General features: G+C 59.6%; 202 protein-coding genes, 1 tRNA gene, 1 pseudogene and 1 riboswitch (2 of these 205 running past the window's edge). Of the genes and pseudogenes, 94 read left to right on the top strand and 110 right to left on the bottom strand.

Annotation, left to right across the window (positions count from 1 at the left end; translation table 11 throughout):
- The 4 genes from ftsY to rpoH all read left to right on the top strand — a co-directional run.
- On the top strand, positions 1-1,169 hold the 3' portion of the coding sequence (ftsY, locus tag QMK58_RS28060; protein ID WP_320395693.1) for a signal recognition particle-docking protein FtsY. 373 nt of this gene lie to the left of the window's left edge; only the last 1,169 of its 1,542 coding nucleotides appear in the window; the start codon falls outside the window, past its left edge; the stop codon is at positions 1,167-1,169.
- On the top strand, positions 1,166-1,837 hold the full coding sequence (gene ftsE, locus QMK58_RS28055) for a cell division ATP-binding protein FtsE (protein ID WP_007975383.1): 672 nt from the start codon (positions 1,166-1,168) through the stop codon (positions 1,835-1,837). Before ftsY ends, ftsE begins: the two co-directional genes overlap by 4 nt.
- Positions 1,834-2,856 (top strand): permease-like cell division protein FtsX, encoded by a 1,023-nt coding sequence (gene ftsX / locus QMK58_RS28050; RefSeq protein WP_053163344.1) that lies wholly within the window; start codon positions 1,834-1,836, stop codon positions 2,854-2,856. Before ftsE ends, ftsX begins: the two co-directional genes overlap by 4 nt.
- 121 nt (positions 2,857-2,977) lie before the next feature.
- Positions 2,978-3,832: an RNA polymerase sigma factor RpoH gene (gene rpoH, locus QMK58_RS28045; protein WP_053163341.1), complete on the top strand. Its 855-nt coding sequence runs from the start codon at positions 2,978-2,980 to the stop codon at positions 3,830-3,832.
- 155 nt (positions 3,833-3,987) lie between these two features.
- Here rpoH and mtgA read toward each other — a convergent pair whose 3' ends face one another.
- Positions 3,988-4,713 (bottom strand): monofunctional biosynthetic peptidoglycan transglycosylase, encoded by a 726-nt coding sequence (gene mtgA, locus QMK58_RS28040; protein ID WP_053163337.1) that lies wholly within the window; start codon positions 4,711-4,713, stop codon positions 3,988-3,990.
- Between the two features lie 74 nt (positions 4,714-4,787).
- Between mtgA and QMK58_RS28035 the strand changes: the two genes are divergently transcribed.
- The 4 genes from QMK58_RS28035 (at position 4,788) to trmB (ending at position 7,137) form a co-directional block, all read left to right on the top strand.
- On the top strand, positions 4,788-5,159 hold the full coding sequence (locus tag QMK58_RS28035) for a DUF423 domain-containing protein (RefSeq protein ID WP_053163335.1): 372 nt from the start codon (positions 4,788-4,790) through the stop codon (positions 5,157-5,159).
- Positions 5,160-5,346: 187 nt separating this feature from the next.
- Positions 5,347-5,547: a sulfur carrier protein ThiS gene (thiS, locus tag QMK58_RS28030; protein WP_053163830.1), complete on the top strand. Its 201-nt coding sequence runs from the start codon at positions 5,347-5,349 to the stop codon at positions 5,545-5,547.
- Positions 5,548-5,607: 60 nt separating this feature from the next.
- Positions 5,608-6,402: a thiazole synthase gene (locus tag QMK58_RS28025; protein ID WP_053163332.1), complete on the top strand. Its 795-nt coding sequence runs from the start codon at positions 5,608-5,610 to the stop codon at positions 6,400-6,402.
- Between the two features lie 9 nt (positions 6,403-6,411).
- On the top strand, positions 6,412-7,137 hold the full coding sequence (gene trmB / locus QMK58_RS28020; protein WP_320395692.1) for a tRNA (guanosine(46)-N7)-methyltransferase TrmB: 726 nt from the start codon (positions 6,412-6,414) through the stop codon (positions 7,135-7,137).
- 119 nt (positions 7,138-7,256) lie between these two features.
- On the opposite strand, the gene QMK58_RS28015 is transcribed toward trmB, so the two are convergent.
- The 9 genes from QMK58_RS28015 to QMK58_RS27975 all read right to left on the bottom strand — a co-directional run bounded on the left by QMK58_RS28015 (position 7,257) and on the right by QMK58_RS27975 (position 13,938).
- Positions 7,257-7,580, bottom strand: coding sequence for a DUF3392 domain-containing protein (locus QMK58_RS28015; protein ID WP_053163326.1), 324 nt, complete (start codon positions 7,578-7,580; stop codon positions 7,257-7,259).
- Positions 7,581-7,589: 9 nt separating this feature from the next.
- The gene (gene hemW, locus QMK58_RS28010; protein WP_320395691.1) at positions 7,590-8,795 is read right to left on the bottom strand and encodes a radical SAM family heme chaperone HemW; all 1,206 of its coding nucleotides are present in this window, start codon (positions 8,793-8,795) and stop codon (positions 7,590-7,592) included.
- Entirely contained in the window at positions 8,792-9,388 is a 597-nt protein-coding gene (rdgB, locus tag QMK58_RS28005) for an RdgB/HAM1 family non-canonical purine NTP pyrophosphatase (RefSeq protein WP_053163320.1), read from the bottom strand. The genes hemW and rdgB overlap by 4 nt, the downstream gene beginning before the upstream one ends.
- Positions 9,385-9,819 (bottom strand): DUF4426 domain-containing protein, encoded by a 435-nt coding sequence (locus QMK58_RS28000; protein WP_053163317.1) that lies wholly within the window; start codon positions 9,817-9,819, stop codon positions 9,385-9,387. The genes rdgB and QMK58_RS28000 overlap by 4 nt, the downstream gene beginning before the upstream one ends.
- Before the next feature lie 26 nt (positions 9,820-9,845).
- Positions 9,846-10,466, bottom strand: a complete 621-nt coding sequence (gene metW / locus QMK58_RS27995) for a methionine biosynthesis protein MetW (protein WP_053163314.1) — start codon at positions 10,464-10,466, stop codon at positions 9,846-9,848.
- 7 nt (positions 10,467-10,473) lie between these two features.
- On the bottom strand, positions 10,474-11,613 hold the full coding sequence (metX, locus tag QMK58_RS27990; protein WP_053163311.1) for a homoserine O-succinyltransferase MetX: 1,140 nt from the start codon (positions 11,611-11,613) through the stop codon (positions 10,474-10,476).
- Positions 11,614-11,795: 182 nt separating this feature from the next.
- Positions 11,796-12,386, bottom strand: a complete 591-nt coding sequence (locus QMK58_RS27985) for a YggT family protein (RefSeq protein WP_053163308.1) — start codon at positions 12,384-12,386, stop codon at positions 11,796-11,798.
- 10 nt (positions 12,387-12,396) lie between these two features.
- Positions 12,397-13,215, bottom strand: coding sequence for a pyrroline-5-carboxylate reductase (gene proC / locus QMK58_RS27980; RefSeq protein WP_320395690.1), 819 nt, complete (start codon positions 13,213-13,215; stop codon positions 12,397-12,399).
- Between the two features lie 36 nt (positions 13,216-13,251).
- Positions 13,252-13,938: a YggS family pyridoxal phosphate-dependent enzyme gene (locus QMK58_RS27975; RefSeq protein WP_053163301.1), complete on the bottom strand. Its 687-nt coding sequence runs from the start codon at positions 13,936-13,938 to the stop codon at positions 13,252-13,254.
- Positions 13,939-13,994: 56 nt separating this feature from the next.
- On the opposite strand from QMK58_RS27975, the gene QMK58_RS27970 reads away from it, so the two are divergent.
- A complete protein-coding gene (locus QMK58_RS27970) occupies positions 13,995-15,029 on the top strand; it encodes a type IV pilus twitching motility protein PilT (protein WP_053163299.1) in 1,035 nt (344 codons plus the stop codon).
- A gap of 103 nt (positions 15,030-15,132) precedes the next feature.
- Here QMK58_RS27970 and QMK58_RS27965 read toward each other — a convergent pair whose 3' ends face one another.
- Positions 15,133-15,750, bottom strand: coding sequence for a C40 family peptidase (locus tag QMK58_RS27965; RefSeq protein ID WP_053163296.1), 618 nt, complete (start codon positions 15,748-15,750; stop codon positions 15,133-15,135).
- A gap of 249 nt (positions 15,751-15,999) precedes the next feature.
- On the opposite strand from QMK58_RS27965, the gene QMK58_RS27960 reads away from it, so the two are divergent.
- Positions 16,000-16,419: a TM2 domain-containing protein gene (locus QMK58_RS27960; protein ID WP_320395689.1), complete on the top strand. Its 420-nt coding sequence runs from the start codon at positions 16,000-16,002 to the stop codon at positions 16,417-16,419.
- A 93-nt stretch (positions 16,420-16,512) separates the two neighbouring features.
- Here the strand turns inward: QMK58_RS27960 and QMK58_RS27955 are convergent, their stop codons facing one another.
- The 7 genes from QMK58_RS27955 to gshB all read right to left on the bottom strand — a co-directional run bounded on the left by QMK58_RS27955 (position 16,513) and on the right by gshB (position 22,521).
- Entirely contained in the window at positions 16,513-17,784 is a 1,272-nt protein-coding gene (locus QMK58_RS27955) for a dihydroorotase (protein ID WP_053163290.1), read from the bottom strand.
- The gene (locus QMK58_RS27950; protein ID WP_053163287.1) at positions 17,781-18,785 is read right to left on the bottom strand and encodes an aspartate carbamoyltransferase catalytic subunit; all 1,005 of its coding nucleotides are present in this window, start codon (positions 18,783-18,785) and stop codon (positions 17,781-17,783) included. Before QMK58_RS27950 ends, QMK58_RS27955 begins: the two co-directional genes overlap by 4 nt.
- A gap of 27 nt (positions 18,786-18,812) precedes the next feature.
- The gene (gene pyrR / locus QMK58_RS27945; RefSeq protein WP_053163284.1) at positions 18,813-19,316 is read right to left on the bottom strand and encodes a bifunctional pyr operon transcriptional regulator/uracil phosphoribosyltransferase PyrR; all 504 of its coding nucleotides are present in this window, start codon (positions 19,314-19,316) and stop codon (positions 18,813-18,815) included.
- Between the two features lie 82 nt (positions 19,317-19,398).
- Entirely contained in the window at positions 19,399-19,836 is a 438-nt protein-coding gene (gene ruvX / locus QMK58_RS27940; RefSeq protein WP_053163281.1) for a Holliday junction resolvase RuvX, read from the bottom strand.
- Complete coding sequence (locus tag QMK58_RS27935) at positions 19,836-20,408, bottom strand: YqgE/AlgH family protein (protein WP_320395688.1); 573 nt, start codon at positions 20,406-20,408, stop codon at positions 19,836-19,838. The genes ruvX and QMK58_RS27935 overlap by 1 nt, the downstream gene beginning before the upstream one ends.
- Before the next feature lie 182 nt (positions 20,409-20,590).
- On the bottom strand, positions 20,591-21,490 hold the full coding sequence (locus QMK58_RS27930) for an energy transducer TonB (RefSeq protein ID WP_053163275.1): 900 nt from the start codon (positions 21,488-21,490) through the stop codon (positions 20,591-20,593).
- A gap of 77 nt (positions 21,491-21,567) precedes the next feature.
- On the bottom strand, positions 21,568-22,521 hold the full coding sequence (gene gshB / locus QMK58_RS27925) for a glutathione synthase (RefSeq protein WP_320395687.1): 954 nt from the start codon (positions 22,519-22,521) through the stop codon (positions 21,568-21,570).
- 359 nt (positions 22,522-22,880) lie between these two features.
- Between gshB and pilG the strand changes: the two genes are divergently transcribed.
- The 15 genes from pilG (at position 22,881) to madM (ending at position 40,382) form a co-directional block, all read left to right on the top strand.
- Complete coding sequence (gene pilG / locus QMK58_RS27920; RefSeq protein WP_053163269.1) at positions 22,881-23,282, top strand: twitching motility response regulator PilG; 402 nt, start codon at positions 22,881-22,883, stop codon at positions 23,280-23,282.
- 60 nt (positions 23,283-23,342) lie between these two features.
- Positions 23,343-23,708 carry a twitching motility response regulator PilH gene (pilH, locus tag QMK58_RS27915; RefSeq protein ID WP_027926574.1) on the top strand — a complete coding sequence of 122 codons (366 nt, stop codon included), beginning with the start codon at positions 23,343-23,345 and terminating at the stop codon, positions 23,706-23,708.
- Between the two features lie 10 nt (positions 23,709-23,718).
- Positions 23,719-24,258: a chemotaxis protein CheW gene (locus QMK58_RS27910; RefSeq protein WP_053163266.1), complete on the top strand. Its 540-nt coding sequence runs from the start codon at positions 23,719-23,721 to the stop codon at positions 24,256-24,258.
- Between the two features lie 60 nt (positions 24,259-24,318).
- Positions 24,319-26,379, top strand: coding sequence for a methyl-accepting chemotaxis protein (locus QMK58_RS27905; protein WP_053163263.1), 2,061 nt, complete (start codon positions 24,319-24,321; stop codon positions 26,377-26,379).
- 37 nt (positions 26,380-26,416) lie between these two features.
- The gene (locus tag QMK58_RS27900; RefSeq protein WP_320395686.1) at positions 26,417-32,422 is read left to right on the top strand and encodes an Hpt domain-containing protein; all 6,006 of its coding nucleotides are present in this window, start codon (positions 26,417-26,419) and stop codon (positions 32,420-32,422) included.
- On the top strand, positions 32,415-32,876 hold the full coding sequence (locus QMK58_RS27895) for a chemotaxis protein CheW (protein WP_053163257.1): 462 nt from the start codon (positions 32,415-32,417) through the stop codon (positions 32,874-32,876). The genes QMK58_RS27900 and QMK58_RS27895 overlap by 8 nt, the downstream gene beginning before the upstream one ends.
- Before the next feature lie 250 nt (positions 32,877-33,126).
- Positions 33,127-34,797: a malonate decarboxylase subunit alpha gene (gene mdcA / locus QMK58_RS27890; RefSeq protein WP_053163254.1), complete on the top strand. Its 1,671-nt coding sequence runs from the start codon at positions 33,127-33,129 to the stop codon at positions 34,795-34,797.
- Positions 34,797-35,669, top strand: a complete 873-nt coding sequence (locus QMK58_RS27885; RefSeq protein WP_320395685.1) for a triphosphoribosyl-dephospho-CoA synthase — start codon at positions 34,797-34,799, stop codon at positions 35,667-35,669. The genes mdcA and QMK58_RS27885 overlap by 1 nt, the downstream gene beginning before the upstream one ends.
- A complete protein-coding gene (locus QMK58_RS27880) occupies positions 35,669-35,968 on the top strand; it encodes a malonate decarboxylase subunit delta (protein WP_007975424.1) in 300 nt (99 codons plus the stop codon). Before QMK58_RS27885 ends, QMK58_RS27880 begins: the two co-directional genes overlap by 1 nt.
- Positions 35,961-36,812 (top strand): biotin-independent malonate decarboxylase subunit beta, encoded by an 852-nt coding sequence (locus QMK58_RS27875; protein ID WP_320395684.1) that lies wholly within the window; start codon positions 35,961-35,963, stop codon positions 36,810-36,812. Before QMK58_RS27880 ends, QMK58_RS27875 begins: the two co-directional genes overlap by 8 nt.
- Positions 36,809-37,612 carry a biotin-independent malonate decarboxylase subunit gamma gene (gene mdcE / locus QMK58_RS27870; RefSeq protein ID WP_320395683.1) on the top strand — a complete coding sequence of 268 codons (804 nt, stop codon included), beginning with the start codon at positions 36,809-36,811 and terminating at the stop codon, positions 37,610-37,612. The genes QMK58_RS27875 and mdcE overlap by 4 nt, the downstream gene beginning before the upstream one ends.
- Positions 37,606-38,226, top strand: coding sequence for a malonate decarboxylase holo-ACP synthase (locus QMK58_RS27865; RefSeq protein WP_053163242.1), 621 nt, complete (start codon positions 37,606-37,608; stop codon positions 38,224-38,226). Before mdcE ends, QMK58_RS27865 begins: the two co-directional genes overlap by 7 nt.
- Positions 38,223-39,134, top strand: a complete 912-nt coding sequence (gene mdcH, locus QMK58_RS27860; RefSeq protein WP_320395682.1) for a malonate decarboxylase subunit epsilon — start codon at positions 38,223-38,225, stop codon at positions 39,132-39,134. Before QMK58_RS27865 ends, mdcH begins: the two co-directional genes overlap by 4 nt.
- Before the next feature lie 65 nt (positions 39,135-39,199).
- Positions 39,200-39,616, top strand: coding sequence for a malonate transporter subunit MadL (gene madL / locus QMK58_RS27855; RefSeq protein ID WP_053163237.1), 417 nt, complete (start codon positions 39,200-39,202; stop codon positions 39,614-39,616).
- Position 39,617: 1 nt separating this feature from the next.
- Positions 39,618-40,382 carry a malonate transporter subunit MadM gene (gene madM / locus QMK58_RS27850; protein WP_053163234.1) on the top strand — a complete coding sequence of 255 codons (765 nt, stop codon included), beginning with the start codon at positions 39,618-39,620 and terminating at the stop codon, positions 40,380-40,382.
- A gap of 109 nt (positions 40,383-40,491) precedes the next feature.
- Here madM and QMK58_RS27845 read toward each other — a convergent pair whose 3' ends face one another.
- Complete coding sequence (locus tag QMK58_RS27845) at positions 40,492-41,406, bottom strand: LysR substrate-binding domain-containing protein (RefSeq protein WP_053163230.1); 915 nt, start codon at positions 41,404-41,406, stop codon at positions 40,492-40,494.
- A 234-nt stretch (positions 41,407-41,640) separates the two neighbouring features.
- Here QMK58_RS27845 and trhA point away from each other — a divergent pair, with 234 nt between their 5' ends.
- Positions 41,641-42,258 carry a PAQR family membrane homeostasis protein TrhA gene (gene trhA, locus QMK58_RS27840; protein WP_053163227.1) on the top strand — a complete coding sequence of 206 codons (618 nt, stop codon included), beginning with the start codon at positions 41,641-41,643 and terminating at the stop codon, positions 42,256-42,258.
- A gap of 83 nt (positions 42,259-42,341) precedes the next feature.
- On the opposite strand, the gene QMK58_RS27835 is transcribed toward trhA, so the two are convergent.
- Both QMK58_RS27835 and QMK58_RS27830 read right to left on the bottom strand, forming a co-directional pair.
- On the bottom strand, positions 42,342-43,061 hold the full coding sequence (locus tag QMK58_RS27835) for a 16S rRNA (uracil(1498)-N(3))-methyltransferase (RefSeq protein ID WP_053163224.1): 720 nt from the start codon (positions 43,059-43,061) through the stop codon (positions 42,342-42,344).
- 179 nt (positions 43,062-43,240) lie between these two features.
- Positions 43,241-44,647: an adenosylmethionine--8-amino-7-oxononanoate transaminase gene (locus QMK58_RS27830; RefSeq protein ID WP_053163221.1), complete on the bottom strand. Its 1,407-nt coding sequence runs from the start codon at positions 44,645-44,647 to the stop codon at positions 43,241-43,243.
- A gap of 225 nt (positions 44,648-44,872) precedes the next feature.
- On the opposite strand from QMK58_RS27830, the gene QMK58_RS27825 reads away from it, so the two are divergent.
- The 3 genes from QMK58_RS27825 to QMK58_RS27815 all read left to right on the top strand — a co-directional run bounded on the left by QMK58_RS27825 (position 44,873) and on the right by QMK58_RS27815 (position 48,118).
- Positions 44,873-46,624, top strand: a complete 1,752-nt coding sequence (locus QMK58_RS27825) for a flavin monoamine oxidase family protein (protein WP_053163218.1) — start codon at positions 44,873-44,875, stop codon at positions 46,622-46,624.
- A gap of 322 nt (positions 46,625-46,946) precedes the next feature.
- Positions 46,947-47,498: a cytochrome b gene (locus QMK58_RS27820; protein ID WP_053163216.1), complete on the top strand. Its 552-nt coding sequence runs from the start codon at positions 46,947-46,949 to the stop codon at positions 47,496-47,498.
- 32 nt (positions 47,499-47,530) lie between these two features.
- On the top strand, positions 47,531-48,118 hold the full coding sequence (locus tag QMK58_RS27815) for a YceI family protein (protein ID WP_053163213.1): 588 nt from the start codon (positions 47,531-47,533) through the stop codon (positions 48,116-48,118).
- 159 nt (positions 48,119-48,277) lie between these two features.
- Here the strand turns inward: QMK58_RS27815 and QMK58_RS27810 are convergent, their stop codons facing one another.
- The 4 genes from QMK58_RS27810 to ahcY all read right to left on the bottom strand — a co-directional run bounded on the left by QMK58_RS27810 (position 48,278) and on the right by ahcY (position 53,814).
- Entirely contained in the window at positions 48,278-50,149 is a 1,872-nt protein-coding gene (locus tag QMK58_RS27810; RefSeq protein ID WP_053163209.1) for a DEAD/DEAH box helicase, read from the bottom strand.
- Positions 50,150-50,374: 225 nt separating this feature from the next.
- Positions 50,375-51,190 (bottom strand): substrate-binding periplasmic protein, encoded by an 816-nt coding sequence (locus QMK58_RS27805; protein ID WP_053163207.1) that lies wholly within the window; start codon positions 51,188-51,190, stop codon positions 50,375-50,377.
- 194 nt (positions 51,191-51,384) lie between these two features.
- Positions 51,385-52,230, bottom strand: a complete 846-nt coding sequence (gene metF, locus QMK58_RS27800) for a methylenetetrahydrofolate reductase [NAD(P)H] (protein ID WP_320395681.1) — start codon at positions 52,228-52,230, stop codon at positions 51,385-51,387.
- 174 nt (positions 52,231-52,404) lie between these two features.
- Positions 52,405-53,814 (bottom strand): adenosylhomocysteinase, encoded by a 1,410-nt coding sequence (gene ahcY / locus QMK58_RS27795; protein ID WP_053163201.1) that lies wholly within the window; start codon positions 53,812-53,814, stop codon positions 52,405-52,407.
- Positions 53,815-53,837: 23 nt separating this feature from the next.
- Positions 53,838-53,938, bottom strand: a riboswitch (S-adenosyl-L-homocysteine riboswitch).
- A gap of 198 nt (positions 53,939-54,136) precedes the next feature.
- Between ahcY and QMK58_RS27790 the strand changes: the two genes are divergently transcribed.
- A complete protein-coding gene (locus QMK58_RS27790; RefSeq protein WP_053163198.1) occupies positions 54,137-54,541 on the top strand; it encodes an acyl-CoA thioesterase in 405 nt (134 codons plus the stop codon).
- 172 nt (positions 54,542-54,713) lie between these two features.
- Positions 54,714-55,601, top strand: coding sequence for a formate/nitrite transporter family protein (locus QMK58_RS27785; protein ID WP_053163195.1), 888 nt, complete (start codon positions 54,714-54,716; stop codon positions 55,599-55,601).
- 12 nt (positions 55,602-55,613) lie between these two features.
- Here QMK58_RS27785 and QMK58_RS27780 read toward each other — a convergent pair whose 3' ends face one another.
- Entirely contained in the window at positions 55,614-56,783 is a 1,170-nt protein-coding gene (locus tag QMK58_RS27780) for an MFS transporter (protein ID WP_320395680.1), read from the bottom strand.
- Positions 56,784-57,059: 276 nt separating this feature from the next.
- Here QMK58_RS27780 and QMK58_RS27775 point away from each other — a divergent pair, with 276 nt between their 5' ends.
- Positions 57,060-57,893: an EamA family transporter gene (locus QMK58_RS27775; RefSeq protein WP_053163187.1), complete on the top strand. Its 834-nt coding sequence runs from the start codon at positions 57,060-57,062 to the stop codon at positions 57,891-57,893.
- Positions 57,894-57,942: 49 nt separating this feature from the next.
- Complete coding sequence (locus QMK58_RS27770; protein WP_053163183.1) at positions 57,943-58,326, top strand: MAPEG family protein; 384 nt, start codon at positions 57,943-57,945, stop codon at positions 58,324-58,326.
- A 91-nt stretch (positions 58,327-58,417) separates the two neighbouring features.
- On the opposite strand, the gene QMK58_RS27765 is transcribed toward QMK58_RS27770, so the two are convergent.
- Complete coding sequence (locus tag QMK58_RS27765; protein WP_320395679.1) at positions 58,418-59,593, bottom strand: murein transglycosylase A; 1,176 nt, start codon at positions 59,591-59,593, stop codon at positions 58,418-58,420.
- A gap of 128 nt (positions 59,594-59,721) precedes the next feature.
- Between QMK58_RS27765 and QMK58_RS27760 the strand changes: the two genes are divergently transcribed.
- Positions 59,722-60,171, top strand: coding sequence for a c-type cytochrome (locus QMK58_RS27760; RefSeq protein WP_053163177.1), 450 nt, complete (start codon positions 59,722-59,724; stop codon positions 60,169-60,171).
- 69 nt (positions 60,172-60,240) lie between these two features.
- Here the strand turns inward: QMK58_RS27760 and QMK58_RS27755 are convergent, their stop codons facing one another.
- The 4 genes from QMK58_RS27755 to QMK58_RS27740 form a co-directional block, all read right to left on the bottom strand.
- Complete coding sequence (locus tag QMK58_RS27755; protein ID WP_053163174.1) at positions 60,241-60,636, bottom strand: DUF1090 domain-containing protein; 396 nt, start codon at positions 60,634-60,636, stop codon at positions 60,241-60,243.
- 83 nt (positions 60,637-60,719) lie between these two features.
- Positions 60,720-62,399, bottom strand: a complete 1,680-nt coding sequence (gene ligB, locus QMK58_RS27750; protein ID WP_320395678.1) for an NAD-dependent DNA ligase LigB — start codon at positions 62,397-62,399, stop codon at positions 60,720-60,722.
- A gap of 180 nt (positions 62,400-62,579) precedes the next feature.
- Entirely contained in the window at positions 62,580-63,770 is a 1,191-nt protein-coding gene (metK, locus tag QMK58_RS27745; protein WP_008050251.1) for a methionine adenosyltransferase, read from the bottom strand.
- Positions 63,771-63,788: 18 nt separating this feature from the next.
- A complete protein-coding gene (locus tag QMK58_RS27740; RefSeq protein WP_053163168.1) occupies positions 63,789-64,784 on the bottom strand; it encodes an ArsR/SmtB family transcription factor in 996 nt (331 codons plus the stop codon).
- Positions 64,785-65,045: 261 nt separating this feature from the next.
- On the opposite strand from QMK58_RS27740, the gene tkt reads away from it, so the two are divergent.
- The 6 genes from tkt (at position 65,046) to fba (ending at position 71,393) form a co-directional block, all read left to right on the top strand.
- Positions 65,046-67,043: a transketolase gene (gene tkt, locus QMK58_RS27735; protein ID WP_053163165.1), complete on the top strand. Its 1,998-nt coding sequence runs from the start codon at positions 65,046-65,048 to the stop codon at positions 67,041-67,043.
- A 140-nt stretch (positions 67,044-67,183) separates the two neighbouring features.
- Entirely contained in the window at positions 67,184-68,242 is a 1,059-nt protein-coding gene (gene epd, locus QMK58_RS27730; RefSeq protein ID WP_320395677.1) for an erythrose-4-phosphate dehydrogenase, read from the top strand.
- Between the two features lie 26 nt (positions 68,243-68,268).
- Positions 68,269-69,432, top strand: a complete 1,164-nt coding sequence (locus QMK58_RS27725) for a phosphoglycerate kinase (protein ID WP_320395676.1) — start codon at positions 68,269-68,271, stop codon at positions 69,430-69,432.
- 35 nt (positions 69,433-69,467) lie between these two features.
- Positions 69,468-69,689, top strand: coding sequence for a hypothetical protein (locus QMK58_RS27720; RefSeq protein WP_053163159.1), 222 nt, complete (start codon positions 69,468-69,470; stop codon positions 69,687-69,689).
- A gap of 56 nt (positions 69,690-69,745) precedes the next feature.
- Positions 69,746-70,078: an MliC family protein gene (locus tag QMK58_RS27715; protein ID WP_053163157.1), complete on the top strand. Its 333-nt coding sequence runs from the start codon at positions 69,746-69,748 to the stop codon at positions 70,076-70,078.
- A 250-nt stretch (positions 70,079-70,328) separates the two neighbouring features.
- On the top strand, positions 70,329-71,393 hold the full coding sequence (fba, locus tag QMK58_RS27710; protein WP_053163154.1) for a class II fructose-bisphosphate aldolase: 1,065 nt from the start codon (positions 70,329-70,331) through the stop codon (positions 71,391-71,393).
- A 116-nt stretch (positions 71,394-71,509) separates the two neighbouring features.
- Here the strand turns inward: fba and QMK58_RS27705 are convergent, their stop codons facing one another.
- The gene (locus QMK58_RS27705; protein WP_053163152.1) at positions 71,510-72,178 is read right to left on the bottom strand and encodes a polysaccharide lyase family 7 protein; all 669 of its coding nucleotides are present in this window, start codon (positions 72,176-72,178) and stop codon (positions 71,510-71,512) included.
- 324 nt (positions 72,179-72,502) lie between these two features.
- Here QMK58_RS27705 and QMK58_RS27700 point away from each other — a divergent pair, with 324 nt between their 5' ends.
- From QMK58_RS27700 to QMK58_RS27690, 3 genes are read left to right on the top strand one after another with little or no spacing between them, the layout of a single operon-like run.
- On the top strand, positions 72,503-74,626 hold the full coding sequence (locus QMK58_RS27700) for a putative bifunctional diguanylate cyclase/phosphodiesterase (protein WP_053163151.1): 2,124 nt from the start codon (positions 72,503-72,505) through the stop codon (positions 74,624-74,626).
- Positions 74,627-74,670: 44 nt separating this feature from the next.
- Positions 74,671-75,159 (top strand): M48 family metallopeptidase, encoded by a 489-nt coding sequence (locus tag QMK58_RS27695; RefSeq protein WP_053163149.1) that lies wholly within the window; start codon positions 74,671-74,673, stop codon positions 75,157-75,159.
- 43 nt (positions 75,160-75,202) lie between these two features.
- Positions 75,203-75,502 (top strand): winged helix-turn-helix domain-containing protein, encoded by a 300-nt coding sequence (locus QMK58_RS27690; protein WP_320395675.1) that lies wholly within the window; start codon positions 75,203-75,205, stop codon positions 75,500-75,502.
- Positions 75,503-75,625: 123 nt separating this feature from the next.
- Here QMK58_RS27690 and QMK58_RS27685 read toward each other — a convergent pair whose 3' ends face one another.
- A complete protein-coding gene (locus tag QMK58_RS27685; protein ID WP_053163148.1) occupies positions 75,626-76,078 on the bottom strand; it encodes a GNAT family N-acetyltransferase in 453 nt (150 codons plus the stop codon).
- Between the two features lie 255 nt (positions 76,079-76,333).
- Between QMK58_RS27685 and QMK58_RS27680 the strand changes: the two genes are divergently transcribed.
- Entirely contained in the window at positions 76,334-77,068 is a 735-nt protein-coding gene (locus QMK58_RS27680) for a substrate-binding periplasmic protein (RefSeq protein WP_320395674.1), read from the top strand.
- Positions 77,069-77,211: 143 nt separating this feature from the next.
- Here the strand turns inward: QMK58_RS27680 and yccS are convergent, their stop codons facing one another.
- The 9 genes from yccS to betI form a co-directional block, all read right to left on the bottom strand.
- Positions 77,212-79,395, bottom strand: a complete 2,184-nt coding sequence (yccS, locus tag QMK58_RS27675) for a YccS family putative transporter (protein ID WP_053163143.1) — start codon at positions 79,393-79,395, stop codon at positions 77,212-77,214.
- A 217-nt stretch (positions 79,396-79,612) separates the two neighbouring features.
- Entirely contained in the window at positions 79,613-80,791 is a 1,179-nt protein-coding gene (locus tag QMK58_RS27670; protein WP_053163141.1) for an NAD(P)/FAD-dependent oxidoreductase, read from the bottom strand.
- Positions 80,792-80,921: 130 nt separating this feature from the next.
- The gene (gene dbpA, locus QMK58_RS27665) at positions 80,922-82,259 is read right to left on the bottom strand and encodes an ATP-dependent RNA helicase DbpA (protein ID WP_256220785.1); all 1,338 of its coding nucleotides are present in this window, start codon (positions 82,257-82,259) and stop codon (positions 80,922-80,924) included.
- A 105-nt stretch (positions 82,260-82,364) separates the two neighbouring features.
- Positions 82,365-83,792 (bottom strand): multidrug transporter subunit MdtD, encoded by a 1,428-nt coding sequence (gene mdtD, locus QMK58_RS27660; RefSeq protein ID WP_053163137.1) that lies wholly within the window; start codon positions 83,790-83,792, stop codon positions 82,365-82,367.
- A gap of 142 nt (positions 83,793-83,934) precedes the next feature.
- Positions 83,935-85,272: a TldD/PmbA family protein gene (locus tag QMK58_RS27655; RefSeq protein ID WP_053163135.1), complete on the bottom strand. Its 1,338-nt coding sequence runs from the start codon at positions 85,270-85,272 to the stop codon at positions 83,935-83,937.
- Complete coding sequence (locus tag QMK58_RS27650; protein ID WP_053163133.1) at positions 85,272-86,714, bottom strand: TldD/PmbA family protein; 1,443 nt, start codon at positions 86,712-86,714, stop codon at positions 85,272-85,274. Before QMK58_RS27650 ends, QMK58_RS27655 begins: the two co-directional genes overlap by 1 nt.
- Positions 86,715-86,996: 282 nt before the next feature.
- Positions 86,997-88,697 carry a choline dehydrogenase gene (gene betA, locus QMK58_RS27645; protein ID WP_053163131.1) on the bottom strand — a complete coding sequence of 567 codons (1,701 nt, stop codon included), beginning with the start codon at positions 88,695-88,697 and terminating at the stop codon, positions 86,997-86,999.
- A gap of 169 nt (positions 88,698-88,866) precedes the next feature.
- Positions 88,867-90,339: a betaine-aldehyde dehydrogenase gene (gene betB / locus QMK58_RS27640; RefSeq protein ID WP_053163129.1), complete on the bottom strand. Its 1,473-nt coding sequence runs from the start codon at positions 90,337-90,339 to the stop codon at positions 88,867-88,869.
- A 61-nt stretch (positions 90,340-90,400) separates the two neighbouring features.
- A complete protein-coding gene (gene betI / locus QMK58_RS27635) occupies positions 90,401-90,994 on the bottom strand; it encodes a transcriptional regulator BetI (RefSeq protein WP_053163127.1) in 594 nt (197 codons plus the stop codon).
- Positions 90,995-91,375: 381 nt separating this feature from the next.
- On the opposite strand from betI, the gene QMK58_RS27630 reads away from it, so the two are divergent.
- Entirely contained in the window at positions 91,376-93,316 is a 1,941-nt protein-coding gene (locus QMK58_RS27630) for a BCCT family transporter (RefSeq protein ID WP_320396568.1), read from the top strand.
- A 172-nt stretch (positions 93,317-93,488) separates the two neighbouring features.
- Here the strand turns inward: QMK58_RS27630 and choV are convergent, their stop codons facing one another.
- The 3 genes from choV to QMK58_RS27615 all read right to left on the bottom strand — a co-directional run bounded on the left by choV (position 93,489) and on the right by QMK58_RS27615 (position 96,533).
- Positions 93,489-94,667 (bottom strand): choline ABC transporter ATP-binding protein, encoded by a 1,179-nt coding sequence (gene choV / locus QMK58_RS27625; RefSeq protein WP_053163123.1) that lies wholly within the window; start codon positions 94,665-94,667, stop codon positions 93,489-93,491.
- Positions 94,664-95,509 (bottom strand): choline ABC transporter permease subunit, encoded by an 846-nt coding sequence (choW, locus tag QMK58_RS27620; protein ID WP_053163121.1) that lies wholly within the window; start codon positions 95,507-95,509, stop codon positions 94,664-94,666. The genes choV and choW overlap by 4 nt, the downstream gene beginning before the upstream one ends.
- A 76-nt stretch (positions 95,510-95,585) precedes the next feature.
- A complete protein-coding gene (locus QMK58_RS27615) occupies positions 95,586-96,533 on the bottom strand; it encodes a choline ABC transporter substrate-binding protein (RefSeq protein ID WP_053163119.1) in 948 nt (315 codons plus the stop codon).
- A gap of 435 nt (positions 96,534-96,968) precedes the next feature.
- On the opposite strand from QMK58_RS27615, the gene QMK58_RS27610 reads away from it, so the two are divergent.
- Together QMK58_RS27610 and QMK58_RS27605 are read left to right on the top strand one after the other, a co-directional pair.
- Positions 96,969-98,345: an L-serine ammonia-lyase gene (locus tag QMK58_RS27610; protein ID WP_320395673.1), complete on the top strand. Its 1,377-nt coding sequence runs from the start codon at positions 96,969-96,971 to the stop codon at positions 98,343-98,345.
- 527 nt (positions 98,346-98,872) lie between these two features.
- Positions 98,873-99,976: a GlxA family transcriptional regulator gene (locus QMK58_RS27605; RefSeq protein ID WP_053163115.1), complete on the top strand. Its 1,104-nt coding sequence runs from the start codon at positions 98,873-98,875 to the stop codon at positions 99,974-99,976.
- 76 nt (positions 99,977-100,052) lie between these two features.
- On the opposite strand, the gene QMK58_RS27600 is transcribed toward QMK58_RS27605, so the two are convergent.
- From QMK58_RS27600 to choX, 6 genes are all read right to left on the bottom strand, one after another.
- Positions 100,053-100,319 carry a hypothetical protein gene (locus QMK58_RS27600; protein WP_320395672.1) on the bottom strand — a complete coding sequence of 89 codons (267 nt, stop codon included), beginning with the start codon at positions 100,317-100,319 and terminating at the stop codon, positions 100,053-100,055.
- Positions 100,320-100,679: 360 nt separating this feature from the next.
- Complete coding sequence (locus QMK58_RS27595) at positions 100,680-101,843, bottom strand: gamma-butyrobetaine dioxygenase (protein WP_320395671.1); 1,164 nt, start codon at positions 101,841-101,843, stop codon at positions 100,680-100,682.
- A 13-nt stretch (positions 101,844-101,856) separates the two neighbouring features.
- Positions 101,857-102,333 (bottom strand): thioesterase family protein, encoded by a 477-nt coding sequence (locus QMK58_RS27590; RefSeq protein WP_053163110.1) that lies wholly within the window; start codon positions 102,331-102,333, stop codon positions 101,857-101,859.
- A 129-nt stretch (positions 102,334-102,462) separates the two neighbouring features.
- A complete protein-coding gene (locus QMK58_RS27585) occupies positions 102,463-103,428 on the bottom strand; it encodes an L-carnitine dehydrogenase (protein WP_320395670.1) in 966 nt (321 codons plus the stop codon).
- A 135-nt stretch (positions 103,429-103,563) separates the two neighbouring features.
- A complete protein-coding gene (locus tag QMK58_RS27580) occupies positions 103,564-104,451 on the bottom strand; it encodes a 3-keto-5-aminohexanoate cleavage protein (RefSeq protein WP_053163105.1) in 888 nt (295 codons plus the stop codon).
- Positions 104,452-104,525: 74 nt separating this feature from the next.
- A complete protein-coding gene (gene choX, locus QMK58_RS27575; RefSeq protein ID WP_053163103.1) occupies positions 104,526-105,470 on the bottom strand; it encodes a choline ABC transporter substrate-binding protein in 945 nt (314 codons plus the stop codon).
- A 224-nt stretch (positions 105,471-105,694) separates the two neighbouring features.
- Here choX and QMK58_RS27570 point away from each other — a divergent pair, with 224 nt between their 5' ends.
- Positions 105,695-106,639 carry a GlxA family transcriptional regulator gene (locus tag QMK58_RS27570; RefSeq protein ID WP_053163101.1) on the top strand — a complete coding sequence of 315 codons (945 nt, stop codon included), beginning with the start codon at positions 105,695-105,697 and terminating at the stop codon, positions 106,637-106,639.
- A 108-nt stretch (positions 106,640-106,747) separates the two neighbouring features.
- Here QMK58_RS27570 and QMK58_RS27565 read toward each other — a convergent pair whose 3' ends face one another.
- The 4 genes from QMK58_RS27565 to QMK58_RS27550 form a co-directional block, all read right to left on the bottom strand.
- Positions 106,748-107,164: a DUF3010 family protein gene (locus QMK58_RS27565; protein WP_053163099.1), complete on the bottom strand. Its 417-nt coding sequence runs from the start codon at positions 107,162-107,164 to the stop codon at positions 106,748-106,750.
- 33 nt (positions 107,165-107,197) lie between these two features.
- Positions 107,198-107,521: a helix-turn-helix domain-containing protein gene (locus QMK58_RS27560; RefSeq protein WP_053163097.1), complete on the bottom strand. Its 324-nt coding sequence runs from the start codon at positions 107,519-107,521 to the stop codon at positions 107,198-107,200.
- Positions 107,505-107,759, bottom strand: coding sequence for a type II toxin-antitoxin system RelE/ParE family toxin (locus tag QMK58_RS27555; RefSeq protein WP_320396567.1), 255 nt, complete (start codon positions 107,757-107,759; stop codon positions 107,505-107,507). The genes QMK58_RS27560 and QMK58_RS27555 overlap by 17 nt, the downstream gene beginning before the upstream one ends.
- Before the next feature lie 211 nt (positions 107,760-107,970).
- Positions 107,971-108,372 carry a lysozyme inhibitor LprI family protein gene (locus QMK58_RS27550; protein WP_053163093.1) on the bottom strand — a complete coding sequence of 134 codons (402 nt, stop codon included), beginning with the start codon at positions 108,370-108,372 and terminating at the stop codon, positions 107,971-107,973.
- Positions 108,373-108,596: 224 nt separating this feature from the next.
- Here QMK58_RS27550 and QMK58_RS27545 point away from each other — a divergent pair, with 224 nt between their 5' ends.
- The 7 genes from QMK58_RS27545 (at position 108,597) to QMK58_RS27515 (ending at position 117,733) form a co-directional block, all read left to right on the top strand.
- Positions 108,597-109,574 carry a dipeptidase gene (locus tag QMK58_RS27545; RefSeq protein ID WP_320395669.1) on the top strand — a complete coding sequence of 326 codons (978 nt, stop codon included), beginning with the start codon at positions 108,597-108,599 and terminating at the stop codon, positions 109,572-109,574.
- A gap of 78 nt (positions 109,575-109,652) precedes the next feature.
- Positions 109,653-110,183, top strand: a complete 531-nt coding sequence (locus QMK58_RS27540) for a DUF5943 domain-containing protein (RefSeq protein WP_008033249.1) — start codon at positions 109,653-109,655, stop codon at positions 110,181-110,183.
- A gap of 15 nt (positions 110,184-110,198) precedes the next feature.
- Positions 110,199-112,259: a dimethylglycine demethylation protein DgcA gene (gene dgcA / locus QMK58_RS27535; protein WP_320395668.1), complete on the top strand. Its 2,061-nt coding sequence runs from the start codon at positions 110,199-110,201 to the stop codon at positions 112,257-112,259.
- A gap of 138 nt (positions 112,260-112,397) precedes the next feature.
- Positions 112,398-114,347 (top strand): dimethylglycine demethylation protein DgcB, encoded by a 1,950-nt coding sequence (dgcB, locus tag QMK58_RS27530; RefSeq protein WP_053163086.1) that lies wholly within the window; start codon positions 112,398-112,400, stop codon positions 114,345-114,347.
- Positions 114,347-115,567 carry an electron transfer flavoprotein subunit alpha/FixB family protein gene (locus QMK58_RS27525; protein ID WP_053163084.1) on the top strand — a complete coding sequence of 407 codons (1,221 nt, stop codon included), beginning with the start codon at positions 114,347-114,349 and terminating at the stop codon, positions 115,565-115,567. The genes dgcB and QMK58_RS27525 overlap by 1 nt, the downstream gene beginning before the upstream one ends.
- A 15-nt stretch (positions 115,568-115,582) precedes the next feature.
- Positions 115,583-116,353 carry an electron transfer flavoprotein subunit beta gene (locus QMK58_RS27520; RefSeq protein WP_053163082.1) on the top strand — a complete coding sequence of 257 codons (771 nt, stop codon included), beginning with the start codon at positions 115,583-115,585 and terminating at the stop codon, positions 116,351-116,353.
- A 180-nt stretch (positions 116,354-116,533) separates the two neighbouring features.
- Positions 116,534-117,733, top strand: coding sequence for a retropepsin-like aspartic protease (locus QMK58_RS27515; protein WP_320395667.1), 1,200 nt, complete (start codon positions 116,534-116,536; stop codon positions 117,731-117,733).
- Between the two features lie 765 nt (positions 117,734-118,498).
- Here the strand turns inward: QMK58_RS27515 and gbcA are convergent.
- Positions 118,499-119,794, bottom strand: coding sequence for a glycine-betaine demethylase subunit GbcA (gene gbcA, locus QMK58_RS27510; RefSeq protein ID WP_053163079.1), 1,296 nt, complete (start codon positions 119,792-119,794; stop codon positions 118,499-118,501).
- A gap of 283 nt (positions 119,795-120,077) precedes the next feature.
- Here gbcA and gbcB point away from each other — a divergent pair, with 283 nt between their 5' ends.
- Complete coding sequence (gene gbcB, locus QMK58_RS27505) at positions 120,078-121,178, top strand: glycine-betaine demethylase subunit GbcB (protein ID WP_053163077.1); 1,101 nt, start codon at positions 120,078-120,080, stop codon at positions 121,176-121,178.
- 129 nt (positions 121,179-121,307) lie between these two features.
- Here the strand turns inward: gbcB and QMK58_RS27500 are convergent, their stop codons facing one another.
- Positions 121,308-122,132: an SDR family oxidoreductase gene (locus tag QMK58_RS27500; RefSeq protein ID WP_053163075.1), complete on the bottom strand. Its 825-nt coding sequence runs from the start codon at positions 122,130-122,132 to the stop codon at positions 121,308-121,310.
- Between the two features lie 178 nt (positions 122,133-122,310).
- Positions 122,311-123,351: a low specificity L-threonine aldolase gene (locus QMK58_RS27495; protein WP_053163074.1), complete on the bottom strand. Its 1,041-nt coding sequence runs from the start codon at positions 123,349-123,351 to the stop codon at positions 122,311-122,313.
- A gap of 131 nt (positions 123,352-123,482) precedes the next feature.
- Between QMK58_RS27495 and QMK58_RS27490 the strand changes: the two genes are divergently transcribed.
- The 9 genes from QMK58_RS27490 to QMK58_RS27450 all read left to right on the top strand — a co-directional run bounded on the left by QMK58_RS27490 (position 123,483) and on the right by QMK58_RS27450 (position 134,304).
- Positions 123,483-124,211 (top strand): TraX family protein, encoded by a 729-nt coding sequence (locus QMK58_RS27490; protein ID WP_256220759.1) that lies wholly within the window; start codon positions 123,483-123,485, stop codon positions 124,209-124,211.
- A gap of 283 nt (positions 124,212-124,494) precedes the next feature.
- On the top strand, positions 124,495-125,748 hold the full coding sequence (gene glyA / locus QMK58_RS27485; RefSeq protein ID WP_053163070.1) for a serine hydroxymethyltransferase: 1,254 nt from the start codon (positions 124,495-124,497) through the stop codon (positions 125,746-125,748).
- A 23-nt stretch (positions 125,749-125,771) separates the two neighbouring features.
- Entirely contained in the window at positions 125,772-127,022 is a 1,251-nt protein-coding gene (locus QMK58_RS27480) for a sarcosine oxidase subunit beta (RefSeq protein ID WP_007980419.1), read from the top strand.
- Positions 127,023-127,036: 14 nt separating this feature from the next.
- Positions 127,037-127,366: a sarcosine oxidase subunit delta gene (locus QMK58_RS27475; RefSeq protein WP_053163068.1), complete on the top strand. Its 330-nt coding sequence runs from the start codon at positions 127,037-127,039 to the stop codon at positions 127,364-127,366.
- Complete coding sequence (locus QMK58_RS27470) at positions 127,363-130,380, top strand: sarcosine oxidase subunit alpha (protein ID WP_053163066.1); 3,018 nt, start codon at positions 127,363-127,365, stop codon at positions 130,378-130,380. Before QMK58_RS27475 ends, QMK58_RS27470 begins: the two co-directional genes overlap by 4 nt.
- Positions 130,381-130,522: 142 nt before the next feature.
- On the top strand, positions 130,523-131,155 hold the full coding sequence (locus tag QMK58_RS27465; protein WP_053163064.1) for a sarcosine oxidase subunit gamma: 633 nt from the start codon (positions 130,523-130,525) through the stop codon (positions 131,153-131,155).
- A gap of 133 nt (positions 131,156-131,288) precedes the next feature.
- Positions 131,289-132,146, top strand: coding sequence for a formyltetrahydrofolate deformylase (gene purU, locus QMK58_RS27460; RefSeq protein WP_053163062.1), 858 nt, complete (start codon positions 131,289-131,291; stop codon positions 132,144-132,146).
- Positions 132,147-132,368: 222 nt separating this feature from the next.
- Positions 132,369-133,568, top strand: coding sequence for a formaldehyde dehydrogenase, glutathione-independent (fdhA, locus tag QMK58_RS27455; protein ID WP_053163059.1), 1,200 nt, complete (start codon positions 132,369-132,371; stop codon positions 133,566-133,568).
- A 169-nt stretch (positions 133,569-133,737) separates the two neighbouring features.
- Positions 133,738-134,304, top strand: coding sequence for a DUF2780 domain-containing protein (locus QMK58_RS27450; protein ID WP_320395666.1), 567 nt, complete (start codon positions 133,738-133,740; stop codon positions 134,302-134,304).
- A 1-nt stretch (position 134,305) separates the two neighbouring features.
- Here the strand turns inward: QMK58_RS27450 and QMK58_RS27445 are convergent, their stop codons facing one another.
- Complete coding sequence (locus tag QMK58_RS27445; RefSeq protein WP_320395665.1) at positions 134,306-135,193, bottom strand: acyltransferase; 888 nt, start codon at positions 135,191-135,193, stop codon at positions 134,306-134,308.
- 165 nt (positions 135,194-135,358) lie between these two features.
- Here QMK58_RS27445 and QMK58_RS27440 point away from each other — a divergent pair, with 165 nt between their 5' ends.
- Positions 135,359-135,865, top strand: coding sequence for an ATP-dependent zinc protease (locus tag QMK58_RS27440; protein ID WP_320395664.1), 507 nt, complete (start codon positions 135,359-135,361; stop codon positions 135,863-135,865).
- Positions 135,866-135,898: 33 nt separating this feature from the next.
- Here QMK58_RS27440 and QMK58_RS27435 read toward each other — a convergent pair whose 3' ends face one another.
- From QMK58_RS27435 to QMK58_RS27395, 9 genes are all read right to left on the bottom strand, one after another.
- On the bottom strand, positions 135,899-136,528 hold the full coding sequence (locus QMK58_RS27435; protein ID WP_053163055.1) for a glutathione S-transferase family protein: 630 nt from the start codon (positions 136,526-136,528) through the stop codon (positions 135,899-135,901).
- A 173-nt stretch (positions 136,529-136,701) separates the two neighbouring features.
- A complete protein-coding gene (locus QMK58_RS27430; protein ID WP_053163053.1) occupies positions 136,702-138,000 on the bottom strand; it encodes an MFS transporter in 1,299 nt (432 codons plus the stop codon).
- Positions 138,001-138,255: 255 nt separating this feature from the next.
- Positions 138,256-138,435 (bottom strand): hypothetical protein, encoded by a 180-nt coding sequence (locus QMK58_RS27425; RefSeq protein ID WP_053163051.1) that lies wholly within the window; start codon positions 138,433-138,435, stop codon positions 138,256-138,258.
- Positions 138,432-139,562 (bottom strand): PepSY-associated TM helix domain-containing protein, encoded by a 1,131-nt coding sequence (locus QMK58_RS27420; protein ID WP_320395663.1) that lies wholly within the window; start codon positions 139,560-139,562, stop codon positions 138,432-138,434. The genes QMK58_RS27425 and QMK58_RS27420 overlap by 4 nt, the downstream gene beginning before the upstream one ends.
- 72 nt (positions 139,563-139,634) lie before the next feature.
- Complete coding sequence (locus QMK58_RS27415) at positions 139,635-142,070, bottom strand: TonB-dependent siderophore receptor (protein WP_053163049.1); 2,436 nt, start codon at positions 142,068-142,070, stop codon at positions 139,635-139,637.
- Positions 142,071-142,296: 226 nt separating this feature from the next.
- A complete protein-coding gene (locus QMK58_RS27410) occupies positions 142,297-143,271 on the bottom strand; it encodes a FecR family protein (RefSeq protein WP_320395662.1) in 975 nt (324 codons plus the stop codon).
- Entirely contained in the window at positions 143,268-143,786 is a 519-nt protein-coding gene (locus QMK58_RS27405) for an RNA polymerase sigma factor (RefSeq protein WP_320395661.1), read from the bottom strand. The genes QMK58_RS27410 and QMK58_RS27405 overlap by 4 nt, the downstream gene beginning before the upstream one ends.
- A 194-nt stretch (positions 143,787-143,980) precedes the next feature.
- Positions 143,981-144,688: a PolC-type DNA polymerase III gene (locus QMK58_RS27400; protein ID WP_053163043.1), complete on the bottom strand. Its 708-nt coding sequence runs from the start codon at positions 144,686-144,688 to the stop codon at positions 143,981-143,983.
- The gene (locus QMK58_RS27395; RefSeq protein WP_053163041.1) at positions 144,685-146,619 is read right to left on the bottom strand and encodes a putative nucleotidyltransferase substrate binding domain-containing protein; all 1,935 of its coding nucleotides are present in this window, start codon (positions 146,617-146,619) and stop codon (positions 144,685-144,687) included. Before QMK58_RS27395 ends, QMK58_RS27400 begins: the two co-directional genes overlap by 4 nt.
- A 260-nt stretch (positions 146,620-146,879) precedes the next feature.
- Here QMK58_RS27395 and QMK58_RS27390 point away from each other — a divergent pair, with 260 nt between their 5' ends.
- Positions 146,880-147,341, top strand: coding sequence for a response regulator (locus QMK58_RS27390; RefSeq protein ID WP_053163039.1), 462 nt, complete (start codon positions 146,880-146,882; stop codon positions 147,339-147,341).
- Between the two features lie 228 nt (positions 147,342-147,569).
- On the opposite strand, the gene QMK58_RS27385 is transcribed toward QMK58_RS27390, so the two are convergent.
- Complete coding sequence (locus tag QMK58_RS27385) at positions 147,570-149,747, bottom strand: malate synthase G (protein WP_320395660.1); 2,178 nt, start codon at positions 149,745-149,747, stop codon at positions 147,570-147,572.
- 546 nt (positions 149,748-150,293) lie between these two features.
- On the opposite strand from QMK58_RS27385, the gene QMK58_RS27380 reads away from it, so the two are divergent.
- Positions 150,294-150,812 carry a glycine cleavage system protein R gene (locus QMK58_RS27380; protein ID WP_053163035.1) on the top strand — a complete coding sequence of 173 codons (519 nt, stop codon included), beginning with the start codon at positions 150,294-150,296 and terminating at the stop codon, positions 150,810-150,812.
- Positions 150,813-151,026: 214 nt separating this feature from the next.
- Here the strand turns inward: QMK58_RS27380 and rarD are convergent, their stop codons facing one another.
- The 5 genes from rarD to QMK58_RS27355 form a co-directional block, all read right to left on the bottom strand.
- On the bottom strand, positions 151,027-151,914 hold the full coding sequence (gene rarD, locus QMK58_RS27375) for an EamA family transporter RarD (protein WP_053163033.1): 888 nt from the start codon (positions 151,912-151,914) through the stop codon (positions 151,027-151,029).
- A 152-nt stretch (positions 151,915-152,066) separates the two neighbouring features.
- Complete coding sequence (locus QMK58_RS27370; RefSeq protein WP_053163031.1) at positions 152,067-153,041, bottom strand: serine/threonine protein kinase; 975 nt, start codon at positions 153,039-153,041, stop codon at positions 152,067-152,069.
- Positions 153,042-153,219: 178 nt separating this feature from the next.
- Positions 153,220-155,121, bottom strand: coding sequence for a PhoX family phosphatase (locus tag QMK58_RS27365; protein WP_320395659.1), 1,902 nt, complete (start codon positions 155,119-155,121; stop codon positions 153,220-153,222).
- Between the two features lie 65 nt (positions 155,122-155,186).
- Positions 155,187-155,951: a TOBE domain-containing protein gene (locus QMK58_RS27360; RefSeq protein ID WP_320395658.1), complete on the bottom strand. Its 765-nt coding sequence runs from the start codon at positions 155,949-155,951 to the stop codon at positions 155,187-155,189.
- 63 nt (positions 155,952-156,014) lie between these two features.
- Complete coding sequence (locus QMK58_RS27355) at positions 156,015-156,755, bottom strand: ComF family protein (protein ID WP_320395657.1); 741 nt, start codon at positions 156,753-156,755, stop codon at positions 156,015-156,017.
- Between the two features lie 93 nt (positions 156,756-156,848).
- On the opposite strand from QMK58_RS27355, the gene bioB reads away from it, so the two are divergent.
- The 10 genes from bioB (at position 156,849) to QMK58_RS27305 (ending at position 169,266) form a co-directional block, all read left to right on the top strand.
- A complete protein-coding gene (gene bioB / locus QMK58_RS27350; protein ID WP_053163018.1) occupies positions 156,849-157,904 on the top strand; it encodes a biotin synthase BioB in 1,056 nt (351 codons plus the stop codon).
- 167 nt (positions 157,905-158,071) lie between these two features.
- Complete coding sequence (gene bioF, locus QMK58_RS27345; RefSeq protein WP_320395656.1) at positions 158,072-159,250, top strand: 8-amino-7-oxononanoate synthase; 1,179 nt, start codon at positions 158,072-158,074, stop codon at positions 159,248-159,250.
- On the top strand, positions 159,243-159,974 hold the full coding sequence (locus QMK58_RS27340) for an alpha/beta fold hydrolase (RefSeq protein WP_320395655.1): 732 nt from the start codon (positions 159,243-159,245) through the stop codon (positions 159,972-159,974). Before bioF ends, QMK58_RS27340 begins: the two co-directional genes overlap by 8 nt.
- Complete coding sequence (gene bioC / locus QMK58_RS27335) at positions 159,967-160,779, top strand: malonyl-ACP O-methyltransferase BioC (RefSeq protein WP_320395654.1); 813 nt, start codon at positions 159,967-159,969, stop codon at positions 160,777-160,779. Before QMK58_RS27340 ends, bioC begins: the two co-directional genes overlap by 8 nt.
- A complete protein-coding gene (bioD, locus tag QMK58_RS27330; protein ID WP_053163010.1) occupies positions 160,776-161,456 on the top strand; it encodes a dethiobiotin synthase in 681 nt (226 codons plus the stop codon). The genes bioC and bioD overlap by 4 nt, the downstream gene beginning before the upstream one ends.
- Before the next feature lie 106 nt (positions 161,457-161,562).
- Positions 161,563-161,859: a hypothetical protein gene (locus QMK58_RS27325; RefSeq protein WP_053163008.1), complete on the top strand. Its 297-nt coding sequence runs from the start codon at positions 161,563-161,565 to the stop codon at positions 161,857-161,859.
- A 276-nt stretch (positions 161,860-162,135) separates the two neighbouring features.
- Entirely contained in the window at positions 162,136-163,941 is a 1,806-nt protein-coding gene (locus QMK58_RS27320; RefSeq protein WP_053163006.1) for a phenylacyl-CoA dehydrogenase, read from the top strand.
- A 197-nt stretch (positions 163,942-164,138) separates the two neighbouring features.
- Positions 164,139-165,431 (top strand): sensor domain-containing diguanylate cyclase, encoded by a 1,293-nt coding sequence (locus tag QMK58_RS27315; protein WP_053163004.1) that lies wholly within the window; start codon positions 164,139-164,141, stop codon positions 165,429-165,431.
- Positions 165,432-165,516: 85 nt separating this feature from the next.
- Positions 165,517-167,313: an acyl-CoA dehydrogenase C-terminal domain-containing protein gene (locus tag QMK58_RS27310; protein ID WP_320395653.1), complete on the top strand. Its 1,797-nt coding sequence runs from the start codon at positions 165,517-165,519 to the stop codon at positions 167,311-167,313.
- A gap of 174 nt (positions 167,314-167,487) precedes the next feature.
- Positions 167,488-169,266 (top strand): acyl-CoA dehydrogenase C-terminal domain-containing protein, encoded by a 1,779-nt coding sequence (locus QMK58_RS27305; protein ID WP_053163000.1) that lies wholly within the window; start codon positions 167,488-167,490, stop codon positions 169,264-169,266.
- A gap of 227 nt (positions 169,267-169,493) precedes the next feature.
- On the opposite strand, the gene QMK58_RS27300 is transcribed toward QMK58_RS27305, so the two are convergent.
- On the bottom strand, positions 169,494-170,423 hold the full coding sequence (locus QMK58_RS27300; RefSeq protein ID WP_053162998.1) for a LysR family transcriptional regulator: 930 nt from the start codon (positions 170,421-170,423) through the stop codon (positions 169,494-169,496).
- A gap of 169 nt (positions 170,424-170,592) precedes the next feature.
- On the opposite strand from QMK58_RS27300, the gene QMK58_RS27295 reads away from it, so the two are divergent.
- Both QMK58_RS27295 and QMK58_RS27290 read left to right on the top strand, forming a co-directional pair.
- On the top strand, positions 170,593-171,831 hold the full coding sequence (locus tag QMK58_RS27295) for an aspartate aminotransferase family protein (protein ID WP_053162996.1): 1,239 nt from the start codon (positions 170,593-170,595) through the stop codon (positions 171,829-171,831).
- Between the two features lie 203 nt (positions 171,832-172,034).
- The gene (locus QMK58_RS27290) at positions 172,035-172,193 is read left to right on the top strand and encodes a YqaE/Pmp3 family membrane protein (RefSeq protein ID WP_003228885.1); all 159 of its coding nucleotides are present in this window, start codon (positions 172,035-172,037) and stop codon (positions 172,191-172,193) included.
- A gap of 129 nt (positions 172,194-172,322) precedes the next feature.
- Here QMK58_RS27290 and QMK58_RS27285 read toward each other — a convergent pair whose 3' ends face one another.
- From QMK58_RS27285 to QMK58_RS27240, 10 genes are all read right to left on the bottom strand, one after another.
- Complete coding sequence (locus QMK58_RS27285; protein ID WP_053162995.1) at positions 172,323-174,149, bottom strand: S9 family peptidase; 1,827 nt, start codon at positions 174,147-174,149, stop codon at positions 172,323-172,325.
- The gene (pqqE, locus tag QMK58_RS27280) at positions 174,115-175,251 is read right to left on the bottom strand and encodes a pyrroloquinoline quinone biosynthesis protein PqqE (protein WP_413817434.1); all 1,137 of its coding nucleotides are present in this window, start codon (positions 175,249-175,251) and stop codon (positions 174,115-174,117) included. The genes QMK58_RS27285 and pqqE overlap by 35 nt, the downstream gene beginning before the upstream one ends.
- Before the next feature lie 7 nt (positions 175,252-175,258).
- Positions 175,259-175,534: a pyrroloquinoline quinone biosynthesis peptide chaperone PqqD gene (gene pqqD, locus QMK58_RS27275; RefSeq protein ID WP_007959876.1), complete on the bottom strand. Its 276-nt coding sequence runs from the start codon at positions 175,532-175,534 to the stop codon at positions 175,259-175,261.
- A complete protein-coding gene (pqqC, locus tag QMK58_RS27270; RefSeq protein WP_053162993.1) occupies positions 175,531-176,283 on the bottom strand; it encodes a pyrroloquinoline-quinone synthase PqqC in 753 nt (250 codons plus the stop codon). Before pqqC ends, pqqD begins: the two co-directional genes overlap by 4 nt.
- A gap of 83 nt (positions 176,284-176,366) precedes the next feature.
- Entirely contained in the window at positions 176,367-177,278 is a 912-nt protein-coding gene (pqqB, locus tag QMK58_RS27265) for a pyrroloquinoline quinone biosynthesis protein PqqB (RefSeq protein ID WP_053162991.1), read from the bottom strand.
- Positions 177,279-177,359: 81 nt separating this feature from the next.
- A complete protein-coding gene (gene pqqA, locus QMK58_RS27260) occupies positions 177,360-177,434 on the bottom strand; it encodes a pyrroloquinoline quinone precursor peptide PqqA (protein WP_003444522.1) in 75 nt (24 codons plus the stop codon).
- A 158-nt stretch (positions 177,435-177,592) separates the two neighbouring features.
- On the bottom strand, positions 177,593-180,022 hold the full coding sequence (pqqF, locus tag QMK58_RS27255) for a pyrroloquinoline quinone biosynthesis protein PqqF (RefSeq protein ID WP_320395651.1): 2,430 nt from the start codon (positions 180,020-180,022) through the stop codon (positions 177,593-177,595).
- A 48-nt stretch (positions 180,023-180,070) separates the two neighbouring features.
- Positions 180,071-180,865, bottom strand: coding sequence for a carbon-nitrogen hydrolase family protein (locus tag QMK58_RS27250; RefSeq protein WP_320395650.1), 795 nt, complete (start codon positions 180,863-180,865; stop codon positions 180,071-180,073).
- 12 nt (positions 180,866-180,877) lie between these two features.
- Entirely contained in the window at positions 180,878-182,560 is a 1,683-nt protein-coding gene (locus QMK58_RS27245) for a flavin monoamine oxidase family protein (RefSeq protein WP_320395649.1), read from the bottom strand.
- Positions 182,561-182,846: 286 nt separating this feature from the next.
- On the bottom strand, positions 182,847-183,308 hold the full coding sequence (locus QMK58_RS27240; protein WP_053162983.1) for an Lrp/AsnC family transcriptional regulator: 462 nt from the start codon (positions 183,306-183,308) through the stop codon (positions 182,847-182,849).
- A 184-nt stretch (positions 183,309-183,492) separates the two neighbouring features.
- On the opposite strand from QMK58_RS27240, the gene QMK58_RS27235 reads away from it, so the two are divergent.
- The gene (locus QMK58_RS27235; RefSeq protein ID WP_320395648.1) at positions 183,493-185,847 is read left to right on the top strand and encodes a glucose/quinate/shikimate family membrane-bound PQQ-dependent dehydrogenase; all 2,355 of its coding nucleotides are present in this window, start codon (positions 183,493-183,495) and stop codon (positions 185,845-185,847) included.
- 204 nt (positions 185,848-186,051) lie between these two features.
- Positions 186,052-186,732, top strand: a complete 681-nt coding sequence (locus QMK58_RS27230; RefSeq protein WP_053162979.1) for a peptidase M41 — start codon at positions 186,052-186,054, stop codon at positions 186,730-186,732.
- Between the two features lie 82 nt (positions 186,733-186,814).
- On the opposite strand, the gene QMK58_RS27225 is transcribed toward QMK58_RS27230, so the two are convergent.
- The 6 genes from QMK58_RS27225 to QMK58_RS27200 all read right to left on the bottom strand — a co-directional run bounded on the left by QMK58_RS27225 (position 186,815) and on the right by QMK58_RS27200 (position 192,815).
- Positions 186,815-187,093 carry a DUF3077 domain-containing protein gene (locus QMK58_RS27225; protein WP_320396566.1) on the bottom strand — a complete coding sequence of 93 codons (279 nt, stop codon included), beginning with the start codon at positions 187,091-187,093 and terminating at the stop codon, positions 186,815-186,817.
- A 466-nt stretch (positions 187,094-187,559) separates the two neighbouring features.
- The gene (locus QMK58_RS27220) at positions 187,560-188,213 is read right to left on the bottom strand and encodes a DsbC family protein (RefSeq protein ID WP_320395647.1); all 654 of its coding nucleotides are present in this window, start codon (positions 188,211-188,213) and stop codon (positions 187,560-187,562) included.
- Positions 188,214-188,398: 185 nt separating this feature from the next.
- On the bottom strand, positions 188,399-188,842 hold the full coding sequence (locus tag QMK58_RS27215) for a TM2 domain-containing protein (protein WP_053162974.1): 444 nt from the start codon (positions 188,840-188,842) through the stop codon (positions 188,399-188,401).
- A gap of 81 nt (positions 188,843-188,923) precedes the next feature.
- A complete protein-coding gene (locus QMK58_RS27210) occupies positions 188,924-189,592 on the bottom strand; it encodes a hypothetical protein (protein ID WP_156322394.1) in 669 nt (222 codons plus the stop codon).
- Between the two features lie 164 nt (positions 189,593-189,756).
- Complete coding sequence (locus QMK58_RS27205) at positions 189,757-191,481, bottom strand: hypothetical protein (RefSeq protein WP_320395646.1); 1,725 nt, start codon at positions 191,479-191,481, stop codon at positions 189,757-189,759.
- Between the two features lie 17 nt (positions 191,482-191,498).
- On the bottom strand, positions 191,499-192,815 hold the full coding sequence (locus QMK58_RS27200; protein ID WP_053162968.1) for an OmpA family protein: 1,317 nt from the start codon (positions 192,813-192,815) through the stop codon (positions 191,499-191,501).
- A gap of 1,410 nt (positions 192,816-194,225) precedes the next feature.
- On the opposite strand from QMK58_RS27200, the gene QMK58_RS27195 reads away from it, so the two are divergent.
- From QMK58_RS27195 to QMK58_RS27185, 3 genes are read left to right on the top strand one after another with little or no spacing between them, the layout of a single operon-like run.
- Positions 194,226-194,711, top strand: coding sequence for an Hcp family type VI secretion system effector (locus QMK58_RS27195; protein ID WP_053162964.1), 486 nt, complete (start codon positions 194,226-194,228; stop codon positions 194,709-194,711).
- Entirely contained in the window at positions 194,708-196,171 is a 1,464-nt protein-coding gene (locus QMK58_RS27190) for a hypothetical protein (RefSeq protein ID WP_320395645.1), read from the top strand. The genes QMK58_RS27195 and QMK58_RS27190 overlap by 4 nt, the downstream gene beginning before the upstream one ends.
- Complete coding sequence (locus QMK58_RS27185; RefSeq protein ID WP_053162960.1) at positions 196,168-196,554, top strand: hypothetical protein; 387 nt, start codon at positions 196,168-196,170, stop codon at positions 196,552-196,554. The genes QMK58_RS27190 and QMK58_RS27185 overlap by 4 nt, the downstream gene beginning before the upstream one ends.
- Positions 196,555-196,599: 45 nt before the next feature.
- Here QMK58_RS27185 and QMK58_RS27180 read toward each other — a convergent pair.
- From QMK58_RS27180 to rpsU, 6 genes and pseudogenes are all read right to left on the bottom strand, one after another.
- Positions 196,600-197,452, bottom strand: a pseudogene (locus QMK58_RS27180) (hypothetical protein); the annotation flags it as partial.
- 74 nt (positions 197,453-197,526) lie between these two features.
- Positions 197,527-197,603, bottom strand: a tRNA-Ile gene (locus tag QMK58_RS27175).
- A gap of 15 nt (positions 197,604-197,618) precedes the next feature.
- Positions 197,619-201,365 (bottom strand): bifunctional diguanylate cyclase/phosphodiesterase, encoded by a 3,747-nt coding sequence (locus QMK58_RS27170; protein ID WP_320395644.1) that lies wholly within the window; start codon positions 201,363-201,365, stop codon positions 197,619-197,621.
- 121 nt (positions 201,366-201,486) lie between these two features.
- Positions 201,487-203,334 (bottom strand): RNA polymerase sigma factor RpoD, encoded by a 1,848-nt coding sequence (gene rpoD / locus QMK58_RS27165; RefSeq protein WP_053162953.1) that lies wholly within the window; start codon positions 203,332-203,334, stop codon positions 201,487-201,489.
- A gap of 67 nt (positions 203,335-203,401) precedes the next feature.
- Complete coding sequence (gene dnaG / locus QMK58_RS27160; protein ID WP_053162952.1) at positions 203,402-205,369, bottom strand: DNA primase; 1,968 nt, start codon at positions 205,367-205,369, stop codon at positions 203,402-203,404.
- A 482-nt stretch (positions 205,370-205,851) separates the two neighbouring features.
- The gene (rpsU, locus tag QMK58_RS27155; RefSeq protein ID WP_002551877.1) at positions 205,852-206,067 is read right to left on the bottom strand and encodes a 30S ribosomal protein S21; all 216 of its coding nucleotides are present in this window, start codon (positions 206,065-206,067) and stop codon (positions 205,852-205,854) included.
- Positions 206,068-206,266: 199 nt separating this feature from the next.
- Here rpsU and tsaD point away from each other — a divergent pair, with 199 nt between their 5' ends.
- Positions 206,267-207,292: a tRNA (adenosine(37)-N6)-threonylcarbamoyltransferase complex transferase subunit TsaD gene (tsaD, locus tag QMK58_RS27150; RefSeq protein ID WP_053162951.1), complete on the top strand. Its 1,026-nt coding sequence runs from the start codon at positions 206,267-206,269 to the stop codon at positions 207,290-207,292.
- 25 nt (positions 207,293-207,317) lie between these two features.
- On the opposite strand, the gene plsY is transcribed toward tsaD, so the two are convergent.
- The gene (plsY, locus tag QMK58_RS27145) at positions 207,318-207,887 is read right to left on the bottom strand and encodes a glycerol-3-phosphate 1-O-acyltransferase PlsY (RefSeq protein ID WP_320395643.1); all 570 of its coding nucleotides are present in this window, start codon (positions 207,885-207,887) and stop codon (positions 207,318-207,320) included.
- 74 nt (positions 207,888-207,961) lie between these two features.
- Between plsY and folB the strand changes: the two genes are divergently transcribed.
- Both folB and folK read left to right on the top strand, forming a co-directional pair.
- Positions 207,962-208,318: a dihydroneopterin aldolase gene (folB, locus tag QMK58_RS27140; RefSeq protein ID WP_053162948.1), complete on the top strand. Its 357-nt coding sequence runs from the start codon at positions 207,962-207,964 to the stop codon at positions 208,316-208,318.
- Positions 208,309-208,827, top strand: a complete 519-nt coding sequence (folK, locus tag QMK58_RS27135; protein WP_320395642.1) for a 2-amino-4-hydroxy-6-hydroxymethyldihydropteridine diphosphokinase — start codon at positions 208,309-208,311, stop codon at positions 208,825-208,827. The genes folB and folK overlap by 10 nt, the downstream gene beginning before the upstream one ends.
- Before the next feature lie 83 nt (positions 208,828-208,910).
- Here folK and QMK58_RS27130 read toward each other — a convergent pair whose 3' ends face one another.
- The 11 genes from QMK58_RS27130 to QMK58_RS27080 all read right to left on the bottom strand — a co-directional run bounded on the left by QMK58_RS27130 (position 208,911) and on the right by QMK58_RS27080 (position 223,081).
- On the bottom strand, positions 208,911-210,134 hold the full coding sequence (locus QMK58_RS27130) for a multifunctional CCA addition/repair protein (RefSeq protein WP_320395641.1): 1,224 nt from the start codon (positions 210,132-210,134) through the stop codon (positions 208,911-208,913).
- Between the two features lie 63 nt (positions 210,135-210,197).
- A complete protein-coding gene (locus QMK58_RS27125; protein WP_053162942.1) occupies positions 210,198-211,760 on the bottom strand; it encodes a SpoVR family protein in 1,563 nt (520 codons plus the stop codon).
- Positions 211,757-213,028, bottom strand: a complete 1,272-nt coding sequence (locus QMK58_RS27120) for a YeaH/YhbH family protein (protein ID WP_053162940.1) — start codon at positions 213,026-213,028, stop codon at positions 211,757-211,759. Before QMK58_RS27120 ends, QMK58_RS27125 begins: the two co-directional genes overlap by 4 nt.
- A gap of 202 nt (positions 213,029-213,230) precedes the next feature.
- Positions 213,231-215,153 carry a PrkA family serine protein kinase gene (locus QMK58_RS27115; protein WP_053162938.1) on the bottom strand — a complete coding sequence of 641 codons (1,923 nt, stop codon included), beginning with the start codon at positions 215,151-215,153 and terminating at the stop codon, positions 213,231-213,233.
- 297 nt (positions 215,154-215,450) lie between these two features.
- Positions 215,451-215,780: a thiosulfate sulfurtransferase GlpE gene (gene glpE, locus QMK58_RS27110; RefSeq protein ID WP_053162936.1), complete on the bottom strand. Its 330-nt coding sequence runs from the start codon at positions 215,778-215,780 to the stop codon at positions 215,451-215,453.
- Positions 215,781-215,813: 33 nt separating this feature from the next.
- Positions 215,814-216,698 (bottom strand): symmetrical bis(5'-nucleosyl)-tetraphosphatase, encoded by an 885-nt coding sequence (locus QMK58_RS27105; protein WP_320395640.1) that lies wholly within the window; start codon positions 216,696-216,698, stop codon positions 215,814-215,816.
- Positions 216,698-217,078 (bottom strand): Co2+/Mg2+ efflux protein ApaG, encoded by a 381-nt coding sequence (apaG, locus tag QMK58_RS27100; protein ID WP_053162931.1) that lies wholly within the window; start codon positions 217,076-217,078, stop codon positions 216,698-216,700. Before apaG ends, QMK58_RS27105 begins: the two co-directional genes overlap by 1 nt.
- Before the next feature lie 115 nt (positions 217,079-217,193).
- Positions 217,194-218,003, bottom strand: coding sequence for a 16S rRNA (adenine(1518)-N(6)/adenine(1519)-N(6))-dimethyltransferase RsmA (gene rsmA / locus QMK58_RS27095; protein WP_053162929.1), 810 nt, complete (start codon positions 218,001-218,003; stop codon positions 217,194-217,196).
- Complete coding sequence (gene pdxA / locus QMK58_RS27090) at positions 218,000-218,989, bottom strand: 4-hydroxythreonine-4-phosphate dehydrogenase PdxA (RefSeq protein WP_053162927.1); 990 nt, start codon at positions 218,987-218,989, stop codon at positions 218,000-218,002. The genes rsmA and pdxA overlap by 4 nt, the downstream gene beginning before the upstream one ends.
- A complete protein-coding gene (gene surA, locus QMK58_RS27085; protein WP_156322393.1) occupies positions 218,986-220,302 on the bottom strand; it encodes a peptidylprolyl isomerase SurA in 1,317 nt (438 codons plus the stop codon). Before surA ends, pdxA begins: the two co-directional genes overlap by 4 nt.
- The gene (locus QMK58_RS27080) at positions 220,283-223,081 is read right to left on the bottom strand and encodes an LPS-assembly protein LptD (protein WP_053162925.1); all 2,799 of its coding nucleotides are present in this window, start codon (positions 223,079-223,081) and stop codon (positions 220,283-220,285) included. Before QMK58_RS27080 ends, surA begins: the two co-directional genes overlap by 20 nt.
- A gap of 130 nt (positions 223,082-223,211) precedes the next feature.
- On the opposite strand from QMK58_RS27080, the gene QMK58_RS27075 reads away from it, so the two are divergent.
- Genes QMK58_RS27075 through QMK58_RS27065 form a run of 3 tightly spaced genes read left to right on the top strand, consistent with a single transcriptional unit; the run spans position 223,212 to position 225,668 of the window.
- Positions 223,212-224,231, top strand: a complete 1,020-nt coding sequence (locus tag QMK58_RS27075; protein ID WP_320395639.1) for an aminoglycoside phosphotransferase family protein — start codon at positions 223,212-223,214, stop codon at positions 224,229-224,231.
- Positions 224,228-224,899 carry an N-acetylmuramate alpha-1-phosphate uridylyltransferase MurU gene (murU, locus tag QMK58_RS27070; protein WP_053162921.1) on the top strand — a complete coding sequence of 224 codons (672 nt, stop codon included), beginning with the start codon at positions 224,228-224,230 and terminating at the stop codon, positions 224,897-224,899. The genes QMK58_RS27075 and murU overlap by 4 nt, the downstream gene beginning before the upstream one ends.
- A gap of 1 nt (position 224,900) precedes the next feature.
- Positions 224,901-225,668 carry a TerB family tellurite resistance protein gene (locus tag QMK58_RS27065; protein ID WP_053162919.1) on the top strand — a complete coding sequence of 256 codons (768 nt, stop codon included), beginning with the start codon at positions 224,901-224,903 and terminating at the stop codon, positions 225,666-225,668.
- 124 nt (positions 225,669-225,792) lie between these two features.
- On the opposite strand, the gene QMK58_RS27060 is transcribed toward QMK58_RS27065, so the two are convergent.
- Positions 225,793-226,782, bottom strand: a complete 990-nt coding sequence (locus QMK58_RS27060; protein WP_053162917.1) for an alpha/beta hydrolase family protein — start codon at positions 226,780-226,782, stop codon at positions 225,793-225,795.
- 73 nt (positions 226,783-226,855) lie between these two features.
- Here QMK58_RS27060 and QMK58_RS27055 point away from each other — a divergent pair, with 73 nt between their 5' ends.
- From QMK58_RS27055 to QMK58_RS27045, 3 genes are all read left to right on the top strand, one after another.
- Positions 226,856-229,252 (top strand): PAS domain S-box protein, encoded by a 2,397-nt coding sequence (locus QMK58_RS27055; protein WP_053162915.1) that lies wholly within the window; start codon positions 226,856-226,858, stop codon positions 229,250-229,252.
- A gap of 115 nt (positions 229,253-229,367) precedes the next feature.
- Positions 229,368-229,997, top strand: coding sequence for a response regulator transcription factor (locus QMK58_RS27050; protein WP_053162913.1), 630 nt, complete (start codon positions 229,368-229,370; stop codon positions 229,995-229,997).
- 318 nt (positions 229,998-230,315) lie between these two features.
- Positions 230,316-230,686 carry the 5' end (the start) of an ABC transporter ATP-binding protein gene (locus QMK58_RS27045; RefSeq protein ID WP_053162911.1) on the top strand. The gene runs 754 nt beyond the window's last position, so 371 of the gene's 1,125 nt are visible here — the first part of the coding sequence; the start codon lies at positions 230,316-230,318; its stop codon lies beyond the right edge, outside the window.

Raw genomic sequence — 230,686 nt, 5'->3', positions numbered from 1 at the left:
CGCCGGTTCAAGAGCCGGTGGTTGAAGCTGTGGTTGAAGCTGTGGTTGTGGCTGAGCCAGTACCTGTTGTCAGCGAACCCGTGGCTGCGGTATTCGTTGCCCCGGTTGCCCCGGTTGCCCCGGTTGCCCCGGTTGCCCCGGTTGTCCAAGAGTCCGCACCTGTTCCCGCTCCAATGCTGGAACCGATCGCCGCTCCCGTCGAAACCCCGGTCGAGCCCGCGCGCACGGAAGAGTCCAAAGCCGGTTTCTTTGCCCGCCTCAAGCAGGGCCTGTCCAAGACCAGCGCCAGCATCGGCGAAGGCATGGCCAGCCTGTTCCTCGGTAGAAAGGCCATCGACGACGAGTTGCTCGAAGACCTCGAGACCCGTTTGCTGACCGCCGACGTGGGTGTCGAAGCCACCTCGGTGATCATTCAGCGCCTGACCCAAAAGGTCGCGCGCAAGGAGCTGGCGGATGCCGACGCCTTGTACAAATCTCTGCAAGCTGAACTGGCCGCGATGCTCAAGCCTGTCGAGCAGCCGCTGAAAATCGCCTCGCAGAACAAGCCCTTCGTGATTCTGGTGGTTGGCGTCAACGGTGCTGGCAAGACCACCACCATCGGCAAGCTGGCGAAGAAGCTCCAGCTGGAAGGCAAGAAAGTCATGCTTGCTGCCGGCGATACCTTCCGCGCCGCGGCCGTCGAGCAATTGCAGGTCTGGGGCGAGCGCAACAAGATTCCGGTGATCGCCCAGCACACGGGTGCCGACTCGGCCTCGGTGATCTTCGACGCCGTTCAAGCGGCCAAGGCCCGTGGTATAGACGTGCTGATCGCCGACACCGCCGGTCGTCTGCACACCAAAGACAACCTGATGGAAGAGCTGAAAAAAGTTCGCCGGGTAATCGGCAAGCTCGACGCCGACGCGCCACACGAAGTGTTGTTGGTACTCGACGCCGGTACTGGCCAGAACGCTATCAACCAGGCCAAACAATTCAACCAGACCGTCGAACTGACCGGCCTGGCGCTGACCAAGCTCGATGGCACCGCCAAGGGCGGGGTGATTTTTGCCCTGGCCAAGCAATTCGGGCTGCCGATCCGCTACATTGGCGTCGGTGAGGGCATTGACGATTTGCGTACCTTTGAAGCCGAACCCTTTGTCCAGGCATTGTTTGCCGAGCGGGAGCGTTCATGATTCGTTTCGAACAGGTCGGTAAACGCTACCCGAACGGTCACGTCGGCTTGCATGAGCTGAGCTTTCGAGTCCGTCGGGGCGAATTTTTGTTTGTTACTGGCCATTCCGGTGCCGGTAAAAGCACTTTGTTGCGACTGTTGTTGGCCATGGAGCGTCCGACCAGCGGTAAGTTGCTGCTGGCCGGGCAAGACCTGAGCACCATCAGCAACGCGCAGATCCCTTTCTTGCGTCGGCAGATCGGGGTGGTATTCCAGAATCACCAGTTGTTGTTCGATCGTACGGTGTTCAACAACGTCGCGCTGCCCTTGCAGATCCTCGGCCTGTCCAAGGCCGAAATCGCCAAGCGAGTGGATTCGGCGCTGGAGCGCGTGGCCCTGTCGGACAAGACCGACCTGTACCCAGGCGACCTGTCCACCGGTCAACAGCAGCGCGTCGGCATCGCCCGAGCCATTGTCCACCGCCCGGCCTTGCTGCTGGCAGACGAACCGACCGGTAACCTCGATCCGCGTCTGGCCGCTGAAATCATGGGTGTGTTCGAAGACATCAACCGCCTGGGCACCAGCGTGCTGATTGCCAGTCACGACCTGGCCCTGATCGCCCGCATGCGCCACCGCATGCTGACCTTGCAGCGCGGTCGACTGATCGGCGACGGGGAGGCCGCGGTATGAGTGCAACACGTAGCCCAAAAGTTTCCGAGCGTGTGGCCCCGAAGGCCGCCGATCCGCAGCCACAGAAGAAAAAGCGCGACGATGACGACGGGCCGGACTTTGCCACGTTATTCCGCGCCTGGATCGAAAGCCATCGCGCCAGCCTTCTGGACAGCCTGCGTCGTCTGGGCAAGCAGCCCATCGGCAGTTTTTTCACCTGCATGGTGATGGCGGTTGCCCTGAGTCTGCCTATGGGGCTGTCACTTTTGCTAAGCAACGTGGAGCGACTTGGCGGCTCATGGCAGCGTGCGGCGCAGATTTCCCTGTACCTTCAACTCGAAGCCAGTCCGTCGGAAGGCGAGTCCCTGCGCGAGCAAATCAAGGGCATGCCTGGCGTGGCCGATGCGGAGTTCGTCAGCCGGGATCAGGCGCTTGAAGAGTTCCAGCAGCAGTCCGGTTTGGGCGATGCGCTCAAGGAGCTACCGGAGAACCCGCTGCCAGGCGTGGTTCTGGTGACGCCGAAGGAAGTCGACAAACCGGCGCTTGAAGCATTAAGACAAAAACTTTCCGAACTGCCCAAGGTGCAGCAGGCGCAACTTGATCTAGTCTGGGTCGAGCGTCTGGCAGCCATCCTCAAGCTGGGTGATCGATTTGTCTTTGGTCTGACCGTGCTGTTGGTTTCCGCATTACTTTTGGTGATAGGCAATACCATTCGTCTTCATATTGAAAACCGCCGCACAGAGATAGAAGTGATTAAACTGGTCGGCGGCACTGACAGCTATGTACGCAGGCCCTTTCTCTACATGGGTGCGCTTTACGGCTTGGGTGCGGGGGTTCTGTCCTGGGGCTTGCTGGCGTTTGGCCTGGATTGGCTGAACGACGCGGTGGTCGGGCTGGCCGGTTTGTACGGCAGTGATTTTGCGCTGGCCGGTGTACCGGCTGCCGACGGTCTGTCTCTCTTGCTTGGCGCGGTGCTGTTGGGGTATATCGGTGCATGGATTGCAGTCGCACGCCACCTGAGGGAGCTTGCGCCTAAGTAGTATCATTTTGCTCGTATTGACCTTTCAGCAAATTTAGGGTTTTGGGAACTTCTTTTTCGGTTTCCGGTCAATTTTCGCAGTGCTGAACTGCACGAGTTATGTAAGTCGGAGGTTTTTTCGTATGACCAATTCTTTGCAGCCTGCATATGCTCTGGTCCCGGGTGCGAACCTGGAGGCCTATGTGCACACCGTCAACAGCATTCCATTGCTGACGCCGGAGCGGGAGCGTGAACTGGCCGAGAGTCTCTATTATGAGCAGGATCTTGAGGCGGCTCGGCAGATGGTGCTCGCCCACCTGCGTTTTGTCGTACATATCGCCCGTAGCTATTCCGGCTACGGTCTGGCTCAGGCTGATCTGATCCAGGAAGGTAACGTCGGCCTGATGAAGGCTGTGAAACGCTTTAACCCGGAAATGGGTGTGCGTCTGGTTTCGTTCGCCGTGCACTGGATCAAGGCTGAAATCCACGAATTCATCCTGCGCAACTGGCGCATCGTGAAAGTCGCGACCACCAAGGCCCAGCGCAAGTTGTTCTTCAACCTGCGCAGTCAGAAGAAGCGTCTGGCGTGGCTGAACAACGAGGAAGTCCATCGTGTGGCGGAAAGTCTCGGTGTAGAGCCTCGGGAAGTGCGCGAGATGGAAAGTCGCCTGACCGGTCATGACATGGCCTTCGACCCGGCTGCCGAAGCCGACGACGACAGCGCTTTCCAGTCGCCGGCCAACTATCTGGAAGACCACCGGTATGACCCGGCCCGTCAACTGGAAGACGCTGACTGGAGCGACAACTCCAACCACAACCTGCACGAAGCGCTGGAAGTGCTGGACGACCGTAGCCGTGACATCCTCTACCAGCGTTGGCTGGCAGAAGAGAAAGCCACGCTGCATGACCTGGCGCAGAAGTACAACGTGTCGGCCGAGCGTATTCGTCAGCTTGAGAAGAGCGCGATGAACAAGCTCAAGGTGTCGATCGCTGCATAAGCGCTGTCCAGGCAATAAAAAACGCCCCGATCATTGATCGGGGCGTTTTTGTTTGTGTGCGGTTCTGCTCTTGTAGGAGCTGGCTTGCCGGCGAAGGCGGTATGTCTGATGCACCGAGTCGTCTGGTTCGCTGGCAAGCCAGCTGCTACAAGGGTCTATTGGTCCTTCCACGGCGCCCGGCGCGAATCATTGAGGCCTACCAGATAGCTATCGCCACCCAACTGACTCATCTGCCGCCGAATCCAGCCTGCACGCCGCGCCACGTACGCGGTCGGATGGCTGGCACTCCACACGCGAGGATTAGGCAGCACGGCCGCCAGCATGCTCGATTGCTGACGGCTGAGGCTCTTGGCGCTCACGCCAAAATGATGCCTGGCTGCCGCTTCGGCACCAAACACACCGTCATCCCACTCGACGCTGTTCAGGTAAACCTCAAGGATTCGCTCCTTGGGCCAGAAAATCTCGATCAGCCCGGTAAACCAGGCTTCCAGGCCTTTGCGCAACCAGCTGCGACCGGACCACAGGAACAGGTTCTTCGAGACTTGCTGGCTGAGGGTGCTGGCGCCGCGGATGGTGCCGCCCAGTTCGTTGTGGGCCAGGGCTTTCTGGATCGCACCGAAGTCGAAGCCCCAGTGCTCGGGGAATTTCTGGTCTTCACCCGCGATTACCGCGACTTTGAGGTCGTCGGAGATCTCGTCCCAGGGTTTCCAGTCGCGTTGCAGATCGATAGGTTCGCCGTCGAACCAGGATTCGATCTTGCGCTCGACCATCAGCATCGTCCCTGGTGGCGGCACCACACGGAAAATCAGCACCAGCAATACGCTACCGCCCATGAACCAGAGCACGGCTTTGATGAAGCGACGGAAATAGATACGCAGCATAGAGATGGCTTGGCCGAACCCGTTGAGCGGGCCATTATACAGACCCTGCTGATCGAGACTGACTGGAGTTCTTCATGCTGCGTGGCTTTTTGATGCTGGCTGCTTTTTTCGGCTTCACCGGTGTCGGTCTTGGGGCGTTTGCCGCTCATGGCTTGAAAAACCGCCTGAGCGCCGAGTACCTGGCGATTTTTCATACCGGTGTCACCTATCAGTTGGTGCACACCCTGGCGTTGTTGGGCGTCGCCTTGCTGGCCACGCAGGTCCCCGGGCGTCTTGTGACCTGGGCGGGCGCATCCTTTGCTATTGGCATCTTGTTGTTCTCCGGCAGCCTGTATCTGTTGACGCTGACCGGTGTCAGCAAACTTGGGATCATCACGCCATTCGGCGGTCTGGCGTTTCTGGTGGGCTGGTTTTGCCTTGGGTTGGCCGCCTGGCGCCTGACCTGAACTTTATCGCTTGACCTGGCCCTGTAGGAGCTGCCGCAGGCTGCGATCCTTTGATTCTAAAAATCAAAGTCAAAAGATCGCAGCCTGCGGCAGCTCCTACAGGATTGCATTTCAAGACGAATGGCTTGGGTCAGTCTGACTGATCGGGCTAGAATGCCTGCCCCTAAAAATGATGGCGGCATTCGGCATGCGCATTCAGTTGAACGGCGAATCCTTTGAACTGCCCGACGGTGAAACCGTTGCGGCCCTGCTGGCCCGTCTGGACCTGACCGGTCGCCGGGTGGCGGTCGAACTCAATCTGGATATCGTCCCGCGCAGTCAGCATGCAGACACCGCGTTGAACGACGGCGACAACGTCGAAGTCGTCCACGCCATTGGTGGCGGCTAGCCGTCCGGCCCGCAGGCCGACAGAATTCTGCAAGTACCTCACCCCTACAGAGGATTTCCCATGAGCATCGTTCGTAGCGACAAGCCTTTCGTCCTGGCCGGTCGTACTTACCAGTCGCGTTTGCTGGTCGGTACCGGCAAGTACCGTGACATGGAAGAAACCCGCCTGGCCATCGAAGCCTCGGGTGCCGAGATCGTGACCTTCGCCGTGCGCCGCACCAACCTTGGCCAGATCGAGGGCGAGCCGAACCTGCTCGAAGTACTGTCGCCTGATCGCTACACTTTCCTGCCGAACACTGCCGGATGCTACGACGCCGTCGAAGCTGTGCGCACTTGCCGCCTGGCCCGTGAGCTGCTTGATGGCCACAACCTGGTGAAGCTGGAAGTGCTGGCCGACCAGAAAACCCTGTTCCCCAACGTGATTGAAACCCTCAAGGCCGCCGAAACGCTGGTCAAGGAAGGTTTCGACGTGATGGTTTACACCAGTGATGATCCGATCATCGCTCGTCAATTGGCGGAAATCGGCTGCATCGCGGTGATGCCGCTGGCCGGTCTGATCGGTTCGGGCCTGGGCATCTGCAATCCGTACAACCTGCAAATCATCCTCGAAGAAGCCAGGATTCCAGTGCTGGTGGATGCGGGTGTCGGTACTGCATCCGACGCGACCATCGCAATGGAACTGGGCTGCGACGCTGTGCTGATGAACTCGGCCATCGCTCATGCCCAACAGCCAGTGATGATGGCCCAAGCCATGCAGCACGCCATCCTTGCTGGTCGTATGGCTTACCTCGCCGGCCGCATGCCGAAAAAACTCTATGCCAGCGCCTCTTCGCCGCTGGATGGTCTGATCAAGTAAGAGCTATTGATGACTGAATCGAACGACACGCCAATCCAGACGGAAGAAGGCGACGAGCGCCAACACCGCCGCATCAAGAGTTTCGTGATGCGCGCCGGGCGCATGACCGAAGGCCAACAGAAAGGCCTGGAGCAGGGCACGCCGCTGTTCGTGCTGCCGTTGGCCGACGCACCGGTGGACTATGACCAGGTGTTCGGTCGCTCGGCGCCGCGCTCGCTGGAAATCGGTTTCGGCATGGGCCACTCGCTGCTGGAAATGGCCGCCGCGTCGCCGGAGCAGGATTTCATCGGCGTGGAAGTTCACCGTCCGGGTGTCGGCGCGCTGCTCAATGGCGTGCTGACGCAAGGCCTGACCAACCTGCGGGTCTACGATTGCGATGCAATCGAAGTGCTCAATCGCTGCGTGGCCGATAACAGCCTTGATCGCCTGATGCTGTTTTTCCCGGACCCGTGGCACAAGAGCCGTCACCACAAGCGCCGTATCGTTCAGGCATCCTTCGCTGAGCTGGTGCGTAGCAAGTTGAAAGTAGGCGGCGTTTTGCACATGGCCACCGATTGGGAGCCATATGCCGAGTACATGCTGGAAGTGATGAACGTCGCGCCGGGTTACCGTAACCTCGCCGAAGACGGCAAGTGCGTGCCACGCCCGGCCGAGCGCCCGATCACCAAGTTCGAACGCCGTGGCGAACGTCTTGGGCATGGCGTGTGGGATTTGAAGTTCGAAAAACTGTCCTGAGCCGTAACGCTTCAAACCTGTAGGAGCCGGCTTGCTGGCGATGGTGTCAGCCCACATCGATGTGGCTGACCCGCCATCGCCAGCATGCCGGCTCCTACAGGTTTTTGGGCAACCCGAAATCAGCGACGGTCGGCTACGACGCCAATCAACACCAACACCACCAGCAACACCGGCGCCAGGCTGTAGTTGTTGAACTGGCTCAAGCCGCGCACGACCCAGGGCGTGGCGTAGATCAGCGCCGCACCGCTGCCGATCACGCACAGCAGGGCCATCATCGGTACGCGCAAGGCGCCAGCGATGCTGCCCAGGCGTTGCTCGACCCAGCCTTTGAAATCGGCACCGAACAGCACCAGCAGGCAGCCCACCAGGGCCAGGGCGATTTCCGAGAGGTTACTGCGGCTCCAGCGAGAAACAGTGGCGAGCAGGTCGAGTACCAAATCCATTCGATTTCCTTATGTCAGAAATTTCTGCAGCAAGTCGTTGAGGAAGAGTTGTCCGCGCTCGGTTGCCGCCAAACGTGACGGTTCGACCTGCAACAGGCCACTTTGTTCGGCTTCGCGACGCGCTTCGGCGAGGCTTTCCAGCGTCAGCCCGGTGCGCTCTGGATAAAGACGCGATTCGACGCCTTCAGTCAGACGCAGCGCGTTCATCAGAAATTCGAACGGCATTTCATCATTGGTCAGCGCTTTCTCACCTGCCTTGAAGCTTTTTGCCGGGTTCAGGTAATCCTTTGGCAAGCGCGTTTTCCAGGTGCGGACGATGCGCCCGTCCGGATGGCTGAGCTTGCCGTGAGCACCGGCACCGATACCGATGAAGTCGCCAAAACTCCAGTAATTGAGGTTATGCCGCGCCGGGCGTCCGGGTTGTGCGTAGGCCGAAACCTCGTATTGCGCGTAACCGTGTTCGGCCAGCAGCGCTTGCCCCGCTTCCTGAATGTCCCACAGCGTGTCGTCTTCCGGCAGCGTCGGGGGTTGGTTCCAGAACACGGTGTTCGGTTCCAGGGTCAGCTGATACCACGACAGATGCGTCGGTTTCAGGGCGATGGCGGTGCGCAGGTCGTTCAGAGCGTCGTCCAGGGATTGATCGGGCAAGCCATGCATCAGGTCCAGATTGAAATTATCGAACCCGGCCTGCCGTGCCATGCCGGCCGCGCGTATCGCTTCGTCACCGTTGTGAATCCGCCCCAGCGCCTGAAGTTTTTCCTGTTGGAAGCTCTGGATGCCGATCGACAGGCGATTGATCCCCAGTTTCCGGTACGCCACAAACTTGTCTTGTTCGAAAGTCCCCGGATTGGCTTCCAGCGTGATTTCGATATCGCTGGCAAACGGGATGCGCTGTTCGACGCCTTTGAGCAGGCGCCCCAATGCCTCGGCACTGAACAGGCTGGGCGTGCCGCCACCAAAGAAGACCGAACTCAACTCTCGGCCATAAACCGCGTGCAGATCCTGATCGAGATCCGCCAGCAGTGCATCGACGTACTCTTCTTCCGGCATTACAGGGCTGGCGGTGTGAGAGTTGAAGTCGCAATATGGGCATTTGCGTACGCACCACGGGATGTGGATGTACAGTGCGAGAGGTGGCAGCACGGGCAGGGCGGCCCGCGGCGATTGCGCATCGCCGCCGAAGATCAGCGGCGAAGCGGATGATTCAGGGGTCATTTCAAGCCCAGGCGCTGGCGCAGCAAATCCATTGCACGGGCGCGGTGGCTGATCTGGTTCTTGTCGCCTGGGCTCAACTCGGCGCTGGAGCAGTCGCGTTCCGGCACCCAGAACAGCGGGTCGTAGCCAAAACCGTGCTCGCCACTGGCGGCGGTCAGGATGCGCCCGTGCCACAGACCTTCGCAGAGGATCGGTAACGGATCATCAGCATGACGCACCAGCGCCAGAACGCAGACGAACTGCGCGCCGCGTTCGGCTTCAGGCACGTTTTTCAACACGTCGAGCAGTTTGGCGTTGTTCGCCGCATCGCCCTTGCCATCGGCATAACGCGCCGAATAGATACCCGGCGCACCGCCGAGGAAATCCACCGCCAGCCCGGAATCGTCGGCCAGTGCCGGCAGGCCGGAAATGCGTGCGGCATTACGCGCTTTGAGGATGGCGTTCTCGACGAACGACAGGCCGGTTTCTTCAGGCTCCACGCTGCTGAACTCGCCGATCGAGCGCAGTTGCACCGACTCGCCGAGCATGGCCTGGAGTTCTTTGAGTTTGCCGGCGTTATGGCTGGCCAATACGAGTTGCGTGAAGTTGATCATTGGCCGGGGAAGAGCTCTTGGTTGAAATTGATGGTGTTGATTTTGTCGCCGGTCTGCACCTTGATGTCGAAGGTACGGACTTCCTGCTGATCCACCGGGTATTGCGCGATGTAGTAGATCGCGCCTTGTTCGGTGATCTGTCTGAACTGCAGAGGAACACTCTGGCTGGTCAGGTCCTTGACCGAGCCGCTCACCTGGGCCATCAGCGGCTTGCCTTCCTTGATGACCGAAATATTGATCACGCCCTGGTTCTTGCTGCGGGTGAGTTCCGCTGCTTTGGCAATGTCCGGTGTCAGGAAGGTGGAGTTGAAGGTGTTGTAGTGCACCGTCACGTCGCCGAATGTTTCCTGGCGATCACCCTTGATCGCGTCCGCGGCGATGGCGCCGACGCTCAGGCAGGCAGTGAGTAGAAACAGCGCTAGACGACCCATGATCGTTCTCCTCGAAATGTGGTGGTTCAGACCGCGACCTTGTGGTCTGCAAGCCCCGGGCTGCTGACGCGGTAAATACCGATCTCACCTAACAGATTAGGCCAAAGCTTACTGGCCCACCCGTGTCGATGCTGTTGATCCACGGCAAGCCGATCAATGACCTTCGCTTCACGTTCGCGGCACAAGGCTTCAAAGTCGGCGAAGGTGCAGAAGTGGATGTTCGGCGTGTTGTACCAGGTGTACGGCAGAAACTCGGAAACCGGCATCCGTCCCTTGCTCGCCAGGTACCAGCGGCAGCGCCAGTGGCCGAAATTGGGGAAGGTGATGATGCACTGGCGGCCGACGCGCAGCATCTCGTCGAGGATCTTGTCCGGGTAGTGCACCGCTTGCAGCGCCTGGGTCATGACCACGACGTCAAAACTATTGCTGGCAAAGTTGCCCAGGCCTTTGTCGAGGTCCTGTTCGATGACGTTGATGCCCTTGGCCACGCACTCGGCGATGTTGTCCGCATCGTTTTCCAGGCCGTAGCCGGTCACTTGCTTGTTGTCGCGCAGCCAGGTCAGCAGCTCGCCGTCGCCGCAACCGAGGTCGAGCACGCGGCTGCCGGCGGGGATCCATTCCTGGATGATTTCCAGATCAGCTCTCATGGCTATCTCACAACGTAATGCGGTTCATGTAATTGCCGAATGCCTGCAAGTAACGCGGGATCGGAATCAGGAAGGCGTCGTGGCCTTGCGGCGCGTCGATTTCCAGATAACAGACGTCCTTGCGCGCAGCCATCAGCGCGTCCACCAGTTCCCGCGAGCGGGCAGGGGAGAAGCGCCAGTCGGTGGTAAACGACATCACGCAGAACTTGGCTGTGGCGTTTTCGAATGTTTTGGCCAGGTTATCGTCGAAGTTGGCCGCCGGATCGAAGTAGTCCAGGGCTTTGGTCATCAACAGATAAGTGTTGGCATCAAAACGCCCGGAGAACTCTTCGCCCTGATAGCGCAGGTAGCTTTCGACCTGGAACTCGACGCTGTGGAAGTCGTAGTTGAGCTTTTCGCTTTTGAGGCCGCGACCGAATTTCTCACCCATGGAATCGTCGGACAGGTACGTGATGTGTCCGACCATCCGTGCGAGCATCAGTCCGCGTTTGGGGATGACGTTGTGTTCCTGGAACGAACCGCCGTGGAATTCAGGGTCTGTGAGGATCGCCTGGCGGGCCACTTCGTTGAAGGCGATGTTCTGTGCCGACAGTTTGGGTGCCGAGGCGATGGCCAGGCAATGGCGGATGCGGTCAGGGTAGGTGATGCTCCACTGCATCGCCTGCATGCCACCGAGGCTGCCGCCGATTACGGCCGCAAACCGGGCGATGCCCAGTCGATCCGCCAGACGCGCCTGGCTGTGCACCCAATCCTCGACGGTCAAGACGGGGAAGTCAGCGCCGAACGGCTTGCCGGTGTCAGGATTGATGCTGCTCGGGCCGGTCGAACCGTTGCAGCCACCCAGGTTGTTCAGGCTGACCACGAAGAACTTGCTGGTATCGATCGGTTTGCCCGGGCCGATGCAGCTGTCCCACCAACCGGGTTTTCGGTCGTCGACACTGTGATAACCGGCGGCGTGGTGGTGGCCTGACAAGGCGTGACAGATCAGTACGGCGTTGCTCGCCGCGGCGTTCAGCGTGCCGTAGGTTTCGTAGATCAGGTCATAGGCTGGAAGCGAGCGACCGCAGGCCAACGCCAAGGGTTCGCTGAAGTGCGCCGTTTGCGGCGTCACCAGACCAACAGAATCGGGGGGGAAGGCAGCTGGCATCGACCCTGCTCTCATTGAAATGAGGCGTAAGTCTAAAGACCGCTGGGGTTAGCGGCAAGCAACGATCGGGCCTGAATGTTCCCTGTAGGACCGAGGTGTGGCCATCGCGAGCGAGCTCGCTCCTACAGGGGGAATGCATTCCAATGTAGGAGCGAGCTTGCTAGCGATGAACGATGACACGATCAGATCAGAAGGCGCAGGATTTCCGGCATCATCGTCATGGCGGCGAGGTTGTTGATCACCAGCATGTCGATCAGCTTGAGTGCCAGGAACGCGAAGATCGGCGACAGATCCAGGCCGCCCAGGTTGGGCAGAATCTTGCGGAACGGCGCCAGGGCCGGTTCGCAGATGTCGTTGACCAGCTCAGCGCCCGGATTATGGCTGCCTGGCGCGACCCAGGAGAGGATCACGCTGATGATCAGGGCGAAGAAGAATATCTTCAGGAACAGCGCGGTCACGCCGATGAGCGACCAGATCAGCAGTTGCAACGGGTTGCCGGTGGTGCCGTAGGTCAGCAGCAGGGTCAGGGCCATCAGCGCCAGTTGCACCAGAATCGCCAGCACCAGGGAGGACATGTCCAGGCCGAACATGCTCGGGATAATCCGGCGCAGTGGCTTGAGCAGCGGCTGGGTCGCCTTCACGGCGAACTGGCAGAGCGGGTTATAGAAGTTTGCGCGCACCAGTTGCAGCACGAAACGCAACAACACGATCAGCAGGTACAGGCTGCCGAGGGTTTGCAGCACGTAAACCGCTGCGGTGTTCAATCCAATCATGAAAAGCTCCTTAGTTGCCCAGTTGTTCGGCCATCTCGGCCGAGCGGTGCGCGGCGGCGCCGAGTGCTTTTTCGACCAGGGCTTCGAAACCGTTGGCCTGGAACGACTTGATGGCGGCTTCGGTTGTGCCCGCAGGTGAAGTCACGCGGCGGCGCAGTTCGGCGGCGTCGACGTCGCTTGCGACTGCCATGTGTGCGGCACCCAGTGCGGTTTGCAAGGTGAGCTGCGCCGCGATGTCTGCTGGCAGGCCAAGTTTTACCCCGGCAGCGGTCATGGCTTCGATCAGCAGGAAAAAGTACGCCGGACCCGAACCCGAAACGGCGGTGACGGCGTCCAGTTGCTGCTCCTCATCCAGCCACAGGGCGATGCCGACTGCGGACAGCAGTTCTTGAGCCTGCTGCCGCTGCTCGGCAGTCACTTCGGCGGTAGCGAACAAACCACTCACACCCTGGCGCAAGAGGGCTGGGGTATTTGGCATGCAGCGCACGATGGGCTGGGCACCGAGCCAGTTGTTCATGCTGGCACAGGTAATACCGGCGGCAATCGATACCACCAGCTGACCTGGTTTGAGGCTTTGGCGAATGGTTTCGCAGACGGTTTTCATCGCCTGGGGTTTTACCGCCAGCACGACCACGTCGGCGCCTTCGATGGCCTGGGCGTTGTCGGCAAAGGTTTCGATGCCATGCTCGGCGCTCACGCGGGCGCGAGTCTCCTCGCCCGGATCGCTGGCGCGGATCTGCGCGGCATCCAGACCCTTGGCCCGCAGGCCGCCGATCAGGCTGGCGGCCATGTTGCCGGCACCGATAAAGGCAATACGCGTCTTGCTCATGTCAGGTCCTTATAAAAGAAGAGAAGCGGCCATGGGTTATGACCGATCGTAATCACGGGCGCCAAACAGGGCGGTACCAATCCGCACCCAGGTAGCGCCTTGGGCGATGGCCGACTCCAGGTCGTGGCTCATGCCCATGGAAAGTGTGTCTAGAGGCAGGTTCAGGCTGTCTTTCAGGCTTTGTACGGCAGCAAAAGCAGCATCCTGCGCGGCGCGATCTTCAGTCGGCTCGGGAATCGCCATCAGTCCACGCAACTTCAGGTGCGGCAAGGCGTTGATGGCGTTGGCCAAGGCTGGAAGGTCGGCCGCAGTGCAGCCGGATTTGCTGGCCTCACCGCTGACGTTGACCTGAATGCAGATATTCAGGGGCGGCAAATCGGCAGGGCGTTGTTCGGACAGGCGTTGTGCGATTTTCAGACGATCCACGGAGTGCACCCAGTCGAAATGCTCGGCGATAGCGCGAGTCTTGTTCGATTGAATGGGGCCGATGAAGTGCCAGATCAAGGGCAGGTCGGCCAGTTCAAGCTGCTTGCCCAGTGCCTCTTGCAGGTAGTTTTCGCCAAAATCACGCAGGCCGGCGGCATACGCTTCGCGCAGGGCTTCGGCGGGTTTGGTCTTGCTCACGGCCAGCAACTGGACGCTGTTTTCGGCACGTTTGGCAGCAAGTGATGCGGCATGTATGCGCGAACTAACCTGGAGAATGTTGTCTGCTATGGTGGACATCAATAAGCGCCAGCGGTCTGAAGGTTCGCGGCATTCTACTGGAATTGAGGGGCGCAATGGATATCACTGAGCTGCTGGCGTTCAGCGCCAGACAGGGCGCGTCCGACCTGCACTTGTCTGCCGGTCTGCCGCCGATGATTCGGGTGGACGGCGATGTGCGGCGCATCAATCTGCCCGCCATGGACCACAAGCAGGTGCTGGCGCTGATCCATGCCATCATGAGCGATACCCAGAAGGAGGACTTCGAGGCGCATCTGGAAACCGACTTTTCGTTCGAAATCCCCGGTGTGGCTCGTTTTCGGGTCAATGCGTTCAACCAAAACCGGGGCGCAGGTGCGGTGTTCCGCACCATTCCCTCGAAAGTGCAAAGCATGGAAGAGCTGGGCATGGGCGAAGTGTTTCGAAAAATGACTGATGCGCCGCGGGGCCTGGTGTTGGTGACCGGCCCGACCGGGTCTGGCAAGTCCACCACGCTGGCGGCGATGATCGATTACCTCAACACCCACCGCCATCACCACATCCTTACCATCGAAGACCCTGTCGAATTCGTGCACGAGCCGCGTAAATGCCTGATCAATCAGCGCGAGGTGCACCGTGACACCCGCAGTTTCGCCACGGCTCTGCGCTCGGCGTTGCGCGAAGACCCGGACGTGATTCTGGTGGGGGAGATGCGTGACCTGGAAACCATTCGCCTGGCGTTGACGGCCGCCGAAACCGGCCACCTTGTGTTCGGCACGCTGCACACCACATCGGCGGCGAAAACGATCGACCGGGTGGTGGACGTGTTTCCAGGTGACGAGAAGGCGATGGTGCGTTCGATGCTCTCTGAATCGCTAGTGGCGGTGGTATCGCAGGCGCTGGTCAAGAAGGTTGGCGGCGGGCGCATTGCCGCGCACGAGATCATGCTGGGGACGTCGGCGATCCGGAATTTGATCCGCGAGAACAAGGTGGCGCAGATGTATTCATCTATTCAGGCGGGCGGGTCGCTGGGGATGCAGACGCTGGATATGAGCTTGAAGGATTTGGTGGGCAGGGGGTTGATCAGTCGCGAGCATGCGCGGGAGAAGGCGCGGTCACCGGATGGTTTTTGATAATGCTGACAGCAAAAGATCGCAGCTCCGGCAGCTCCTACAGGGAAATACGAACCCTGCGTAGGAGCTGCCGAAGGCTGCGATCTTTTGCTCTTGCCGCCAATCAGCGCTGAACAACCCGCAACGCGTTCTGTTCTTTTGGCAGTACACGTTTGGCAACGACGTAGTGTTTTTCCCAGTACGGTTTCTTCAAGGTGTCGATGGAAACCGACTTGCCGCGGCGCGGTGCGTGGATGAAGCGGTCGTTGCCCAGGTAGATGGCTACGTGGTTGACTCGACGGCTCTTGATGTTGAAGAAAATCAGGTCGCCGGGTTTCAGGTCTTCGCGATCGACTTTCTCCCCATGACCGCTGGCCATGGCATTGGAAGTGCGTGGCAGGTCAAAGGTGGCGTCGTTGAACGCGTATTTTACCAGGCCGCTGCAATCGAAGCCTTTGCTCGGGCTGCTACCGCCCCAGCGGTACGGTGTACCCAGGACGTTTACGGCGCGGCTCAGCACGTTGCTGCTTTCCTTGGATGCCATAGGTGGCACCAGGCTGCTTTTGCTGGTCAACTCTGGAGCGTTTTTGACCGATTTATTGCTTTTGCTGGATGGAGCAGAAGCGTGGGATTTTGGGGTGTAACCATTAACGTTTGGAAGACGTTGCTCACGATTGGTGGCGTGGGCGGCCAGTGGCATCAAAAGGCAAATGGTTAGCCATGTCTTTAAAAATGAACGCATTAGGCAGGGCTCGAATAGGTGAACGCGCAACTTTATAACAGCTTTTTTTGTGCTTCCGAGGCCGTTGGTCGATTCAGCTTTTGTTCGGTGGAACTAAAAAAGCGTCTTTTAGAAGCAATTGTCGGACAGAAGTCAGGCTCTATAAGGCTTTGGCGGGAAGGACCATAGCACTTGCCGTACGTCGGGTGCCTGTAAAAAAGTCACAAAGAATTCAACAATATTTATCTATCGTGTGAAACGAGGTTATCCATGAACCCCTATCAACAAGCTGTCCAACAGCAAGACACCCACAGCAAAGTCATCGGTTATTTGCTGTGGGTTTTCGGCTTTACCGGCGCTCACCGCTTCTATTACGGCAAGCCGGTGACCGGGACGATCTGGTTCTTCACCTTTGGGTTGCTGGGGATTGGCTGGCTCATCGACCTCTTCCTGATCCCGGCGATGGATCGTGAGGCTGATCTGCGTTTTACCGCAGGGCCGATCGAGTACAACGTGGCGTGGATTCTGCTGACGTTCCTCGGCGTATTCGGCGTGCACCGGATGTATCAGGGGAAATGGATCAGCGGGCTGCTGTACCTGGTGACGGGCGGGTTGTTCTTTCTGGGGGTGCTGTATGACTTCTGGACGCTGAATGATCAGGTTTCGGTGCGTAACGCCCAGAGCCGATAAGCGAAGATCAAAAAGATCGCAGCCTGCGGCAGCTCCTACACGGGAATATGCGTTTCCCCGTAGGAGCTGCCGCAGGCTGCGATCTTTTTGTTTTTACGCCTGGTGGCTGATCCGTCCGTCCACCAGGGTATAGCGCACCACGCCCGGCAGGCTGTGGCCAATGAACGGGCAGTTCTCGCCCTTCGACAGCCAGGTTTCACCCGCGACGGTCGAAGCTGCAGGGTCGAACAGCACGATGTCCGCCGCACCTCCCACTGCCAGTTTGCCCGCCGGCAGCCGCAAGGCCTCGGCAGGACCGGCGCTGAGGCGTGCCAGTAGCGTCGGCAAATCCAGCAAGCCGTCTTCCACCAGCGTCATCGCCAGGGGCAGGAGCAATTCAACACTGCTGATGCCCGGTTCGGTCGCGCCGAACGGTGCCAGTTTGGCGTCGCGTTCGTGGGGTTGGTGATGACTGGAAATGGCCGAGATCACCCCCGACTTTACGGCAGCACGCAGGCCGTCGCGGTCGGCGCGGGTGCGCAGCGGTGGCTGCACGTGATACAGGCTGCTGAAGTCGATCAAGGCTTCGTCGGTCAGAATCAGCTGATACAGCGCTACGTCTGCTGTGACTTTCAGCCCGCGAGCCTGAGCCTGGGCAATCAATTCCACGCCACGGGCACTGGTGAGCTGGCTGAAGTGCGCACGCACGCCACTTTGCTCAACCAGCAGCAGGTCCCGGGCCAGGGCCACGGTTTCGGCGCTTTCCGGAATGCCCGGCAGGCCAAGGAAGCTCGCGGTCGGGCCTTCGTGGGCGAGTCCGCCCTCGGCGAGGTCGTGATCCTGGGAATTGAAAATTACCGTCAGATCGAAGGTGGCCGCGTATTCCAGGGCCCGGCACAGGGTGCGGGTGTTGCGGAAGCTTTCCAGGCCGTTGCCGAAGGCTACGCAGCCGGCATCGCGCAGGGCGACCAGTTCAGCCAGTTGTTCGCCGTCCAGGCCTTTGCTCAGGGCACCGATCGGGAAAACTTTGGTGTTGCCGGCTTCGCGTGCCCGATCAAGGATCAGTTCGGCCACGGCCGAGGTGTCCAGCACCGGTTTGGTTTTTGGCGGGCAGCACAGGCTGGTGACGCCACCGGCCGCGGCGGCGCGGGTTTCGCTGACAATCGAGCCTTTACGGCTGTAGCCTGGCTCGCGCAGGGCGACGTTAAGGTCGACCAGGCCAGGCGCGGCCACCAGACTTTGGGCGTCAAGGGTGTCGACGGCGACAAAACCGGCCGGTGCGGCGCCAAGGGCGACGATCTTGCAGGCTTCGATATGGATGTCGGTAACTTGATCCAGGCCGCTGCTTGGATCGATGACGCGTGCGCCGAGAATGCTGAGCTTCACTGGGCGTTCTCCTGCTCGAATTGACGTTGCGCAGTCTGCCCGCTCATGGCCATGGACAGCACGGCCATACGAATCGCGATGCCGTAGGTCACCTGGTTGAGGATCACCGAGTGCGGGCCATCGGCCACCGCCGACTCAATCTCCACCCCACGGTTTATCGGCCCCGGGTGCATGACGATGCAATCGGGCTTGGCCCCGGCCAGGCGCGCGGTGGTCAGGCCAAACAGGCGGTAGAACTCGCCTTCACTCGGCAGCAGGCCACCGGTCATGCGCTCGCGTTGCAGACGCAGCATGATCACCACGTCGACGTCTTTCAGGCCTTCGGCCATGTCGGTGTAAACCTTCACGCCGTATTGCTCGATGCCGATCGGCAACAGGGTTTTCGGCGCGATTACGCGGATATCCGGGCAGCCGAGGGTTTTGAGCGCCAGCATGTTCGAGCGAGCCACCCGCGAGTGCAGGATGTCGCCGACGATGGCCACCGAAAGGTTTTCGAAGCCGCCCTTGTGTCGGCGGATGGTGAGCATGTCGAGCATGCCCTGGGTCGGGTGTGCGTGTCGGCCGTCGCCGCCGTTGATGATCGCCACTTGCGGGCACACATGCTCGGCGATGAAGTGCGCGGCACCGGAGTCGCCGTGGCGCACGACGAACATATCGGCGGCCATGGCTTCGAGGTTGCGCAGGGTATCGAGCAAGGTTTCACCCTTGCTCGCCGATGATGTCGATACGTTCAGGGTAATCACGTCCGCCGACAGGCGCTGGGCCGCCAGTTCGAAGGTGGTGCGGGTGCGGGTCGAGTTCTCGAAGAACACGTTGCACACGGTCTTGCCGCGCAACAACGGGACTTTTTTCACCGCCCGGGCGCCGACTTCCAGGAAGGAGTCGGCGGTGTCGAGGATTTCCGTCAACAGCTCGCGGCGCAAACCGTCGAGCGAGAGGAAGTGACGCAGCTGGCCCTGATCATTGAGCTGCAGCGGGCGCTTGGTTTCTAGAGGCGTCATCGCGAGGGGGACTCTCAATAGGGCGAATTAAAGGGCGAGGTCTTGCAGTTCGAGCGCAAGCTCCGGACCGGACAGCTTCACGCGCTCGTGGGCGGCCAGCGACAGGGTCGCGCCGACCACGTTCGGGCGGATCGGCAGTTCGCCGGCATCCAGGTCCAGCAGGCAGACCAGCGTCACGCTGGCCGGGCGGCCGTAGTCGAACAGTTCGTTCATGGCGGCGCGGATGGTCCGGCCGCTCATCAGCACGTCGTCGATCAGCACCAGGTGCTGGCCTTCGATCTCGAACGGCAGCGCCGAAGGGCGCACCTGCGGATGCAGGCCGTTCTGGCTGAAGTCATCGCGATAGAAGGAAACATCCAGGGTGCCGAGAGGCTCGTCGTTGCCCAATTCCTTGAGCAAGGCCTGGGCGACCCAGACGCCGCCGGTACGAATGCCGATGAAACGCGGCTCGCTGATGCCACGGTGTTCCAGGTGGGCCTTGAGGCGCGTGGCCATCTGGCTGATCAGTTCGGCGGGATTGGGCAGGCTCATGGTTGCTCCTTCTTGGGCCCGAGCCGGTGCTGCTTCAACGGCAGGCTCGGGTTGTAGCTAAGGGAGGCGTATTAACGACTCGTCAGGATTCGAACAATGCAGTGTTTTCGTCGAGCCAGCCTTGCAGCAGCAGGGCCGCGGCGATGGCATCGACCGGGTTGTCGCGGTAGCTGCCCTTTTGTCCGCCGCGATCGCGGCGCTCACCTTTGGCTTCAAAGGTCGTCAGGCGTTCATCGTGGGTGTAGAAGGGCAGGTTGAAACGGCCGTTCAGGCGACGGGCGAATTTTTCCGCTCGCAGGCACATGTCGCTCGGCGTGCCGTCCATGTTCAGGGGCAGGCCGACCACCACGGCGTCAGGTTTCCACTCTTTAATGAGGGCTTCGACCTGGTTCCAGTCGGGGATGCCGTTCTGTGCTTTGAGGGTGCACAGCTCGCGGGCCTGGCCGGTGATCACCTGGCCGACCGCAACGCCGATCTGTTTGGTGCCGTAGTCAAAACCCAGAATCAGCTTCAGGGCCATCAGGCGTGCCCCGCCTGGCTGGTGAGCAGGTTGAGATTGACGCCCAGGTGTTTGGCCGCCGCTTCCAGGCGCAACTCGCTGCTGGTGTTGAACAGGATGTCGGGGTCAAACGGGCAATTGAGCCAAGCGTTCTGCGCCAGCTCGACCTCCAGCTGCCCGGCTTCCCACCCGGCGTAACCGAGGGCGATCAGGCTTTTTGCCGGGCCCACGCCGTCAGCGATGGCGAACAGCACATCCTGGGAGGTCGATAGGGACAATTCGTCTTCCAGATCAACGGTTGCCTGGAAGCTCTGACCTTTCGGGTGCAAGACGAAGCCACGGTCAGTTTGAACCGGTCCACCGATGAAGATCGGCACATGCTGGCAGAGTGCTGGAGGTTCGATATCCGGGCGCAGTTGCTCAAGGATATCGGCCAGACTCAGTTCTTGCGGACGGTTGACCACCAGCCCCATGGCTCCATTGGCCGTGTGCTCGACGATGTAGGTCAAGGTGTGCGCAAAGTTCGGGTCGGCCATGTGTGGCATGGCGATCAGGAATTGATGCTTGAGGTAGCTGGGGCTGACGTTTTTCATGAGCGCTAGTGTGGCGTTCGAGGGGCAAACTGACAAGCTGGGGAGTGATGTTTGCTTGAGATTGGTCGCTGGTTCGCACGGTCAAACGGGTGTAACGCGGTCCTGCAGGAGCCGGCTTGCTGGCGAATGCGATTTCAAGGACGCCATCGCCAGCAAGCCGGCTCCTACAGGTCATAGGCCCGTCAGTTGCTGGACAGTCGATCGCCGCGGGCAAACTTCCAGGTGCGGATGATTTCCAGGCGATCGATGTCCGACAAATCGCCGGTAAACGGTGCAAAAGGCGCTGCCAGTCGCACAATGCGCTGCGCTGCCTGATCCAGCAGCGGTTGCCCGGAGGACTCCAGCACCAGCACTTCATACAACGAGCCATCGCGGTTGATCGACACCATCAGGCGCAGGTTGCCATAGATCTGCTTGCGCCGTGCCTCATCGGGATAGTTGAGGTTGCCGATGCGCTCGACTTTCTTGCGCCACTCGTCTTTGTACCAGGCGCCTTTGTCGCGCATGGTCGAGGCGGCGCTCAGGCGGTGGATGCGCGGGCGCTTGGCGTAAAGCTGCTGTTCTTTGGCCAGTTCCGCTTCAAGGCTGGCGATGTCGCTGGACAGCTGCTCGCTGTCGAACGTCGGCGCCTGGACCACGGGCTTGGCTTCAGTCTTGGGCTCTTCGGTCTTGGCCGGGGCTTTTTTCGGTTTTGGCGCGACGGTGGTCACGGCAGCCTTTGGCGGCGCTTGCTGCACTTCAGGCTTGGCGGCCGGTGGTGGCGTGACCTTCTGCACCTTGTTGTCCTGGAAGGGTGCGACCTCGGTGGTCTTGGGAATTGCCTTTTTATCCAGGGTGCCGCTGCCTTGCTGATTTTCCTGGGCGAGGAAATCGGCTTTCTCGGGCTTCTTTTCGCTCTTGAAGGTCGCGAGGGTGATTTCCAGGGTTTTGCTGATCTGCCTGGGCTCGACCACTGCAAACCCGACGCCCAGCAACAGCGCCAAGTGGATCAGCGCCGCGAGGAACAGGGTAAAACCGAGGCGATCGGCCGGGCGCACGCCACGGTGGGCGAGTTCTGCAGGCAGATCGGACGGGAGTGTCATGACAAGGAAACCAGCATCGCGTTTTTCACAGGCCGGGCATGATAACGCAATGTTGGTTCTTCATCGGCTGTTCTATATCAACGCGCTTTGAGCTTCTGATCGATGGCATCCATCAGCATGCCGCCGATGTCGGTGCCAAACGCGTTATCAATCTCGCGAATGCAGGTCGGGCTGGTGACGTTGATCTCGGTCAGGTGCTCGCCGATCACGTCCAGGCCAACGAACAGCAGGCCTTTTTCACGCAGCGTCGGGCCAACTTGCGCGGCGATCCAGCGATCCTTGTCGGTCAGCGGGCGCGCTTCGCCACGGCCTCCGGCGGCCAGGTTGCCACGGGTTTCGCCTGCCGCGGGAATTCGCGCCAGGCAGTAATCCACCGGCTCGCCGTCGATCATCAGGATGCGTTTGTCGCCGTCCTTGATCGCCGGCAGGTAGGCCTGGCCCATGATTTGCTGGGCGCCGAGGGCGGTCAGGGTTTCGAGGATCACCGAAAGGTTCGGGTCGCCGGCGCGATGACGGAAGATCGACGTGCCGCCCATGCCGTCCAGCGGCTTGAGGATCACATCGCCGTGTTTGGCGGCGAATTCACGCAGCACATCGGCACGGCGGCTGACCACGGTCGGCGGCGTGCATTGCGGGAACAGCGTGGCAAACAGCTTCTCGTTGCAGTCACGCAGGCTTTGCGGCTTGTTGACGACCAGCACGCCGGCGCGCTCGGCCTGCTCCAGCAAGTAGGTAGAGTAAACGAACTCCATGTCGAACGGCGGATCCTTACGCATCAGGATCACGTCCAGATCGCTCAGCAGCGCGTCGCTTTCGGTGCCCAGTTCGAACCATTTTTCCGGATTGGCGAACACCTGCAACGGACGCATACGCGCCCGGGCCTGGCCTTCGCCCTGGTACAGGTCGCGCTGCTCCATATAGAACAGTTCCCAGCCACGCTTCTGCGCGGCCAGCAGCATGGCCAGCGAGCTATCCTTTTTATAGGAGATGCTGGCGATAGGGTCCATGACAATCCCGACGCGAACGCTCATTGGGTTTTCCTCGAAATTTGGGGGAGCGAGAACCGCTTTTCTGTAGGAGCGAGCATGCTCGCGATGAACTCAAGAACCCCGCGGGGTGTCAGGTTTCGCGCGTCATCGTTGACGTCCATCGCGAGCATGCTCGCTCCTACAGTTAATAGAAGCAGTGCCGTATAAAAGTGGCGTCAGAGTGGCGCTGAGTGTGTTCCCGGTCAAGGAAAAACCACCTTGAGGGTCGGCCGATAGATTGGCACTGGAGACTGTGCTAAAAAGACTGCCGAGTGGTACTGGCCCTTGAGTATCAAGGGTTTCGAGCCGCGTTAGCCGGCAAACGGACAATTTGTTTCGCAAAGGCGACGGTAGAGCATTTTATGGAACAGCAACCCAACGCCTTGAAGGTCATGGTGATCGACGATTCGAAGACGATTCGTCGCACCGCCGAAACGCTGCTCAAGAATGTGGGTTGTGAGGTCATCACGGCCATCGACGGTTTCGATGCCCTGGCCAAGATTGTCGATAACCACCCCGGCATCATCTTTGTCGACATCATGATGCCGCGCCTGGATGGCTACCAGACTTGCGCCCTGATCAAGAACAACAGCGCGTTCAAGTCCACGCCTGTGATTATGTTGTCGTCCAAGGACGGGCTGTTCGACAAGGCCAAGGGGCGCATCGTCGGCTCCGATCAGTTTTTGACCAAGCCATTCAGCAAGGAAGAATTGCTTGATGCGATCCAGGCCCACGTGCCTGGGTTCGCCGCCATATTGCCGTAGTAGGACATGCACAGTGATGCTCGGCCAACGGGTCCGGCGTCGACCAAAATGGGGAAGACCATGGCACGTATTCTGATCGTCGATGATTCGCCGACCGAAATGTACAAACTGACCGGCATGCTGGAAAAGCACGGTCATGAAGTGTTGAAAGCGGAAAACGGTGCCGACGGCGTCGCTCTGGCACGTCAGGAAAAACCCGACGCGGTCCTGATGGACATCGTCATGCCCGGCCTCAATGGTTTTCAGGCGACCCGTCAGCTGACCAAAGACCCGGACACCGGGCACATCCCGGTGATCATCATCACCACCAAGGATCAGGAAACCGACAAAGTCTGGGGTACACGCCAGGGGGCCAAGGATTACCTGACCAAGCCGGTCGATGAAGAAACCCTGATCAAGACCCTGAACAACGTGCTGGCCGGTTGATCGGGCGCCCATGAACGGATCGCTGACGGCTTTCGAACTGCTGCTGCAGATCGACCGACGCTGTCGTTTACTGGCGGCAGACTTGCCGTCCCAACCGACGCGACGGGACAGCTGGAGCGGCGTCGGTTTTCGCCTGGACGAGCACTGGTACGTGGCGCCCATGAGTGAAGTCAGCGAGGTGTTGCACGAACCGCGTGTCACTCAAGTGCCGGGCGTCAAACCCTGGGTCAAGGGTGTTGCCAATTTGCGTGGACGTTTGCTGCCGATCATGGATCTGGGCGGCTTCTTCGGGCACGAGGTGTCGGCAATGCGCGGGCAGCGTCGGGTGTTGGTGGTGGAGCATGACGACGTGTTTGCCGGGCTGATGGTCGATGAAGTCTTCGGCCTCCAGCACTTCGCCCAGGACAGCCTGGAGCCGGTTTCGGCGGATGATTTGCAAGGGCCGATGTCGACGTTTGTCAAAGGACGTTTCCAGCGTGAGCAATGCTGGCAGGTGTTCAGCCCGTTTGCGTTGGCGCGGTCCCAGGGATTCATGAACGTCGCGTTGTAGCTGCGACCCCTACAGGGATTTCGGCAAGCTGCGCAAGTGTGGGTTAACAGGCGAGTACCGATGACAAAAGCAAAAGCAGGCAAACCAATGGAAGGGTCGCGCAGCCGGTCGCAGATTATCGTGCTGTTCATCGCGCTGATCATCTTCATCATGCTGCTGTTCGCCAACTTCGCTTACCTCAATACCCAGGCCACCTACGATAAACAGTACATCGGTCATGCGGGCGAGCTGCGCGTGTTGTCCCAGCGTATCGCCAAGAATGCCACCGAGGCTGCCGCTGGCAAGGCTGCGGCATTCAAGCTGCTCAGCGACGCGCGCAACGATTTCGCCCAGCGCTGGGGTTATCTGAAGAAGGGCGATCCGTCCACCGGCTTGCCTGCGGCACCGTCCGTCGTACGCCCGGAAATGCGAACCGTGCAGCAGGACTGGGATCGGCTGCTGAAAAACACCGACGCGATTCTTTCCAGCGAACAGACCGTGCTGTCTCTGCATCAAGTCGCAGCGACCCTGGCCGAAACCGTGCCGCAATTGCAGGTCGAGTACGAAAAAGTCGTCGAGACACTCCTGCAGCGTGGAGCACCCGCCACGCAGGTGGCGCTGGCCCAGCGTCAGTCGTTACTGGCCGAGCGGATTCTCGGCGCGGTGAACACCGTGTTGTCCGGCGACGAAAGCTCGCAACAGGCCGCGGACGTCTTCGGCCGCGACGCCGCGCAGTTCGGCAAAGTGCTCAACGGCATGCTTCAAGGTGATCCGGCGCTCAAGGTCAGCCAGGTGGAAGACCGCGATGCCCGTGCGCGGCTCCTGGAGATTTCCGAACTCTTCGAATTCGTCTCGGGCTCGGTGGATGAAATCCTCGAAACCTCGCCGGAGCTGTTCAAGGTCCGAGAGGCGGCAACCAATATTTTCGGTCTGTCACAAACCCTGCTCGACGAAGCCTCGCAATTGGCCAACCGTTTCGAAAACCTTGCCGGCGGACGCGACACCGACACCATCGGCGGTTATGTCCTGGGCCTGGCGGCATTGATGTCGATCATCCTCATCGGTCTGGTGATGGTTCGTGAAACCAATCGCCAACTGCGCGAAACCGCTGAAAAAAACGAGCGCAACCAGAACGCGATCATGCGCCTGCTCGATGAAATCGAAGATCTCGCCGACGGCGACCTGACGGTGACAGCCTCGGTGACGGAAGACTTCACAGGCACCATCGCCGACTCGATCAACTATTCGGTGGACCAGTTGCGCGACCTGGTGGCGACCATCAATCTCACGGCCGGCCAGGTCGCCGCCGCTGTGCAGGAAACCCAGGCCACCGCCATGCACCTGGCCCAGGCCTCGGAGCATCAGGCCCAGCAGATTTCCGAAGCGTCCACGGCGATCAACGACATGGCCGAATCCATCGACCAGGTGTCGGCCAACGCCGCTGAATCCTCGGCGGTGGCGGAGCGCTCCGTGGAAATCGCCAACAAGGGTAACGAGGTGGTGCACAACACCATCCACGGCATGGATAACATTCGTGAACAGATCCAGGACACGGCCAAGCGGATCAAGCGACTGGGTGAGTCCTCACAGGAAATCGGCGACATTGTCAGCCTGATCGATGACATCGCCGATCAAACCAACATACTTGCGCTTAATGCCGCTATTCAGGCTTCCATGGCGGGTGATGCGGGGCGCGGTTTTGCCGTGGTCGCCGATGAAGTGCAGCGCCTGGCCGAGCGTTCATCGGCCGCAACCCGGCAGATCGAAACCCTGGTGCGGGCGATCCAGACCGACACCAACGAAGCGGTCATCTCCATGGAACAGACCACTACCGAGGTGGTGCGCGGCGCGCGTCTGGCGCAGGATGCCGGGGTGGCCCTTGAAGAAATCGAAGGTGTCTCCAAGACCCTGGCGGCGCTGATCCAGAGCATTTCCAATGCGGCACAGCAGCAGACATCCTCGGCCGGGCAGATTTCCCTGACGATGAACGTGATCCAGCAGATCACTACACAAACGTCGTCTGGTTCCTCCGCCACCGCCGAGAGCATCGGTAACCTGGCGAAAATGGCCAGCCAGTTACGCCGGTCGGTGTCCGGTTTCACCTTGCCCGCTGCCAAGGCGCAGGTTGTGGACAAAGCTTGAACCGCCCATGGGTAACTGAATTGTGATTGGAGTGGTTATGGGTGATCGGCACGACTATGTGGCCCTCGAGTGGGTCAAAGGCGAGATTGCCGAAACGCTGAAGCAGGCTCATCGCGCGATCGAAACCGTGCTCGATGACCCGCAGGCGACGCACGTGCTGGATGCAAGCCTTTCATGCATCCATCAGGTTCACGGCAGTTTGCAGATGGTCGAGTTCTACGGCGCGGCCTTGCTCGCCGAAGAGATGGAGCAACTGGCCCTGGCCTTGCGGGACAATCGCGTCAGCCATCGTGACGAGGCATTGCACCTGTTGATGCAGGCTTTGGGGCAACTGCCGATTTATCTGGATCGGGTGCAAGGCGCGCGCCGCGATCTACCGCTGGTAGTGCTACCGCTGATCAACGACCTGCGCAGCGCCCGTGGTGAAAAACGGTTGTCGGAAACCAGCCTGTTCAGTCCGCAGCTGCCTGACTTGCCGTCGCTGACGGCTGAGGTGCTGGCACAGCTCGAGCCGGCGGATTTCCCCAGTGTGGTGCGCAAGCTGCGGCAGCTGCTGCAGATGGCACTGGTGGGTTTTTTGCGTGAGCAAGACAGCGAGAGCAACCTCGATTGCCTGGCCAAGGTCTTCGCCCGCCTCGAAGGATTGTCCGGCGACGCCCCCTTGAGCCCGTTGTGGCAGGTGGCTTCGGCACTGGTCGAAGGCATGCGGGGCGGCGTGATCGCCAACAGCCCGGCCCTGCGCAGTCTGTTCAAGGACGCCGACAAGGAGCTCAAGCGCCTGCTCGATCAGGGTATGCGCGGCATCAATCAGCCGGCACCGCCGGAGTTGCTCAAAAGCTTGCTCTTTTACATTGCCAAGGCCGAATTTCCCACCGGGCAGATGCTGACCATGAAAGAACGCTACTCACTGGACGACGCACTACCCGACAGCGCGATGGTCGATGAAGAACGCGCACGGCTGGCCGGTCCTGACCGTGACGCCATGCGCTCGGTGCTGGCCGCGCTCTGTGAAGAACTGGTGCGGGTCAAGGAACGCCTTGACCTGTTCGTGCGCAGCGACCGCCAGCACACGTCCGATCTCGACAGCCTGCTGGCGCCCTTGCGGCAAATTGCCGATACCTTGGCGGTGCTGGGCTTTGGTCAGCCGCGCAAGGTCATCATCGATCAACTGGCGGTGGTGTTGAGCCTCGCCCAGGGCCTGCGTGCGCCGGATGATGCGATCCTCATGGACGTCGCCGGAGCCCTGCTGTATGTCGAGGCGACGCTGGCCGGCATGGTCGGCACTGTGGAGCCCGAGAGTCAGGAAGACAGTCGCCTGCCGACCACCGACCTGACGCAGATCCACCAGATCGTGATCAAGGAGGCCCGTATCTGTTTGCAGCAGGCCAAGGACATGATTGTCGACTACATCGATGCGGACTGGGATCGCCAACATTTGCAGGCATTGCCGGCCTTGCTGACTCAAGTGCGTGGCGCGTTGGCGATAATTCCGCTGAGCCGCGCGGCGAGTCTGGTCGAGACGTGCAATCACTTCATTCGCGAGCATTTGCTGTTGGAGCCGGGTCAGCCGGGTTGGCAGGAACTGGATAACCTGGCTGACGTGATCACCAGCATCGAGTATTACCTTGAGCGCCTCAGTGATGACCCCGAGGCGCCGGGCGAAGCGGTGCTCGACGTCGCGGAAAAAGGCCTGGCATCCCTCGGTTTTGTCCCCAACGAACAGCAGGTGCCGTTGCTTGATGATGTGCTGAGCCTCAGTGAGGCGCAGGACATGCAATCGATGCAGGAACTGGCTGATCCGCAGCTCGTCCAGACCCTGGCCGACGTGCTCGCCAGCCCGGTATCGGCGCTGAACCCTCCCGCGCTGAATACGCCGGGCAGTCTATTGCCGCCACCGGCCGGTGAAGAGCCGGTAGATGAGGAGTTACGGGAAGTCTTTCTGGAGGAAACCGCGGAAGTCCTGGACATCCTTCGCGAATACTTGCCGCGCTGGTCGATCAATCCTGACAACCGTGCGGCCCTCAGTGAACTGCGTCGTGCCTTTCATACGCTCAAGGGCAGCGGCCGGATGGTGCGCGCGCTGGTGCTTGGCGAACTGGCCTGGGCTGTGGAAAACCTGCTCAATCGCGTGCTGGAGCATAGCGTTGAGCCGGGCGCCACCGTGCATCAGCTGATCGGCGATGTGCTGAATCTGTTGCCGGAACTGGTGGCCGAATACGCGGCGAACACCCAGCGCCAGCGCAACGACGTTGATCAGTTGGCCGCTCGCGCCCATGCATTGGCCAAGAGCGATGAGTCGGTGTCCGACGAGGACACGCAAGACGTGGCGGCACTCGATCCGTTGTTACTGGAGATCTTTCGCAAGGAAGCCGAGACTCATTTGGGCAGTCTTGACCGTTTCCTCGATCAGGCCGCCGAGCAAGTACCGTTACAGGCCAGCGACGAGTTGCAGCGCGCTCTGCACACCCTCAAGGGCAGCGCCTCCGTGGCAGGTGTCTTGCCGATTGCCGAACTGGCAACGCCGCTGGATCAGCTGGCCAGGGAGTACAAGGCGCACCTGATTGCCCTGGACCTGGACGAAGTCGAACTGCTGCTGGAAGCCGAAGGCTTGTTTCATCTGGGTCTGCGCCAACTCAAGAGCGATCCGCTGGCGGTAATCCCCGGAGCACAGCGCGTCGTCGAGCGGGCTCGGGCGCTGCTGGCCGAGCGTCTGCAAACCCACCTGAATACGCCGAACGCCGGGTTGCGCCTCAAGCGCGATCCACAGTTGATCAACAACTTCCTCGCCCAGGGCATGGACATTCTTCTGGACGCCGAAAGCCTGTTGCAGGGCTGGCAGCAACATCCCGGTGAGCGTCAGGAACTCAGCGCGCTGCTGGACGAATTGACCACCCTTGGTGAAGGCGCCCACCTGGCCGACCTGCAACCGGTGGATGAGCTGTGCGAAGCCTTGCTCGACCTCTACGGCGCGGTGGAAGAAAGCAGCCTGGCGGTCAGCGAACGGTTTTTCCATGAAGCGCAGGGTGCTCACGAGGCACTGATCAACATGCTCGACGAACTGGCTGCCGGCCAGGAGGTCAGTGCGCAACCGCAGCGGGTCAGGGCCTTGCGCGAGTTGCTCGACGAGAGCCTCGATCCGTCGGCCATGGGCCTTATTCGCAGCGACGGCAGCCGCACCCTGAGCATCCGCGAATTGGGCGACGCTACAGCGGATCTGGCACGTTCCAATGCAGGAGCCGGCTTGCCAGCGATGGACGTCAGCGATGTCGCGTTTTCATTGGAAAAACGCGGTGCCGGTGAGTTCTTCGCTGGCAAGCCAGCTCCTGCCGAGGACCGAGCGGCCGGGCTGGACGATGAAATCGTCGAGATCTTCCTCGAAGAGGCGGTGGATATTCTCGAAAGCGCTGGCCAGGCCTTGGAACGCTGGCTGCGTGATCCGGACAACGCCGCGCCACTGTCCTCTTTGCAACGGGATCTTCACACCCTCAAGGGCGGGGCGCGCATGGCCGAAGTCGGGCCGGTCGGTGATCTGGCCTATGAACTGGAATGCCTGTACGAAGGCCTGGCGGATCGCCGTTACAGCTACAGCGACGGGCTCGCCACTTTGTTGCAGCAGAGCCATGATCGTTTGGCGCATTTGCTTGAGCAGTTGCAACAGCACCAATCCCTCGGCGATCCGAGCGAGCTGATCGAAGCGATCCGTGCGTTGCGCCAGGGTCACGCGGGCCATGCCGATGTGATCGAGCCGGTGGTCAGTAATGACTCGGCCCATCACGACAGCGAGCTGCTGGAGATCTTCCTGGAGGAAGGTTTCGACATCATCGAAAGCTCTGGCGCCGCCTTGACCCGTTGGCAGGCACAGCCTTCAAACCGTCAGGAAGTGGAGACCCTGTTGCGCGACCTGCACACCCTCAAGGGTGGTGCGCGGATGGTGGAAATCGCCGCGATTGGTGATTTGGCCCATGAGCTGGAGTTTCTCTACGAAGGCTTGTCCTCCGGTGTATTGCAACCCACCGCGCCGTTATTTGCGCTGTTGCAGCGCAGCCACGACCGACTTGCACAAATGCTCGACGCCGCCCGCGCTGGCGAACAAATGCCGCCGGCGGATCGCTTGATCGATGCGATTCAGAACTTCAGCCACCCGGCCGTGCCGCAAGCGCCGGCACCGACTCCCGCCACAGCAAAACCTGAACCGCTGGCACCACAACAGGACGCCGGCGCGGACATGGTCAAGGTTTCGGCGGAGTTGCTTGACGATCTGGTCAACCTGGCGGGCGAAACGTCGATCTTCCGTGGCCGGATCGAGCAACAGGTCAGCGATGCGCAGGTCGCGCTGAACGAGATGGAAACCACCATCGAGCGGATGCGCGACCAGTTGCGCCGACTCGACACCGAAACCCAGGGGCGGATTCTCAGCCGTCAGCAAGTCGACGCCGAGCGCCAGGGCTACGAAGACTTCGATCCGCTGGAAATGGACCGCCATTCGCAGTTGCAGCAACTGTCCCGCGCGCTGTTCGAATCCGCGTCCGACTTGCTCGACCTCAAGGAAACCCTCGATCGGCGCAATCAGGACGCGCAAAACCTGCTGCAGCAACAGGGCCGCATCAACACGGAACTGCAGGAAGGCCTGATGCGCACGCGCATGGTGCCGTTCGAGCGCATGCTGCCGCGCTTGCAGCGCATCGTCCGTCAGGTGGCCGGCGAGTTGGGCAAGGATGTAGATTTCATCGTCGATAACGCCGAAGGCGAGATGGATCGCAACGTGCTTGAACGCATGGCGGCGCCGTTGGAGCATATGTTGCGCAACGCCGTCGACCATGGCCTGGAGTCCGCCGAGGCTCGGCTGGCGGCGGGGAAACCGGCCAAGGGCAAGATCACCCTCGATTTGCTGCGCGAGGGTGGCGACATCATTTTCGACATCCGCGATGACGGTGCCGGTGTGCCGCTCGAAGCGGTGCGGCGCAAGGCGATCAAGCGCGGCCTGCTCGCACCGGACAGCGTCATCAGCGATCACGACGTGTTGCAATTCATCCTGCAGCCGGGGTTTTCCACCGCCGAAAAAATCACCCAGATCTCCGGGCGCGGCGTCGGCATGGACGTGGTGCACGAAGAGGTGCGGCAGCTGGGCGGCACCATGAGTATCGACTCGGTACCGGGGCAGGGCGTGCATTTTCGCATTCGCCTGCCTTTTACCGTGTCCGTCAACCGGGCGCTGATGGTGCAATGCTTTGATGACCAATATGCGATTCCACTCAATACCATCGACGGCATCGTCCGCGTGCTGCCCAATGAACTCGAAGGCCATTACCGACTCGATCCGCCGACTTACGAGTACGCTGGTCAGCGTTATGAGTTGGTTTATCTGGGCGAGTTGTTGAAAACCAGCCTGCGCCCGAAGCTGTTGGGCCAAAGCCTGCCGCTGCCGGTATTGCTGATGCAGAGCAACGAACGCCACATCGCGGTGCAAGTGGATACGATGGCCGGCACTCGCGAAATCGTGGTCAAGAGCCTGGGGCCGCAATTTTCAGCGGTGCAAGGCGTGTCTGGCGCCACGATTCTCGGCGATGGTCGGGTGGTGCTGATTCTCGATTTACTGGCGCCGATCCGCGCCTTGCAAGCCCATGTGCCGCAACGTCCGGCGGGCCACGAAATCGAGGCCGAGCCGCAGCGGCCTTTGCTGGTGATGGTGGTCGACGACTCGGTCACGGTGCGCAAGGTCACCAGTCGTCTGCTTGAACGCCATGGCATGAATGTGTTGACCGCCAAGGATGGCGTCGACGCCATGCTGCTGCTTGAAGAGCATATGCCGGACCTGATGTTGCTCGACATCGAGATGCCACGCATGGACGGCTTCGAAGTCGCGACCCAGGTGCGCAATGACGAACGCCTGCGACACCTGCCGATCATCATGATCACCTCCCGCACCGGCCAGAAGCATCGCGACCGCGCCATGGCCATCGGCGTCAACGATTACCTTGGCAAGCCGTACCAGGAGTCGGTGCTGCTCGAAAGCATCGCCTTGTGGAGCAAGACCCATGCTTGAGCATCGCACCAGCAACCTCACCGGCCTGCTGCTGCCGTTGGCGGACCGCAACCTTATCCTGCCCAACGTCGCTGTCGCCGAGCTGATCGATTACCAGCAGCCAGGGACGTTCGACCTCGATACGCCGCCGTGGTACCTGGGGCTGGTGACGTGGCGCGACCGGCAGATTCCGCTGCTGAGTTTCGAGTCGGCGTGCGGCCAGAAAACCGTGATTGGAGAGCGCGCACGAATCGTTATCCTGAATGCCCTGGGCGGCCGTCCGGAGTTGAAATTCATTGCGCTACTGGTGCAGGGAATTCCGCGTTCCTACAAGCTCGACAGCCAATTGAGCTACGTGGATGTGCCGTTGTGTTCGCTGGAACAGGCCGCAGTGCAAGTGGGGGATCAAGTGGCCAAGGTGCCGGATCTGTTGGCGCTGGAGGCGTTGCTGGTGGATGCCGGGTTGATCGGCTGATCGCGGTTTTTGTATTGAAAGTGCTGGCCTGATCGCGAGCAAGCTTGCTCCTACAGAGTTATCGGATGTACTCGGCATTGGCGTACAACCGAAATACCTGTAGGAGCTGGCTTGCCAGCGATGGGGCCGCCATGAACGCCGCCCATATTGATCATTAACCTGAGCGTAACGATCCTCCACTCTGCTTGATTGATACGCCCCACCCAACGCTCCTAAGGTAGCTCCACGACAGCGAACCCGTGGAGTGGTCATGACAACAACAATATCCCCCGACTCGCGATGGACGCGGCGGCGCAGCGAAAAGCAGCGACGCCTCGAGCTGGTGCGAGGTCTTGCCGACGGCGTGGTGTTGCCCACCGATAACATCGTCGCGGCGCTTGAAGCGCTGATTCTGCCCGGTGACCGCGTGGTGCTCGAAGGCAACAACCAGAAGCAGGCGGATTTCCTTTCCCGCTCCCTGGCCAAGGCCGACCCCGAGAAGCTGCATGACCTGCACATGATCATGCCCAGCGTCGGACGTTCCGAACACCTGGACCTGTTCGAGCGTGGCATCGCCCGCAAGCTCGACTTCTCTTTCGCGGGTACCCAAAGCCTGCGCATCAGCCAGTTGCTTGAAGATGGCTTGCTGGAAATCGGCGCGATCCACACCTACATCGAACTCTACGCACGGCTGGTGGTGGACCTGATTCCCAACGTTGTGCTGTCGGCCGGGTTCATGGCCGACCGCGCCGGCAACATCTACACCGGGCCGAGCACCGAAGACACCCCGGCGCTGATCGAACCGGCGGCCTTCAGCGACGGCATCGTCATCGTCCAGGTCAATCAGCTGGTGGACGACGTCAGCGACCTGCCGCGTGTGGACATTCCCGCCTCCTGGGTCGACTTCGTGGTGGTGGCCGACAAGCCGTTCTATATCGAACCGCTGTTCACCCGCGACCCTCGGCACATCAAGCCCGTGCACGTGCTGATGGCGATGATGGCGATTCGTGGCATCTACGAAAAACACAACGTGCAGTCGCTTAATCACGGCATCGGTTTCAATACCGCTGCCATCGAACTGATCCTGCCGACCTACGGCGAATCCCTCGGCCTCAAAGGCAAGATCTGCCGTAACTGGACCCTCAACCCGCACCCAACACTTATCCCGGCGATTGAAAGTGGCTGGGTCGAAAGCGTGCATTGCTTCGGCACCGAATTGGGGATGGAGAACTACATTGCGGCGCGGCCGGATGTGTTCTTTACCGGGCGCGACGGCTCCCTGCGTTCCAATCGGATGTTCAGCCAACTGGCCGGGCAATACGCCGTGGACCTGTTCATCGGCGCGACTTTGCAAGTCGATGGCGACGGTCATTCCTCCACCGTTACCCGCGGGCGCCTGGCCGGTTTCGGCGGGGCACCGAACATGGGCCACGACCCGCGCGGTCGCCGCCACGGCACTCCGGCCTGGCTCGACATGCGCAACACCGATGTGGCCGAACCGATGCTCGAGCGCGGCAAGAAACTCGTGGTGCAGATGGTCGAGACCTTCCAGGAGGGCGGCAAACCGACCTTCGTCGAAACCCTCGATGCGGTCGATGTGGCGAAGAAAAGCGGCATGCCGTTGGCGCCGATCATGGTCTACGGCGACGACGTGACCCACCTGTTGACCGAAGAAGGCATCGCCTACCTGTACAAGGCGCGCTCACTGGAAGAGCGCCAGGCGATGATCGCCGCCGTCGCCGGGGTGACCACCATCGGCCTGCGCCACAACCCCAAAGACACTGCGCGCATGCGCCGCGAAGGCCTGATCGCCTTGCCTGAAGACCTCGGCATCCGCCGCACCGACGCCACTCGCGAGTTGCTCGCGGCAAAAAGTGTGGCCGATCTGGTGGAGTGGTCCGGTGGCCTCTATAACCCGCCCGCCAAGTTCAGGAGCTGGTAATGCACGCACTTAACCTGCAACCCAAAACCCTGAGTCTGGCCGAATGGCTGGCGGACCAGGCGGTGGACGCGCTGATCGACGAAGCTGATCTGTCGCCGAAACCGGCACTGGTCGACCGTCGCGGCAATGGCGCCCACACCGATTTGCACCTGGGGCTGATGCACGCGTCGGCGCTGTCCTTGTGGTCGGCCTTTAAGGAAATGGCTGAAGCCGCCATCGAGTGCGGCGAGATCGGCTTACCCCTGCGCGAAGCCGTGGGTCGCATCGGTCGCGAAGGCGAGCAAGCCATGCTCGACACCACCGGCGGGGTGAACACCCACCGCGGGGCGATCTGGGCCTTGGGCTTGTTGATCACTGCCGCGGCGCTGGAGCCTCAATCCTGCAGCGCCAATAGCGTGGCGTTACGGGCTGCGCGGTTGGCCCTGCTCGACGATCATTTTGCTCCACGCCCGCTCAGTCACGGTGCGCAAGTCGCCCAACGCTACGGCGCTCGCGGCGCCCGTGAAGAAGCGCAACTGGGTTTTCCGGCGGTGACTCAACGGGCTCTGCCACAACTGCTGCGCAGTCGCGCCGCCGGCTATGGGGAACAGAACGCCCGGCTCGATGCGCTGCTGGCGATCATGACGAATCTGGCCGACACCTGCGTGCTGTACCGCGCCGGGGAAGAAGGCCTGCACACCATGCAATCCGGCGCTCAAGCGGTGCTCGACGCGGGCGGCACTGCCAGCCTCGCGGGCCGTCGCCGTCTGCATGAACTGGATCAACAACTCATCGCATTGAATGCCTCGCCCGGTGGTGCCGCCGACTTGTTCGCCGCCACTCTGTTGCTCGACCGTATCGAGCGCGACGGCATCCTTCAGGGAGCGTTTTGATGGAAACCTTATCCTTTGAATTCCCCGCCGGGCAGCCGCCACGCGGTCGTACCCTGGTGGGCTGTGTCGGCTCGGGTGATCTGGAAGTGCTGATCGAACCGGGTCAGGCCGGCAAGCTAACGATCAACGTACAGACCTCGGTCAATGGCAGTGAACAACGCTGGCAACATCTGTTCGCACGGATGTTCGACGGCCAGACGCCACCGGCGATGGACATCGATATCCACGATTTCGGCGCGACTCCCGGTGTGGTGCGTCTGCGTCTGGAACAAGGCTTCGAGGAGATCGGCCATGACTGACAGCGCATCCCTGCTCAACAAGCTCAGCTTCGTCGAACTCGGTGCGCGGCAACGGGCCAAGGCGTTGCTCGACGCCGGTACGTTCCGCGAACTGCTCGACCCCTTTCAGCGGATCATGTCGCCGTGGTTGTCGCGCCAGGGCGTGGTGCCGCAAGCCGACGACGGCGTGGTGATCGCCAAGGGCAATCTCGATGGTTTGCCGGTGGTGATCGCGACCATCGAAGGGGCGTTCCAGGGCGGCAGCCTCGGTGAAGTCGGCGGAGCAAAAATTGCCGGCGCACTGGAACTGGCCGCCGAAGACAACCGCAACGGCATCCCGACCCGCGCCGTGCTGCTGCTGGAAACCGGCGGCGTGCGCTTGCAGGAAGCCAATCTGGGCCTGGCGGCGATTGCCGACATCCACGCCGCGATTGTCGATTTGCAGCGGTATCAACCCGTGGTCGGTGTGGTGGCGGGCAGTGTCGGTTGCTTTGGTGGCATGTCGATTGCCGCCGGGTTGTGCAGCTATCTGTTGGTGACCCAGGAGGCGCGACTCGGACTGAACGGCCCGCAGGTGATCGAGCAGGAAGCCGGGCTTGAGGAATACGACTCCCGCGACCGGCCTTTCATTTGGAGCCTGACCGGTGGCGAGCAGCGCTTCGCCAGTGGCCTGGTGGACCGCTATGTTGCCGACGACGTGGCGCAGATCCGACAGCAGGTGGGTGAGTTACTCCAGCAAGGTTTGCCGGCGCAACCCCGTAGCCAACAGGTCGAGCTGTTCCTGCAACGGTTGGCGCGTCTGGACGCCGAACCGCAAATCGAGCCGTCTGTGGTTCGCGATCTGTACCAAGGAGAACGCCCATGAGTTCGTATTCCCTGCGAGGCTTGAACTGGTTCAACGCCTTGAGCGCCGGGGCGAAAGCGGTCGAAGGTTTGCCCGCTTCGCTGAAGGTCGCGGACGGTTCGCTGGGCAATCAGCCGGTGCGTTTCATTGCGGTGGTGGTCGATCCGGAAAACCGATTCGTCCGTGCACGCAACGGCGAGGTGGGCTTGCTCGAAGGCTGGGGCCTGGCCAAGGCCGTGGATGAAGTCATCGCCGCCGATCAGAACAGGACACACAAGCGCGCCGTGATCGCTATCGTCGACGTGCCGAGCCAGGCCTACGGTCGACGCGAAGAAGCCCTCGGCATTCATCAGGCACTGGCCGCTGCGGCGGACAGTTATGCCCGTGCCCGTCTGGCGGGTCATGCGGTGATCGGTTTGCTGGTGGGCAAGGCAATGTCCGGGGCGTTTCTGGCCCACGGCTATCAGGCCAATCGCTTGATCGCCCTGCGCGATCCGGGGGTGATGGTGCACGCCATGGGCAAGGCATCGGCGGCGCGGGTGACCTTGCGCAGCGTCGAAGAACTCGAAGCCCTGGCGGCCAGCGTGCCGCCGATGGCCTATGACATCGACAGCTATGCCAGCCTCGGGCTGCTGTGGGAAACCCTGTCGGTGGAACAGATCGAGCAGCCGACGGCAGCGGATCTGGCGCGGGTGACCGAGTGCCTGTATCAGGCGATTGGCGATGTGGCTGCTGGTGACCGTGATCTGAGCGGTCGTCTGGGGGCCGCCAACCGGGCGGCGTCGAGCAAGGTTCGCCAATTGCTGAGAGCTCAGTGGTGAGCACGCTATTGGCTCACGACCTGCTGTGGGGCATGACCCCGCAGCAGTTGCCTGTGGATGCGCCTGCCTGGGTGATCGAGTCGATCAGTGCCGGTCAGCCGGTGGTGGTCCGTCGCGCCTTGAGCGCGGCGGGGCAGGTGGCTGTGGGCGTGCGCGGTCCGTTGCGCGAACAGCGATTTGCCGCGTTGATGCAAGTCTCTTCCCTTACGCGGCGGGTGCGGCCTGAAGAGCTGTGCCATGTTCAAGGCCAGCGCGATTTCCCGGCGCTGCGGGCCTTGGCGCAACTGCGCTCGCACCTCGATGACAGTGGTTGGGTCTGGGGTGTCAGCGGCAGCGCCGGGTTCGAGTTGGCCAGTGGATTTGCCGCTTTGCACGAGGGCAGCGACCTCGACCTGATCCTGCGTACACCGAGTCCGTTGAGTCGTCGCGACGCCCAGGCGTTGGTGGCCGTTCTTGATGCCGTCTTGTGCCGCGTTGACCTGCAATTGCAGACACCGTCGGGCGCCGTTGCCTTGCGCGAATGGGCCGGCACTTCGTCGCGGGTCCTGCTGAAAAGTGCCACTCAAGCCACGCTGGTGACTGATCCGTGGAATCCTCAGGAGCAAGCAGCATGAGCAGCTTGCTGGTGTTCCCCGGCCAGGGCGCGCAACAACCCGGCATGCTCGCGCGTTTGCCTCGGGAAACGTTGAACGAGGCAAGCGACCTGCTCGGTGAAGATGTGACGCAGCTGGACTCTGCCGAGGCGTTGCGGTCGACGAGGGCGGTGCAGCTTTGCCTGCTGATCGCCGGTGTCGCCGCTTCACGCCAGTTGGCCATGGCCCCGGACTACGTGGCCGGCTTGTCGATCGGCGCTTACCCGGCAGCGGTGGTGGCCGGTGCCCTGGGTTTCAGCGATGCGTTGCATCTGGTTAGCCTGCGCGGTGAGTTGATGCAGCAGGCTTATCCACAGGGCTACGGCATGACCGCAATCATCGGTCTGGACCTGGCCGCCGTGGAAGGGTTGCTGGCCCGGGTGCACAGCGCGCAAATGCCGGTTTATCTGGCCAATATCAACGCCGATAACCAGCTGGTGATTGCCGGTAGCGACGCGGCGATGAAAGCGCTGGCCGAGTTAGCGAAAGGTTGCGGGGCTGGCCTGGCCAAACGTCTGGCAGTGAGCGTGCCGTCCCACTGCCCATTGCTTGAGGCGCCCGCACAACGGTTGGCCCAATCCTTTGCTCAGGTGTCGCTGCACACCCCAAAAATCGGCTACCTGAGCGGCAGTCGCGCGCGACCGCTGATCAAGCCCGAAGCCTTGCGTGACGACCTGGCCTTCAACATGTGCCGCATCGTCGATTGGCGCGGCACGGTACAAAGCGCTTACGAGCGCGGTGTACGTTTACAGATCGAACTGCCGCCCGGTGCGGTGTTGACCGGGCTGGCGCGCCGGGTGTTCGAGCAGGGCACCGTGATTGCCTACGACGGTGCCCGGCTCGATACCTTGCAGGCGCTGATGCGTGAGGAGGGAAGTCGCCACTCTTAAATCACCCGACTTAAGGCTTCGAACAACAAAAACAACATTCGAAATGCACTTTGAGGACTACGACAATGATTATTTACGGTGTGGCGCTGTTGGCGATCTGTACGCTGGCAGGGGTGATCATGGGTGACATGCTCGGTGTTTTGCTAGGCGTGAAGTCAAACGTCGGCGGCGTCGGGATCGCGATGATCCTGCTGATCTGCGCACGGTTGTGGATGCACCGCCACGGCGGCATGACCAAGGATTGCGAACTGGGCGTCGGCTTCTGGGGCGCGATGTACATCCCGGTGGTGGTGGCGATGGCGGCGCAGCAAAACGTGGTCACGGCACTGCATGGCGGTCCGGTGGCGGTGTTGGCGGCGATCGGTTCGGTAGTGATCTGCGGCTGCACCATTGCCCTGATCAGCCGGACCCACAAAGGCGAACCCTTGCCCGATGAACCGGTGGATGTAACGCCGGTTGGCGCACCGGCAGGAGGTCGCTGATATGTGGGATCTCATCAAGAGCGGTCTGGAACACAACGGTCTGGTCACCGCATTCGCCTTTGTCGGCGTGATCATGTGGGTGTCAGTGCTGATTTCCAAACGTCTGACCTTCGGGCGCATCCACGGCTCGGCGATTGCCATCGTCATCGGCCTGGTGCTGGCTTGGGTCGGCGGCACAATGACCGGGGGGCAAAAAGGCCTGGCGGACCTGACGCTGTTTTCCGGCATCGGGTTGATGGGCGGTGCCATGCTGCGGGACTTCGCCATCGTCGCCACGGCATTTGAAGTGCAGGCCACGGAGGCGAAAAAGGCCGGTTTGATCGGTGTGATCGCGCTGCTGTTGGGCACAGTGTTACCGTTTATTGTCGGTGCTTGCCTGGCCTGGGTTTTCGGTTACCGCGACGCGGTGAGCATGACCACCATTGGTGCCGGTGCGGTGACCTACATTGTCGGGCCAGTGACCGGCGCGGCCATTGGCGCCAGTTCCGATGTGGTGGCGCTGTCGATTGCCACCGGTCTGATCAAGGCGATTCTGGTGATGGTCGGCACGCCGATGGCGGCGCGCTGGATGGGCCTGGATAACCCGCGCTCGGCGATGGTGTTCGGTGGGCTGGCCGGGACGGTCAGTGGCGTGACCGCCGGATTGGCGGCGACGGATCGGCGCCTGGTGCCTTATGGCGCGTTGACCGCGACCTTTCACACCGGGCTTGGCTGTTTGCTCGGGCCTTCGTTGTTGTTCTTCATCGTTCGCGGGATTGTCGGCTAAACCGCGAGTTGTATTGCCTGGTCTGACGCCATCGCCGGCAAGCCGGCTCCTACAGGATTTACGCAGTCTTTGAAGGAGCCGGCTTGCCGGCGATGGGGGCAACACGGTTTCAAGCCTGCCGATTGGCATACATCCGACATTCCGCCAGCAACGCCAGCAGATTCGGATCACGCTCCTTGGCTTTCAGGAACACCACGCCAATGTGCTGCTGCAACCGGTACTTTTCCTGCAATGGGATCAGCTTCACACGGTTCTCGTACACCGCCGCGATCCTTCCTGGCAGCAACGCATAACCGACGCCCGAACTGACCATGCTCAGCAGGGTGAAGATGTCGTTGACCTGCATCGCCACCTTCGGTTCGAACCCTGCCTGCTCGAATACCCGCTTGCCGTCCTGATGGGTGGCGAAGCCCTGGGTCAGGGTGATGAAGGTTTCGGCGCGAACCTCGGCCAGGTCGACTTCGGTTCGTTGGGCAAACTTGGAGTCGGCGGGTGTGGCGAGGAAGATGTCGTCGGAAAACAGCGGGATCTGCTCGCAATCCGGATCGTTGACACTGTCGTCCAGCGACACCAGGATCGCATCGACTTCCATGTTCTTCAGCTTGTAGAGCAGGTCGAAATTGGAGCCCAGAATCAGGTCGATATTGAGTTCGCTACGGCGGATCTTCAAACCCATGATCAGCTGCGGCACTGTCTTCACTGTCAGTGAATACAGTGAGCCGAGTTTGAACCGTTCGGCGGAGAACCCGGCGGCTTCGCGAGTCAGGCGCACGCTTTCGACGACATCCTGAATCAGCTTCTGCGCCCGCTCCTCCAGCACATAAGCGCTTTCCAGCGGTGTCAGGTTGCGGCCTTCGTGCTTGAACAACGGGCACCGCAGAGCGCTTTCCAGGGAATGGATCGCCCGATGCACGCTGACGTTGCTGGTCTGCAATTCGGCAGCGGCCCGCGCCAGGTTGCCGGTGCGCATGAAGGCCAGGAATACCTCAAGCTTTTTCAGGGTCAACTCTTCATCGATCAGCATGGGGCGTGGCTCTTATTCGAATGCCTCGATTGTGCCTAATTCCATAAGCCCACGCAGGCCTTTGTAGGCGCTGGCTTGCCGGCGATAGCAATCTTCAAAGCAGCGCAAAATACCATGGCCCCATCGCCGGCAAGCCGGCTCCTACAGGGGGATTTGTGTTCTGAAACATTGCGCTTTTACGCTTCAGGCCTGAGCCTTGCGTTCTGCGGCAATGAATTGCGAGGTGAGCAACCTATGTATCACGGGGAAAGACTGAACGCCTGGACGCACTTGGTGGGAGCGGTCGCGGCGACGGTCGGCGTGGTGTGGATGCTGGTGATCGCCAGCCTCGACGGCAGTCCATGGAAGATCGTCAGCGTGGCGATCTACGGATTTACCTTGATGTCGCTCTACAGCGCTTCGACCGTTTACCACAGCGTTCGCGGGCGCAAAAAAACGATCATGCAGAAGGTCGATCACTTTTCGATCTACCTGTTGATCGCCGGCAGCTACACGCCATTCTGCCTGGTGAGCTTGCGCGGGCCGTGGGGCTGGACGTTGTTCGGGATTGTCTGGGGGCTGGCGTTGATCGGCATCCTGCAAGAGATCAAACCGCGCTCGGAAGCCCGCGTCCTGTCGATCGTGATTTACGCGGTGATGGGTTGGATCGTGCTGGTGGCGGTCAAGCCGCTGTTGGCTGCATTGGGTATAGCAGGGTTTGCCTGGCTGGCGGCGGGCGGGATTTTCTACACCGTGGGCATTATCTTTTTTGCCCTGGACCATCGCTTGCGGCATGCCCACGGGATCTGGCATCTGTTCGTGATCGCGGGGAGTTTGCTGCACTTTGTGGCGATTTTCTTTTATGTCCTCTAGACCGCGTCGCGGTCTTCGCCAGCAAGCCGGCTCCTACAGATGCCTTTGATCTTCGTAGGAGCTGGCTTGCCAGCGAAAGGGCCCTAGAAGTCACCCCAAAGCTGCTGGGCCACCGCCAATGCCACCACCGGCGCAGTCTCGGTACGCAATACCCGAGGGCCGAGGCGGGCAGCATGGAAGCCGGCGCCCTTGGCCTGATCCACTTCAGCATCCGACAATCCACCTTCCGGCCCGATCAGAAATGCCAGGGTCGCAGGCTTGGCGTGACTGACCAATGGCTCGGCGACCGGATGCAGCACCAATTTCAATTCGGCTTCAGTCTGTTTCAACCAGTCGGCCAACAGCAGCGGCGGATGGATCACCGGCACTGTGGAGCGACCGCATTGCTCGCAGGCGCTGATTGCCACCTGACGCCAGTGCAGCAAGCGTTTGTCGGCGCGTTCATCCTTGAGCCGGACTTCGCAGCGTTCGGTGAAGATCGGGGTGATTTCAGTGACGCCCAACTCCGTGGCCTTCTGAATCGCCCAGTCCATGCGTTCGCCCCGGGACAGGCCCTGGCCGAGATGGATTTGCAGCGGCGACTCGATCTGCCCGGCGAAATTTTCATCGATCTGTACCACCACGCGTTTTTTGCCGACGTCGACCAGCGTGGCGCGAAACTCCTGGCCTGAGCCGTCGAACAGTTGCAGCGCATCACCCTCGGCCATGCGTAGCACACGGCTGATGTAATGGGCCTGAGCCTCCGGCAGTTCGTGCTCGCCGATGCTCAGGGGGGCGTCGATAAAGAAGCGGGACAGTCTCATGCTGGGTCTCTGAAAAAGATACAAATCATCTGAAGGTCGTACCGACCTTATAGCTGGCAAGCCAGTTCCTACAGGTTAGGTGCCGCACACAAAGTTTGTGGAACATACAAATCCTTGTAGGAGCTGGCTTGCCAGCGAAAACGGTCTACCAGATCCAACAGGATTACGGTTGAAATCAATCAGCCCGGATCACGGAACCCCGGATGAAAGTCCTTCGGCACCGCCACGCTGACGCTTTCGCGGGTCGCGATGTCGATGCCTTCAGTGGCCACTTTGGCGAGGAAGTCAATCTGCTCCGGGGTGATCACATACGGCGGCAGGAAATACACCACACTGCCCAACGGACGCAGTAAAGCACCGCGCTCCAGCGCGTGCTGGAACACCTTCAGGCCGCGACGCTCCTGCCACGGATAGGCTTCTTTGCTCGCCTTGTCCTTGACCATCTCGATGGCCAGCACCATGCCGGTCTGGCGCACTTCGCTGACGTTCGGGTGATCGACCAGATGCGCAGTGGACGAGGCCATGCGCTGGGCCAACGCCTTGTTGTTCTCGATGACGTTGTCTTCTTCGAAGATATCCAGCGTCGCCAAGGCTGCCGCACACGCCAACGGGTTGCCGGTGTAGCTGTGGGAATGCAGGAAGGCGCGCAAGGTCGGGTAGTCGTCGTAGAACGCGCTGTAGACCTCGTCGGTGGTTATGCACGCCGCCAGCGGCAGATAGCCGCCGGTCAGGGCTTTGGACAGGCACAGGAAGTCCGGGCGGATGCCGGCCTGCTCGCAGGCGAACATCGTCCCGGTGCGGCCGAAGCCGACGGCGATTTCGTCGTGAATCAGGTGCACGCCATAGCGGTCGCAGGCTTCGCGCAGCAGCTTGAGGTACACCGGGTGGTACATGCGCATGCCGCCGGCGCCCTGGATCAGCGGCTCGACGATCACCGCCGCGACCGTGTCGTGGTTTTCGGCCAGGGTCTGTTCCATGGCGGCGAACATGTTGCGCGAGTGCTCTTCCCAGCTCATGCCTTCGGGACGCAGGTAGCAGTCCGGGCTCGGCACCTTGATGGTGTCCATCAACAGCGCTTTATAGGTCTCGGTGAACAGCGGCACGTCGCCCACCGACATCGCGGCCATGGTTTCGCCGTGGTAGCTGTTGGTCAGAGTGACGAAGCGCTTCTTGTTCGTCTGGCCGCGGTTGAGCCAGTAATGAAAGCTCATTTTCAGTGCCACTTCGATGCAGGACGAGCCGTTGTCGGCGTAGAAGCACCGGGTCAGGCCTTCCGGTGTCATCTTCACCAGACGCTCTGACAGCTCGATCACCGGTTGATGGCTGAAGCCGGCGAGGATCACGTGCTCCAGCTGATCGACCTGATCCTTGATGCGCTGGTTGATCCGCGGATTGGCGTGACCGAACACATTGACCCACCAGGAGCTGACCGCATCGAGGTAGCGCTTGCCTTCGAAATCTTCGAGCCAGACGCCTTCACCGCGCTTGATCGGGATCAGCGGCAGTTGTTCGTGATCTTTCATCTGGGTGCAGGGATGCCACAACACCGCGAGGTCGCGTTGCATCCACTGATTATTCAGGCCCATTTTCACTCTCCTGGAGGCGGTCCGAGACAAGCGCGGACCTACAATCGCGCAAGCCTATGCAATGCGTGCCACGGGGACAACCCATTGTGTCGATTGAGCTACTTTGTATAGGTCGATAGACGTCGCTGGCGGCGTTTTGATGGCTGACGTATTCTTCGCGGTTCTTGAGCCGTCTGGCTGCAAAAAAAACCGCTGTTTTCCTCGTGTATTTCCGGAGTTCGCTGAATGTCTGTCGGTTGGCTGCGCGCCTGTGCGCTGGTGATGTTGGGGCTGTTCAGCGTGTCTGCGCTGGCCAAGGATAAAACCGCAATCGTGATCGGCGGCGGGGTCTCGGGCCTCACGGCGGCATACGAGCTGCAAAACAAGGGCTGGCAGGTCACCCTGCTGGAAGCCAAGTCGAGCCCGGGCGGTCGCTCCGGCATGGCCACCAGTGAGTGGATCGGCAACGACAAGGCCCAGCCAGTGCTGAACAAATACGTGTCGACCTTCAAGCTGAGCACCACGCCGGCGCCTGAATTCGTGCGGACTCCGAGCTACCTGATCGACGGCGAGTATTTCTCCGCCGCCGACCTGGCGACCAAGCAACCGGCCACCGCCGAGGCGCTCAAGCGCTACGAAAAGACCGTGGACGATCTGGCGCGCTCGATCGACGACCCGCAGAACCCGTCGGCCAACAGCACCCTGCACGCCCTGGACCAGATCAACGTGTCCAACTGGCTGGATCGCCTGAATCTGCCGGCCACTGCCCGTCAGCTGGTAAACCAACAGATTCGTACCCGTTATGACGAACCGTCGCGGATCTCGCTGCTGTATTTCGCCCAGCAGAGCCGCGTTTACCGTGGCGTGTCCGACCGCGACCTGCGCGCTTCGCGTCTGCTCGGTGGCAGCCCGGTACTGGCCCAGGCCTTCGTCAAGCAGCTGAAAACCATCAAGACCAGCTCGCCCGTCTCGGCCATCGTCCAGGACAAGGACGGCGTGACCGTCAAGGTCGGCAGCGTCGGTTATCAGGCGGATTACGTGGTTCTGGCCGTGCCATTGCGCGCCCTGAACAAGATCCAGATGACCCCTTCACTGGACGCCCAGCACCTGGCAGCGATCAAAGGCACCAACTACGGCTGGCGCGACCAGATCATGCTGAAGTTCAAGACGCCGGTGTGGGAGCCTAAAGCGCGCATGTCCGGTGAGATTTACAGCAACGCCGGTCTGGGCATGCTGTGGATCGAGCCAGCCCTGAAGGGCGGCGCCAACGTGGTGATCAACCTGTCCGGCGACAATGCGCGAGTGATGCAGGCGTTCGGCGACAAGCAAATGGTCGACCAGGTGCTGATTCGTCTGCACGCGTTTTATCCACAGGCGCGCGGCTCGTTCACCGGCTATGAAATCCGTCGCTACAGTACCGACCCTTCGATGGGTGGCGCTTACCTGGCGTTCGGCCCAGGCCAGATCAGCAAATTCTGGCGCCTGTGGGAACGTCCGATCCAGCGCGTAGCCTTTGCTGGCGAACACACTGACACCCTGTACCCAGGCACCCTGGAAGGTGCGTTGCGCACCGGTCAGCGTGCGGCCGCTCAGGTTGAAGACATGGCCGCTGGCAAGTCGTTCGAAGCGGAAAAACTGGTTCCGGCCACCGCAGCGGCGGTAGGCGCTGGCGCGGTTGCCGCGAAGAAGGGCAACTTCTTCAGCAACCTGTTCGGCGGTTCGGATGACGAGAAGAAGCCAGAGCCGGTCAAGGCACCTGAGCCTGTCGCACCGCCAGCTCCGGCGCCAGTTCCAGCCCCTGCAGCTGCACCGGTCCCGGTTGAAGCGCCGAAGCCTGTGGCCCCGGTGAAAACCGAGCCGGCGAAGAAAGCACCGGCCAAAGCACCTGCGAAGAAAACCGAGGCGAAAAAAGCCCCGGCCAAGACACCGGTGAAAAAAACCGATTCGGCCAAGACACCGGCGACCAAACCAGCGGCTACGACGCAAGCGAAGGCTTAACAAGACTTCGTGATGAACAGAAGCGCGGCTCATGGGCCGCGCTTTTTTTTGCCTGGACCATCGCTTTCGCGGGCAAGCCCCGTCCCACAAGGATCAGCGCAAACCCTGTATGAGCAGGCTTGCCCGCGATCAGACCGGTTCAGGCGACGATTTTTTATAAGCAGTTCATTCACACCCCGCCACAATTTCGCCTTTAATCTTTCCTTAACTCACCTGTTTCAGACTCTTGATCGTATTTCTCGATATTTCAAAGCGAAATTTTCGGCTTTAATTCGATAGATAAATCTTTAGTCTTGGTCGCAGTTCTCACAGGATTTGGGCAATGCAGCTACGAAACTCTACTTCCCGTTACGGTTGGGTCAGCATCTTCATGCATTGGGGTGTAGCGCTGGCGGTGTTCGGTTTGTTCGCCCTGGGGCTGTGGATGGTCGGCCTCGACTACTACAGCACCTGGCGCAAAGATGCACCGGACCTGCACAAGAGCATCGGCCTGGTGTTGTTGGGTGTGATGGTGTTGCGCGTACTGTGGCGCTTCATCAGCCCGCCGCCGCCGACCTTGTCCAGCTACAGCCGCACGACGCGCCTTGGCGCCAGGTTCGGCCATGGCTTTCTGTATCTCAGTCTGTTCGCTGTGATGATTGCCGGTTACCTGATTTCCACCGCAGAAGGTGTCGGGATCCCGGTGTTTGGCTTGTTTGAAGTCCCTGCGCTGGTCTCCGGACTGCCGGACCAGGCAGACACTGCTGGCGTGATTCATCTGTACCTGGCATGGGCGCTGGTAATTTTTTCCGGCCTCCATGCGTTGGCAGCATTGAAACACCACTTTATCGATCGTGATGTGACCCTCAAGCGAATGCTGGGTCGCAAAGCCTGAAGTTCAACCTCGACTCCAAAGGAAAACAAAGCATGTTGAAAAAGACTCTGGCCGCTCTGGCAATCGGTTCGGCCCTGTTGTCCGCCGGTAACGCAATGGCTGCTGACTATGTCGTCGACAAGGAAGGCCAGCACGCCTTCGTTGACTTCAAGATCAGCCACCTGGGCTACAGCTACATCACCGGGACATTCAAGGACATCGACGGCAAGTTCAGCTTCGACGCAGCCAAGCCTGAAGACAGCAAGATCGAGTTCAACGTGAACACCGCCAGCGTGTTCACCAACAACGCCGAGCGCGACAAGCACATCTCCAGCAAAGACTTCCTGAATGGCAGCAAAGCTACGTTCGTTTCCACCAGCGTCAAATCCACCGGTAAAAACGCCGCTGGCAAGGACACAGCTGACGTAGCGGGCGACCTGACCATCCTCGGCGTAACCAAGCCAATCGTGGTCAAGGCCACTTTCCTGGGTGAAGGCAAGGATCCATGGGGCGGCTACCGTGCAGGCTTCGAGGGTACCTTCAGCCTCAAGCGCTCCGATTTCGGCAAGCAGAAAGACCTGGGCCCATCGTCCGATGCCGTTGAAATGTACGTGACGTTTGAAGGTGTGAAAGCGAAGTAATGCTGAGCCCGTAGGAGCCGGCTTGCTGGCGATAGCGTCTTTCGCAACACAGCAAAACCGAGTCGCCCCCATCGCCAGCAAGCTGGCTCCTACAGGTTTTTCGCCATAAAAAATGCCCCGACTCTCCCGAGCCGGGGCATTTTTTATTTCAGCGATAACTCAGCGATTGCGGGTCAGCAATGCCGGTTTTTCGCCGCGAGGACGGCTTGGCAGTTGATCCAGCTGCTCAGGTGTCGGGAAGCGATCAGCCTTCGACTCCTTGTGCATGATCTTCGGCGCAGGGCCACGCGGATTTTGCACAGCCGGTTCCGAACGCGGTTGATCGTCACGGGCCGGGCGGCGATTGCGCGAGTCTTCACGACGGGCCTGACCGTCACGCGGCGCACCGCTGCGTGGACCGCTGCGCTTGGCTGGCGGCGTACCGGTGCTGGCACCGTCGCTGTTGCGTGGAGCGTTCGAGCGACCGCCCTGTGGCTTGCCGGAGCGCGGAGCCCCCGAACCTGCCGCAGTGCCTTGTGCCGGAGCACCTGGACGGCGGCCACGGCCTTGAGCAGGTTTTTGCTGCGGCACGTAGTCGACGCGATTGCCGAAGTTATCGATATCGTCGTCCAGGAACTCGTCCGGCGCACGATCTGCGGCGGCGCGTGGCGGCTGCGACGGACGCTGTTCGCGAGCCGGAGTGCCTTCACGTGGCTTTTGCTGACGGGCCGGACGTTCGCCGCGCTCGCCTGCCGGTTTTTCCTTGCCCTTGTCCTTGCCTTTGTCCTTGCGACCGCCGCCGCCACCACCGCCGTTCGGACCGTCGCCGCGTGGGCCACGTGGATTGCGCGGGTTGCGCATGTCCGGACGCTCGCGGACTTCAGGCTTCTCAGCCTCAATGGTGCTGGCATCGAAGCCCATCAGGTCGCCGTCGGCGATTTTCTGCTTGGTCATGCGTTCAATGCTTTTCAGCAGTTTTTCTTCGTCCGGCGCCACCAGCGAAATCGCCTCGCCCGAACGACCGGCACGGCCGGTACGGCCGATGCGGTGCACGTAGTCTTCATCGACGTTCGGCAGTTCGAAGTTGACCACGTGTGGCAACTGGTCGATATCGAGGCCGCGAGCGGCGATGTCGGTGGCGACCAGGATGCGCACGGTGCCAGCCTTGAAATCGGCCAGGGCTTTGGTGCGCGCGTTCTGGCTCTTGTTGCCGTGGATGGCGACGGCGCTCAGGCCGTGTTTGTCCAGGTACTCGGCCAGGCGGTTGGCGCCGTGCTTGGTGCGGGTGAACACCAGCACCTGTTCCCAGGCGCCGGCGGTAATCAGGTGAGCCAGCAAGGCGCGCTTGTGGCTGGCCGGCAGGCGGAATACGCGCTGTTCGATGCGCTCGACCGTGGTGTTCGGCGGCGTGACTTCGATGCGTTCCGGGTTGTGCAACAGCTTGCCGGCGAGGTCGGTGATGTCCTTGGAGAAGGTCGCCGAGAACAGCAGGTTCTGGCGCTTGGCCGGCAGACGGGCCAGGACCTTCTTCACGTCATGGACGAAGCCCATGTCGAGCATGCGGTCGGCTTCGTCCAGCACGAGGATTTCCACGTGGGACAGGTCGACGCTGCCTTGGCCGGCCAGATCGAGCAGACGGCCAGGGCAGGCCACCAGCACGTCGACACCACGAGACATGGCCTGAACCTGCGGATTCATGCCGACGCCACCGAAGATGCAGGCGCTGACGAACTTGAGGTCACGGGCATAGACCTTGAAGCTCTCATGCACCTGTGCCGCCAGTTCGCGGGTTGGGGTCAGGACCAGTACGCGCGGTTGGCGCGGGCCGTGACGCTGGGATTTGTCCGGATGACCGTTGGGGAACAACCGCTCCAGGATCGGAAGGGCGAAACCGCCGGTTTTACCAGTACCTGTCTGTGCCGCGACCATCAGGTCGCGACCTTGCAACACGGCGGGAATGGCCCGCTGTTGCACCGGAGTAGGCTCGGTATAGCCCGCTGCCTCGATGGCGCGGACTAAAGCCTCGGAGAGACCGAGGGAAGCAAAGGACATGAGTAATCCTGTTCTAAGTTAGGGCTTGGCCCAATGGGAGTCTTGCCTGGCGCGAATAGCGTTTAAGAGGAACGCAATCCCGTCCGGTCCTGCTTCGGTCACGAAGGCTCGTCTAGAGCGCTCGCGCGGGCTGCAAAGCTGCGCTGTAGCGGGGTATAGATGCCTTGAACGATTCCGAGCGTCCGGGCGTGAGCCTGGCGGGAAGGCCGGAGTATAACAGAGCAATCACTGCGCGCTGCTTTCATGCTGCTCAACGGCTTTTTCTGTGGCGGCGGTGGTTTTTTCTTTCTTCATGATGGCGGACGGCTCCGCGCCATAGCGCGCGCTCAATTCGGCGTAGGCGGGTTCGCGCTTGAAACGTTTGAGTTCTGCGCCGAAACGTTGAACCAGCAAATCCATGCCGGCATTGCGGCGCACGGCAAGGAACTGGCTTTGTTGGCTGATGACCATCGGGTTTTCGGTGATCTTGTCGCGGATTTTCAACTCGTCGAGCAAGTGTTGACCAACCCGGCGGTCGGTAATGAGCAGGTCGATTCGGCCGCGAACCAATTTGCCGAAGTTGGCCTCGTGGCTCGGTGCCGGCTCGCGGGTGAATACCGTCGAGTCGCTGAAGTCCTTGCTGTACAGGTAGCCCGGCGAGGTGCCGATAGTCAGGCCGCGCAGATCTTCCAGCGTGCGAAACGGATGAGGTCGGTTGTTGGCGTAGAACATTACGAACTGCACGTCAGAGAGGGGCTCGCTGGGGTAGAGCAAGGTCGCATCGCGTTCGTCGCTGTGGAAAATGTCCAGCGCGCCATCGGCCTGGCCGGACTCCAGCATCGACAGGCAGCGTTTCCACGGCAGGAACTGCCATTCCACTTCAATGCCCAGACGCTTGAACACAATGGCGGTGGTTTCGTAGTCCAGACCCAGAGCCTTGCCGCCGTCCTCATACACGTAAGGTGCCCACGGTTCAGTGACAATACGCAACTTCTCGCCCCGAGCGGCGAAGCTCAGGCAAGTGAAAGCAAGCACGGCGATTAACTGCTTGATCAAAGGCATGGGCTGAGATTACGACGAGAAATCGGAAAGAGCCAGAAACCGAGCGCAGATGCTCTAACTCCGTGGATTACTGCACAAAAAAAGTGCGTTGAAAGTAAAAGATCGCAACCTTCGGCAGTTCCTGCACAGGGATGTGTAACCCGTGTAGGAGCTGCCGCAGGCTGCGATCTTTTGATCTTGCTTGAACGACTTTTCTAGCGAGGCAACTTCAGGTTGTTCCACACCGCCAGGCTCGCTTCAGCCTGGTTCAATGTGTAGAAGTGCAAGCCAGGAGCGCCGCCTTGCAGCAGGCGTTCACACATCTCGGTGATGACTTGCTCACCAAAGCCTTGAATGCTTTGGGTGTCGTCGCCGAAGGCTTCCAGTTGCTTGCGGATCCAGCGCGGGATTTCCGCACCGCAGGCATCGGAGAAGCGCGCGAGCTTGCTGTAGTTGGTGATCGGCATGATCCCCGGAACGATCGGAATGTTCACGCCCAGTGCCCGTACACGCTCGACGAAGTAGAAGTAACTGTCGGCGTTGAAGAAGTACTGGGTGATTGCACTGTCGGCGCCAGCGTTGGACTTGCGCACGAAATTGGCGATATCGTCTTCGAAATTGCGCGCTTGCGGATGCATCTCCGGATATGCGGCCACTTCGATGTGGAAATGATCGCCGGTTTCTTCACGAATGAATTCAACCAGGTCATTGGCGTGGCGCATTTCACCGCTGGCCATGCCCATGCCCGAAGGCAGGTCACCGCGTAGCGCTACGATGCGCTTGATGCCAGCTGATTTGTACTGGGCCAGCAGGCCGCGCAAGTCTTCCTTGCTGTCGCCTACGCAAGACAGATGTGGCGCGGCCGGCACTTTGACTTCGCTTTCGAGCTGCAACACGGTGTTGAGCGTGCGATCACGGGTCGAACCGCCGGCGCCGTAGGTGCAGGAGAAGAAGTCGGGATTGTAGGTAGCCAACTGACGAGCAGTGGCGAGCAGCTTTTCATGCCCAGCATCGGTCTTCGTAGGGAAGAACTCGAAGCTGTAGCGACGATCTTGGGACATGGTCATACCCTTTAAAACGCGTAAGCCTGTGAGCCGGTTTGCCCGCAATCGCCAGCAAGCCGGCTCCTACAGGATTTGTGTCGTACGCGTTACTCACATACGACCGTCCCTTGTAGGAGCCGGCTTGCCGGCGAATCAGGCGACGCGGTGTATCAGCACACCGCGATCAACCAATCAGTAGCGGTAAGCGTGCGGCTTGAACGGACCTTCAACGGTCACGCCGATGTAGTCGGCCTGGGTCTTGGTCAGTTGAGTCACGACGCCGCCGAAACCGCGGACCATTTCCAGGGCCACTTCTTCGTCGAGTTTCTTCGGCAGTACTTCAACGGTCAGACGCTCGGCTTTCTGGGCTGGCGACAGGTCGGCGTACTTCTGGCCGAACAGGAAGATCTGGGCCAGAACCTGGTTGGCGAACGAGCCGTCCATGATGCGGCTCGGGTGGCCAGTGGCGTTGCCCAGGTTAACCAGACGGCCTTCGGCCAGCAGGATCAGGTAGTCGTCGTTCTGCGGATCGAAATCGCCAGCGCCGGTGCGGTGGATCTTGTGAACCTGTGGCTTCACTTCTTCCCATGCCCAGTTCTTGCGCATGAAAGCGGTGTCGATTTCGTTGTCGAAGTGGCCGATGTTGCAGACAACCGCACGTTTCTTCAGAGCTTTGAGCATGTTCGAGTCGCAAACATTGACGTTGCCGGTGGTGGTCACGATCAGGTCGATCTTGCCCAGCAGTGCTTTGTCGATGCTCGCTTCGGTGCCGGTGTTGATACCGTCGATGAACGGCGAAACCAGTTCGAAACCGTCCATGCAGGCTTGCATGGCGCAGATCGGATCGACTTCGGAAACTTTAACGATCATGCCTTCCTGACGCAGGGACTGAGCGGAACCCTTGCCCACGTCGCCGTAACCGATGACCAGCGCTTGCTTGCCGGACAGCAGGTGGTCGGTGCCGCGCTTGATCGCGTCGTTCAGGCTGTGACGGCAGCCGTACTTGTTGTCGTTCTTGCTCTTGGTCACCGAGTCGTTGACGTTGATGGCCGGGATCTTCAGCTCGCCCTTGGCCAGCATGTCCAGCAGGCGGTGAACGCCGGTGGTGGTTTCTTCGGTCACGCCGTGAACGCGGTCCAGAACGGCTGGGTATTTCTTGTGCAGCAGCTCGGTCAGGTCGCCGCCATCGTCGAGGATCATGTTGGCGTCCCATGGCTGGCCATCCTTCAGGATGGTTTGTTCCAGGCACCACTCGTACTCTTGCTCGGTCTCGCCTTTCCAGGCGAAAACCGGGATGCCGGCAGCGGCGATGGACGCTGCAGCCTGGTCTTGAGTCGAGAAAATGTTGCAGGACGACCAGCGTACTTCGGCACCCAGGGCAACCAGGGTTTCGATCAGCACGGCAGTCTGAATGGTCATGTGGATGCAGCCAAGGATCTTGGCGCCTTTGAGCGGCTGCTCGCCGGAGTACTTGCGGCGCAGACCCATCAGGGCTGGCATTTCGGATTCAGCGATGATGGTTTCGCGACGGCCCCAGGCAGCCAGGGACATGTCGGCGACTTTGTAGTCGTTGAAATCTGCAGGCGTGTTGACAGCGCTCATGAAGAGCCTCCATTCGTAATGTATGCGAATGGGCGCCGTTGTGCGTTTAGTGTCCGGCCTCAAGGCCAGGCAACGCCCCATCCGAGCCTGACAGGTCAAACCTGCTGCAGCGCCCCTCGGACAGGTGGCGGGAAAACGGTAGCAATTGAAGATGACCGTTTTGAAACGGGGGCGATTATAGCGGGCTATGCTGATCTTCCAAAGCGTTTCTGTTGGGCAATGTCCGAACGGTAATCGAGCCCATAGTTTAAGCGTGATAGAGCTCTGGCCCGCGCTCTGCCAAGATACCGTCCATCATTCGGCAAGACGCTCAGGAGTGAACATGAATTTCCACACCCGCAAATGGGTAAAACCCGAAGACCTCAACCCTAATGGCACCTTGTTCGGCGGCAGTCTGCTGCGCTGGATCGATGAAGAAGCGGCGATTTATGCCATCGTCCAGTTGGGCAACCAGCGCGTGGTCACCAAGTACATTTCCGAAATCAACTTCGTCAGCGCCTCGCGCCAGGGCGACATCATCGAGCTGGGCATCACCGCCACCGAGTTCGGCCGCACCTCGATCACGCTGACGTGCGAAGTGCGCAACAAGATCACCCGCAAAAGCATTCTGACGGTGGAGAAGATGGTCTTCGTCAACCTCGGGGAAGACGGCTTGCCCGCACCGCACGGCCGGACGGAGATCAAGTACGTCAAAGACCAGTTCCAGGACGACGACACCGGCTCTTAATGCGAGCCGTGTAGGACCTGCCGCAGGCTGCGATCTTTCGACTTTGATCCTGGCGTCATCTCTGACTGCTTAAAATCAAGATCAAAAGATCGCAGCCTTCGGCAGCTCCTACAGAACGTAAGGCCAACCCCGCGTGTCGTAGCTAGATAACCCGCCACCGGTTGCGCAGCTCATGAACTCGGCACAAAAAGGCAAGACCCCGAATCTTTCGGCGCAAGAAGAGCACGAAGTCGAAAAGAACCAGCCGCCCCGTGCAGCGGTATTGCACGAGATCATTCGCACCCAGGGCGATCAGGAACTGGAGCGCAGCATTGCGGCGTTGTGGTGGTCGGCGCTGGCGGCGGGGTTGACCATGGGCCTGTCGCTGATGGGCATGGGATTGCTCAACTCGCGTCTGCCGGACGGCGAAGGGTTCAAGGTGGTGGCGAGTTTCGGCTACTGCGCGGGTTTTCTCGCGGTGATCCTCGCTCGTCAGCAATTGTTCACCGAAAACACCCTGACCGCCGTGCTGCCGGTGATGACCAAGCCGACGCTGGCCAATTTCGGACGTTTGTTGCGTCTATGGACGGTGGTGCTGGTCGGCAATCTCTGCGGCACCCTGCTGGTGGCGTACGTGATGCTGGAGCTGCCGATTTTCGACAGCAAGACCGACGTGGCCTTTCTCGACATCGGCCGCAAGGTCATGGAAAACGACGCCAGCCAGATGTTCGCCAAGGGCATCGTTTCCGGCTGGATGATTGCCACCATGGTCTGGATGATTCCGTCCATGGAGAGCGCCAAGATGTGGATCATCATCCTCATCACCTATCTCATGGCGCTGGGGGATTTCACGCATATTGTGGTGGGGTCGGCGGAGGTGTCCTATCTGGTGTTTGCCGGGGAATTGCCATGGCGCGATTTCTGGCTGGTGTTTGCCGGACCGACGCTGCTGGGGAACATCATCGGCGGCAGCTTCATCTTTGCGCTGATCAGCCATGCGCAGATTCGCAGCGAAAGCGGCCCGCCCAAACCGCCTGCGAATCAAGCACAGACGCCTGATTCGCAGTCGCTCAAAAAGTAGACATCACGACACTCAGCCAGCCACATTCAGTGGGGCGTCGGCCCGACGCTGGCGGTAGATAAAAAACAGCGCGGTCAGTACCGTCAGCACGCTGACCAATGCGCCGGTCCACGGCAGATCCGCCAGATCGGCACCACTGGCGACCACCAGCCCGCCAATCCATGCGCCGGCCGCGTTGCCGAGATTGAACGCACTCTGGTTCAAGGTCGACCCCAGGTTCGGCGCTTCGTGGGCCTGATCGATGATCAGCAGTTGCAGGATCGGGCACAGGGCAAAAGCAAAAATTCCCCACAACACCAACGTGATGGCGGCCGGGATCACCGAATGGCTGGTCTGGCTGAAGGCCGCCAATACCACGACGACCGCCAGTGCCATCCCCACCAGTGACGGCAACAAACGGCTGTCGGCCAGTCGCCCCCCGAGCATGCTGCCGGCGGTCAGGCCTACGCCGAACAACAGCAACATGATGGTCACACCGTGGGGACTGACACCGGTGATGTCCTGCAGAATCGGCGCGATGTAGGTGAACACGCTGAACAGGCTGGTCGAAGCCAGTACGCTCATGCCCAGCGCCAACAGCACGTTGGCCTTGCCCAGTACCTTGAATTCGCTGGCGAGGTTGGCTTTGTCCATTGCAATGTTTTTGGGCAGCCAGAGCCATTGCGCGATGGCGGCAATCACGCCAATCACCGACACGGCCCAGAAAGTCGAACGCCAGCCCGCGTATTGTCCAAGGGCCGTGCCCAGTGGCACGCCGAGCACGTTGGCCAGGGTCAGGCCGGTGAACATCATGGCAATCGCCTGGGCGCGTTTGTTTGGTGCGACCAGCCCTGCAGCCACCACCGAACCGATGCCGAAGAATGCACCGTGACACAACGCAGTCACCACCCGCGCGGCCATCAGCGTGGCGTAATTCGGTGCCAGTGCGCAGAGCATGTTGCCGAGGATGAACATCAAAGTCATGCCCAGCAGCGTGGCCTTGCGCGGCATGTTGGCGGTGCCGACCGCGAGGATCGGCGCGCCGAACACGACGCCCAGGGCATAGCCGGTGATCAGCAAGCCGGCATGAGGAATGCTCACGGCAAGGTCGCGTGCAACGTCGGGCAGCAGGCCCATGATGACGAACTCGGTGGTGCCGATGCCGAAGGCGGCAACGGCGAGGGCTAGCAAAGCAAGTGGCATGCGCAAGGTCTCTGTCGGTAGTCTTGACGCTGTGATCAGGCATACGCAGACCGGTGTCCGTTCTCGACGAGAGCGGCCAGGGCAGGATTTTTATTGGAATTAGTCGTGCGCAACTGAGTGCGGCGTGGTCGGTTGCAGTATAAACAGCCACTGACATATGGCGAATCAATTCTCTCCCCCCCCTTGTAGGAGCCGGCTTGCTGGCGATGGCGTTCTTAAGGTCACTTCGCCAGCAAGCCGGCTCCTACAAGGGGGGGACAATAAAAGGAGTGGGCCGTGCTTGCGACGGCGTTGGTGTTGGTGGCGGCGCTGTTGCACGCAGCGTGGAATACCCTGATCAAGTTCAGTGCCGAGCGGTTGCTGGTAGTGGCTTGCATGGACAGCGTGGCGCTGATTTTTGTCGCTCTGATGCTGCCTTTCGTGGCGTTACCGCCGCTGGACATCTGGCCTTGGATACTGGCGTCGGCGGCGTTCGAACTGCTCTATCGCTATTTGCTGATCCAGGCTTATCGGGTCGGGGATCTGGGGCTTGTTTACCCGTTGATGCGTGGCCTGTCACCGCTGGTGGTGCTGGCCTTGACGCTGATCTTTGCCGGGGAAGTGCTGACCCATCAGCAGATTTTCGGAATCCTGCTGATTCCCTTCGGCATGTTATGCCTGCTCTGGCAGGGCGGTGGTGGCGCGCGTCTGCCGTGGTCGATGCTGCCGGTGGTGGTGTTGATCGGTCTGTGCATCGGCTGCTACACCTTCATCGATGGCCAGGCACTGCGGCGCTGGTCGCATCCATTGGATTACCTGGTCTGGGTCACCCTGCTCAGTGCCTGGCCGTTTCCGCTGCTGGCGTGGGTGCGCAAGCGACCTGCGTTCATGCTGTTCTGGCGCGAGCAGTGGCGGTTGGGACTGGCCGTCGGATTCTGCGTGTTGTTCAGCTACGCTCTGGTGCTGTGGGCCATGCAGCTGGGATCGATTGCCGAAGCGGCGGCACTGCGCGAGATCAGTGTGATTCTGGTGGTGCTGTTCGGTATGCGTTATCTGAAAGAACCTTTTGGCGGGCCGCGCCTCTTAGCCTGTGGATTGGTGTTGATCGGCATATTGGTGATGAAATTTTGATCACCGTTGATGGATGCGATTTTCTATAATTTGAAGAAGGGACTGCGTAATGACGGTTGCTCTGTGGTGCATTTTGATTGCGATCTTCCTGCCTTACCTGTGCACGGGCGTCGCGAAGGTCAGTGGCGGATACAGGCTGAGAGACAACCATGACCCTCGGGATTTTCTCGACTCCCTGGAAGGTTTGGGCAGGCGGGCGAATTCGGCGCAGTTGAACAGCTTTGAGGTGACTCCGGCGTTCGCGGCCGCAGTGATCGTTGCGCACCTGGCCGGCAATGCCGAGTTGGTGACGATCAATGTGTTGGCGGTATTGTTCATTACCAGTCGACTGCTTTACATCATTTGCTATCTGGCGGACTGGGCAACGTTGCGGTCGTTGATGTGGTTTGTGGGGATGGGGTTGATCATCAGTTTCTTTGTGGTTTCTGTTTAAAGGCTGGATCAAAAAGATCGCAGGCTGCGCCAGCCCCTACTGGATTTCGAGTCATCTGTAGGAGCTGGCGCAGCCTGCGATCTTTTTGCTGTTAGAGCTTGTCAGCCACCTGCGGCACTTGCGGAAGTGCCGCGCCTTTAGGCCAGAGCATCCAGATCTGTCCTTGCTGTTTCATGTCCCCAGCCAACTGCCCGGCCGCCTCGCCGGTGCCCCAGAACAGGTCCGCTCGAACCTCCCCGGCAATTGCACCGCCGGTGTCCTGTGCCGCCACGGGGCGAACCAGCGCCGTGCCATCCGGTTTGGTGGTAGACAGCCACAGCAGGCTCCCCAGCGGAATCACCTTGCGATCCACCGCTGCGCTATAGCCCGCAGTCAGTGGCACGTTCAGCGATCCGCGAGGACCTTCGTTGCTGTCCGGGTTGCGAGTAAAAAACACGTAGCTCGGGTTGCTGCCGAGCAGTTCAGGAATGCGTGACGGGTTGGCCTTGGCCCACGTGCTGATGGCGCCCATGGTCACGTCTTCCTTTTTCAGCTCGCCTTGCTCCACCAGCCAACGTCCGATGGGGCGATACGGGTGTCCGTTCTGGTCGGCATAAGCAATGCGCAATTGACGCCCGCTATCGAGCTGGATGCGACCCGAGCCCTGGATTTGCAGGAATTGCAGGTTCATCGGGTCGGTCAGCCAGGCCACGACGGGTGCCTTGACCCCGTTGCTCTCGATAGTGGCTGCATCGTCGTAAGGCTTGAGCACGCGGCCTTCGAGCCGGCCGCGCAGGCGTTTGCCCTTCAATTCCGGATAAATGCTGTCGAGGGAAACGATGATCATGTCTTCGGGCACGCCATACACCGGGACATTCGCCACGTCGGTCTGGGTCAGGCTGCCGGGGTAGACCGGCTCGTAGTAGCCGGTGATCAGGCCGTTCGGGTTGTCATTGGCGGCGCGCAGGCCGTAGACGTCGAGGTTCTGCTTGAGGAAGCCGCGAATGTCGCTGGCGGTTTGCGGCACATTGGCAGCCGCGGCGCAGGTGCCGCCCCAGACAGCGTCAGCCTTGAGTCGCGTGCAGGCGCTACGCCATGAGCCGAAACCGGCGACGAGGTCGCTGTCGGACACCGCTGGGAGTGCTTCCCACGTGGCGCTTGAGTACGTGGCCAGGGCGTGGGTTTTCGGTTTGTTGTCATCGCTTCCACCGGTGCAGCCTGCGAGCACGGCCACCATCGGAAGGGTCCAGGCAAGGCTGTGACGCCAGGTGTTGAAACGGCTGTTCATGGAGTGATTCCTTTGCCGGTTGCCCGAGTGCTCCATGCGCTCAAACAACCCGTATTGATAATAGGGCTATTGGTCTTTACCGATCAGGCGAGGATACTGGCCGCCGTTTTCCGTGACCTGAAGCCACCATGACTCTTAAAAGACTTTCTGTTGTATTGCTGGTCTGTCTGACCCTGTCCGCCTGTGGCGGGGTCGACCCCAACTCGCCGCTCGGTCAACGCAAGGCCATTTTCAAGCAGATGCTCAAGACCGGTGAAGATCTGGGGGGCATGTTGCGTGGGCGTATTGCGTTCGACGGCCCGAAGTTCGCCGAGGGTGCGGTGAAGCTTGATGCCTTGTCCCATGAACCCTGGAAACATTTTCCGAAGGTGCGCGAAGAAGATCACACCAGCGCCACGAGCGATGTCTGGGAGCAACAGGCTCGCTTTCAGGGAATGGCCCGCGACCTTGAGGCGGCCACCGGTGAATTGGTGATTGCCAGCCAGGTCCAGCCCTACAAGGCCAGCAATCTGGGGCCGGCGGTGCAGAAGGTCGAAGATGCTTGCAGCGCATGTCATAAGGCGTTTCGGGACCATTGAATCAGGAAAGGATCGCAGCCTTCGTCAGCTCCTGCGTAGGCTGCGATCTTTTAATCTCAAACCGAGCGGTTACTTATCCAATTCATCCAGCGCTTCCTGCAATTCCTTGCGGGATTCGGCGAGCTTGTCCTTGCGCTTGTTGATCTTGTCGGGATCGCCTTTTTTCATGGCCTTGTCGAGATCGGCCTGACGCTGGCTGACTTCATGCTTGGCGTCGAGCACCTTGTTTTCCCGTTCTTTTTTCAGCGATGCGTCCGTGCAGTTTGCCTCGACTTCGCTCAGAGCCTTTTCCAGACCGGCCTGTTGGTCGAGATTAGCGTGGGATTTGGCCAGTTCGATCTGGTTGATGATGCCTTGCTTCTTGGCGGCGCATCCGGTCAGCCCCGGTGCTTCTTCATCCGCCATCAGCGGAGTGGCCAGCACGCTGCAAAGGGTCAACAGGGCCAGCGGTGAAAGAAGTTTCATAAAAGCTCCATGTAAGAAAGCAAGCGGGGTGACGATGGCTTGTTTGAGCCGATCGACACCTTGGGGTTCCCGGTGGACGTCGGCTAAAAGCCGTCGATCCCGATGTCACGTAACGTTTCACTCAGAGCCAGCACCTGCGGATCGCGGAAAAAGGCGTTCAATTGCGCCGCGCGCCCCGGTCCGATACCGGCTTCGGCCTGCCACTGTTCGGTGTTTCGTTGTGCCAGTGCCTGCCATGAATCGGCGAGTTTCGCCTGGCCTGTCGGCGGCAATCCCAACGCGTTGAGCCAGCGAGCGAAAGGACGTTGTCGGGCGCTGCTGAAACTGGCAGCAAGACGCATTGCACTGCGTTCGCCGAAACCGTCAATGTTAGCAAGCTCTCGGGCATCAAGGGTCATCCAATCCAGCAGGCTATTCAGGTGACCTGTTGCAAGAAGTTTTTCCCAGGTGCCGGCGCCGACATGGGGCAAGGCCAGGCCTTGTTTGCCGCTAAGCCAGGTCAGGCGCGCAAGAAACTGGCTTTCGCATCCAGGGGTCGGCTGCCAGCAGCTCAACGGATGAAAGTTCTCGGTCTGGGGCACGTTTAATTCAACGCGTTCCGTACTGCGCAAAACGACGTCATCGAGCCTCGGAATCGTCAGGCCGGCAAGGCTGATGGAGACCCGATCGCCCGGGCGAATATCCATCTCCTGCCAGCGTTGCAGGGAGCTGGCGCTGACACGCTTGATTTGCCGATCATCCAGTTTCACCGGTTTGAGCTCCAGCACCGGGGTAATGCGCCCGGTCCGTCCGATCTGGAAGTGAACCTTGCGCACGTCGGCCAGAGCCTGGGCGAACGGGTACTTCCAGGCCACGCCCCAGTAAGGCGGTTTCGCCTGCCAGCGGTCGGCGGACGGACGCTGGCTCTGGCGCAGGACAATGCCGTCACTGGCGAAGGGCAGGGCGGAGCGATACCAGTGGTCGCGCCAGCGTTCGGCGTCGGCCAGTCCATGGATCGGCTGGCTATACGCGACGGTGTCGGGGAAACCCAATTCATTCAATGCAGCCGCTCGTGCTGGCAAGCTCGCCGGGCCTTGGGGCCAGTCCCAGACGAACACACCGATACCGGCAGCCTGTGCATCATTCAACATCTTGCGACCCATCAACCCGGCCACCGTGGCACGGGCATTGAGACTGCCGTCCCGGGCTTGTACGTGTTTGTTCAGGCGCCAATAGATTTCACCTTGTACAAGCAGGTTCAGGGATTGTGATAACTGGTTGGGAATGGCCGGAATCTGCCGTGCGGCCACTGTCCAGTCCAGACCCTTTACGCCGTCGCCGCGACTGATTGCCTGAGCCAGTTGTCCATTACGGTAAATCAGCGTGACCGCCACGCCGTCGATTTTCGGTTGTGCCCAGACATCTACCCGGTCACGCAACCATTTTTCGACAGCACTTGCATCGTGCAGTTTTCCCAGCCCGGTATGGACAATCGGGTGGGAGATTGTCCCGCGAGCCGTGCGTAAAGGATCCGCGGCAGGGCCCAGATTGAAGCATTGGCGCCAACTGCTCAGCCGCGCGTGGGACTGATCATAGAGTTCATCGGCAACCAGTGAGCGACCTTGTCGATGATAGTTGTCGTCCCAGATGTCGATTTGCTGTTGCAGCTTGCCGACTTCATTCAGGGCGCGTTCGGAAGGCCAGTCGGGGCACTCAGTGGCGCTGGCGGTCAGGTGGGCAAAGGTCAGAAGAGCGGAAAAAAGCAGGCGCAGGTCGGGAAGCATCTTGAGCGTCCTTGCTCGGTGAGGTGCGTGAAGGCTAGATCAGTATCAGTTGGTGCAGCGAGGGGGTGTTTTGCTGGGTATTGCCGGTGACAGGACTGGCCGCGCCACGGTGTAAAGCCAACCCCAATAAAAAGCCCCGCAGGGCGCGAACCGTGCGGGGCTTTTGGGTGCAGCAGGAAGTTACAGGCCGGCAGCGGAGCGCAGGGCGTCGGCGCGGTCGGTTTTCTCCCATGTGAACGTGGTGAAAGTGTCGTCACCAACGGTCTTGGTTGCCGGGGTGCGACCGAAGTGGCCGTACGCTGCGGTTTCCTGGTACATCGGGTGCAGCAGGTCGAGCATGGTGGTGATCGCGTATGGACGCAGGTCGAACACTTCGCGGACCAGTTTGACGATCTTGTCGTCGCTGATCTTGCCGGTGCCGAAGGTGTTCAGCGAGATCGACGTCGGCTGGGCAACACCGATGGCGTAGGACACCTGAATCTCGCAACGCTCAGCCAGGCCGGCAGCTACGATGTTCTTGGCCACGTAACGCCCGGCGTAGGCTGCCGAACGGTCAACCTTCGATGGATCCTTGCCGGAGAATGCGCCGCCGCCGTGACGGGCCATGCCGCCGTAGCTGTCGACGATGATCTTGCGACCGGTCAGACCGCAGTCACCCACTGGGCCGCCAATGATGAACTGGCCGGTCGGGTTGATGTGGAACTGGGTGTCCTTGGACAGCAGTTCGGCAGGCAGCACGTGCTTGACGATCAGCTCCATCACGCCTTCGCGCAGGTCGTTGTACGACACTTCAGGGTTGTGCTGGGTCGACAGAACGACGGCGTCGATACCGACAACCTTGCCGTTTTCGTAACGGCAGGTTACTTGCGACTTGGCGTCCGGACGCAGCCAAGGCAGCAGGCCGGATTTACGGGCTTCAGCTTGCCTTTGTACAAGCTGGTGCGAGAAGGTGATCGGTGCAGGCATCAGCACGTCGGTTTCATTGCTGGCGTAGCCGAACATCAGGCCCTGGTCGCCGGCGCCCTGATCTTCAGGCTTGGCACGGTCGACACCCTGGTTGATGTCCGGGGACTGCTTGCCGATGATGTTCATCACGCCGCAGGTCGCGCCGTCGAAGCCAACGTCGGAGCTGGTGTAGCCGATGTTGGTGATCACGTCACGAACGATCTGCTCCAGGTCAACCCAGGCCGAAGTGGTAACTTCGCCGGCGATGATCGCCACGCCCGTTTTCACCAGAGTCTCGCACGCCACACGGGCGAACTTGTCTTCAGCAATGATGGCGTCCAGCACCGCATCAGAAATCTGGTCGGCGATTTTGTCCGGATGCCCTTCAGACACGGACTCGGAGGTGAAAAGGGAGTATTCGCTCATCTCGATGTTTTCCTGAAATTACCGATGGTGAGTGTCGCCAGCCGGCCGCTGAAAGTTACGGACCTGGATCTGGAAACCATTACGTAAGCCTACATAGAGGCTTTCCCCGGGAACGAGTCCCGCAGCGGTGGCCCAACGGGCCAGATCGTCCTGTTCAAACCCCAACCAGAGATCACCGCAGGCCTCCTTGGCCCAACTCTGGTTGTGGCTACATAACTCTGTCACTAACAGGCTACCGCCTGGTTGCAGCAAGTGGGCCATGTGCTTGAGCGCATCGGCCGGTGCGGCAAAGTGGTGCAGCACCATGTTCAGTACCACGCAATCGGCCTTGAGAGAGACGCCGTTCAAGGCGTCGGCCAGTTGCAGGCTGACGTTAGTCAGCTTGTCGCGTTCGCAGACCTGGCGCGCCAGTTCGAGCATCGCGGTGCTGTTGTCCAGCGCCGTGACCTCGGTGAAGCGGCGCGCCAGTTCCGGCAGAAATGCGCCGTCTCCGGGGCCGACTTCAATGGCTGTGGCGCCTTGACCGAAGCTCAACTTGTCGAGCAGGGCCACCACGCTGTCGCGGTACTGCGGCAGGCCGGCGATCAGGTCTTGCTGGGCGCGAAACTTCTCCGCGACCCGTGAAAAAAAGTCCTGGCTGGCCGCTGCGCGTTGCCCATGGACCTGTGCGATGCGCCCCAGTACGTCAGCCGGCAGCGTCAGATTGTCCACTTCGTCGAGCAGCGCGGCGTGCAGTTTGCCGCCCAGCAGTTCGGTGTGAGGCAGGGCGCGACGGTAGAAAATCGCGTTGCCCTCACGGCGGGTCGCCACCAGGTCGGCCTGGGCCAGGACCTTGAGGTGGTGGCTCATGCCCGACTGGCCAATGCCGAAAATCTGCGCCAGTTCCAGCACGCCGAACGAGTCGTTGGCCAATGCGCGCAAGACATTCAACCGCAGAGGATCGCCGCCAGCCTTGCACAGGGCCGCCAGCTCATCGCAATCGTCATGTTGAATGGAGGGCACGCGTAAGTTCATAGGGCCGGCAGTCTAGTCATGGGTCGAAAGCATCGCAAGGGCAATATCAAAAAGTTTTGATATTGCACGATAGATGGCACTTCCAGGCGTTAGCTTCAGTCAACAAACGGACGGCGGAAAGGATTCACCAACCGAAACCGCCGTTATCCGTTGGAAAAACGCCTTCAGATGACTATCTGTCATTGCCCCGAGGCGTCCGGGTGAGGGAAAATGCTCGCCTTTTTTCCGATTCGTTTTAATCAAGCCCCCAGGAGAACAGCGATGCCTAGCCGTCGTGAGCGTGCCAACGCCATTCGTGCCCTCAGCATGGATGCCGTGCAAAAAGCCAACAGCGGCCATCCGGGTGCCCCCATGGGTATGGCGGATATCGCCGAGGTACTTTGGCGCGACTACCTCAAGCACAACCCGAGCAATCCATCCTTCGCCGACCGTGACCGCTTCGTGCTGTCCAACGGTCACGGCTCGATGTTGATCTACTCGCTGCTGCACCTGACTGGCTACGACCTGTCGATCGAAGACCTGAAGCAGTTCCGTCAGCTGCACAGCCGCACCCCGGGTCACCCGGAACTTGGCTACACCCCGGGTGTTGAGACCACCACCGGTCCATTGGGCCAGGGCTTGGCCAACGCCGTGGGCTTTGCCCTGGCTGAAAAAGTCCTGGCGGCGCAGTTCAACCGCCCAGGCCACAACATCGTCGATCACCACACCTATGTGTTCCTGGGTGATGGCTGCATGATGGAAGGCATCTCCCATGAAGTCGCTTCCCTGGCCGGTACCCTGGGCCTGGGCAAGCTGATTGCCTTCTACGATGACAACGGCATCTCCATCGACGGCGAAGTCGAAGGCTGGTTCACCGATGACACGCCGAAGCGCTTCGAATCCTACAACTGGCAAGTGATCCGCAATGTCGACGGTCACGATCCGGAAGAGATCAAGACCGCGATCGATACGGCCCGCAAAAGCGAGCAGCCGACCCTGATCTGCTGCAAGACCACCATCGGCTTCGGTTCGCCGAACAAGCAAGGCAAGGAAGACTGCCACGGCGCCCCGCTGGGTGACGCGGAAATCGCCCTGACCCGTGCGGCGCTGAAGTGGAACCACGGCCCGTTCGAAATTCCGGCCGACATCTATGCCGAGTGGGATGCCAAGGAAGCAGGTAAAGCTGCCGAAGCCGAGTGGGACCAGCGTTTCGCGGCCTACTCCGCAGCATTCCCGACCGAAGCCAACGAACTGGTTCGTCGTCTGAGCGGCGAACTGCCGGCTGATTTCAGCGAAAAAGCCTCGGCCTACATCGCTGAAGTCGCTGCCAAAGGCGAAACCATTGCCAGCCGTAAAGCCAGTCAGAACGCGCTGAATGCATTCGGCCCGTTGCTGCCTGAGTTCCTCGGCGGTTCGGCTGACCTGGCCGGCTCCAACCTGACCCTGTGGAAAGGCTGCAAAGGCGTGACTGCCGAAGACGCCAGTGGCAACTACATGTATTACGGCGTGCGCGAATTCGGCATGACCGCGATCATGAACGGCGTTGCCCTGCACGGCGGCCTGGTGCCTTACGGCGCGACCTTCCTGATGTTCATGGAATACGCCCGCAACGCAGTGCGCATGTCCGCTCTGATGAAGCAGCGTGTGATCCACGTCTACACCCACGACTCCATCGGTCTGGGCGAAGACGGCCCGACTCACCAGCCAATCGAGCAACTGGCCAGCCTGCGCTGCACGCCGAACCTCGACACCTGGCGTCCAGCCGATGCTGTTGAATCGGCCGTGAGCTGGAAATACGCACTGGAGCGCAAGGACGGTCCTTCGGCCCTGATCTTCTCGCGTCAGAACCTGCAGCACCAAACCCGTGATGCCGGCCAGATCGCCGACATCAGCCGTGGTGGTTATGTGCTGAAAGACTGCGCTGGTGAGCCAGAGCTGATCCTGATCGCCACCGGTTCGGAAGTGGGTCTGGCCGTTCAGGCCTTCGACAAACTGACCGAGCAGGGCCGCAAGGTTCGCGTGGTTTCCATGCCATGCACCAGCGTCTTCGATGCCCAGGACGCCGGCTACAAGCAATCGGTTCTGCCGTTGCAGGTCAGCGCCCGTATCGCCATCGAGGCTGCTCACGCAGACTACTGGTACAAGTACGTGGGCCTGGAAGGCCGCGTGATCGGCATGACCACCTACGGCGAGTCGGCGCCTGCGCCTGCCTTGTTCGAAGAGTTCGGTTTCACCCTGGAAAACATCCTGGGTCAGGCTGAAGAGTTGCTGGAAGACTAAGCAACAACGGCATCTGCGATACCCTGTAGGAGCTGCCGAAGGCTGCGATCCTTTGATCTTGATCTTTAAAGATCGCAGCCTCGTTTCACTCGACAGCTCCTACAGGGGTTGTGTTGTTAGCGAATACTATCGAGAACCCCATGCCTCAACCGCGTCCTTACAAAGTTGCACTCAACGGCTACGGCCGGATTGGTCGTTGCGTCTTGCGTGCGTTGTTCGAGCGAGGCGACAAGGCCGGGTTTGAAATTGTCGCGATCAACGATCTGGCGGACATGGCCAGCATCGAATACCTGACACGCTTTGACTCCACTCACGGGCGTTTTCCCGGCGAAGTGAGAGTGGATGGCGATTGTCTGCATATCAATGGCGACTGCGTGAAGGTCCTGCGCAGTGCCACCCCCGAAGGCATCGATTGGACGTCCCTGGGCGTTGATCTGGTGCTGGAGTGCTCCGGCGCTTATAACACGCGCGAAGACGGCCAGCGGTTCCTCGACGCCGGCGCCCCGCGCGTGCTGTTTTCCCAGCCGATGGCCAGCGAGACCGATGTCGACGCCACCATCGTCTACGGCGTGAACCAGGACTGCCTGACCGGCGACGAACTGCTGGTGTCCAACGCGTCCTGCACCACCAACTGCGGCGTGCCGTTGTTGCGTCTGCTGAACCAGGCGATCGGTCTGGATTACGTGTCGATCACCACGATTCACTCGGCGATGAACGATCAGCCGGTCATCGATGCCTATCACCACGAAGACCTGCGCCGCACCCGTTCGGCGTTCCAGTCGGTGATCCCGGTGTCCACCGGTCTGGCGCGCGGCATCGAACGCCTGTTGCCGGAACTTGCCGGGCGAATTCAGGCCAAAGCCGTGCGGGTGCCGACGGTTAACGTGTCCTGCCTCGACATTACGATGCAGACCGCCACCGCGACCGACGCCTGCGAAGTCAACCGGATCCTGCGCGAAGCCGCCACCAGCGGACCGCTCAAAGGCCTGCTGGCCTACACCGAGCTACCTCACGCAAGCTGTGATTTCAACCATGACCCACATTCGGCGATCGTCGATGCCAGTCAGACCCGCGTTTCCGGCCCTCGGCTGGTGAACATCCTGGCCTGGTTCGACAACGAATGGGGTTTTGCCAACCGAATGCTGGACGTTGCAGAGCACTATCTGCAAACAGCGACTTCAAAAAAACCTGCTCTCTAAGATCAGCTACTCAGGAAATGCGACCCATGACCGTGTTGAAGATGTCCGACCTCGATCTGCAAGGTAAGCGCGTATTGATCCGCGAAGACCTCAACGTCCCAGTCAAGGACGGTGTTGTCACCAGCGATGCGCGTATCCTGGCCTCGCTGCCGACCATCAAGCTGGCCCTGGAAAAAGGCGCGGCCGTGATGGTCTGCTCGCACCTTGGCCGACCGACCGAAGGCGAGTTCTCGGCCGAGAACAGCCTCAAGCCAGTCGCCGACTATCTGAGCAAGGCGCTGGGCCGTGAAGTGCCACTGGTCGCTGACTACCTGGGCGGTGTTGACGTCAAGGCCGGCGACATCGTGCTGTTCGAAAACGTGCGCTTCAACAAAGGCGAGAAAAAGAACGCCGACGAACTGGCCCAGCAATACGCAGCCCTGTGCGACGTGTTCGTGATGGACGCCTTCGGCACCGCTCACCGTGCCGAGGGTTCGACCCACGGCGTGGCCAAGTTCGCCAAAGTTGCTGCTGCCGGCCCGTTGCTGGCCGCTGAACTGGATGCACTGGGCAAAGCCCTGGGCGCTCCGGCCCAGCCAATGGCGGCCATCGTCGCCGGTTCCAAGGTGTCGACCAAACTCGACGTGCTGAACAGCCTGAGCCAGATCTGCAACCAGTTGATCGTGGGCGGCGGTATTGCCAACACCTTTCTGGCCGCTGCCGGTCACCCGGTCGGCAAATCCCTGTACGAGCCGGACCTGCTGGACACCGCTCGCGCCATCGCCGCCAAGGTCAGCGTACCGCTGCCAGTCGACGTAGTGGTTGCCAAGGAATTCGCTGAAAGCGCGACGGCCACCGTGAAGCTGATCGCTGACGTCGCGGCTGACGACATGATCCTGGACATCGGCCCGCAGACCGCGGCGAATTTCGCCGAGTTGCTGAAGTCGTCGCAAACCATTCTGTGGAATGGTCCGGTCGGCGTGTTCGAGTTCGATCAATTCGGTAACGGCACCAAAGTTTTGGCCCAGGCGATCGCCGACAGCGCAGCGTTCTCCATCGCTGGCGGCGGCGACACACTGGCCGCCATCGACAAATATGGCGTTGCCGCGCAAATCTCCTACATTTCTACCGGCGGCGGTGCGTTCCTCGAATTCGTTGAAGGCAAAGTGTTGCCAGCCGTTGAAGTCCTGGAAAGCCGGGCCAAGGCCTGAGGGTCGCCCGTTTGACCAGGCAAGGGAGTGTTGAAATGGTCAAGACGCTAGCGCTGTTGATTGTCGCAGGTTCACTGGTGGCTTGCGGGAGTAACCCGAAAGCCACAGCGGAACCTGCGCCATCCGCGCCGGAAAAAAGCTGCTACCAGGCCGACTGGCAAGCGGAAACCAACCCGGTGCTCAACAAGCGTTCCGGACCTGATGGCCTGGACAAATACGAGACACAGACCCCCGCCAAGGAACATGGCTGCCCTTGACGGGTCTGACTCTTTACTCAGGGCCGGCGGCGTGTGCCATCGGTCGAGGGACATGGATGAAAGGTTTTATCGCCGTTACGGCACTGGCATTGCTGGCAGGGTGCGCCTATCTGAATCCGTTCCAGTCGTCCGCCCCCGTGGATAACTGGACGGCCTGGACCTGCGACAGCCAGGCCAAAGTGCTGTGGCGCTTCACCGATGACAGCCGCAAAGAAGTCGACGTGCGCCTGGGCGGTGCCGATCAGGTTTATCGCTTGAAAGAGGAACCGGGTGCGTCGGGCTCGCTGTACAGCAACGACATGCTGGCGTTTCACATGAAAGGTGAGGAAGGCCTGGTTTACTGGGTTGCCACCAATGATTTGATTGGCCGCGGCTGCAAGGCGCAATAAACAGACTATGCCGTACCTGTAGGAGCGAGCCTGCTCGCGATGGTCGTTAACGATAACGCGGGGTGCCTGAATGCCCGCGTTGTCTGGGCCACCATCGCGAGCAGGCTCGCTCCTACAGAGGGCAGTGACCAGATGCAGCACTGAATTCGCAGGTACGGGCTCAACCCCCGATCTGCAATAACTTGAATAGCCGCCGCCGCTCCGGCAGGCTGGCACGATTAACGACCCTCAACCGGGAGAGATACACAAAATGGCACTTATCAGCATGCGCCAGATGCTGGACCACGCAGCCGAGTTCGGCTACGGCGTTCCAGCCTTCAACGTCAACAACCTTGAGCAGATGCGCGCCATCATGGAAGCCGCTGACAAGACTGACTCCCCGGTGATCGTCCAGGCTTCGGCCGGTGCTCGCAAATACGCCGGTGCACCGTTCCTGCGTCACTTGATCCTGGCCGCCATCGAAGAATTCCCGCACATCCCGGTGTGCATGCACCAGGACCACGGCACCAGCCCTGACGTCTGCCAGCGCTCCATTCAACTGGGCTTCAGCTCGGTCATGATGGACGGTTCCCTGGGTGAAGACGGCAAGACCCCGACCGACTACGACTACAACGTCCGTGTGACCCAACAAACTGTAGCCTTGGCTCACGCCTGCGGCGTTTCGGTAGAAGGCGAGCTGGGTTGCCTGGGTTCGCTGGAAACCGGCATGGCCGGTGAAGAAGACGGCATCGGCGCCGAAGGCGTTCTGGATCACAGTCAGATGCTGACCGACCCGGAAGAAGCCGCTGACTTCGTAAAACGCACTCAGGTCGATGCCCTGGCCATCGCCATCGGCACCAGCCACGGCGCCTACAAGTTCACCAAGCCGCCTACCGGCGACGTGCTGGCCATCGACCGCATCAAGGAAATCCACAAGCGCATTCCGAACACTCACCTGGTGATGCACGGTTCGTCTTCGGTTCCGCAAGAGTGGCTGGCGATCATCAACCAGTACGGCGGCGACATCAAAGAAACCTACGGCGTACCGGTTGAAGAAATCGTTGAAGGCATCAAGCACGGCGTGCGCAAGGTCAACATCGACACCGACCTGCGCCTGGCGTCCACCGGCGCCATGCGTCGCCTGATGGCCACCAACCCGAGCGAGTTCGACCCACGTAAATTCTTCGGCGCCACCGTTACCGCCATGCGTGACGTGTGCATCGCGCGCTACGAAGCCTTCGGCACTGCCGGCAACGCTTCGAAGATCAAGGCGATCTCGCTGGAAGGCATGTATCAGCGTTACCTGAAAGGTGAGCTGAACGCCAAGGTCAACTAAGCCTTAGTGTTTGAGTCGCATACAAACCCGCCGAGAGGCGGGTTTTTTTTATTGAAATCCAATGATCGCAGCCTGCGGTTTGAATACCTGTAGGAGCTGCCGAAGCCTGCGATTTTCTACTTGTCGTGATCAATATCCAGCTTGCTGAACGTCACCTTCCCGCCCTCGCTGGTGTAGCCGGTGTTGTCCTGTACATACACCCCGGCTTTGAAATACAGCGGTTTGTCGCGCCAGGTCGCGCTTATGTTGGTGTCCCACTGGTAGCCTGCCGCACTGATGCCCAACGCGCCGCCGGGGCTCAGGTGAATGAGGTAGGAGAATTCGCGGTCGAGTTTGACCCCGGTGGCAATGGTGATCACCCGGCCTGTGTCATCGGTAGGGTGCATGCGTACCTTCGCGACGATGTTGCCGGTCTGGGTTTTGGTCTTGTACTGATACTCCACTTTCACCATGGGTTTTTGGCTTTCGTACGCATGGATTTGACCAATGACGATTTTCCCTGAACTCGGCACCTGGTTGACCGCCAGGGTGGCGCGCAAGGTGTTGTCGGCGTCGGGGTAATACCAATTGCGCAAGGTGCCATTGCTGTAGGTTTCGCGTAGTTCGGTACGCGGATAGATCGCATTTTCGGTGCGAGAACCGGTCACCGGGGTCCAGAAAAACAGGGTGCCGGTGTCGGAATGGAAGTATTGATCCTTGAAGCCGTCCACCAGTCTGGAGGTTTGTACGGTGTACGGCGGGCTGCCAACAGGAACGCTGAGGTTCCAGGTTGCGAGGTCGATCATGTCGGTTCTTCCATTTGATTCATGCTGCACGCACGTGCCAGAAGCTCTAGCCCGCGCCTTTTGGGGCGGTCTTTATAATCGTGGAGGGGTGGTTTGTTAACGCCCGTCTGGCAGATGGTTGACGCCAACATCCTGTCGTATTGCCATCTGTCCCGGTTTTAGCGGCCTGCAGGTGTGACCGTTAGTCGGCGAATTAACCCTTTGGTTAGATGATGGCGCACTGACACCTACTGCTTTATTGGATCCAGGTCTAGAGTAATGGCTTAGTAAATGTCCGGTTTTCACGAGACACCGGCCTGACTCCCCCGCAGAAAGAGAAGCAGCATGGAATGCGCGCAACCCACGCCGGATGAAAGCCGCTCAACATTATTGATAGTCGATGACTACCCTGAAAATCTGATCAGCATGCGCGCCTTGCTGCAGCGTCAGGATTGGCAGGTCATTACCGCTGCGTCGGGTTTCGAGGCGCTGGGCCTGTTACTTGAATACGATGTCGACCTGGTGCTGCTGGATGTGCAGATGCCAGGCATGGACGGACTTGAAGTGGCCCGTCTCATGCGCGGAAGCCAGCGGACTCGCCTCACGCCGATTATCTTCCTGACGGCCAATGAGCAGTCCCAGGACGCGGTGATCAAGGGCTACGCCAGCGGCGCCGTGGATTATCTGTTCAAGCCCTTCGACCCACAGATCCTCAAGCCCAAGGTTCAGGCGCTGCTTGAGCATCAGCGCAATCGCCGACAATTACAGCGCCTTAGTCAGGCCCTGGAGCGCGCTCGGGCTTTTAATGCGTCGGTGCTGGACAACGCCGCCGAAGGGATCCTGGTAGTGGGCGAGGACGGTGTCATTCGCTTCGCCAACCCGGCGATTTCGCGGCTGCTCAACGCGACGGTGCAGGAACTGCAAGGCGAAGAATTTCTCGATTACCTGCAAAAACCACATTTTTCAGTCTGGGCCGAATCCGATTTTTTCGCCTGTTACAAACGGGGCGAAACCCTGCGTCTGCACGATGCCGTATTACGTACGGCGCCCGGACAGCAGTTGCCGGTCGCGTTGTCCTGCGCGCCACTGCCCTCGGAGCAGCCGTCGATGGTGGTGACCGTGCTGGACATGTCGGTGGTGCGCCATCTGCATCAGCAACTGGAGTTCCAGGCCGTCACTGACCCACTCACCGGTTTGCTCAATCGCCGGGGCTTTTACCAGACCGTGGAAAACCTGTTGCTGCGGGGCGAGCGTTCCGATAGCGCTTGGGTCTTGCTGTATCTGGATCTCGACGGTTTCAAGCGTGTCAACGATTCCCTGGGGCACGACGCCGGCGATCGTGTGTTGCGTTGGGTGTCCGAACAGTTGAAATCCTGCCTACGGCCCTTTGACATTCTGGCCCGCATGGGCGGAGACGAGTTTACGGCGTTTCTGGATCTGGAGTTTCCCGAGCAAGCGGCCAAGATTGCAGAGAAGCTCATCGAACGAGTATCGATCTGTCAGCAAATTGACGGGCTCGATATCGCCCTGGGGGCCAGCATCGGGATTGCCACATTTCCCGATTGCGGTGCCAACCTTGATGGGCTGCTGCGGGCCGCTGACATCGCCATGTATGAAGCCAAGCGTGCCGGGCGTCAGCAATATCGATTCTACGATCATGAGATGAACGGACGGGCACGCTCGCGCCTGATGCTCGAAGACAGCGTGCGCAGCGCCATCGACAATCGGGATTTCAATCTGGTGTATCAGCCTCAGGTGGCGATCGCCGACGGGCGGATTCGCGGATTCGAGGCCTTGCTGCGCTGGCAGCATCCGAGTGTTGGTGATGTGCCGCCGGGGCTGTTTTTACCCTTGCTGGAAGAAGCGCGGCTGATCAGTCGTCTGGGCAGCTGGATCTACCATCGCAGCGCCGGACAACGCAAAGCCTGGGAAACGTTGTTTACCGAGGACCTGGTCCTGGGCATCAGTTTGAGCAGCACGCAATTCGGCATGCCCAATCTGGCCACCGAACTGCGTCAGGTGCTTGAGCGTCATGGCTTGCAACCGCGTCATCTGGAAGTCGAAGTCACGGAAGAAGCCTTGATGCATAACCCCGAAGAAACCCGCAAACAACTGCGCCTGCTGCGCGATCTCGGGGTGCGGGTGGCGTTGGATGATTTCGGTTGCGGGTCCTGCTCGCTGTCGCATCTGCGCGACCTTGAACTGGACACGCTCAAGCTGGACCGCCACTTGATCGCCCGGCTGCCGGAATCCGTACGCGATGCGGCATTGGTGCGCAGTGTGATCGATCTGTGCAAACAGTTCGGCATGCTGGTGATTGCCGAAGGCGTGGAAACGGTCGCGCAATATGACTGGCTGCGAGCCAATGGCTGCGAGTATGTGCAAGGGTTTCTGGTTGCGCGGCCCATGACAGCCGAAGACTCTGGCGAATTTGTGCAGCCATTCGACTGGAGCGCGCTGAGCCGCTGAATTCGCTACACTGGCGACCTTTCAGTGACTCTAATGCCGCCCCGATGACCGTGTTGAAATACCTCCAGGCCTATCCCGCCAACTTGCAGGATCAGGTGCGACAGCTGATCGCCGACGCCCGGCTGGGCGATTACCTGAGCCAGCGTTACCCGGAAAAACACGCGGTGCAGAGCGACAAGGCGCTGTACACGTATGCGCTGGATCTCAAACAGGAGTACCTGCGCAATGCTCCGTCCATCGACAAAGTGTTGTTCGACAACCGCCTGGATCTGACTCACCGCGCGTTGGGCCTGCACACCACGATTTCCCGTGTGCAGGGCGGCAAGCTCAAGGCCAAGAAGGAAATCCGCATCGCGTCGCTGTTCAAGGACGCGCCGTCCGAGTTCCTGAAAATGATCGTGGTGCATGAACTGGCGCACTTCAAGGAGTCGGACCACAACAAGGCGTTCTACAAGTTGTGTGAACACATGTTGCCGGGGTATCACCAGGTCGAATTTGATGTGCGGGTGTACCTGACGTGGCGGGACCTGTAGGAGCTACCGCAGGCGGCGATCTTTGACATTGAAAGGACTGAACGTGACGGACGTAAGCAAAACCAAAAGCAGCTTTTATCGCCGATTGTACGTGGCGTACCTGATCGACAGTGGACTGGCCAGTAGCGTACCGGCACTGATCGAAGCGACCGGCATGCCCCGGCGCACGGCTCAGGACACCATCGTGGCGTTGGCGGATCTGGATATCGTTTGCGAATTCAAGCAGGAAGAGGGCGCTCGCAACCATGCGGGGTGTTATCTGATCCGCGATTGGGGGGCGATTGACTCAGGCTGGATCGAACGTCATCTGCGGGAGATCAAGGCGGTGTTGGAGTATCCCTGAGATTTGCGTTGCCTGTGCTGACGCCTTCGCGAGCAAGCTCGCTCCTACAGTAATCGCGGTTGGATCAAAATTTTTCAATCCAATCGGTACCCTGTGAGAGCTGGCTTGCCAGCGATGGGGCCGTCAGGAACGACGCATTCCAATATGTGGAATACCGTCCTCGTCAAACTCCTCACCGGCCACAACAAATCCGTACCGCCCGTAATACCCCTGCAAATGCGTCTGGGCCGAAAGGTAGATTGGTGTCTGCGGCCAGCGTTCTTCAATCTGCTTCAACGCCTGGTCCATCAACGTATGTCCAAGCCCGGCGCCGCGTGCGTGCGGGGCGATGATCACCCGGCCGATCACGACGTCCCCGCCTTGCAGCTCAGGGTCAAGCAAGCGCAGATAGGCCACCAGTTGATTGCCGTCCCAAGCCATCAGGTGGCACGTGTCACCTTCCAGGTCCTGGCCATCCACGTCCTGATAAGCGCACTGCTGCTCGACGACGAACACCTCGGCGCGCAGCTGCAAAATGGCATACAGCTGTTCCTTTCCCAGATCGCTGTGATGTTTGCAGATCCAATCGACTGTCATTTTTTTACTCCCTGAAAACGTCGTTCCGATACTAAGCGCACTGGCGGCAGAAGTCTTTATGGCGGAGGAATCTGTGATAAAGGCCAAAATGCCATCATTCAATTGTCGCAGCGCAGACTTCTTTGTGTAATCTGCAATGAAGGGCTTTGCAGTGGTTCGATGAGCTAAAGATGAGTACCCGGGGCATGCCGGAACGGGCCTTGGGGTTTTGGCTGAAAACAAGACGGGTAAACCGCCCACTAAGGATTTTCTGGCATGCCGCGATTGCATCGAGCCGTTGCCTTGATTGGATTGTTGCTGGTTCAAAGTGCGGCAGCAGAAAGGTTGCGCCTGATCGCTGATGCCTGGCCGCCCTTTACCGATGCCACGCTCGTCAATGGTGGCCTGGCCACGGATATCGTCAGCACGGCATTGGCCAGGGCCGGTTATGCCAGTGAGTTTGAACAGGTGCCTTGGGCAAGGGCGCTGATGGGATTGGGTGACGGGCGCTACGATGTGCTGGTCAACGCCTGGTACAACGATGAGCGCAGGAAGATTGGCCAGTTTTCCGGCGAGTACTTGCTCAACCGCGTGCGCTTTATCAAACGCAAAGACGCGCCGATTGAATACAACGATTTGCAGCAGATGCACACTTACCTGATCGCTGTCGTGCGCGGTTATGCTTATTCGCCGGCGTTCGATGAAGACGAATCGATGCAGAAAGTTCCGGTGCACAGCTTTGCCATGGCAGTGCGCATGCTGGCTGCCGACCGGGTCAAGCTGACCCTTGAAGACGAGTACGTCGCGCGTTATTACCTGGCGCGCGAATCACCCAAAGTACGCAATGCCGTGGAGTTCCTCCCCAAGCCGTTGAGCGAGAACAGCCTGCACATCCTGGTCAGCCTGAAGAACCCCAGGCACCAGCAGATCGTCGCCGGTTTTGACCGGGAGATAGCGGCAATGAAGGCGGATGGAAGTTATGCCAAATTGATGAGGCAGCATGGGATGTGAGTAGGCGGATCCAGAATTGCCGGCCTCATCGCGGGCAGGCCCGCTCCCACAGTGGGCGAAGGTGAACGCAAAACGTGTGACCACCAGATAACCCTGTGGGAGCTGGCTTGGCAGCGATTGCGTCGGTCCGGACAGCGAAAATCTCAATCCTCACTGGTGTCCTTGATCAGGTGCGCCGCCAATGTCCGCAGCGGCCCAAGCTGCCGGCAGATCAACGCCAGTTGAGTCTGCACCAATCGCTGGCCTTCATCGATTTCATCGGGCATTTGTTCCAGCTCGTTGGCCAGCGCTTCCTCTTCATCGCTCTGAATCGCAATCGCGGATTTGCTCGCCAGGCCCTGCGCGATCTCGTCGATACTGGCGGCCAGCTTCACGCCGGCGCCTTCGATCAAGTGCTCGCGCACGTCCGCCGGCAGCGGGGTTTCGCGGTGAGCGCCCAGGCCTGACAGGTAACTGAGCAGCGTGTGCGACAGCACCAGGAAACGAAAGCCCACGTCCGCCTCCTTACGGAAATGCCCTGGCTCCATCAGCATATTGGCCAAGGTGGTCGACAGCGCCGCATCGGCGTTGTGCGCGTTGCGGCGCGCCAGGCGATAGGCCAGGTCGTCACTTTTGCCGGCGGCGTATTGCTGCATGATCTGGCGCAGGTAAATGCTGTTGCAGGTCAGGGTGTTGGCCAGCACTTTGTTCAGGCGTCGACCCTGCCAGTCCGGCAGGAACAGGAACACCGCCAGCCCGGCGATCAGACTGCCGAGCAAGGTGTCGAACAGCCGCGGCAGGAACAGACCGTAACCATCGCCAACCTGATTGAAGCAGAACAGCACCATCAACGTAATCGCCGCTGTCGCCAAGGTGTAACGGGTGGTGCGGTTGGTAAAGAAGACGATCCCGGCGGCGATAGCAAAGCACGACTGGATCAGCGGGTTGGGAAACAGGTCGAATAGCGCCCAGGCCAGAGTCAGGCCGATGGCGGTGCCGATGATTCGCTGACCCAGTTTGCGCCGGGTCGCGCCGTAGTTCGGCTGGCAGACAAAAAGCGTGGTGAGAATGATCCAGTAACCCTGGGACGGGTGGATCAAGTGCACCATGGCGTAGCCGATGCTCAAGGCCAGGGGCAATCGCAGGGCATGACGGAACAGCAGCGAAGTCGGCGTCAGCTGCGTGCGCAAACGCAGCCATACATCCTTGAGGTTGCGGGGTGAGCGGTCGAGCAGGCTGCTGTCGGTGGCATCGGCCAGGGCATCGGGGTTGCTGGCGTCGCTGAGCAAACGGTCGAGGGTGCCAAGGTTCGCTGTCAGTGCCCGCAACGAGCGTAGCAAACCACGCCAGGCCGGGTTGCTCTGGATGCGCAGGTGTTCGAGGGAGGCATCCAGATCGCTCAACGCTTCGGCGAAGCTGGCGTCGTAGATGAACGGCTGGCGCATCTGGATCGACTCAGCCAGGGCCCGGCAAGCCTTGCCCTGCTGGCGCAGCAGGCGCTGACAGCGGAACAGCACGTCGCTGTGAAAAAACGCTTCGGCCAAGGCGTTGTAAGGATAGTGCGAGGAACTGGCCCGCTCGTGGATGTCCTGGGCGAGGAAATAGAGTTTGAGGTAGCGGCTGACTTTCGAGCCCGGCCGACCATTGCCGACCCGGTGCAGAATGATTTCCTTGGCGGCGTTCAGTGCGGCGACAACACGGCCATTCTGCTGGGCCAGTTCCAGACGTCGTGCTTGCACGTCCATCTGCCGGATCGGCTCGAACAACGACGATTTCAGCTTCAGGTAAAAACCCAGCTCCCGAAACAATCGCGCCAGGCTCTGCTGTACCGGTTGATTGGAAAACAGCGCCTGCCACAGCACCGACAGCAGGCCATACCACGCGGCGCCGGCCACCAATAGCACCGGCTCGTGCCAGAAATCGGTGACCGCACCGCCACGCTGGTCCACGCCGATCATGGTGTAGACCGACAGAATCAGCGTCGCCGAGGCAATCGCGCCATAGCGTTCGCCCAAGGCACCGAGCATGGTCAGGCAGAACGCGGCGAGGGCGAAAGCGATGATGAAGAGGTAGGGATAGGGGAACAGAAGTTCGACGGACAGGGCGGCAACGGCGAAACACACCAGGGTTACCGCCAACGCGTTGAGGCGGCCCTGCCAACTGTCGTCGGTCTCGGCGAGGGCGCTGGCGATAATCCCCAGGAACAACGGGATCAATAGCCCCATTTCATCCTGATACCAGCACAGCGCCATGGTGCCGGTCAGGGCGATGAACACCCGCACGCTGTAGCTGAATTTATCCAGCGCCCACAGGCGCCGCAGAGACTGACGGAGCGAAGTCGATGACATGAAGTGCGAAGGCCTTCCGAGGCAATGACGCTAAATTGAGCCACTAATGACGCCGACGCAATGGCGCCGATCACATCTGACAGCAAAATTTGTTCCTTCCCTGTGACACACGGCATTTGTAGGAGCCGGCTTGTTGGCGATGAATGATCAAGCGGTCTGTCTGGCAGACCGTGTTGTCCGCATCGCTGGCAAGCCAGCTCCTACAGGGCTTTGGGTGTCAGGCGTATTGCGCCGCCGCGTAACCCGAGGCCCAGGCCCACTGGAAATTGAACCCGCCCAAATGCCCGGTCACATCGAGCACTTCGCCGATGAAGTACAAACCAGGGCTTTTCAGCGATTCCATGGTCTTGGAGGAGACTTCATTGGTGTTTACGCCACCCAGAGTCACCTCGGCTGTGCGGTAGCCTTCAGTGCCCGCCGGCACGACTTTCCAGCTTGCCAGTTTTTCCGCGATGGCGGCCATTTCCGCGTGGGTGTATTGCTTCATCGGTTTGGAAACGAACCAGTTGTCCGCCAACAGGTTGGCCATCTTCTTGGTGAAGATTTCACCGAGCAGGGTTTTCAGCTCGCTGTTGGGGCGTTCGGCCTGCTGCTGTTGTAACCAGCTCGGCACGTCGTGGTCCGGCATCAGGTTGATCTCGACCGTATCGCCGGATTCCCAGAACGAAGAAATCTGCAGAATCGCCGGGCCGCTGAGGCCTCGGTGAGTGAACAGGATATTTTCGCGGAAGCTCTGGTCGTTACAGCTCACCAGGCAATCCACCGACGTGCCAGACAGCTCGGTGCACAATTCCTTGAGCTGATCGGTGATGGTGAACGGCACCAGACCGGCACGGGTCGGCAGCAGCTCGTGACCAAATTGCCTGGCCACTTGATAACCGAAACCGGTTGCGCCCAGGGTCGGGATAGACAGACCGCCAGTGGCGATCACCAGGGATTCGCACGTCACTTGACCAAGCGTCGTATCCAGCAAATAGCCTTTTTCCAGCTTCTCGATGGTCTGGATCGAGGTGTCCAGGTGCAGGCTGACGCCGACCTGATCGCACTCGTTCAGAAGCATTTCGAGGATGTCGCTGGACTTGTTATCGCAGAACAACTGGCCGAGTTTTTTCTCGTGGTAAGGCACGCCGTGCTTAGCGACCATGCCGATGAAATCCCACTGGGTGTAACGGGCCAGAGCGGATTTGCAGAAGTGCGCGTTCTGCGAGAGAAAATTGTTCGGTTCGGTGTACATGTTGGTGAAATTACAGCGGCCACCACCCGACATCAGGATTTTCTTGCCAGCCTTGTTGGCGTGGTCGAGCAACAGCACCTTGCGCCCGCGCCCAGCGGCTGTCAGCGCACACATCAATCCTGCGGCGCCAGCGCCAATGATCACGACTTCGGTAGAGCGCAAAACGGTGTCCTCACAAATTTTTAATCCAACGCAAAACCAGTAGGAGCCGGCTTGCGGCGATGCAAACGCTGCGGTCCATCGGGTCGACCGCGTCATCGTTCATCGCCAGCAAGCCGGCTCCTACAGTGAATCAGAGGATGCGAACGCGCAACGAACGGCCCTTGATCTTGCCGTCGTTCAAACGCTGCAGGGCCTGCTTGGCGACGCTGCGATCCACGGCCACGTAAGCCTGGAAGTCGAAGATCGCGATCTTGCCGACCTGAGCGCCCGGAATGCCGGCGTCACCGGTCAAGGCGCCCAGAATGTCGCCCGGACGAACCTTGTCCTTGCGGCCAGCGCCGATGCACAGGGTGCTCATCTGCGGCAGCAGCGGACCACCGCCCTGGGAGGTAAGGTTGTCTACCTGATCCCAGGTCAATGGGGTTTTTTGCAACAGTTCGATGGCTTGTGCGCGCTGTGCTTCGGACGGTGCGACCAGGCTGATCGCGAGACCTTTTTCACCGGCACGACCGGTACGGCCGACGCGGTGGATGTGGATTTCCGAATCACGGGCCAACTCGACGTTGATCACCATGTCCAGGGAATCGATGTCCAGACCACGGGCAGCAACGTCGGTGGCAACCAATACCGAAGTACTGCGGTTGGCGAACATTGCCAGCACCTGATCGCGGTCGCGCTGTTCCAGATCGCCGTGCAGGCCGACGGCGGAAATGCCTTTGGAGGACAGGTGATCAACGGTTTCCTGCACTTGCTGCTTGGTGTAGCAGAAGGCGACGCAGGACGCCGGACGGAAGTGACCCAGGACCTTGGTCACGGCGCTCATGCGGTCGTCCGGGGAGATTTCGTAGAAGCGCTGCTCGATCTGCGTGTCGTCGTGGAACGCTTCGGCCTTCACCTGCTGCGGGTTGCGCATGAACTTTGACGCAAGCTGCTTGATGCCTACCGGGTAGGTGGCAGAGAACAGCAGGGTCTGGCGACGCTCCGGGGCCTGCATGATGATTTCTTCGATGGAGTCGTAGAAACCCATGTCGAGCATGCGGTCGGCTTCGTCGAGGATCAGCGTGTTCAGGCCATGAAGGACCAGCGAACCCTTGCGCAGGTGCTGCTGGATACGACCCGGGGTGCCGACGATGATGTGTGCGCCGTGCTCCAGCGAAGCGATCTGCGGGCCGAGGGAAACACCGCCGCACAGGGTCAGGACCTTGATGTTGTCTTCGGCGCGGGCCAGACGACGGATTTCCTTGGCGACCTGATCAGCCAGTTCGCGGGTCGGGCACAGGATCAGTGCCTGGCAACCGAAGTAGCGCGGGTTGATCGGGTTCAGCAGGCCGATACCGAAGGCAGCGGTCTTGCCGCTGCCGGTCTTGGCCTGGGCGATCAGGTCCATCCCCTTGAGGATCACCGGCAAGCTTTGCGCCTGGATCGGCGTCATCTGGGCATAACCGAGGGAGTCGAGGTTAGCCAGCATGGCGGCGGACAGCGGCAAAGTATTAAATTCGGTGGCGATGGTGGTCACGGGACTGGCCTGCAAAACAAAATGTCGCGCAGTGTACCAGTCCGGTGGCCATTCGCCCTAAGGTTCGATGTGCTCTTCCGGACGCTTGACGCGCCGTCCGTCTTCCTTTGAGAGTTGCGAGAAGATGGTCGCGGCCAGCATGGCCATGATTCCGACGGTCACGAAGGTCAGCTGGAATGCACCCAAAACCGTCTCTACGCCGTCGTTTCCAATCTCCGCCGTGAACCCGCCAAGCAGCGCACCGGCGCAGGCAACGCCCAGGCTCAGGGACAACTGCGCGACCACCGACAGCAGGCTGTTGCCGCTGCTGGCGCTGGCGTCGTCGAGGTCGATCAGGGTCACGGTGTTCATCGCAGTGAACTGCAAGGAGTTGATCGCCCCGAGCACTGCCAGCAGACACAACAGCAGCCAATATGGCGTCTGCTCGCTGACAAGTCCCATGCTCGCCAGCATGATCCCCAGCGCCAGGGTGTTGCCGGTGAGCACGATGCGGTAGCCCAGGCGTTCGATCAGCGGTCGCGCCACCCACTTGGCGACCATCGCCGCAGCGGCCAGCGGCAACATGCTCATCCCGGCCTGGGACGGTGAATAGCCCAGCGCCACTTGCAGCAGCAACGGCACCAGAAAGGGCAGGGCACCGCTGCCGAGGCGGGCGAACAGGTTGCCGAGAATGCCCACGGCAAAGGTCCGGGTCTTGAACAGCGAAGGCGCAAACAATGGGTTTTCGATATGCCCGGCGCGCAGCCAGTACGCGGCGAGGCACGCCATGCCGCCGAACAGCAGCAACATCACTCGCAAGTGCGGCAGGTGCAGTTCGCCCAGGCCTTCCATGGCGATGGTGATCAGAATCATCGCCGCGCCAAACAGCACGAAGCCCAGACTATCGAAACGGGTGCGCTCGGAACCGCGCAGGTCCGGGATGAATCTCCACACGGCGTAGCAGCCGACCAACCCCACCGGCAGGTTGATCAGGAAGATCCAGTGCCAGGTCAGGTACTGCACCATCCAGCCGCCCATGGTCGGGCCGATCAACGGGCCGAGCAGGCCGGGAATGGTGATGAAACCCATGATCCGCACCAGTTCCGAGCGCGGGTAGGCGCGCAGCACCACCAGTCGCCCGACCGGCAACATCAATGCGCCGCCCAGTCCCTGAATGACGCGGGCACCGATCAACTGGGACAGGCTGGTCGATAGCGCGCAGAGCAGCGAGCCGAGACTGAACAGCAGGATCGCACTGAAGAAGATTTTCTTGGTGCCGAAGCGGTCGGCAATCCAGCCAGAGGCGGGAATCAGCAAAGCGACGGTGAGCATGTAGGCGATGATCACGCCCTGCATGCGCAACGGGTCTTCGGCAAGGTCCCGGGCCATGGCCGGCAGGGCGGTGTTGAGGATGGTGCCGTCGAGGGACTGCATGAAGAAGGCAATGGCAACCACCCAGGGAATCCAGCGGGCGGTAACGGCGTCGAGAGGCGGGCGGTTGGGCATGGGACCTCTTGTCAGGGAAGATCAGCGTTTCACCGATACTGTAGGAGCTGGCTTGCCGGCGATGAGGCGGTCAAATTCAACATAGTTGTTGGCAGAAAGACCGCGATCACTGGCAAGCCAGCTCCTACAGGGTATTGCGGTGTTACAGGGTCAAGGTCAATCGGCTGACAAGGGCCCCCGGCAGGAGCGCCGATGCCGTTGCCCGCTGACTGTAAGTACTCGCCGACAGCAGCAACTCGCGCTCCTCGGTCAGCGCTTCCAGCTGCGAACCCAGCAGGCTGAAGGCACTGTCATCAAACCGCATGGTGCTCACCGGCGCCTGAATCTCGCCGTTCTCGACCCAGAACGTGGCAAACCGAGTCATGCCGGTCAGGCGTGCCGCCGGTTGATCCGAGTAGTTCAGGTACCACAGGTTGCTGATGTACAAACCGGTCCCCAGTTGTTGGAGGATGTCTGCCTCTGGCAATGCCCCGGCCTGCATGTTCAACGCGCTCGGCGATTCACCGCCGCTGGCACCGTTGGCGCTCAGGCCATATTCAGCGGCGCTGCGTGAGCCCACCAGTTGCGCGCCGGCCTTGCCCTGGACAATCAACTCAAGGTCGCTGCGTGGATAGCCTTCCTCGGAGAACGCCGGGCTCAATGAACCGCTGACTTTTTCATCCAGCGAAACCAGCGGGCTGAACGACTGGTCGCCGCCGTAGAGCTTTTGCAGCGGGCTGCTTTTACTGGCAATCGACTGCGCCGAAAAACCGCCCCAGCACAGCATGCCCATGATTTCTTCCAGCGCGGCCGGCGCAAGGTAAGCGCGGTACTGACCCGGTGCCAGCGTGCGCAATGGGCGACCCAAATACTCCAGTTGTTCTCGGGCCTGCTGGAAGCGCCTGGCAAATCCTTCGCTGCTCCAGTCGTGCCCGGCATAGCAGGCTTTCACCGCCTGACCGTTTGCGTGGAACAGGCTGAAATCGAAATTGAAGCTGTTGGCCTGATGCCAGCCGAATGCGCCTGAGGAGCTGGCGAAGCCGCGGCTGATGGGGCCGGCCGCGTAAAAGCCGACCAGGTCCAGTCCTTCGGCGGCCTTGGCAATCTCGGCGACCACCTGTTCGGTATCCGGCAGCGGATGCTCCTGCACATTCTCGCTCTGCCAGCCGTTATGGTTGAGCAGCAGGTACGGGTCCTGCGGCAGCAGCGGCAGCGTTTCGCGCAGCTGTTGCACACCTTCCATCAAGCGCTGAAGGTCAACTTCAGCGTCGCCCGACAGGGTGATGTGCAGGTCGGCGTGGCGACCATCGTTGATCAGCTTCAGACCGATGCTCGCTTGCTGCACCTGTCCGGCCTGACGCACCTTGGCGTGATTGAAGCGCACGAAGGCCGATGACTCGGCGGCGTAGCTGAGGGTGAACTGCTCTGGTTCGTTCAGCGCTTCGCGCAAACCAGTGACCAATGCCTTGAACGACTCGGCCTGAGCTTTCGATGGACTCATCAGGCATCTCCCCCAAACACATCAACGTTGCTAAACACGCAGGCCGGCGAGGCATGGCCGACGCGAATCACCTGATTCGGTTCGCCCTTGCCGCAGTTCGGTGTGCCGAGCACCTTGAAGGTGCTCGCATCGCCAACAGCGCTAAGGCTCTTCCAGAACTGCGCGGAAATCGCCCGGTAATTCGGATTTTTCACCACGCCTTTGAGCTCGCCATTTTCGATCAACTGGCCCCATTCACAACCGAACTGGAATTTGTTGCGCGCATCGTCGATGGACCACGAGCGGTTGGTGCTCATCAGGATGCCATGCTCGATGTTGCCGATCAGTTGTTCCAGCGGCTGATCGCCTGGCTCGATATTGAGGTTGGCCATGCGGTCGATCGGCGGACGGTTCCAGCCGCAGGCGCGGCTGTTGGCGACGCCATCCATACCCGCGCGGAACTGCGACAGCGCGCCACCCAGCGGGCGCAGCAACCGGCCTTCGCGGATCAGGAATTGTTTGCTGGCGGCGCTGCCTTCGTCGTCATGGCCGTAGCTGGCGAGCTGTTCGGGGATGTCCGGGTCGAAGGTCACGTTGAGCAATTTCGAGCCGTATTGCAGGCTGCCGAAATCTTCGGCTTTGACGAAACTGGTGCCGGCGTAATTGCGTTCATCGCCAAGGATGCGGTCCAGTTCCAGCGGATGACCGATGGATTCGTGGATCTGTAACATCATCTGGTCGGGCATCAGTAGCAGATCGCGCTGGCCCTGCGGAGTGTTTGGTGCCAACAGCAATTGCAGCGCCTGATCGGCGACTTGCGCGCCGGCACCGATCAGGCCGCAACGGCTGATGACATCGGCACCGCCCTGCTGGCCGAAGTTCTCGCGGCCAAGGCTGCGGGTCTGGCTGTCGTTGCCGTCGTAGGCCGTAACGTCCATGCCCGGATAGACAAAACGTTGGGCCTGGCGCAATTCGGCACCAGCGCTGTTGAGGTAGATCTGCTCGACGTGGGTGATACCGAGGCTGACTTGCCAATTGACCAGGCGTTCATCCTTGGGTACGGCGGCGGACTCGGCACCGAGCAGTTGATAGCAGTCGCTCAGGGACGGGAACGGCTGATCGAGATTTGGCGAGAAGTAATCGGCGCGATCACTTGAAACGGCCTGAGCGCGCAGATCCAGCAGGGCGTGGGGTTTGAGTCGTCGAGCTTGTTGCTCGGCGCGGTCCAGCGCCGCTTGCAGGCCTTGTGGCGACAGGTCATTAGTTGCGGCATAGGCTTCTACACCATTGACCCGCACCGTCAGCATCGCCCCTTCGTCACGGCTCAGGCTCGGTGGTTCGGCGACGTTCTTGCGTACCGACAGGTACTGGCCGGACTCGCGCACGTAACGCAGGGAAAAGAATTCAGCGCCCGTGCGCAAGGCAGCAAAACGCTGCTTGAGCTGGGGGTGGAAATCGAACATTCGGGAACCTCCTTGGTATGGAGTGACGGTGAAGCGGTGTAGCGAGGGGAGAGGTGAAACGATTGCGTGGCGCTAGATTAGGCTTGCGCGGGGGGAGGATCAAGTTTGGAATGGGGTAGGGGTGGATTGCTGAGTCTGACGGCACGATGTGTGCTGAATGGTCTGGCCTCATCGCTGGCAAGCCAGCTCCCACAGTGACCAAGTTGGACGCAAATTTTGCGGCCGACATAAAACCTGTGGGAGCTGGCTTGCCAGCGATTGGCCGTGACGCGGTATAACGCCTTACGCGATCTGGGTCACTTCACGCAAAGGCTTGCCCTTCACCGGCGCTTCACCCGCCACATAATAAGTGGCGGTGCTGCGCGGCAATGGTTTGCGGCCACGGATCTTGTCGGCGATTTTCTCCGCCATCATGATCGTCGGTGCATTGAGGTTGCCGGTGGTGATGATCGGCATGATCGAGGCATCGACCACACGCAGAGCTTGCATGCCGTGCACGCGACCTTCGCCATCGACCACGGCCATGTCGTCGGTGCCCATCTTGCACGAGCAGGACGGGTGGAACGCGGTTTCGGCGTGTTCGCGGATGAACTTGTCCAGCTGCTCATCGGATTGCACGTCGATGCCCGGGCTGATTTCGCGGCCACGGAAAGCGTCCAGTGCAGGTTGCTGCATGATTTCACGGGTCAGGCGAATGCCGTCGCGGAATTCCTGCCAGTCCTGCTCGGTGGCCATGTAGTTGAACAGGATGCTCGGGTGCTGGCGCGGGTCCTTGGACTTGGCCTGGATGCGCCCGCGGCTTGGCGAACGCATGGAGCCCATGTGCGCCTGGAAACCGTGTTCTTTCACACCGTTGCTGCCGTTGTAGTTAATGGCGACCGGCAGGAAGTGGTACTGGATGTTCGGCCACTCGAACTCTTCACGGGTACGGATGAAACCGCCGGCTTCGAACTGGTTGCTGGCGCCGATGCCGGTGCCGTTGAACAGCCACTCGGCGCCGATGGCCGGCTGGTTGTACCAGAGCAGCGACGGGTACAGCGAGACCGGTTGGGTGCACGCGTATTGCAGGTACAGCTCAAGGTGATCCTGCAGGTTTTCACCGACACCCGGCAGGTCGTGAACCACCGGAATGTCGAGCTTGTTCAGCAGTTCGGCCGGGCCGACGCCGGAGCGTTGCAGGATCTGCGGCGAAGCGATGGCGCCGGAGCACAGCAGTACTTCCTTGCGCGCTTTGACTTCAACGCGCTCCTCAGCGTCGCCGACCAGGTAACGCACGCCGACCGCACGCTTGCCGTCGAACAGGATCTTGTCGGTCAGGGCGTGGGTAACGATGGTCAGGGTCGAACGCTTTTTGGCGACGTCCAGGTAACCGCGTGCGGTGGAGGCACGACGACCTTTCGGCGTCACGGTGCGGTCCATCGGGCCGAAGCCTTCTTGCTGGTAACCGTTGAGGTCTTCGGTGCGCGGGTAACCGGCCTGCACACCGGCTTCAACCATGGCGTGGAACAGCGGGTTGTTGCCTGCCTTCGGCGTGGTCACGCTGACCGGGCCGTCGCCACCGTGGTAGTCGTTCGGGCCGATGTCACGGGTTTCGGCCTTGCGGAAATACGGCAGGCAATCGAGGTAGGTCCAGTCTTCCAGACCTGGCAGTTTGGCCCAGCCATCGTAGTCCATGGCGTTGCCGCGGATGTAGCACATGCCGTTGATCAGCGAAGAACCACCCAGGCCCTTGCCGCGACCGCATTCCATCCGGCGACCGTCCATGTGTGGCTCGGCATCGGTTTCGTAGGCCCAGTTGTAGCGACGGCCCTGCAGCGGGAACGCCAGTGCGGCCGGCATTTGCGTGCGGAAGTCGAAACGGTAGTCCGGGCCGCCGGCTTCGAGCAGCAGGACGGTGACGCCTGCGTCTTCAGTCAGACGGGTCGCCAGAGTGTTACCGGCCGAGCCGGCACCGATGATGATGTAATCGAATTCTTGGGACATTGAATGCACCCTCTTTGAAGTTGGTCAGGTCTTGGCGAGTGCTGCGCACTCGATCGCCAGCAAGCCGGCTCCTATAGAAGTGCGGGGCGCCGTGACTGTTGTGCACGACGCCACCTGTAGGAGCCGGCTTGCTGGCGATAGCGGGGTCCCGGGAGAAGCAGAGGCTGCCTTAGAACACCGAGACGTAATCGCCCAGCTCAACCTGTACCGATTTGATGCGGGTGAAGTTGTTCAGCGAGCTGATCCCGTTCTCACGGCCAACGCCCGACTGCTTGTAGCCGCCCACCGGCATCTTCGCGTCGGACTCGCCCCAGGCGTTGATCCAGCAGATACCGGCTTCCAGTTGATGAATCACGCGGTGGGCGCGGTTCAGGTCCTTGGTGACGATACCGGCGGCCAGGCCGAAGTCGGTGTCGTTGGCCCGACGGATCACTTCTTCTTCGGTTTCGTAGGTGAGGATCGCCATCACCGGGCCGAAGATTTCTTCGCGAACGATGGTCATGTCGTCGGTGCAGTCGGTGAACACGGTCGGTGCCACGAACGCGCCTTTGGCGAATTCGCCGTCGGTCATGCGGTCGCCGCCGCACAGAACGCGAGCGCCTTCTTCCTTACCTTTGGCGATGTAACCCAACACGCTTTCCATGTGGGCGAAGCTGACCAGCGGGCCGAAGTTGGTGTTTTCGTCTTCCGGGTTGCCGACGCGGATGCGCGCAACACGCTCAACGATCTTGGCTTCGAACGCAGCTTTCAGGTGGGCTGGTACGAACACGCGAGTGCCGTTGGTGCAGACCTGGCCGGAGCTGTAGAAGTTGGCCATCATTGCGGTGTCGGCGGCGCGATCGAGGTCGGCGTCGTCGCAGATGATCAGCGGGGATTTGCCGCCCAGTTCCATGGTCACGTCTTTGAGGGACGAGGCCGAAGCGCTGGCCATGACTTTCTTGCCGGTGTCGGTGCCGCCGGTGAAGGAGATCTTCTCGATGCGTGGGTGCTCGGTCAACCAGGTGCCGACTTCACGGCCGCTGCCGGTCAGGACGTTGAAAACGCCGTCGGGCAGGCCGGCTTCGGTGTAGATCTCGGCCAGTTTCAGGGTGGTCAGCGAGGTGACTTCGCTTGGCTTGAAGATCATCGCGTTACCGGCCGCCAGGGCCGGGGCGGATTTCCACAGGGCGATCTGGATCGGGTAGTTCCACGCGCCGATGCCGGCAACCACGCCCAGCGGCTCGCGCCGGGTGTAGACGAACGACGTGGTGCGCAGCGGAATCTGCTCGCCTTCGATGGCCGGTACCAGGCCTGCGTAGTATTCCAGCACGTCAGCACCGGTGACGATGTCGACGTAGCGGGTTTCGGAGTACGACTTGCCGGTGTCCAGGGTTTCCAGGGCAGCCAGTTCGTCGTTGCGCTCGCGCAGGATTTCCACGGCGCGACGCAGGATGCGCGAGCGCTCCATGGCGGTCATCGCCGCCCAGATTTTCTGGCCCTTTTCGGCGCTGACAACAGCGCGCTCTACGTCTTCCTTGGTCGCACGCTGGACCTGTGCGAGGACTTCACCGTTAGCCGGGTTGATGGCTTCGAAAGTGGCGTCGCTGCTGGCGTCGGAGTACGCGCCATCGATGTAGAGTTTTTGCAGTTCGAAACGGGCCATAAAGTCCTCGCAAGAGCATTAAGTGGTTGGCGCGAGTCAGGGTTGAGCGTCTATGTGTGCTCTAACTCACCCGCTTGGCCAATTGGATATCCATGTATTCGTAAGCGATCTGTTGCGCCTGCCCGGTGTCGAAAGCGTCTCCCGACAGCGCGCCGCGCAACCACAAACCGTCGATCAACGCTGCCAGGCCGCGGGCGGCGCTGCGCGCATCATCGAGCGCCAGCACGCGGCGGAACTGGCAGCACAGGTTGGAATACAGACGGTGATCGTTGATCCGCTGCAACCTGTGCAAAGACGGCTGGTGCATGCTGGTGGCCCAGAAGGCCAGCCAGGTTTTCATTGCCGGGCCATTGACCTGGCTGGCGTCGAAGTTGCCTTCGATGATCACCTGCAGATGCGCCCGTGGGCTGTCATCTGCCAGCGCCTGACGGCGCGCGGTGACGCTCTCGCTGAGGGCGGTCATCAGATACCGCATCGTGGCGGCGATCAGGCCATTCTTGTCCTGAAAGTAGTGACTGATGATGCCATTCGAGACACCGGCCAAACGGGCGATCAGCGCAATGCTGGCGTCCCCCATTCCGACCTGATCGACTGCCTGCAATGTGGCTTCGATCAATTGCTGACGACGGATGGGTTGCATACCGACCTTGGGCATCTTGCACATCTCCTTAGGCCTTCCGGCAGACGTAGAACGTCTATCGGCTTGTAGGCCAGTCTATTTTGTTTTGATTGAACGTTCAATCAACAAAGAATAAGATCTGCGACAAATCGTCGCTGCCTGGAGATTTTTTCCACGTGTAGCGGCGAAAAAAATCGACTTCCGAAACTGCTCGAAACCTGCGCGCTGCGGCGCCTACGGGCTTCGGGCTTTTTTCGGGCTGTCTTTATATCACCCGTCGGTCGGCTGCCCACTAACCGATTAGTCGGGTAACACGTTTGTCTTGCGTTCTTCTCTCGCACTGCCCGGAGCATCTGTGCCATGAGTTCTGCCTCGCTAATAAAGACCCCACCGGAAAAGGTGACGGTCAACGGTTGGGTGTTTTACACCTCTACCGCGTTGATTCTGTTGTTGACCGCCATTCTGATCATCGCCCCGCAAGAGGCCGGCAGAATGCTGGGTACGGCGCAAGCCTGGCTGTCCCGCAGCTTCGGTTGGTACTACATGGTAGTGATCGCCGCCTACCTGATTTTTGTCGTCGGCCTGGCGTTCTCGTCCTACGGCAAACTGAAACTGGGCAGCAAGGACGACACCCCGGACTTCAGCTACGGCGCCTGGGCGGGGATGCTGTTTTCGTCGGGTATCGGCATCTCGCTGCTGTACTTTGGTGCATCGGAGCCGCTCGACCACTACTTCAATCCGCCGGAAGGCGTCTCCGCCAGCAACCTCGCGGCACGTCAGGCGGTTCAACTGACATTCATGCACTGGGGCCTGCATGGCTGGGCGATCTATGCGCTGGTGGGGTTGGCGGTGGCATATTTTGCGTATCGCCATAACCAGCCGCTGGCGCTGCGCTCGGCGTTGTATCCGCTGGTGGGCGAGCGTTGGGTCAAAGGCGCTGCCGGCCATGCGGTGGACGGCTTCGGCATGTTCGTGACCCTGTTGGGTCTGGTGACCAACCTGGGGATCGGTTCGCTGCAAGTGTCGTCGGGGCTGGAAAACCTGTTCGGCATGGAACACAGCAACACTAACCTGCTGATCGTGATCATCGTGATGAGCACCGTGGCGACCATTGCTGCCGTGTCGGGCGTGGAAAACGGCATCCGTCGTCTGTCCAACCTCAACATCGTGCTGTTCAGCGGCCTGCTGATTTTCGTGCTGCTGTTCGGCCCGACCCTGCACCTGCTCAACGGCTTCGTGCAGAACGTCGGCGACTACTTGAACGGCGTGGTGCTGAAGACCTTCGACCTTTACGTGTACGAAGGCGACAGTGAGAAGTCCGACCGTTGGTTGGGCCTGTGGACCCTGTTCTACTGGGCCTGGTGGATTTCCTGGGCACCGTTCGTTGGCATGTTCATCGCGCGTATTTCCCGTGGTCGCACGGTGCGTGAACTGGTGGCGGGTGTGCTGCTGATCCCGCTGGGCTTCACCCTGGCGTGGCTGTCGATCTTCGGTAACTCGGCCCTGGATCTGGTGATGAACCACGGGGCCGTGGAGCTCGGAAAGACCGCACTGGAACAGCCATCCATGGCGATCTACCAGTTGCTGGAACATTACCCCGCGTCGAAAGTAGTGATCGGCGTGTCGATCTTCGTCGGCTTCGTGCTGTTCCTGACCCCGGCGGATTCCGGTGCTGTAATGATGGCCAACCTGTCGTGCAAGGGCGGCAACGTCGACGAAGACGCTCCACACTGGCTGCGGATTTTCTGGTCGGTAGTGATCACCCTGGTGACCATCGGCTTGCTGTTTGCCGGCAACTTCGAAGCCATGCAAACCATGGTGGTGCTGGCGGGACTGCCGTTCTCGGTGGTGCTGGTGTTCTTCATGTTCGGCTTGCACAAGGCCATGCGCCAGGATGTGCAGATCGAACAGGAGCAAGCGCAGTTGGCGGAACGTGGCCGTCGTGGTTTCAGCGAGCGTTTGACTCAACTGGATCTGCAACCGAGCCAATCGGTAGTGCAGCGTTTCATGGACAAGCAGGTGAGCCCGGCATTGGAAGATGCGACGGCGCAGATGCGTGCGCAAGGTCTGGAAGTGCAGACGTTGCTCGGCAAGTCCAAGCGTTGCATGGGCGTGCGCGTGGAGATGGAAGAGGGCAACCCTTTCGTCTACGAAGTGAGCCTGGATGGCTATCTGGCCACGCCGACCGAGTCTGTTCAATCCGATGAGGCGCGTCAGCGTTTCTATCGTGCCGAGGTGTACCTGCACAACGGCAGCCAGGACTACGACTTGATGGGCTTCACCCAGGATCAGATCACCCGTGATGTGCTCGATCAGTTTGAAAGCCATCGGCAGCTCCTTGGCCGGGTTTATAGCTGAGTTGTGAGTAGTGCCTTTGTAGGAGCTGGCTTGCCAGCGAATGCCATACCGCGGTGTATCTGATACACCGCCATCGCCGGCAAGCCGGCTCCTACAGAGATAGCGTTGATACAAATAACGCGTTCAAACAAAAACGCCGCGATCCTCTCGCGGCGTTTTTGTGTCTGTTGCCTTACCCCAGGTTCTTGCCGAGCAGCGCGTGATACAGCTCGCTGTCACCCAGTATCCCCACCACATGGTTATTGTCGTGCAGCACCAGTTTGTTGCCGGTCTGATAACGAATCTGCAATGCGTCGCGCATGCCGATGTTCGAGTCCACCAGGGTTGGCCGACGACCCAGGCCTTCAACGGCCTGACCCGGTATCCAGTTCTGCAAGTCCAGCGCCGAGCCGTTCTGGCGAGCACCCTTGATGGTGTTGCCTTCCGCCAGATCCAGCCACGAATCGCCGCCCGGATCGAGGCACACTGAACCGTTGATGCGTTTGCAGTTGTCCAGTGTGCGCATCAGGCTGCGGCCGCACAGCACGTTCAGCGGGTTAGTGTGGGCGACGAAGGTTCGTACGTAGTCGTCCGCCGGGTTGAGGACGATTTCTTCCGGTTTGCTGTATTGGATGATCCGACCGTCTTTCATGATCGCGATGCGGCTACCCAGCTTCAGGGCTTCATCGAGGTCGTGACTCACGAACACAATGGTCTTGCTCAGCTTGCGTTGCAGTTCCAGCAGTTCATCCTGCAAGCCCTGACGGATCAGCGGGTCGAGTGCCGAGAACGGTTCGTCCATCAGCAGGATGTCAGCGTCCATGGCTAGCGCACGGGCCAGGCCCACTCGCTGCTGCATACCACCGGAAAGCTCATCGGGTTTCTTGTTGCGCCATTGGGTCAGGCCCACCAGTTCGAGTTTCTCGTCGACCAGTTTCTTGCGTTCTTTCTCCGGACGACCCTGCATTTCCAGACCAAAACTGATGTTTTCGCGCACGGTCAGCCAGGGCATCAAGGCGAACTTCTGGAACACCATCGCGATGCGCTTGGTGCGCATCATTTTCAGTTCTGCCGGGGTGCAGGAGGCGATGTCGATCTGTTTGCCTTCATGCTCGACGAACAGCTTGCCGCGACTCACGGTGTTGAGGCCATTGATGCAGCGCAGCAGGCTGGACTTGCCGGAGCCGGACAGGCCCATCAGCACGCAGATTTCACCTTTCTCGATATCCAGGCTGGCTTTTTCAACGCCGACAATCTGCCCGGTCTTTTTCAGGATTTCGTTTCGGGTCATGCCTTGGTCGAGCAGTTTCAAGGCTTCGCGCGGATCTCTGGCGAAGATCACGTCGACGTCTTCAAAGCGAATAATGCTCATGCGTCACCCCCTACTTTGGCGTCGGGTTGTTTGCAGATACGGTCGAGCATGATCGCCAGCAGTACGATCGCCAGGCCCGCTTCGAAGCCCAGGGCGATATCAGCGGTATTCAGTGCGTTGACCACCGGTTTGCCCAATCCATCGGCGCCCACCAGTGCCGCGATCACCACCATCGACAACGACAGCATGATGCACTGGGTGATGCCGGCCGCGATGCTCGGCATGGCGTGAGGCAGTTCGATCCGTGAGAGCAATTGGCGACGCGAGCAGCCGAAGGCCTTGCCGGCGTCCATCAGTTCTTGCGGGACATCGCGGATGCCCAGGTAGGTCAGGCGGATCGGCGCGGCAATGGCGAACACCACTGTGGAGATCAGGCCCGGCACCACGCCCAGCCCGAAGAGGGTCAGGGTAGGAATGAGGTAAACGAAGGTCGGTACGGTCTGCATCAGATCGAGTACCGGACGCATTACAGTGTAGAACATCGGTTTGTGTGCGGCGACGATGCCCAACGGCACGCCGATCAATACGCAGACCAGGGTGGCGAACAACACCTGGGCGAGGGTTTCCATGGTTTCCTGCCAGTACCCCAGATTGAGGATCAGCAGGAAGGAGGCGATGACAAAGGCGGTGAGGCCCCATTTGCGTTGGATGAAGTGGGCGAGCAGTGCGATCAGGCCGATCAATGCCAGCGGGTTGAACCAGGTCAGCGCAAAAGTCACGCCGTGGATCATCGTTTCCAGTGTCACGGCGATGGCGTCGAAGGTGTTGGCGCCGTGTTGCGTCAACCATTCAACGAAGCCTGCGATGTACTGGCCTAAAGGTATTTTCTGATCAATCAGCATGGTAGTGAACGTCCGCATGCGAGGAAATAAACAGCCCGGGCGGCTACACCGCCCGGCATAAGCGATGCTCCCTGATTCAAGGCGTCAGTTTGGCTTTCACGGCCTCCAGGCCAGGTTTACCGTCAATGGTGGTCACGCCAGCGAGCCAGGTATCGAGCACCTGTGGATTCTTTTTCAGCCAGGCCTTGGCGGCCGCGTCAGGCTTCATCTTGTCGTCCAGGATGTTGCCCATCAGTTCGCTTTCCATGTCGACGGTGAACTCCAGGTTCTTCAGCAACTGACCCACGTTGCTGCACTCCTGGGCGTAACCCTTGCGGGTGTTGGTCGCCACGGTGGCGGCACCGAAATCCGGGCCGAAGAAGTCATCGCCACCGGTCAGGTACTGGATTTTGAAACGCTTGTTCATCGGGTGCGGCGCCCAGCCGAGGAACACCACGGCGGTGTCGCGTTTCTGTGCGCGGTCGACCTGCGAGAGCATGCCGGCTTCGCTGGACTCGACCATCTTGAAACCAGCGTCCTTGAGACCGAAAGCGTTCTTGTCGATCATCGACTGGATAAGGCGGTTGCCGTCGTTGCCCGGCTCGATGCCATAGATCTTGCCGTCGAGTTCTTTCTTGAATTTGGCGATGTCGGCGAAGTCATGCAGCCCTTTGTCGTACAGCGCCTGCGGAACGGCGAGGGTGTACTTGGCGCCTTTGAGGTTGGTGCGCACAGTCTCGACGGTGCCCGCATCGCGGTAGGCCTTGATGTCGTTTTCCATGGTCGGCATCCAGTTGCCCAGGAACACGTCCATGTTCTTGCCGTCGGCCAGGGACTTGTAGGTCACGGGCACGGAAATCATGGTGGTCTTGGTCTTGTAGCCGAGGGCGTTGAGTACGACGCTGGTGGTCGCGGTAGTCGCGGTGATATCGGTCCAGCCGACATCGGAGAAGTTTACGGTGCTGCATTGGGCCGGTTCGGCGGCTTGCGCGAGAACCGGCAGACTAAGCAGGGCGGCCAACAACAACGACGGGGAACCTTTCATGGATGGACTCCTTGGTGTTTTTTTTGGCAGTGTTCTGACTGGACCACCGCACTTATAGGTTGCGGTTGGATGGCGTTCTGGAGACAGCTCTACCACGGCGCCTTGCAATCGAGTCGATATGATCATGTACCAGTGAAAATCTGACGCCTACAGGGTGCGTCGTATCCAGTACAGGGATGGTCGCATCCAGTGTCGGTGACGTCGTTTACAGATTTTTTCAGCCTCCTTCGTCCTTCCTGAGCGCAAATAAACGGCTAAAACGCGGCGTAAAAGACACGCGGCGTTCGTGGGCATGAGTGCGTCGGTTAGAGACGTCGAACAACTGGATAAAAGCTTGATGATGCGGCCACCTCGACGGATTGCAGCTTGAGCGTAGCAGCTCCGTCACCGGGCGTTTTTGCGCCTGGAGTTGGTACATCCAGGAGTTCTGCAGTCATGGCTATCAGTGTTTTCGACCTGTTCAAAATCGGCATCGGCCCTTCCAGTTCACACACCGTGGGGCCTATGCGGGCGGCCGCGCTGTTCGTTCAGGGCCTGCGTGAGCGAGGGTTGCTGGAACACGTGCGGCGCGTCGAAGTCCAGCTGTTCGGCTCGTTGTCGGCCACCGGTATCGGGCATGGCAGCGACAACGCGGTCGTCATGGGTTTGATGGGCGAGTGGCCGGATGCGATCGATCCGTCGCAAATCGGCATTCGTATCGCCACGCTGCGCGAAACCGATACGCTGCTGCTCGACAGTCGCTTGCCGGTGCCCTTCATCTGGGGCCGGGACATGCGCCTGATCGACGAGAACCTGCCATACCATCCCAACGCCATGACCCTGATTGTCGAGGGTGATGACGGCGAGTTGTCTCGCGACACCTACTATTCGGTCGGCGGTGGTTTTGTCGTCGATGAGGCTCAGGCTTCCAGCGGTGTCGTCGACCTCGACCGCACTGTGTTGCCTTATGACTTTTCCAGCGCTGCCGAGCTGCTGGAGCTATGTAAGAAGCACAACCTGCGGGTGGCCGAACTGATGATGGCCAACGAAAAGGTCTGGCGCAGCGAGGAGGAAATCCGCAGCGCCCTGATGACGCTCTGGCGTGCCATGCAGGATTGCGTCGAGCAGGGTCTCAAGCATGAAGGCATCCTGCCCGGTGGTCTGAACGTGCGCCGTCGCGCGGCCAAACTGCATCGCAGTTTGCAGGAGCTGAACAAGCCCAACGTCATTGGCTCGACCTTGAGCGCAATGGAATGGGTCAACCTGTTCGCCCTGGCGGTCAACGAAGAAAACGCCGCCGGCGGGCGCATGGTTACGGCACCAACCAATGGCGCGGCGGGAATCATTCCAGCGGTGTTGCACTACTTCATGAAGTTCAGCGAAGCGGTGACCGACGCCAACGTTGTCGATTACCTGCTTGGCGCGGCGGCGGTGGGAATTCTGTGCAAGAAGAACGCTTCGATCTCTGGCGCCGAGGTTGGATGCCAGGGTGAAGTCGGATCGGCCTGCGCCATGGCGGCGGCGGGGCTGGCGGAAATCCTCGGCGCCACGCCGGAGCAACTGTGCAACGCGGCGGAGATCGGCCTGGAGCATAACCTCGGCCTGACCTGCGATCCGGTGGGCGGGCTGGTCCAGGTGCCGTGCATCGAGCGCAACGCGATTGCGGCGGTGAAAGCGATCAACGCAGCGCAGATGGCCTTGCGCGGTGATGGGCAGCACTTTATTTCGCTGGACCGGGTGATCCGGACCATGCGTGATACCGGTGCCGACATGCATGACAAATATAAAGAGACATCGCGGGGTGGCCTGGCGGTGAGTGCGGTTGAGTGTTGAGTGTAGGAGCCGGCTTGCTGGCGATTCAGACGACGCGGTGAATCAGTCAATCCGCGTTATCGTTTATCGCCAGCAAGCCGGCTCCTACACACGAGGCTTTACCATTCAGAACTGCGCGTTAAGTGAACACCCGATTTAAACCGCGCCACCTTTTGGCGCGTCGCTAACAGATAACTCGTTTCACCGATGGTCGTCTCCTATTCAAAGGCTCGACCACTCGTCCCCCGTGCCTGCGGTGACACTCTCTCCCTGCGGCACTCAGCCCTGTTCCCACAAGTGCTACCGAATTGCTCACGGCGTGTGGAGCGGGGCGCTTGCCAGCCTTGATGGCCATTTAAATCCCCACTCCTTGCGTGTCTTGTATAGACACATTCCGACGTCGTTTTCAGGAGTTATTGAACGCGCATTCAAATTTAGGCACGGCAATTGCTCTGTCATTACAAAGCCCGTCTCCCACGCGAGAACGATGGCAATAACAAGAGCCTCCGCCTGAGGCCATCACCCGCTTTGTGTGAGGAGATACCGCGATGACGTCGTTCAACTCCGGGGCCCAACCCCAGAACCGTGCGCCTCAATCCATCGGCTTTCTGCTGCTGGACAATTTCACGCTGATTTCTCTGGCCTCCGCAGTAGAACCGCTGCGCATGGCCAACCAGTTGTCCGGTCGCGAGCTGTATCGCTGGACGACCCTCACCGTTGATGGCGGTCAGGTCTGGGCCAGTGATGGCCTGCAAATCACCCCCGACGCCTCCATGCACAAAGCCCCGCCGATGGACACCATCATCGTTTGCGGCGGTATCGGCATCCAGCGCACTGTTACCCGGGAACACGTGTCATGGCTGCAAAGCCAGGCGCGTCAGTCCCGTCGTCTCGGCGCGGTCTGCACCGGCAGTTGGGCTCTGGCTTGCGCCGGTCTGCTCGATGGTTTTGATTGCAGCGTGCACTGGGAATGTCTGGCAGCAATGCAGGAAGCTTTCCCGCGTGTGGCGATGAGCACTCGCCTGTTCACCCTCGATCGTAACCGTTTCACCAGCTCCGGTGGCACCGCGCCGCTGGACATGATGTTGCACCTGATCAGCCGTGATCACGGTCGTGAACTGTCGGCCGCAATCTCGGAAATGTTCGTCTACGAGCGCATTCGTAACGAGCAGGATCACCAGCGTGTGCCGCTCAAGCACATGCTCGGAACCAACCAGCCAAAGTTGCAGGAAATCGTTGCGCTGATGGAAGCCAACCTCGAAGAACCGATCGATCTGGACGAGCTGGCGGTGTATGTCGCGGTGTCGCGTCGACAGCTGGAGCGGCTGTTCCAGAAATACCTGCACTGCTCGCCGTCGCGCTACTACCTCAAGCTTCGCCTGATCCGCGCACGGCAGTTGCTCAAGCAAACGCCGATGTCGATCATCGAAGTGGCGTCGGTGTGCGGGTTTGTGTCCACGCCGCACTTCTCCAAGTGCTACCGCGAGTACTTCGGTATTCCGCCGCGTGATGAACGCGTAGGGTCCAACACCACCCAGCAAGTGGCGATGATGCCGCTGCCGCAGGCGCTGGTACTGTCGCCGTTGTCCGGGCCGTTGTCGGCACTGAGCCAGGCGCGTAATGAGTCGACGTTTGCCAGTGTAAGGCTCTAGGCCGAGGGGCCATTAAAACATCGCAGCCTTCGGCAGCTCCTGTAGGCGCTGCCGAAGGCTGCGATCTTTTGATCTTTTATCGGCTGGTGTGGCTCTGCTGATACTCCGCCAATGCCGGCAACAACTGCTTGTCGATGGCCTGGCGCACTGCCGGCAATATCGTCGCGCTGCTGGTGTACATCTGCTTGACCATCGTGCGCAGCACTGTTGCCCGTTCGTTGTTCAAACCTCGCACCGCACATTCACAAGCCTGCTCGGCTGTGGATCCGATCGGTACTTGAAAGCCCAGCGACTTGAGCTGGCCCAACAGGTCTTCCTGGTCTATCAAATCGGCGTGCATCATGACGCAATCCTTCTTCAGGGAACGGTGTCGTGGCTCGATTCTGGTGGTGGTGCCAGGTGTCGGCAAGGGCGATTTGTCGCAATGGCTCAATTGGTTATGAACATGTCGTTTTCGGCTAACTTGTTTGCGAGGGGAGTGGGCACACTGGACACAGCTCGCTTCACGAAGGTTTGGTCACCATCGCACGGCAGCTCCTCAACAGTACCCTCTGCCTCGATCCTGTCACGGCTTGATCGGGGCTTTTTTTGTCTGCTTGAAAAGCAAAAGATCGCAGCCTTCGGCAGCTCCTACCGTTGAAACACGATCCCTGTAGGAGCTGCCAAAGGCTGCGATCTTTTAACGCTTTAACGCTTTAACGCTTTAACGCTGCAATACGAGAATGCGCGACAGCAACTCATCCCGGTCGACATAACAACCCTGGAAATGCCTCGCCCCGCTGGCCGGGTCAAACGCGTTGCGGGCATGCAGGGTGCGGCGGTTGTCGAAGCACCAGAGTTCGCCCGGGTTGAGCCGCTGCATCAACCTGAACCGGGGCTCGCGTGTCATTGCGATAAAGCGACGATAGGCGTGATAAAGCCTGGGCATTTGCTCCACCGACGCATCGAACGGCCCGCGCAGAAAGTTCGCCATACGGATTTCCGACACCTGTCCCAAGGTGTCCAGGGCGATGATTGGTGCGAGGCAGCGGTAGTCGCTGTGGCGGTCCTTGTTGCGAAATTCGACGGGTATTTCACACAGGCTTTTGAAGGCCTCCGGATCCTCGCGGCGCAAGGCATCGGCGATGGCAAATCCATCGACAAAAATGCTCTCACCGCCGTCGGCATCATTGACCAGGCAGTGCAGGAATTGCAGCCCCGGTTGCAACTCCCGGGTTGGCAGATCGCTGTGCAACGGCAGGTTGAATGCGGTGTAGGCATTGCTGTCGGCATCGGCCTTGGATTGCACGTTGAACAGCACGCCAAAATTGCTCTCGCGGATGAAGGAAATCCGTTGGGCGATCAGCTTCAACGAACCGGGTTCAGTGGGTACGCCGCGGACTTGGGTCAGTCCGATATCACGCACGGCCAGCAGCCATTGCAATAGCGCATCGTTGTCGGTCATCAGCGCCTGATAGTCGAAAACCGGCAGCTGTAGATCGCTGTGCCACAGCCTGGCTTTCGGCTTGCCTTCACGGCGCTCGGCGCGAGATTCGTCATCATAGGCGTGAGCGCGAAGCCAGCCGGGATCGAAGCGGCTGAGGTGGCCGTCCTCCCATCGAATACTCAGGCAACCTTCAGCATCAACGCTGCTTTCGGCGGGCGTCAGGTTTTGCGCAACATCGACGATTTCCAACACCTGCTCACGGGTCACCGTGTACACGCATTGGGGGCACGGGCAGTTGTCCCGCAGCCATTGATGATGGAAGGGACTGACACGATCGTCGGCCCACTTCACCAGCACGCGATCCGCCATGGCGTGCACGCCAGCCAGCGCGCTGATCATCGGATAAGTACGAAAGTCGGCAAATGCTGCGGCGGTGTTCATGGTGATCTCCTTGTTATTTTTTTGGGGGCAATGCGATCACTCGGCCAATGTAGGCGGGTGTGGGCAGGTCAGCCTGTTCGGCGACGATGGCTTGCAGCTTGCTCAATGACTGTTCACTGAACGGTGTTGATCTTGGCCCGGCGAGATCGACATGCAGCAGCATTTGCTCGTTGCCCGCCAGCTCCTTGTCGTCCCCGACGAGGTGCAGGCTGTGGTAGAGGTGCAGGCGTTTGCTGTCGTGAGCGATGATTTGCGTGTGCACTTCGACGTCGGCGTCGAGCTTCACTTCGTGCAGGTAATTGAGGTGCAGTTCGAGGGTGAACAGCGAGTTGCCGCTGGCCTCGCGGCTGTTGCTGTCGAGGCCAAGGCGATCCATCAGCGCGTCGGTGGCGTAGCTGAAAATCAGCAGGTAGAACGCGTCGCGCAGGTGGCCGTTGTAGTCGACCCAGTCGGAGATGATTCGGGTTTTGTAGGTGGTCAATGCAGGCATGTCATCAAATCCTGAAATCACGAAAACCTGTAGGAGCCGGCTTGCTGGCGATAGCGATGTTCGCAGCGCCACAGAGGTGGTGGTTGTGCCGGCCTCATCGCCGGCAAGCCAGCTCCTACAAGGGTAGGGTTATTCGGCGAATGCCATCCCATGCTTCTCTTTTGTGGTCTTCACCGCCTCCAGCACGGCTAGCAGGCAATCATCACGATAGCGCTCCAGCGCCGAAATGCTGTGTTTGCCCAGTTGATCGCTGGTGCCATCGACCACATCGTCGATCAGTTTGTCGGTCAGCTCCGGTGCCGGCAGATAGGTCCACGGCAACTGCAACGCCGGGCCGAATTGCGCCATGAAGTGACGCATGCCGGCATCACCGCCCGCCAGAGTGTAGGTCAGGAACGTGCCCATGAACGACCAGCGCAGACCGGCGCCAAAACGGATCGCGTCGTCGATTTCGCCGGTGGTGGCCACGCCGTCGTTGACCAGGTGCAAGGCTTCGCGCCACAGCGCTTCGAGCAGACGATCGGCGATGAAACCTGGCACTTCCTTGCGCACGTGCAAGGGTCGCATGCCCAGGGATTCGTAGACTTTCATTGCCGCCTGCACGGCTTCAGGTGCGGTGTTTTTACCGCCCACCACTTCGACCAGTGGCAGCAGATAAACCGGGTTGAACGGGTGACCGACTACACAGCGTTCAGGGTGCGTGGCGCTCTCGTAGAACTCACTCGGCAGAAGGCCCGAGGTACTGGAGCCGATCAACGCATTGGGCTTGGCCGTCGCGCTGATCTTGCTGTGCAGTTCCAGCTTCAGTTCGAGGCGTTCCGGGGCGCTTTCCTGAATGAAGTCAGCGTCGCGAACGCACTCTTCAATGGTGGCGACAAAGCGCAAACGGTCCTGCGATGCACCCGGTGCCAGGCCTTGTTTCTCCAGCGCCCCCCAGGCATTGGCGACACGTTTGCGCAGCGCCGCTTCGGCACCTGGCGCCGGGTCCCAGGCCACCACATCGAGGCCGTGGGCCAAGGCGCGGGACACCCAGCCACTGCCGATGACACCGCTGCCCAGTGCGGCGAAGGTTTTGATTTCGGTGATGAAGGTCATGGTCATTTCCTGAAAATTTCGGTGTTCCCTGTAGGAGCCGGCTTGCTGGCGAAGACGGTATTCCCGTCACGGAAAATGTGGCGGATGTACTGGCCTCATCGCCAGCAAGCCGGCTCCTACAGGGGGGAGTGGGGGTTAACCGCGCTGGGTCAGGCCCATTTTCTTGCGGCCTTCAGCCGGGGTCAGGACGCGGGCGCCGAGGCGGCTGAGGATTTCCGTGGCGCGCTCGACCAGTTGGCCGTTGGTCGCCAGTACGCCTTTGTCCAGCCACAGGTTGTCTTCCAGACCGACCCGCACGTTGCCGCCCAGCAGCACCGCTTGCGCCGCCATGGGCATCTGCATGCGCCCGATACCGAAGCCGGCCCAGACTGCGTCCGCAGGCAGGTTGTCGACCATGGCTTTCATGGTGGTGGTGTCAGCCGGTGCACCCCAGGGGATGCCCAGGCAGAGCTGGAACAACGGGTTATCCAGCAGACCTTCCTTGATCATCTGCTTGGCGAACCACAGGTGACCGGTGTCGAAGATTTCCAGCTCGGCTTTCACGCCCAGCTCTTGAATGCGTTTGGCGCCAGCCCGCAGTTGCGCCGGGGTGGACACGTAAATGGTGTCGCCATCGCCGAAGTTCAGGGTGCCGCAATCGAGGGTGCAGATTTCCGGCAGCAGTTCTTCGACGTGGGCCAGGCGGGTGAGCGGTCCGACCAGGTCGGTGTTCGGACCGAACTCCATCGGGTTCTCGCCGGCGCCGATTTCCAGGTCGCCGCCCATGCCGGCAGTGAGGTTGACGATGATGTCCACGTCTGCCTCGCGGATGCGCTCCATCACTTCGCGGTACAGCGCCACATCACGGCTGAACTTGCCGGTTTGCGGGTCGCGAACGTGGCAGTGCACCACGGTGGCGCCGGCCTTCGCGGCTTCCACGGCAGCGGCGGCGATCTGTTTCGGGGTGACCGGCACGTGTGGGCTTCTGGCGGTCGTGTCGCCAGCACCGGTGAGTGCGCAGGTGATGATGACGTCGTGGTTCATTGGGCGGTTTCCTTCAGGCGTGTGGGTCCCGTTCGCAGCCCGGTCGGGCTGCGAGTCGGTGATTCAATCAGGGTTTATTTGCTGGTCAGTTTCAGGTTTTCCGCAGCCGGTTTGCCGTCGAAGGTGGTGACGCCTTCGAGCCAGCGTTGTTTGTCCTGCGGGTGATCCTTGAGCCATTGCCGGGCCGACTCGAAGGCGTCCTTGTGATCCAGCAGCGGCTGCATCATTCGGCTCTCGTCTTCGGCGGTGTAGGTCAGGTTGCTCAGCAGGCGGCCGATGTTCGGGCATTGTTCGGCGTATTTCGGCGCGGTAACGGTCCAGACCGTGGCCATGCCCTCGTTCGGGCCGAGGGCGTCTTCGCTGCCGGTCAGGTAAGTCATTTGCACATTGACGTTCATCGGGTGCGGCGCCCAACCGAAGAACACCACGGCCTCCTTGCGGCGCACGGCACGGTCCACGGCGGCGAGCATGCCGGCTTCACTGGATTCGACCAGCTGGAATTTGCCGAGACCGAACTGGTTCTTGGCAATCATCGCTTTGATCTGGGTGTTGGCGCCCGAGCCCGGTTCGATGCCGTAGATCTTGCCGCCCAGTTCTTTTTCGAATTTGGCGATGTCGGCGAATGTCTTCAAGCCTTTGTCGGCGAGGTAGGTCGGCACGGCAAGGGTGGCGCGAGCGTCTTGCAAACTAGGGGCTTCAAGCACCCTGACCTGGTTGGCGTCGACGAACGGGGTGATGGTCTGGGTCATCAGCGGGTTCCAGTAACCCAGGAACAGGTCCAGACGCTGGTCGCGGATCCCGGCGAAGATGATTTGCTGGGAGGCGCTGGTTTGTTTGGTGTTATAGCCGAGGCCATCGAGCAATACCTGGGTCATCGCGCTGGTCGCGATCACGTCGGTCCAGTTCACTACACCCATGCGCACGTTCTGGCACGCGGCGGGTTCGGCGGCCATGACACTGGCGCTCAGAAAAGCGGTACCACTGAGTGCAAGAACACAGCTGCTGATCAGTCGTTTCATTCTCAGGTTCCTCGGCAGTTCGTTTATTGTGAGTTCCGGCGTCTGATGCGCCGGTGATCACACGTTACGCAGCAAATCGGCCATGAAAGCGCACTGCGGCGACCAGCACTTGCACTGCAGCGACCTGTGCTCTTGAATGCACCTTGCAAGTGGCGTATCAACATCCCTACGCTGCCCGCCCCTCGTTACCTGGCCTCTTGTTACCTGCTAAGCGAGTGCGCTCCATGTCTCAGGATTTCTACTTCTTGTTGATGCCGGGTTTCTCGGCCATTGGCTTTATCTCGGCGATCGAGCCGCTGCGGGTCGCCAATCGCTTTCGTGGCGAACTGTATCGTTGGCATGTGCTGAGCGCGGACGGCGGCGCGGTGCTGGCCAGCAACGGCATGTCGGTCAACGCCGATGCGGCGCTGGAACCCTTGAAGAAAGGTGCGACGCTGCTGGTGGTCGCCGGGTTCGAACCTTTGAAGTTCGCGACTCCGGGGCTGGAGCATTGGCTGCGGCGGCTGGACAACGAAGGTGTAACCCTCGGCGCCATCGACACCGGCAGCTTCATCCTCGCCGAGGCGGGTCTGCTCGACGGGCATCGCCTGACCCTGCACTGGGAAGCCATCGACGCGTTCAAGGAATCTTATCCGCAGCTCAGCGTCACCCAGGAGCTGTTCGAAATCGACCGTCGGCGCATCACCTCTGCCGGTGGTACCGCTTCCATCGATTTGATGTTGGATTTGATCGCCCAGGCCCACGGTGCGGAACTGGCGATCCAGGTCAGTGAACAGTTCGTGCTCGGCCGTATTCGCCCGCGCAAGGACCACCAGCGCATGGAAGTCGCCACACGTTATGGCATCAGCAACAAGAAACTGGTGCAGGTGATCGGCGAGATGGAGCAGCACAGCGAACCGCCGTTGAGCACGCTGGAATTGGCGGAATCGATCAAGGTGACGCGGCGACAGCTGGAGCGATTGTTTCGGTTGCACCTGAACGACACACCGAGCAATTTCTACCTGCGGTTGCGCCTGGAAAAGGCGCGGCAGTTGTTGCGTCAGACCGACATGAGCGTGCTGGAAGTGAGCATTGCCTGTGGCTTTGAATCGCCGTCGTACTTCACCCGCAGTTATCGGGCGAAGTATGAGCGGTGCCCACGGGAAGATCGGCGCACCGCAAAAGCATGATCAATTGAGAACCCTGTAGGAGCTGGCTTGCCAGCGATGGCACTCTCAAGATCACCACGATGCCCATGGCCTCATCGCCAGCAAGCCGGCTCCTACAGGGCGGCGTTTTTACTTTTTCATCAGTGCAGAGCAGGCTGCTTTGTAAGCCTCATGCTGATACTTGTTCAGCGTCCCCGGCAGCTCGAAGTTGTGCTTTTTGGCCTGGGCATTGATCGTCTGCGGCGACAGCAACGTCACCTCACAATTCTCTAGCAACTGGAAAACCCCTTCGATCTTGAACGTCGTCGGCCCGCCCGCGAACTCGCCTTTCTTGCTGCGCTTCTTGATCACAATACGATCAATGGAATTCTCACGCACAAACGACGCAACCTGAGCCGCAAACACTTTGACGTTGGCGGCCTCGTCGTCATCGTCCAGGGCAATTTTCTTGGTGGCGAGCGCAACATGGCTCAACGTCGTGCCGTCCAGGCTGGCCACGGCGATGATCGCTTCGCTGCCTTTGATTTCGATGCCGCAGAGTTTCATGTTGAATCCTTTTACTGGCTGATGGCGTGCAGCTTACAGCTCAAGTTGACTGGCGGTGATGCCAAACGCCATGGCGATTTTTTCGCGGGTCGCTTTGCGGGGCTTGGCGACTGTTTCCTGTTGAGCGAAGGCTGGTTGAGAAATGCCCATGCGTTTGGCTACTTCATCTTGGGTAAGGTTCAAGTGTTCTCGCCATGCACGGATGGGAGTGGCGCCGTCGACGATGCGACTGACCACTTCGTGAGGGATCAGATCGGGCTCGATTTTCTGCGCCACATATTGCGCGTATGGAATGACCACAAAGGCTGGATTGCCTTCGGCGTCGTTGATGATTTGTACGTCAGTAGGTGCGCTCATCGCGTTTTTTGACCTGTTGAATGCTGACCACTTTGATCGCGCCATCCCAATCAAACATGACCCGATAGTTACCGACGCGCAGCCGATAAGCGTAGTCATGACCGACCAGTGCTTTGACATTGCCCACATCGGGCATGCCAGCGAGCGCCGTGATGGCATCACGAACCTGAATCTGGTGAACGAAATGCAATCTCAAGAGTTGCTTAACGGCCTTTCGAGTCCAGTGAATGCTGTTCATGGAAGAATATAAGTCTTTTATAAGATTTGCGAATCTTTGCTTATATTTTTCAAATAGCCAATGAACAACAATTGTCAGCGTGTTGCGTGAAAAGCCCACAGACTTGGGCTTTTAAGCAAAACGTGTAGGCGAGGTTAGAACGTGCTGTAGGAAAAACGGAATCTGCTGGTGAAGGCAGGAAAAATTTCCAGCTTTCACCGCTATACCAGGATCACTCCTGCCCAATCGACTCCAAAAACTCCGACCGCTCGTCACTCATTCGCGCCACGCAATCGTTCTGCGCAATGGTGAATGCTTTGCTGCCGGACGTGGTGGGAAAGGCTTCTACGGCGCAATCGGCATCGCGGGTTTTCAGCCATAGCGCCTGAGCGGCTTTGATTTTGGCGATGATGTCGTTCAGTTGCGACGGGTTCTTGCCGTACAGCGACTGCATGCGCTCGTTCAGGCTTTTGAGGTTTTCGTTCAGCAGCTCTTCAGCGGTGGTTTTACTGAAAGCCGAGCATTCCAGGGTCTGGATGTCGTTTTCGACTTTGTCGCACGGGTTGTCGTCGGACTCCTCCGCTGCGTGTACGCCAGTCGCAATCAGTGCCAAAGCCAGGAGGATGGATTTCATTGAAGTCGCCGCTCTATTCCAGTGATGCGGCGAATTCTGGCTCAAGCAGACGGCCTTGAACAGGTCGCCGATTGTGCCTGGCGACGACCCTTTGTCGCGGATTGACGCTTTCGGCAATTCCCCTGTCGTTTTTGCACCCGGCTGCCCCGGTGCGCAGGCATATGCTGGCCCCAAAGCGCCGGCAGACGATTCGGCGCATGAATCGCTAATAAGGGGACAGCCTGATGAGCCCAGCCGAATTGCACGCCGACAGCATCGTTATCGACGGGCTGATTATCGCCAAGTGGAACCGTGAACTGTTCGAAGACATGCGCAAGGGCGGTTTAACGGCGGCCAACTGCACCGTTTCAGTGTGGGAGGGCTTTCAGGCCACCGTCAATAACATCGCCGCCAGCCAGAAACTGATTCGCGAAAACGGCGATCTGGTAATGCCGGTGCGCACCACCGCCGACATCCGCAAGGCCAAGGAGCAGGGCAAGACCGGCATCCTCTTCGGTTTCCAGAATGCCCACGCCTATGAAGACCAGATCGGCTATGTCGAGGTGTTCAAGCAGCTGGGCGTCGGCATTGTGCAGATGTGCTACAACACCCAGAACCTGGTGGGCACCGGTTGCTACGAACGTGATGGCGGCCTGTCGGGTTTCGGTCGCGAAATCGTCGCCGAGATGAACCGCGTTGGCGTCATGTGCGACCTGTCTCACGTTGGCTCCAAGACCTCTGAAGAAGTCATCCTCGAATCGAAAAAACCTGTGTGCTACTCCCACTGCCTGCCGTCGGGGCTCAAAGAGCACCCGCGCAACAAGTCCGATGAAGAGCTCAAGTTCATTGCCGACCACGGCGGTTTTGTCGGCGTGACCATGTTCGCGCCATTCCTGGCCAAAGGCATCGATTCGACCATCGACGACTACGCCGAAGCCATCGAATACGTGATGAACCTCGTCGGCGAAGACGCCATCGGCATCGGCACAGATTTCACCCAGGGTCATGGCCAGGACTTCTTCGAATACCTGACCCACGACAAGGGCTACGCCCGCCGCCTGACCAGCTTCGGCAAGATCATCAACCCGCTGGGCATCCGTACCGTGGGCGAGTTCCCGAACCTGACCGAGACCCTGCTCAAGCGCGGCCACACCGAGCGCGTGGTGCGCAAGATCATGGGCGAGAACTGGGTCAATGTCCTCAAGGACGTCTGGGGCGAGTAAGCCGCCGCACTTCTGAATCCTTTCCTGCGGCCGTCCGCGCCGCAGGCAACACAACGAATTTTCTGGAGTTAAGTTTCCATGGCCAAGATCGCCCCGCAATTGCCTATCGAAGTCGACAGCGAAACCGGTGTCTGGACCTCCGATGCCCTGCCGATGCTGTACGTGCCGCGCCATTTCTTCGTCAACAACCACATGGGCATCGAGGAAGTGCTGGGCGCCGACGCCTATGCTGAGATCCTCTACAAGGCCGGCTACAAATCCGCCTGGCACTGGTGTGAAAAGGAAGCCGAATGCCATGGTCTGGAAGGCGTTGCGGTGTTCGAGCACTACATGAAGCGCCTGTCGCAGCGCGGCTGGGGCCTGTTCAAGATCCAGGACATTGACCTCGACAAAGGCACCGCCAGCGTCAAGCTCGAACACTCGGCGTTCGTTTACGTGTACGGCAAGGTCGGGCGCAAGGTCGACTATATGTTCACTGGCTGGTTTGCCGGTGCGATGGATCAGATTCTCCAGGCCCGTGGCAGCAAGATTCGCACCGTCGCCGAGCAAGTCTACGGTGGCTCCGAAGAAGGCCACGATGACGGTTTGTTCACCGTCAAGCCGTTGTAAGTCGAGGAACCCGCCATGGCTTTCGAAGCAATGTTCCAGCCGATTCAGATCGGCAAACTGACCATCCGTAACCGCGTACTCAGCACCGCGCACGCGGAGGTCTATGCGACCGACGGCGGCATGACCACCGACCGGTACGTCAAGTATTACGAAGAGAAGGCCAAGGGCGGGATCGGCCTGGCGATCTGCGGCGGTTCGTCCGTGGTGGCGATCGACAGCCCGCAGGAATGGTGGAGTTCGGTGAACCTGTCCACCGACCGCATCATCCCGCACTTCCAGAATCTGGCCGACGCCATGCACAAGCACGGCGCCAAGATCATGATTCAGATTACCCACATGGGTCGTCGCTCGCGTTGGGACGGCTTCAACTGGCCAACCCTGATGTCGCCATCGGGCGTGCGTGAGCCGGTGCACCGTGCCACCTGCAAGACCATCGAGCCGGAAGAAATCTGGCGGGTGATCGGCAACTATGCGCAAGCGGCACGCCGCGCCAAGGCCGGTGGCCTGGACGGCGTCGAACTGTCGGCTGTGCACCAGCACATGATCGACCAGTTCTGGAGCCCACGGGTCAACAAGCGTACCGACGAATGGGGCGGCACCTTCGAAGGCCGCATGAAGTTCGGCCTGGAAGTCTTGAAAGCGGTACGCGCCGAGGTCGGTGACGATTTCTGTGTGGGCATGCGCATTTGCGGTGACGAGTTCCACCCCGATGGTTTGTCCCACGAGGACATGAAGCAGATCGCCAAGTATTACGACGACACCGGCATGCTCGACTTCCTCGGCGTTGTGGGCTCGGGTTGCGACACCCACAACACCCTGGCCAACGTTATCCCCAATATGAGTTATCCACCGGAGCCGTTCCTGCACCTGGCGGCCGGCATCAAGGAAGTGGTCAAGGTCCCGGTGCTGCATGCGCAGAACATCAAGGACCCGAACCAGGCGACCCGTATTCTGGAAGGCGGTTACGTCGACATGGTCGGCATGACTCGCGCCCACATCGCCGACCCGCACCTGATCGCCAAGATCAAGATGGGCCAGATCGACCAGATCAAACAATGCGTCGGCGCCAACTACTGCATCGACCGTCAGTATCAAGGTCTGGATGTGTTGTGCATCCAAAACGCTGCGACGTCTCGTGAATACATGGGCCTGCCGCACATCATCGAAAAAACCACCGGTGTGAAGCGCAAGGTTGTGGTGGTCGGTGCCGGTCCTGCGGGGATGGAAGCCGCACGCGTTGCCGCCGAACGTGGCCACGACGTGACCCTGTTCGAGAAAAAAGAATTCATCGGTGGCCAGATCACCACCGCTTCGAAAGCGCCGCAACGGGACCAGATCGCCGGTATCACCCGCTGGTATCAGCTGGAACTGGCGCGACTGAAAGTCGACCTGCGCCTGGGCACTGCGGCCGATGCGCCGACCATCATGGACCTGCGTCCGGACGTGGTGGTGCTGGCGGTTGGCGGTCATCCGTTCATCGAGCAGAACGAACACTGGGGCGCGGCTGAAGGTTTGGTGGTCAGCAGCTGGGACGTGCTCGACGGCAAAGTCGCGACGGGCAAGAACGTGCTGGTCTACGACACCATTTGCGAGTTCACCGGTATGTCGACTGCCGACTTCATCGCGGACAAGGGCAGCCAGGTCGAGATCGTCACCGACGACATCAAACCGGGCGTGGCCATTGGCGGTACGTCGTTCCCGACCTACTACCGCAGCATGTACCCGAAAGAAGTGATCATGACCGGCGACATGATGCTGGAGAAGGTCTACCGCGAAGGCGACAAGCTGGTGGCGGTGCTGGAGAACGAATACACCGGCGCCAAAGAGGAGCGGGTGGTCGATCAGGTTGTCATCGAAAACGGCGTGCGTCCGGACGAAGAAATCTACTACGCGTTGAAGGAAGGCTCGCGCAACAAAGGCCAGATCGACGTCGAAGCGTTGTTCGCGATCAAGCCGCAACCGTGTCTGGAACAGAGTGGTGACGGTTACCTGCTGTTCCGCATCGGCGACTGCGTGGCCCAGCGCAACGTGCATGCGGCGATCTATGACGCGCTGCGGCTGTGCAAGGATTTCTAAGCCTGCCACCTGTAGGAGCCGGCTTGCTGGCGATGAACGATAACGCGGTCTGCCTGATTCACCGCGTCGTCTGAATCGCCAGCAAGCCGGCTCCTACAAGATCGATGCATGACTCCGTGGTTTGTGGGAGCAACACCTATGTTGAACACCCTTCTTCCAATCCTGTTGTTCGCAGCCCTGGCCCTTGCGGTGCTGGGCGCGTTGCGGCGGGTGGCCATGTGGCGTCGGGGCCGGGCCTCGAAGGTCGACCTGATCGGCGGCCTGTTCGCCATGCCCAAGCGTTACATGGTCGATCTGCACCACGTGGTGGCGCGGGACAAGTACATCGCCAACACCCACGTCGCCACGGCGGGCGGTGCGGTGGCGTCCATCGTGCTGGCGATTCTGGTGCATGGTTTCGGCCTGCATAACCGCATCCTCGGCTACGCGTTACTGCTGATGACGGCGGTGATGTTCGTCGGGGCGATCTTTGTTTACCTGCGTCGCCGCAACCCTCCGGCGCGTCTGTCGAAAGGCCCGTGGATGCGCCTACCGAAAAGCCTGCTGGCGTTCTCGGCCTCCTTCTTCCTGTTGACCTTGCCGGTGGCCGGGATCCTCCCGGAACACTTCGGTGGCTGGCTGTTGGCGGCGATTCTCGGGGTTGGCGTGTTGTGGGGCGTGTCGGAACTGTTCTTCGGCATGACCTGGGGCGGTCCGATGAAGCACGCCTTCGCCGGTGCCCTGCACCTGGCCTGGCACCGTCGCGCCGAACGCTTTGGCGGTGGTCGTTCCACCGGTTTGAAACCACTGGACCTGAGTGATCCTGACGCGCCTTTGGGCGTGGAAAAACCCAAGGATTTCACCTGGAACCAGTTGCTCGGTTTCGACGCCTGCGTGCAGTGCGGTAAGTGCGAAGCAGCATGTCCGGCCTTCGCCGCCGGTCAACCGCTGAACCCGAAAAAACTGATTCAGGACATGGTCGTCGGCCTGGCCGGTGGCACCGATGCCAAGTTCGCCGGCAGTCCGTATCCGGGCAAGGCCATTGGCGAGCATTCAGGGAACCCGCATCAACCGATCGTCAACGGTCTGGTAGACGCTGAAACCCTATGGTCGTGCACCACCTGCCGCGCTTGCGTCGAGGAATGCCCGATGATGATCGAGCACGTCGATGCCATCGTCGACATGCGCCGCCATCTGACCCTGGAAAAAGGCGCAACGCCGAACAAGGGCGCCGAAGTCCTGGAGAACCTGATCGCCACCGACAACCCCGGTGGTTTTGCGCCGGGCGGGCGGATGAACTGGGCGGCGGACCTGAACCTCAATCTGCTGAGCGAGAAGAAATCCACTGACGTGCTGTTCTGGGTTGGCGACGGCGCCTTCGACATGCGCAACCAGCGCACCCTGCGTGCGTTCGTCAAAGTGCTGAAAGCGGCTAAAGTCGACTTCGCGGTACTCGGCCTGGAAGAACGCGACAGCGGTGACGTGGCCCGACGCCTGGGCGATGAAGCGACCTTCCAGTTGCTGGCCAAGCGCAACATTCAGACCTTGGCCAAGTACAGCTTCAATCGCATCATCACCTGCGATCCGCACAGTTTCCACGTGCTGAAAAACGAGTACGGCGCCTTCGATGGCAACTACCTGGTGCAGCACCACAGCACCTACATGGCAGAAATCATCCAGGCCGGCGCGCTGAACCTCGGCCAGCACAAAGGCGACAGCGTGACCTATCACGACCCGTGCTACCTCGGCCGCTACAACGGCGAATACGAGGCGCCGCGTCAGGTGTTGCGCGCCCTCGGGATCGAAGTCAAAGAGATGCAACGTTCCGGTTTCCGTTCGCGCTGCTGCGGTGGCGGCGGCGGGGCGCCGATCACTGACATTCCGGGCAAGCAACGGATTCCGGACATGCGCATGGAAGACATCCGCGAGACCGGCGCCGAGCTGGTGGCCGTGGGTTGTCCACAGTGCACGGCGATGCTCGAAGGGGTGGTCGAGCCCCGCCCGCTGATCAAGGACATCGCCGAGCTGGTGGCCGACGCGTTGCTCGAAGATGCCGCGCCGAGCAAACCGGCTGCACCAGCCCAACGTGAACCTGCGGAGGTGCACTGATGAGCGACATTATCCGCCGCGACCCGCGTGCCGAATGGATCGCCCGTAACCGTCTGCATCCGCTGCACGCGGCCATGCAACCGGCGCAACACAGCTGGATGGGGCCCAACGGCGTCATCCGCAAGAACCCGCATGGGATGGGTTTCATCGGACCCAACGGCATCAAACGGATCGACCGAAGTGGCGAACAACAGGGTGGCGCCACCAAGCGCACCGCCGCCGTTGAGGTGCAATTGCCGCTGCATCAAGTGCCAGCACCGGCGTTCTACATCTGCGTGGTGCCGGACATGGTCGGCGGCCGCTTGAGCAGCCACGACCGCGATCTGTTGGGCCTGGCTCATCAACTGGCCGGCAGCGACGGCGCGGTACTGGCCGTGGTGTTCGGCGAGCACAAGGAAACCACGTTCGCCACTGCAGGCGTCGATCGCTTGCTGGTGCTGGATGGCGAAGAATTCAGCGGTTATGCACCGGAACAGCGAGTCCAGGGCCTGCGGGCTGTGGATAACCAGTTCAGCCCGCGTCACTGGTTGCTGCCGGACAGCCGCAGCGGTGGCGGTGAATTGGGTCGGCGCTTTGCTGCGGCTTTGGCTCAACGCCCGGCCACGCGGGTCTGGCAGGTCAAGGATCAGGAGTGCATCGGCCGCGCTGGTGCGGGTTTGCAAGACTTGGCCCGTCCGCTTGCGCGCTTGATTCTGGCGGCCGTCGAGTGCGCCGAACCGGTCAACGAAACCCGTCATGAAGCCTTGCCCGTGGAGTTATCCACAACCGTGGCACGCAGCCTGTCGCGGATCGAAGATCTGGGTGCGGTGGCGGTGGACCCGGCGGCGATCCCCATGGCCGAAGCCGAGTTCATTTTCTCCGGCGGCAACGGGGTCAAGGACTGGGGACTTTTCCACAGGACAGCCGAAGCCCTCGGCGCGACCGAAGGCGCCTCGCGGGTGGCAGTGGACGACGGCTTCATGGCCCGCGACCGTCAGGTCGGCGCGTCCGGCACCTGGGTCACGGCACGGGTCTATGTGGCGGTGGGGATTTCCGGGGCGATCCAGCACCTGCAAGGCATTGGTGCCTGCGACAAGGTGGTGGCGATCAACCTTGACCCCGGTTGCGACATGATCAAGCGCGCGGACCTCTCGGTGATCGGCGAGAGCGCGGAGATTCTTCAAGCCTTGATCGAGGCGGTAGAGGCTTACCGCAACGACGCCAAGCGCGACGCGGCTTAAGGGAAGGAAAGGGTTATGAGCACGAAAATCATCAGCCTGGTGTCCATCGGCGCCCACCCGACCTCCGGCCGGCCACGTCGCGCGGAACAGGATGCGCGGGCGGTGGAATTGGGTCTGCAACTGGCTGGGGATAACTTGCAGGTGCTGCATGCCGGCGACATCGCCGAACCTGCGTTGCGCGCCTATCTGGGTATGGGCCTTGAACAACTTCACGTACTTGAACAACCAGAAGGTGCTGATGCGCTGCCAGCGTTGACCGACTATTTGCGCGACGCGGGCGCTCAAGTGGTGCTGACCGGCAGCCAGGCGGAAACCGGCGAAGGTTCGGGGATGTTGCCGTTCCTGCTGGCCGAAAGCCTCGGTTGGCCGCTGGTGGTGGGACTGGCGCAGGTCGAGTCCATCGATGGCGGTTCGGCGCTGGTGCTGCAAGCCTTGCCCCGTGGCCAGCGGCGCCGGTTGAAAGTCCGGTTACCGTTTCTGGCGACTGTGGATAACGCTGCACCCAAACCTCGACAAAGTGCCTACGGCCCGGCTCGACGCGGAGTGTTGCGGGCCGATGAAGTGGAGGTTATCGATGATGAACTGCTGGCGGTTTCCACCCTGCAACCAGCCAAGCCACGGCCCAAACGTTTGAAAGTGATCAAGGCCAAGAGCGGCGCCGACCGCATGAAAGCGGCGACTGCCAAGGCCAGCGGCGGCGGTGGCCAAGTGCTCAAAGGCGTTACGGCGCAAACCGGCGCCGAGGCGATCCTTAAGCTGCTCATCGAAGAAGGGGTCGTCCGCTGACGAACCAACTGCAACAAATCCAATGTGGGAGCAAGCGCGCTCCCACAGAATATTGCGTCGCACCGAGCTGCCCGGTGAACTAAAGTTTTCCCATGCGCTGCTTAAAGGGCAATACGAGGTCGGGAGCTTTCAGACGTTCAGCGCTGACCCATAAAACCGGTTTTTATGATTGGCCTGAATATGAAGACTTTCGCTCTTCTGGCGCTCTTTGCATCGGCTCTGTGGCTCACCACGGGCGCCATATCTGCCGCCCCGACAAAGGCCCCCGTGGTTGAACCGGATTTTTATCAGTGGCTTGAGACCGAACAGGGGCGCAACGCCTCTTTGGCGCAATTGAGGCAACAGTGCGACGCGGTGCTGGATGCCACGAAGAATCTCAGTTGTTCAGTGACGGTCTTCGCCAGAATGCTCGAAGCCAAAGCCGCCAACCAGCTCCCTGAATACTATCTGGCGATCAAGGACAAACACGCGCGGGCGATTGAGGCTAACCCCGATCTGAAACCGTTGTTCTCCACGTTTGGCAGCGAATCGCTGGCAATGCTGGCTTCCACCGGCAGTTTCTCGGTCAATGGTTTAGCGCGGCATGAAGTACTGCCGCTCCATCCGTATGCCGACGACTTTTACATTGCTGATCAAGTGCTGCCATTTATTGAGGTCGGCGCGGCCAACGGTGTCTCGGCGCGTTTTGTACTGGACACGGGCGCACCACAAACCCGGGTCAACATCGCCACAGCGAAACAGATGGGCATCCGGTTGTTGCCCGATGCTCATTATCGCTACAACACGTTTTATGGCGAAAAGGGCCTTGCTGCGAGGCTGGGAATCCTCGGCTCACTCCGGGTCGGCAGCCGCGAATTCAGGAACGTCCTGGTCTTTGTCAGCGACCGGGAGAATCTGTTGGGGCTGGATCTGCTCAGCAAGCTGGGACGCCTGAAGATCACCCAACGAGCGCTGGAGCTCAATCCGCCGTCCGCCAGGCGTTGTGATGCGCCAATTGCCTACAGCCGCCTGGATCTCAATCAACGGCTGGTGGTTGCCGCACAACTGGATCGCCGGGCAACGCTGGCAATCATAGATACGGGAAATGTCGACTACCTGACGGCCGGATCGCCCGGCAGGCAAGAAAGCGTTGTGCAGGCGCTGACACCGGGAAGCTCAAGCTCCGGCGACAACTATCACTTCCAGCGCTTCGATGGCTTATTGGCCCTGCAAGGTGAGAGCATGGCAGTCACCTACAAATACTACCCCGGCTTTACCATCCCTCCGTCGCTGATGGATGGGCGTTACGTGCCGTCGATATTGCTCGGATGGCGCGCCTTCAAAGACTTTGAATTGAACCTGGATTTGACGTCAGGCCGTTCATGCCTCAATAAAGTCTGAACCACCTCGGCATTTACCCACAATCCCTGTTGGTGGTTCTGTGGATAACGTGTTCGCCACTCGCTGCACCCCATACCAATCAAGCCCTACAAGGCGTCGTTCAAAAAACAACCAGCCACAGCCTTGATTTTTCCAAGCTTTTTCAAGGGGATAAGTGCTGACGGTGATGCAGAGTTGCCCCCAATCTCTGTTGGCGGTTCTGTGGATAAGATGTTCGCTCAGTGCTACAGCCCTTGCAGGACGTAACGTTCATGGCTTTGATCAAATATTGATCATGTCGACGTTTTTTGCCCCTGAACACCGTGAAACCCTCTGTTTTTCACGGTTTGCAGGGGTTTTCCACAGGCGTGCTGAAGTTGTACCCAAAGTCTGTTGGCGATTCTGTGGATAAGGTGTTCGCTATAGTCTGTGAGCCACGTGATACGTGACTTTCAATGGTTTGGTTGAAAAATGATCAGGCGCATTTGAAAAGCCTGGTTCTGGATAAGTCACGGATTTTCTTTGGTTTTTGTGGAGAAAGTTTTCAACATTTCCACAGTTGTCCCCATTTGCTGTGGGTGGAGATGTGGATAACTTGTTTGCGGAAGGCTGAGAGGCGCGGTCTGTATAGCGCGGAAGGGAATAGGTCATATTTCGTACAGTTCTAAACCCCTTTAGGAGCAAGCGTGCTCGCGATGGACGCCAACGATAACGCTGGCAACCTGACACCCCGCGGCGTTCTCAGGTCCATCGCGAGCAGGCTCGCTCCTACAGGGGGCAGTGGCATCAGCCTTGGACGGGTACGCCTTTGAGATACGGCGCAGGCTCGGCCCCCAGGTTGCTCAGCAGGCGTTCGCTGTACCAGTCCACAAAGTTCACCACACCAAACTCGTAGGTCTTGGAGTAAGGCCCTGGCTGGTAAGCCGTGGAGTTGATCCCACGCTGGTTCTCTTCGGCCAGGCGACGGTCCTGGTCGTTGGTGGCGTCCCAGACCTGGCGCATGCGGTCCACGTCATAATCCACGCCCTCGACCGCGTCCTTGTGCACGATCCACTTGGTGGTGACCATGGTTTCCTGGGCGCTGATCGGCCACACGGTGAACACGATGATGTGGTCGCCCATGCAGTGGTTCCAGGAGTGCGGCAAGTGCAGGATGCGCATCGAGCCCAGGTCCGGGTTCTTGATGCGGCCCATGAGTTTGGCGCAGCCCTGTTTGCCGTCCAGGGTCATCGACACGGTGCCCTTGAGCAGCGGCATGCGCACGATGCGGTTACGCAGGCCGAAGCTCGCGTGGGCGTATGGGATCTTCTCGGCGTCCCAGGCCGCGGCGGAGGCGGCGACGTGGTCCTTGAAGGCCTGGTCGGCGCGTGGATCGGTGACGTCGTCCCATTCCAGCAGGGTTTTCAACAGTTCCGGGTGCGACGCGTTGCAGTGGTAGCACTCGCGGTTGTTTTCCAGCACCAGTTTCCAGTTGGCCTTTTCCATCAAGGTGGTGGTGATTGCCACCTTGGTGTTTTCCATGTCGTACGGTTCCATGTAATGGCTGAGCGTCGACAGGAAGTCATCGATGGCCGGCGGGTTCTCCGCCAGGCTGATGAAGATGTAGCCGCCGGCGGTTTTCACGTTCACCGGTTTGAGGCCGTACTGCTTCATGTCGAAGTCGGCACCCATCTCGGTGCCGGCGAACAGCAGGCGGCCGTCGAGTTCGTAGGTCCACTGGTGGTAGTGGCAGACCAGTTTGGCGACCTTTCCCTTTTCGCTGGTGCACAGGCGCGAGCCACGGTGGCGGCAGACGTTATGGAACGCATGCACCACACCCTCGGCGCCACGGATCACGATGATCGGGTTCTTGCCGACCTGCAGGGTCAGGTAGTTGCCCTTGGTAGGGATTTCGCAGGTCATGCCGGCGATCAACCACTCTTTCTGAAAGATTTCCTGCATGTCGATATCAAACAGGCGCTCGTCAGAGTAGAACGGCTGCGGCAGCGAGAACGTGCGCTCGCGCTCTTGCAGCATCTGCGCAGTGGCCTTGCGTGCGGGTTCCAGCGGATCGCCCAGGCTCAGGGTAGTAGTGACGTCCATCGATTCAGTCCTCATGGCCATTCTGTGTGGCCGGCGAAATGTGGCTACGGTTGTGCGACGCAAGACAAAAAACAGCAGTTCTCTGTTGAAGCGAGTGTGGGGCCGGCGCAGGCCAGAACCTTATCCATGGGCGACATGATGCAATCTGTTCCCGACGCGCAACCCCCGGTCGTTGGGGGCTGGTCGCGATAAGCATGTCAATGTCGCAGATAGGTAAACGGGTGGTTCGCGCTATACGCAGAATCGCCAACATGAAGGCCGACAGTCGGCCGTGGAGATCAGCATGTCCAACACCTTCCTGAACCCGGTAACCACCCAGACCTGGGCCAATGGTCGACACATCGTCCGTTGCGTCAAAGTCATCCAGGAAACCTGGGACGTGCGCACCTTCTGCTTTATGGCCGACCAGCCGATCATGTTCTTTTTCAAGCCGGGGCAGTTCGTCACCCTGGAGCTGGAAATCGAAGGCGAGCCGATCATGCGCTCGTACACCATTTCCAGCTCGCCGTCGGTACCCTACAGCTTTTCGGTGACCATCAAGCGTGTGCCCGGCGGTCGGGTTTCCAACTGGTTGCACGATACCCTGCACGAAGGCCAGGAGCTGGCGGTACACGGCCCGGTCGGGCTGTTCAATGCCATGGATTTCCCGAGCCCGAAAGTGCTGTACCTCAGCGGCGGCGTCGGGATCACGCCGTGCATGTCCATGGCACGCTGGTTCTACGACACCAACGCCAACGTCGACATGACGTTTATCCACAGCGCCCGCTCGCCGAAAGACATCATCTATCACCGCGAGCTGGAGCACATGGCGTCGCGGATCGACAACTTCAGCCTGCACCTGATCTGCGAGAAACACGGCCTGGGCGAGCCTTGGGCCGGTTATCGCGGCTACCTGAACCACAAGATGCTGGAACTGATGGTTCCGGACTTTCTCGAGCGTGAAGTCTTCTGCTGCGGCCCGACGCCGTACATGCACGCGGTCAAGCGCCTGCTGGAAAACGCCGGCTACGACATGAAGCGTTACCACGAGGAATCCTTCGGTGCGACACCACCGGAGGCGCGTGCCGATGCAGTGGAGCAAGCCGAACAAGCGGCCGATGCGCCGGAAGTCGATGCGGCTGATCTGCATCAGGTGGAGTTCACCGCGTCCGGCAAGAGCATTCGCGTGGCGCCGGGCGAGACCGTGCATGCGGCGGCGGCCAAGGTCGGTCTATTGATCCCTAAAGCTTGCGGCATGGGAATCTGTGGGACCTGCAAGGTGCTCAAGCTCGGCGGCGAGGTAGAGATGGAGCACAACGGCGGGATCACCGAGGAAGACGAAGCCGAAGGGTACATTCTGTCGTGCTGCAGCGTGCCGAAGGGGGATGTGCGCATCGAGTTCTGACGGTCACGCAATAACCCCTGTAGGAGCGAGCCTGCTCGCGATGAACCTGAGAACGCCGCGGGGTGTCAGGTTGCCAGCGTTATCGTTGACGTCCATCGCGAGCAGGCTCGCTCCTGCAGGGGAGGGTGTTTAGTCGATAAACAAGTCTGTCATGAGTTTGTCGCTACTGTCCGGCGCGAAGCGGTAGTGGTCGAACTCGGTCACACCGCTTTCCCGCAGAATCTCCTCATCGATCAGCAAACGCCCGGTCAGGCTGCGTCCGCTGCTGCTCAGAATGACGTGGGCCGCATCCGCCATGATCGCCGGCGTGCGCGCATGCTTGAACGACTCCCGCGACCCCAGCTGAAACTCAATGGCGGCGGTGGCAATCATCGTCTGTGGCCACAGGGAGTTGACGCTGATGCCGTAGTTCTTGAATTCCTCGCTCATGCCCAGCGTCAGCATGCTCATGCCGTACTTGGTGACGGTGTACGGGCTGTATTGGGCGAACCATTTGGTCGCAAGGTTCAGCGGTGGGGACAGGTTGAGGATGTGGCCGTTGGACTTCTTCAGATACGGCAGGCCCGCTTGACTGCACAGCAACACCGCACGGGTGTTGATCTGGTGCATCAGGTCGAAGCGCTTGAGTTCGAGGTGTTGAACGCCGGTCAGCTTGATTGCGCCAGCGTTGTTGATCAGTGCGTCGATGCCGCCAAAGTGTTCGTTGGCCTGGGCCAGCGCTTCGCGCACGGCGTCTTCTTCACGCACGTCCACTTGCAAGGCCAGTGCTTTACCGCCAGCGGCTTCGACTTCCTGGGCCACGCTGAAAATCGTCCCCGGCAGCTTGGCGTGGGGTTCGGCGCTTTTTGCAGCGATCACGATGTTGGCGCCATCGCGTGCGGCGCGCAGCGCGATCTCGCGGCCGATGCCCCGGCTGGCGCCGGTGATGAACAGGGTTTTGCCTTGCAATGACATGCGTACGCTCCTGATTATTGTTATGTGAGCGGAGTGGCTCGACAAACAATGTAGACGAAGTCTTCAGGTGCGAAGGTTTCCTGTAGGAGCTGCCGAAGGCTGCGATCTTTTGATCCTGATCTTGAGCATCGAAAGATCGCAGCCTCGTTTCACTCGACAGCTCCTACAGGGGCAGGTGTCAGAGGGACATGACTTCGCGGATGTCGCGGGCCAGCTCACGCACCCGCTCTTCCTCGGTATCCCACGAGCACATGAAGCGTGCGCCGCCGTTGCCGATGAAGGTGTAGAAACGCCAGCCCTTGGCGGTCAGCGCAGCGATGGCCGGTTCCGACAGTTGCAGGAACACGCCGTTGGCCTGCACCGGGAACATCAGCTCAACCCCAGGAATATCGCTGACCAGTTCGGCCAGCAGTTGCGCGCAATGGTTGGCGTGGTTGGCGTATTTGAGCCAGGCGCCGTTTTCCAGGATCCCGACCCACGGCGCCGACAGGAAGCGCATCTTCGATGCCAGTTGTCCGGCCTGTTTGCAGCGATAGTCAAAGTCTTCCGCGAGTTTGTGGTTGAAGAACAGAATCGCCTCGCCCACCGCCATGCCGTTTTTCGTGCCGCCGAAGCACAACACGTCGACACCAGCCTTCCAGGTCAGGTCAGCCGGCGAGCAGCCGAGGAAGGCGCAGGCGTTGGAGAAGCGTGCGCCGTCCATGTGCAGGTTCAGGCCCAGTTCCTTGCAGGTGGCGCTGATGGCGCGGATTTCGTCCGGGGTGTAGACGCTGCCGACTTCGGTGGCCTGGGTCAGGGTCACGACACGCGGTTTCGGGTAGTGGATGTCCTGGCGCTTGAGCGCGACTTCGCGAATCGAGTCCGGGGTCAGCTTGCCGTTTTCAGTGCGGGCGATCAGCAGTTTGGAGCCGTTGGAAAAGAATTCCGGCGCGCCGCATTCGTCGGTTTCGACGTGGGCGGTTTCCGAGCAGATCACGCTGTGGTAACTCTGGCACAGCGACGACAGGGCCAGCGAGTTGGCAGCGGTGCCGTTGAAGGCGAAGAACACTTCGCAATCGGTTTCGAACAGTTTGCGGAAACCGTCGGATGCGCGGGCGGTCCATTCGTCGTCGCCGTAAGCGCGTTGATGGCCATGGTTGGCCTGCTCCATGGCAGCCCAGGCTTCAGGGCAAATGCCGGAATAGTTGTCGCTGGCGAATTGTTGGCTCTTATCGGTCATGGCCTGCTTCCGTGGTCGGGACGCCTATGGTGAAGCGTTCCGTGGTCAATGAGGGTGCGCACGTTGCCCAAGATCGTCAGGCGCGCGCACGGGATGTCGCTGTCGGGAAAATACACAATCGAAGGACGATTATGCACGTGACTATGCACTTAAGGCAGCGCGACGGGGCACTGGATCTGCTCAAGTGGTTGGCGCTTTTGAGCATGGTTCTCGATCACCTGCGATACGTCGGCTTTTCCGCCGATCTGTTGTATGTGCCGGGGCGGTTGGCGTTTCCATGGTTTTGCCTGGCGATGGCCGCGAATCTGGCGCGGGTGCGAGAAACGACGACGGGTGGTCAATGGCGCTATCTGGGCTGGTTGATTCTGTTCAGCGCAGCAAGCGAAATCCCCTATCGGATGTTCATTGCAGATCACGATACCTTGAACGTCATGCCAACATTGGCCCTCGGCCTGCTGGTGGCGCGGGGCTGGCAGCAACCGACCTTGCAATCGCGCCTGCTGGCGGCCGGGGCCTTGCTGTTGGCGGTGTTCTTTTCCCCGCGCGTGATGTTTGGTTTCTTCGGCGTTTTATTGCCGCTGGTGTTGTTGTGGGTGATCCATCGTCCCTGGTACTTCGCGCTGATGGCGGGGCTGGTCTGCCTGGCGTGCAATCAATGGCAGGTGCTGTATTACTCCGTTCGATTGGGCAATGGCGTGGCGATGGCGGCGGTCGCCACTTGTCTGATTGCGCCATGGCTGGGTCTGTTCCTGTTGCGACACGCGAAGGACGTAAAAGCACCGCCGATGCGCCGTTGGGCGTATGCGTTGTATCCCGCGCATTTCCTGCTGTTGCTGGCACTACGTCAGGCCATCGCATGACCCTGCAGGAGCTGGCTTGCCAGCGATTGCGGCGGGCCTGCCGATATCAATGCCGGATGTGCTGCCCCATCGCTGGCAAGCCAGCTCCTACAAGGGATCTGCGTTGAATTGATGGTTGTGTTCGGCCAGCCATTTCTTGCCATGTCGTAAACGCACCTTTGCGTGGCGCCCGTAGGCATTTGATCTCTCCAAGCCAGTCATACCATCGCTACCAAAGGGCACTGCCGAAACGCCGGTGCCTTACCGAGACGAATGGCGCACTGATGCCGCTGGGAGAGACGCGATGTTCAGCAAGCAAGACCAGATCCAGGGTTACGACGATGCACTGCTGGCGGCGATGAATGCCGAGGAGCAACGTCAGGAAGATCACATCGAGCTGATCGCGTCGGAGAACTACACCAGCAAGCGCGTGATGCAAGCGCAAGGCAGCGGCCTGACCAACAAGTACGCCGAAGGCTATCCGGGCAAGCGCTACTACGGTGGCTGCGAGCACGTCGACAAGGTCGAAGCCCTGGCCATCGAGCGCGCCAAGCAACTGTTCGGCGCCGATTACGCCAACGTCCAGCCGCACTCCGGTTCTTCGGCCAACAGCGCCGTGTATCTGGCCTTGCTGCAAGCCGGCGACACCATTCTGGGCATGAGCCTGGCCCACGGTGGTCACCTGACCCACGGCGCCAAAGTGTCGTCCTCGGGCAAGTTGTACAACGCCGTGCAGTACGGCATCGACACCAAGACCGGCCTGATCGATTACGACGAAGTTGAGCGCCTGGCCGTCGAGTGCAAGCCGAAGATGATCGTTGCCGGTTTCTCGGCTTATTCCAAGACTCTCGACTTCCCGCGTTTCCGCCAGATTGCGGATAAAGTCGGTGCGCTGCTGTTCGTCGACATGGCCCACGTGGCCGGTCTGGTCGCCGCCGGTCTGTACCCGAACCCGCTGCCCTACGCCGATGTGGTCACCACCACCACCCACAAGACCCTGCGCGGTCCACGTGGCGGCCTGATCCTGTGCAAGTCCAACGAAGAGATCGAGAAGAAGCTCAACGCCGCAGTGTTTCCAGGTGCCCAGGGCGGCCCGCTGATGCATGTCATCGCCGGTAAAGCCGTGTGCTTCAAGGAAGCGCTGGAGCCTGGCTTCAAGACCTACCAGCAACAAGTGATCGACAACGCCCAGGCCATGGCCGGCGTGTTTATCAAACGCGGCTACGATGTAGTGTCCGGCGGCACCGACAACCACCTGTTCCTGGTCAGCCTGATCCGTCAGGGCCTCACCGGCAAAGAGGCGGACGCAGCACTCGGTCGCGCCCACATCACCGTGAACAAGAACGCTGTCCCGAACGATCCACAGTCGCCGTTCGTGACCTCCGGCCTGCGCATCGGCACCCCGGCGGTGACCACTCGCGGCTTCAAGGTTGCCCAGTGTGTGGAACTGGCCGGCTGGATCTGCGACATCCTCGACAACCTCGGCGACGCCGATGTCGAGGCCAATGTTGCCCAGCAAGTGTCGGCACTGTGCGCGGACTTCCCGGTTTATCGCTGAGCGCGGTTTTGGAGTAAATGACTATGCAACGCTACTCAGGTTTCGGCCTCTTCAAACACTCCCTCAGCCACCATGAAAACTGGCAACGCATGTGGCGCACGCCGACCCCGAAGAAAGTCTACGACGTGGTCATCGTCGGCGGTGGCGGGCATGGTCTCGCCACGGCCTACTACCTGGCCAAGGAGCACGGCATCACCAACGTGGCCGTGGTCGAAAAGGGCTGGCTGGGCGGCGGTAACACTGCGCGCAATACCACCATCGTACGTTCCAATTACCTGTGGGACGAGTCGGCGCACCTGTACGAACACGCGATGAAACTGTGGGAAGGCCTGTCCCAGGACCTGAACTACAACGTGATGTTCTCCCAGCGCGGCGTCTACAACCTGTGCCACACCCTGCAGGACATCCGTGATTCCGAGCGTCGGGTCAGCGCCAATCGTCTCAATGGCGTGGACGGTGAACTGCTCGATGCCAAGCAGGTTGCCGACGAGATTCCGTACCTCGACTGCTCCAAGAACACCCGCTACCCGGTGATGGGCGCCACCGTACAGCGTCGCGGCGGCGTGGCTCGTCACGATGCCGTGGCGTGGGGCTTTGCCCGTGCCGCCGACGCCCTCGGCGTGGACCTGATCCAGCAGACCGAAGTGATCGGCTTCCGCAAGGAAAACGGCGTGTGCATCGGCGTGGAAACCAACAAGGGCTTCATCGGCGCCAAGCGCGTCGGTGTGGTCACCGCCGGTAACTCCGGACACATGGCCAAGCTCGCCGGTTTCCGCCTGCCGATCGAATCCCACCCGCTGCAAGCGCTGGTGTCCGAGCCGATCAAGCCGATTATCGACAGCGTGATCATGTCCAACGCCGTGCACGGCTACATCAGCCAGTCCGACAAGGGCGACCTGGTGATCGGCGCCGGTATCGACGGCTACAACGGCTACGGCCAGCGGGGTTCGTACCCGGTGATCGAGCACACCATCCAGGCCATCGTCGAGATGTTCCCGGTGCTGTCCCGCGTACGCATGAACCGCCAGTGGGGCGGCATCGTCGACACCACGCCTGACGCCTGCCCGATCATTTCGAAAACCCCGGTGCCGAACATGTTCTTCAACTGCGGTTGGGGAACCGGTGGCTTCAAGGCCACACCTGGCTCGGGCAACGTATTTGCCGCGAGTCTGGCCAAGGGCGAAATGCACCCATTGGCCGCACCTTTCTCCATCGACCGTTTCCACAACGGTGCGTTGATCGATGAACACGGCGCTGCTGCGGTTGCCCACTAACAGGAGAAATCCCCATGTTGCATATCTTCTGTCCTCACTGCGGCGAACTGCGCTCCGAAGAGGAATTCCACGCTTCCGGCCAGGCGCACATCCCGCGCCCACTGGACCCAGGCTCCTGCACCGACGAGGAGTGGGGCGACTACATGTTCTTCCGCGATAACCCGCGCGGTCTGCACCACGAGCTGTGGGATCACGTCGCCGGTTGCCGCCAGTACTTCAACGTCACCCGCGACACCGTGACCTACGAGATTCTCGAAACCTACAAGATCGGCACCAAGCCACAATTCACCGACAAGACCGATAGCCCGAAAGCGGCCAGCACGGCTCTGGGAGAGAAGGTATGAGCCAGATCAATCGCCTGTCCAACGGCGGACGGATCGACCGCAACAAAGTCCTGACCTTCACCTTCAACGGCCAGAGCTACAAAGGCTTTGAAGGCGACTCGCTGGCCGCCGCCCTGATCGCCAACGGCGTCGATATCATCGGTCGCAGCTTCAAGTATTCCCGTCCGCGCGGCATCTTCGCTGCCGGTGCCGAAGAGCCGAACGCGGTGCTGCAGATCGGCGCCACCGAAGCCACGCAGATTCCGAACGTGCGCGCCACGCAACAGGCGTTGTATCAGGGCCTGGTCGCCACCAGCACCAACGGCTGGCCGAGCGTGAACAACGACATGATGGGGATTCTCGGCAAGGTCGGCGGCAAGCTGATGCCACCGGGTTTCTACTACAAAACTTTCATGTACCCGCAATCGTTCTGGATGACTTACGAGAAGTACATCCGCAAGGCTGCCGGTCTTGGCCGCTCGCCGACCGAGAACGATCCGGACACCTACGACTACATGAACCAGCACTGCGACGTGCTGATCGTGGGTGGTGGCCCGGCGGGTCTGGCCGCTGCTTTGGCGGCTGCACGCAGTGGTGCTCGCGTGATTCTCGCCGATGAACAGGAAGAGTTCGGCGGCAGCCTGCTCGACTCCCGCGAAAGCCTCGACGGCAAGCCTGCAATGGAGTGGGTGGCCGGTGTCATCGACGAACTGAAGAACACCCCGGACGTGCTGCTGTTGCCACGCGCCACGGTCAACGGCTACCACGACCACAACTTCCTGACCATTCACGAGCGCCTGACCGATCACCTCGGCGACCGTGCACCGATTGGCCAGGTGCGTCAGCGTATTCACCGGGTCCGCGCCACTCGCGTAGTGCTGGCGACCGGCGCTCACGAGCGTCCATTGGTCTACGGCAACAACGACGTGCCGGGCAACATGCTCGCCGGCGCCATCTCGACCTACGTGCGCCGCTACGGCGTGGCACCGGGCAAAAAACTGGTGCTGTCGACCAACAACGACCACGCCTACCGCGTTGCCCTGGATTGGCTCGATGCCAGCCTGCAAGTGGTGGCCATCGCCGACGCCCGCAGCAACCCGCGTGGTGCGCTGGTGGAGGAGGCTCGCGCTAAAGGCATCCGCATCCTCACCGGCAGCGCCGTGATCGAGGCCCGTGGCAGCAAGCACGTGACCGCTGCCCGCGTTGCCGCGATCGATGTGAAGGGACACAAAGTCACCAGCCCGGGCGAATGGCTCGACTGCGACATCGTCGCCAGTTCCGGCGGCTACAGCCCGGTGGTTCACCTGGCTTCGCACTTGGGCGGCAAGCCGATCTGGCGCGAAGACATCCTCGGTTTCGTACCGGGCGAAGCACCGCAGAAACGCGTGTGTGTCGGTGGCATCAACGGGGTCTATGGTCTCGGCGATTCTTTGGCTGACGGTTTTGAAGGGGGCGCCCGCGCCGCCGCAGAAGCCGGGTTCCAGACCGTCGAAGGCCTGTTGCCAAAAGCCCTGAGCCGTCTTGAAGAGCCGACGCTGGCGCTGTTCCAGGTGCCACATGAAAAGAACACCGCACGGGCGCCGAAGCAATTCGTCGACCTGCAAAACGACGTCACCGCCGCCGCCATCGAACTGGCGACGCGCGAGGGTTTCGAGTCGGTCGAGCACGTCAAGCGCTACACCGCCCTGGGCTTCGGCACCGATCAGGGCAAGCTCGGCAACGTCAACGGCCTGGCCATCGCTGCCCGCTCGCTGAACGTGACCATCCCGCAGATGGGCACCACCATGTTCCGCCCGAACTACACGCCGGTGACGTTCGGCGCCGTGGCCGGTCGTCACTGTGGGCACATCTTCGAGCCGGTGCGTTACACCGCACTGCATCAATGGCACCTGAAAAACGGCGCCGAGTTTGAAGACGTCGGCCAGTGGAAACGTCCTTGGTACTTCCCGAAATCCGGTGAAGACCTGCACGCCGCCGTCAAGCGCGAATGCAAAGCCGTGCGCGACAGCGTCGGCCTGCTGGACGCTTCGACCCTGGGCAAGATCGACATCCAGGGCCCGGATGCGCGTGAGTTCCTCAACCGCGTCTACACCAACGCCTGGACCAAGCTCGATGTGGGCAAGGCCCGTTACGGCCTGATGTGCAAAGAAGACGGCATGGTCTTCGACGACGGCGTGACGGCTTGCCTGGCGGACAACCATTTCGTCATGACCACCACCACTGGCGGCGCGGCTCGCGTACTTCAGTGGCTGGAGCTGTACCACCAGACCGAATGGCCGGACATGAAGGTGTACTTCACCTCCGTCACCGACCACTGGGCGACCATGACCCTGTCCGGGCCGAACAGCCGCAAGCTGCTCGCTGAAGTCACCGACATCGACCTGAGCAGCGAAGCGTTCCCGTTCATGACCTGGAAAGAAGGTCTGGTGGGTGGTGTGCCGGCGCGGGTATTCCGGATTTCGTTTACCGGTGAGCTGTCGTACGAAGTCAACGTGCAAGCCGACTATGCGATGGGTGTATTGGAGAAAATTGTTGATGCTGGCAAGAAGTACAACCTGACGCCATATGGCACCGAAACCATGCACGTGCTGCGGGCCGAGAAGGGCTTCATCATCGTCGGTCAGGACACTGACAGCTCGATGACCCCGGACGACCTGAACATGGGCTGGTGTGTCGGTCGCACCAAACCGTTCTCGTGGATCGGCTGGCGTGGCATGAACCGTGAAGACTGCGTGCGTGATCAGCGCAAGCAACTGGTGGGCCTGAAGCCAATCGATCCGAACAAATGGCTACCGGAAGGTGCGCAACTGGTGTTCAACACCAAGCAAGCCATCCCGATGACCATGGTCGGTCACGTGACCTCCAGTTACCTGCACAACTCCTTGGGCTATTCGTTCGCCATGGGCGTGGTCAAGGGCGGGTTGCAGCGGATGGGTGAGCGCGTGTTCGCACCGCTGGCCGACGGCAGCGTGATCGAGGCGGAAATCGTTTCTTCGGTGTTCTTCGATCCGAAAGGCGAACGCCAGAACGTGTGATTGCCGGATGTCCGTAGGAGCCGGCTTGCTGGCGATGAACGATAACGCGGTGCATCTGATACACCGCGTCGTTTGGATCGCCAGCAAGCCGGCTCCTACAGGAGGCAACCGCACCATCAACAGAATTCAGGAAAGGTGCTTTATGACCACAGCCAATGTTTATCAGCAACGCCCAACCACCGGGACCAAGGCCGAGTCGTCGCTGCATCATGCCGACCTCGCCAGTCTGGTGGGCAAGGGCCGAAAGAGTGCCGGCGTCATCGTTCGCGAGAAGAAACTCCTCGGCCACCTGACCCTCCGTGGCGATGGTCACGACGCAGCATTCGCCGCAGGCGTACACAAGGCCCTGGGCATCGAACTGCCGGGTGCGCTGAGCGTGATCGTCAAAGGCGAATCCAGCCTGCAATGGATGGGGCCGGATGAATGGCTGCTGATCGTGCCGAGTGGTGAAGAGTTCGCCGCCGAGCAAAAACTGCGCGCAGCACTGGGCGATCTGCACATTGCAATCGTCAACGTCAGCGGTGGCCAGCAGCTCCTCGAGCTGAGCGGCCCGAACGTGCGCCAGGTATTGATGAAGTCCACCAGCTACGACGTGCACCCGAATAACTTCCCGGTGGGCAAAGCCGTCGGCACGGTGTTCGCCAAGTCGCAACTGATGATCCGTCACACCGCCGAAGACACCTGGGAGCTGCTGATCCGCCGCAGCTTCTCGGATTACTGGTGGTTGTGGCTGCAGGATGCTTCTGCCGAGTATGGGCTAAGCGTTCAGGCTTGAGATTTATCGCCGGCAAGCCGGCTCCTGCAGGATTGATGTCGGTCTTGAGAGCGACGTGAACCCCTGTAGGAGCTGGCTTGCCAGCGATCAACCGCGCAGCGGTTGTCATTAAACGAACAGGAGTCACCGCACTATGAGCCGCGCCCCAGACACATGGATCCTGACTGCCGACTGCCCCAGCGTGCTCGGCACCGTGGACGCGGTGACGCGCTTTCTGTTCGAGCAGGGCTGCTACGTCACCGAACACCACTCCTTTGATGACCGGCTCTCGGGCCGTTTCTTCATTCGCGTGGAGTTTCGCCAACCTGATGGCTTCGACGAGCAGTCCTTCCGCGCAGGTCTCGCCGAGCGCGGTGAATCCTTCGGCATGATCTTCGAACTGACACCGCCGCATTACCGGCCGAAGGTGGTGATCATGGTCTCCAAGGCCGATCACTGCCTCAACGACTTGCTCTACCGCCAGCGCATCGGCCAATTGTCGATGGACGTGGCTGCCGTGGTCTCCAACCACCCGGACCTCAAGCCGCTGGCCGACTGGCACCAGATTCCGTACTACCACTTCCCGCTGGACCCGAACGACAAGCCCTCCCAGGAACGCCAGGTGTTGCAGGTGATCGAAGAGGCCGGGGCTGAGCTGGTGATCCTCGCCCGCTACATGCAGGTGCTGTCGCCGGAGCTGTGCCGCAAACTCGATGGCAAGGCGATCAATATCCACCACTCCCTGCTGCCCGGTTTCAAAGGTGCCAAGCCCTATCACCAGGCCTACAACAAGGGCGTGAAACTGGTGGGTGCGACGGCGCATTACATCAATAACGATCTCGATGAAGGGCCGATCATTGCTCAAGGCGTCGAGGTGGTGGATCACAGCCATTACCCGGAAGACCTGATCGCCAAGGGGCGGGATATTGAAGGCCTGACCCTGGCGCGGGCGGTTGGGTATCACATTGAACGACGAGTGTTTTTGAACGCCAATCGCACCGTTGTGCTTTAGATTTTTGGGGCCGCTTCGCAGCCCATCGCCAGCAAGCCGGCTCCTACAGGATTGAGGCCGGCATAAGATCTGGCTCGGCCGCGATCCCTTGTAGGAGCCGGCTTGCTGGCGATGAGGCTCGCACGAACAACACAAAACACACAGGCAACACCCAGAGCAATCAACGCGGCGCCGATCCCTGGCGACGCGACCGCTACATAAAAACAACAGCGAGGTGAAAGCATGTCTGGCAATCGTGGTGTGGTGTATCTCGGCGCTGGCAAGGTCGAAGTGCAGAAAATCGACTATCCGAAAATGCAGGACCCGCGCGGCAGGAAGATTAACCACGCCGTCATCCTGCGTGTGGTTTCCACCAATATCTGTGGTTCCGACCAGCACATGGTGCGCGGCCGTACCACGGCGCAAACCGGCCTGGTGCTGGGACATGAGATCACCGGTGAAGTGATCGAGAAGGGCAGCGACGTCGAGAACCTGCAGATCGGCGATCTGGTGTCCGTGCCGTTCAACGTGGCTTGCGGGCGCTGCCGTTCCTGCAAGGAAATGCACACCGGCGTCTGCCTGAGCGTCAACCCGGCGCGCCCCGGTGGTGCTTATGGTTACGTCGACATGGGCGACTGGACCGGTGGTCAGGCCGAATACGCCTTGGTGCCGTACGCCGACTTCAACTTGCTCAAACTCCCGGATCGCGACCGGGCCATGGAGAAAATTCGCGACCTGACCTGCCTCTCCGACATCCTGCCGACCGGTTACCACGGTGCCGTGACCGCTGGTGTTGGCCCGGGCAGTACCGTTTACATTGCTGGTGCCGGTCCGGTCGGCCTGGCGGCGGCTGCTTCGGCCCGTCTGTTGGGCGCGGCAGTGGTGATCATCGGCGACGTCAACACCGTGCGCCTGGCTCACGCCAAGGCCCAGGGTTTTGAAATCGCTGACCTGTCCCTCGACACCCCGCTGCACGAACAAATCGCCGCGCTGCTCGGTGAACCGGAAGTGGATTGCGCCGTCGACGCCGTAGGTTTCGAAGCCCGTGGCCACGGCCATGATGGCGTCAAACACGAAGCCCCGGCTACCGTGCTCAACTCACTGATGGGCGTGGTGCGTGTCGCTGGCAAGATCGGCATCCCCGGCCTCTACGTCACCGAAGACCCGGGCGCTGTCGACGCTGCGGCAAAAATGGGCAGCCTGAGCATCCGCTTCGGCCTCGGCTGGGCCAAATCCCACAGCTTCCACACCGGCCAGACACCGGTGATGAAGTACAACCGCCAGTTGATGCAGGCGATCATGTGGGACCGCATCAACATCGCCGAAGTGGTGGGTGTGCAAGTCATCAGCCTGGATCAGGCGCCGGAAGGTTACGGCGAGTTCGATGCGGGTGTGCCGAAGAAGTTTGTGATCGATCCGCACAAGCTGTTCAGCGCGGCGTAAGTCTTCAGGCCAAACAAAACGGCGACCTTCGGGTCGCCGTTTTCGCTTGGATCGACTGACAAGGTAAAAATGCCTGAGTCGCACAGGAACATGCCGGTCGATGTCCGGTCAAACCGGCAGCTTTCCGTCCGTTCAACCGGACGGTTTACATGCACAAGAGGATGTCTGGATGAAGATTTCACGCGGTATTGCACTGGCTTCGCTGTTGGCCTTGTCCGCCAGCCCGGTCTTCGCACAGTTCAGCCTGAACGATGCGGCCAATGCCATTTCGGGCATGCAGGGCGGCAACGCGGCTACCGACGCGGCGCCCACTACGCAAACGGCAGATCTGCTGGGCGCGCTCACTCAATTGAACATCACCCCGCAGCAAGCCGTCGGCGGTGCCGGCGCGATGTTGGGGCTGGCGAAGAACCAGTTGAGCTCGACCGATTACTCGGAACTGGCCAAGAGTGTGCCGGGGATCGACAAGTTGTCAGGTGGCGGTGAGTTGGGTGCGCTGGCCGGGCTGCTCGGCTCCACCGGCAAAGCCGCCGGGTTGGACAACGCCCTGGGCAACGTCAAGGACACCAGTGACCTGAGCAACGCCTTCAGCGCCCTGGGCATGGACACCGGCATGATCGGCCAGTTTGCCCCGATACTCCTGCAATACCTCGGTCAGCAGGGTGTTGGTGGTTCGCTGCTGAGCAGCCTGGGCAGCATCTGGGGCACCGGCACCGGCACCGGCACCGGCACCTGATTCAGTTACGCTCGGCGCGCAAAGCGTCGATGCGCTGGTCCTTCTCGATCCAGAGCTGGTTGACCCAGTTCTGGATTTTCTCGCGAAACAGCGGGTCGTTCTCGTAATCGCCTTGGGACAACGACGGATCAAGTTCGCGGGTCTTGATGTCGATAATCACCCTTGGCACATTGCCGCAGATCAGATCCCGGAAACCCGGAATCGTTTGCTGCGGATAAACCACCGTCACATCCAGAATGGCGTCCAGCTGTTCACCCATGGCTGCCAGCACAAACGCCACGCCACCGGCCTTGGGTTTGAGCAAATGGCTGAACGGTGATTGTTGCTGGGCACGTTTGGTCGGCGTGAAGCGAGTGCCTTCCAGATAATTGACCACGGTGACCGGCTGACGCTTGAACAGCTCGCAGGCCTGTTTGGTGATTTCCAGATCCTTGCCCGCAAGTTCCGGATGCCTGGCCAGGAAGGCCTTGCTGTAGCGCTTCATGAACGGATAATCCAGCGCCCACCACGCCAGACCGAGGAAGGGCACCCAGATCAGTTCTTTCTTGAGGAAGAATTTGAAAAACGGCGTACGTCGGTTGAGCGTCTGGATCAGCGCCGGGATATCGACCCAGGATTGATGGTTGCTGATCACCAGGTAAGAAGTGTCGCGGCGCAGATCGTCACCGCCGCGAATGTCCCATTGGGTGGGGATGCACAGGCGGAAAATCAGCTTGTCGATTTCCGACCACGTCTCGGCGATCCACATGACCAACCTTGAGGCATAGTCGCGAAAGGGGCCCGGCAGGACCAGTTTGAACAGGGCAAACACCATCAGCGGACCGATCAGGACCAGCGTATTGAGCAATAGCAGCAAGGCGACGAAACAGCCGGTGAGCAGGCGGCGCATAAGTAACTCTTGAAATCATTTGGGCGCGACATGATAAGCAGCTTCGGACGGCAGGCCAAATCGGTGGTGACGAATGTTTCACTTCCCTGCCGCTAACCTTGTGGGAACGATCATGTGGACAACGGTCTAAAATCCCGCTGCTCACTTCTCATGGAAGCCCATTACGTGAAATCCCTCCTTGCACTGCTTTCCCTCATCGCCCTGCCGGTCATGGCCGCCGAGCCGACCCTTTACGGGCGCTACGAATACATCGCACTGCCGGAAATCGGCGGCGAAGTGCTCAAGGCCAAGATGGATACCGGCGCGCTGACCGCTTCGCTCTCGGCCAAAGACATCGAAACCTTCACCCGCGATGGCGAAGACTGGGTACGTTTCCGCCTCGCTACCAAAGATGCGAGCGACAAGGTCTACGAGCACAAAGTCGCGCGGATCAGCAAGATCAAGACCCGCTCCGAAGAGGACGAAGATGAAAGTGAAGTGATCGCACCCACCAAGCGCCCGGTGGTTGATCTGGAACTGTGCCTGGGTAACGTCAAACGCACAGTCGAGGTCAACCTGACTGACCGCAGCAGCTTCAACTACCCGTTGTTGATTGGCGCGAAGGCGCTGCGTGAGTTTGGTGCAGCGGTGAATCCGGCTCGTCGGTTTACCGCAGACAAGCCGGATTGCTGACCGATTGCTTTCGAGCAGACTGCAATGCTCGCTTCAAACCTTGGGCATTGTCGCGATCATCGAAGGCCGTTGGCTGACCTCGAAATACCACGCCGCCAGCTGCGGATTCGCCGTGCGCCAGTCCAGATCCGGGTGGCGCAGGTCCACGTAACCCAGCGCACAGGCCACGCTGATCGCGGCGACGTCGAAGTGGCTGGTCAGCTCGGCAATCGCGTCTTTTTCCAGCAAGGCCAAAGCGCGGCGGATCTTGTCGCGCTGGCCGTCGAGGTACGCGTCCCACTGTTTTTCCGGGGCGCGCAAGACGACTTCGTAACGCACCAGTACGGCGGCGTCCATGATTCCGTCGGCCAGAGAGGCCAGGGTCAGACGACGCCACCGTGCGGAGCCCTCACGGGGGATGAGCGGGTTGCCGACGTGTTGATGGTCGAGGTAGTCGAGGATCACCCGGCTGTCATGAATGATGTTGCCATCGGCCAGGCGCAGCGCGGGGATTTTGCTCAGCGGGTTGTCATTGATCAGCATCAGGTCCGGATCTACCGGCGTGAGCACGCAGTTCTGCAACGCCACGCGGTCCTGTTGACCGGTTTCATGCAGCATCACCATGACTTTACGGACGAAGGGGGAAAGGGTGTTGTGGTACAGGGTCATGCTCGGGGCGGACATGGCAGTGTCTCGATCGGTGGGCAGTGCCGGGCAGCATAGCGCGTTGGCTCGTTGGCTCAAATGTCGATCTCCTGTGGGAGCGAGCCTGCTCGCGATGGCGGCCTGACATTCAACAGCTATGTTGGCTGACAGACTGCTATCGCGAGCAGGCTCTTTCCCACAGGGATTGCGTTTTAGCTGGCGGCTTGCAGTGTCTGCCCGGCTTGTGGCCCTGAAACGGCTTGCGGCTTGAGTTCGCGAGCCACCGTCCAGACGATGAACGCCGCGACGATATCGAAAATCGCCAGCACCACGAACAGCGGGCTGTAGCCGATCCTGGTCACCATCACACCAAACACCAAGGTAAACGCAGCGGCGCCCAGGTAGCCGAACATGCCGCCCATGCCGGTGGCGGTGGCCACTTCGTTTTTGCCGAACGAGTCGGAGGTGATCGCGTACAACGCACCGGACAACGTCTGGTGAGCGAAGCCGCCGATGCACAGCAGCGCAATCGCCGTATAGGGGCTGGCGACCAGACCGATGCAGGCCGGGCCGATCATGCACGAGGCGCCGAACAGCAGGACCATTTTGCGCGAGGTGAACAACGACACATTGCAGTGCTTGTGGAAGAACGGGCTCAGGTAACCACCGAGTACGCAGCCCAGGTCGGCGGCCAGGAATGGTAGCCAGGCAAACATCGCGATCTCCTTGATGTTCATGTGTCGCTCGGTCATCAGGTACAACGGAATCCACGCATTGAAGGTCTGCCATGCCGGCTCGGAGAGCATGCGGGCGCTGGCGATGGCGTAAAAGTTGCGGCTGCCGATGATCTTTTTCCAGCTGCCTTTTTGCTTGGTGGTGTCTTTGAAGTGATCTTCCTGACCGCTGAGGATGTAATCGCGTTCTTCATCGCTCAGACGCTTTTGATCCCGTGGATGCTTGTAGAGGACCATCCACAGAAAGGTCCAGGCCACGCCCAGTCCGCCGACGATCAGGAACGCCAGTTCCCAGCCGCTGTTCAAAATCGCCCAGACCACCAGCGGTGGCGCCAGTACGGCACCAATCGAGGAGCCAATGTTGAACCAGCCGATGGCCACCGAACGTTCTTTGGCGGGAAACCATTCGGTGGAAGTCTTGACCGCTGCCGGCAAGCCCGCGGCTTCCGTCAAGCCGAGCAGGCCACGGACGAATGCCAGGCCCTGCCAACCCGTCGCCAGTGCAGCCAGCGCACAAGCGATCGACCAGGCAAAGGCGAAGATGGCGAAGCCCATTTTGGTGCCGATGGCATCGATGATGTAGCCGGCCACCGGTTGCATCAAGGCATAGCAGACCTGCCACGCGACAACGATGTGCGAGTACTGCTCGGTGGTGATGTTCATTTCGCTCATCAGGGTCGGTGCGGCCACTGAGAGGGTATTGCGAGCCAGGTAGTTGACCATCAGACCAGCCGTCACCAGGCCGACCATCCACCAGCGGATGCCTTTGACTTTCATCACGTCACCAATATTTTTTGGATTTATTTTTGGTTGCTGCGCTTGTTGTAGGTTGTCGTACAACGCGTGACTTTATAGAAGCGCAAGGGTGAAACTGTCAACAAATATGTCAGAGGATTTGCGAGGCAGGCTGACGAGCGGAAGAGGGCGTCATCGTATGACTTGGGAAAATTCCGAAGTGTAGGAGCTGCCGAAGGCTACGATCTATTGATCTTGAAAGGCAAAGATCGCAGCCTTCGGCAGCTCCTACAGGGATCAGCGGCGTTGCAGGAGGCCGCGCAGGCCGAGGATGGCCGGGATGCCGAGTCCCAACCAGCTCAACGCATCCCACACACCATCACCCAGCAACGCGGCAAACAAACCCGCCGCGCTGAACAGGGCGATGAGGGTGGGGGTGCCGAAGACCTTCCAGAAGTTTGACTGCCGGGGTTTCATGCCGCGCTCTCCGATTTTTCCAGCACGGGTTTCGCGGCCTTGCGTCGCACCACCCACAGGTAAACCCCGCTCCCGAGCACGATGATGGTCAGCACATCGAGGGTCGCCCAGAGGATCTGCATCGGCATGCCGCCATAGTCACCGAAGTGCAGCGGTTGTGACATGCCCATGACGTCCATGTACCACGGGCGTTCGACCACCGCGGTGACCTGCAGGGTGCTGGCATCGATCAGTACGGGCGTCAGCAGGTGCGAGGTCAGGTGTGTGCTGCCCTTCATGAACACTGCGTAATGGTGCTCACTGGAAAAGCGCGTGCCTGGGAAGGCGATAAAGTCCGGCTGCATGCCCGGTGCGACTTCCTCGGCGATGTCGAGCAAGCGGGTGGCGGGCGCCAGTTGCGTGAGCGGCGGAGCATCGCGATAAGGCGCGATCATCGCGGTCAGCGAGTCGTTGCGCCAGGCGGCAATCAGCAAGTCCGCGCAGGCGCTGACAACGCCGGTCACACCGACAACCAGCGCCCAGGTCAGCGTCACGACGCCGATCAGGTTATGCAGGTCGAGCCAGCGCAGGCGGGTGGATTTGTCCTGCCTCACGGTGGCGAATTTCAAGCGACGCATGAACGGCAGGTACAGCACCGTGCCGGAGACAATCGCCACCACGAACAGAATCCCCATGAACGCCAACAGCAACTTGCCCGGCAACCCGGCGAACATGTCCACGTGCAGGCGCAACATCACCATCATGAAGCCACCATTGGCCGAAGGCATCTCCAGGGCTTCACCGGTACGGGTGTCGAGCATGAAGGTGTGGGACGAATTCGGCTCGGTGCCGGCCGTGGGCGCCATGATCGCAATCGCGGCGTTGGGTTCGTCCTCTTCATAACCGAAGTACTGCACGACTTCGCCGGGACGATGCTTTTGCGCGGCCTGCACCAGTTGCTGCAGGTTCAACTGCGGCGTGTCCGCCGGCATGACCTTCAACTCGGCGGCATCGCCCAACAAGTGGTCGATCTCGTGGTGGAAGATCAACGGCAGACCGGTCAGTGCCAGCATCAGCAGGAACGCGGTGCAAATCAGGCTGGTCCAGGTATGTACAGCGGACCAGCGGCGAATTGTTTTACTTTTCATTTCATAGCCTTCAGAAAAACCAAAGCCGTCCACGAAGGACGGCCTGGTCGTTGGGCGTGTCAGGTCAAGCGGTTACCACTTGTAGTCGAGGCTGGCCATCACGTTGCGACGGTCGCCGTAGTAGCAGTAGAAACCGTCACAGGTCGAAATGTATTCCTTGTCGAATACGTTGTTGGCATTGACGCTGACACTGACGCCCTTGAGTACGTTGTCCAGGCGACCCAGGTCGTAATGGACGGCCGCATCATAGACGGTATAGGAATCGCTGTGGCCATCGGATGGATCGCGTACGAAAGCCATGCTGCCAATGGCGATGTTGTCGGTTTCGCCGACATAGCGCACGCCGAAGCCGATTCCGAAGCCATCCAGAACACCGGTATGCCACGTGTAGTCAGCCCATGCAGCGGCCTGGTTTTCCGGGGTCAGTGGCAGCGGGCGGTTTTTGTCCAGTGGATCGGTGACTTTGGTCATCTTGCTGTTGGCGTAGGTGTACGAGGCGGTCAGGTTCAAGTTCTCGTTGACGTTACCGGTCGCTTCCAGCTCGAAACCACGTACTTTCGCTTCACCCAGTGGGCGAGATACGCCCAGGGTGTCGCTCAGTACGATGTCCTTGCGGGTCAGGTCATAGGCGGCAGCTGTGAACAGCATGTCGGTGCCCGGAGGCTGGTACTTGATACCGACTTCGTATTGCTTGCCGGTTCCCGGACGGAATGCTTCGCCATTGGCGCCACCGGCTTCTGCCTGGAAGGATTCGGCATAGGAGACGTAAGGCGTGAAGCCGGAGTCGAACACATAGCTCAGGGCCGCGTTGCCGCTGAAGTTGGTGTCGTCGCGGGTGTCCTTGGCATTGTTCATGTTGTAGAACGTCGAATCGGTGTGTAGCCAGTCCTGACGACCGCCCAGGGTCAGGCGCCAGTTGTCGAGGGCCATCTGGTCCTGAACGTAGAGGCCAGTGTCATGGGTCTTCTGGTTGTAATCGTTGAACGCGTTGAAGGGGACGTTACTGAAGTCCTGACCGTAAATCGGGTTGTTGATGTTGCTGGTTGGCGCGCTGCCAAACAGCCATTTGTAATTGGTGTTGACGCGTTGGTGGTCCAGGCCCAGCAATACCGTGTGCTTGATTATGCCGGTGTCGAAATCAGCCTGGAAATTGTTATCCACAGCAAACTGACTGAGGTCTTCGTCGACAACGTTGGCACCACGAGACAGTGTGCCGTCGTCTGCAACCGAACCGTAGAAACCGCCCGAAGTGATGCTCTGGAAGGACAGGTCGCTTTTGGTGTAGCGCAGGTTCTGCCGGAACTGCCAAACGTCGTTCATCCGGTGCTCAAAGGCATAACCCAAGGCGTAATAGGTCTTGTCGTAGAATTCCCATTCTGGATCGCCGAGATTCTTGTGGAACTTCACTTCACCGGCGGGCGTGGACAGCTTGGTGCCTTGTAGCGGCAGGAACTGGCTGGTGGTGCCGGTATCGTCACGGTTGTACTGGCTGAGGAACGTCAACGTGGTGTCGGGATCGATGTTCCAGGTCAGGCTGGGAGCGATGTTGTAGCGCTTGTCGTCAATGTGCTCGATGGTGGTGTTGCTATCGCGTACCACACCGCTGACACGATACAAAAAACGCCCTTCGTCATCGACCGGACCGGTGCTGTCGAAGCTGATCTGCTTGCGCTCGTAGCTGCCGACCTGCAATTGCACTTCATGGCTGGCCAATGCATCAGGGCGCCGACTGACCATGTCGACCAGACCGCCTGGTGGTGTCTGGCCGTACAGCGAAGAGGCAGGGCCACGCAGCAGCGCTACGCGTTCAAGATCCCAGGTCTCCATCTTCGGCATGGTGTAAGTGCCCTTTGGCAGCGGCAAGCCATCGAGGAACTGGGTGGGTTCAAATCCACGAACCTTCAGCCACTCGGCACGGCTATCGCTGCCGTAGCTGCTGGCGATCACACCGGGCATGTAACGTACGGCGTCATCCAGATTCTGTACGGCACGGTCCTGCATCTGTTCACGGGTGGCGACAGAGATCGAACGCGGTACTTCAGCCAGCGCGGTATCGGTCTTGGTACCGGCAGCGGTGCGCTTGGCCAGGTAGCCTTGTGCCGGGCCCCAGGCACTTTCGGAGTCTTCCACGCCAATCACGCTGGTCGCCGGCAGCGCCATCACACCTTCAGGCACAGCCACCAGGCTGTAAGTGCCAGCGCTGCTTTGCTCCAGTTGCAGCCCGGTGCCACGCAGGGCTTCGCGCAGGGCGCCCGCCGCGTCGAACTGGCCTTTGACCGGGGCCGAGGTCTTGCCCGCCGCCAGCGACGGATTCAACGACAGCGCCAGGCCGGCCTGGCTGGCAATCTGGTTGAGGGTGCTGGCCAGCGGGGCGGCCGGCAGGTTGTAGGCGCGAACGCTGGATGCCTGTTCAGCGGCGATCAGTTGGCTGCTGGCCAAAGGGGTGCAAAGGGCAATGGCTACCGCCAGCAAACTGGGGCGCAACAAGGTGTCTAGCGAACGGGACATACAGCGGCTCCTGAAAGGGAATACTTCTCAATTGCCTAGGTGCCGAATGAAAATCGAAAAGTGATAGGGCTGGATGAAAATAATTTAGATTCAGTAAACGGTTTTTGGTTTGTGGTCAGGCTGATGGCCCTATCGCTAGCAGGCTAGCTCCCACAATGGACCTTTGTTCGCAGGTCAAATGTGGGAGCTAGCCTGCTAGCGATAGGGCCTGACAGAGAAGCATCCGTCAGGGTTTGGCGTCTGCCTTTGCCACCACCGTCACCCACCATTGCGTGTGCTGTTCGATCTTCACCGGCAGGGTCGGCAGCAGGGCATTAAGCGCCAGGTCGGTATCGCGCAGCGGGAAGCTGCCGGTGATCCGCAGGTCAGCGACTTGCGGTGCCACCCCCAGATAGCCGGGTCGGTAGCGACCGATTTCCTGCACCAGATCTTCCAACCGTGTGTTGTCCACCACCAACATGCCACGGGTCCAGGCGTCTGCACCCATGTTGACGGCCACTATCGGCCCCAGGCCGTTGTTTCGGATCAGCACTTGCTGACCTTCACGCAGGATCTGCTCTTCGGGGCTGGATTGCGGATGGGCCGCCACCGCCGACTGCAACACGCTCAGGCGCGTGCCTTCTTCCTCGCGCTTGACCAGGAACCGCGTCCCCAGTGCGCGCATGCTGCCTTCGCGGGTTTCGACGATGAACGGCCGCGCGTCGCCATGACCGGTCTCGACGAGGATTTCACCTTCCTGAAGGACGATCAGACGCTGCTTCTCATCGAAACGTACGTCCACGGCGCTGTGGGTGTTGAGATTGATCACGGTGCCGTCGGCCAGGCGCAGGGTGCGCTGCTCGCCGGTCGCGGTGCGCTGGTCGGCCAGCCAATAGTCGACCGGCAGATAACGTTCGCCGGCGAACAACGCCAGACCGATCACTGCGACGACACTGGCCAGGCCGCTACCGAGTTTGCGCACGCGCCGCCGAATGCCCTCGCGCGATTGCAGCAGCGCAGTTCGCGCCGGGCCGCTGGCAACACTGAAGCGTTGATCGAGCATGCCCAACTGACGCCAGGCCCGTGCGTGTTCTTCGTGGGCGGCGTGCCAATTAGTGAATGCTTCGCGCTCTACCGGGTTGCCGGAGTCCAGGGACAACTGCCACGCAATCGCGGCGTCCAGCACTTGCGCCGACACCGGTTTGGAGCTAACCGGGCTCATGTCGGCTCACCGTACAGCGCGATGTAGCACTGACGAACGCCCTGAGCCAGGTACTGACGAACCCGCGGCACCGAGACACCCAAACGCTCGGCAATTTCCGCATGGCCCAGGCCATCGAGACGGTTAAAGAGAAACGCCGCCCGGGCCTTGCTTGAGAGTTTGCCGAGCAGGCGATCAATGTTTTTCAGGTCTTCGAGGATCATCTGCTGTTCTTCCACCGACGGTTGTTCGGCTTCGGGGATCAGCATCAGTTCGGTGAGGTAGGCCTGCTCGAGCGCGGCGCGACGGAAATAGTCGAACAGCAAGCCCTTGGCAATCGCCACCAGAAAAGCTCGCGGCTCGCGAGGCACCTTCAATTCTTCACGACCCAGCAAGCGCACAAAGGTGTCCTGGCTCAGGTCTTCGGCCCGTTGCGGGCAAGCGACGTTGCGCCGAAGCCAGCCCAATAGCCAACTGCGGTGGTCGCGATATAGCGCACCGACGAGCTCACTTTGAGGGCTGGGGACTGACGACACGCAGCATCACCGAGTGGGAAGGGTTAACCAACGAGAATTGTTCGCGATTGTGTCAGAGGCCGGGACGGGAAGCAATTGGCGCTGGTCGGGTGGTTGGTGGCGCCAAACTCCGTAGGAGCTGCCGAAGGCTGCGATTTTTTGATCTTGAAAAAAGATCGCAGCCTTCGGCAGCTCCTACGTTGACCGCGTCGTTATTAGAAGGACGGCGCCTGCTGCCGCCGTTTCCATTGGCTCAAGCGCTGTTGCAGGTTTAACGGGCTATGAATCTGCTGCTGTCGCGCCCGGCTGAACAGGATCAGCGCCAGTTCTGCGGTGGCCAGCGCATCGGCACTGGCGTGGTGACGCTCGAAGACTTCCAGCTTGAACCAGTCGATCCAGTCGTCCAGCCCGGCCTCGCGAATGTGCGCCTGTGGGCACAGCAACGGAGCAATATCCGCCACGTCCATAAACAGGTGCCGCAACTTGTAGCCCAGATGATCTTTCAATGCGCGCCCGAGCATGTGTTGATCAAACGGCGCATGGAAGGCCAGCACCGGGCTGTCACCGATGTACTCCATAAGGTCGAGCAACGCCTCGGCCGGATCGCTGCCTGCCGCGATGGCACTGGGGCCCAGCCCGTGGATCAGCACGCTGGGGCCGAGTTTGACTTCAGCGCATTGCAAGGTGCGCTCGAACTGCTGACTGAAGTCGATCGCCCCGTCCTCGATCACCACCGCACCGATGGACAGCACCCGATCCTTGTTCATGTTCAGCCCGGTGGTTTCCAGGTCGAGCACGACCCAACGTTGTTCGCGCAGGCTGCATTCGCCCGGGGTGGCGGGATCTGGCAAGCGTTCGAGCCGATGCTGCAGGTCGGCGGACAGCGTTGGGCTGGCCGCACGCAGCCATGAGAACAGGCTCATAGCTGATACCGCAGGCTCAGGCTGCTTTGCAGGCGCTGGGCCTGACGCAGGGATTCGCGCAGGATGCGGCGGTCCAGGTGATTAAGGCTGTCAGGATCGACCCGATTGGAGTAGGGAAAATTCTCCCGGGTCTGTAGTTGATGTTGCTGCATGCGCGTTTGCTGAATGAAGTGATAAGCCTCTTCGTACGCCGCGCCATCCAGAGGCTCGATCACTTCTTTGGCGATCAACTGACGAAAGCGCTCCAGGGTGTTGTTGGCTTCGATGCCATGGGCGAGAGCCAATACGCGAGCGCCGTCGACAAAAGGGGCCAGGCCCTGGGTCTTCAGGTCCAGCGTGGCTTTCTCACCATTTTTGCGCGCCAGCACAAAATCACGGAAACGCCCTACAGGCGGACGATTGCGCAGCGCATTCTCGGCCATCATCCGCTGGAACAAACGGTTGTCGCCGACCTGATCGAGAATACCCCGACGCAACTGTTCGCAACTCTGTTCGCTGCCCCAGACCACGCGCAAATCGAAATAGATGCTGGAGCCCAGCAAATTCTCCGGCGTCGCCTCGCGGATAAACGCCGAAAAGCGTCGCGCCCATTCCGCACGGGACAGGCACAGCTCGGGGTTGCCGGCCATGATGTTGCCCTTGCACAGGGTGAAACCGCACAGCGCCAGGCTCTGGTTGATCTGCTGGGCGATGGGCAGCAACTTGCCGCGAATCTCCGCCGCATGGGCTGCGTCCCGGGCTTCGAACACAATACCGTTGTCCTGGTCGGTATGCAGCGTCTGTTCGCGGCGACCTTCGCTGCCGAAGCACAGCCAACTGAACGGCACGCCGGGGTCGTCTTTCTCGGCGAGGGTCAGTTCGATCACCCGGCACACGGTGTGATCGTTGAGCAAAGTGATGATGTGTGTGATCTGGGTCGACGACGCACCATGGGCCAGCATGCGCTCGACCAGTTGGCCGATTTCGCCACGCATCGCCACCAGGTTTTCCACCCGGGGCGCATTGCGGATGGTCCGCGCCAGGTGCACCAGATCGACCCGTTGCAGGGAAAACAGATCGCGCTCCGACACCACGCCGCAAAGGCGCTGATCCTTGACCAGGCAGACGTGGGCGATGTGGCGCTCGGTCATGGCAATCGCGGCATCGAAGGCGCTGTGATCCGGCGACAGGTAAAAGGGCGCGGGGGTCATGAATCGCTCAATGGCTTCGTTGAAGTCACTGCTGCCATTGGCCACGGCCTGGCGCAGGTCGCGCAGGGTGAATATACCCAGGGGCGCTTTGTGTTCGTCGACGGCCACGATGCTGCCGACCTGCTGCTCATGCATCAGCGTCACGGCCTCGCGCAGCGGCGTGAGCGGGCTGCAAGTCACCGGGTGACGCATGGCCAGTTCGCCGAGTCGGGTGTTGAGCGAATACTGGGTGCCGAGGGTTTCCACGGCCTTCTGCTGGACCTGCTGATTGACCTGGTCCAGCAAGCTGCTGACGCAACGCAGGGCGAAATTACGAAAGGTGTCCGACAGTGAAAACAGGCGGATGAATGCGGCTTTGTTCAGTTGCAGGCAGAAGGTGTCCTCGCCCGCCAGATGCTCGGTGCGGGTCGCCCGTTCGCCCAGCAACGCAGCAAGGGGGAAACACTCGCCGGTGGTGATTTCAAACACCGTTTCGGTACCACCCTTTGCCGTGTGCGGACGTTCGCCCACCACCCGGCCTTGCTTGACGATATAGAAGTGTTCAACGGGTCCGTCGGCGGGCTTGATGATGCTCTCGCCGGGGGCATAAAAACGCAGCTGGCATTGTTCCACCAGGTACGCCAGGTGAGCGTGTTCCATCTGATTGAAGGGCGGGAAGCGCTGAAGGAATTGCAACGTACCCTGGATGTTCTGCAACACCGCGGTTTTCCCTGCCTGTGTGAAGGCGTCCGCTCTACTCATAACCGTTACCGCAGTCTTTGTTTGAATTGTTGTGGTCGGATGACTCAGACATGGTCGACCCCTAAGACCGAGGTGCCCATTGGACGTAAGTCTAGGTAGGCAATCTATGGGATGGAGTGTCGGAAGAGTCTTACGCAACTGTGCGAAAAACCTCTCTGCTCGCCTATTGGAAAAATATCCGACGAAGCGCACATTGGAGGTCTGCTTAGCGATGTCTCACCACTGTGCTAGGGAACCGTATTGAACATGTAGAGAAAGCCATGTCCGACCACGATATTTTGAGTGACGCCGAGCGGGAACTGCTCAATGCCGTCATGCTGGAACCTGACTTGCCGCCGCAACGGGTGCTGATCGTCGATGACGATAAAGATGCCCGCGAGTTGCTGTCAGAGATTCTGGCACTGGATGGTATTCGCAGTATGTCGGCGGCCAGCGGCGAGGCTGCGCTCAAGATCCTGGTGGCCGAAACGGAGATCAAAAAGCCCACCATAGGCTTGCTGATCACTGACCTGCGAATGGGGCGCGTCGATGGGCTTGACCTGATCCGCCAGGTTCGCGAGTCGGTACGGGCTGCGTTGCCGATCATTATCGTCTCGGGCGATGCCGACGTGAAGGATGCGATCGCCGCGATGCATTTGAGCGTGGTGGACTTTCTGCTCAAGCCGATCGATGCCGACCAGTTGCTGGCGTTGGTCAAACGTGAACTGGGGATGAAGCCTTAGCTCAAACCTGCCGGCCTCGCACATTCCCTGTAGGAGCCGGCTTGCCGGCGATGGACTCAAGTGCGCCGCGTTTATCCGGTTCAAACGCGTTATCGTTAACGACCATCGCTGGCAAGCCAGCTCCTGCAGGTATGCGTTATCTGTCTTTCCCGGGGGCTTGCGTGAAGAACCAAAAAAAAGCCCTGATCGAAAGATCAGGGCTTTTTCATGTCCGGCGTAATCGCTCAGTTACAGACCGTTGGCAGCCTTGAACTCGCGACGACGACGGTGCAGGACCGGCTCGGTGTAGCCGTTCGGCTGCTTGGTGCCTTCAACCACCAGTTCGACCGCCGCCTGGAAGGCGATATTGCTGTCGAAGTCGGGGGCCAGTGGGCGATACAGCGCATCAGCGGCATTCTGACGGTCAACCACCGGCGCCATGCGCTTGAGGCTTTCCATCACTTGCGTTTCGGTGACGATACCGTGACGCAGCCAGTTGGCGATGTGCTGGCTGGAAATACGCAGCGTCGCACGGTCTTCCATCAGGCCGACGTCATTGATGTCCGGCACTTTCGAACAGCCGACGCCCTGGTCGATCCAGCGCACCACATAACCGAGAATGCCCTGGGAGTTGTTGTCCAGTTCGTTCTTGATCTGTTCGGCGGTCCACTGAGGGTTCACCGCCAGCGGGATGGTCAGGATGTCGTCTACCGAAGCGTGGGCACGTTTGGCCAGTTCGGCCTGACGGGCGAACACGTCAACCTTGTGGTAGTGCAGCGCATGCAGCGCAGCAGCGGTCGGCGATGGAACCCAGGCGGTGTTCGCACCGGCCATCGGATGAGCGATTTTCTGTTCGAGCATCGCCGCCATCAGGTCCGGCATGGCCCACATGCCTTTACCGATTTGTGCGCGACCTTGCAGGCCAGTGCTCAAGCCGATATCGACGTTGGAATTCTCGTAGGCGCCAATCCATTTTTCCGCCTTCATGTCGGCCTTGCGCACCATCGGGCCGGCTTCCATGGAGGTGTGGATTTCATCGCCCGTGCGGTCGAGGAAACCGGTGTTGATGAACACCACACGCTCGCTCGCAGCCTTGATGCAGGCCTTGAGGTTGATCGTGGTACGACGCTCCTCGTCCATGATCCCGACTTTGAGGGTGTTGCGCGGCAAGCCCAGCACGTCTTCGATGCGACCGAACAGCTCGTTGGTGAACGCCGCTTCTTCAGGACCGTGCATCTTCGGCTTCACAATGTAGATGGAGCCGGTGCGGGTGTTTTTGCGCGAGGTGTTGCCGTTCAGGTTGTGCATCGATGCCAGGCAAGTCACCAGGCCATCGAGAATTCCTTCCGGCACTTCGTTGCCGTCCTTGTCGAGGATCGCGTCGATGGTCATCAGGTGACCAACGTTGCGCACGAACAATAGCGAGCGGCCATGCAGGCTCAATTCGCTGCCGTCGACGCCGGTGTAGGTGCGATCGGCGTTCATGGTACGGGTAAAGGTCTGACCACCCTTGGCGACTTCTTCCGACAGATCGCCCTTCATCAGGCCGAGCCAGTTGCGGTAGATCACCACTTTGTCATCGGCATCGACGGCGGCAACGGAGTCTTCGCAGTCCATGATGGTGGTCAGTGCGGCTTCCATCAGGATGTCTTTGACGCCGGCTGCGTCGGTCTGGCGGACCGGGGTGCTGGCGTCGACCTGGATTTCGAAATGCAGGCCGTTGTTTTTCAGCAGGATCGCGGTGGGTGCCGATGCATCGCCGTGGAAACCGATCAGTTGTGCATCGTTGCGCAGCCCGGTGTTGCTGCCGCCTTTAAGGGCGACCACCAGTTTGCCGTCAACGATCTTGTAAGCGGTGGACTCGACGTGGGAGCCGGCCGCCAAAGGCGCCGCTTCGTCGAGGAAGGCACGAGCGAAGGCGATAACCTTGTCGCCGCGAACCTTGTTGTAGCCTTTGCCTTTTTCCGCGCCGTCAGCTTCGCTGATGGCGTCGGTGCCGTAGAGCGCGTCATACAGCGAACCCCAGCGGGCGTTCGAAGCATTGAGGGCGAAGCGGGCATTCATCACCGGCACCACGAGCTGTGGGCCGGCCATGCGGGCGATTTCTTCATCGACGTTTTGCGTCGTTACCTGGAAATCGGCCGCTTCTGGCAGCAGATAACCGATCTCTTGCAGGAAGGCTTTATAGGCCACGGCGTCGTGCGCTTGACCGGCGCGTTCCTGGTGCCAGGAATCGATACGAGCCTGGATATCATCGCGTTTGGCGAGTAGGGCTTTGTTCTTCGGCGCCAGGTCATGAATGACCTTGTCGGCACCGGCCCAGAATTGATCGGCGGTGAGGCCGGTTCCGGGAATGGCTTCGTTGTTCACGAAGTCGAACAGGACTTTGGCGACCTGCAGGCCACCGACTTGAACGTGTTCAGTCATTGCTTGCCTCACTCTGCTCAGCTATTTCGCTTTTCAGCTCTTCAATTTAACAATGAAGCCTTGGGCCATTTAAACCACAAACCCGTCTACCAGTACATGCCAATTACGGGCGGCTGGGTTGGGACCAATCAACGGCTTGGGGCCTTGCTGACAGGGCTTTCAGGGTTGCGAACGTGCCTGCGGCAGACATCGATCCAACGTTATGTAGTGCGCGCTGCGGCATACTACATGATGAATTGCGGTTGTGAAAATTAGACTAATTACGTCGTTCTGCGACCCCATGACGCATTGCAGTCACGGCGCGGAGCAGGATGTTCTCAAAAAACCAATGGATTGTTCCAGTTAAATATCGAAAGTTGTACACGATTTGTCTTCCACAGCAGATCGGCGGTGGACTGGATCGCTGGCAGGCCAGCTCCTACAGGGCCTTTTGCAATCCTTGTAGGAGCTGGCTTGCCAGCGATGGCGTCAGCCCATTCAGCACATGAACAACCCTTGCCTATACTTGGTTTTCTATAACAAAAGTCATGACCAGAGGGCTGCGCCATGGACCACCTCGTACTCACAGTGATTGCACCGGACAAGCCAGGGCAGGTCGAGCGCATTGCCCAATGCATTGCCGAGCACGGCGGCAATTGGCTGGAAAGTCGCATGTCGCGCATGGCCGGACAATTCGCCGGGATTCTTCGGGTAGGCGTACCGGCCGAGGCCTACGATGAACTGGTGGATGCCTTGCAAGGCTTGTCGACGTTGGGCATTCGCGTGTTGATCGCCGAAAGCGGTATCGAACAATCGTGTACGTGGAAACCGATTGCCATGGAGCTGGTGGGCAATGATCGTCCGGGGATCGTGCGCGATATCACGCGGTTGCTGAGCGAGCAGGGGGTAAACCTGGAGCAACTGGTCACGGAAGTGCGTCCGGCACCGATGAGCAGTGAGCCGTTGTTCCACGCTGAAGCGCTTTTGGCCGTACCGCTGACGCTGTCGCTGGATGTGTTGCAATCACGTCTGGAAACCCTGGCCGATGACCTGATGGTCGAACTGGTGCTGCGCAGCGATCCTTGATCAGTTATCCAAGTTAAACGTGCACCTGCCTGTGGATAACCTGTAGAGACACCCCGCCAGCCCACGCGGCCCGGGGTTCTTCAGGATATGATCAAAAAACCAGCAGTTTCAGAGACTTGCGCACAATCGGCGGGGATCACGCTGTGGATAACCTTGGGAAGGATCGATACAGGCCACGGGGGACGTGGCCTGTGCGGATTTGTGTGTTTTTTGATCAGCTGCGGCGACGCAAACTGACCCATGCATCGATGCTGTAAACGGCCAGGCCGGCCCAGATAAAGATGAACGCAACCAGCGTGCTGGAGGACAGTTGTTCGCCAAACAGCAGTACCGCTTGCAGCAATACCAAGGTAGGCGCCAGGTACTGGAGAAATCCCAATGTGGTATAGGGCAAATGCCGAGCCGCTGCGTTGAAGCAAACCAATGGCACTAGCGTGACCGGCCCTGCGGCGACCAGCCACCAGGCTTCGGACGTGGTCCAGAATTCGGCCTGAGCGCTGCTGGCGGTTGGATTGAACAGCAGCCAGGCCAGGGCAATCGGCACCAGCATCCAGGTTTCCACTACCAGGCCCGGCAATGCCTTGACCGGCGCCTGCTTGCGAATCAACCCGTAGAAACCGAAGGTCAGTGCCAGGACCAACGACACCCACGGCAAACTGCCGACCTGCCACACCTGCTGCGCCACGCCAACCGCCGCCAGACCCACCGCGACCCACTGCATGCGCCGCAGTCGTTCGCCGAGAATCAGCATGCCGAGCAACACATTCACCAGCGGGTTGATGTAATAGCCGAGGCTGGCTTCAAGCATGCGGCCATTGTTCACCGACCACACGTAAGTCAGCCAGTTGGCAGCGATCAGGGTGCCACTGAGGGCCAGGATCGCCAGCCGTCGGGGATTCTCGCGCAGTTCACGCCACCAACCGGGATGTTTCCAGACCATCAGCAACAGTGCACCGAACAGCGCCGACCACAACACGCGGTGAATGATGATCTCCACGGCGGGCACGCTGGCGATGGCTTTGAAATAGAGCGGGAAAAGTCCCCAGATGATGTAGGCACTCAGGCCCAGAATGTACCCGCGACGCGGGTTGGTAACTTGCATGCAGAATCCTTGCTTAGGCAGCTAACAAAGAAACCGATTGTATAGATGTGTCAGGACTTTTGTAGGAGCCGGCTTGCTGGCGATTCGTACGACGCGGTGTATCAGGTAAACCGCGTCTTGGTTCATCGCCAGCAAGCCGGCTCCTACGAGGGTTAGAACAATTTCAGTGGCTCTTCGTTGAGCGCCGCGAGTTGCTCGCGCAACGCCAACACCTGATCGCCCCAATAGCGCTCGGTACCGAACCACGGGAAGCTGTGCGGAAATGCCGGGTCATCCCAGCGACGGGCGAGCCAGGCGCTGTAATGCATCAGGCGCAACGCTCGCAGTGGTTCGATCAGCGCCAGTTCCCGCGGATCGAAGTCGTGGAATTCATTGTAGCCATCCATCAATTCCGACAGCTGGCCCATGCATTCGTGGCGATCGCCGGCCAGCATCATCCAGATGTCCTGGACCGCCGGACCCATTCGGCAGTCGTCAAGATCGACGATGTGAAACATCTCGTCGCGGCACATCATGTTGCCGGGGTGGCAGTCGCCGTGCATGCGGATGTTCTTATGCTGCGTGTTGCTGTAAGCATCTTCCACACGCTTGAGCAGATCACGGGCCACTGATTCGTAGGCCGGTAGCAAACTGCGGGGGATGAAATTGCCTTCGAGCAACGTCGTGAGTGAATCGTGGCCGAAGTTTTTCACCGCCAAGGCTTCACGATGATCGAACGGCTTGGTCGAGCCCACGGCATGCAGGCGACCGAGCAATTGGCCCAGTCGATAGAGCTGATCGAGATTGCCCGGTTCCGGTGCACGACCGCCACGGCGCGGAAACAGTGTGAAGCGAAAACCGTTGTGTTCGTGAAGGGTTTCACCGTTGTGGATCATCGGCGCGACAACGGGAACGTCGCAATCGGCGAGTTCGGCAGTGAATTGGTGTTCTTCCAGGATCGCTTCATTGGTCCAGCGTTGAGGCCTGTAAAACTTGGCGATCAGTGGCTCGGCGTCTTCGATGCCAACCTGATAGACGCGGTTCTCGTAGCTGTTGAGCGCCAGAATGCGCGCGTCGCTGAGGAAGCCAATGCTTTCGACGGCATCGAGCACGAGGTCTGGCGTGAGGGTTTCAAACGGGTGGGCCATGCTGACTCCTGCGCGCAGCAGGCTGCTGCGTCCGGCCAGGCATGGTAGCGCAGACGGGCGCTCTTTAGGGGCAGGGTTGCGAGATGTGTTGTCTGGGCTGACGATATCGCGAGCAAGCTCGCTCCTACAGGTTATGCAAATGCCCTGTAGGAGCTGGCTTGCCAGCGATGAGGGCCTGTCAGGCGCCGACGATCCCGCCATCTTCCCGCGAAATCGCCATCACCGATGAGCGCGGCTTGCCATTGGGCAGATGCTCGGGGAAGGTCGAGCCGCCGTTCTCGCCCGGATGCTGAATCCCGACAAACAACGTTTTCTGGTCCGCGGAAAAACTGATCCCTGTCACTTCGCAGCCCACAGGCCCGACCATGAAGCGGCGAATCTCACCGGTTTCCGGATCGGCACAGAGCATCTGATTGTTGCCCATTCCGGCAAAATCACCGGCGTTGCTCGAATCGCCATCGGTGAGAATCCACAAGCGTCCTGCCTTGTCGAAACCCAGGCCATCCGGGCTGTTGAACATGTTCTGCGGTGTGATGTTCGAAGACCCGGCCTTCGGCGTTCCGGCGTGAATACCGGGGTTGCCGGCGACGACGAACAGGTCCCAGGCAAAACTTTTCGAGCCGTGATCGTCGCGGTCGGTGTGCCAGCGCAGGATTTGCCCGTAGACGTTCTTCTCGCGCGGGTTCGGCCCGCCCACCGGTTGGCCGTCTTCGCCACGTTTGGCATTGTTGGTCAGCGTGCAGTAAACCTGGCCGTCCTTGGGGCTGACGACGATCCACTCCGGACGGTCCATGCGCGTGGCCTTGACCACGCTGGCAGCCAGCCGCGCATGGATCAACACTTCGGCCTGATCAGCAAAGCCGCTACTGGCGTCGATGCCGTTTTTGCCGTGGGTCAGTTCGATCCATTCGCCCTGGCCCTTCGGGTGATCGGTGTTGCCGTCGCCCGCGTCGAAACGCGCGACATACAGCGTGCCGTGATCGAGGATGTCGCGGTTGGCCTTGGGGTTCTTGTGGTCGATCTTGTCGCGGCTGACGAATTTGTAGATGAATTCGCCGCGCTCATCGTCGCCCATGTACACCACGGCCTGGCCGTCCGCAGTTTCGGCGAGGGCAGCATTTTCATGTTTGAAGCGACCGAGGGCGGTGCGTTTGACCGGGGTTGACTTTGGATCGAACGGATCGATTTCCACGACCCAGCCATGGCGGTTCAATTCGTTGGGGTTCTTCGCCATGTCGAAGCGCTCGTCGTGCGGGTGCCAGTTGATCTCCTTACTGGTCGCCACCACGCCGTAGCGTTTCTGCGCCGCGTCGAATTTTTGTTCGGCGTTGCTGCTGCCGAAGCAGTCGGTGAAGTTTTCTTCGCAGGTCAGGTAAGTGCCCCACGGCGTTTTGCCGTTGGCGCAGTTCTGGAAGGTGCCGAGAACGTGCTTGCCCTGAGGGTCGGCGCTGGTTTTCAGCAGGGCATGACCCGCCGCCGGACCGCTCACGCTAATAGGCGCGTTGCCGTGAATGCGGCGGTTATAGCGCGAGCCCTGGACGAACTTCCACTCACCGTTTTGGCGCTGCACTTCGATCACCGACACACCTTCGCAGGCCAGCGCCTTGCGCACTTCTTGCGCCGATTGCGGCATCCCGCCGTGGGGGTAGAGGTAGCGGTAGTTGGTGTATTCGTTGTTGATCGCCATCAGCGCCCGGTCGTTCTCACCCGGAAACTCGAACAGGCTCATGCCGTCGTTGTTGTCACCGAACTGGAGTTCCTGATGCTCGGCGCTGCCGTTGCCGCTCGGGTCGAACACCGGGCCGTTTTTATGCAGGGGTTGGCCCCAGCTGATCAGCACCGAAGACTTGTAGCCTGGCGGCAGGGTTATCGTGTCGCTGGTCGCAGTGGCAATGCTGTCGAAGCCCAGTAGTTGGCTGGTGCCGGCGCTGACACTGGCCGCCAACACGCTGCGACTCAACAGGTTGCCCCCCAAAAACATGGCCGCCCCACAAAGTGCGCCCGCGCTGATAAAGCCGCGACGGCTGAGGCCGACCATTTTTTCGAGGTCGGTGGATTGGTTTTCTTCTAATAGGCTCACATCAGGCTCCCTGCGGTTTTTGCAGTCACCTTAAAGATGGGCGATGAAGGTTTTGTTGCAGTTTGTTAAAGCGGCGTACCCAGCAGTATGTTGGACGGTGAAAACTCGACGCGCACCGATTTGCCGATAGCCAGTCCCAACGATTTTAGATGTGCAGGTTCGGTTAGCGCGCACAGCATCAAACCGTTGGGCAACGTGATACGTACTTCGCTGGGGCCGTCGTCGGCGTCGAGAATCTTCTCGATGATGCCCTTCAGGCAATTGTTTCCAAGGGTTGCCGTAGAGTCGGCATCCAAAACCTCGAGCCAGCCAGCCTTGATCAGGGCCACGACTTCAGTGCCGATTTGCAATTCCAGACGTTGAGTACTGTCGTGGGTGATTTGCGCCTCGATGATCAGATCGTCCGTCACTTGCAGGCGAATCAGGTCATTGCGCCCTTGGACCGCTATCGCCACGACCTTGCCGTGCAGCTGGTTGCGCGCGCTGGTTCGCATCATCAAGCGGCCGAGCAAGTCCAGGTCGCCTGTATCTTCGGCCGCCTCCAGCACTTGCGCCTGCAACGCCTGCAGTCGCTGATAAAGGCGCAATACCCGTTCGCCTTCGCTGGACAGTCTGGCACCGCCACCGCCCTTACCGCCGACTACCCGTTCCACCAACGGTGTTTGTGCCAGGTTGTTCAGCTCCTCGATAGCATCCCAGGCAGCCTTGTAACTGAGCCCTGCGCTTTTTGCGGCGCGGGTGATCGAGCCCTGTTCGGCAACGTGATGCAACAGCGCGATGCGCTGCGGGCGACGGACAATGTGCTGGGACAACAACGTAGACAAGGCCATGGTGAATCGCTTTGGGCTGTGACAATGGCGAAGACGTTGGCGGCTCGGGACGCAGGAGTCAAGTCAGGACGTCTCCCCCGGTTTTGGCGTGCGGGCCAGACAATAGACGTCGACACGGGCTGCTCCGGCATTCATCAGCAGAGCGGCCAACGCCTGAGCGGTGGCGCCGGTGGTCAGAACGTCGTCGATCAGGGCGAGGTGACGGCCCTTCACGACTGCATCGGGCGCCAGTGCGAACGCATTGCGCAGATTTTTGCGACGCGCATCGGCGTTCAGTGCCTGTTGCGCATCAGTGTCGTGAGTGCGCAATAACAGCCGTTCGTCGACAGGGATATCGAGGTCGGTTCCGAGCCAGCGAGCCAGCATCGCCGCCTGATTGAATCCCCGTTTGCGCAAGCGCCGATCGGCCAAGGGGACGGGGACAAGCACGTGGGGGCGATCCAGGCCGTCGGTGAAGCGATATTGCAGCGATTGAGTGACAATTTCGGCGAGCAAGCGCCCAAATGGCCAGTTGGCGTTGTGTTTGAAGCGTGTGATCAGGCTGTCGATCGGAAAGCCGTAAACCCAAGGCGCAATGACCCGTTCAAAGGCCGGAGGCTCTTGCAAACATTGGCCGCACGTCAGGCCCGCCGCGGGCAAGGGCAGGGCACAGGTGTGGCAATGATCACCCAGCCAGGGCAGTTCGGTTTCGCACGCCATGCAGATCGGGGTGACGTCTTCGGAGGGTTCGTTGCAAAGCAAGCAGTTCTGGTTGTTTTTTAGACAGATGTAAACCGGTCCTTCGTATCTTGGTTGACAGCTCATCACTCTTCCTTAAATATGCCGAAACACTGTGATGCGACTCAGGGCGTTCCATTGCCCAGCCGCCTGTACAAGCATAATTCAAAGGAAACGCCCATGAGCGCCAGCACCACTGCAACCCTGCGTCATGACTGGTCTTTGGCCGAAGTCAAAGCACTCTTCGTACAGCCATTCAACGACCTGTTGTTCCAGGCGCAGACGGTGCACCGCGCGCATTTCGACGCCAACCGCGTCCAGGTCTCGACCCTGCTGTCGATCAAAACCGGCGCTTGTCCGGAAGATTGCAAATATTGTCCGCAGTCCGGTCACTACAACACCGGGCTGGAAAAAGAAAAGCTGATGGAGGTTCAAAAGGTTCTTGAAGAGGCCGCTCGTGCCAAGGCCATCGGTTCGACCCGATTCTGCATGGGCGCGGCCTGGAAGCATCCATCGGCCAAGGACATGCCGTACGTCTTGAAGATGGTCGAAGGCGTGAAGGCACTCGGCCTGGAAACCTGCATGACCCTCGGTCGCCTGGATCAGGACCAGACAGAAGCACTGGCCAAGGCTGGTCTGGACTACTACAACCACAACCTAGACACCTCGCCTGAGTTCTACGGCAGCATCATCACTACCCGCACCTACAGTGAGCGACTGCAGACCCTGGCGTATGTGCGTGAGTCGGGGATGAAGATTTGTTCCGGCGGTATTCTCGGCATGGGCGAGTCGCTGGACGACCGCGCCAACCTGCTGATCCAGCTGGCCAACTTGCCGGAGCATCCAGAGTCGGTGCCGATCAACATGCTGGTGAAGGTGGCCGGTACGCCTCTGGAAAATGCCGAAGACGTTGACCCGTTCGATTTCATCCGTATGCTCGCCGTCGCTCGCATCCTGATGCCGCAATCCCACGTGCGATTGTCCGCCGGCCGCGAAGCCATGAACGAACAAATGCAGGCCCTGGCCTTCTTCGCGGGCGCCAACTCGATTTTCTACGGCGAGAAACTGCTGACCACTGCCAACCCGCAGGCCGACAAGGACATGCAACTGTTTTCGCGCCTGGGCATCTTGCCGGAGGCGCGTGAAGAGCACGCCGATGAAGTTCACCAGGCTGCCATCGAGCAAGCACTGGTGGAGCAGAAGAGCAGCGAGCAGTTCTATAACGCGGCGGTTTGAAGCCTTCCATCGACTCCTCTGATTGGAATGCGAAACCCTTGTAGGAGCTGGCTTGCCAGCGATAGCGGTCTGTCAGCTGATGGGTATGTCGAATCTGACGCACTCATCGCTGGCAAGCCAGCTCCTACAGGTTCGGTGTCTACCTTGATTGTTTGTCCGAGGCCTGCATGTCTTTCGATCTCGCCGCACGCCTTGCTGCCCGTCGTGCCGAAAATCTCTACCGCCAACGCCCATTGCTCGAAAGCCCGCAGGGGCCGCAAGTGGTGGTCGATGGCCAGCCGTTGCTGGCGTTCTGTAACAACGACTACCTGGGTCTGGCCAATCACCCGCAAGTGATCGAAGCCTGGCGAGAAGGCGCGTCGAAATGGGGCGTCGGTGGCGGGGCGTCGCACTTGGTCATCGGCCACAGCGGCCCGCATCACGCGTTGGAAGAAGCCTTGGCGGACCTCACCGGTCGCCCGCGGGCCTTGCTGTTCACCACTGGCTACATGGCCAACCTCGGTGCGGTCACCGCATTGGTCGGGCAGGGCGATACGGTGCTGGAAGACCGGCTCAATCATGCCTCGCTGCTCGACGCGGGGCTGTTGTCCGGGGCGCGGTTCAATCGTTACTTGCACAACGACGCCGTGAGCCTGGCCAAGCGCCTTGAGAAAGCCACCGGCAACACGCTGGTGGTCACCGACGGCGTGTTCAGTATGGACGGCGACATCGCCGACTTGCCGGCACTGGCGCGGGAAGCCAAGGCCAAAGGCGCGTGGCTGATGGTCGATGACGCCCACGGTTTCGGTCCGTTGGGTGCGAACGGTGGCGGCATCGTCGAGCATTTCGGCTTGAGCCAGGAAGACGTGCCGGTACTGGTCGGTACTCTCGGCAAAGCGTTCGGCACGGCCGGGGCTTTTGTCGCCGGCAGTGAAGAGTTAATCGAGAGCCTGATTCAGTTTGCCCGCCCGTACATTTACACCACCAGCCAACCGCCGGCATTGGCGTGCGCCACACTGAAAAGCCTTGAACTGCTGCGCAGCGAGCATTGGCGCCGCGAGCATTTGCAGACGTTGATCCGCCAGTTCCGCCACGGCGCCGAGCAAATCGGCCTGGAACTCATGGACAGTTTCACGCCCATTCAACCGATCATGATCGGTGACGCCGGGCGTGCGGTGCGTCTGTCGCAGATGTTGCGCGAGCGCGGACTGATGGTGACCGCGATTCGACCGCCAACGGTGCCTGCTGGCAGTGCTCGTCTGCGTGTGACGCTGAGCGCCGCCCACAGCGAGGCGCAGGTTCAGTTATTGCTGGAAGGATTGGCCAATTGTTTTCAACAACTGGGACCGGAGCCAGCCCATGCGTGATCGTCTGATTCTGCTGCCTGGTTGGGGGCTCGGTGTTTCGCCGCTGGAACCGCTGGCGGCGGCGTTGCAAGGGCTGGATGAACACCTGCGGGTCGAGATCGAGCCGTTACCACAATTGCAGTCGAACGATCTTCAAGAGTGGCTCGCTGAACTCGATTCGACGCTGCCTCAGGATGCCTGGCTGGGTGGCTGGTCGTTGGGTGGCATGCTCGCTTCGGAATTGGCGGCGCGTCGCGGCGATCGCTGCTGCGGTTTGCTGACGCTGGCGAGTAATCCTTCTTTTGTCGCCCATGAACAGTGGTCGAGCGCGATGCCTGGCGAAACCTTCGATGCGTTCCTGGCTGGCTGTGCTGCTGACCCGCGCATGACCTTAAAGCGCTTTTCACTGCTTTGCGCTCAAGGTGCCGAAGACCCTCGCGGGTTATCACGGTTGTTGCTCGGGGGTGCGCCGCACACGGCTGGCCCCTTATTGATGAGCGGCCTGGAGTTGCTCGCTCAGTTGGATACCCGCCAAGCCTTGCAGACGTTCCGTGGCCCGCAACTGCACTTGTTCGCCGGCCTCGACGCACTGGTTCCGGCTGAAGCCACCGCAGAACTGCTGGCATTGCTGCCGGATATCGAAATCGGTCTGATTGAACAGGCCAGCCACGCGTTTCTTCTGGAAGACCCCCACGGTGTGGCAGGGGCGATCCAGGCTTTTTTGCATGAGTGCGGCGATGACTGATTTGTCTCTTCCCAACGTACCCGGCGATCTGCCTGACAAACGCCAGGTGGCGGCTTCGTTTTCCCGTGCAGCGTCGAGCTATGACAGCGTGGCCGAACTGCAACGTGACGTGGGCAGCCAATTGCTGAGCCGCCTGCCAGCAGATTTTATGCCGCAACGCTGGCTCGACCTGGGCTGTGGCACCGGGTATTTCAGTCGTGCATTGGGTGAACGTTTTGCCGGTGCTCACGGTGTGGCGCTGGATATCGCCGAGGGCATGCTCAATCACGCACGGCCATTAGGCGGCGCCACCGATTTCATCGCCGGTGATGCCGAGCGCCTGCCGTTGCAGGATTCGACCTGCGATCTGATCTTCTCCAGCCTGGCAGTGCAGTGGTGTGCAGACTTCGGCGCGGTACTCGGCGAGGCCCATCGGGTGCTCAAACCAGGCGGGATTTTCGCGTTTGCTAGTCTGTGTGTTGGGACGTTGATTGAACTGCGAGACAGTTGGCGTAAGGTCGACGGCATGGTGCACGTCAATCGCTTCCGGGAGTTCGGCGTTTATCAACAATTGAGTGCCGATAGCGGTTTAGAGGTGGTCAGTCTGCAAACCTGTCCCCATGTGTTGTACTACCCGGATGTGCGCAGCCTGACCCATGAGCTCAAGGCCTTGGGCGCGCACAACCTTAATCCCGGTCGGCCGGGTGGCTTGACTGGCCGGGCGCGGATTCTGGGTTTGATCGAGGCCTATGAGCAGTTTCGTCAGGCCGAAGGTTTGCCGGCGACTTATCAAGTGGTGTACGCCGTTTTGGAGAAACCCTTATGAGCTCAGCCTATTTCATTACCGGCACAGATACGGATGTCGGCAAAACCACGGTCGCGGCGGGGTTGCTGTATGCGGCGCGGTCGGCGGGTTTGAGCACGGCGGCGGGTAAGCCGGTCGCCTCGGGGTGCGATGTCACGCCCAAGGGTCTGCGCAACGCGGATGCGCTGGCGCTGCTGGCGGAATGTTCGTTGCCATTGACGTATTCGCAGGCGAACCCGGTGGCGTTCGAACCGGCGATTGCCCCGCATCTTGCAGCGCGTGAAGCGGGTGTGGCACTCACGGTGCAGTCATTGTTGACGCCGATGCGGCAGATCCTTGAAATGCAGGCCGACTTCACGTTGATCGAAGGTGCCGGTGGCTGGCGCGTGCCGTTGGCCGATCAGGATAATCTGTCTGATTTGGCGAAAGCCTTGGGCCTGCCGGTGATTCTGGTCGTCGGCGTTCGCCTGGGCTGCATCAGCCATGCCTTGCTGACGGCTGAGGCCATCGCTCGTGACGGTTTGCAGTTGGCGGGATGGGTGGCGAATATCATTGATCCGAAAACTTCACGGCTGGAAGAAAACCTAGCGACACTCGCCGAACGCCTTCCAGCGCCATGCCTGGGAAGGGTGCCAAAACTCAAGTCAGTCACAGCTGAAGCGGTGGCGGAACATCTTCAGCTGGATTTGCTTGACTAGCGTTTGCTATGACAAGGCACTGCGCCATTGGTGTTTTTGACGGGTGTTTTACCGAACCCTCTGCTTCAATGAACACTGATGAACCTTTTCAAGGACGAGTCCTCCCATGGAAATCTCAGGAAGCACCGCTTTTTATGCCGGTCTGAGCACTATTCAGACAGGGCAGAACCGTGTCGATCAAGCCGCCGGGCAGATCGCCAACACCACCATCGATCGTTCGGTCACTAGTCAGTCTTCCGACGCTCAGGTCGATCGCCTTCGATCTATCGATCGCAGCCATCAATCGGACCTTGCCAGCAATGTCGTCGAAATGGCCCAAGGTAAATTTCAGGTCGAACTCGGCGTCAGGCTCGCCAAATCGTCCGATGAAGTGCTGGGTACGTTGATCGATACCTTCGCTTGATTTCTCACTGAGCACGACTGCCAACGCCGCGAAATATTGCGGCGTTTTTCTGCGTAAGCCTTTCTTCCTAAACTAATCTTTCTTGCACTGCGTATCACTCGATCCGCGACGTGGCGATGTTGCGCGACCTGAATTTGCGTGAGGGGATGACGAACGGAAAAAGATCGATGCTTGACAAGATTTCGGCGTAAACGTATGTTTCAAACAACTGTTTGATCGCAACAACAATTCAGCGCGGTCGTTCATTCCCGGTTACATCAGCAGAGGTTTATCGCTATGCCTGACTACAAGGCCCCCTTGCGTGATATTCGCTTCGTTCGTGACGAGCTGCTCGGCTACGAAGCGCACTATCAGAGCCTTCCAGCGTGTGCAGACGCAACGCCGGACATGGTTGACGCCATTCTCGAAGAAGGCGCCAAGTTTTGTGAGCAGGTATTGGCTCCGCTGAACCGCGTGGGCGACCTCGAAGGCTGCACCTGGAGCGAGTCCGGCGTTAAGACCCCGACTGGCTTCAAAGAAGCGTACAAGCAATTCGTAGAAGGCGGCTGGCCAAGCCTGGCTCACGACGTCGAGCACGGCGGCCAAGGCCTGCCGGAGTCCTTGGGTCTGGCGATCAGCGAAATGGTCGGCGAGTCGAACTGGTCGTGGGGCATGTACCCAGGCCTGTCGCACGGCGCGATGAACACCATCTCCGAGCACGGCACCCCTGAGCAGCAAGAGGCTTACCTGACCAAGCTGGTCTCGGGCGAGTGGACCGGCACCATGTGCCTGACCGAGCCGCATTGCGGCACTGACCTTGGCATGCTGCGCACCAAGGCCGAGCCTCAGGCCGACGGTTCCTACAAGGTTTCCGGCACCAAGATCTTCATCTCGGCCGGTGAACACGATATGGCCGACAACATCGTCCACATCGTACTGGCTCGCCTGCCGGATGCACCGGCTGGCACCAAAGGCATCTCCCTGTTCATCGTGCCGAAGTTCATGCCCAACGCTGATGGCTCGGTTGGCACGCGTAACGCGGTATCTTGCGGTTCCCTGGAACACAAGATGGGCATCCACGGCAACGCCACCTGCGTGATGAACTTCGACGGCGCGACCGGTTTCCTGATCGGCCCGGCGAACAAAGGCCTGAACTGCATGTTCACCTTCATGAACACCGCACGTCTGGGTACCGCGCTGCAAGGTCTGGCCCACGCCGAAGTCGGTTTCCAGGGCGGCCTGAAATACGCTCGCGACCGTCTGCAAATGCGCTCGCTGACTGGCCCGAAAGCGCCGGACAAAGCCGCTGACCCGATCATCGTGCACCCAGACGTACGCCGCATGCTGTTGACCATGAAGGCATTCGCCGAAGGCAACCGTGCGATGGTTTACTTCACCGCCAAGCAGGTCGACATCGTCAAGTACGGCGTGGACGAAGATGAGAAGAAGAAAGCCGACGCACTGCTGGCGTTCATGACGCCAATCGCCAAAGCCTTCATGACCGAAGTCGGTTTTGAATCGGCCAACCATGGCGTGCAGATCTACGGCGGTCACGGCTTCATCGCCGAGTGGGGCATGGAGCAGAACGTTCGCGACAGCCGCATTTCGATGCTGTACGAAGGCACCACCGGTATCCAGGCGCTCGACCTGCTGGGCCGTAAAGTGCTGATGACTCAAGGCGAGGCTCTGAAAAGCTTCACCAAGATCGTCCACAAGTTCTGCCAGACCAACGAAGGCAACGAAGCGGTTCAAGAGTTCGTCGCACCGCTGGCTGCACTGAACAAAGAGTGGGGCGAGCTGACCATGAAGGTCGGTATGGCTGCCATGAAAGATCGCGAAGAAGTCGGCGCGGCCTCCGTGGACTACCTGATGTATTCCGGTTACGCCTGCCTGGCCTACTTCTGGGCTGACATGGCGCGTCTGTCTGCCGAGAAACTGGCTGCCGGCACTTCCGAAGAGGCGTTCTACACCGCCAAGCTGCAGACTGCGCGCTTCTACTTCCAGCGCATTCTGCCGCGTACCCGCACTCACGTTGTAACCATGCTATCGGGCGCTAACAACCTGATGGACATGAAAGAAGAGAACTTCGATCTGGGCTACTAAGTCTCGACGAAGCACTTCAAAAAGCCGCTGATCCTTCGGGACAGCGGCTTTTTTGCTTTAAAGGTTGTCGGTGAAATGGAAGCGGGCGACACCCGTTTAAAAAATACCTCAGTCATTCACTCAGCAACTCGGGGTTTCTGCCGTTACAGTGGTGGGCACATTGCCATCTATTGAATTGACGGGTCGGAGCTTTACCCTTGCTGCGTAATTCCGCTGTGCGTTTGAGTCATTTCCTGCCGTCATTACTGCTGTTACTGGCGGGGCTGGCGGCTGCATACATCAAGGATCTGAACGTCTTCTTCACGTCGCTGTTCAATGTGCTGCCCACTCTGGTGTTGTTGCTCGGAGGTGCCTATTGCGCGGTTTACCGGCGCCAGCGTGAACTGTTTCTGATGGTCACGGTGTACATCGCCTACTTCCTGCTCGACACCCAGACCGACTACTACCGCGACAACGGCAAGGTGCGCGATGACGCCGCGGTGGTCTTTCACTTGTGTTGCCTGTTGCTGCCCCTGCTGTTTGGCATCTTCGCGGCGTGGCAAGAGCGCACGCATCTGTTTCAGGACATGGTGGCGCGTTTCGCGGTGTTGCTGGCGGTGGGCAGCGTGGCATTGGCACTTGAGCAAAGTTATCCCCATGCGCTGCTGATCTGGCTTTCGGAGATTCGCTGGCCCGCATTGCACGGCGCATGGATGAGCCTGATCCAGCTGTCCTATCCGGTCTTCATCGCGGCTTTTGTGTTGTTGGCTTATCAATACTGGCGCAACCCGCGACCCCTGCATGCCGCGCAATTGGTGGGCCTGCTGGGGTTGTTCTGGATGTTGCCGAAAACCTTCATCCTGCCGTTCACCCTGAACATCATGTGCAGCCAGGTGATGTTGATGATCGCTGCAGCCGTTGCCCACGAAGCCTATCAAATGGCCTTCCGCGACGAACTGACGGGTCTGCCGGGTCGCCGTGCACTGAATGAGCGCATGCAGCGGCTGGGGCGTAACTACGTGCTGGCCATGAGCGACGTTGACCACTTCAAGAAATTCAACGACACCCATGGTCACGATGTGGGTGATCAGGTGCTGCGGCTTGTGGCCAGTAAACTGTCGAAAATCGGCGGCGGCGGTAAGGCGTATCGCTACGGCGGTGAGGAGTTTGCCCTGGTGTTTGCGGGCAAGACGCTCGAAGAGTGTATGCCGCATCTGGAAGCCATCCGAGAGTCGATTGCCACTTACAACATTCAGCTGCGCAATCAGGACAGCCGGCCACAGGATGATAATCAGGGTCGGCAGCGCCGCGCAGGTGTCGGTGCTTCGAGTGTATCGGTGACGGTCAGCATCGGCGTCGCCGAGCGTATTGAACAGCGCACCCCGGAAGAAGTGCTCAAGTCCGCTGACCAGGCACTCTATAGCGCCAAGGGCGCGGGTCGAAACTGTGTGATGGCGTTCGGTCAGAACCGCCGTGGCGCCGTGCGCATGGACGCCGCTACGGCTGAGTGATGATGGCGCATTCAGCGTCTGGACTGTGATTGTGAGGTCGGGTCAGCGGCAGTAGGTTGGAAAAATCTGCTGAAGGAGAATGACCATGCCCGAGTACAAAGCTCCCTTGCGCGATATGCGCTTTTTGATCGATCACGTTTTCGATTTTCACAGCAACTACACCGCACTGGGGGCTATCGATGCCAGCCCGGACATGGTCAATGCGATCCTCGACGAGGGGGCGAAATTCTGCGAGAACGTCCTCTCCCCACTCAACCGCAGCGGTGATGAAGAAGGCTGCCATTTCGACAATGGCGTGGTCACCACGCCTGCAGGTTTCAAGCAGGCTTTTGCACAATACGTGGAAGGCGGCTGGCATGGGCTGGCGGCGGATCCGGCCTACGGCGGTCAGGGATTGCCAAGCTCATTGGGGCTGGTCATCAGCGAAATGGTCGGTTCCAGCAACACATCCTGGGGCATGTACCCGGGCCTGACCCACGGCGCCATGTCGGCCATCCACGCCCACGGCACCGAAGCACAAAAAGCGACTTACCTGAGCAAGCTCACAGCGGGTCAATGGACCGGCACCATGTGCCTGACCGAAGCTCATTGCGGCACCGACCTGGGCATTATCAAGACCCGCGCCGTGCCTTCTGCGGATGGCAGTTACGCGATCACCGGCAGCAAGATCTTCATCTCGGCCGGCGAGCACGACATGAGCGACAACATCATTCACCTGGTGCTGGCGAAATTGCCGGACGCGCCGGCGGGAACCAAGGGTATTTCGCTGTTCATCGTGCCCAAGTTTTTACCCGATGCAGCCGGCGAAGCAGGCGAGCGCAATGGCGTGTCCTGCGGCTCCATCGAACACAAGATGGGCATCAAGGCTTCGGCCACCTGTGTGCTGAATTTCGATGGGGCCAAGGGCTTCCTGATCGGCGAGCCGAACAAAGGCTTGAACTGCATGTTCACCATGATGAACCACGCACGCCTGGGCACCGGCATGCAGGGACTATGTCTGGGCGAAGCGAGTTTTCAGGGTGCGATCAAGTACGCCAACGACCGCTTGCAGATGCGTTCCCTGACCGGCCCGAAAGCGCCGGAAAAACCCGCCGACCCGATTATCGTGCACCCTGATGTGCGGCGGATGTTGCTGACCATGAAGGCCTTCAACGAGGGCAATCGGGCGCTGACCTACTTCACTGCGCAACTGCTCGACGTGGCGCACCTGAGTCCGGATGAAACCGCCCGCCAGGACGCTGAAGATCTGTTGGCATTCCTCACGCCGATCTGCAAAGCGTTCATGACCGACACGGGCCTGGAAGTGACCAACCACGGTATGCAGGTGTTTGGCGGTCACGGGTTCATTCGCGAGTGGGGCATGGAGCAGTTGGTTCGCGATTGCCGGATCGCACCGATCTACGAAGGCACCAATGGCATTCAGGCGCTGGATTTGCTCGGGCGCAAAGTCCTTGGCAGCCAGGGCAAATTGCTGCGCGGCTTCACCAAAATCGTCTACAAGTTCTGTGCCGTGAACGCCGAGCATCCACAACTGGCCAGCTATGTGGCGCAGCTCAACGGTCTGAATCAACAGTGGGGCGAGTTGACCACCAAGGTTGGCATGGCGGCGATGAAAAATGCCGATGAAGTCGGTGCTGCGTCGGTGGACTACCTGATGTACAGCGGTTACATCATCCTCGGCTACCTGTGGTTGCGAATGGCGCTGGTGGCTCAGGCGCAGCTCGAAAGCGGCAATGGCGATGCCGATTTCTGCCGAGGCAAACTTGCAACCAGTGAGTTTTACTTCAAGCGCTTGTTACCGCGAACCGCCGCTCATCGCGCAGCCATCGAGGCGGGCAGCGATTGTTTGATGCAATTGCCAGCGGAGTTGTTCGCGCTTTAGTCATGTAACTCCGTTAAAACAAAGCCCGCTGAATGCGGGCTTTCTGTTGCTGACCAAAAATTACAAAACGGTCACGTGCTGACCCTATGTGTCGCAAAAGTTGTTGGGGTACACTCCGACTCAGCGAAAACCACCTTCCTACGAATCACCTGTAAAGATCTTGCGAGGTTTGCCATGGCTGACTACAAAGCGCCCCTGCGCGATATGCGCTTCGTCCTCAATGAAGTTTTCGAGGTCGCCAAACTCTGGGCCGAGCTGCCTGCGCTGGCCGAGACTGTCGATGCAGAAACGGTCGAGGCAATCCTGGAGGAAGCGGGCAAAGTCACCAGCAAAAGCATCGCGCCTTTGAGCCGTGCGGCTGACGAAGAAGGTTGCCACTGGGCGGACGGTGCTGTCACCACGCCGGCCGGTTTCCCTCAGGCTTATCAGACTTACGCCGAAGGCGGTTGGGTCGGTGTCGGTGGTGATCCCGCCTACGGCGGCATGGGCATGCCAAAAGCCGTTTCGGCCCAGGTCGAAGAAATGGTCAACTCCGCGAGCCTTTCGTTTGGTCTATACCCGATGCTGACCGCCGGGGCTTGCCTGTCGATCAACGCCCACGCCAGCGAAGAACTGAAAGCGGCCTACCTGCCGAACATGTACGCCGGCATCTGGGCTGGCTCGATGTGTCTGACCGAGCCGCACGCCGGTACCGATCTGGGAATTATCCGCACCAAGGCCGAACCTCAGGCCGACGGTTCCTACAAGGTCAGCGGCACCAAGATTTTCATCACCGGCGGTGAGCACGACCTGACCGAAAACATCATTCACCTGGTGCTGGCCAAGCTGCCGGACGCACCGGCGGGCCCGAAAGGCATTTCGCTGTTCCTGGTGCCGAAGTTCATGGTCAACGCCGATGGCAGCCTGGGCGCACGTAACCCGGCCAACTGCGGTTCGATCGAACACAAGATGGGCATCCAGGCGTCCGCGACCTGCGTGATGAACTTCGACGAAGCCGTGGGTTACCTGGTTGGCGAGCCTAACAAAGGCCTGGCGGCGATGTTCACCATGATGAACTACGAGCGACTGGGCGTGGGTATCCAGGGTCTGGCCACCGGCGAGCGTTCATACCAGAACGCCGTTGAATACGCCCGTGACCGTCTGCAAAGTCGCTCGCCAAGCGGCGCGCAGAACAAGGACAAAGTGGCTGACCCGATCATCGTCCACCCGGACGTGCGTCGCATGCTGCTGACCATGAAAGCCTCGAACGAAGGTGGCCGTGCGTTTTCCACTTACGTGGCCATGCAACTGGACACCGCCAAGTTCAGCGAAGACGCGACTACCCGCAAACGCGCCGAAGATCTGGTCGCCTTGCTGACCCCGGTGGCCAAAGCGTTTCTGACCGACCTCGGCCTGGAAACTACCGTACACGGTCAGCAGATTTTCGGCGGCCACGGTTACATCCGCGAGTGGGGCCAGGAGCAACTGGTTCGCGACGTGCGCATCACCCAGATTTATGAAGGCACCAATGGTATTCAGGCGCTGGACCTGGTCGGGCGAAAGATCGTCGGTAGCGGTGGGGCGTTCTACAACCTGTTCGCTGACGAAATTCGTCACTTCACCGCTACCGCCAGTGCGGACCTCGCCGAGTTCACCAAGCCATTGAATGATGCGGTGACCACCCTCGACGAACTGACCGCGTGGCTGCTGGATCGGGCGAAGAGCAATCCAAACGAAATCGGCGCGGCATCCGTCGAGTATCTGCAAGCGTTTGGCTATGTTGCTTACGCTTATATGTGGGCACTGATGGCGAAGGCTGCCTTCGGCAAGGAAGCACAGGACGATTTCTACGCGAGTAAACTGGGCACGGCGCGTTTCTATTTCGCCCGCTTGCTACCGCGGATTCACTCGCTGAGTGCTTCGGTAAAGGCCGGCAGCGAGTCACTGTTCCTGCTGGACGCTGCACAGTTCTGACTATGTAACGCCATGTAAGCATTCACTTACATGGCGTGCTGCTGTTCTCCCATAGAAGCAAATTGGATCCACAGCTAATCTACTGCACATGGACGTAGCGCAGGAAGCGCAAAGCAACAACACGGACACGTAGGATTCTGCCAGGACGGTGGAGTGAAAAGGATGTCAGGGAAACAGTCTGCAAAGCCCCGCTTCGGCGGGGTTTTCTTTTGTCTGCGAAAAAGTATTCAGCTCAACCCATCCACAGCCGGCGCGCTGCTCAAGCGTTCATCCGGTCGATTGATCACTTCCTCCAGCAACGTTCGCAACAACGCCAACGAGGCCTGTTGCCTTTGCACATCGCGACACACCAATCCGACCTTCAAAGGTACGCGAGGCTCACTCAGGGGCTTCCATAGCAGTTCTTGATTGCCGTGGGTTTTTTGCGAACGCCCGGGCAACACTGTCGCCAGTCGAGTGTGTGGCAGGCTGTCGAGAATTCCCGCCATGTTGTTCAGTTCAGCTTGCACTTGAGGACGTCGTCCAAGGCTGGCCAGTTGGGTCTGCCAGATCTGACGTATCTGGAACTCTTCCCCCAATAGCAACATCGGCAATTCGGCAGCCTGACTCATGGAGACTTTCTTGAATTCGCGCAACGGATGCTCGGCCGGGATGACAAGGGTCAGTTCATCTTCGTACAGCATCACGCCATGCAGGCCAGGCTGACGGGGAGGCAAGTAGCTGATTCCTATGTCCAGCGAGCCATTGAGCAGCCGTCGCTCGATCTCAAGCCCGGTCAGTTCATAGATCTGCACCACCAGATGCGGCTGCGCCTTGCGCACCCGCTCAAGCATCTGCGGCACGAGGCTGGTGTGGACCGTTTGCAATACGCCAATGGCCAGAGTCCGCAGCGCCTGGCCCTTGAAACTGCCCAAGGCTTCGCGCGCTCGCTGCAAACCATCCAGAAGCGGCTGGGCATGGTTGTACAGCGTATGAGCGGCGAGGGTCGGCAACAGGCGCTTGCTGCTGCGCTCGAACAGACTCACATCAAGGTTCTGTTCCAGGTGGCGGATCTGCTGGGACAACGCTGGTTGTGAGATTGAAAGCCGCTCGGCGGCCCGGCCCACATGCCCTTCTTCGTAGACCGCGACGAAATAACGCAGTTGCTTGAAATCCATAAGTAATTCTTATCGAAAATGCTGGTAAATCGAAATGGCTCAGCGCCTTGTCTGGGCCTAGTCTAACTGCATTCACTAGGCTTACAGGGCCAATTAGCGCAATGGATACCGTTTGTTTCGGTGGTGTTTACATAGGTAAGACAAAAAATCTCAGAAGAGGTTTTCTTGAATGAACCTATTCAGCCTTCGTCGTAGTACGCCCAGTCTTGATGATCTTGCGTTGGACGCGGTCATGCCATCCAGACGCGACAACCTTTGCAGCGAGAACCTGATGCCCGGTGTCGAGCGGCCGAAACAAGTGTTTGTGCGCGGCCAAGGGTCTTGGTTGTGGGATAGCGCTGATCGCGCTTATCTGGATTTCTCCCAAGGCGGTGGAGCCAACAGTCTCGGCCACAGTCCATCGGTCCTGGTCAATGCCATCAACGCTCAAGCCCAGTCGTTGATCAACCCGGGTTTGAATCTGCATGACCGAGGCATGCTCAACCTCGCCGAACGACTGTGTGTCAGCACCGGCAGCGATGGGGCTTATTTGCTCAATACGGGCAATGAGGCCTGTGAGGCAGCGATCAAACTGGCGCGCAAATGGGGTCAAACGCATCGCGGCGGTGCCTCGAGGATCATCGTGGCCACCAGCGATTGCCATGACGGTATTCGGGCGACGATGTCGACGTCGGTCAGCCATGTTCCGTTCAACGATCTTCCCGCATTGCACGCCGCAGTGGATAAGCGAACCGTAGCGATCCTGCTTGAACCGATCCAGAGCGAGGCCGGGGTCATTCCTGCCACCGCCCATTATCTCAAGGGTGTCGAGCGGCTCTGCCGAGAGCTCGACATCCTGCTGATTTTCGATGAAGTACAAACCGGAGTCGGTCGCTGTGGCACCTTGCTTGCCGAAGAGTCGTGCGACGTGCGGGCCGATATTGTCGTGCTCGGCGAAGGCCTGGGCGGTGGCGTGCCATTGGCCGCCTTGCTGGCACGGGGAAAGGCGTGCGGTTTCGACATGGGGCAGATGACTGGTACCCATCACAGTAACGCGCTGATGGCAGCGGCAGGATTGGCGGTGCTCGACACCGTACAGGACAAGGGCGTGCTCAAGCACGTCGCAGACACCGGTCAACACCTGCGCGAAGGTTTGGGGCGTTTAGCCCACCGCTATGCCCATGGTGAACTGCGCGGCCAAGGACTGCTGTGGGGACTGACATTATCTGACGACTCAGCCGATGCAGTGGTCAAGGCCGCGCTGTATGAAGGCTTGCTGCTCAATGCGGTGCAACCCGACTGCCTGCGCTTTACCCCTGCGCTCAACGTGAGCAACGCCAACATCGACGAAATGCTCCTGCGCCTCGCCCGCGCCTTCTCCCGCGTACGCACCACGCAACTGCAGTGCCGCAAAGGGATTGCCGTCTGATCAGACCTGCCCTACACAAATTCCAGAACCGTCTCGCGGTATAACGCACGCCCCACGCCTGATTCTTTCGGCGTGGGGCGTTTTTTTGTCTATGAGGTTCAGCGAAGCGAAGGAGGTCAGTCACAGAGACTGAACCCTGACGAACGGCACCTGTCGATTAGGTGTAGGGTTTTAACGAGCCCACCCCAATCAGGAGCTGCCCCATGGACTTTATTCGCATCATCATTGCCATTCTGTTGCCGCCGCTGGGCGTGTTTCTGCAGGTAGGATTTGGCGGGGCGTTCTGGCTGAATATTCTGTTGACGTTGTGCGGTTACATTCCAGGAATCGTGCATGCGGTGTACATCATCGCCAAGCGTTGAGTTTGCGGTCTTCGCGAACTGGCTCGCTCCCACCTCTGACCGCGTTCTCCCGCCGTAACGCGATCAAGTGTGGGAGTGAGCCTGCTCGCGAAAAGGGGGGGGGCCAAGTTTCTATCCTGAACGCTTGAATCAGTCCCCCTGATCCATCACCCGCCGATAAAACAACCACTCCTGTTCCAGCGCATGGGCCTGGTTTCCTGCCTTGCGCAGGCCGTGGCGTTCGTCGGCGTAATAGTGCGCTTCGACCAGGATGCCATTGCTCTGCAGGGCTTCGACCATGTCCCGGGTCTGTTGCGGGACAACCACGGCGTCCAGCTCTCCTTGAAAGAAGATCACCGGTACGCTGATGTTGCCTGCATGCAATAACGGCGTGCGTGCGGCGTAGCGCTCGGCGTCCTGTTCTGGATCGCCGATCAGCCAATCCAGGTAATCACCCTCGAACTTGTGGGTTGCCCGCCCCAGGGCGACAGGGTCGCTGACCCCATAAAGGCTTGCCCCGGCCCGGAAAATACGGTGAAAAGCCAGAGCGCACAGGGTTGTGTACCCGCCGGCGCTGCCACCTCGGATGAACGCCTTGCTGCCGTCGATCAATCCGCGTTGGTCAAGATGGCTGACAACAGCGCAAGCGTCTTCGACATCGACGGCTCCCCAACTCAAATGCAGTGCCTGACGGTAAGCCCGGCCATAGCCACTGCTGCCGCGATAGTTGAGATCGGCCACGGCGAATCCGCGCTGAGCCCAATACTGAATGCGCGGGTCGAGCATCGGGTAGCACGCGGAGGTCGGGCCGCCGTGAATGAACACCACCAGTGGCGGTTTCGCTTTACCCGTCATCGCCGGGTAGAAGAAACCGTGAGCTTCGCCTGAACCGCTTGGATAGCGCAGGATTTGCGGGCGGCTGATCTGCTCGGCGGGCAATGGGGCAATGCCGCCAGCCAGTACTTTCACTTGTCGTGACTGACGATCAAGGGCGATCACGGCGGTCGAGCTGACCGGCGACGCGGCGATGCAGTAGATGAATTGCTCATCCAGCGCGAGATGACGAAAGCGGCTGTAGTCCCCGGTGAAGTCTTCGCACGATGCACCACGCAGGCCCAGTCGGCCAAATCCCTCTTCGGTCCAACTTGCCAGAAAGTTGTCTTCGCCCAGCGGCAACCAGGTACAGCCGCCGAGTTGCCAGGGTGCGGGGCCATGGTCGGCGGCGGTGCTTGGCAGTGGGCTCAGGCCGTTTTCGCATTCCACCCATGGCTGCCAGTAACCCCTGCGATCGGTCAGGCAATACAAGCGGCCGGCGCGGTCAAATCTCGGTTGTTGCAGCGACTCCTGAGCGTTGTCTCCGGCCACGCATCGGGCAGGGCCAAAACCATCGTCGCTCTGGCGCTCGGCAACCATTAAACGGGTCGCGGTCCAGGGCTGATCCGGGCGACTCCATTCGATCCAGGCCAGTCGACGGGCGTCGGGACTGAGCGTCGGAGCGGCGTAGAAGTCGGCGCCTTCGGCCAGCAAATGCCGCGCGCCGTCTGCCAGATCGATGGCCACCAATCGGTGCTCATTGCGGTTTTCCTCAACCGCCAATACCTGATCATCGGCGAAATGCAGATCACCGTAGCGACACAATCCGGTCGTCAACACTTCGGGCGTTTCACCCTGTATCGATTGGCGATACAGCTGCTGGTCCGCCTCGTTGACGAAAACAATGCCATCGTCCGTCAGACAAAACGCACCACCGCCATATTCGTACACTCGGCTACGCACGCTGAAGCCTGTCGGCGTCAGGCATTTCAACACACCGTCGCGCCAATGCCAGATCCGGCACGCGGCGTCTTCAGGGCGATACTCGTTCCAGAACAAGCCCTGTGGGCCGAGCTGCAATTCGGCGTAATCAATGCCGGCCGCAACAGCTTTGGCCGCGCTGAAAGGCTCAGCTTTTGGCGATGAGGCGTGAGTTTCGTTCATTGCGAAAGGCCAGTTGTTCGATGGTCTGGGTCGCGTGCTCGGCCTCTTCGCGGGCCTTGATGATCACGCCATGATGTTCTGATTTACTGCACACCGGGTCGGCATTGCTGGCATCACCCGTGAGCATGAACGCCTGGCAGCGGCAGCCGCCGAAGTCTTTTTCTTTCTCGTCACAGGAGCGACACGGTTCGGGCATCCAGTCGTATCCGCGAAAGCGGTTGAAGCCGAACGAGTCATACCAGATGTGCTGCATGCTGTGGTCGCGCACGTTGGGAAACTGCACCGGCATCTGTCGGGCGCCGTGACAGGGCAGCGCGGTTCCGTCTGGCGTGACCGTCAGAAAAATACTGCCCCAGCCGTTCATGCAGGCTTTGGGGCGTTCTTCATAATAGTCCGGGGTGACGAAAATCAGTTTGCACGGATGGCCTTCGGCTTCGAGTTTGGCCCGGTATTCGTTGGTAATGCGCTCGGCCCGCACCAGCTGTTCCTTGGTCGGCAACAGACCGACGCGATTGAGCTGTGCCCAGCCGTAAAACTGGCAGGTGGCGAGCTCGACGAAGTCCGCTTCAAGGGCGATGCACAGCTCGATGATGCGGTCGATCTTGTCGATGTTGTGCCGATGAGTGACGAAGTTCAGCACCATCGGATAGCCGTGGGCTTTCACTGCCCGGGCCATTTCCAGTTTCTGCGCGAAGGCCTTTTTCGAGCCCGCCAGCAGGTTGTTCACCTGTTCGTCGCTGGCCTGGAAACTGATCTGGATGTGATCGAGCCCGGCCTTCTTGAAGTCGCTGATTTTCTGCTCGGTCAGGCCGATGCCGGAGGTGATCAGGTTGGTGTAGAAACCTAGCTTGCGAGCTTCGGCAATCAGCTCGGCGAGGTCCTGGCGCACCAGCGGCTCGCCACCGGAAAAGCCCAGTTGCGCCGCACCCATCTCGCGCGCCTCGCGGAACACTTTGATCCATTGTTCGGTGCTCAGCTCCTTGCCTTGCTCGGCAAAATCCAGCGGATTGGAGCAGTACGGGCATTGCAGCGGACAGCGGTACGTCAGCTCGGCGAGCAGCCACAGCGGCAGACCGATTTCAGGGTTTGGCGGTACTTGCACCGATGAATCAGGCAAGTTCGATCCAGTGCTGCGCACGGGCAACCTCCATGAATTGCTCGATGTCGTCACCGAGCTCGGGCACGCCGGGGAACTGCCGGTCGAGTTCGGCGATGATCGCCGCGACATCGCGCTCGCCATCGATCAATCCACCGATCAGCGCGGCACTTTCGTTTAGCTTGATCATGCCCTCCGGGTACAGCAGCACGTGGCCTTTTTGCGCCGGTTCGTACTGGAAGCGGTAGCCGGGACGCCAGGTCGGGGTCTTGCTGCGATCGAAACTCATACGGTGATTCCTTTGTGCCAGACCCGCTCCCCGGTCACGCTGTGATACGGCGGGCGTTTCAGTTCGTAGGCCATGCTCATGGCATCGAGCATGCTCCAAAGAATGTCCAGTTTGAACTGGAGAATTTCCAGCATGCGTTCCTGACCTTCGCGAGTTTTGTAGTGCTCAAGCGTGATCGCCAGACCGTGCTCGACATCACGTCGCGCCTGGCCCAGGCGGGTGCGGAAATACTCGTAGCCGGCCGGGTCGATCCACGGGTAATGCTGCGGCCAGCTGTCCAGGCGCGACTGGTGGATCTGCGGTGCGAACAGTTCGGTCAGCGAGCTGCTGGCGGCTTCCTGCCAACTGGCACGGCGGGCGAAATTGACGTAGGCGTCCACGGCGAAGCGTACGCCGGGCAGCACCAGTTCCTGGGAGCGCAGTTGATCCGGATCGAGTCCAACGGCTTGGCCCAACCGCAGCCAGGCTTCGATGCCGCCGTCTTCGCCGGGGGCGCCGTCATGGTCGAGGAGGCGTTGAATCCACTCGCGGCGGATCTCGCGGTCCGGGCAGTTGGCCAGAATGGCCGCGTCCTTCAGGGGAATGTTCACCTGATAGTAAAAACGGTTGGCGACCCAGCCCTGGATCTGCTCGCGGCTCGCCCGGCCTTCATACATCGCCACGTGATACGGGTGATGGATGTGGTAGTAGGCGCCTTTTGCGCGCAGGGCGGCTTCGAACTCGGCGGGGGACATTGGGGTGTCAGTCATTGCGGTTCTCCGGGTAGGACCGGTGGATTCTTCATCGCCTGGGCTGGCCTGCTAGCGATAGGCCGCGCAGCGGTCTGGGCTACTTACAACACAATACTCATGCCGTCATACGCCACTTCAACCTGACGCCGATCCAGCTCCGCACGCTCTGGCGAGTCCTCATCGAGAATCGGGTTGGTGTTGTTGATGTGGATAAGAACTTTGCGCGGGTCAGGCAATTGCTCAAAAACTTCAAGCATCCCGCCAGGACCGTTCTGCGCCAGATGGCCCATCTCGCGACCGGTGCGAGTGCCGACGCCACGGCGCTGCATTTCATCGTCGTCCCACAACGTTCCATCCACCAACAGGCAATCACTGCCCGCCATGATCTCCAGCAGCGCTGCATCGACCTTGCCCAGCCCTGGTGCGTAGAACAGCTTGCCGCCGGTGTTCATGTCTTCAACGATCAAGCCGATGTTGTCGCCCGGATGAGGATCAAAGCGGTGGGGCGAGTAGGGCGGAGCGGCGCTGCGAAGCGGTAGCGGAGTGAAGCGCAGGTTCGGGCAGGCGGGCACGCTGAAACTTTGATCGAGCTCGATTCGGTTCCAGTTCAACCCGCCATTCCAGTGCTTGAGCATGGTGAACAGCGGGAAACCGGTGCTCAGGTCTTCGTGGACCATGTCGGTGCACCAGACCTGGTGCGGGCAACCTTCACGCAACATCAGCAGACCGGTGGTGTGGTCGATCTGGCTGTCCATCAGGATGATTGCGCTGATCCCGGTATCACGCAGGGCGCGGCCCGGTTGCATCGGGGCGAAGCTCTGGAGTTGCGCGCGGATGTCCGGGGATGTGTTGCACAGCACCCAGTTCACGCCGTCATCGGAAATCGCGATAGACGACTGCGTCCGCGCCTTGGCCCGCAGGCTGCCATCGCGAAAGCCTGCGCAGTTCACGCAGTTACAGTTCCACTGGGGGAAACCGCCGCCGGCAGCGGAACCTAGAATCTGGACAAACATGGGCGCTCCATCATTTCAACGCTGAAAATAAAACGCCTCGGATAACCGAGGCGTTGTGCTGCTCATCTGCCAGGGCAGAGATTAGCGGCTTGCGAAGTACATGGTGACTTCAAAGCCGATACGCAGGTCGGTGTAAGCCGGTTTGGTCCAGGCCATAAATCGAACTCCTTCAGGTAGGGTGGGACAGCGCTATCTATAGGTATAGTCCACCTCAAATCAGAGATGTTCCAAATAGTTAGGCTGCTATGTTACTCAAAATTTCAAAGAAATTGCCCGTGAATCTTTGAGAAAGCTCCTTACAGCCCTGGTAATGATCATTTTGTCGCTTGCCATGAGGCGTCGGGAACAGGGCTGGTGGCCAGACAGCGCCAGCCGCCTTCGACCTGATTCAAACGCTGTGCGGCGTCAAGCAATGCGGTGCGACCCGTCAGCAGGATGGCTTCAGTCAGTTGGGTCAGATAATCCGACGAGCGGCCGGCCAGTTTGCCCTGCCAAAGCAGCTCGCCGGCCTGGGCGGTAGGCAACGCGTTGCTCGAAAACTGCTCGGCCAGAACCTGGCGCTGAGCGATCAAGGCATTGTCGTCGATGGCCGCGATCAGTTCCGGTAACCCGCTCAGAAAATGTTCGATGTGTTGTAGCAGCTCCGTCGGCGCAACGCTTGGTGATTGCACACCGAACAGCAGCCCGGTTTGCCCATGAATCTGGCGCAGGGCGCTGAACACGGCATAACCCAGTTGCAACTCCACCCGCAGCCGTTGGTAGAACGGTGTCTGGCAGAGGTGAGCGAGAAAGCGCCACGCGGCTTCGTCGGCGATTTCTGGGGTCGATGTAGGACAGAACAGCAGCAACGCATGCTCTTCGGAGCGGGTATCGACGTAACTCCACAGACGTTGCGAACGAATCGTAGAGGGTGGCGTGAGTTGATTGTCCGGCGTGCCAGGGATGCGGCTCAATGCCAACCCCATGGCCGCTTGAGTCTGAGCGGATAAACCCGCCGCCAGACCATCCCAGCGAGCACTCGACCAGAGTTTCTGTACATCATCCGAGTTCACGGCAGGTTCAAGGCAGTGATCGGGCAACGCCTTGAGCAACTGTCGAATGGGTATGAGCGCGGCGCGGGTTGGTATTTCCTGTGGGAAATCGGCAGCAGGTTTTGTCAGCTCTTTCAGCGCATGCTCCAGGACGATCGGCATCGGTTCCTGTAGCCCGGTCATTTTCAGCAGCCATTCATTTCCCGAGGCACTCAAGGAGAAATCCACACCGGCCTGACGGGCGTCTTCGCACAGCGGTTGCAGTTCATTTTCCAGCCGTGAATGCAGTTGGCTGTCGGGAGCGGAATCCAGCCGCCAGCGTACATAAATCGCACCTTCAGCACTGTTATCCGGCAATGCCTGACTGAACTGCATCGGTGAGCCTTCCCGTCGACTGCGCGAGCGATCCTGGGCAAAAGTGCGCAGGCCTCGGTGGGCGCTGGTCTGGCCGCGAATCAGGCCGGCGTTCGATGCCGGTGCTTCGCAGCGCAAGAACGGGTTGGCTGCAGGCAGTTGCCAGGGGCCGCTGAAGTTATCCACAGCACCGATTTGTTGAAGGATGTGCTTGAGGGCTGTAACCCCCTGCTGGGTTAACCCTAATTCCCCTTGCTCGCTGTCCTGACGGGCCAATTGCAGCGCACCGCAGACCTGTTGCTGACGCTCAAGCAGCGCTGCGTATTCTTCGCGCAACCCGCTCCAGTCTTGCCGGGCGAAGAAGCTCAGCCAATCCATGAGCCGTTCAGCAATTGCGATCGTCCCTGCATTCGCGGGCAAGGTGAATTCGAGGTGCAGCAAGGCTTGACCCTCGAACTGATACATCGGGGATGCCTTGAGTTCGAGGGCTAGCCCGCGCTCGCGTAAATCCGCCAGCAATCCGCCCGATTTCCCGGTATTGAGCCAATGACACAGGAACGCCTGCGCTTGGGCAGACGACGCGGGCAGCGCTTCGAGCGCGAACAGCAAATCCAGCCGCCGCTCGCCAGCCTGTTGATAACTTTTATCCGACGTGTCCATCAGCGGCGTTGGGGCTTGTTGTGGCACGAATTTGCCTTTGGCTATTGCGCTGCCAAATGCTTCGGCCATCCCCCTCAATTCCTCGAGGCTTTGTGGGCCGGCGAGGCTCAAGGTCATCTGCCCGGTCTGATAGTAACGCTGGTAAAAACTCTGCAAGGCTTGCTGAAACTCGGGTTGTGCAACAGGTAGGCTGTCGCGATTGCCGGCATGAAAACCCCGCAATGGATGAGCCTGCGAAAGTCCGTTGAACAGCGCAAACTGCTGCTGCGCTGTCGGATCCTGCGACCACGCGACATATTCCGCGTGCAGAACTTCACGTTCGCGCAGTTGATCGTCCGGATTCATACGCGGATGGGAGAGCATATCTGACAGCCGCTCCAGCCCTGCGGCGAATGCCTGAGGCTGCAGTTCGAAAAAGTAATCGGTGGTGCGTTCGCTGGTCCGTGCGTTGACCTGACCACCGTGGCTCTGCACATAGGCCATCAACCCTTGGGCCGCAGGAAAACGCTCAGTCCCCAAAAACAGCAGATGCTCAAGAAAGTGCGCCAGACCGGGCCACGCCAGCGGCACGTCATGGCTGCCCACGGCGACCCTTAACGCCGCCGCGCAGCGCTTCAAATACGGTGCGTGACGCAGCGTCACCCGCAGGCCGTTGGCGAGGGTTTCTGTATGGGGGCGAGGGGGATTCAGCGCGGGCATGGGCACTTCCAGAACAGTGAAGTGCCAATGCTAGCGGATTACTGTGGGCTAGCGCTTGTTCAGGTCGCCGTAAAGCTCAGGGCGGCGATCGAAGAAGTAGCGATTGGCAGCGCGTGAGTCGACCATCAACTGCCGTTCCAGCTCACCGACAATCAACGCTTCATCAAGCCCGGCCTGCGCGATGCGGCTGCCATCGGGTGCGGCGATGCTGCTCTGGCCGCAATAGTGAATGTCGCCTTCGTTGCCACAATAGTTGGCGTAGGCCACGTAGCACTGGTTTTCAAAGGCGCGGGCGCGAACCGTGACGTCGGCGATGAAGTCGTAAGGAATCATGTTGGCGGTCGGCACCAGAATCAGTTCGGCGCCGGCCAGGGCCAGACGTCGGGCGTTCTCCGGAAACTCCAGGTCGTAGCAGATCAGGAAACCGAGCTTCCAGCCGTTGAGCTCCACGATGGGGAACGCGTCGGAACCTGCGCTGAACATCGAACGATCGAGTTCGCCGAACAGGTGGGTCTTGCGGTAGTTGCAGACGCGCTCGCCACTGGCGTCGATCAGTTGCACGGCATTGTAGATTTGCCCGTCCGCGGTGCGTTCGGGATAACCGTACAAAATGGCCATCCCGGCCGCCTTGGCAATGCGCGCGATCTGCTGCGCCGATTCACCGTTGTGCACTTCTGCCAGCACGCTGACGGCATCGACGCCGATGTTGTAGCCGGTCAGAAACATCTCCGGCAGCACCAGCAGATCGGCGCCTTTGGCTTCAAGCGCAAGCTGATGCAAACGTTGCAAGTTGCCGGCGACGTCCAGGGGCAGGGGTGGACATTGGTAAAGGGCTACGCGCATTTCGGATTCCTCTTACTCGGGCAGGGCGATCGGCCCGATCTCGTTGAACACATCTCCTGGACCCGGATTCTCGGCGTGAGTTGCACCGCCGAAGTGTTTCATGATGCCCCACACCGCGTTGAGCGACGTCTGCACCGCGCCCTCAACCCAGGCCGGCGTCCACGAAACGTCGTCGCCAGCGATGAAAATTCCGCGTTGCTCAGCGGGCATGTCGTCCTGCATGAAGTGCGCGTACATGCGCTGGTTGTAGCGGTAGTGACCGGGCAGGGCGCCTTTGAAGGCTCCCAGGAAGTGCGGGTCGGCTTCCCAGGACACGGTGATCGGATCGCCGATGATTCTCGCGGCAATGTCGACTTTCGGGTAGATCTTCTTCAATGCATCCAGCGCCAGTTTCACGCGTTTTTCCACCGGCTGCGGGAGCATTTTCAACGCGTCGCTCATCCACGAGTACGACAGGCAGATCACCCCCGGCTTGTCGTCGCCGTTGTCGAACAGGTAGGTGCCGCGGGTCAGGCGATCAGTGAGGGTCATGCTCATCAGGTCGCGGCCGGTTTCCGGGTCTTTGTCCTTCCAGAACGGACGGTCGACCATGACGAAGGTTTTCGACGACTGCATGTAACGGGTGCGGTCCAGGGCCATCCACATCTTTTGCGAGAACAGGGTTTCGTCGCATTCGATCTGGGTGGTCAGCAGCCAGCTCTGGCAGGTGGTCAGCACCGCGGCATATTCGCGGGTATCGCCCCAGTTGTCGGTGACGGCGAAACGGCCACCCGGCGCGTGGGCAATTTTCTTCACGCCGGTACGCGGCGCACCCTTGTGCAGAGAGCTGAGGCTGGTGCCTTCGGGCCAGTGCACGCAACGTTCCGGCACATGGCGCCAGATGCCCTGCGGTACCTGTTCCACGCCACCCACCACGAGGTGTTGGTGATCGTCGCAGTTGGTCATCACCACACGGAAAATTTCCAGCATCGAGTTCGGGAAGTCAGAGTCCCAGCCGCCGGTGCCGAAGCCGACCTGGCCGAACACTTCGCGGTGATGGAACGAGAGCTTGGCGAACGCTTTGGAGGTGGCGACGAAATCGTAGAAGGTGCGGTCGTCCCACAGCGGCACCAGGGTGTTCCACAGTTCCTTGAGGCGTGGCACGTCGCGGTCGCGAATGGCTTGCTGGATATCGGAGAACTGCGAACCGGCTTCAAGCGCATCAGCCCAGGCGTCAGCCACTTCCTGAAACAGTGCAGGAAGGTCCGACAGCTTCTGTGCGTAATGGGTTTTACCTTCGAGGTCGATCACCGTGCTGCCCGACGCAGGCGTCAGCGGGTTAGGGAACGGTTTGGTTTCCAGGCCCAGCTTGTCGACGTAGTGATAGAACGCGGTAGATGACACCGGGAAGCGCATTCCGCCCAGTTCGGCAACAATGCCTTCGGCGCCGTTGAACGCCTGAGAGCGCAGACGGCCGCCCATTTTCGACGCTTCGTAGACGACCGGTTTCAAGCCAAGCTTCATCAGCTCATACGCCGCCACCAGGCCGGCAATCCCGCCCCCGACAATCGCCACTTCGGCACCGTGATTGTGCTCGGGAATGCTGCCCAGGCCGGCGGGGTGTTCGATCCAGTCGTCGAAGGCGAAGGGAAAGTCCGGGCCGAAAATGGTGACTGGTTTCTTACCGTCTGCAGGATGGCGATTGTTCTTGTTCATGGCTGACCTAGCTGGCGACCCGACGCGGAATGCGCATCTGAGTATAGGAAAAGATGCCAGCCATTCTAGAGAGCACAGAACACGTTAATAAGACGCAAAGTGTCGTCGTTTTGATGATTGCTTGATCAATATGACGATCAAATCTCACACACTGACCACTGTAGGAGCTGGCTTGCCAGCGAAGAGGCCGTGGAATTTTGTGTTGAAGGTCCGAACGCCTTCGCTGGCAAGCCAGCTCCTACAGGTCTTTGCTAGCCTGTCAGGCACCTAAAACCACCGGAAAAACTCAAACCGGCTGCCCCCGATCAATCTTGCTGCTCAAGATGATCGAGGTCGTGGTCTTCTCCACCCCATCCACGCTGCCGATCTGATCCAGCAACTGATCCAGCTGCTCCGGCGAATCGGTGCGCAGCCACGCCACATAATCAAATTCGCCACTCACCGCACACAACTGCTGCACCTGCGCCATCGCGCTCAGGCGTCGCAACACCTCCTTGCCCGAGCGTGGCTGCACGGTGATCCCCACATACGCCTGCAACCCGCCATCTACCAGGCGCTGCCCGAGGCGCACGCCGTAACCGGTGATCACTTTGGCCTTTTCCAGACGCGCCAGGCGCGATGTGACGGTGGTGCGGGCGATGCCCAATTGCCGCGCAAGCATGGCCACACTCTCGCGGGCGTTGATCTGCAGGGCGGCAATCAATTGGCGGTCAATTTCATCAAGAACGGGTGGGCGAGTGTCAGGCAAGGGGTATCTCCAGTGGCATGGATCAATGCGCACGCATGTTACAGGCAGTTCCAGCAGGACGCTCGCGACGGAAATTTGATCTAGCCTCAATACCGTTCATGACATTTTTGCCTGCGACAAATTGCCATAAGTAACTAGGTAGTACATTATTCCGCCCTTGTCACAAATGGGGAAAACTTCCGACATGAACAATTCTGGGGCTGCCGCCGGCAGCAAATGGTTGCTGGCGGGGCTGGGTGTGCTGATTGCACTGATCGGGCTCGGCCTGGCCGCTGGCGGTGGCTATCTGATCGCGCTGGGTGGCAGCTGGTATTTCCTGCTGATGGGGCTGGCGATGCTGGCGTCCGGGTTGATGATTGCCAGGCGCAAGCCGTTCGGTGCCAAGTTGTATGGTGTGGCGTTGGTCCTCACTGCGATCTGGGCCGTTTGGGATACGGGGCTTGAATACTGGCCCCTGGTCTCTCGGGTGCTGACGTTTGCGGTGATCGGCCTGGTTGTAGCGTTGGTCTATCCGACCCTCGTCCGCGCTTCGGGTGCGACAGGTGGTCGTGGTGCCTACGGTTTGGCGGGCATTCTGGGTGTTGGCGTCGTTGCGACCATGGCCTACATGTTCGTGCCGACCCACGTGGTGAAAAACACCACTGTACCAGCGGTAACGCCGGTCGCTCCGGGCACCGAGCAAAAAGACTGGGCGCACTGGGGCAATACCACTGCCGGCAACCGCTTTGCCGCGCTGGACCAGATCAACAAGGGCAACATCGACAAGTTGCAGGTTGCCTGGACCTTCCGCACCGGCGACATCCCGCAAAGCACTGGTGCGGGCGCCGAAGACCAGAACACCCCGCAGCAAATCGGTGACACGGTCTACACCTGCACCGCCTACGGCAAAGTCTTCGCCCTGGATGCCGACACCGGCACTCAACGCTGGAAGTTCGACCCGCAGGGCACCGCGCCTAACTGGCAGCGCTGCCGTGGCCTGGGTTACTCCGAAACCCCGGTGTCTTCGGACAATCAGCCAACCGCCTGTAAGAAACGTCTGTTTTTGCCGACCGGCGATGCGCGTCTGATCGCCATCAACGCTGAAACCGGCAAGCCCTGCGAAGAATTCGGCAATAAAGGCACCGTCGATCTGACCATCGACATGGGCGAAGTGAAGCCCGGTTACTACCAGCAAACCTCGACCCCGTTGGTTGCGGGTGACGTAGTGATCGTCGGTGGCCGCGTGGCCGATAACTACTCCACTGGCGAGCCGCCGGGCGTGGTGCGTGCCTACGACGTGCGCAGCGGTGAACTGGTCTGGGCGTGGGATCCGGGTAACCCGAACACCACCCAACGCCCTCCGGCCGGTGAGACCTACACCCGTGGTACGCCGAACGTCTGGTCGGCCATGTCCTACGACGCCAAGCTCGGTCTGGTCTACCTGCCAACCGGCAACGCCACGCCGGACTTCTTCGGCGGTCAGCGCACCGAGATGGACAACAAGTGGAACTCGTCCGTCGTTGCCATTGACGTGAAAACCGGCCAGGTGCGCTGGCATTTCCAGACTACCCACAACGATTTGTGGGACTTTGACCTGCCGGCCCAACCGCTGCTGTACGACGTGCCCGACGACAAGGGCGGCACCCAGCCGGCGCTGGCGCAAGTCACCAAGCAGGGCGAGATCTTCCTGCTCAACCGTGAGACCGGCGTGCCGATCGCTCGCGTTGAAGAGCGTCCGGTGCCGCAGGGCCATGTGCCCGGCGAACACTACTCGCCAACCCAGCCGTTCTCTGTCGATATGCCGTCAATCGGCAACAAGACCCTGACCGAATCCGACATGTGGGGCGCCACGCCGTTCGACCAATTGATGTGCCGCATCCAGTTCAAAGGTATGCGCCACGAAGGCGTCTACACCCCGCCGGGCATGGATCGCGCCCTGCAATTCCCGGGCTCGCTGGGCGGCATGAACTGGGGCAGCGTCTCGGTTGATCCGAACACTAACTACATGTTCGTCAACGACATGCGCCTGGGCCTGGCCAACTACATGATCCCGCGTGACAAGATCGGCGCCGGGGCCAGCGGTATCGAAATGGGCGTGGTGCCGCAGGAAGGCACGCCGTTCGGCGCCATGCGCGAACGCTTTCTCTCGGCGGTCGGCATCCCGTGCCAGAAACCACCGTTCGGCACCATGTCGGCCATCGACCTGAAGACCCACAAACTGATGTGGCAAGTCCCGGTCGGCACCGTGCAAGACACTGGCCCGATGGGCATCCGCATGCACCTGCCGATCCCGATCGGCATGCCGACCCTTGGCGCATCGCTCGCCACCCAGTCGGGCCTGCTGTTCTTCGCCGGCACCCAGGACTTCTACCTGCGCGCCTTCGATACCGGCAACGGCAACGAAATCTGGAAATCGCGCCTGCCGGTAGGCAGCCAGTCCGGGCCGATGACCTACGTTTCACCAAAAACCGGCAAGCAGTACATCCTGCTGACGGTGGGCGGTGCGCGTCAGTCGACGGATCGCGGGGATTATGTGATTGCTTACGCTTTACCCAAGTAAGGCACGGTGAACCTTTGTAGGGGCGAGCTCGCTCGCGATGGACGTCAACGAATACGCGTACTCGCTGAATAAACGCGTCGTACTTGAGTTCATCGCGAGCGCGCTCGCTCCTACAGAAGGCGCCTGATGCCTTGATTGCTCAGCACTACGCCGTTGCGCGACGTCGGCTAGCATTGAGGTAATCAAGGGTGCGAGGCGAAAGACATGACGACAAACCTGCCTGCCGCTGTACGAAACCGTGCGTTGCAGATTGCCCATCACGAGATGGGTCACTACGTCGTGGCCCGCACACTGGGCTTTGAAACGGGCGGAGTGACATTGACCGTGACCATGGATCTACGGCATCAAGGTGGCGCGTCCATTTCCCTGGTGCGGCCAATCACTTCGATGGACGCCATGACGGAGTATCTGGAAGCCCGGATGATGGTCCTCCTGGCTGGCGCAATGGCGCAGACACTCCCTTCAAAACCTTCAGCCGCCAAACGCGTCGATAAAGCGAAAGCCACGGCCATCCTCAAAGGTGAGCAGGGGGCGGAACAGGATTACGCGAAAGTCAGAGAGTTACAGCACCTGCTACGTAACATCACATATCCAGATACCGATCCAGCGTCGTCCGAACACATCGCAGCGCAGCTTAAAGCGATGACTGATCGGGTGTGGATTCAGACGCAAAAAATCATCGAGGATCAGGCCGGGACGATTTTCGAATTGGCTACCGCGCTGGTCGACGGCATGGCGCTCGTTGAGCAATGGGGGCGGGCGGCGGATACGTATGAGGTCGTGTTCACCGGGGCGATGCTGGAGGGGATGAGGGCGGTGCAGGCCATCCCTTCGTTACCTGGTTGGACTGACAGTTGCAGTGATGTTGTTCAGCACTGGAAGTAACGACGGGTCGAAGAGTCTGGTTCTAAAGGTCCCAAAAAGGGAATGCTCGGTCCCTTTTTGGGAATCTTCACCTTTGCCGTGATTATGAGTTTTTCGATGCGGCTGCTTCCTTTGTTGTTTGAACTGGCCGGCGATCCAGCACCTTCGCCACATCATCGATGACTGCCTTGCTCATGGCCGTCAGGTAATGCGCTGCCCAGGCGTGGCGGTCGGTGCCTCTGGTGTAGGCGGCGTCGATGGTCAGCTCTTTGGCGAGACACAACAGATCGGAGGCCTGAGCCAAAGCATCGGCAAGCGGAACGCCGCGACTGACGTGGAACAGCGCCTGATTCTTGCAGTAGATGAAGGGGGTGAAGCCGATGGTTTTTAGTTCTGAGGGTGCGGGCTAGTCTGTTTTGCTCATGGGATTGCTCCTGGTTACTCAAGAAGCCGCCACTTTCGTTTCCAAGCGAATGGGTGGCAGCTGTGCGCAGGTTGGAAAACCGGGAACCAGAGAAACCGGCACGCCCAAAGGCGTCCCACGCACAGCTGCCATGAAGCAGGATTGCAGTCGTAAAAACGTATGCAGTCCTAACTGGGCGCCTTTGCGTTACGGTTCGACGGGTTTCCAAGCCCGATCGCTGATCGGTCAGCGACGGCGGAGACTGTCCCGTCAAAGAAAGGCGCAACAAGGCGGCAAAGTGCCCAAACAGCAGATTCGGAGTTTGCCTACAACGTCCTACGGCGTCATCCGATAAAGCGAAACCTTAATTAACCAAAACTACACAGCAGACACAAAATAACCGAATGAGCATCTGCCTTTCGTAAAGACAAAAACCCGTTCAAAATCAGCGCACGTTCGAAACCATTTTGACCCCCAAAATCGCCCGCTCGGGCAACCCTTCGGTGCGCTTCACGCCTTGGGCCCAATGGCCGTCCGGGTAATAAGTCGTCGGGGTGGCGCTCACGCCAATGGCTTTACCGGCATTCTGCTGCGCGGCAAGGGTGCTGATGTCTTTACTGCTGCATGTTTGCGCCTTCACCGACTTGCCATGCATTGCGTCGTCGAGTGCCTGTTTCGGGTCGTCGCTGCACCAGACGTTTTTGTACACCGTCCAGGCCGGTTCATTGAGTTGGCCCGATGGCCAGGCGACGTAGCGCACCTCAATCCCCTTGGCATTGAACTCAGGCACCTTCTTGTGCAATTCACGGGAGTAGGGGCAGGTCGCATCGGCGAACACATAGACGTAAGCCTTGGGGTTAGCCGGGCTGAAGGAGATCCAGTTTTCCGGCTGCAGCTTACCCAGCGCTTCACGAACATAGCGCAATTGCGGTTCAGGCTTGGGTATCGGTGGCTGCGTCAGTTGCGAAAAGAAACTGCCGATGCTTTTTGTAGCATCGCCGAGGCCAACGGTTTCCGCCTGAGCAGACGGTGAGGTGAGAAAAAGCACGGCGGTGAGACTGGCACTTGCCAGGCTGCACGAATCTTTATTTAGAGTCATCCCTGTTGCGCGAGCGTCGCGCCTCCGAGTCAGGTCATATTTTGCGGTGATTGGCTGTACGCGCAGCGCCAGAGCCTGCAGGCGAGGGAGATGGCTGCGCCAATGTGGCGACAGAGGCTGCAATGTGCCGCAGCCTCTGGATGTGAAGTAACAACTAACTTTGACGATCGGCTAGTCGTGAGTGGTTAGAACCACGGCTTGGCAGAGTTGACGTAGGTACGTTCGAAATCTTCGTCTGACTTGGTGAGGTAAATAATGAATTCAACAAAGGCAATGATGCCGATGATCATGGATGGAACGCCCAGCAGGATAAACCCGAAGAGGAACAGCAACAGCATGATCACGCCTTGCTTGTTGTAGCCAAGGAAGAACTTGTGAGCACCAAAGGCGCCAAGAAACAAAGCCAGAAGTGCGGCGGTTATTTTCTTTGAGTTACCGACGGTCACGCCGGGTTCCTGGTAGATCGTCTCGGCAACACCATTGTTTGTAGAGAAATCCACTTTGACGCCAGATTTCGGCAATACCGAGCTTTTCCACTGTGCAACTTCAAAAGTGTAGCGATTTCCGTCATCGGCACTGATGATGCCGGTGCGGCTTTCACTATTGAAGTCCAGGATTTTCCCTTTCATGCAGTATTTCCTTTTGCTATTGGATGTTGGTTTTCAGTAAGTGTTGGTCAAGGCGGTCGTGCCGCCTTTTACCCGTGCCTGCTATTCAATTTCTGCGGTCAGTTCCGGTGTGCCAAAGCCTGCAAGTTCGGCATTTGATTGTTCAAAATAGCCTTGCCAGAAAGACTTCAGGTTGCTGATCATCTTGCCGGAGCGATAGCCGTTCTTGCTGGAATCAGGCACGAAGGCCGCGCCATGAACAAAAATGCGTGCGCCTCCAAAATCAGCCAACATGTTCTGCTTCTTGACCTTTTCCAGTTCAGCAGGGGCGTTGATGTCGCGAATGCGGTTTGCAGCGTAGAAGCTGCCAAAGTCGCTGTATTCCAGCATGTCGGACATCAGCAGCACGACTTGCTGGTTGGTGTCCTTGGCTTTGCTGGTATCTCTGGAGATTTCACGCAGGCTGAACAGGATCTCGCTGCGCGGAATATCGGTGGTCGATGCTCTCATCGTGCCCGCAAAAGCTTTGCCAAAACGCTGGAAGAGCACTTGCTGTTGCTGCTTCAGGCAACCGTCGAACTTCTTCGCGGCCATTATCGGCACGTTCGGGATGGCTTCAGGATCGATGGGGCTTTCCAGTTCACCGGCAAACTCCAGCTTGGTGTAGCGACCGTTCAAGTAGGCGCTGAAGCTGTACAGCCGAAGTTTGTCACCAGACTTCATGTACCGTTTGACGTGATTCCAGGCGGTCTTTTGCAGGTCTTCGGTCAACGGGGTCGTCTGATCAACGATGACCGTCAACAAGCGCCCTGAAGAGGGCGCCTTGAACTCGGTCAGTTTGGTGATCTCGTAACAGCTCGGCACGTCATTGCGCTCAACAGCCATCAGGGCTGCTGGGGCAAAGGCAAGGGCGGCGATGAGGTATCTGATCTTCATCAGCTCAGCTCCGCGTCCAGCTTCTGCAGCTTGTACGCGCGGCGAATCAGTGCGATATCAACGCCTTTCTTCCCGGCCACATAATCCAGATCGTCTTCTTCGAAGCCCATCAGATTGCCCCAGGCGTGCGGATCGAAACCTGCCTGTGCAACTGCTGCAACTGCTGCAACCGGCTCAGGGTTGACCACTTCGACCGCAGGTGCCGGCGCTGCGTGGACCACAGGCGTGGCTGCGTGGGCGGGTTCCGTCTTGGCTGCCACGACGGCCGGTGCTGGTGCTGCAACCGTTTCGGTGCCGTTGAGGCTGTTGATGCGGGCGCGAATCTCGTTAGCCTTGGCCATTGCAAGGTCGGAGCCTGCCTGGTCACCCTTTTTGGCCAGCTCTGTCGATTGCTTGTTCAGATTGTCCAGAATGCCGCTCAACACATCCCGTTGGTCCTTGACCATTTTCTCCGCGTGTTTGATCGCGAGGAAACGCTCAAAGGTGCGTTCGTGTTTATTGATTTCCTTCTCGTTATTGTCGTTACCCGAGATATGGAACTGCGCGCTCAGCAGGGCCTGCAAGTTGCCAAGGGCGCGTTGGGCATCAACGGCAATGGAGCGTGCAATCGTTTCATGATGAACAATAAATTCATCGGCGTTGGCAAAACCGCGGGTGGTCTTCCAGGCTTCACTCGAATGGCTGCCGGCGAAGCCGCGGGAATAGGCCATGATCGTCGAGGTGAACTGAATAAAGCAGAACAAGGCGCTCAGTACGGCGAAGGTGATCATCGATGCCCGGTGCATCGAGTCGATCTGGTCTTGCGCACTCTTGGATACCGAAGCTTGCTTGACTTCCTGCATGTCCTCGCCCAGATCGAAACTGTTTGAATCAGGCGGTGCCTGCTCCATGGACATGGAGATCGGGTTCGAGATCAGTTCGGCTTCGGTCGCTTTCAGCGTCTCGGTACGCACCGCAAACGCCGCTATTGCCAAGCCCACAATGAACACCGAGTAGATGATCAAGTAGTTGAAGGACTTGCTTGGCTTGGCAGTGTCACCCCCAACCTGGATGCGATTGAGCATCTGCTGGTAGGCCGGGCGATCGTCATCTTCAAAAGTCTTGTCGATGTTCAGACGATCCTTGCGGATGAAGTCACCGGCCGATCCGCTTTCGCGCATCGAGCTGTAGGCCATCACCTGATTGATCTTGTGGTTGATGTAGAGCTGGTGGCCGCTCTTCTCGGAAAGATAGAGGCCCACAACCGAAATCACCAGACCGATGCCCCAGGCCGTGATCATCGCCGTGTTGGGTGTAGCCATCGCCAGCACATAGGGCGCCAGTGCGTATCCGAAGGCCGAGGCTTCGACAACCATCAAGGTAAGGATCAGAGCCCACAACATCAGACCTTTTTCTTTACGGCCATCTTCATTGACCTTCAGAAGATAGTCTTCGGCCTTCTTGTAGAAAGTCCCGTCCTTGCTGTGCTTGAGGTAGTAGTGGTGATAAGCGCCGCAGAGTTCTGTTTCCGATTTCAGGAAGTGAGTTTGAGCGTCCTGCTTGCCCGGATTTTTAACCCAGTAGCTGATGGTCCCAATGAGTGGGAAGCGATGCCGGGCGATCATTAATCCATAACGAACTTTTTCCCAGTACACGATCACCGGAATCATCATTATCAGGGTGGCGATGACCGGCACCACGATGTACCAATAGGCCGTCGCAATTGCTTTTATGGTCTCTAGCATGGTGTCTTCCTTGTAAATTACTGACGGTTTGGATCGAACGAGGCGACGAACGCTGTGCCGCCCTTCGGATAGAAGATTTCGCCGCCCGATGCTTTGCCCGTGCGCTTGTCAAATACGATGTCCATGCAAGAGACCGGTGAGCTCTTCGCGTCGACCGAGAAGACTCGGTAGAGAACCTGGGACTCACCATCGTAGGTATTGGCCGAGGCCGGAACTTTGCCGGTCAGTTTCTCTTTGCTGGTCTTGTAGTCCGACTTGAAGGACATGAACGGTTGTTGGGCGAGCGCCGAGTCCTCCTTGAGGATCGAAACCGGACCGACACTGGCCAGGTGGCCATTGACCAGCTGTGCCCACGGACGCCCATCCATGCCCGGCAGATAGTCGGTGGTTTCGATCTCGTCGATCGATTTGCCAGTACCCAGGTTCATGACTTCGCCTTCGGTGCGTGGCATGTCGGCAATACAGGATCCGACCGGGGCGGATGCATAGGCGCTGGAAACCAGGGTGAACATCGACTTCTTCGGCACGATGGATTGCGCCAGTGTCGAGTTGCCATTGGTCACCGCGTGCCCGCCAAAGTCGATGCCACCCTTGCCGATAATTGCCAGAGGAGAGGGCGCCGATGTTGTCTGTTGCGGTATCGAGGGGGAAACAGCTTTGTTTGGCTTGGCCTTTGGCGCTGCCATTGGTACTTCAGCGACCACCGCGGAGGTCGCGGGCCTTGAAGCTTTCACCGGTACGGCAGGAGCCGGGGCTGCCTGTGTGCGGGTACCGTGTTCAAGGTACCTGGTGCTGTTGCGCTCACTGCGAACCCGTTCGACCAGCAATTGCTGGCTATCGATTTGCGACATCTCGACGCGCCGGTTCTTCGCACGACCCTGCTCAGTGCTGTTGTCCGCGACAGGGCGCGCAGAGCCAGCGCCCTGGTAGTAGATGTCAGTGGGCTTGATCCCGGCTTCAGCCAGAATATTGCCGACGGCGCGTGCACGTTTTTCAGACAGGGACTGGTTGAATTGCGCTGCACCGGTGGAGTCTGTGTGTCCGACGACCAGAATCTTCATGCCACCGGCGGGCGTGGGCTTCAATGCCTGGGCTTTTTGAGCGTCGGCCATGGCTTGGGCAATTTTGCGCAGTTGACGCTGACCTTCGGGGGTCAACTCAGCCGATGCGGGCGTGAACATCGTCGTATCACGCGCCTGTGCCTCAATGCCTACCGACGCCTCTTTGGAAGCCCCGCCGGCAGCCGTATTGGCAACGATCTCTTTGACGTCCATGTCCATGTGCTCAGCCTGAGCAATGTCCTGGAGGCGCTTGACTCGGTTCTGATAGAGCATTGTTGCTCCGCAACCAATACCGGCACCGACGACCGCTCCGACTTCTGGTTTGCCGTTAACAGCGGCGGCCAGTAGAGCCCCTGCGACCGCACCAACCGCGCCACCCACAACGCAGGCTGTAGCCCCTGATGACGAACCCAGCTGATTATCAATAGTGGCGCAGCCCGCAACCCCAGTCGCAATCGCCACTGCGAGAGCAGTCGGCCGGAGAAACCCCTGTTTCAACATCATGTTCAATCGTTCCTTCGCAATTAGGCCGGGGACCGGTTTGAGTCCAGGTCGTCCTGTCTGTTTTTAGCCGTTGGCCTCGCCGGGTCGGCATCCAGTTCGTTTTGGAATGTCGCCTTCCCCCAGTGTTCGACGCGTTCACACGCCTGCTTTGCAATCACGGGGCGATATCATATTGGCATCATCGGAAAATCTAAATGATTAGATTGATTTCTTGCTCTGAGATGTCGCAAAAGCCTTGCCCATAGGAGCAGCTGCAAGTGGACAGGGTCGCCATCGCGCATTCGGAATTGCTTTGCGCACATGATCCGCAGGGCGCGGCGGTCACCGACCGGGAGGGCTAAAAGTGAAATGGCAAGACAAGAGCTGCCAGGGAGGCGTTGTTCAGAGAACACTCGGCATATGGGGCTGGAAAGGAGTGAAACTTAGCGGCGACTGTCGATCAGAAACGCGAAAGCCGCGCATTGCGCGGCTTTCGGATTTGGTGGGCCCACAGGTCCGGTACTCACAGAGTAGACGGTTTTTTTGAGAGATCGTTCCCGACCTTCCATAGCGGACTGGGTTCCGAAGCTGGCGTAGGCCACCTCAATAGAGCGTCGAGAATAGAGAAAGAAAATGAAATCAATAATTCCTCTGAAAAACATCTGTAGCCCTGAAACCACAAGGGCTACAGCCATGCAGTTGTCCCCGCCAGACCTCAAAATTCGGACGCTGAAAAGTTGGCGTGTAGATTCTGAAAATACCTCATCCCCTGCATTTTCTTGTTTTTCACCGCTCTAGTCTGGGCCTCTTCTCTTTTCGCTGCCTGCGCTCCACCTGGGGCATCGTGCGCAATATCTTTTCCAAAAATTGCAAAACCTTTAACAAAATGAAAAACGCCATAACCCGCCAAGGCTCTCAGCCGGCTTGGGCTGGAGGGTTGTTTTCATCACCCGATTCTTTTCGCAAAAAAAGTGCACGAAGCCCGTCGGCGGGAGGGGGAAAAGTGCGTTCCCATCCGTGCTTTTCTCAACTCGTAGATTTTTCGAGTACCTGGATTCGTGACTTGTGGGACCGGGTCATGTATCGAGTCGCGCGCCCCCTAGCACTAGACATATTCTGTATAGCTTTCCGGTACTTGCCCGACGGCACGGCTAAAACCCTTGTAATAGGATGTTCGCCTAACCGAATGGAGTGATACGAATGGCGAACCCGGGTTACATGAGCATCACAGGTAAGGCCCAAGGTCTGATTTCCGCGGGCTGTTCCACGGCCGCATCGGTTGGCAACAAATACCAGTCAGCCCATACCGATGAAATCATGGTGCTGGCTTTCCACCACAACATGACCAACATTGGGAACATCTCTAAACCCACGCACAACCCGATTATCATCACCAAAAACGTCGACAAATCCTCCCCGCTCCTCGCGCAAGCTCTGGCTAGCCAAGAAGAAATCAACTGCACCATTAATTTCTATCGTGTGTCTGCTGCGGGCAACCAGGAAAAATTCTATTCCGTGTCGATCACGGGGGGAGTCATTGCGGATCTGACGCTGGAGATGCCCCATGCGGTGTTGCAAGGTGACGCCGAACCCGAAGAGCAGTTGGCCATTCGCTATCGCCAGATTACCTGGAACCACCACGCGGCAGGCACCAGCGGCTACGCCTCCTGGGGCACGGAAGGGTGAGTCGTTTCGGTGTCTGGGACGTTCAGAGCGCGGCGGGCCGACTGATCGCGCAAGCACACACGGTCAGTGCTCGCCATCTGGTCCACGGAGTGGCGCGTGTCCGGTTCAATCGGGAGGTGGCCGCTTACGCCAAGCGCATTGCCGATGAGGTCGCGCAAGGGCGCAAAACCCCTGAGCAAGGCATTCAGGCCCTACTCCAAGAACAGCGCGACCTCTTGAACCAATCGCGGATCGTGGCGCGCTACAGCCAAGACGCCATACCCTGTGCGGTTAAACGCCTGCCACTTTCGAGGCTCTCCCAGCCCGTCTTGAAGCCTGACCCTGAACGGCTGCTGCGCTCTGTCCATGCTCAACATCTCAAGGCAGACACTCATACACAGACCATCACGCCGGCTGCCCCACCGCCTCCACCTGCAGAGCGTCTCGCGTTTTTCCCGCGTGAGCTCTGGCCGGAAGCTATTCCATTGCACGATCCGGGGTTCTACATCGTCCCCCAAAGCATGACAGCGGATAAGTTGAAGGCTCAGCTGTTCACAGCACCCACCCCCGCAGTTCTCGCCAAATTCAGGGCCCTCAATCCGGGTTTGGATCAGGTCAAGGCGGGGACGATGATTGTCCTCGGTGATCCCAACAACCCCAACTGCATGTGGGAGGAAGCACAGTTGATGCTGGCCGCAGCACAGGTGAATCGAGCACTTGAGCCGCTGACACCGGAGGAGGCTGATTTCATGGCGCGTCACCGTGAGGAAATTGAGTCGTTTCTCACCAAAGGCTCCCCGGCTATCGGTGTCGGGGTCGCAATCTTCGCCAGTAATCTGGACAACGTACAAAACACGCTGCGCGACATCGAGGCCTTGCACCAACGCACCTTTCAGCGAGATGGCCATCTGCGTTCCCCTGAGTTTTTCGCCGAGCGTCAGCGCTTGCTTGGCCAACTCGATACCCATCTCACGGGGTTCACCAAAAAAGGGATTGGTTTTCCCGATCACCCAAATCTCAAGAGTGCCCTGGGGATTTCCAGTCGCAGTCTGGTGCATCGTTGGCGCAAAGCCGGTGCACCGGGGCAGATACCCGGTTATGCCACGCACATTGATGGTGTGGCCAAGGCCGCCCAATACGTCAAGTACGGAGGCTGGGTTGGTACGGCCATGGGCGGTGGTGCCTCAATTATGAAGGTCCAGGACGTGTGTAACGCGGGAAATACCGAAGCCTGCGAAAAAATTAAATTTACGGAGACGGGCAGCTTTACCGGTGGTGTGGTCGGGGGGGCAGCTTCGGGGGCGTTACTTTCAGGTTCCACGGTAGGCGTATTGTGCGTTGGACTTGGCGTTCCGACGGGAGGCATAGCTACTTTGGCTTGTGGCGTGGTGGTAGTTGGCGCGGCGTCATTCGGAGCAGGTGAAATCGGAGGACGAATCTTGGAAGCTACGGCTGAAAAGATTTACGAGGCTATTCAATGAGTTTGAGCACTGCGGATAAAGTTTTTTTAGTTGTTAGCTTGATCGATTTCGGAGGGATGATTGCTTGCATCGGAGTTGCGCTCCATTTGGCATACACCCGGATGGACGAATTACTGGAGCATCTTAAAAACTGCTCGGCAATCATGATTCGGGCGCCACTTCGACATGGCGGTCCCTGGGGGAAGCTGCTATTGGTTGGAGGTATTTCTGGAATCGTTACATTCCCTAATTTTTATCTCAAAAGAGGTCAGCTAAATCCCGAGGAATTGAGAGACTTCCCCGCACAACTAAAACGCACGCTGGCCAGATTACAATGGAGTCTAATTAGCTTTTTATTGCTAATGCTCGTCCTTTGGGTGGTGGTTGAGTTAGAACTGGTTTAGCACCGCTGGCGTGGGAAACCGCCTTGGCTTCGGCCAGGGCGGCTTTTATCCCGTAATGGGCTTCATCTGGCTGCCCAGTGCGGTGGCGGTGCCCGCATGCGACAAAAAGGCCGCCGCATCGCCGGGGCTCGGTTGCGGTCCCGGCACATGGGTGTGCACCGCGATCTGATTGTTCGTCTCGGCAACCAGGTCGATCAGGTCGCAAAGGATCTGCAGCAGGTTGGTGGACTCGGAGCCGATCCATGACTTGGGCGCCTGCAGACGTTGGCTGACCTCGGACACGCTGCGACGCAGGCCCTTGATCTGCTCGTGCATCTCGCCCCCCACCGAGGCGTTGTGCTTCTGCCCCACCACCAGATTCAGGTCGCGACCGGTGGCCTGGTGCAGGTCATCGACCGCCGCCAGGCTGGCCGAGCCACCTGACAACAGCTTCAGCGCGCCCAGCGCCTCCAGCGTTTTAATCCCACCTACCGATTCGCGGCTGTGGTCCTCCACCGTGAGGCGGGTGCTCTGGTAGCGCTCCTGGTTGTCCAGTGCTTCTATTTCGCGTTCGCTCGCCGTGTCGCTGATCCTGGCATCGGTCTGGCGCGTCCAGTTGCCATCGGCGTCGACGCGCTGCTGCACCGCCTCGCTGTGTTGCCAGACCTGATCGCCTTTGGACAGCGAGGGCAGGCTCAAGCACATAGGGTTTGTGCGGCAGGCCGTAGGCGAACATGACCACCACCAGGGTGTCTTCACCCGGGAAGGCGAACAGACCCATGGCTTCACCACCGAGCGGCAGGGGCAACGGCACACCGGGCAGGATCGGCACGTCGGCATCGGGTTCGCCATCCGGACCGAGCACCTGCTTCAGGGCGACGCAGGTCCAATCGGTGAACTGGCTTTTTGCGCCAGCTGATTACAAAGTGCTTACAAAATCATCAGACACAAAAAAGGCCAACCGCAATGGTTGACCTAACTTGTTGATTTTATTGGTGGGCCCACACGGACTTGAACCGTGGACCAAAGGATTATGAGTCCTCTGCTCTAACCAACTGAGCTATAGGCCCTCAGTAGGTCGCGGATTATAGCGACGGTTTCGCGGCAGTGCCATCCGAAAAAGCCATTAGGTTTGTACGAAGAAACGTTGCGGCAAATTCATTCGGAGGTAGCGGTGGGCTGACGATGTAGCCCTGGATCTGTTCACACCCTTCGGCGGCGAGGAATTGTTGCTGTGCCTGGGTCTCGACGCCTTCGGCGATGATCGTGAATTGCATGCTGCGTCCGAGTGCGATTATGGCTCGCACGATGGCCGCGTCGTGCGGGTCGTCGGGCAGTCCGCGGACGAAAGACTGATCGATCTTGAGAATATCTAAAGGCAAACGCTTGAGGTAACTCAGGGAGGAATAGCCCGTGCCGAAGTCGTCGATAGCCAGTTGGACGCCCAATTGTTTGAGTTGGTGCAGCACCGCCAACGCCTCCTCGGCCTGGCTCATGATGAAATTTTCGGTAATTTCCAGTTGCAGAAATCCGGGGTTGAGGCCGTTGTCCTTGAGCAGTTGTTCGATCCGCCCGAGCAGGTTCGGCTGGCGCAGTTGAGCCCCAGCGAGGTTGACCGAGAGGGGGCCGAGGCCGTCATACAGCTGGTTCCATTCATACATTTGGCGGCAAGCGGTTTCGAGGACCCAGTCGCCAATTTGCAGGATCATGCCGTTTTCTTCGGCCAACGGTATGAAGTGCTCCGGCGGAACGTCACCGAAGGTCGGGTGGCGCCAGCGAATCAAGGCTTCGGCGCCGACCAGGCGGTAGTCGGCGAGGCTGATTTTCGGCTGGTAGTACAGCTGCAGTTCGTTGCGTTCGATGGCGCGGCGAAGTTCGTGTTCCAGGGCCACGCGCTCGCTGGCCTGAGCCGTCAGGTCGCGGGTGTAGCTTTCCACGCGGTTGCGGCCCTTGGCCTTGGAGCGGTACATCGCTGCGTCCGCATTCTTGATCAGCGTGGCGACATCGCCACCATCCTTGGGATAGAGACTGGTGCCGATGCTGGCGCTGATGAAAAACTCATGCTCGCCGGCCTGGAAGGGTGCGGCGAAGCAATTGAGCAGTTTGGTGGCGATGTTGTCGGCATCAGTGGGTTGTTGCAGGCCAGGTAGCATAATGATGAACTCGTCGCCACCCAGACGCGCCACGGTATCGATATCGCGCAGTTGCTCTTTGAGCCGGATGGCGATGCCTTTCAACAGCAGGTCGCCGACGGGGTGGCCGAGGCTGTCGTTGATGTGTTTGAAGCGGTCAAGGTCGAGGAACAATACGGCGCCTTGACCGCCATTTTCCTGCTGGTTGTTGAGTGCGGTCTGCAAGCGGCTTTCAAACAATGTGCGGTTGGGCAGGCCGGTCAGCGGATCATGGTGCGCCTGGTAGTCGAGTTTGGCCTGAGCGTGCTTGAGGCTGGAAATGTCGGCGAACACGGCAACAAAGTGAGTGATGAACTTGTCCCGGTTGCGCACGGCGCTGATGGTCAGCCAGCTCGGATAGAGTTCGCCATTCTTGCGTCGGTTGGAAATCTCGCCTTGCCAATGCCCCTCGGCGGTCAGTTGGTGCCACATTGCTGCGTAAAAGGCGCTGTCGTGCAGGCCCGAGGCAAGCAGGCGCGGCGTATGACCCAAGGCCTCGCTTTCGCTGTAGCCGGTGATTTCGCTGAATGCACGGTTGACCGCGCTGATGTGCTGCTGGGTATCGGTGATCAGAACGCCTTCGGCAGTGCTTTCGAACACGGTCGCGGCCTGTTGCAGTTTTTCCTGCATCAGGTGCCGCTCGGTGATGTCCCGGGCGATGGTCAGCATGCAGTCTTCATCGCCAATCGGCAGCGGACGGCTGGACACTTCGCAAAGCCGGATTTGCCCGTCGCTGCGGCGGATGTGGCAGCTGAAGTCGCGCACGAAGCCATCGCGATGCAGCAGGTCGAGCATTTGTTTGCGTTCGTTGAGGTTGACCCAGATCCCCAGATCCAGCGCGGAACGATCGACTGACATTGCGCTGTTGAACCCTGTAATGCGGCTGAAACCCTCGTTGACCTCCAGCAGCAAGCCATCGCTTTGGCGCGACAGCAGCAGACCGTCAGGGGAGGCGTGGAAGGCCTTGGCGAATTTCTCTTCGGATGTTTGCAGTTGTTGCTGGGTTTCCTTGAGCTGAGTGATATCCCGGACCACGACCACCAGCGCTGGTGTCATGTCGAGATCGAATGGTTCGGCGGAGATCAGGCCGGTAAACACCTGGCCGTTGTTGCGTCGAAAGGGCATCTCCAGGTTGCGGATGCTCCCGGCCTGCAAGCGCTGCAACAGACCCGGTCCAACGCCGGGGATGCCCCAGATATTGAGGTCGGTGGCGGTCAAGCCGATGACGTCCTCGGCCTTTAGGCCAATCTGTTCTTCAAACGCTTCGTTGACTTCCAGCAGACAGCCGTCGCAGAGCCTGGCGATTACCAGAATGTCCGGGCATTGCTGGAATACCGAGGCGAATTTCTGTTCCGACAGGCGCAGGGCTTCTTCGGTGCGCTTGGCGTCGGTGATGTCGATCATCAGCCCGCGCATCACCGGCTCATGGCCGTGTTCGATCAGGCTGACGATATCGCGCACCCACAAGCAGCGACCATCGGCGGTGATGACCCGGTAATCGAGCGTATGGTCACGTCCGGCCAGCACTTCGTGATCGCAGTAAGACTGGGCGCGGGTCAGGTCGGCGGGATGGATGATGTTGCGCCAAAAGCCCGGAATCAGCCAATGGGACAAGGGATAACCCAGCAGGTCCTCGGCGTGGGGCGATACGTAGCTGTAGGTAAAATCGTCTATCTTCGCTTCCCACGCGATGGCCGACAGGCTCTCCACCAGACCACGGTAATGGTATTCGCTGCTTCGCAGTTCCTGTTCCAGATCAACCCGACGGGTAATTTCCGAACTTAAACGGCGGTTGATCCGGATGACCACCGCCAGCACGATGGTCAGCAGCAGCAGCCCCGGCAGGCCATAGGCCAACAAATCGTTCCAGAACGTTCGATGATCGAGGACGTTACCGACCCAATGCTCTTGAATGGAGCTGATTTCCGCGGGGCTCATGTCTGCCAGGACTTTGTCGAGGATACCGACCAGGATTTTATTATCCCGGGGGACACCCATGGCCAGCTGATAGCGATAAGGGGTTTCGCCGCTGACATACAACCCGTCGAGCTTGAGCTGGCGCAGGCTCCAAACGCTGGACGCAAGATCGCCCACAACGGCGTCTACTTCATCAAGGGCCAGTGCTTGCAGGGCAGAGCTGACGTTTGGCATCGCCACCAGGTTGAGGTCTGGATGTTGGGTGCGCAGCAGTTCGTGGGGGGCGTAATTCTCCACCACGGCGATTTTCAATCCGTACAGGTCTTCGATGTTGTGGGGCTGCGGACCTCCGACATGGGCCAGAATGACGATCGGGAAGTCCAGGTAGGGGCGGGTGAAGGACAGGAAAGTCTGGCGCTCCGGAGTCGACATCACTCCGGGTAGCAGGTCCAGTTTGCCCTGTTTGGCTTGATCCAGGACAACGGTCCAGGTCACGGGCTCAACGGGTGTAAGTTTGACCGCCAGCCGCTGGCGTATCACTTGGATATAGTCGGCTGCCAGACCCTGGTAACGACTCTGGTCGTCGCGAAACTCAAACGGGGGCCAGGACGCATCGACACCCAGGCGCAAGTCCGGGTGAGCCGCCAGCCAGCTACGTTCTTCGTCAGTGAGAGTCAGCGCGCCAGCCGTTGCGGTCCAGGTCATCAGCGACAGCAAAAAAAGCACGGTCGGCAGTCTGGGCATAACGGTCTCGTTATGGCTCGGGGGAATGCTTCGAGTGTAGACGGGCTATGGGGTGGGAGGGGAGGAGCGGGGATTTTATCTGCACAAAACAAAACCCCCGGCCTGGGCCGGGGGTTTATGTTTACTCGTCGAGGAAGGAGCGCAGATGCTCGCTTCTCGTCGGGTGGCGCAGCTTGCGCAGCGCTTTGGCTTCGATCTGACGAATCCGTTCACGGGTCACGTCGAACTGCTTACCAACCTCCTCGAGGGTGTGGTCGGTATTCATGTCGATACCGAAGCGCATGCGCAGTACCTTGGCTTCACGGGCGGTGAGGCCGGACAGCACTTCGCGAGTCGCTTCTTTGAGGCTCTCAACGGTTGCAACATCGATTGGCGACTGCATGGTCGAGTCTTCGATGAAGTCGCCCAGATGGGAGTCTTCGTCATCACCGATCGGGGTTTCCATGGAGATCGGCTCTTTAGCGATCTTCAATACCTTGCGGATCTTGTCCTCAGGCATTTCCATGCGTTCGCCCAGCTCTTCCGGGGTCGGTTCGCGACCCATTTCCTGCAACATCTGGCGGGAAATACGGTTGAGCTTGTTGATCGTCTCGATCATGTGCACCGGAATACGGATGGTGCGGGCCTGGTCGGCGATCGAGCGAGTGATCGCCTGACGGATCCACCAGGTGGCATAAGTCGAGAATTTGTAGCCGCGGCGGTATTCGAACTTGTCTACCGCTTTCATCAAACCAATGTTGCCTTCCTGGATCAGATCGAGGAATTGCAGGCCACGGTTGGTGTACTTCTTGGCAATCGAGATCACCAGACGCAAGTTTGCTTCGACCATCTCTTTCTTCGCGCGGCGGGCCTTGGCCTCACCGATCGACATGCGACGGTTGATGTCCTTGATCTCGGCGATCGTCAAACCGGTCTCGGTTTCCAGTGCGGTCAGCTTCTGCTGGCAACGGAGGATATCCGGCTGCAGACGACCAATGGCTTCAGCGTATTTGCTTTTACCCTTGGCCAGAGCGTCGCTCCAGCTTTCGTCAACTTCGTTGCCCGGGAACTGGCGCAGGAAGTCGGCACGCGGCATGCGTGCATCACGAACGCACAGCTGCATGATTGCGCGCTCTTGCTGACGCAGGCGATCCAGGGCGCTACGAACACGCTCGACCAGGCCTTCGAATTGCTTCGGCACCAGCTTGATCGGCATGAACAGCTCGGCCAGGGCCAACAGCTCGGCAATCGTTGCCTTGTTGTTGCGACCGTGCTTTTTCAGCGCCTTGCGGGTGATTTCCATCTGATCGGCGACAGCGCCGAAACGCTGGGCTGCGATGATCGGATCCGGACCGCTTTCGGCTTCTTCTTCGTCATCGGAAGATTCGGCTTCTTCATCGTCGGAATCGTCATCCGCTTTCACGGCTTTCGCGTCGATTGGCGGCGGCACTTCTGCCGCAGGCGGCGCGATGCCGTCGTCCGGGTCGATATAACCGCTCAGGACGTCAGACAGGCGACCACCTTCGGTGGTAACGCGGGTGTACTCGGAGAGAATATGATCAACCGTGCCAGGGAAGTGCGCGATTGCGCTCATCACTTCACGGATGCCCTCTTCAATACGTTTGGCGATTTCGATTTCGCCTTCACGTGTGAGGAGCTCTACGGTTCCCATTTCGCGCATATACATGCGCACTGGGTCGGTAGTGCGACCAATGTCGGTCTCGACCGCTGCCAACGCAGCAGCTGCCTCTTCGGCCGCGGCTTCGTCGGTATCGGCGTCGGCCAGCATAAGGGAATCCTTATCTGGCGCAACCTCGAATACGTTGATCCCCATGTCGTTAATCATGCGGATGATGTCTTCCACCTGTTCCGGATCTGAAATATCCTCCGGCAGGTGGTCGTTGACCTCCGCGTAAGTCAGGTAGCCCTGCTCACGACCAAGTGTGATCAACTCTTTGATACGAGACTGCTGTTGCGCTTTTCCGGACATAACACCCTATCCACTGAAGGTCTTGGCGGGCAAAAAACAAGCCGAGGATTATACCTGAGCTATGACCTCACGCGCCAGTTGAGGTCGGGTTTGATGCGGAAACATTGCGACTTAATAGGTCGCGCAGTTGATTTTTCTCTTCACTGCTCAGCTCGCTTTGACGCGCTTTCCTGAGAAGTTGTTCCAGGTTTCGCTCGCGTTGGCGGGCTGACAAGCTAGTTATGGTGTCGAAAAACTGTTGTTCAAGGTTATCTCCCTCTATCAGCCATTCCTTTTCCGCCAGGGCCTTGAGCAAGCGGCCTTGCTCCGTGCCATGCCAGCGTGCGATCAACTGAATTGAGTTTAGCTTGGGATTCTTTTGCACGGCTTCGAGCAGCGCCACCAGCAATTGCGTGTTGGTGTGATCCTCGGCGGCAAAGTGCCCGGCGTCCTCGACTTTTTCCGCCAGCTGCGGGTGATGCAGCAGCGTGCGCAAGGCGGCGAGGGTTGGCGGCTCTACAGCGGCAGGCACCCGCGGGGCGCGAGGTTGATCGCGATCACCGCCACGTTTGCCATTTTTGTCCCAGGGCTTCTTGTCCCATTTCTTGCCTCCTGCACCGGGTTTTTTCGGCGTCCATTCCTGCTGCGGCACATACATTTCCTGCGCCTGCGGCTGATGATAGTCGCTGTAATCGGGCATTGCGTCGTAATCGATGCCCGGATCGTAGGCCGGAGGGGCTTCTTGCGGGGCGCTTTGGGCTAGCTGACTCACCGCTTCACCGCTCAGGCCGGTGATTTCGCTCAGGCGCTGACGCATCAGGATGCGCAGGTTGGCCCCGGGGACTTTGTCGATCAGTGGTGCAGCGAGGGTGGCCATGTGGGCCTTGCCCTCGAGCGAGCGCGGGTCGGCTTCTTCCGTCAATTGCTGGAAGAAATAGTCCGCCAGCGGCTGCGCATGCTGGTTGATCCGGGCGCGGAAAGCATCAGTGCCTTCGGAGCGAACCAGCGTATCCGGGTCTTCGCCCTCTGGCAGGAACAGAAAGCGGGCGCGCCGGCCGTCCTGCAGGCTCGATAACGTGGCTTCCAGGGCTCGCCAGGCGGCGTTGCGGCCGGCCTGGTCGCCGTCGAAGCAAAACAGCACGTTGGGCACGACGCGAAACAGTCGCTTGAGGTGTTCTTCGCTGGTGGCGGTGCCCAGGGTCGCGACGGCGTTGCGCAAACCTTGCTGGGCGAGGGCGATGACGTCCATATAGCCCTCGACGACGATGATTTCGTCGAGATTGCGGTTGTTCTTGCGTGCTTCATACAGGCCGTAGAGTTCCTGGCCTTTATGGAATACCGGGGTTTCCGGGGAGTTCAGGTATTTTGGCTTGTCATCGCCCAGTACCCGGCCGCCAAAGGCGATGATGCGGCCACGGCTATCACGAATCGGAAACATGACGCGATCACGGAAGCGATCGTAGCGTTTGCCGGTCTCGGCGTTTTCGATCAACAGGCCGGCATCGATCATGGCTTTTTGTTGCAGGGTATCGCTGCTCAAGTGCTTGAACAGGTTGTCCCAGCCGGGTGGCGCGAAGCCGAGGCCAAAGTCCCGGGCAATCTCGCCGGTCAGTCCACGACCTTTTAGATAATCCACGGCGGCTTTGCGCGATGGATGGCTTTTCAGGGCCTGGCGATAGAAGTCGGCGGCGGCACTGAGCAGCGGGTACAGCGGCGAATCGGTGGGCTGCCGAGGTTTGTGCGGGCGACCGCTTTCTTCTCGGGGGATTTCCATCCCGGCGGCTTTCGCGAGCTCTTCGACGGCCTGGACGAAGTCCAGGTTGTCGTGGTCCATGATGAAGCCGAGGGCGTTGCCCCCTGCGCCGCAACCGAAACAGTAGTAGAACTGTTTGTCGGGACTGACGCTGAAAGAGGGTGTTTTTTCTTTATGGAACGGGCAGCAGGCGGTGTGATTCTTACCGGCTTTTTTCAGTTGCAGGCGCGAGCTGACCACGTCGACGATGTCGGTGCGGTTCAGAAGGTCGTCAATGAAGCTCTGGGGAATTAGCCCGGCCATGGCGTTCTCGTCATCTGCGCTGATAGGAGTCCGAAACGAAGGGCGGCCGAACGCGGGTGATTGTAGGAGGCGCGCAAGATGTGCGGCTCGACCGGTGTCGTCTGCGTAATCGCTGTCGGGAAGTGTATCTGTCGTAAATCCACTGACGTTAGTGCCAATCAGTATTCGACGGTTTGAAAGTGTTGCGCTGAATCCGGCTGCGACCAATCAATGGTCTCGGATAGCTCACAATTTGGCACGCATGCAGGTGCCTTGGGCTGATCGTCGTGAGAGGAATCAGTGGGTGTGCTCGTCAGTAGCCTTGAAAGGCTCGTCAGAAAAGACGTGCACCGCTGGCAAAAGAGCCAGGTCTGACGCTTTAAAGCAGATTTGTCTCGGTCGCGTCTGCGGCTTCGACGGTGAAGCATCAAGCGTTTTACGCAAATGCCATAAGCCCGGCTGAGGGCCGGGCTTGGCAGAAGCTTGCTACGATCGTCTGTGTATTAGTACAGACGAACGGCGCGGCGCTGTTCGCGCTGAACTTTCTTGGCGTGACGCTTAACAGCGGCTGCTGCTTTGCGCTTACGCTCAGAAGTTGGCTTCTCGTAAAATTCGCGGCTACGAACTTCAGCCAGTACACCGGCTTTTTCGCAGGAGCGCTTGAAACGACGCAGAGCTACGTCGAAGGGTTCGTTCTCTTTTACTTTGACGGCTGGCATCCAGAGCTACCTTCATTCATTACCGGGGTCAACATCCTCGCGGCAAAAGAGCACTTGAAGACGTCGGTTTTTAAGGGTTGCGGATGTTAACCCCTCATCGCACGGAATGCAAAGCCTCTGATCGAAAACCGCTGGTCGGGGCATCACGCGACGACTATTATGCGCGCCTTCGAATTCAGCCTAAACAAGGCGCAAACCCATGCTAGTACTGGGATTAGAAACCTCCTGCGACGAAACTGGTGTCGCATTATATGACAGTGAACGCGGCCTGCTGGCCGACGCGCTGTTTAGTCAAATCGACTTGCACCGCGCCTATGGTGGCGTAGTGCCAGAGCTGGCCTCGCGGGACCACGTCAAGCGCATGCTGCCCTTGATTCGTCAGGTGTTGGCAGAAGCTGACTGTGTGCCGACCGAGATCGACGCGATCGCTTATACTGCGGGTCCTGGCCTGGTCGGCGCGTTATTGGTGGGTGCTTCCTGCGCTCAGGCGCTGGCGTTTGCCTGGGGTATTCCGGCCCTCGGCGTGCACCACATGGAAGGCCATTTGCTGGCGCCGATGCTGGAGGCGCAACCGCCGCAATTTCCGTTCGTCGCTTTGTTGGTGTCGGGTGGTCATACGCAGCTGGTTCAGGTCGACGGAATCGGTCAATACACGCTTCTGGGCGAGACCCTGGATGACGCAGCGGGAGAAGCCTTCGACAAGACCGCGAAGATGATGGGTCTCAACTACCCTGGCGGTCCGGAGATCGCTCGCCTGGCGGAGCAGGGCACTGCAGGACGTTTTGTCTTCCCGCGTCCGATGTGCGACCGCCCGGGCCTGGATTTCAGCTTCAGTGGCTTGAAAACCTTCGCCTTGAATACCTGGCAGCAGTGTGTCAGCGCCGCAGACGACGGCGAGCAAGCTCGTTGCGACATCTCGCTGGCGTTCCAGCAGGCTGTGGTGGAGACTTTGACCATCAAGTGCAAGCGTGCCCTCAAGGCGGCAGGCATGAAGCGCCTGGTGATCGCAGGGGGCGTCAGTGCCAACAAGGCTCTGCGTACTTCGTTGGAGAAAATGCTCGGCGACATGAAGGGCGATGTTTTTTATGCTCGCCCGGAGTTTTGTACCGATAATGGCGCGATGATTGCGTTTGCCGGTTGCCAGCGCTTGCAGGCCGGTCAGCAGGAAAGCCTGGCAATCAGCGTGCAGGCGCGTTGGCCGATGGAGCAATTGTCCGCGCTGTGATGAGGGGGGCGTTCACATTCGGCATTTAAAAATGCCGTTCGCGCCCGGCAAACAGGTCACGTAGATTGCCGCGATGGCGCCAGACGATCAGTCCGGTAAGCGCGCTCATGGGAAGCAGCGCCGCCGGCTCTTGCCAGGCCAGCAGCGGCAGGGTCAGTGGTGTGGCGATCAAGGCGGCCAGCGAGCTGGTGCGGGTCAGGTAGAACGTCAACAGCCAGGCGCTCACCGCCAGCAACGCTGCAGGCGGATACAGCCCCAGCAGCATGCCGGCAGCGGTGGCGACACCCTTGCCACCGCGAAAGCGGAAGTACAGCGGGAACAGGTGGCCGATGACGGCGCAGACGCCAACCCAGGCCTGCTCCTGCAACGTAAGTCCTGCAAGGCTTGCAATCAGTACCGGCAGCAAGCCTTTGCAAAGGTCGCCGAGTAGAGTCAGGATCGCCAGCTTCCTGCCCGCAACGCGCAGCATGTTGGTGGCGCCGGCATTACCCGAGCCACTCATTCGCGGATCGGGGTTACCGGTCAGACGGCTGAGCAAAATGGCGAAGGACAGAGAGCCAAGCAGGTAGGCGAGGATCGCCAGTAACCAAAACATGCTAACTATTCCGGGCGAGGACGCCCTGATTCTAACGGCGCATTGCGCCCTTGTCGTGTAGCGGAGAGAAGTGCTTGGACAGAGTGTTTATCGAGGGCCTGGAAGTCGATACGGTGATCGGTGCCTACGACTGGGAGCGGGGCATCCGACAGTGCTTGCGTCTGGATCTGAGTTTCGCCTGGGATAATCGCCCGGCCGCTGGTGGCGATGACCTGACTTTGGCGCTCGACTACGCAAGCGTTTCCTCGCGCATTCAGGCTTTTGCAGAGCAGGCGCAGTTCCAGCTGGTTGAAACCTTCGCCGAGCGTCTGGTTGAAGTGCTTATGAGCGAATTCAAGATCACCTGGATGCGCCTGAAGCTGACAAAGCCAGGTGCGGTTCCGGCTGCTACCGGCGGTGTTGGCGTGGAGATCGAGCGCGGATGTCGCTGACTCAGGTTTATCTCGGGCTCGGTAGCAATATCGAGCGCGAAACCCATTTGCAGGCCGGCCTGGAGGCTCTGTCGGGTTTTCTGCTCGACATTCATTGTTCGCCGGTATTCGAAAGCCAGCCCGTCGGAATCAAGAGCGGGCCCTTCTTCAATTTCGTGGTATCGGCCTGCACTGACTTGCCGCTCATGGAGCTAGACCGCCGACTTAAGTTTATCGAGGCGGATAACGGTCGTTATGCACCAGATCGCCGAGGTTTGCCGCTGGATATCGACGTGTTGCTGTTTGGTGATCTGGTGGGTAATTTCGATGGCCTGATATTGCCGCGGGCAGAAATTCTGAAGAATGCGTTCGTTCTGTGGCCGTTGTCTTTTATTGCGCCGGATCGTGTACATCCCGGAGTAGGTAAAAGTTTTTCCAGGCTGTGGGATGAATCGCAGATTGATCAGGTGTTGGCGCCGGTGGCTTTCGAGTGGCGTGGTGCGCAGCTGACGCCTTCGAATTTGCTGTAAAGAGAGAAGATCGCAGCCTTCGGCAGCTCCTACATGGATTGATGTGCGTCCTGTAGGCGCTGCCGAAGGCTGCGTCTTTGCGCTTAGGCTTTTTCCTTGTAAGCCTTCAGCGCCTTGAGCCGCTCACGCTTGATCGCCTCACCCAGCTCCGGGCCTTTGAATCCTTTTTCCAGCAGTGGCTGAACCTCCACGCTGCGAGCTGCGTTAGCGGCGCCGCGTAAATAATCCGCCTGTGGATAACTTCTCTCTTCCAACCCTTTGCGTCCGCGGGCATCCATTTCGCATGCCGCGATGAACTCTTCGAATCGCTGCGGACGACGGTACACGTCGAAGCGCTGCAATAACTCCAGCAAAGTCGACGGCTTTAGCTCTTGGGCGCGATGGCCGTGAGTGTGAAATTCGCCCACCAATAACGCCAGTTCCTGGCAATCCCTCGGCGCCTTGAATCGTTCATTGACCGCTTTGATCAGCTTGAGTCCCTTGAACTCGTGGGCAATGTGTCTGGGCCATTCGTCTTCCGGCGTCAGGCCTTTGCCCAGATCATGCAGCAGGCAGGCCCAGCGCACGGTCAGCGGTTGTTCGTGCTTTGCGGCTTGTTCCAGCACGCTCAGGGTGTGCGCGCCGGTATCGATTTCCGGGTGGTGGGTCTCCGGTTGCGGTACGCCAAACAGTGCGTCGATTTCCGGCATTAACACCTTCAATGCTCCGCATGCACGCAGGACTTCTATGAACACCTGAGGCCGATCTTCCATCAGTGCGCGGGAGATTTCTTTCCAGCTCCGTTCTGCCGTCAGCGCTTGCAGTTCACCTGACTCACTGAGTTGGCGCATGAGATCCAGCGTTTCGGCTGCGACGGTGAAGCCGAGTCCGGAATAACGCGCAGCGAAGCGGGCAACACGCAGCACCCGGAGCGGATCTTCGGCAAACGCAGGGGAAACATGTCGAAGAATCCGTGCTTCCAGATCGCGCTGGCCATGATAAGGATCGGTCACGTTCTGCTGATCATCCTCTGCCATGGCATTAATCGTCAGGTCGCGGCGTATCAAGTCTTCTTCGAGAGTCACTTCAGGGCTGGCGTGGAACGTGAATCCGCCGTAACCACGACCACTTTTGCGTTCAGTTCGGGCGAGGGCGTATTCCTCGCCCGTTTTTGGATGAAGAAACACCGGGAAATCCGCACCCACCGGGCGAAAACCCTTGGCGAGCATTTCTTCGGTAGTAGCGCCTACGACCACGCGGTCGATGTCGGCGACAGGTATGCCCAGCAAGCGATCACGTACCGCACCGCCGACTTTATAGATCCGCATAAAAAACCTCCGTTAGCTCGACAGGATAACCGCAACGTCGAGCTTTCGGAGGCCTGAACCGGATCAAAGATGAATGACAGCCAGGTCCAGTCGACCGTATTCGCTTTCGGTATGCTCGCTTCTGGGTGGTACATGGTGGGTTTTCATCACCTGATCCCCTTGTAGGGTTTCCAGATGAATATCAAAGCCCCAGAGACGGTGCAAATGCTTCAATACCTCCTCGGTGGACTCTCCCAACGGCTTGCGGTCGTGTTGTTGGTGGCGCAGGGTCAGCGACCGATCGCCACGGCGGTCGATGCTGTAGATCTGCACATTGGGCTCGCGATTACCCAGGTTGTACTGCGCCGCGAGGGTTTCCCGGATGGTGCGGTAGCCGCCCTCGTCGTGAATGGCGGGTACCAGCAGGTCGTCCTTCTGGTCGTCATCGAGAATGCTGAACAGTTTCAGATCGCGGATCACCTTGGGTGACAGGTACTGCAGGATAAAGCTCTCATCCTTGAAGCTGCTCATGGCGAACTTGATGGCGGCCAGCCAGTCGGTACCGGCAATGTCCGGGAACCATCGGCGATCTTCTTCCGTGGGCTCTTCACACATGCGGCGGATGTCGCGGTACATGGCGAATCCCAGGGCGTAGGGGTTGATGCCACTGTAGTAAGGGCTATCGAAGCCAGGCTGGAACACCACGCTGGTGTGGGACGTCAGGAACTCCATCATGAAACCGTCCGTGACCAATCCCTCGTCGTACAGGTCATTCATCAAGGTGTAGTGCCAGAACGTCGCCCAGCCCTCGTTCATGACTTGGGTCTGGCGTTGTGGATAAAAATACTGGGCGATCTTGCGCACGATGCGCACGATTTCCCGCTGCCATGGCTCCAGCAGCGGCGCATGTTTTTCGATGAAGTACAGGATGTTTTCCTGTGGCTCGGCCGGGAAGCGTGCGTTGTCCTTGTCGCTGTACTTGTCCGCGCCTTTTGGAATGGTGCGCCAGAGGTCGTTGATCTGTTTCTGCAGGTGTTCTTCCCGGTCCTTTTGCCGACGACGTTCTTCTTCGGCGGAAATGGGGTAGGGGCGTTTGTAGCGGTCGACTCCGTAATTCATCAGTGCGTGGCAGGAATCGAGCAAGTCCTCGACTGCATCGATGCCGTGGCGCTCTTCGCATTGCATGATGTACTGCTTGGCAAACACCAGGTAATCGATGATCGAACTGGCGTCGGTCCAGGTGCGGAACAGGTAATTGCCTTTGAAGAAGCTGTTATGCCCATAGCAGGCATGGGCCACGACCAACGCCTGCATGCAGATGGTGTTTTCTTCCATCAGATAGGCAATGCATGGGTCGGAGTTGATCACGATCTCGTAGGCCAATCCCATCTGACCACGAGAGTAGGATTTTTCGGTGCTAAGGAAGTGTTTGCCGTAGGACCAGTGGTGATAGCCCAGCGGCATGCCGACGGAGGCGTAGGCATCCATCATTTGTTCGGCGGTGATCACTTCGATCTGGTTTGGGTAGGTATCGAGCGCATAGCCAGCGGCAATACGGCTGATTTCGCGGTCGTAGGCCTGGATCAGCTCGAACGTCCATTCGGAGCCGGTGGAAATGGGTTGGCGCTTCTGCTCTTTGGCGGTCATGTCACTAACCTGCGCTGGAAGAGTTCACGGAAGACCGGATAGATATCCCCGGCCGAGACCAGTTGTTGCTGGGCAAACGTGTCGGAAAAGGCTTCGGCGATGCGCTCGTATTCGAACCACAGAGCCTGATGTTCGCGCGGGGTAATCTCAACGTAAGTGTAGTACTGCACGAACGGCATGATCTGGTTGATCAGGATGTCGCGGCAGATCGGCGAGTCGTCATTCCAGTTGTCGCCGTCGGAAGCCTGGGCGGCGTAGATGTTCCACTCATTGCTTGGATACCGCTCGGCCATGATCTCTTGCATCAGTTTCAAGGCGCTGGACACGATGGTACCGCCGGTTTCCCGGGAGTAGAAAAACTCTTCCTCGTCCACTTCGCGGGCGCTGGTGTGGTGGCGGATGAACACGACGTCGATCTTGTCGTAATTACGCTTGAGGAATAGATAAAGGAGGATGAAAAAGCGCTTGGCGATGTCCTTGGTCGCCTGGGTCATCGAGCCGGAGACGTCCATCAGGCAAAACATCACGGCCTTGGAGCTGGGGTTGGGTTGTTTGATGAGCAGGTTGTACTTGAGGTCGAACGTGTCAAGAAACGGCACACGATGGATGCGTGCGCTAAGTTTTTCAATTTCGGCTTCGATTTCCTGGATATCGCCGAAGTTGTCTGGTTCTTCCAGCTTGAGTCGCACGAGTTCTTCTTTGGCTTCGCGCAGTTTCGCCCGGCTGCTGCCGGACAGGGCAATCCGTCGGGCATGGGCTGAACGCAGGGTGCGAATGATGTTGATCCGCGACGGGTTGCCTTCGTTGCTGATCCCCGCTCGTACGGTCTTGAAGGTGTCTGTGCCGGTCAGGTTGCGTTTGACCAGGTTCGGCAGTTCGAGGTCCTCGAACATGAATTCAAGAAATTCCTCCTGAGTGATCTGGAAGACAAACTCGTCCATGCCTTCGCCCGAGTTACCGGCTTTTCCGGGCCCTCGGCCACCCCCACCGCCTGGCGGACGGGCAATGTGCTCGCCGCTGGTGAACTCCTTGTTGCCCGGATGCACGACCGTCTGTTTGCCGCCGCGACCGTGGTGAAGCACCGGCTCATCGATATCGCGGCCGGGAATGCTGATTTGCTCGCCGTGTTCCATATCGGTAATGGAGCGCCGGCTGACCGCCTCTTCGACAGCCTTTTTGATGTGATCACGGTATCGCCGCAGAAACCGCTGGCGGTTCACCGTGCTCTTGTTCTTGCCATTGAGACGTCGGTCGATCACATAGCTCATGACTGCTCCTTAGAAGCTGTCCTGAAAGGGGCGAGCGGTGATGCTGCATCGAACGAGAGCCGAGGGATATGCAACGCTCCCCCAAGCGCCTGGATGCTGCCTGAACTCGCTACCGACTTTCGAACACCTTCCAGAGGCCTGTGTAACAGAAAAAGCGCACACAGGTCTCTGGCTGACGACAACCGGTCTGACCGGCAGCGGGTTATTGTGATTTTCTGACCCGCAAGTACCACTCGGACAGCAGTCGTACCTGTTTGTCGGTGTAACCCCGCTCGACCATTCGTGTGACGAAGTCGTTGTGTTTCTGCTGGTCCTCTTTGCTCGCCTTGGCATTGAAGCTGATGACTGGCAGCAGGTCTTCGGTGTTGGAGAACATTTTCTTCTCGATGACCACCCGAAGTTTTTCGTAGCTGAGCCAGGTCGGATTCTTGCCGTTGTTGTTGGCGCGGGCACGCAGGACGAAGTTAACGATTTCGTTGCGGAAATCTTTCGGATTGCTGATGCCGGCCGGTTTTTCGATTTTCTCCAGTTCCTCGTTCAGTGCCACGCGGTTGAGGATCTCGCCGGTTTCCGGATCGCGGTATTCCTGGTCCTGGATCCAGAAGTCGGCGTACAGCACATAGCGGTCGAAGATGTTCTGGCCATATTCGCTGTAGGACTCGAGATAGGCGGTCTGGATCTCCTTGCCGATGAATTCGATGTAGCGCGGTGCCAGGTACTCCTTGAGGAAGCGCAGATAGCGTTCACGGGTCTCGGCCTGGAACTGTTCCTGCTCGATCTGTTGTTCCAGTACGTAGAGCAAGTGCACCGGGTTGGCGGCGATTTCGTGGGGATCGAAGTTGAACACCTTCGACAGGATCTTGAACGCGAAGCGGGTCGACAGTCCGTTCATGCCTTCGTCGACGCCCGCATTGTCGCGGTATTCCTGGATCGACTTGGCTTTCGGATCGGTGTCTTTGAGGTTCTCGCCGTCGTACACGCGCATCTTCGAGTAGATATTGGAGTTTTCCGGCTCCTTGAGGCGCGAGAGCACGGTGAACTGGGCCAGCATCTTCAGGGTATCCGGCGCGCAGTGGGCCTTGGCCAGCGAGCTGTTGAACAACAGCTTGTCATAGATCTTCACTTCGTCACTGACCCGCAGGCAGTATGGCACTTTGACGATGTAGATCCGGTCGATGAAAGCTTCGTTGTTCTTGTTGTTGCGGAAGGTGTGCCACTCCGATTCGTTGGAGTGGGCCAAAAGGATCCCAGTGAACGGAATTGCACCAAGGCCTTCGGTACTGTTGTAGTTGCCTTCCTGGGTGGCAGTCAGTAATGGGTGCAGCACCTTGATCGGCGCCTTGAACATTTCGACGAATTCCATCAGGCCTTGGTTGGCCCGGCACAGTGCGCCCGAGTAGCTGTAGGCGTCGGCGTCGTTTTGAGGGAACTCTTCCAGTTTGCGAATATCGACCTTGCCCACCAGAGCGGAAATGTCCTGGTTGTTTTCGTCACCCGGTTCGGTTTTTGCCACGGCGATCTGGTTGAGGATCGACGGGTAGAGTTTCACCACGCGGAACTGGCTGATGTCGCCACCGAATTCGGCCAGACGCTTGGTCGCCCATGGCGACATGATGGTGTTGAGGTAGCGCCGTGGAATGCCGAAGTCTTCCTCGAGGATCGCCCCATCTTCAGTGGAGTTGAACAGACCCAGAGGTGACTCGAACACTGGCGAGCCCTTAATGGCATAGAAGGGCACTTTTTCAATCAGCTGCTTGAGTTTCTCGGCCAGGGACGATTTACCACCACCGACAGGGCCGAGCAGGTAAAGAATCTGTTTCTTCTCTTCCAGGCCCTGAGCGGCATGCCGGAAGTACGATACGATCTGATCAATGCACTCTTCCATCCCGTGGAAGTCTTCGAAGGCCGGATAGCGGCGGATGACCTTGTTGGAGAAGATTCGCGACAGCCTCGAGTTGGTCGAGGTGTCGAGCAGTTCCGGTTCACCGATGGCGAGCAGCAGACGCTCGGCGGCGGAAACGTAGGCGCTGCGGTCTTTTTTGCACAGCTCAAGATACTCTTGCAGAGAGAGTTCTTCCTGGCGTGTGGACTCGAAGCGTTGTTGGAAGTGGCTAAAGATACTCATGACGTCACCTCGCTCGATACGTGGAGCCGACGCCGGATCACTCAGTCGATGCTGGCAGCAACCGAACAGGCGATTGCTGTTTACCCCCCAGAACTCTCCCGGAGCTGACCGCCCCGAAAGCTACTCCCGATGACCCGCGCGCCGGTGTACCGGCTCTCCCCTGTTTTGGATGGCCTGCGCTTAAGGATAGTTGGGAATTCGGGAGGTAAAGGCGAGATACGTAATTAGTTGTGGCAGACCGTTCGTCTGCCACCGCGCAAGCCCAAGGCAGCCGGGGGCTTGCGTGTTACAAAAAAATTATTCAGAAGTGCCTTGCGCCGTTTCTGAAGGGTAGGTCGTACGCCACAGCTCAAAACCGCCATCCATGCTGTAAACGTCCGAGAAGCCCTGGCTGACCAGGTAGGCGGCCGCGCCTTGGCTGGAGTTGCCGTGATAGCAGACCACAACTGTCGGCGCGTCGAGATCGGCGCCCTGGATAAAGGCGTGCAGGGAATGGTTGTCCAGATGCTTCGAGCCTGCGATGTGCAGGGCGGCATAAGTGGCGGGGTCGCGGACGTCGACCACCACGGCGCCTTGTTCGCGCAGGGTCTGGGCTTGTTCCGGGGGGATTCTTTTGAATTCGCTCATGTCGGGCTCCTGTGGCTCGGCTGAATGGGCAGTCTAGCGCGGGGCGCTGGCTGGCGATGGTTCGCAGATTTGTGAGGCGACTGACGGCACGGCAGGTTGGCCATGCTCGTCGCATTTGCAGTTCAGACGCTCGCCGCTGTCGACGTTCATCAGGGTCAGGGCGCCGCCCCAGACGCAGCCGGTATCGAGCGCCGAAATGCCAGGTGCATCTATGTTGCCTTCCAGCGCAGCCCAATGACCGAAGATGATCTTCAGATCCTTGGTCTTGCGTTTTTTGTGCTGGAACCAGGGCTTGTAACCCGGCGGGGCGGTGTCGAGACCTTCCTTGCTCTTGAGGTCGAGTTTGCCTTCGGCGGTGCAGAAACGCATACGGGTGAAATAGTTGGTGATGACGCGCAGGCGTGTCACGCCTTTGAGGTCGTTGTCCCATTTCGCCGGATCATTGCCGTACATGCCGTCAAGATAGGGCGGCAGCAGGTTGTCATCGCGCAATGCGGTCTCGACTTCGGCGGCACACTTCAGCGCTTTGCGCAGTGACCACTGCGGTGGAATGCCGGCGTGTACCAGAGCGGTATTGCGTTGTTCGTCGTAGTGCATGAGCTTTTGCTGACGTAGCCATTCGAGCAGTTCAGCGCTGTCCGGTGCGTCGATAATTTCGCGCAGGGTATCGGTTTTCTTCAGGCGTTCGATGTTGCGTCCGGCGGCCAGCAAATGCAGGTCGTGGTTGCCGAGTACACACACCAGCGATTCGCGGATAGTGTAGAGAAAACGCAGGGTTTCCAACGACTGCGGGCCGCGATTGACCAGATCTCCCACCAGCCACAATCGATCTTTTGCAGGATCGAACGCGACTTGCTTGAGCAGGCATTGCAGCGCTTCAAGGCAGCCTTGCAGATCACCGACCGCGTACGTTGCCATCAGTGTAACGACCCCGGCACCGCCAGGCGAAACGGGGCAATAATGGCATCGAAGTGCTTACCGTCGTCGGCAATCATCTGATACGAGCCTTGCATGGTGCCGACCTTGGTGGTCATGACCGTGCCGCTGCTGTAAGTGTGGCTCTTGCCCGCCTCGATCAAGGGTTGCTGGCCAACCACGCCAGCCCCACGAACCTCTTCGACGTGTCCGTCGCCATCGGTGATCACCCAATGCCGTGAAAGCAAGGTGGCTGGCACCAGGCCATTGTTTTTCACGGTAATGGTGTAGGCGAAGGCAAAACGGTCATGCTCGGGTTGCGATTGTTCTGCCAGATAGCGGGTGACGACGCTGACGTCGACCTGATAACGAGGATCGGACATGCAAGAGGCCTTAAAAACGAAGCGGGACGCGGGGCGTAGCTGATGGAGTTCAGTCTAGGCCAAGTATCGGGTAGTAGACCAGAGTGTCGTCCTACCCGATAGCGTTCATCGCCTGTCAGTCTGTGGCAGGCTTTTGCTCGCTGAGCTTGTCGGCCAGGCGCACGAACGCCGCCAGGTCGAGTTGTTCGGGGCGCAGACTGCCGTCGACGCCGGCAGCTTCGATTTCGTCGTTGCTCAGCAGCAGCTTGAGCGTATTGCGCAGGGTTTTGCGACGCTGGTTGAAAGCTTCGCGCACGACGCGCTCAAGCAGGCGATGGTCCTTCGCCGGGTGCGGCAACACGGCGTGAGGCACCAGACGCACAATGGCCGAATCGACTTTTGGCGGCGGATTGAACGCTCCCGGGCCGACGTTGAACAGGTGTTCGACCCGGCAGTGGTACTGAACCATGATCGACAACCGACCCCAATCGCCACCGCCAGGCCCTGCGGCCAGGCGCTCGACCACTTCTTTTTGCAGCATGAAGTGCATGTCGCGGATCAGGTGCGAGTTGTGCAACAGGTGAAAAATCAGCGGTGTCGAGATGTTGTATGGCAGGTTGCCGACCACTCGCAGGCTGCCGGGCGCGGCATTCAGGCTGTTGAAGTCAAACTTCAGCGCATCGCCCTGATGCAGGTTGAAGTTGCTCTTGCCGGCGAATTGCTGGTTGAGGATCGGGATCAGGTCCTTGTCCAGTTCCACTACGTCGAGTTGCGCGCCGCTGCTGAGCAAGCCTTGGGTAAGAGCGCCCTGGCCCGGGCCGATTTCCAGCAGGCGGTCCTCGGTCTTGGCATGGATGGAGCGCAGGATGCGGTCGATAACGCCGGCATCGTGCAGGAAGTTCTGGCCAAAACGCTTGCGCGCCTTGTGTTGGTAGTGCTCGGTCATAAACGGGTCTCGGCCATCTGGTAGGCGGTTTCCAGGGCGACTTGCAGGCTGCCGGTGTCGATCTTGCCGCTGCCGGCCAGATCCAGGGCGGTGCCGTGGTCGACCGATGTGCGGATAATCGGCAAGCCGAGGGTCACGTTGACTGCCGCGCCGAAGCCTTTGTACTTCAGCACAGGCAAGCCCTGGTCATGGTACATCGCCAGCACTGCGTCGCAGTGCTCCAGATACTTGGGGGTAAACAGAGTGTCGGCGGGCAGGGGGCCGCGCAGGTCCATGCCTTCGCCGCGCAGACGCTCCAGGGTGGGTTCGATGATATCGATTTCTTCATGGCCCAGGTGTCCACCTTCACCGGCATGTGGGTTGAGTCCGCACACCAGTATGCGTGGCTGGGCGATACCGAATTTGTTTTGCAGATCAGCGTGCAGGATTCGTGTGACTCGTTCCAGACGCTGCGGCGTGATGGCGTCGGCAATCTCGCGAAGGGGCAGGTGAGTCGTCACCAGTGCCACGCGTAACCCGCGGGTGGCCAACATCATCACCACTTGTGCGGTGTGGGTCAGGTCGGCGAGAAATTCCGTGTGCCCGGAAAAGGCGATGCCGGATTCGTTGATCACGCCTTTGTGCACCGGGGCCGTAATCATTCCGGCGAAATGCCCGTCCAGGCAGCCTTGGCCGGCGCGGGTCAGGGTTTCCAGAACGAAGGCAGCGTTGGCCTTGTCCAGTTGCCCGGCGACGACCTTGGCATTGAGCGGTGTGTCCCAGACATACAGGCTGTTGGCTGGCGCGGGTGCATCCGGCCAGTTATCCGGTGTGACCGGCAGCAAGTCGACAGCCACGCCCAGTTGCGCGGCCCGCTCAAGGAGCAGGTCGCGGCTGGTGATGGCAATCAGGGGATGTGGCTGGGCTTGCGAGGCGAGCAGCAGGCACAGGTCGGGACCTATGCCGGCTGGTTCGCCGGGTGTCAGCGCGAAACGTTGGAGTTTCACTGCGCTGCCTGGTCGACGCCAGGGAGTTTGATTTCTACATACGCTTCGTCACGGATCTGACGCAACCAGGTTTGCAGTTCTTCGTCGTATTTGCGGTTGCGCAGTACGGTCATCGCTTGCTGCTCACGCGCCTGGGTGGTGCTGTCAGTGGCGCGGCGGCCGAGAACTTCCAGTACATGCCAGCCATACTGCGTCTGGAACGGTTTGGATAGCTGGCCTTGTGGAGTCTTTGCCATGACCTCGCGGAACTCTGGAACCAATGCGTTCGGGTCGATCCAGTTCAGGTCGCCGCCGTTGAGGGCAGAACCAGGGTCTTCCGAGTAGCTTTTGGCCAGTTCGCCAAAGTCTTCACCCGCTTCGATACGGGTATAGAGCGAATCAGCCAGCGCCTTGGTCTTTGCTTCGTCGCGGATCGGACTCGGTTTGACCAAGATATGACGCACATGCACTTCGTCGCGCATTTGAGTCGCACCGCCGCGCTTGTCGAGGAGCTTGAGAATGATGAAACCGCCTGGAGTGCGTGCCGGTTGAGTGATATCACCCACGGTCATTCTGCTCAGTTCGCGGTCGAACGGAGGCGGCAATTGAGCTGCCTTGCGCCAGCCCATGTCGCCGCCTTCCAGTGCGTTTTCGCTGGCGGATTTGGCAACGGCCATTTGACCGAAGTCGGCGCCTTGCTTGAGTTGCTGGTAGACCTCCATCGCCTGTCGTGCGGCATTCTGAATGGCTTCAGAATTGGCGCTTTCTGGCGTTGGAATCAGGATGTTGGCCAAGTGCAGTTCTTCGGACAGCTGCATTTTGCCGAGGTCCGAAGCCAGGAAGTTTTTCACTTCCTGCTCGGACACCTGGATGCGCTCCGCCACGCGGCGTTGGCGAACACGGCTGATGACCATTTCGCGACGAATCTGCTCACGGGCGTCGTCATAAGACAGACCGTCGTGAGTCAGAGCTGCGCGGAATTGCTCAAGCGACATGTTATTGCGCTGGGCGATGGTGCCAACCGCCTGGTTCAGTTCTTCATCGGTAATGCGGATGCCGGAACGTTCGCCGATCTGCAGTTGCAGGTTTTCGACGATCAAGCGCTCAAGGACCTGCTGTTCCAGCACGTTGGCTGGGGGCACGGCGGAGCCACGCTTGGCAATGGTTTGCTGAACTTCATGAACGCGTTGGTCCAGTTGGCTCTGCATGACCACGTCGTTGTCGACAATGGCCACCACTTTATCGATGGACTGTACGGCGGCGCCAGCCGCGGTACTCAGGAACAGCGCGCCCAGCATCAGCGGGCGCAGACAATCAGAAAGCTTGGTCTTCACGTTCACGATAACCTTGAATGCCTTTGTCGAGGAAACTCTCTACCTTGGCGCCGGTGAGGCCGCCGAGTCCCTTCAGAACAATTTGGAGGAAGACGCCATGGTCGCCTTTTTCGTTTTCCGGTGCTTCCTGACTGAATTCGTCATAAGAAACCCAGTAACGGTTGATCAGGCGCAATTTCCAGCAGCAGTTGTCGTACTCGAAGCCACCGAAGGCTTCCAGGGTACGGTTGCGGTTGTAGTCATATTGCCAACGGCTGATGGCGTTCCATTGCGGCACGATCGGCCAGATCACCGAGAAGTCGTGCTGTTCGATCTTGTAGTAGTCCTTTACGTAGCCAGGAGTGCCCGGGGTGCCGTAGTCGCCGCCGCCCACTGTCCATTTACCGGTGTTCTGGTCGTAACGGACCTGGTCATTGCGATAGCGATAACCGGCGTTGATCACCTTGTTCGGATTGTCTTCTGGCTGGTAGTGGAACATCGCGCTACCCGAGCGAGGGCTGCGGCTGTCCGGATCCCAGTTGTAATCGGCGGTGGTGCGCCAGTCACGGTTCCAGCGGTACTCGTATTCCAGCGCATAAGGGGATACGTCGGAATGGGCATCTTCGCGGGTTTTGGCATCGATGCCCGGCATCTGCACTTCGCGATCCTTGAAGTACAACGCCTGACCGACGCTAATGCGTTGACGCTCGAAACCGTTGTCTTCGATCCAGCGACTGGTTACGCCCAGCGACAATTTGTTCTCGTCGCCGACACGGTCAGATCCGGAGAAGCGGTTGTCGTAAAACAGCGAAGAATAGTTGAAGGTGTATTCGCCAGTGTCGAACACCGGAATGTCTTCCTGATCTTTCTCTGGTACATAGAGGTAGAACAGACGGGGTTCAAGCGTCTGGCGATAGTTTTTGCCGAACCACTGGGTGTGGCGATCGAAGTACAGGCCGCTGTCGATGCTGGCAATCGGCACGCCGCGGTTCTGGTTGCTGTCGAAGGTGCCGTTGAGTCTGTCTTGCTCTGCGTTTTGCGCGGCAACCTGGGATTTTCCGATGCTGTCCAGATCCAGTTGGTACTGGGTGTACTGGTACTTCAGCGCCGGCCTCAGGAAACCATAGGACCAGGTCAGTGGCAGGCTGACAGCCGGGGCAAGGTTCAGGCGGTCGCCAGTGGCACGTGCGAGTCCCTGGATGTTGTTATCAAGACGTCGCGCTACATTGCCGTCTTCATCGATGTAAGTTCCGTTCTCCAGATCCCGATCAAATCGCACGACTTCAGTTTGATAATCGAAATTCAGGCCGCTTGGATGATATGGCAGAGCACCATTGAAGGTGATCTGCGGCAAGCGATCATAGGGTGTGAGGTTCGATACCGTTGCCAGCTGGTAAGCCTGTGCATTCACGCGAGCGGTGTAATTGTCGCCGCGATAGCTGACGGAACCCTGCTGGTTCACGAAGTCAGCGCTTTTCACACCAATCTGGTCAGTCTGCAGATCCTGGAAATAATACGGATCGCTGATCTTGGTGTAGTCGACTTGCGTGAGGACACGCGAATCCAGGCCACCGACGTGCTGCCAGTTGTACATATAACGAGTGCTGTCATAGTCGCTTTGCAACTCGCGATCGTTGCTCTCGTCATTGAGATACGCGGCACCGAACTGTCCTTCGCTGGTTTGTGTCAGGTAGCGGAATTCGCCTTCCATCAGCAAGCCATGCTTGGACATGTAGCGTGGGTACAACGTGGCGTCGTAGTTCGGCGCCAGGTTGAAGTAGTACGGGGTGACCAGCAGGAAGCCGGTATCGCTGCCGGTGCCGATGGTCGGCGGCAGGAAGCCGGACTGGCGACGGTCGTCGATCGGGAAATAGATGTACGGCGTGTACAGGACCGGAATGTCCTTGACCCGCAGTGTCACGTTGGTCGCCGTACCGAAACCGGTGGCCGGGTTCAAGGTGATGTTGTTGCCCTTGAGCTGCCAGGCGTTGCTGTTCGGTTCGCACGTGGTGTACGTACCATCCTTGAGGCGGATGATCGCGTTTTCGGCACGTTTGGCGTACAGCGCATTACCGCGGATGCGCGATTTGTGCATCACATATTCGGCATTGTCGACCTTGGCTTCACCGGTGTCGAGTTGCACATCGGCGTGATCGCCTACGATCAGTGCACCATTGTCGCGAATGCGCACGTTGCCGTTCAGCTCGCCACGACTCTCGGCCTGGTACAGGTTCGCCTCGTCGGCTTCGACCTGCATGCTACCTTGTCGCATGACCACGTCGCCGGCCAGGGTCGCAATCTGCTCATCCTGCTTATAGCGGGAGGCTTTTGCGCCGATAAAGGTAGGAGCGTCACTTTTACTCGTCTTGTCATTCATGCCAGGACGAATCGGTTCGATATAGGAACCAGCGCAATAAGGACCGGTTTCAGCCAATTGTGCCGCAGTGAGCTGTTCGCGCGGAACCCAGTCAAGGTGACTGTAGTCTTCACTGCGCGACTTCAGGCCACGGCCTTTGGACTCGGTAACCAGAGCTGGCTTGGCACCCATGTCTTCGCTGGTACCGCTCTCAGCCGGGGTTTCTCCGGTCGCGGAGGCTGTACTGCCATCATGGACGGGACGCGGAGGCAATGCAGCTGCCGGTGCTTTTGGCGCACAGTTCCAGGCACCCGAAGCAGAGACAGAGCAGTCAAACTGTTCCGCGGCGACCACGAAGGAAGTGGTAAGAGGTTGCAGGGCCAGCAGACTGCCGGTTACCAGCAACGGAAATTTTTTACGAAACGCGGGGGATTTCAATGCCATCTTATTAGTCCGGGCTTCCTGCGTGCCATCTGCCCGCGGTGTGGGCCGCACGCCTCTCGATGGTCTGAAAAAGATGCTGGATAATAAAGCATGACCCGCTTGACGGCTAGCGCCGTCGGAGACCCTTGCAATGCCTGACCAAGATGTACGTTTGCAACACCTGAAAGTTTGGCTCGATGAGCAGTTGGCAACCCTTTTTGCTGAACAGGGATGGGGTTGCGTACCCCCGGCCACGTTGACCGCGGCCAGCAGTGACGCGAGCTTTCGGCGGTATTTTCGCTGGGAGGGCGGTGATAGAAGTTTCATTGTGATGGACGCACCTCCGCCGCAGGAAAACTGCAAGCCGTTCGTGGATATCGCTTTTCTGTTGGCAAAATCCGGAATAAATGTGCCGAAAATTTATGCCGAAGACCTCGAACGCGGGTTTCTTTTGCTAAATGACCTGGGCAACAAGACCTATCTGGACGTGATCGACAGCGAAAATGCGGACAATTTGTTCGCAGATGCCATTCAAGCACTGCTGGCTTTTCAGCAGTTGCCGATGGTTGCGCCACTGCCGAGCTATGACGTGGCCTTGTTGCGCCGCGAACTGGAACTGTTCCCCGAGTGGTATGTAAAGCGGGAACTGGGGGTCGAATTCGATTCCGCACAACAAGCCCTTTGGCAGCAGGTCAGCGACTTGTTGATTGACAGCGCCCTGGCCCAGCCGAAAGTCCTGGTGCACCGCGATTACATGCCGCGCAACCTGATGCTCAGCGAGCCGAATCCCGGTGTGCTGGATTTTCAGGATGCCGTGTATGGCCCGGTGACCTATGACGTAACCTGCCTGTTCAAGGATGCCTTCCTCAGTTGGCCCGAAGAGCGAGTGCGTGGCTGGCTTGAGGATTACTGGCAGCAAGCGGGCGCTATGGATATTCCCGTTCAACCCGACCTGGAGGACTTCCTGCGCGCGAGTGACCTTATGGGGGTTCAGCGTCACCTGAAAGTCATCGGTATCTTCGCCCGTATCTGCCATCGCGACGGCAAGCCACGCTACTTGGCCGATGTACCGCGCTTCTTCGGTTACATAGAAGCTGTGGTCGCCCGGCGTCCTGAGCTGGCAGGTTTGGCTGAGTTGCTGGGTAGTCTGCGAGCTGGAGCCAACTCATGAAAGCAATGATTCTGGCCGCGGGAAAAGGCGAGCGTATGCGCCCGCTGACGCTCACGACGCCAAAGCCCCTGGTGCGAGCAGGCGGAGTGCCACTAATCGAGTATCACTTGCGTGCGCTGGCAGCGGCCGGCTTTACCGAAATCGTCATCAATCATGCGTGGCTAGGCCATCAGATTGAAGACTATCTGGGCGATGGCTCACGGTATGGCGTCAGCATTCAATATTCTGCGGAAGGTGAGCCTCTGGAGACGGGCGGCGGTATTTTTCGGGCATTGCCGTTGCTGGGTGACGAAGCTTTCCTGGTGGTCAACGGCGACATCTGGACCGATTACGACTTCAGTGTGCTGCACCCCCCCATCACCGGGTTGGCGCACCTGGTGTTGGCCGATAACCCGGCGCACCACCCGACAGGGGATTTCAGCCTGATCGGCGGCCAGGTACACGACGGACAATCGGACGCCGCGACGCTGACCTACAGCGGGATCGCCGTACTGCATCCGCAATTGTTCGACGGTTGCTCGCCAGGCGCTTTCAAGCTCGCGCCGCTGTTGCGAAAAGCCATGGCGCAGGGACAAGTCAGCGGTGAGCAATTGAAAGGACACTGGGTTGATGTCGGCACGCACGAACGTCTGGCCGAAGCGGAAGCATTGATAGAAGCGAACCGCTGACATGTTGTGGCCAGGGACTCTGATTGGAGCCGGAGCGGGTTTTGCCATAGCCAGCATCCCGGGGGCCATGCTCGGTGCATTGTTGGGGCAGGCGCTGGATCGGCGCTTGCAACTGCAGAGCTGGGGGCATTTGCGGGAAAAACTGGGCGGCCGTTCGGTGTTGCGCAACGATGAGCTGCTATTTGTGTTGCTAGGGCGGCTGGCCAAATGCGACGGGCGGGTATCGGCAGGTCATATCGAGCAGGCGCGAGCGGAAATGCGCTCGCTGGAAATGTCCGAGTCGGCCCAGCGCCGGGCGATTGCCGCGTTCAATCGTGGCAAGTCGGGCAGTGACCGGTTGCGCGGTTACCTGCGTCGCTTGAGCGCTCAGCCCCATGCCGCGGAAGGGGTGTTGCGGGCGTGCTGGCGGATGGTGTGGGCCGACGGTCGCGCCGGCAGCAGTGAGCGCGAGTTGATCAGCCGATGGGGCAAGTGGCTGGGGTGGTCATCGCATCAGGTGCAGGCGCTGGCCCACGACTATGAGCCGCAGAGGCAGCCATTGGCCAGCGGTGCGCCAACCTATCAGGATGCTTTACGGCTATTGGGCGTGTCGGCCACCAGCGAACCGGCACAGATCAAACGCGCGTACCGGCGCCTGCTCAGTCGCCATCACCCGGACAAGATCGCCGGCAGCGGGGCGACGGCATCGCAGGTTCGTGAAGCGACCGAGCGCACGCGTGATCTGCACAGTGCCTATACCTTGATTCGTGAACGGCGGGATTTTCGGTAGTCAGGAAGGATTGCGTTGTTTGTGGGGCCATTTCGCTAGCAGGCTTTCTGCCCACATTAGATCTCCAGTACTGGAAGATTTCCTGTAGGAGCGAGCTTGCTCGCGATGAGGCCACCTCGACTTGTCAGTCTGTCGCAGGTTTAGGATTCAACCAGCCCCGCACCCGACGGAACAGCTGCTCCTGCTCTGCCTTGTTGTCAGGCAGCGCCTTGAGCGATACCTGGCTGAATGCCGACGATTTTACCCGCTTGCTGGCCTGCAGTCGGGCGAGCGCCGCATTGCGATCCAGCGGCTTGTCCATGTAGAAAATGTCCGCGGTCGGCAGCTTCAGATTCGGTGTCAGTTCGTCCAGTCCGGGTTTTGCTTGAACAGGTGTTTGTGCGGCGACCATGACGAAGCGCTCGACTTGCGAGGGCTGCTTCTCGCTTAAATAGCGCGCCGCCCAGTAGGCGCCGGTGCCATGGCCCAGCAGCACGATGCGGCGAGCGCTTTGCTGTTCAGCGAAGGCAAGCGCCGCATCGATACGGGCGAAGATTCGCTCGGCATCTTCATTGCTCTGTTCCTCGCTGGTGGCGGCGATGACTTTGTCAGGCACGTCCGCTTCACCGCCAGCCGCCTGCTCGATGGGGGCAGCCGTGGTGGAGTCTTTGCTGGCACTTTCCGGTGTCTTGGGGGCGGGTGGCGCTTGCGCGATTCGTGGGGCGATGGCATCGCTTTGCAGGTCCGGCAAGGTGATACTCAGGCTGCTCCAATCGGCATCCGGCAGTTTGCGCCGCAACGGGCCGATTGCTTGCGGCCAGTCAACGGTTTCACCGGCGCCGGGGATGATAATCACCTCACCTTTGGGCTCGGCGGTATTGGCGGGTTTCCAAAGGGTCAGAAATGTGTCCGTACCCGCTTGCAGTGGTTGCTGCTCCTGAGCTGGAATTTTTCGTTCAAGGGCTGTCGCTTCTTCCTGACTACGCTCAGGCAATGGTTGGCGTTCGAGCGGTTTTTCTTCGGCAGGTTTTTCCGTAGCGGCAGGCATCGGGTCGCTAGCCTGGACAGAAAAAGCGCTAGGCAGGATCAGCGACAGGCACAATGCTGGCAGTGCCAGGCGGTAGACAGGGGGCATCGGATATTCCAGGCCAGAAGTGATTCCGGCAGCCTAATGGGTTGGTCAGTATTTGTCAGTGTGTGAGAGTTCGATGATGCGTTTTCGCTGCCTGTGGGTTATCGGCTGTTTGTGGTTTCCCTTGATGGGCTGGGCGGCCCCCGCGCCCCCGGAGCACATTGCGCAGCTGTCACCGAACCAGCGACAGTGGCTGGCGCAGCAGAGTGAACTGCGGGTCGGACTGGTGTTGCAGGTGCCCTATGCGCAATACGATCGCCGCTTGCAGCGCCTGTCGGGGGTCAATGTCGAGTTGATGAAGTGGCTGGCCAAGGCTCTGAATGTCGAGCTGAGCTGGCGCAATTTTCCTGACCTTGAGCAGCTGGAAGCCGCCGCGCGCGAAGGCGAAATCGATATCGCTCCCGGGTTGACCCAGACTCCGGGAGGACTGCGACTGTGGCAGTTTTCCGATCCGTACATGCGCGTGCCGCAATTGGTGGTCAGCGACCAGAAAAGCACCGGTACGGTGGAACTGGAAAAACTCGACAGCCAGACCCGTGTGGCCGTGCGCATGCCCAGCGCCACCGCCGACTATCTGCGCAGCAATTATCCTCATTTGAACCTGCAAGGCGTGCCGGTCGAGCGTCAGGCACTGCAACTGCTGGCAAGTCAGCAAGCCGGTTATGCGGTGGTGGATGAGGCGCAATTGGGGCGATTGTCCGTTGAGCCGGAGTTCTCCGGGCTGGTCGTGGTCGGTGATATTGGTCTGCCGCAATTGTTGCGGGTGGCCACGCGGCGCGACAAGCCGGAGCTTGCCGGTATCGTCGAAAGCGCGTTGCGGGCCATTCCGGCCAAGGACCTTGAGCAACTGCACAATCAATGGCTGCAACCCAAATATCCGCGGCTGACTGAATCGCCGGGGTTCTGGCAAAACCTTTGTCTGCTGCTGGCCGTACTTACGCTGAGCTGCATGGCCATCGTGTTCTGGCAACGCCGCCAGCAGCACAGCCTGGAACTACGCCTGTCGGCCGCGCGGGAAGACATTGCCTTGCGTGCCGCCAGCGAAGAGGCGTTACGACTCACACAGTTCTCCATTGATCAAAGCACCGTCGGTATCCTGTGGGTCAATTGGGACAGCCACGTGCGCTATGCCAATCGTGCGGCGGAAAACATGCTTGGTTATCCATCGGGCGCAATCATCGATCGGCCATTGATCGACTTCGAGCCTGGACTGCACATGGATCGCTGGTTGAACCTGTGGAAACGCGCCCGGGCCAGCGATGAAGGGCCGCAAAGTTTCGAAACCCACTGCGTGCGCGCCGATGGCAGCATCTTGCCGACCGATGTCTCATTGAGTTTTCTGCGTTTTCGCCAGAGCGAGTATCTGGTGGTTTATCTCAACGACGTCACCGAGCGTCGCCGTGCCCTGGCGGCGCTGCAGGAAAGCGAAGCACGGCTGCAAGGCATCGCGGCGAACGTTCCGGGACTGGTCTTTCGCCTGGAGCGGGCGCCGGTGACCGGTCAGATCGATTTCGCCTACATCAGTGAAGGCAGCGAGAGTCTGGTGGGTTACTCCCCGGCAACCCTTGCTCATCGCGACAAAGGCTTGCGCAGTCTGGTGCATCCGGACGACAAGGCCAGTTATCACCGGACCCAGGATCATGCGCTGGATACCGACAGCGACTGGTCCTGGCAAGGTCGCATCCTCACGCGTCAGGGCGAGCAGCGCTGGGCAGAAATCAAGGCCATCACCCGTCAGCTCGAAGACGGCGCCTATGTCTGGGACGGGATTGTCTGGGACATCAGCGAGAGCAAGCGTATCGAGCTGGAATTGGCCGGTTCGCGGGCGCAATTGCGCGAGTTGTCGGCGCACCTGGAAAGCGTGCGGGAAGAGGAAAAGGCGCGTATTGCCCGGGAAGTTCACGACGAATTGGGTCAGATGTTGACCGTGCTCAAGTTGGAAACCTCCATGTGCGAACTGGCCTACGCCCAGCTCGACCCCGGTCTGAACGAGCGCTTGACCAGCATGAAGCGCCTGATCGCGCAGTTGTTCCAATTGGTCCGGGATGTGGCGACAGCGTTGCGCCCGCCGATTCTCGATGCGGGCATCGCCTCGGCCGTTGAATGGCAGGCCCGACGATTCGAAGCGCGTACGCAGATTCCGTGTCTGGTGCAGGTGCCTGACAATTTGCCAGTGCTCAGCGATGCCAAGGCGATTGGCCTGTTCCGGATCCTCCAGGAAGCGCTGACCAATGTGATGCGTCACGCCCAGGCGCATACTGTTGAACTGTCGCTTGCGTTGGAAGGCGACGAGTTGTGTCTGACGGTCAGCGATGATGGCGTAGGATTTGTCGCCGAGCTTGGCAGGTCGACGTCCTTTGGGATTGTCGGGATGCGTGAGCGGGTGTTGATCATGGGTGGGGAATTGTTCCTTGAGAGTGAACCGGGTGAGGGCACGACTCTGAGTGTGCGTGTGCCGCTGGATGCAGCCTGATGTTTTTTTGTTGTCTGCTCTGACGCCATCGCGAGCAGGCTCGCTCCTACAGGGGAGCGCGGCTAACTGTAGGCGCGGGCTTGCTCGCGAATAGACCTTGAATCTGGAGAAAAACGTGATCCGAGTACTGGTAGCCGAAGACCACACCATCGTCCGCGAAGGCATCAAGCAGTTGATCGGCCTGGCCAAGGATTTGCTGGTGGTGGGGGAGGCGAGCAATGGCGAGCAGTTGCTCGAGACCTTGCGCCATGTGCCCTGCGAAGTGGTGCTGTTGGACATTTCCATGCCCGGGGTTAACGGTTTGGAAGCAATCCCGCGGATTCGTGCACTGAGCAATCCTCCGGCGATCCTGGTGTTGTCGATGCACGACGAGGCGCAGATGGCCGCCCGGGCATTGAAGGTCGGGGCGGCGGGTTACGCGACCAAGGACAGCGATCCGTCGCTGTTGCTGACGGCGATTCGCAAGGTGGCAGCGGGCGGGCGTTACATTGACCCGGATCTGGCGGATCGCATGGTCTTCGAGGTGGGCTTGACCGACTCGCGTCCATTGCACTCGCTGCTCTCGGAACGTGAATTCTCGGTGTTCGAGCGCCTGGCCCAGGGCGCCAACGTCAACGACATCGCCCAGCAACTGGCGCTCAGCAGCAAAACCATCAGCACCCACAAGGCCCGGCTGATGCAAAAGCTCAACATCACGTCGCTGGCGGAACTGGTGAAGTACGCGATGGAACACAAACTCCTCTGAGTGCACTGAATCTCCTGTGGGAGCCGGCTTGCTGGCGATGGTGTCATTGAAATCGCTATCGCCAGCAAGCCGGCTCCTGCAGGGTTCGTGGTGGCATATCCATTTGCGACACCTCAAAACATTGCTTTTGCCTGTGCTTGCGGCTTGTAACTGCAAGCTTGCCGCTGCCTCTATCAAAACGCGCCATCCTTGTAGGGCAATCCCTACCCTCAACCTTCCATCCGGCTGAGGCCAATCTCTCTTGCGCCCCGATTTGCGTGGTCCCCAGCGTCCACTAGGCTTAACCCCACAGCAGTCATCAACAACAAAGGTGTGGGTATGAGCCAGGTCGATTCAAGCGCAGGGGCCAATGATGTTCTGGTCAGCTTTCGTGGAGTGCAGAAGAGCTACGATGGCGAGAACCTGATCGTCAAGGACCTCAACCTGGACATTCGCAAAGGCGAATTCCTCACCCTGCTCGGGCCGTCCGGCTCCGGCAAGACAACCAGTCTGATGATGCTCGCCGGTTTCGAAACCCCGACCGCCGGTGAAATTCTCCTGGCCGGGCGCTCGATCAATAACGTGCCGCCGCACAAGCGTGACATCGGCATGGTGTTCCAGAACTACGCGTTGTTCCCGCACATGACGGTGGCTGAGAACCTCGCGTTCCCGCTGACCGTGCGCGGCATGAACAAGAGCGACGTCAGTGC

The organism is Pseudomonas sp. P8_241 (assembly GCF_034008315.1).
Taxonomy (GTDB): Bacteria; Pseudomonadota; Gammaproteobacteria; order Pseudomonadales; family Pseudomonadaceae; genus Aquipseudomonas.
Note: the sequence above shows the minus strand (reverse complement) of the source record. Positions and strands in the feature narration are given on the sequence as shown.

What these genes read in the sequence shown, in the direction of transcription:
- QMK58_RS27900 (WP_320395686.1), top strand. Translation starts at nt 26,417, where the DNA reads ATGGGTGATCGGCACGACTATGTGGCCCTCGAGTGGGTCAAAGGCGAG.
- purU (WP_053163062.1), top strand. Translation starts at nt 131,289, where the DNA reads ATGAGCCGCGCCCCAGACACATGGATCCTGACTGCCGACTGCCCCAGC.
- bioD (WP_053163010.1), top strand. Translation starts at nt 160,776, where the DNA reads ATGAGCTCAGCCTATTTCATTACCGGCACAGATACGGATGTCGGCAAA.
- QMK58_RS27495 (WP_053163074.1), bottom strand. Translation starts at nt 123,351, where the DNA reads ATGACCGATAAGAGCCAACAATTCGCCAGCGACAACTATTCCGGCATT.
- plsY (WP_320395643.1), bottom strand. Translation starts at nt 207,887, where the DNA reads ATGTTTTGGTTACTGGCGATCCTCGCCTACCTGCTTGGCTCTCTGTCC.
- glpE (WP_053162936.1), bottom strand. Translation starts at nt 215,780, where the DNA reads ATGAGCGAATTCAAAAGAATCCCCCCGGAACAAGCCCAGACCCTGCGC.
- QMK58_RS27705 (WP_053163152.1), bottom strand. Translation starts at nt 72,178, where the DNA reads ATGATCGACCTCGCAACCTGGAACCTCAGCGTTCCTGTTGGCAGCCCG.
- QMK58_RS27435 (WP_053163055.1), bottom strand. Translation starts at nt 136,528, where the DNA reads ATGTCCGCCCCGAGCATGACCCTGTACCACAACACCCTTTCCCCCTTC.
- betB (WP_053163129.1), bottom strand. Translation starts at nt 90,339, where the DNA reads ATGGCCCGTTTCGAACTGCAAAAACTCTACATCGATGGCGCGTACTCC.
- fba (WP_053163154.1), top strand. Translation starts at nt 70,329, where the DNA reads ATGGCACTTATCAGCATGCGCCAGATGCTGGACCACGCAGCCGAGTTC.
- QMK58_RS27885 (WP_320395685.1), top strand. Translation starts at nt 34,797, where the DNA reads ATGCACGCACTTAACCTGCAACCCAAAACCCTGAGTCTGGCCGAATGG.
- QMK58_RS27080 (WP_053162925.1), bottom strand. Translation starts at nt 223,081, where the DNA reads ATGGCATTGAAATCCCCCGCGTTTCGTAAAAAATTTCCGTTGCTGGTA.
- QMK58_RS28000 (WP_053163317.1), bottom strand. Translation starts at nt 9,819, where the DNA reads ATGGGTCGTCTAGCGCTGTTTCTACTCACTGCCTGCCTGAGCGTCGGC.
- mdcH (WP_320395682.1), top strand. Translation starts at nt 38,223, where the DNA reads ATGAGCAGCTTGCTGGTGTTCCCCGGCCAGGGCGCGCAACAACCCGGC.
- folK (WP_320395642.1), top strand. Translation starts at nt 208,309, where the DNA reads ATGTCGCTGACTCAGGTTTATCTCGGGCTCGGTAGCAATATCGAGCGC.
- metK (WP_008050251.1), bottom strand. Translation starts at nt 63,770, where the DNA reads ATGAGCGAATACTCCCTTTTCACCTCCGAGTCCGTGTCTGAAGGGCAT.
- QMK58_RS27580 (WP_053163105.1), bottom strand. Translation starts at nt 104,451, where the DNA reads ATGAACCACGACGTCATCATCACCTGCGCACTCACCGGTGCTGGCGAC.
- glyA (WP_053163070.1), top strand. Translation starts at nt 124,495, where the DNA reads ATGTTCAGCAAGCAAGACCAGATCCAGGGTTACGACGATGCACTGCTG.
- QMK58_RS27605 (WP_053163115.1), top strand. Translation starts at nt 98,873, where the DNA reads ATGACGTCGTTCAACTCCGGGGCCCAACCCCAGAACCGTGCGCCTCAA.
- pyrR (WP_053163284.1), bottom strand. Translation starts at nt 19,316, where the DNA reads ATGAGCCTGCCCAATCCCGCCGAACTGATCAGCCAGATGGCCACGCGC.
- QMK58_RS27760 (WP_053163177.1), top strand. Translation starts at nt 59,722, where the DNA reads ATGACTCTTAAAAGACTTTCTGTTGTATTGCTGGTCTGTCTGACCCTG.
- QMK58_RS27465 (WP_053163064.1), top strand. Translation starts at nt 130,523, where the DNA reads ATGACCACAGCCAATGTTTATCAGCAACGCCCAACCACCGGGACCAAG.
- QMK58_RS27520 (WP_053163082.1), top strand. Translation starts at nt 115,583, where the DNA reads ATGAGCACGAAAATCATCAGCCTGGTGTCCATCGGCGCCCACCCGACC.
- yccS (WP_053163143.1), bottom strand. Translation starts at nt 79,395, where the DNA reads ATGTCATCGACTTCGCTCCGTCAGTCTCTGCGGCGCCTGTGGGCGCTG.
- dbpA (WP_256220785.1), bottom strand. Translation starts at nt 82,259, where the DNA reads ATGCTGGCTAACCTCGACTCCCTCGGTTATGCCCAGATGACGCCGATC.
- QMK58_RS27700 (WP_053163151.1), top strand. Translation starts at nt 72,503, where the DNA reads ATGGAATGCGCGCAACCCACGCCGGATGAAAGCCGCTCAACATTATTG.
- QMK58_RS27555 (WP_320396567.1), bottom strand. Translation starts at nt 107,759, where the DNA reads ATGAACAGCATTCACTGGACTCGAAAGGCCGTTAAGCAACTCTTGAGA.
- choX (WP_053163103.1), bottom strand. Translation starts at nt 105,470, where the DNA reads ATGAAACGACTGATCAGCAGCTGTGTTCTTGCACTCAGTGGTACCGCT.
- QMK58_RS27480 (WP_007980419.1), top strand. Translation starts at nt 125,772, where the DNA reads ATGCAACGCTACTCAGGTTTCGGCCTCTTCAAACACTCCCTCAGCCAC.
- QMK58_RS27055 (WP_053162915.1), top strand. Translation starts at nt 226,856, where the DNA reads ATGATGCGTTTTCGCTGCCTGTGGGTTATCGGCTGTTTGTGGTTTCCC.
- QMK58_RS27790 (WP_053163198.1), top strand. Translation starts at nt 54,137, where the DNA reads ATGAATTTCCACACCCGCAAATGGGTAAAACCCGAAGACCTCAACCCT.
- ftsX (WP_053163344.1), top strand. Translation starts at nt 1,834, where the DNA reads ATGAGTGCAACACGTAGCCCAAAAGTTTCCGAGCGTGTGGCCCCGAAG.
- QMK58_RS27650 (WP_053163133.1), bottom strand. Translation starts at nt 86,714, where the DNA reads ATGTTCGATTTCCACCCCCAGCTCAAGCAGCGTTTTGCTGCCTTGCGC.
- madL (WP_053163237.1), top strand. Translation starts at nt 39,200, where the DNA reads ATGATTATTTACGGTGTGGCGCTGTTGGCGATCTGTACGCTGGCAGGG.
- QMK58_RS27295 (WP_053162996.1), top strand. Translation starts at nt 170,593, where the DNA reads ATGAACCTATTCAGCCTTCGTCGTAGTACGCCCAGTCTTGATGATCTT.
- QMK58_RS27825 (WP_053163218.1), top strand. Translation starts at nt 44,873, where the DNA reads ATGTCTGTCGGTTGGCTGCGCGCCTGTGCGCTGGTGATGTTGGGGCTG.
- bioC (WP_320395654.1), top strand. Translation starts at nt 159,967, where the DNA reads ATGACTGATTTGTCTCTTCCCAACGTACCCGGCGATCTGCCTGACAAA.
- QMK58_RS27320 (WP_053163006.1), top strand. Translation starts at nt 162,136, where the DNA reads ATGCCTGACTACAAGGCCCCCTTGCGTGATATTCGCTTCGTTCGTGAC.
- dnaG (WP_053162952.1), bottom strand. Translation starts at nt 205,369, where the DNA reads ATGGCCGGGCTAATTCCCCAGAGCTTCATTGACGACCTTCTGAACCGC.
- pqqC (WP_053162993.1), bottom strand. Translation starts at nt 176,283, where the DNA reads ATGACTGACACCCCAATGTCCCCCGCCGAGTTCGAAGCCGCCCTGCGC.
- QMK58_RS27355 (WP_320395657.1), bottom strand. Translation starts at nt 156,755, where the DNA reads ATGAGCTGTCAACCAAGATACGAAGGACCGGTTTACATCTGTCTAAAA.
- QMK58_RS27740 (WP_053163168.1), bottom strand. Translation starts at nt 64,784, where the DNA reads ATGAACTTACGCGTGCCCTCCATTCAACATGACGATTGCGATGAGCTG.
- QMK58_RS27560 (WP_053163097.1), bottom strand. Translation starts at nt 107,521, where the DNA reads ATGAGCGCACCTACTGACGTACAAATCATCAACGACGCCGAAGGCAAT.
- QMK58_RS27765 (WP_320395679.1), bottom strand. Translation starts at nt 59,593, where the DNA reads ATGAACAGCCGTTTCAACACCTGGCGTCACAGCCTTGCCTGGACCCTT.
- QMK58_RS27835 (WP_053163224.1), bottom strand. Translation starts at nt 43,061, where the DNA reads ATGAGACTGTCCCGCTTCTTTATCGACGCCCCCCTGAGCATCGGCGAG.
- QMK58_RS27830 (WP_053163221.1), bottom strand. Translation starts at nt 44,647, where the DNA reads ATGGGCCTGAATAATCAGTGGATGCAACGCGACCTCGCGGTGTTGTGG.
- rpoD (WP_053162953.1), bottom strand. Translation starts at nt 203,334, where the DNA reads ATGTCCGGAAAAGCGCAACAGCAGTCTCGTATCAAAGAGTTGATCACA.
- rarD (WP_053163033.1), bottom strand. Translation starts at nt 151,914, where the DNA reads ATGCAAGTTACCAACCCGCGTCGCGGGTACATTCTGGGCCTGAGTGCC.
- thiS (WP_053163830.1), top strand. Translation starts at nt 5,347, where the DNA reads ATGCGCATTCAGTTGAACGGCGAATCCTTTGAACTGCCCGACGGTGAA.
- QMK58_RS27970 (WP_053163299.1), top strand. Translation starts at nt 13,995, where the DNA reads ATGGATATCACTGAGCTGCTGGCGTTCAGCGCCAGACAGGGCGCGTCC.
- epd (WP_320395677.1), top strand. Translation starts at nt 67,184, where the DNA reads ATGCCTCAACCGCGTCCTTACAAAGTTGCACTCAACGGCTACGGCCGG.
- QMK58_RS27565 (WP_053163099.1), bottom strand. Translation starts at nt 107,164, where the DNA reads ATGAAACTCTGCGGCATCGAAATCAAAGGCAGCGAAGCGATCATCGCC.
- pilH (WP_027926574.1), top strand. Translation starts at nt 23,343, where the DNA reads ATGGCACGTATTCTGATCGTCGATGATTCGCCGACCGAAATGTACAAA.
- choV (WP_053163123.1), bottom strand. Translation starts at nt 94,667, where the DNA reads ATGAGCATTATTCGCTTTGAAGACGTCGACGTGATCTTCGCCAGAGAT.
- mdcA (WP_053163254.1), top strand. Translation starts at nt 33,127, where the DNA reads ATGACAACAACAATATCCCCCGACTCGCGATGGACGCGGCGGCGCAGC.
- QMK58_RS27600 (WP_320395672.1), bottom strand. Translation starts at nt 100,319, where the DNA reads ATGATGCACGCCGATTTGATAGACCAGGAAGACCTGTTGGGCCAGCTC.
- dgcB (WP_053163086.1), top strand. Translation starts at nt 112,398, where the DNA reads ATGTTGAACACCCTTCTTCCAATCCTGTTGTTCGCAGCCCTGGCCCTT.
- QMK58_RS27780 (WP_320395680.1), bottom strand. Translation starts at nt 56,783, where the DNA reads ATGCCACTTGCTTTGCTAGCCCTCGCCGTTGCCGCCTTCGGCATCGGC.
- QMK58_RS27390 (WP_053163039.1), top strand. Translation starts at nt 146,880, where the DNA reads ATGTCCGACCACGATATTTTGAGTGACGCCGAGCGGGAACTGCTCAAT.
- gbcA (WP_053163079.1), bottom strand. Translation starts at nt 119,794, where the DNA reads ATGGACGTCACTACTACCCTGAGCCTGGGCGATCCGCTGGAACCCGCA.
- QMK58_RS27550 (WP_053163093.1), bottom strand. Translation starts at nt 108,372, where the DNA reads ATGAAATCCATCCTCCTGGCTTTGGCACTGATTGCGACTGGCGTACAC.
- QMK58_RS27115 (WP_053162938.1), bottom strand. Translation starts at nt 215,153, where the DNA reads ATGAGTATCTTTAGCCACTTCCAACAACGCTTCGAGTCCACACGCCAG.
- murU (WP_053162921.1), top strand. Translation starts at nt 224,228, where the DNA reads ATGAAAGCAATGATTCTGGCCGCGGGAAAAGGCGAGCGTATGCGCCCG.
- QMK58_RS27725 (WP_320395676.1), top strand. Translation starts at nt 68,269, where the DNA reads ATGACCGTGTTGAAGATGTCCGACCTCGATCTGCAAGGTAAGCGCGTA.
- QMK58_RS27655 (WP_053163135.1), bottom strand. Translation starts at nt 85,272, where the DNA reads ATGAGTCCATCGAAAGCTCAGGCCGAGTCGTTCAAGGCATTGGTCACT.
- QMK58_RS27395 (WP_053163041.1), bottom strand. Translation starts at nt 146,619, where the DNA reads ATGAGTAGAGCGGACGCCTTCACACAGGCAGGGAAAACCGCGGTGTTG.
- QMK58_RS27610 (WP_320395673.1), top strand. Translation starts at nt 96,969, where the DNA reads ATGGCTATCAGTGTTTTCGACCTGTTCAAAATCGGCATCGGCCCTTCC.
- QMK58_RS27930 (WP_053163275.1), bottom strand. Translation starts at nt 21,490, where the DNA reads ATGACACTCCCGTCCGATCTGCCTGCAGAACTCGCCCACCGTGGCGTG.
- madM (WP_053163234.1), top strand. Translation starts at nt 39,618, where the DNA reads ATGTGGGATCTCATCAAGAGCGGTCTGGAACACAACGGTCTGGTCACC.
- QMK58_RS27680 (WP_320395674.1), top strand. Translation starts at nt 76,334, where the DNA reads ATGCCGCGATTGCATCGAGCCGTTGCCTTGATTGGATTGTTGCTGGTT.
- QMK58_RS27130 (WP_320395641.1), bottom strand. Translation starts at nt 210,134, where the DNA reads ATGCGGATCTATAAAGTCGGCGGTGCGGTACGTGATCGCTTGCTGGGC.
- QMK58_RS27185 (WP_053162960.1), top strand. Translation starts at nt 196,168, where the DNA reads ATGAGTTTGAGCACTGCGGATAAAGTTTTTTTAGTTGTTAGCTTGATC.
- QMK58_RS27695 (WP_053163149.1), top strand. Translation starts at nt 74,671, where the DNA reads ATGACCGTGTTGAAATACCTCCAGGCCTATCCCGCCAACTTGCAGGAT.
- QMK58_RS27515 (WP_320395667.1), top strand. Translation starts at nt 116,534, where the DNA reads ATGAAGACTTTCGCTCTTCTGGCGCTCTTTGCATCGGCTCTGTGGCTC.
- hemW (WP_320395691.1), bottom strand. Translation starts at nt 8,795, where the DNA reads ATGACCCCTGAATCATCCGCTTCGCCGCTGATCTTCGGCGGCGATGCG.
- QMK58_RS27430 (WP_053163053.1), bottom strand. Translation starts at nt 138,000, where the DNA reads ATGAAAGTCAAAGGCATCCGCTGGTGGATGGTCGGCCTGGTGACGGCT.
- QMK58_RS27105 (WP_320395640.1), bottom strand. Translation starts at nt 216,698, where the DNA reads ATGGCAACGTACGCGGTCGGTGATCTGCAAGGCTGCCTTGAAGCGCTG.
- QMK58_RS27325 (WP_053163008.1), top strand. Translation starts at nt 161,563, where the DNA reads ATGGAAATCTCAGGAAGCACCGCTTTTTATGCCGGTCTGAGCACTATT.
- QMK58_RS27120 (WP_053162940.1), bottom strand. Translation starts at nt 213,028, where the DNA reads ATGAGCTATGTGATCGACCGACGTCTCAATGGCAAGAACAAGAGCACG.
- QMK58_RS27340 (WP_320395655.1), top strand. Translation starts at nt 159,243, where the DNA reads ATGCGTGATCGTCTGATTCTGCTGCCTGGTTGGGGGCTCGGTGTTTCG.
- QMK58_RS27785 (WP_053163195.1), top strand. Translation starts at nt 54,714, where the DNA reads ATGAACTCGGCACAAAAAGGCAAGACCCCGAATCTTTCGGCGCAAGAA.
- QMK58_RS27525 (WP_053163084.1), top strand. Translation starts at nt 114,347, where the DNA reads ATGAGCGACATTATCCGCCGCGACCCGCGTGCCGAATGGATCGCCCGT.
- QMK58_RS27540 (WP_008033249.1), top strand. Translation starts at nt 109,653, where the DNA reads ATGGCCAAGATCGCCCCGCAATTGCCTATCGAAGTCGACAGCGAAACC.
- QMK58_RS27935 (WP_320395688.1), bottom strand. Translation starts at nt 20,408, where the DNA reads ATGAAAAACGTCAGCCCCAGCTACCTCAAGCATCAATTCCTGATCGCC.
- ahcY (WP_053163201.1), bottom strand. Translation starts at nt 53,814, where the DNA reads ATGAGCGCTGTCAACACGCCTGCAGATTTCAACGACTACAAAGTCGCC.
- QMK58_RS27490 (WP_256220759.1), top strand. Translation starts at nt 123,483, where the DNA reads ATGCACGTGACTATGCACTTAAGGCAGCGCGACGGGGCACTGGATCTG.
- dgcA (WP_320395668.1), top strand. Translation starts at nt 110,199, where the DNA reads ATGGCTTTCGAAGCAATGTTCCAGCCGATTCAGATCGGCAAACTGACC.
- QMK58_RS28015 (WP_053163326.1), bottom strand. Translation starts at nt 7,580, where the DNA reads ATGGATTTGGTACTCGACCTGCTCGCCACTGTTTCTCGCTGGAGCCGC.
- QMK58_RS27570 (WP_053163101.1), top strand. Translation starts at nt 105,695, where the DNA reads ATGTCTCAGGATTTCTACTTCTTGTTGATGCCGGGTTTCTCGGCCATT.
- QMK58_RS27310 (WP_320395653.1), top strand. Translation starts at nt 165,517, where the DNA reads ATGCCCGAGTACAAAGCTCCCTTGCGCGATATGCGCTTTTTGATCGAT.
- QMK58_RS27380 (WP_053163035.1), top strand. Translation starts at nt 150,294, where the DNA reads ATGGACCACCTCGTACTCACAGTGATTGCACCGGACAAGCCAGGGCAG.
- QMK58_RS27910 (WP_053163266.1), top strand. Translation starts at nt 23,719, where the DNA reads ATGAACGGATCGCTGACGGCTTTCGAACTGCTGCTGCAGATCGACCGA.
- QMK58_RS27590 (WP_053163110.1), bottom strand. Translation starts at nt 102,333, where the DNA reads ATGCCTGCATTGACCACCTACAAAACCCGAATCATCTCCGACTGGGTC.
- rsmA (WP_053162929.1), bottom strand. Translation starts at nt 218,003, where the DNA reads ATGACCGAGCACTACCAACACAAGGCGCGCAAGCGTTTTGGCCAGAAC.
- QMK58_RS27450 (WP_320395666.1), top strand. Translation starts at nt 133,738, where the DNA reads ATGAAGATTTCACGCGGTATTGCACTGGCTTCGCTGTTGGCCTTGTCC.
- mdcE (WP_320395683.1), top strand. Translation starts at nt 36,809, where the DNA reads ATGAGTTCGTATTCCCTGCGAGGCTTGAACTGGTTCAACGCCTTGAGC.
- betI (WP_053163127.1), bottom strand. Translation starts at nt 90,994, where the DNA reads ATGCCCAAGGTCGGTATGCAACCCATCCGTCGTCAGCAATTGATCGAA.
- QMK58_RS27445 (WP_320395665.1), bottom strand. Translation starts at nt 135,193, where the DNA reads ATGCGCCGCCTGCTCACCGGCTGTTTCGTCGCCTTGCTGCTATTGCTC.
- QMK58_RS27470 (WP_053163066.1), top strand. Translation starts at nt 127,363, where the DNA reads ATGAGCCAGATCAATCGCCTGTCCAACGGCGGACGGATCGACCGCAAC.
- QMK58_RS27715 (WP_053163157.1), top strand. Translation starts at nt 69,746, where the DNA reads ATGAAAGGTTTTATCGCCGTTACGGCACTGGCATTGCTGGCAGGGTGC.
- QMK58_RS27400 (WP_053163043.1), bottom strand. Translation starts at nt 144,688, where the DNA reads ATGAGCCTGTTCTCATGGCTGCGTGCGGCCAGCCCAACGCTGTCCGCC.
- QMK58_RS27820 (WP_053163216.1), top strand. Translation starts at nt 46,947, where the DNA reads ATGCAGCTACGAAACTCTACTTCCCGTTACGGTTGGGTCAGCATCTTC.
- rdgB (WP_053163320.1), bottom strand. Translation starts at nt 9,388, where the DNA reads ATGATCAACTTCACGCAACTCGTATTGGCCAGCCATAACGCCGGCAAA.
- QMK58_RS27545 (WP_320395669.1), top strand. Translation starts at nt 108,597, where the DNA reads ATGAGCCCAGCCGAATTGCACGCCGACAGCATCGTTATCGACGGGCTG.
- QMK58_RS27125 (WP_053162942.1), bottom strand. Translation starts at nt 211,760, where the DNA reads ATGACCGCCAAAGAGCAGAAGCGCCAACCCATTTCCACCGGCTCCGAA.
- QMK58_RS27215 (WP_053162974.1), bottom strand. Translation starts at nt 188,842, where the DNA reads ATGAAAGGGAAAATCCTGGACTTCAATAGTGAAAGCCGCACCGGCATC.
- QMK58_RS27170 (WP_320395644.1), bottom strand. Translation starts at nt 201,365, where the DNA reads ATGCCCAGACTGCCGACCGTGCTTTTTTTGCTGTCGCTGATGACCTGG.
- metX (WP_053163311.1), bottom strand. Translation starts at nt 11,613, where the DNA reads ATGCCAGCTGCCTTCCCCCCCGATTCTGTTGGTCTGGTGACGCCGCAA.
- QMK58_RS28035 (WP_053163335.1), top strand. Translation starts at nt 4,788, where the DNA reads ATGCTGCGTGGCTTTTTGATGCTGGCTGCTTTTTTCGGCTTCACCGGT.
- pilG (WP_053163269.1), top strand. Translation starts at nt 22,881, where the DNA reads ATGGAACAGCAACCCAACGCCTTGAAGGTCATGGTGATCGACGATTCG.
- QMK58_RS27060 (WP_053162917.1), bottom strand. Translation starts at nt 226,782, where the DNA reads ATGCCCCCTGTCTACCGCCTGGCACTGCCAGCATTGTGCCTGTCGCTG.
- QMK58_RS27755 (WP_053163174.1), bottom strand. Translation starts at nt 60,636, where the DNA reads ATGAAACTTCTTTCACCGCTGGCCCTGTTGACCCTTTGCAGCGTGCTG.
- choW (WP_053163121.1), bottom strand. Translation starts at nt 95,509, where the DNA reads ATGCTGATTGATCAGAAAATACCTTTAGGCCAGTACATCGCAGGCTTC.
- QMK58_RS27410 (WP_320395662.1), bottom strand. Translation starts at nt 143,271, where the DNA reads ATGAGCCCGGTTAGCTCCAAACCGGTGTCGGCGCAAGTGCTGGACGCC.
- QMK58_RS27305 (WP_053163000.1), top strand. Translation starts at nt 167,488, where the DNA reads ATGGCTGACTACAAAGCGCCCCTGCGCGATATGCGCTTCGTCCTCAAT.
- QMK58_RS27360 (WP_320395658.1), bottom strand. Translation starts at nt 155,951, where the DNA reads ATGGCCTTGTCTACGTTGTTGTCCCAGCACATTGTCCGTCGCCCGCAG.
- ligB (WP_320395678.1), bottom strand. Translation starts at nt 62,399, where the DNA reads ATGCTTCCCGACCTGCGCCTGCTTTTTTCCGCTCTTCTGACCTTTGCC.
- gbcB (WP_053163077.1), top strand. Translation starts at nt 120,078, where the DNA reads ATGTCCAACACCTTCCTGAACCCGGTAACCACCCAGACCTGGGCCAAT.
- rpsU (WP_002551877.1), bottom strand. Translation starts at nt 206,067, where the DNA reads ATGCCAGCCGTCAAAGTAAAAGAGAACGAACCCTTCGACGTAGCTCTG.
- QMK58_RS27475 (WP_053163068.1), top strand. Translation starts at nt 127,037, where the DNA reads ATGTTGCATATCTTCTGTCCTCACTGCGGCGAACTGCGCTCCGAAGAG.
- proC (WP_320395690.1), bottom strand. Translation starts at nt 13,215, where the DNA reads ATGAGCAAGACGCGTATTGCCTTTATCGGTGCCGGCAACATGGCCGCC.
- QMK58_RS27985 (WP_053163308.1), bottom strand. Translation starts at nt 12,386, where the DNA reads ATGATTGGATTGAACACCGCAGCGGTTTACGTGCTGCAAACCCTCGGC.
- QMK58_RS27385 (WP_320395660.1), bottom strand. Translation starts at nt 149,747, where the DNA reads ATGACTGAACACGTTCAAGTCGGTGGCCTGCAGGTCGCCAAAGTCCTG.
- bioF (WP_320395656.1), top strand. Translation starts at nt 158,072, where the DNA reads ATGTCTTTCGATCTCGCCGCACGCCTTGCTGCCCGTCGTGCCGAAAAT.
- tkt (WP_053163165.1), top strand. Translation starts at nt 65,046, where the DNA reads ATGCCTAGCCGTCGTGAGCGTGCCAACGCCATTCGTGCCCTCAGCATG.
- trhA (WP_053163227.1), top strand. Translation starts at nt 41,641, where the DNA reads ATGTATCACGGGGAAAGACTGAACGCCTGGACGCACTTGGTGGGAGCG.
- QMK58_RS27615 (WP_053163119.1), bottom strand. Translation starts at nt 96,533, where the DNA reads ATGAAAGGTTCCCCGTCGTTGTTGTTGGCCGCCCTGCTTAGTCTGCCG.
- QMK58_RS27300 (WP_053162998.1), bottom strand. Translation starts at nt 170,423, where the DNA reads ATGGATTTCAAGCAACTGCGTTATTTCGTCGCGGTCTACGAAGAAGGG.
- QMK58_RS27205 (WP_320395646.1), bottom strand. Translation starts at nt 191,481, where the DNA reads ATGCTAGAGACCATAAAAGCAATTGCGACGGCCTATTGGTACATCGTG.
- gshB (WP_320395687.1), bottom strand. Translation starts at nt 22,521, where the DNA reads ATGAGCGTTCGCGTCGGGATTGTCATGGACCCTATCGCCAGCATCTCC.
- QMK58_RS27290 (WP_003228885.1), top strand. Translation starts at nt 172,035, where the DNA reads ATGGACTTTATTCGCATCATCATTGCCATTCTGTTGCCGCCGCTGGGC.
- QMK58_RS27065 (WP_053162919.1), top strand. Translation starts at nt 224,901, where the DNA reads ATGTTGTGGCCAGGGACTCTGATTGGAGCCGGAGCGGGTTTTGCCATA.
- QMK58_RS27370 (WP_053163031.1), bottom strand. Translation starts at nt 153,041, where the DNA reads ATGGCCCACCCGTTTGAAACCCTCACGCCAGACCTCGTGCTCGATGCC.
- fdhA (WP_053163059.1), top strand. Translation starts at nt 132,369, where the DNA reads ATGTCTGGCAATCGTGGTGTGGTGTATCTCGGCGCTGGCAAGGTCGAA.
- QMK58_RS27200 (WP_053162968.1), bottom strand. Translation starts at nt 192,815, where the DNA reads ATGCTCTATCAGAACCGAGTCAAGCGCCTCCAGGACATTGCTCAGGCT.
- trmB (WP_320395692.1), top strand. Translation starts at nt 6,412, where the DNA reads ATGACTGAATCGAACGACACGCCAATCCAGACGGAAGAAGGCGACGAG.
- QMK58_RS27585 (WP_320395670.1), bottom strand. Translation starts at nt 103,428, where the DNA reads ATGACCTTCATCACCGAAATCAAAACCTTCGCCGCACTGGGCAGCGGT.
- QMK58_RS27250 (WP_320395650.1), bottom strand. Translation starts at nt 180,865, where the DNA reads ATGCGCGTAGCCCTTTACCAATGTCCACCCCTGCCCCTGGACGTCGCC.
- QMK58_RS27220 (WP_320395647.1), bottom strand. Translation starts at nt 188,213, where the DNA reads ATGACTCTAAATAAAGATTCGTGCAGCCTGGCAAGTGCCAGTCTCACC.
- QMK58_RS27875 (WP_320395684.1), top strand. Translation starts at nt 35,961, where the DNA reads ATGACTGACAGCGCATCCCTGCTCAACAAGCTCAGCTTCGTCGAACTC.
- QMK58_RS27975 (WP_053163301.1), bottom strand. Translation starts at nt 13,938, where the DNA reads ATGTCCACCATAGCAGACAACATTCTCCAGGTTAGTTCGCGCATACAT.
- QMK58_RS27950 (WP_053163287.1), bottom strand. Translation starts at nt 18,785, where the DNA reads ATGACGCCTCTAGAAACCAAGCGCCCGCTGCAGCTCAATGATCAGGGC.
- mtgA (WP_053163337.1), bottom strand. Translation starts at nt 4,713, where the DNA reads ATGCTGCGTATCTATTTCCGTCGCTTCATCAAAGCCGTGCTCTGGTTC.
- QMK58_RS27810 (WP_053163209.1), bottom strand. Translation starts at nt 50,149, where the DNA reads ATGTCCTTTGCTTCCCTCGGTCTCTCCGAGGCTTTAGTCCGCGCCATC.
- QMK58_RS27075 (WP_320395639.1), top strand. Translation starts at nt 223,212, where the DNA reads ATGCCTGACCAAGATGTACGTTTGCAACACCTGAAAGTTTGGCTCGAT.
- QMK58_RS27245 (WP_320395649.1), bottom strand. Translation starts at nt 182,560, where the DNA reads ATGAACAAGAACAATCGCCATCCTGCAGACGGTAAGAAACCAGTCACC.
- pqqF (WP_320395651.1), bottom strand. Translation starts at nt 180,022, where the DNA reads ATGCCCGCGCTGAATCCCCCTCGCCCCCATACAGAAACCCTCGCCAAC.
- QMK58_RS27895 (WP_053163257.1), top strand. Translation starts at nt 32,415, where the DNA reads ATGCTTGAGCATCGCACCAGCAACCTCACCGGCCTGCTGCTGCCGTTG.
- QMK58_RS27415 (WP_053163049.1), bottom strand. Translation starts at nt 142,070, where the DNA reads ATGTCCCGTTCGCTAGACACCTTGTTGCGCCCCAGTTTGCTGGCGGTA.
- QMK58_RS27965 (WP_053163296.1), bottom strand. Translation starts at nt 15,750, where the DNA reads ATGCGTTCATTTTTAAAGACATGGCTAACCATTTGCCTTTTGATGCCA.
- QMK58_RS28025 (WP_053163332.1), top strand. Translation starts at nt 5,608, where the DNA reads ATGAGCATCGTTCGTAGCGACAAGCCTTTCGTCCTGGCCGGTCGTACT.
- QMK58_RS27720 (WP_053163159.1), top strand. Translation starts at nt 69,468, where the DNA reads ATGGTCAAGACGCTAGCGCTGTTGATTGTCGCAGGTTCACTGGTGGCT.
- QMK58_RS27425 (WP_053163051.1), bottom strand. Translation starts at nt 138,435, where the DNA reads ATGAAACCCCGGCAGTCAAACTTCTGGAAGGTCTTCGGCACCCCCACC.
- QMK58_RS27770 (WP_053163183.1), top strand. Translation starts at nt 57,943, where the DNA reads ATGACGGTTGCTCTGTGGTGCATTTTGATTGCGATCTTCCTGCCTTAC.
- QMK58_RS27420 (WP_320395663.1), bottom strand. Translation starts at nt 139,562, where the DNA reads ATGAAAAGTAAAACAATTCGCCGCTGGTCCGCTGTACATACCTGGACC.
- pqqD (WP_007959876.1), bottom strand. Translation starts at nt 175,534, where the DNA reads ATGAGTTTCGATCGCAGCAAGACCCCGACCTGGCGTCCCGGCTACCGC.
- rpoH (WP_053163341.1), top strand. Translation starts at nt 2,978, where the DNA reads ATGACCAATTCTTTGCAGCCTGCATATGCTCTGGTCCCGGGTGCGAAC.
- betA (WP_053163131.1), bottom strand. Translation starts at nt 88,697, where the DNA reads ATGTCCCAAGAATTCGATTACATCATCATCGGTGCCGGCTCGGCCGGT.
- pqqB (WP_053162991.1), bottom strand. Translation starts at nt 177,278, where the DNA reads ATGTTTGTCCAGATTCTAGGTTCCGCTGCCGGCGGCGGTTTCCCCCAG.
- QMK58_RS27880 (WP_007975424.1), top strand. Translation starts at nt 35,669, where the DNA reads ATGGAAACCTTATCCTTTGAATTCCCCGCCGGGCAGCCGCCACGCGGT.
- QMK58_RS27195 (WP_053162964.1), top strand. Translation starts at nt 194,226, where the DNA reads ATGGCGAACCCGGGTTACATGAGCATCACAGGTAAGGCCCAAGGTCTG.
- QMK58_RS27685 (WP_053163148.1), bottom strand. Translation starts at nt 76,078, where the DNA reads ATGACAGTCGATTGGATCTGCAAACATCACAGCGATCTGGGAAAGGAA.
- tsaD (WP_053162951.1), top strand. Translation starts at nt 206,267, where the DNA reads ATGCTAGTACTGGGATTAGAAACCTCCTGCGACGAAACTGGTGTCGCA.
- QMK58_RS27500 (WP_053163075.1), bottom strand. Translation starts at nt 122,132, where the DNA reads ATGTCATTGCAAGGCAAAACCCTGTTCATCACCGGCGCCAGCCGGGGC.
- QMK58_RS27230 (WP_053162979.1), top strand. Translation starts at nt 186,052, where the DNA reads ATGACGACAAACCTGCCTGCCGCTGTACGAAACCGTGCGTTGCAGATT.
- QMK58_RS27960 (WP_320395689.1), top strand. Translation starts at nt 16,000, where the DNA reads ATGAACCCCTATCAACAAGCTGTCCAACAGCAAGACACCCACAGCAAA.
- metW (WP_053163314.1), bottom strand. Translation starts at nt 10,466, where the DNA reads ATGAGAGCTGATCTGGAAATCATCCAGGAATGGATCCCCGCCGGCAGC.
- ruvX (WP_053163281.1), bottom strand. Translation starts at nt 19,836, where the DNA reads ATGGCCCTGAAGCTGATTCTGGGTTTTGACTACGGCACCAAACAGATC.
- QMK58_RS27905 (WP_053163263.1), top strand. Translation starts at nt 24,319, where the DNA reads ATGACAAAAGCAAAAGCAGGCAAACCAATGGAAGGGTCGCGCAGCCGG.
- QMK58_RS27805 (WP_053163207.1), bottom strand. Translation starts at nt 51,190, where the DNA reads ATGCCTTTGATCAAGCAGTTAATCGCCGTGCTTGCTTTCACTTGCCTG.
- bioB (WP_053163018.1), top strand. Translation starts at nt 156,849, where the DNA reads ATGAGCGCCAGCACCACTGCAACCCTGCGTCATGACTGGTCTTTGGCC.
- mdtD (WP_053163137.1), bottom strand. Translation starts at nt 83,792, where the DNA reads ATGCCCAACCGCCCGCCTCTCGACGCCGTTACCGCCCGCTGGATTCCC.
- QMK58_RS27815 (WP_053163213.1), top strand. Translation starts at nt 47,531, where the DNA reads ATGTTGAAAAAGACTCTGGCCGCTCTGGCAATCGGTTCGGCCCTGTTG.
- QMK58_RS27235 (WP_320395648.1), top strand. Translation starts at nt 183,493, where the DNA reads ATGAACAATTCTGGGGCTGCCGCCGGCAGCAAATGGTTGCTGGCGGGG.
- apaG (WP_053162931.1), bottom strand. Translation starts at nt 217,078, where the DNA reads ATGTCCGATCCTCGTTATCAGGTCGACGTCAGCGTCGTCACCCGCTAT.
- metF (WP_320395681.1), bottom strand. Translation starts at nt 52,230, where the DNA reads ATGTCCCAAGATCGTCGCTACAGCTTCGAGTTCTTCCCTACGAAGACC.
- QMK58_RS27595 (WP_320395671.1), bottom strand. Translation starts at nt 101,843, where the DNA reads ATGAACACCGCCGCAGCATTTGCCGACTTTCGTACTTATCCGATGATC.
- QMK58_RS27285 (WP_053162995.1), bottom strand. Translation starts at nt 174,149, where the DNA reads ATGAACGAAACTCACGCCTCATCGCCAAAAGCTGAGCCTTTCAGCGCG.
- ftsE (WP_007975383.1), top strand. Translation starts at nt 1,166, where the DNA reads ATGATTCGTTTCGAACAGGTCGGTAAACGCTACCCGAACGGTCACGTC.
- QMK58_RS27845 (WP_053163230.1), bottom strand. Translation starts at nt 41,406, where the DNA reads ATGCTGATCGATGAAGAGTTGACCCTGAAAAAGCTTGAGGTATTCCTG.